Source organism: Ketobacter alkanivorans (assembly GCF_002863865.1).
GTDB classification, from domain to species: domain Bacteria; phylum Pseudomonadota; class Gammaproteobacteria; order Pseudomonadales; family Ketobacteraceae; genus Ketobacter; species Ketobacter alkanivorans.
In genome coordinates, this window is sequence record NZ_CP022684.1 from 1,690,514 (window position 1) to 1,921,199 (window position 230,686).

Here is a 230,686-nt window from a genome sequence, read left to right on the forward strand (position 1 = left end):
CAGATATTTGGAAGCAATGCGATCCAGGCATTGGGAAGGGGAAATGATCAGGCTGTCGATGGGGTGCATCGCACCTTTGGTTTTGCCGCGAACCTTTTCAGGAATCACATCCAGCATGCCATTGATGCGCTCCATACGCTCAATATCGTATTCCAGGCTGTCCAAAAAGATACTGTTCATAAGGTGGCCGCTGATCTGGGCCAGCGAAGGATAGTCGTCCTCCGGTCGCTGCACCTGGGGCGCAGAACGGTTACCGCTCACACCCACCACCAACACCTTACGCGCCCCTAAATGCAAAGCCGGACTCAAGGGAGCCAACTGCCGCACCGCGCCATCACCAAAGTATTCCCGGTTGATCCGTACCGCCGGAAACACCACCGGAATAGCTGACGACGCCATTAAATGCTCCAACTTTAGGTGGGTACGCATACCCACCCGCTGAAAGCGCTTCCAGGCGCTGATATCCGGCGAACCCTGAAAAAAAGCCACCGAGTGCCCGGAACTGTATCCCGACGCAGTCACCGATATGGCCCGTAGATAGCCGTTATCAATAGCATCCTGAATATTGTCAAAGCGAATCATTCGCGCCAACAATGCGGCCAGGGGATCATTATCCAGTAAAGAAGACCGGTTACGGGAGGCGAACACCAGGCTGGACAGCCAGCGCAGCGCATTACTGAACACCCCCACTGGGTCGGAGCGATAGACCTGATGAGGGCGAAAGGATTTCCATACCGATTCAATGTTGTAGACCGCATTACGAAAGTTATCGGCATGGGAAGCCAGGGCCACCGCATTGATGGCGCCAGCGGAGGTGCCTGAAATAATACCGAAAGGATTGCGGGGGGATTCCGGCATGATGTCGGCGATGGCCTTCAGCACCCCTACTTGATATGCGGCACGGGCACCACCACCAGACAGCACCAAAGCACTGTGCAGATGGGTGGACGAATTAATTATCTTGGGCATACAACGAGTTCCTGAACCAATACCTTAACTGTAGCAGGAACTGGCTGGAGCCACTGCACCATGACCTGTTAAACTAACCGAATATCCGATTCTGGAGCCGTTATGAGCAGTACCCATTTAATTCTGATCCGTCATGGACAGATTCAGGCCAACATCGACAAACGCTGGCACGGCTGGACCGACAGCGCGCTCACCGAGATGGGCATTGCCCAGGCAGAACGGGTTGCTGCCCGCATCCATCAGCATCACCCTGATGTCAGCGCCATCTACGCCAGCCCCTTGCAACGCACCTTCAACACCGCCCTGAGAATTGCAGAGATTCTGCAACTGGATATCATTGAAGAACCCGGCATCAAGGAATACGGCATCGGTGTATGGGAAGGCGAAACCTTCAGCGACCTGCACAGCAAACACGGTTTTTTTAAACAGGTGGATGCTGATCCGCACTTCGCCCCGGAGCAAGGGGAATCCATCGCTCAAGTGGGTGATCGAGTCAGCACCGCATGGCAGGGTTTTGTCAGTAGCCACCCCGGCCAGAAAGTGCTGGCGGTAAGCCACGGTGCCGCCATGGCGCTGGGCATGGCCGGCCTGTTCGACAAGGATTGGTATGCCTGGGGCAAATACCAGTTTTTGAACACTTCAGTGACCGAGCTGAAACTGGGGGCAGAGCCTGAGTTGTTGACACTGAATTGTGTCGCCCATCTGGAAGGCCTCTGAAACGGCTTATTGCCGGTAAACATTAGGCAATAAAAAAGGGCTTCGATCGAAGCCCTTTTTTATAATCTGAAACATCTTAACTGGACATGTTGCGTCCGTAAAAGATTTCCAACATCTCACGGCGCAGCTTACGGCTGATTTGATCCTGCTCATCCGTGCTCAGCTCATCAACACCGGTACCAAACAGGTAGTTATCCAGCTCGAAGTCTTTCAGCAGCATCTTGGTGTGAAATATATTTTCCTGATACACGTTCACATCGATCATTTCATACAGATCCAGCGTCTCATCCAGGAAATAGTTCTGAATGGAGTTGATCTCATGATCGATGTAATGCTTCACACCGTCCACATCACGGGTAAAACCACGTACCCGATAATCGACCGTGACAATATCGGAATCAAACTGGTGAATCAGGTAGTTCAGCACCTTCAGGGGTGAAATAACGCCACAGGTGGAAACATCGATGTCCACACGGAAGGTGCTGATACCGTTTTCGTTATCCGGGTGGGTTTCCGGATAGGTGTGTACAGTTACGTGACTCTTATCCAGATGGGCCACAACGGATTCCTTCAAGGGGCCGGGCTCTTCCTTGGAAGGGTCTTCATCGGGTGCCACCGGGTGCTCGGCAATCAACATGGTGACACTGGCACCTTCTGGATCGTAATCCTGGCGGGCCACATTCAATACGGTAGCGCCGATGATTTCGGTTACGGTGGTCAGGATCTGAGTCAAGCGCTCTGCATTGTAAAGCTCGTCAACGTACTCGCGATACTCACGGCGGTGGTCCGGAGTCTTGGCATAACAAATATCATAGATATTGAAGCTCAAGGACTTGGTCAGGTTATTAAACCCGTGCAATTTCAGCTTGTGTGGAATTTCGTTGTCGTTCATCTACTCAGATCTCAAAGGATAGAGGCCCAATTGAATGGCCACAGCACTGAGGGCTAGGGCCGCTAAATGTAATACCGAAAGAGGTGTAGCCATACTGCTCGGAAGGGGCATTTATTACCCTCCTCAAGCCTCTGCCTCATGGATTTCGTAACTGTGGGTTACATCAACCCCGGCGTTGGTCAGCATGATAGAAGCAGAGCAATATTTTTCAGCAGACAGCTCCACCGCGCGCTTCACCTGGGACTCTTTCAGTTTGCGGCCAGTCACCACAAAATGCAGGTGAATGGATTTGAATACCGCTGGCACCGCATCCACTCGCTCAGCTTCAACCTGAGCAACACAGTCTGTAACGTCCTGACGGGATTTCTTGAGGATATGCAGCACATCGAAAGAGGAGCAGCCTCCCACGCCCAGCAGCATCAGCTCCATGGGGCGCACACCCTGATTCTGGCCACCGTATTCTGGGGGACCATCGATTACAACGGTATGACCGGAGTCGGACTCCGCTTCAAATTTGACTTCACCAGCCCAGCGTATGGTTGCTTTCATCAATTACCCCACAAGGCGATTATCAAAGGGGCTGCCAAGGCCCATAAGGCGCGCAAGATAACATAAAGCCCCCCTCTATGCGCAAGAATTTTGCCCTCTTTAGGTCAACTTTTGATCAATCGAGCCCGCTGCGGAAAAATCTGTCTTTGTACGCAGAAAAACGGCGCATCGGTTCACATATGCCCCTTGAAATGTGCGTTATAATCATTTGATATAATTTGACTTTCAATCTTCTCTCCAGGCTTCAGCGAGGCTAAAACCGCCGCGCAAGGTAGCGAGCCATGGCTTTTAGGGCCATAATGAATAAGTTAGGAAGATCAATAGTCTCCATCGGGCCCTCTGCCGAGCGCGCTCGAAACGATCACAACAATACCGGGTCATGCAATGACGTTAAAACCAAACCGATTAATTCCAGACACGGAAAGCTTTCTGGCAAATTGTCATCGGCGCAAATATCCAGCGAAAAGTACACTGATCTACGCAGGGGATGACTCTGACGCACTGTACTACATTCTTAAAGGCACCGTGATGGTGGTCATCGAGGATGATGACGGGCGGGAAATGATCATGGCCTACCTGAATGAGGGTGACTTCTTCGGGGAGATGGGGTTGTTCGATGAAGCCGCCGGACGCAGTGCCTGGATTCGCGCTAAGACCGAATGCGAAGTAGCCGAAATCAGTTATACCAAATTCAAACAGTTGGCCAAGGAAGACGCGGACATCCTGTTTGCTGTGAGCGCCCAGATTGCAGGCCGCTTAAGAGCAACCACCCGCAAGGTTGGTGACCTGGCGTTTCTGGATGTGACTGGCCGCGTGGCTCGCACACTGATCGACCTTTGTAAGCAACCAGAGGCCATGACCCATCCTGACGGTATGCAGATCAAAATCACCCGCCAGGAAATCGGCCGCATTGTGGGCTGTTCCCGCGAGATGGTGGGGCGGGTTCTGAAAAGCCTCGAAGAGCAGGGGCTGATTCAAGTGAAAGGCAAAACCATGGTGGTATACGGTACGCGCTAGGACCTGCGCCAGCGCAACCGCACCTTGAAGTTCTTCGATAAAACCGGTGCTGGATTAAAGGTCATACGGACCTTATCCAGGTCACAGGCCGGTTCCACTTCCGTCAGATACAACAACAACCCCATGTGCAACGGCAGGATCAACTCACTGAGACTGGCACCCAGACAATTGTGTGGCCCCTTGCCAAATGGTGCATAGGCCGCCTGCCTGTGCTCATCGCGGGGTGATTGATAGCGTTCAATATCGAACACCGTTGGATTGGGGAAGTATTTGGGGTTGAGGTGGTCTGCGGTGGTAAACACCAGCACCTTTTCACCCTGCTTGATGCTGTATCCTTGATATTCAAAGTCCTGGGCTGCGGTTCTGGGAATGCCAAAGGCGGCCGGGTACAGGCGCATGGTTTCCCGATAAAAACCATTTAAATTGCTCAACTCTCGTAGCCCCTGCAGATCCGGCACGCCCTTGGCGAAACAGGCATCCACCTCCTGGCGCACCCGATTGTAGAGGGCAGGATCTCGCAATAACTGATAGAGCATAAAGCCCTTGGTGGCGGCCACTGTATCCAACGCAGCCACATAAGGCAGCAGTACATGGGCAAGCTTGTCGCCGTCTGCGAACCAGTCCGGCCTGGCATCCAGCGCGGGCAACACTTTATCCAGATACAACCTTTGATCCGGCGCAGCCGCCATCCTGACCCGGGCCTGCTGCAACGTGTCCTGCAATTCACGATTGGTCACCCACCGCGCCCACTTCACTTTCGGCGTACTTAACATAAAGCGCGGCCAACTGCCCAGAGCGAAGACTTTGGTCACCGCACTGAAGTAATAGATCATCGCCTCAACATTGCGATAGGAGGCTTTGCGCCCCAACAACAAATCACTGAGCTGGTTGGACAATAACTGTCGCATCAATCCGCCCACCGCCAATGGGGTGCCTTGCGCCCGCTTGCGCAGCAAGCTTTCCACGTTGTCAGCCATATGCACAATACTGTGTTTAAAGGCCTGTTGCGCCAGCGCGGGGCCCATCAGTGCGCGTTGATAACGATGCATATCGCCATCCACCATGGTAACCATATGCGGACACTCCATATGGCGACCGGCCTCTCCCCAAAAGCCGTCGACAGAAAAGCAATGCCGCCCTTCCCCTGCCACAAAGCGATTGGCGTTGATGCCCCCCAAAACAGTGAACTCCTTTCCCGGCACCTTAAACCGAAACACATCACCATGGTGCTGATAAGCCTGTTGCAGAAACACCAGCGGATTAGACAGCATCGGGCGCACACTGCCCAGCAAGGGATCACCGCTTACCAAGGGTGGACGTTTGAAATAAGGCCATTTGGGGGTGGCTTGCTCTGCTGCCGTGGAGGCACATTGAGCAGAAGTCGAAGATTGAGCGGACGCTGATGTGTTCATTGTTTGGTGCTCTCTGATTGCATTCTTATTGTAGCTACAGAATAATCTGAGGAATCAAGCAAATCGATCAGGTTTTAGATGGCACAGCAGCACCCCGGCGAAACGCAGAAACGCTATAAAAATCAGCGACGTATCCCAAAGCAGTCACGAGCTCTGCAAAAATACAATGCCGTGCTGGATGCCTGTACTCAGGTTTTGGGTCAGCAAGGCTACAAGAAAACCACCATGCTGGAGCTGTCGCTGGAGAGCGGCGTGGCGGTACCGACGATATATCAGTACTTTGATAATAAAGAGGCGATTCTGCTGGCATGGATGGATCGCACTATCGAACAGATGCTGCAAACGGTTCGGCATATTAATACTGGATTGGAGCGCAGGCCCGAAGGGGGCACTTCAATCAAGCCGCTGATCGACACATTGCTGAGCGGGGCTTTGGCCGCGTTTGGCACGTTTCAGCCAGGTATCGCCAATTTGTTGCAGGGGTTGCCCCATGCACTGTCGGCGCAGGTGCTGCGATCACTGGAGGAAAAAACCCTGGCCATGCTGTTACAGCTGCTCCCTCAGGAGGCATCGATTCTAGGCACAGAACAAGACTCGCTGAAGCTCCGAATGCTGATTCGTATGATCTGTGGCTATCTGCTGTTTTCGGTACTGGCAGACAAAGAAACCGACACATTACAGGCAGAAGGCAAGGAGCTGGCTACCTGCATTCAGCTTTATTTACAGGCGCAGGGACTGCACTAAGCGACCATAAAAAAAGCCGCGAACCAAAGTCGCGGCTTTTTCACATCTTCACATCCAAACGACAGGTTAGCTGTAACGAATGTCATCCAGTGTGTTGAGGGGGTAATGCGCCGGATATGGGCGCGTGGCCACTCCGGAATCCACTGCAGCTTTCGCTACGGCAGCGGTCACCACACCCAGCAGACGGGGGTCGGTCGGCTTGGGAATGATGTAATCACGCCCAAAGGTCATTTCCACGCCTTCATAACCATCCCGTACCACTTGCGGAACCGGCTCTTTTGCCAGCGCACTGATAGCATGAACGGCGGCTATTTTCATGGCTTCGTTAATGCGGGTGGCACGTACATCCAGCGCGCCGCGGAAGATGTATGGGAAACCAAGTACGTTGTTCACCTGATTAGGGTAATCACTGCGGCCGGTCGCCACGATCACATCATCACGAATTCCATAGGCCACTTCTGGGAGAATCTCCGGGTCTGGGTTGGCCAGAGCAAACACCACCGGGTTCGGTGCCATCAGATTCAACATCTCGGCCGTCAGCAAATTAGCGCTGGACACACCAATAAACACATCAGCGCCCGCCAACGCATCCGCCAAGGTGCGCTTGTCGGTGTCGTGTGCAAACGCAGCCTTATACTGGTTCAGGTCGGTACGGCCGGAATGAATCACGCCGTTGCGATCCAGTACATAAATGTTTTCTTTCTTGGCACCCATTTCCATAATCAGTTTGAGGGTGGCCACACCAGCGGCACCGGCACCAATACAGACGATGGAGATGTCTTCCATTTTTTTGTTCTGTAGTTCCAGAGCATTCACCAGGCCAGCGGCGGCAATAATCGCCGTACCGTGCTGGTCATCGTGGAAGATAGGAATGTCACATTGTTCTATCAGAACACGCTCAATCTCAAAGCACTCAGGGGCTTTGATGTCTTCCAGGTTGATGCCACCAAACGTTGGGGATATACGTTTCACTGTATCAATGAAAGCCTGCGGGCTTTCTGAATCCACTTCGATGTCGAATACGTCGATTCCAGCGAAGCGCTTGAACAGCACACCTTTGCCTTCCATAACCGGCTTGCTGGCCAGGCTGCCCAGGTTACCCAAGCCCAGAATCGCGGTGCCGTCACTGATTACGGCGACCAGGTTTCCTTTATTGGTGTACTGGTAAGCGGTTTCAGGATCACGGGCGATCTCACGCACGGGCTCAGCCACACCAGGGCTGTAGGCCAGAGACAGATCACGGGCGGTTTCGGTTGGCTTGGTTAGCTCTACACTCACCTTGCCAGGACGAGGCTTGGAGTGATAATCGAGTGCGGCTTGCTTTAAATCTGACATAAAATTTTGCTTCCCATTGATGGGTTTGCGGACCTTACTGCAGGGCGGAATCTGTACCCCGAACCTGCTTACTCCCCTTGATATGCGGCCGGGATCACACCGACTGCAGCCCCTGCCAAAACCGGCCTTGGCGAGGGTGGTGTAGCATAGCGAAATCACCCCTGCCGCTCAATAAAAGATTGGGCTGTCCAGAAATGGTTTAACCTGGGCCACGGTCGAGTCCTGGCTCAGGGTTTCCCAGGATGACTGATGGGTAATTTTCATCTGGTAGCGCTTCTGCTGGCCTTTTCGCACCAACTCAGGCGTGCTTCCATTCCAGGTCAGACGATCGGAAAGCCAACCTCTGGCCTCCAGTCGCAACTCGGCGCTGCCTTTGGGCGCGCGGGATAGCGCCACCAGCTGATCCATCAAGGCATCATCTATAGTTAGCGCCACTTTCTTTTCAATCTTGAGGCTAACCTGGCCAGTCAGCTCCACAAACATGGCTTTTTTACTCATGGTGACCGACTCAACCTGGCCCTGAATCCTGGCATAGCCACCTTTCAGCTCAGCAGAGGTTGCCGGTATGGCGTCATAATAGTCGTGCCCCCACACCCCCAAGCGCTTGGATCGCGCCTGAGCCTGGGCCTGACTGTAACAATCCACGTACCGCAGATTAGGCAGAATCGCCACCTGAAACCCGGCCCCCTGCTGCAACAGGGCGGCAATGATACTTTCGCCCTGCCCGGTGAAGAGATGCCCCAGCACCCGACCATAATGATCATGTGTATCCTGGCCGACTAACAGGTAAATCGGCTTTTGTTTGAGCAAAGCCTCCAGCTGCTGCCGGGCCTCTAGCGCCAATGGCTCCTCTGGCTTACCACGGTGGGCCACTTCTGGTGTATTAATACCCACCAGCCGCACTTTACGACCGTCCGTAAGGCGCACCGTATCACCATCGAATACCGCCTCGATCTGAACCGCCTCCACCGCTTTTTCTGCCGGATCCAGCGGGCACAGGGCGTACGCCGGGAAAGACCACTGCAGCAGAAACAGGCTGGCAATAAAAAAGGCTCCCACGGGAGCCTTTTTCAGGATGTTCATCCGTTGTACACGCATTACTTGGTGCGACGTACCGCGCCGAAACGCTTCTTGAATTTGTCGATACGGCCACCGGTATCCACAACTTTCTGCTGACCAGTGTAGAACGGGTGACAGGCAGAGCACACGTCCAGGTGGATTTCTTCTTTCAACGTGGATCGAGTCTCCATCACATTGCCGCAAGTGCAAGTGGCTTTGATGTCGTTGTATTCTGGATGGATGCCTTCTTTCATGGTGTCACCTGATCTCTCTCAGTGCATGCCGCCACCCGATCAATTGCCGGGCACCGCATGGGATTTTTTAGGAAATTCGCAATACGAGTATCGTATACAAGGGCGCGAATCATACCAAAGTATGGCAAATTGGCAAGCAAAGCATTAATCTTTACTGCCCAAGCGCCGACGCCCACCAATAACCACTTGGAATCATTAGCATTTTTATGGCCAAGCCCGGATCTCATACCATCATTCAAGTGGCTTTGCCTGTGCCTTTGCGGCGCACTTTTGATTACTTGCCCAAAGCAGACACCCCGGTCAACCTGCTGCAGCCGGGTACGCGGGTAAAAGTACCCTTCGGCAAGCGCCAGATAATCGGCATCATTCACGGCATTATCCCGCACTCCAACTTTGGTGACGATAACCTCAAAACCATCACAGGCCTGCTGGATGAGGAGGCGGCCATCGGGCCAGAGCTGGTGAAGCTGTGCCAGTGGGCTGCCCAGTATTACCACCATCCACTGGGTGATGTTTATGCTCATGCGCTGCCCACCCTGCTGCGCAGCAAGGATGATTCCTGGGAAGAAGTGTCCGTACGCTGGCAGTTGACGCAGAAAGGGCGTCTGATCGGGCTGGACCAGCTGGGCCGGGCCAAGCGCCAGATCCACGCATTGAAGATATTGAGGGAACACCCGGAAGGCCTGCATCAGCCCATGCTGAAGGGCTTTGAAGTGGAAGCGCCCATTCTGCGCACCCTGCTGGACAAAGGGCTAGTGGATCAGCATCAGGATCGCCCGCCACGACAACACTGGCGCCAGGACAGGATACTGGCGGAAAGCCCGCTCACGCTGAATGAAGAGCAAAAGCATGCCCTGCAACCCATCATTGATAGCACCGGGTTTCGTCCATTTCTGCTGGAGGGTGTTACCGGCAGCGGCAAAACCGAGGTCTATCTGCAGGCCATCACCCATTATCTGAAGCAAGGCAAGCAGGCTCTGGTACTGGTGCCTGAAATCGGCCTCACCCCTCAGACCCTGCATCGGTTTGAAGCCCGTTTCGGGGTACCGGTGGTGAGCTTCCATTCCAATCTCACCGATCGGGAGCGCATGATCAGTTGGCGCAAGGCCCGCAATGGTGAAGCCGCCATTGTGCTGGGCACCCGCTCAGCCCTGTTCAGCCCGATGGAAAACCTGGGCATCATTGTGGTGGATGAGGAACACGATCTTTCGTACAAACAGCAGGAAGGTTTCCGCTACAACGCCCGCGACCTGGCCATTATTCGCGCCAACCAACAGAACATTCCTGTGGTGCTGGGCAGTGCCACCCCCACGCTGGAGAGCCTGCAGAATGCACGCAGCGGTCGCTACGAGCACCTGGTGCTAAGCCAGCGCGCGGGCAACGCACGACCACCGCAGTTTCGGGTGCTGGATATCCGACAGAAAGCGCTTACCCACGGCATGGCGCCCGAGCTGCTGAAGGAAATGGAAGAACGCTTAAAGGCGCGCCAGCAAGTGCTGGTATTCATCAATCGCAGGGGTTATGCACCGGTTTTGATGTGCCATGATTGTGGCTGGTTCAAAGAGTGCCCCCATTGCGATCATCGCATGACCTGCCACGCCAACCCGGCCCATCTCCATTGCCATCACTGCAATCATCAGTTGGCCATACCACGCTTTTGCGGGAACTGTAAAAGTACGGATCTGCGCCCCATTGGCATGGGAACCGAACGGCTGGAAGACAATCTCAGCGCCCTGTTTCCTAAATTTCCGGTGATACGCATCGATCGCGACACCACTCAACGCAAGCAAGCCATGAGCAAACACCTGGAGCGCATCAACACCGGGGAGCCCTGTATTTTGGTGGGCACTCAGATGCTGGCCAAAGGGCATCATTTTCCCAAAGTAACCCTGGTGGCCGTGTGCGACATTGACGCCGGTTTGTTCGCGGCGGATTTTCGTGCCACAGAGCACACGGCGCAGTTGCTGATGCAGGTATCCGGCCGGGCCGGGCGCGGTGACGATCGCGGCCTGGTGTTTCTGCAAACCCATCAACCGGGGCACCCTTTGTTGCAGACATTGCTCAGCGATGGTTACGGTGAATTCGCCACCGAACTCACCAACGAGCGCCGCCTGATGGGCATGCCTCCGTTTGGTTATCTGGCATTACTGCGGGCAGAGAGCGCAGACCCCCGACAAGCCTCTCAGTTTCTAAACCAGATCGAACGCTGGATGCAACCGGCAGCGCAGTCATTGAATGCCGAGGTGTGGGGCCCTGCCCCGGCGCTGATGCCGAAAAAAGCACGCCGGTTTCGCTTTCAGTTAATGCTGCGCAGTGAACAGCGCCCAGCGCTGCAGCAGCTGTTAAAACAAACTGTAAAAAAAATCGAACAAGAGGCAGGGCACCGCCTGAAATGGAGCGTGGACGTAGACCCGGTAACGCTGGATTGATTCAGCAACTGCACTGACAGAAAGCGGTCGGGCTTGAACCCATCTAAGCGCTAACGTCCTCCTGCACAATGGCAGGCAGAACAAAGGGCTCGACCGCCTGCACAAACGAAGTCTCTCCGCCATCCAGCTTGCCTTTCACCACCTGCAACACATCGTCATTGATCTTGCCGGTTGGATCCACAAACGCCAGCGCCGCATCGCCTTCCTCGGAGAAAGCCAGCTCACTGGGCCGCTGCAACAGCTGCAACAAACGCCCGCGCAAACCTGAATCTTCAAGGCTGTTGATGTACTCCAGAGCAAACAACGTAATCAGCATGGGCGAGGCCAAATCCGACGTAAAAGCATCCAGCATCGACGACTTACCACCACTGAACTGCCCATCCTCACCGTAATAATGCCGCAACAGGTTGTAACTGTTATGCAGACGTTTCAACTGGCGGGGATTAGTGAACCCAAAGTGCCCCACCCACTTTTTAAAGATACGCTTCTGGTGATCACTGAGCCCGGGTTTGGTTAGGTCATCCGCGCCGCTACTGATGTCACTACTTCGCTTATCCAGCCCGGAACCGGCAGACTCGATCACACTTTTGTCACCGGATGTTTCCTGCCAGATCGCATCCAGATAGCCGCTGATGGATTGCGGGTCAGCCGGGGTCAGGGTGATCGGCGTATGAATCACCTTGGCCAGATAATCCCTGGCGATGGCCTGAGGGTTACTGAGCTGATGGTGTTGCGCCAGATCCTGATAATGCAGCGCCAATGCCGCCAACGCGATACGCTGATCCACCGCAATAATCACGGTAACCTGGGGAATATCCAATACCAGCCGCACTGCCTCAAACACTTTAACAATGCCTTCCTGACCGCAACGATCCAGATCATCCACCAGAAACAGCAAACGCTGCTTACGACCGAACACACCAAGGCCAAATGGCGGGTTCAATCGCACCTTGCACAGCGCTCTAATCTGCTTACGCATAACAGGAATGGAGCCCAGGTGCTCGCCATAGTCGGGCAACTTCATATACGTCATCCACTCCTTCGCCAAGGGCATGGCCAGCAGGGATTTGACCTGTCGGAATAACATGACCAAAACCACCGCCGCGCCACCGCCCATAAACATCTGCGCCCCCACACCAGCCTCAAGGGCCCGCCGAGTCATGCTTTCCATGTCGGCCCAGGTAAGATTCAAATAAGCCACAAGCAACAGGCCGATGAGCCCCACCAGCTTGGTGCCATGTAACGCAAACGCAAAACGAAACAGCGTGGGTAAGCGCACGCCCAAACCCCACAGCGGTGGTGCCAACCACGCTTTGACCCGCCCCAACACACGCCCCCACCGGCCAGCCTCCAGCTGTGTCGGCGGAGCCTGATAGCTGGACAACGCCTTCAGCATCTCCTGGGCGATACCGGCCTGCAAGTTGTTGGTGTGCTCATACTCCCAGGCATTAAAGGTTCCGAACAGAAACGGTTGCTGCTTCGCGCGGGACTGCAGCGCCTTTTTTAACAAATGCACGGTGGTGGATTTGCCCACCCCCCAATCGCCAAGCAGGCCGATGGTTTGATGATGATCATTCTCCCCCGCCAGCACTGTAGCCAACGCCTCAACCAGCCGGGTACGGTTCAAACGATCCTGATCGCTGACCTGTTCGGCACTTTGTCGCCGGGAAGGCATGAAACGCGGATCAGAATTCGTCCTTGATGACTTTGTAAAAGTTTCCGACTCAAGGGGCGCTGAACCCTCAAACGGGGGTGGCTGACTGCCAGACTTGCGTTCTGGTTCCCGCTGGGAGGCAGTCTTGAATTCACGGGGATCTTCCGGCTTGCTACTCACATTCTGTGTCCTGTGTGGTGAAACCTGACGCTTAGACAGCACGTCTTATTAAACCCTAACCCACTTATGTCAGCTTGCCCACTGCAATTTTTGGCAAAAAAAAGCCCGCTGGCCAGAAGCTCAGCGGGCGGCTTAACGCTTGAAGGTAAAGCTAAATCGGTTAACCGTGCATCAGATGACGACGGGTGAACACCAACCCCACCAGCCCAACGGCCAACAGCACAAAGACCGGCGGCTCAGGAACACGGGCGTAGGCATGGTTGTCGGATTCAAAGGCAAAGTTAGTGCTGGTGAGCGCTACCGTATCGAACAGATCACCACCGGTGAACATAAAATTAATGTACCGATTGGAAGACCACGAACCCTGGTTGCCATCCGCCAACAGCGGGCCCAGATCCGAACCGGAGAAACCACCCACCAGGCTGCCGCCAAGATAAAATGCAATGCTGTTATAACTATCAATAGACCCCCAATAGAGTCCGTAATAATTATAATCACCATTTAAACCAATGGTGTACGTGCCGCTGCTGGTAGGATTAGGCACACTCAGGTACGCACTGGATGTGCCAAAAGGCTGCGCGTAAAGACCAGACGCACTGCCAATCACTATCTGGCCTGCACCGGAACAGCTGACACCTGCGTTACACGCGCCAGAGTTGAAATCCATAGTAGTAGCACCCGCCACCGCCGAGGTGTATACACCAGCGCCGGATACCGAATAATCAATGGCGGAAGAAGCAGAAAAAGATACAACCAAAAAGGCAAAACCAATAACTGATCGAAGAGAAGACATAACAGTAGCCTCAAAAATGCGGAGCACAAAACGTGACCCAGTTCACACTATTGCAAATATGCATGAACGGGGCCAAAGGCTCTTTTGAGGCGTAAAACAAGGCCTTAGCGAATGTATACCCCAACGGCTAACGCTTAACTGTAAATTAGTTCGACAGAATCCTGCCTACACGCATTCCAGACTGCCGTGACGGTGCACAAGAGACGCAACCACCCGATCACGTCCCGCCTTCTTGGCGCGATACAGGTTGTCATCCGCTGCTTTTACGGCGCTTTCGCCATCACCATCGTTCACCTGCACAGCGCCGATGCTGATGGTCACCTGAAAGCTGTTCTCGCCCTCGCCGAATATATGATGGCTCATATACCGTCTTATCTTCTCGGCAATGGCTTCCGCTTGCGCCAGGCGAGTATTGGGTAACAACACCACAAACTCTTCACCACCAAACCGGGCCACCACATCCCCCGCCGAACGGGTGCTTTGCTTGAGTATACGCCCTACAGCCCGCAGCACTTCATCCCCCGCTGGATGGCCCCAGGTGTCGTTTACCCGCTTGAAATTATCCACGTCGCACATCAGCACACAAAGGGGTTGCTGCTTGCGCTCGTGACGGCTGCTTTCCATATCCAGCATGGCCATAAAATGGCTGCGATTGGAGATACCAGTAAGGGAATCCGTCACCACCATCTGCTCCAGCTCTTTCTTCTCCCGCTGCATGAAATACCCAAGCACAAAGAAAATCACCAGCATGGGGAAGGCAATCATTGAATAAATCATCCGCAACCAGAACGCCCACCAGGCGTCCAGTGCCTCGCCGACAAAAATCGGTGATTGCAGCATCGGGGCATAAGGCACGGTATTGGTCCAAAAACCAATTTCACTGCACACAAACAGCAACCCCATCACCACCGATATGGGCTTGTACACATCCGGTTTAAACAGCGCGCGCACCAACAGCACCATCCCTAAAGACAGCAGCATCAATGGCGAATCTTTATAACCATACCCCAACCCCAGTGCCGTGACCGCAAAGAACATCACCGTCACGGTAACCAAACAAAGCCAGGGGTAATCTTCATTGGATGTGCGCCGCGACCAGCTGAACACAGCCACCCCGCTGAGCACAAAAGAGCTCAACAGCACGATGGTTTGAGTAAACGGCACCACTTCCCAGTTGTAGATGCCCTTATACTCATCATCGGCCATGGCCAAAAAAGGCATCAACAAAAATATGAAGTACAAAGGCAAAGGCAGCGCCGACGCAATCAGGCAGGCGGTAATGTCCCGTTGTTGACGGAACCAGGATTCAAGCCGTAGAAGCCAAGCGTTCACGGAACAGCACCTCCTCTTCAACAGTGGCAATGGTCATATCCCGCCCCTGCGCCTTGGCCTTATAGAGATTGGCATCAGCATAGTGCAACAGGTTTTCCGGCAACAGATCGTGGCTCTCCACCACCCCCATACTGAGGGTTACCGTGAAGCTCTTGCCAGAACAGAAAAAGGGCAGCGTCTGCAAACTCTTCTCGACTCGACGACAGACTTTCAAAGCACCATCCAGATCCGTTTCCGGCATCAGAATGGCAAATTCCTCCCCACCAACCCGCGCGGGTAAATCAGCCGGTACACGCATATGACGGGACAGCACATCCGCAAGCCCCCGCAACACAGCATCCCCCATCAGGTGACCGTAGGTGTCATTAATACGCTTGAAATGATCCGCATCAATCATCACCAGACACAGAGGCTGGTGGGTGCGTCTCTGCCGCTCGCACTCCTCCTCCAAACGCTGCATAAAGTAGCGACGATTAGAGAGACCTGTCAGGGTGTCCAGACGAGACAACGTAGAAAGATTCGAGCGATGATAGTCGTACTGGTCAAACAGAACCCAGGCGATCAAGCCATAGGCCACCACACTGGTATACAGCACACCAGTACGCAGCATCTCTGCCATAAAATGATGTTCACCACCGGCGAATGCGGAGGGTCTGTAGGCCGGTGCATAATCCAGCAAGCCAGCATAAATGGCCAGATCATTCGCCCAATAGAAGGTGAGCCCCACAATCATAGCGATGCCGACCGAGCGCAAATCAAAAATCAGAATACCGATGGGCACAATGCCGACTATCACCATGCTGGTCGGGTAAGTGAGGTTGCCCCAGATAAACGCCTCATAGGCGAATGCAATCCCAATAATGGTAACCAGGAACGTATACGTTCTGGGCCGAGCCTGCGGACTAAGACGCTGCCGCCATAACAAGGCAACCATGGCCCATTGCATCAACAGAATGGAGCCCAGAACCACATTTCCCAGGATCACATATTTAGGCACCATCATTGCGCGCCACTCGGGCACGAACAGGCCCGCACTCTGAGACACCATAAACGCAATCAGAAACGGCGTGTCCAGGCATACCACCAGAATACAGCGCTGGGCTGGCGTAGCGTGAATCAAAAAATGGCGAATGGTCTGCAGCATGAGGTGCCCGCTAGTTATATTTATTGTGGACTAAGTCTCATTTTGCATACTGTTCAGTCACTAGCCATAGTTGGCAACCTCATAAAACGAATCGTTACGCTGCGCTACTTTTGACTACATACTGTAATTAACTTAATGAGTTAGAATATAAATCAACCTGCCATCCAGACCGCCTTCGTCTGGCTTTAACCGCCGCAAAGCGCCATAATACGCGGCTATTTTCCTGTACACCCGACTCGATCACAGAAGCGAAACACATCCCCCATGAAAGAAGCTCTACAAGCCCTGTTGGAAACCACCTTTGACACCCTGATCGCCCAAGGCGTGATCCCGGCTGATGCGCCACGCCGGATTCAGGTGGACCGCACCAAGGACAAGAGCCATGGCGACTTCGCCACCAACTTAGCCATGACCCTGGCCAAAGCCGCGGGTAAAAAACCCCGCGAACTGGCACAGCTGATCGTCGACCACCTGCCCGAAAACGATGCCATTACTCAAGTGGACATCGCCGGGCCTGGCTTCATTAACTTCTTCATGAACGACAGCGCCCGTTTTGCTGTGGTTGAGCAAGCGCTTACCAACACCCAAGCCTTCTGCAGCCCCGATGTGGGCAAAGGTGAAAAGGTCCTACTGGAATACGTATCCGCCAACCCCACCGGCCCCATGCACGTTGGACATGGCCGTGGCGCTGCCTATGGCTCCGCGCTGGGCAACCTGCTGAAAGCCACCGGCTACGCCGTGCATCGCGAATACTACATTAACGACGCTGGCCGTCAGGCCGACGTGCTGGCCGTGTCTGTTTACCTGCGTTATCTGGAAGCCTGCGGCGAAACCGTCGCCATCCCCTCACGCGCCTACCCCGGCGCCTACGTGCAGGAATGCGGTACCGCCCTCTTCAACGCCGTCGGTAAACAATACTTCCACCCCTATGCCACAGTGATTGCAGGCCTGCCGCAAGATCCCGAAGGCGAAGGGGACGAGATCAAAACCGCGAAAGAAAAACATCTGGATGCCCTGATTGAAAAGGTACGCAACCTGCTGGGGGAGGGTTATCGCTCGGTGCAAGACTTCGGCCTGAACACTCAGTTGGACTCAATTCGCGCCACCCTCAAGTCCTTCAATGTCGAATTCGACCAATGGTTCTCCGAACGCTCCCTGGAGCAAAGCGGAGCCATCGAAAAAGCCATAGATCGCCTGCGGGAGCGGGGCCATGTCTACGAACAAGGCGGAGCCATCTGGCTACGCACCTCAGAGCTGGGGGATGAAAAGGATCGCGTATTAATCCGTGACAACGGCCTGCATACCTACTTTGCGGCCGATGTGGCCTACCACCTGGACAAGCTGGACCGTGGCTTTGAAAACCTGATCGACGTGTGGGGCGCAGACCACCATGGCTACATCGCCAGGGTACGGGCCGCCATCGAAGCCCTCACCGGCAAGGGTGACCTGTTCCACGTCGCCCTGATCCAATTCGTCACCCTCTCTTCCGGCCGCATGGGCAAACGCTCCGGTAACTTTGTGACCCTGTCACAACTGATCGAAGAGGCCGGTAACGACGCCACCCGTTTCTTCTACCTGACACGCTCACCGGAACAACATCTCGAATTCGACATCGACCTGGCCCGCTCCCAGACCTCAGACAACCCCGTGTTCTATCTGCAATACGCTCACGCCCGAGTCTGCAGCATGATGCGTGAGCTGCAAGAGCGTAAGCTGAGCTACGATGAAAGCGCTGGCCTGGCCGCACTGCCGCAACTGCCCGAGCCCAATATTGAAGACCTGGCCAAACGCCTAGCAGCCTGGCCGGAAGCGCTGGCTAACGCAGCCCGCAACAAGGCCCCGCACCAACTTACCTACTCACTGCGGGATCTGGCTCAGGATTTCCACACCTGGTACAACAGCAACAAAGTGCTGGTGGAAGATGACAACTTACGCAACGGCCGCATGGCTATGGCCATCGCCGTAAAAAACGTCATTGCCAACGGCCTTGAACTGCTGGGTGTAAGCGCACCGGAGAAGATGTAAATCATAATGCTCATCATGGTGCTAAAGGGGAACTGCCGTGGCTAAATCCGACTCCACTATGCCCGCCTGGGTCTGGCTCTTTACCGGTGTGGTGACAGGCCTGTTTCTGGCTTTTCTGTACTATCTGGCCGGTATCAAACCCACAGACAAACAGATGCAGGAGATCGAATTCACCGCCCCAGCCCTGCCCGGCAATGGCAAAAGCAGCCCGAAATTCGACTTCTACACCCTGCTACCCGACCGCGAAGTAGTGGCACCAGCAGGTGACGAGCCCCCAAGCACCGGTCAAAGCCCCACCCCTAGCGCTCAAGAAAAATACATCATCCAGACCGGGTCATTTCGCTCCGCCCAAGAGGCCGACCACCGTCGCGCCGAACTGATCCTGATGGGCCTTGACGTCAAGATCCAGAAAGTGGAACTGAACCCCGGGGAGGCCTGGCACCGAGTGCAAATCGGCCCATTTGACTCCTCAAGCTCCCTGGAACAAGCCAAAACCACCTTGGCAGAAAATAAAATCGAGCACATTGTGTTGCGCTTGAAAAAATAGCGGTTGCCCCCATCTAGGTTTTTTTGCGGCAGAATCAGTTCCAATCTTGCTTCCTCGAAGCCTGCCTAAATCCGCAAGAACAGACAAAAAGGAACCACCGTGGAACAATATCGAGGCACCACCATTCTCTCCGCTCGCCGCAACGGCAAAGTCGTCATTGGCGGCGATGGCCAAGTGAGCATGGGCAACACCGTAATGAAGGGCAACGCCCGTAAAGTTCGCCGCCTGTATAACGATAAGGTTCTGGCCGGGTTCGCCGGTGGCACCGCCGATGCGTTCACCCTGTTCGAGCGCTTCGAAGCCAAACTGGAAAAGCACCAAGGCAACCTCACTCGCGCAGCCGTTGAACTCGCCAAAGACTGGCGTACCGATCGTGCTCTGCGCCGCCTGGAGGCTCTGTTGGCGGTAGCAGACAAAGACGCATCCCTGATCATCACCGGCAACGGCGACGTGATTCAGCCCGAAGATGATCTGATCGCCATCGGCTCTGGTGGCCCCTTTGCCCAGTCCGCCGCCCGCGCCCTGCTGGACAACACCGAACTGGGCGCGCGTGAGATCGTAGAAAAAGGCCTGCGCATCGCCGCCGACATCTGCATCTACACCAACCAAAACCTAACTATTGAAGAATTGGATTGCGCCTAATGTCCAACATGACTCCCCGTGAAATCGTTGACGAACTAAACAAACACATCATCGGTCAGCAGGATGCCAAACGTGCAGTGGCCGTGGCACTGCGCAATCGCTGGCGCCGCATGCAGCTATCCGCCAATCTGCGCAGCGAAATCTCCCCCAAAAACATACTAATGATTGGCCCTACCGGTGTGGGTAAAACAGAGATCGCACGTCGCCTGGCAAAGCTCGCCAAGGCCCCCTTTATCAAGGTAGAAGCCACCAAGTTCACCGAAGTGGGCTATGTGGGTCGTGATGTGGAATCCATCATCCGCGATTTGGTAGACAGCGCCATCAAGTTGATGCGCGAAGAGCAAATGATCCAGAACCGCAGCAAATCAGAAGACGCGGCCGAAGATCGGATTCTGGACGCCCTCATCCCTCCTGCCCGCGACCAGTGGGGCAACAATGTTGAGAAAGATGACGAGTCCTCCACCCGACAGATGTTCCGCAAAAAACTAAGGGAAGGCCAACTGGACGAAAAAGAAATCGAAATTGAAGTGGCCGCCGCCTCGGTCGGGGTAGAAATAATGGCGCCTCCCGGCATGGAAGAAATGACCAGCCAACTGCAAAGCATGTTCTCCAACATGAACACCGGAAAAAAGAAAAAACGCCGCCTAAAAGTAGGTGAAGCCTATAAATTGGTACGGGATGAAGAAGCCGCCAAACTGGTGAACGAAGAAGAACTGAAAGCCAAAGCCGTAGACGCCGTGGAACAGAACGGCATTGTATTTCTGGATGAAATCGACAAAGTGGCGAAGCGCTCAGAAACGTCCGGCACCGACGTATCCCGCGAAGGCGTACAGCGCGACCTGCTACCATTGATCGAAGGCTGCACCGTCAGCACCAAATATGGCATGGTGAAAACCGACCATATCCTGTTTATCGCGTCCGGTGCCTTTCATCTGGCAAAACCGTCGGATCTGGTGCCCGAGCTGCAGGGCCGCTTGCCGATACGGGTGGAACTGCAAGCTCTGTCGGCGGACGATTTCGAGCGCATTCTAACCGAGCCCGATGCCTCCCTAACTGAGCAGTACCGCGCCCTAATCGAAACCGAAGGCTTAAAGCTGGAGTTTCAGCCCGACGCCATTCGACGCCTTGCGGAAGTGGCCTGGCAGGTAAACGAGCGCACGGAAAACATTGGTGCTCGTCGCCTGCATACCGTCATGGAGCGGCTTCTGGAAGAAATCTCATTCGATGCGGCGGATTTATCGCTAAAAACCGATCAGAACCCTTTCGTCATAACCCCTCAATACGTTGAAGAACGACTGGGAACCCTGGCAGGGGACGAAGATCTAAGCCGATATATTCTCTAACCCGTATACGCACAACAGGAATCAATATGAGCACACCGACGGCAGTTAACCTACATACCGAATCCAAGGAAATGGAGCTGGTATACGGAAACGACAGCTACCGCCTAAGCTATGAGCTATTGCGGGTGTTGTCACCGTCGGCAGAGGTTCAAGGTCACGGCAAACCCATCCTGCAAACCGGCAAACGCTTTGTTGATATTCGCAACCTCGAGCAAGTCGGCAACTATGCGCTCAAAATAACCTTTGATGATGGCCATGATTCCGGGCTGTATTCCTGGGGCTATTTGCATAAGCTCTGCATGGAACAATCAGCTCTGTGGAACGATTATCTTGAGCAGTTAAAACAAGCCGGAGCCAAACGGGAACCTGATATGATTGGCAGCTGGAAACCAGCCTAAGCTGCCCGCACCGGCTTCTCTTTCAACGCGGCAACGGTTATAGCAATCCCTTCATCAAGCGACACTTTTGGTTGCCACCCAAAATCACGCTGCGCCTTGTTAATGGAAAAATAGTGATGGGTAACCATATAACGCACCGAAAAACGCGTTAAGCCATTCTCCGCATTCAGGGTGCCGCCTTTAAGTGTATCCAGCCCTTCTGCAATGGCAGCCACCGAATAAGCCAGCCAGTAGGGCACTTTGCCTTTAATCGGTGGATAACCAAGCTCCACCAGTACTTTTTCGACAAAATCAAAAAAAGGCATAGGCTCGCCGTTGGTAATAAAATACGCTTGGCCGCACACAGGGGATCTGGGGACAAGAGCATTTTCAGCCATTACAACAGCATCCACCAAGTTGGACACATAGGTAAAATCAGACAGCTTATCCCGGTTGCCAATGGCTCGTTTTAACTTTCCTTCTTGTGCTTTCTGCAAAATCGCAGGCATAAAACGATTATCACCCACACCAAACACTACATGGGGCCGAATAGCACAACACTGGGTCACACCGCTGCCACTGAATGCCAAAACGTCTTTTTCTGCCTGGATTTTGCTGTCTGCATAGGGTGCTTGGGAAATATTTGAATACGGTAAGGTCTCGTCGCCATTAATGATGTCCTCCCCCTCGTACACCGCGCTGGCAGAACTGATATACACCAAACGCGGAATGGAATGTACCCGGCAGGCCTCCATCACATGCAGGGTACCTTGATGATTAACCTCCCAAATAACGGATTCACGATTGTGCTTGGTATGCACCAACGATGCGTTATGCACAACCGTATCCATACCCTTACAGGCATCAATTACCGCTTGTTTATCGCAAACATTAACGTCCAGAAACGTCACATCATCCCGAAAAGGTTTGCCGCCAAAATCCAACACCGTTACTTTGTGGCCAGCATCGACAAATCCACTCACCAAATTGCTGCCAATAAACCCGCAACCTCCCGTCACCAAGATATTACGCTTTTCCATGGCACTCCCCTTAATTAGAAATATCGTTATGCATCAGTCCCGAACATTTGATCCCAGAAAGGAAAGATCGAGGCATAGTTCTTATTCAAATGCTTTCCGTGGTGCAAATCATGCTTGATTGCCCAAAAATTGAACAACTTGAACATAGGGTGAGGCAACACCAAGTTAGAATGCACCAAAATGTTAACGATGTGATGAATGAAAAACACCGCAAGAAACGACACTGGACTGATGGGGCCAACAATAGAAATGGCTACGCATAGCAACCCCAACCCTGCAATGTTTTCTGCCGGATGCAGAAATATACTCTCTGCCGATGTGGGAAACCGCACGTAATGATGCACACCATGAACATACTTCATCAACTTTGGATTGTGCATTCCCCGATGTAAAAAATAATACATGAAGTCATACAGCATCAGCGATGCCAACACCTCTCCAAACACCATCACAGGCGGAACACGTTCCTCTCCCACCAACGCATCCCCAAAATACACAAACACAAAAGCAAACAACGAGATCGCCAGCAAACCGTTAAGACTGATGTTAACCGCCTTGCGACCATTGCTGATACGTTGGCGGTCGGGCGTACGTATTCGATACTGAGCAAATCGCGGCGAATGCACCGCCCAGGCAAAGAAGGCCATCACCATGCCATCAACCAGTAAAATCACACCTAAAGCGATAAAGAATCCTGGCGTCATCAGTTACCCCTCCCTTCATATTCTTTAACCGCTCCATTATTTGCAACCATGCTACGTTTGCCACCGCCCAGCACCGCAAGCTTTATCAAACAAAGCAAGCTGATAGCTTTTTGTCGCCAGCTTTTGGAAAATAACAGCCGCACGGTTTCTCGCCCCTTGTCATAGTCACCCGGCCGCACCGGAAACAACTTTGGTGGCACGCCCCAGCCAAACCGATCTTTCATCACAGCTTTTGGATTCGTATACGCGCGCAACCCATCCCGTCCATTCATGCGCCCATAGCCTGAATACTTGACACCGCCAAAGGGCAGATTCTGATTCAGATAACAAAGGCCAAAATCGTTTATACAGGTAGCACCCACTTCAAGTTGTGATGCTATTCTTTCAGCCTTACCACTGTCTGCGCTCATTACTGTGGAATGCAACCCAAACTCTGTACCATTGGCCAACGCAATAGCTTCCGCCTCCCCCTTTACTTTAAAAACCAACATCACCGGCCCAAATACTTCATGTGTGGCGATCTCCATTTCCGGCGTCACATCTATTAAAATAGTTGGCGGATAAAACTGGCCCTGCTCAGTCACTTTAATAGCACCGCCCGTCAAAGCTCTGGCTCCTGCATGCAACGCACTTTTCACCAAGCGATCAATAAGCTCTATTTGCAACGGCGAGGTTATAGCGCCAACGTCTACCGAACCAGTAAGATCCGGCACCCCTTGCCGCATGGCAGCTGTATGACGGGTAACAGACTCAACAAACCGGTCAAAAACAGATTCGTAAACAATCACACGTTCCGATGCTATGCAGTTCTGCCCAAGATTGATAAAAGAGCCCCCCAGTGCAGAGTGCACCGCACGTTCAAGATCAGCATCCCCACACACAATAAACGGATCTTTTCCTCCAAGCTCCATCACAACCGGCGTCAAATGCTCTGCACTGCCCTCAATGATTCGCCTGCCATTACTGACCGAACCAATAAACAGTATTTTCTGTACGCCAGCCCGTACCAATGCCGCACCCGTGTCACCATAGCCATTGATAATCTGCACCAGATCAGGAGAAAAGCCTTCCTTTCTCAACGCCTGATCGGTTATGCGTTGGAACTGTGCACTGGACCAAGCCACCATTTCTGAAGCTTTGAGGATAACAGCGTTGCCCGCCATTAACGGTGCAACCAGAGAGCTGAGTATATTTTGCAATGGATAATTCCAGGGAATAATACAGGCCACTACACCTAAGGGCTGGTATTCAATACGACCTTGCTTGTGCATTAGAATCCCCGAACCCACTTTTTCGGGTTTCAAATATTTTTCACCGTTCTTGATGGTCCATTTGATCTTATTGCAAATAGGAAGTATCTCCCCCAGCATGGCGTTCTCATAGGTCTTACCAGAATCCATTGCTATTTGTTCACACAACTCATCGGCGTGCTCAAGAACATAATCCATAATGTGCTGCAACACCGCCCGGCGCTGTGCAAAGCTACTCTGGGCCCATTGCTTCTGGGCTGCTCTAGCACGCTGTACGCATACGGTCACAGCCTCAGGGGAAGTCGCCGCAACATCCCCCAGGTGCGCTTCAGTTGCCGGGTTAAAGCAAGAAATCATCTTTGCTTCTGAACGGATCTGGGCTTCTGCAGTCATATTCATCCTTCAGCAGGCTCACGCGTGCTGGCCTCTTTAGTATTATTGTGCTGTGTACTGGCTTTTAGATTTTGTAAAATAAATTCTGCCGCACGCCAACCAACCATCATGCTTGGCGCATTGATAGCAGAAACCGGAATACTGGGAATCACGGAAGCATCTGCAATACGTAATCCAGCCACTCCCTTCAGCTGTAATTGAGTGTCCACCGGGCAGCCAGCCTCATCACCCATCGAACAACTGCCACAATAGTGAAATGTGGTCATGGTGGCTTTCTTTATCCAACGGGCAACCTGTTCTGGCCTGTCAGTATTGGCGGCCCGCACCAGCCCTTTATTGCCCCAATCCGCCATATCAGCCTGGCGCGAGATGGCCTTGGCAGCCTCAACCCCCGCCCGCAGGGTTTCCAGATCTTCGGGATCCTGATAGTAGGCCAAATCAATATGTGCCGATTCGTGAGGGTTGGTGGACGCCAAGGTAACCGTTCCTCGTGAGCGAGGCTTTCCCAGAATCACGACTATGCCGTAGATCATCGACACATAGTGTTGCAAGGGAGGCAACAGAAACGCCCACTCAATTGCTTTGCGTATAACGCCGCGTAGCCAGCGCTGCTGATAAAGTCTCCCTGGCAGCAACATCAATGGCAGCATACGTTTCATGGAGTGCTTTAATGCCGAAGGAGCCGAAAACAATACAAAGCATGTATCCGACTGTTCAGACGGTAAATGTGCAGACGTGCCAACGCGGTGGAATCCGTAGAGTTGAGGATAACTAAAATCTATCGGATGCCGGGCTCGATAAAACATGCATACATTCGGGTGATCCTGAAGGTTCAACCCCACACCTTCTGATACATGCACAGGGGGGATGCCATAACGTTGCATCTGCCAACGGGGGCCAACCCCAGACAGCATCAGCAATTTTGGTGTTTCCAATGCACCGGCACACAGAATGACTTCTCTTCTGGCATAGGCAATGGTTGTTGCGGCCGACTGCTCATATTGCACGGCAACCGCTCGCTTATGTTCAAACAAGATGCGCTGGCAGCGGGTACTGGTTTTTGTGGTCAGAGCATCAATTGGATTGGCATGCAGATAACCTGTGTATGAGCTGCGGCGAAATTCGCCTTCGAAGTTCATATCGTTATAGCCGATCACTCCGTAGAGATCACCGTCATTCATTCCGTCCTTGCGGGAGAACCCTGTCGCTTCTGCAGCACGGATAAACAGATCGGTAAACTTGCTGCCACTGCGACTCCTTGGCCGCAACCGCTGCTCAAGCGCTTCGAATGCCGGAACCACATCACTCCACTGCCATCCTTGCGGCCACTGCGCGTAATCCTGTTTGTCCCCGCGGGTATACACCATTCCATTCACTGCACCGCTGCCACCCATGCCCGTACCCGATCCTGCATACAACCGCCGATCAGCACAGTTCTTTTGCGGTGCAGACATCCTGTCCCACATGACATTATCGTTAGCAAACGCATCCTTGAATCCATCTGCTGACATGGTCTCAGGATTGATGCCCGCTGCATCACCAGCCTCCAATAGCAACACAGTGCCAGCGCCTTCTTCGGCCAATCGTGCAGCAACGATGCAGCCGGCAGATCCCGCTCCTACTACAATGTAATCGTATTCTTCCCTGGCCATCTTCTGTTTACACCGATTTAGCGACAATCGCCGCTGCTGGATCCATGCCCAATGCAGGCAACAAGCGGCGACACAGGAACGCTCGCATCTCGCGGTCGCTGCGTTTCTTTTCGCTTTTAACCGTCAATAGCGAGAGTAAAAAACGGGTCGCGACTTCGATAATTTCATCCAGTTCATCGTCATCCACATCCATACCGCCGAATATCAATTTAAAAACCGAGCGACGAATCTGCTTACCTTCTTTAGTGCTCAGCGCATGCTCATTCATAATGCTGGCCAAGCCCGCATCAGACATTAGCTCCAGGTAGGGTTCACTGGGCAGCGTTTTAAGTGAGAACATCACCGCCTCAATGGTGCGACGCTCCACCGATTCATAACCTTCGATATGAGCGAGTAACTTTTTAGCGAAACCATAAGCCGACTGCAGCAAGGCAAACTGCACCACCTCATCACGATTGCTGAAGTAGCTGTACACCGTGGGGCGAGTGACTCCCGCTTCTTTGGCAATGTCATTCAATGTCACTTTTTCGATACCCCAGCGCTTCACACAATTCACTGCGGCCTCAACTATTCTGGCTTGAGTATCCGGATTGGCGGACTTCGCTGCTTTCATGCTCTTTCCTACTGGCTCATAAATACAAATTAATTTGCAATGACAATGCATTTTACATACTTTACACCTATACACAATATGTAAAGTCGTTTAGCATCAAAAATATCACGGGGCGAGCTTGACCCACCGCATGAAACATCTGACAGGAGGCTCACAGGATGGCTGACGCTCAGGCATTAAATAACAACCACTTAGCCCGAAAAGAGCCACCCCGTTTGAAAGGCGGGCTACCTTTGCTGGGGCATATGATTCCCTTTGCACGCAATCCTTTTTTGTTTATGAAACGGGTTTCGGACCAACTGGGGGAGATCGCGCAGTTTAAAATCTTCAATCAACGCATGATTCTTTTGACAGGCGATGAAGCCAGCGCCCTGTTCTATCGCTCAAGCGACGAACAACTGGATCAATCCGCCGCCTACAAACTAATGACCCCTATATTCGGTGAAGGCATCGTATTTGATGCACCCAACGACCGTAAAAGCCAGCAACTGAGAATGTTGATGCCTGCCCTTCGCGGGGAGGCCATGCGCAACCATGCCGACAAGATTCTGATTGAAATTGAAGACCTGACCAAACAGTGGGGCGATCAGGGAGAAGTGGATCTGGTGGCGGCCATGAAGCAACTTACGATTAATACTGCCAGCCATTGCCTATTGGGCAGAGAGTTTCGCTACGAGCTGACTGACGAATTTGCCTCCATCTACCATGATCTTGAAAAAGGCGTAAATGCTCTCGCCTACAGCTTCCCAAATTTGCCGTTGCCATCGTTTCGAAAACGGGATCAGGCCCGACGCACGCTGCATCACCTGGTAAGCGACATCGTAGCTCGACGCGAACAACAGACAGAAAAACCCACCGACATGTTTCAAATGCTGATCGATACTCACTATGACGACGGCAGCAAGCTAACAACAGATGAAATCACCGGCATTCTGGTGGCAGCCATATTCGCAGGCCATCATACCAGCTCGGGCACCGCTGCCTGGGTGTTGTTGGAGCTGTTGAAACACCCTCACATGCTCCGAAGCGTGCAGCAGGAACTGGATCAGCAGTTCGGAGCCGATGGCCAAGTCAGTTTCCAAACCCTGCGGGAAATCCCCAAGCTGGAGAACACACTGAAAGAAGTGCTGCGACTGCATCCTCCACTGATCGTGCTAATGAGGCAGGTGACCGAAAACATATCCTTCAAGAACTACAGCATCCGCGCCGGAGACATGGTCTGGGCAAGCCCCCCTGTAACCCATCGCATGCCGAACCTGTTCGATAACCCTGACGTATTTGATCCTGATCGATACGAAGCGCCCCGCTCCCAGGATAAAAACCTCATGGCCTTCCAACCTTTCGGTGGCGGCAAGCATAAATGCTCCGGTAACGCCTTTGCCATGTTCCAGATCAAGGCAATTTTCGCCGTGCTGTTGCGACGTTATGAGTTCGAATTAGTGAACGCGCCCGAGACCTATGTAGACGACTATCGTGAAATGATTGTACAACCCAAGTCGCCCTGCCTTGTGCGTTATAGATTGCGGGATAACTCACGCCTGAAAGCACAAAGCTCACAGCCAGCGGACCACACCAGCACCCTCACGGCCAACAGCGGATGCCCTCAGCATGGAGCACAGAAGCACAATACTTTAGATAGCGAACCACGCTACCGCATCCATATAGACCGACAGTTGTGCCAGGGTCACGCCATGTGCATGGGCGAAGCGCCAGATCTGTTTCAGGTCGATGATCACAACCAACTGCACGTTCCTAACGATGCACCAACGATAGCGTCGCTGGAGCAAGCAAACAGGGCAGCAAAGCATTGCCCCAACCAAGCCATTCGAATCGCAGTAGAACAACAATAAACCTACTCCCCATAAACAAACAGGACGACATCATGACCGCACAAGAAACCAACATTCCTGTCTGCACCCGAGAGGAACTTGAAGAAATGGTTCAGCGCTGGTTGCAGGCCAATCGGGACGCAGAAAAAGCCGGCGACTGGACTAAATACCTAGGCCCAATGTACACAAAGGATGCTGTTTACGGCTGGAACATCGGCCCCAACGAAGAGTTCGTTGCTAATGGTCGCCAGGAAATCTGCGACATTGCTTTGGGTTATCAGATGAAAGGTTTTGAGGAGTGGGAATATCCATATCATGACATCATCATTGATGAAAAACGCGGCACAGTCATCGGCTTTTGGAAGCAGCGGGCTCCCTACAAACGCCCAGACGGAAGCTACTATGAGATCGCAGGCATCGGTGGATCCTGGTTCGAATATGCTGGGAATTTTCAATGGAAATGGCAAAGAGATTTTTTCGACCTGGGCAACGCAAAGGCCATGTTTTTCGAACTGGCCGGGGCCGGGTTACTGGAGCCCGTCGTGAAACAAAAAATCCACGCCCAGGCCTCTGGAAAGCTATTGCCAGGCCACCGCAAATTGCGACCCGATCTCAGCACCCGTGAAAAGGCCCGCAACTTTCTCGCCATGGTTCGTATTGCAATGACAGGGAAGTAACCCATGACAAGTCAACAGCTTGCCTTCGGCAACGCACGCCCGGCCAGCGACAAAGCCCGCTGGCTTTCTGCCAACCCGGATCGAGCCTGGGGCGAGAAGTTTTTTCTCTTCTACAGCCCGGTGTGGATGGCGTCCATGGGCCTGATGATGCTCATGGGCTGGGACAAAAGTTTCAGCAACATCGCACTGCTTATCCACGCCGTTACCATCGCAGCGCCACTGTTGCTACTGCCGTTGATGCTACACCCAAAATGCAGCCCGCTGGCCTGGCATCAAACCTATTGGTTCAAGGCCAATCTGTTTATGGCCATTTTCAGCGTATTTGGAAACTACGTCGGATCAGAATACTTTTTTGACGTGTTGGGCATGGTGTACAACTACCCCAATGCCAGCACCACACTGGATACCGCACTAGTGGGCGAAGGGAATCAAACCGTTCCGCTGATCATGTATTTCTATACTCACGCTTATTTTATGACGTATCACACCACAGCCGTCTTAGTCATGCGACGGGTGCTGACATCATCACTCCCCCTGCGGCACCTGCTGTTTTTGCCACTTGCTTTTGCGGTGGGGTATTGCTGGGCCTGGATGGAAACCAAAGCCATGGCCAATCCATTGATGGCAACCAGCTTTTACTACACCAAACTCGATGCCATGCTCACCTACGGGTCGTTGATTTATGCCACCTATTTTGTGGTGGGGTTTCCAATCTTTTATTTTCTGGATGAGAACAAAGCCCAACCCTGGAGCAAGCTGACGGTCTGTGCCGCCGCGCTCAGCACCAGCATGCTGGTATTCTATTTATTGGATATCTGCGCCCACTGGGTTAATGCTCTATAACCGGTTTAATCCACAGCCACTTTATAGGTTTTGAGTAGGCCACCAAAGGTAAGCACCACCCGCGCCAGCGACACAAAGGAATCCGGGATCGTCACCTTCAGATCTCTTAACTTATCCAGAGCTATTCCGAGCATGTCGGTGGCTTCATGCCGGCGTAAATTTTCTTTCAAGATCAGATCTGCGACCTCTTCAAATACCGCCTGATCCTTGGCAACAAACCCGGCTCGGCGGAACAGCTCTCCCAACGGTTGGTCCGACTGAATACGACCAAACAGCACTTGCAGCAACACCGCATAGTGCTGGGTCTCTTCCGGAGTCAACACGCCGATGGCTCCGTAATCCAAAACCGCGACCCGACCATCTTTCATCACCAGGAAATTACCAGGGTGAGGATCCGCGTGATACACACCAAACGCCGTGATCTGCTGCACATAGCAACTCAGCATCTGGCGTAACAAGGGCTCGGCCTTAGCAGGGTTTTGATTCAGATAATCCGTCAGGCGGCTACCATCGATCCATTCAGTAACCAATACCCGGCTGGTGCTGAGCTGATCGTACATCTTGGGTACATAAATCAGTTTGTCGTGGGGCAGCGCAGAGAACTTACGCAAGTTGGACTCTTCGGCAAGAAAGTCCAGCTCTTGCATGGTCATGGTGATAATCTGTTCCATTACCTGCTTAAGATCAAACTGACTCACCAGCGGCGCACCAAAGGTTCCCAACGCCTTGAACACCATAGAATCCTGACGAAACAGTTTACGTGCATGGGGCAACTGGATTTTCACAGCCACCTTCTCGCCAGTTTTCAGTACAGCCTTGTGTACCTGGGCTACCGAAGCCGCTGCCACCACCTGCTCATCAAACTCGGCAAAATGATCACGCCAATCAAAGCCCCACTCACGATTGAGCACGTGTTCGATACTGGCAAAGGATACCGGCTTGGCATCATCCTGCAGTTTTTCCAATTCAGAGACGTACTGCATCGGCAGAATATCAGAGCGAGAACTCAAGAACTGACCAAACTTGACCCAGATGGCACCGTTATCGTGAAACAGCTTAGTCAGCTTGCGGGCCCCTTTATAGTGGGTTTGTGCCAGCAGTTTGCGCTGTTCCAGCGGAGAGAGTTCCGCCGCCTGATTGCGGTATGAGCGATAGGATTGTTCCAACTCAATACCAACCCGTGTTGCCGTCAGGTAGCGCTCGCCACCGGTAACCACTGAATTAAAGGTATCGAAAATGTTGTTCAGCATGGGTGCCAACTCTTTGTTATTCTGCTTTTCATTTTTTACTCTGGAACTCGAATATAACGATTCTACCGCAATTTACTATTGCTGAATGGTCACCGAATGTCACGCTGAGGGGCCAACCCAACCCCACAACCCCAATTTATTGACCTGAGCGCCGTTGCCTGCCAGTTCCAACCGCCGCAGTCTTGCTTCTGAGCCCCTAATCCGCGAAGATACCCTCCGCACTTGGAGGCCCCTGATGTCCAACGAAAAAACGACTCATTTCGGTTTTAAAAACGTCCCTGTTGAACAAAAACAGAAGTATGTAGGCGAGGTTTTTCACTCCGTTGCCGCCAAATACGACATCATGAATGACTTGATGTCCATGGGCATACATCGCCTGTGGAAACGGTATACCATTGAGATGAGCGGCGCCCGCCCGGGTCAGTCGATACTGGATCTGGCCGGGGGTACTGGTGATCTCACCATGAAGTTTTCCCGCATCGTGGGGGATGAGGGCCAGGTGGTGCTGTCGGACATCAATTCCTCCATGCTGAACGTAGGCCGTGACAAACTGCTGGATCATGGTTATGCGGGAAATATTGAGTATGTACAGGCCAATGCCGAGTGCCTGCCGTTTGCAGATAATACCTTCGACTGCATCACCATCGCTTTTGGCCTGCGCAACGTTACCGACAAGCAAAAAGCTCTGGAATCCATGACCCGCGTACTGAAGCCAGGCGGCCGCCTGATGGTGCTGGAATTCTCCAAACCGACCAACCCCGGCTTTGAAAAGGTCTATGATCGCTATTCTTTCAGCGTGCTGCCCATGCTTGGAAAACTGGTGACCAACGATTCGGAAAGCTATCGCTATCTGGCAGAATCCATCCGCATGCATCCTGATCAGAAAACCCTCAAGCACATGATGCGCAAGGCTGGCCTGGATCGGGTGGATTATCACAACCTGACCGGCGGTGTCGTGGCTCTGCATCGGGGCTTCAAATATTGATGGACGCCCACTAATGGATCAGCACCGTCAATCCCTGATTCCTGTATTCCTCACCGAGCAACTGGAGCGGGCAGCCAACCGCGCCCTCTATTACGCACCGGTAACCCGCCTGCAACTCACCAAGCTGAAGGGTAAATCCCTGGCAATTGAGCTGCAGCGCCCCAATTTCCCCCTGCTCATGACCGTAGGCAAGCGCAGCCTGGGTTTCCAAAACCAGTGGGAAGGCGCCGCCGACGTCACCATTCGAGGCCCCGCCGTCGCGCTATTACGCCAGATCGGCAGCGCAGAAATAAGCCCCGCAGACCTGATGCAACTTGGTATTGAAATCGAAGGGGATCAACAACTTGCACAGCAGTTTCTGCAGGTAATAAAGGATCTGGACCTGGATCTGGAGAGCGCACTAGGTGATCTGATCGGCGATATGGCTGCTCATCAAATTACTGAAGTTGCCAGAGTCGGTTTCAGCTGGTTACGCTCCACGGCTCGAGCAGTAATAGATCAATCCCGCAATGTCATTGCCGAGGAGCGTCAGTGGGTGCTCACTCCCCGCGAATTCCAAAGATTTCAGAGCGACGTAGAAGATCTGCGGGAAGACACCGACCGCCTGCAGGCGCGTCTGCAACGGCTGCACAAAGCCCGCATGCCCGCGCCTCTGAACTCACCATCTGAGAACAACGAGCCTACACCTTGAAACGCCTAGCCCGACTACTCACCATTTTCACCATGCTGGCCCGCTACCGCCTGGATCAGCTACTGCCCGATCATGCGGCCACCCGCCCCCTGAAATGGCTGATTCGCCTGCATCCTGCTGCCTGGGGTGCCTCCACAGCAAGCCACCCCTGGGCCCGAGCCCGCATAGCCATGGAAGAACTGGGGCCGGTTTTCATTAAGTTCGGGCAACTTTTGTCCACTCGGCACGACCTGCTCCCAGAAGAAGCCATCGAAGACCTTTCCAATTTGCAGGACAATGTTCCCCCCTTCGGTGAACAGGCCGCCTTTGACATTATTGAACGTGAACTTAAGGGCTCAATTCAAACCCTGTATGGCAGCCTCGAACGCACACCTCTGGCATCGGCATCTGTGGCGCAAGTGCATGCAGGCACGCTGTTGGATGGTCGCGAGATCGTAGTTAAAGTTATCCGCCCCGGCATTGAGAAGCTGGTGGACAGCGATCTGGCCCTGCTGTTGACCGGTGCCCGCTGGCTAGAGAAACTGGCCCCGGAAACCAAGCGCTTCCATCCGGTACAGGTTGTGACAGACTATCGCCACATCCTTATGGGCGAGCTGGATCTAGGTCAGGAGGCCGCAAACGCCGCTCAGTTTCGCCGTAACTTTGACGCCTCACCATTACTCTATGTGCCTGATATTCATTGGAATTTAAGCACATCCAAGGTGCTCACCATGGAGCGGGTATATGGCGTGCCGGTATCCGATACCGAAGCCATGATCAAAGCCGGCGTCAATATGGAACACATCTCCGAGATTGGGGTTGAGATCTTCTTTACGCAGGTGTTTCGCGACAATTTCTTCCACGCCGATATGCACCCCGGCAACGTACTGGTTAACCTGAAAGATCCCCAGAACCCTCAATATCTGTCATTGGACTGCGCCATCGTCGGCACCCTCAGCAAAGAGGAGCGCTTTCTTCTGGCGCGCCAGCTGATGGCCTTGCTGGACAAAGATTATGAGCAAATCGCCATTCTCATGGTAGAGGCCGGTTGGGTGCCATCCCATACCCGCATCCACGAGTTCCAGAACGCCTTGCGAACCGTGCTGGAGCCAGTATTGGAGCGGCCTCTACAGGAAATCGAGTTCGGCCCGGTACTGATCCGCCTGTTCCAAACCGCCCGTCGCTTCGAAATGCAGGCCCTGCCGCAATTTGTTCTGCTGGAAAAAACCCTGATTCACGTGGAAGGCCTTGGCCGCCAGCTCTACCCCGAGCTGGATATATGGGAAATCGGCCGTCCGTTGCTGGAAAACTGGATTAGGGACCAGATCGGCCCCAGCGCCATAGCCCAAACCATTAAGCGCAACGCACCGGCCCTGATCGAACAGATTCCCCATATTCCAAAATTGGCATGGGATGCACTGCAGGAAATGCGTAAACTGAGTGAGAATCAGCAAAAACTGCTGCAACAGGTGGAAGAGCGTCACCTGGGCCAGATTCGCAGAGATCGTATTATCACTCTGCTGGGCCTGATTGGCCTCACCGTCGGCCTGAGCTGGGGCATGAATCCGGACTGGCTGGCAAACTGGCAACAAGTACCGGCGGGAGCCTGGGTGAGTGGCGCTATCGGCGCTACCCTACTTCTGACCAGATTGCGCAAGAGCAACGATAACTGATACTTTTTAACCAGGATGAAGAGCGGGTTGCATGGTTGTAACATGGTTCTCATATAATGTTTTATGAATGACACATTAGCCGCACTGGATAAAGTGCTGACCGAACGTAAGCAGGCCCAGGCAGACAGCTCCTATGTGGCCAGCCTCTACCACAAGGGCCTCAACAAGATCCTTGAAAAAGTGGGTGAGGAAGCAACCGAAACCCTGCTGGCGGCAAAAGATGCAGAGCATAGCCAACAGTATGAAGATGTCGTGTATGAAACGGCGGATCTTTGGTTTCATACATTGGTCATGCTGCACAAACTTGATCTATCTTCGGCTGATGTATTAAAAGAATTGGAACGCCGCTTTGACTTGTCAGGGCTGGTGGAAAAAGCAAATCGCAATAAATAAACGGGAGTAGCCCCATGGGTTTTGGTGGTATAGGTATTTGGCAACTGTTAATCGTACTGGCGATCATTCTGTTGATCTTTGGCACCAAGCGTCTGCGTAACCTGGGCGGCGATGTAGGTGGTGCGATCAAGGGCTTCAAGAAAGCCATGAGCGAAGAAGACAAAAAAGATGAGCAGGCACAGCTGAAAGAGCAAAAAGAAGGCGAAGTGATCGACGCCACCGCTGAAAAGAAAAAAGACCAAGCCTGATCGAAACTGAGGATAGTTCATGTTCGACATTGGCTTTTTTGAGCTGGTTTTGATTGGCGTAGTGGGCCTGCTGGTGTTGGGGCCTGAGCGCCTGCCCCATGCTGTGCGTATGGGCAGCGCCTATTTGGGCAAGATTCGGCGCGCAGTCTCCAGCGTGCGGGAAGAATTCGAGCGCGAAGTCAACATGCAGGAGATGCAGCAACGCATCAAACAGCAAATGGCCGACACAGGGTTGGACGAGGCCCGTCAATCCCTGCAGGATCTGAAAAAGCAGGTAGAAGCGCCGACCTCAGCACCAAACAAGGCAGCGTTAGGCGAAAACAGCATCGGTGGTGGCCTGCCGCAAGCGAGTCAAGATCCCCATGACGATCCGGACACCCGCCACAATCCTACTGCTCCGGAAAACGAAGCAGAGCCGTTACCTGAGCCAGCAGCAGAAACGGCCCCCGAAAAAGACACCCCCAAAGCATGAGCAAACAGAACCAACCTGCCGATAAAGGCGCAAACCTCACACTGATCGGCCATTTAGTCGAGCTGCGTGATCGCATTATGAAATCCCTGCTGGCCATTCTGGTAATGTTTGTCAGCCTGATTTATTTCGCCAACGACATTTATGAGCTGGTAGCCAAACCCATCCGTGATCAACTGCCGGAAGGCACCACCATGATTGCCACGGACATTACCTCAACCTTTTTTGCGCCCTTTAAACTCACGCTGGTGGTGGCGTTTTTTCTGGCAATGCCGGTGGTGCTGGCCCAGATCTGGCGTTTTATCGCACCAGGGCTGTATGCCCACGAACGCAAATTTGCCCTGCCATTACTGGTGCTCAGCGTATTGCTGTTCTACTCAGGCATAGCCTTTGCGCACTTTGTGATTTTTCCTCTGATCATGAACTTCTTCGTCATGGCCAGCCCAGAAAACGTAACCGTTACACCCGACATAGCGCAGTACCTGAGTATTGCCCTCAAGCTGTTCTTCGCCTTTGGCCTTGCGTTCGAAATCCCCATCGCCACCATCATCCTGATCCTGAGCGGCGTCACCACAGTAAAAGACCTGAGTTCAAAGCGCCCCTATGTGATCCTATTCTGTTTCGTGTTTGGCATGCTGCTAACCCCGCCCGATCCGTTCTCACAGTCCATGCTGGCGCTTCCCATGTGGATGCTGTTTGAAGTAGGGTTGTTGATTGGCCGACTGATTAAGCGTAACAAGCCAGAAGACGACGAAGAGAAATCGGCTGCAGATCCATCCTGATAAGATTGTGGCTTAACTCTGCAGCAAAAAGGTCACCGGCCCATCATTCACAAGGCTCACCTTCATATCAGCCCCGAATTTGCCGGTTTGAACTGATGCAAGTTTCCAGCGAGCCTGATCTACAAAATACTCGTACAACTCGCATCCAAGTTCCGGTGTCGCCCCCGCTGAAAAGCTGGGGCGCATGCCTTTGGCGGTGTCTGCCACCAGAGTGAACTGGGACACCACTAACAAGCCACCACCGGCATCCAGCAAAGAGCGATTCATTTTGCCCGCGTCATCTTCAAAGATTCGGTAGTTCACCACCTTGTGCAACAGTTTGTCGGCACGGTGACGGTCATCGCCTTTTTCCACTCCGAGCAGCAACAAAATGCCACCATCAATGGCTCCCGTTACTTCCTCATCCACCGATACCGATGCAGAAGCGACTCTCTGGATTAAACCTTTCACACACCGTCTCCGACAGGCTCCAACACCACCGCTTTGCCTTCCCTGAGGTATGCCTTATCTACCTCAGCCAATTGATTCACCCGAATCAGGGCCCGAATTTCTTCTACGTAGGCTTGCCCGCGCTCAGAGTATTTCAGCAGGCCTGCCGCCAGCCCTTCGCCTGACAGGGGTTGATCGCTCTTTCTGGCCTGCTCCCGCAGCTTGCGCAAAGGCTTATAGGCATTATGGGTGTTAAGGTTATGCATATAGGCTGCGATGGATTCAAAGGGGGTTTTGAACGTGCGAATGCCATAGTTCCCCAACTCGGTACGCACGCGTTCAGGGGTAATAGCATCGTCACTCCAGCTCCACTGCCCAAACAACGCATTACCCTCGGCCGCAAAGCGCGACGTGCCCCAACCACTCTCGATAGCCGCCTGGGACAGGGCCAGTGATGCAGGCACAATATCTACGCGCCGCAACAACCGCTGAAACGCAGCCTCATCCTTAGAATTTTGTGGCACCTGAACCCGGTACTCATTGGCGATATCGCTCAGGCGGGCGCGATCCAACTCGGCCCAGTTAGAAGTTTGTAACATGCCTTCGATAAAGGCTCTCTGGCTGGCAATTGTCTCATTGGCCCGCAGCACCATCGGTGCCAGCATAAAAAAGAAATAACGTTTCTTCTCCGCCGTTGATAACTCACCAGCAGTGTGCGTTCGCCAGCGCTCAGGGACATTATTCAGATAAACCCGTGGCACACTGCGATCACCAGCCTGCCAATTTTCCAGTGAATAATTGATTCCGTGAAAGTAGGCGACCACTTCGTCTGGACTGGTAAAGGTTAGATGATCCCAACCCCGGTCGGCGGCCCACAACGCAGAAGGCACACAGGCAGCCATAAGAAACACATAAAAAGGTTTGATCCACGACATTCGCTTTGCATCCATTCAATTAGCTATGGATGCAAAGCGTAGAAGATTTATGCAGTGTTAATCAAGGCTTATCAACGTTCCAGATTAGCGGCCACCGCTTCAGCAGAGAGCGTCACATCCAGATCTTCGTATAAGTGGGTGATGGCATCCATTCGCTTCAGCATCCCTGTGGTGGTAACCGAAATCACATGAGGTACATAGTTTCCATCTTCCAGTTGCTCAAAGCCGGTATTGGAAAATTGCCATTGGGCCTCCACTTTTTTCAAGGCCTGACGCAGGTCGACGGTGTTTTTATCGAAACCCACCAATGCCTGCAAACCAGCACCGTATTGAGCCTTGGCATTTTCAAATTCAACCACAAACTCCTGATCACGGAAGCCCCAAGCCTGAGCAAAATAATAAGCCGCAATACGCTGTGACAACATGCGCTGACGTCCGGAGGTATTCACCATTTGGGCAGACTTACGGCCTGCAAAGGCTTCCAGATCCAGCACTACCTGGTGGCAAGCAGCCAGGATGGCATTATTACGATCCAGTATTTTTGCCGCGTTCTCACGGCTCACTTTACCGATGGCCAGGGTGCGATATTCAAACCAAAGGTCTTCGACTTTTGACAGTGACTGGCGAATGGTGTCTGAGGGCGCGTATTCTGTCAGCTCCTGATACTGCTCTTCAAACAGAGCAACACTCTTATCCAATTCATCACGAGCCCGAACTACATCCACTTCGAGCCCTAACGCCAGATAGTTCTTCATAATATTTTGAGTCAGCATGCGCTGGCGACCGGCTTTGTTCAGGGCCGACCCCATAGTGAGCACTTCGGCAAAAATCTGCACTGAAAAAACGCATAAGAATACGGCGAGAATGGTGTTTAAGAACAACTTGCGAGGCATGGCGTACTTCCTTTTTATTGAAACTGCACATAAAGGGAGCAACTAGCAATTATACTGCCAACACGAATTTGTCTAGGTGCGCCCGGTTTCCTTTCAACCTTGAGTTAAGATCGGGAAACCGGAGAACACAACGGCAATCAGCGTCGATGTGATTGGGTTATCAGGAAAAACGAGAACCGGCTTTGCAAGCACAAAATTGAAATGGGTCAACTATCTCAGGCGCGACTGTCCTGCTTGCGAGCCATTTCATCGGTGGCTTTGATGAGCGCGTTGACGGTACCGGGCTCCATACTGGAGTGCCCGGCATCGCGAATGATGCTGAGTTCGGAATTCAACCAGTTCTGATGCAGCTCAATTGCCTGATCCATTGGGCAGATCATGTCGTAGCGACCATGCACAATAAACCCCGGAATATCTTTGATCTTATCCATATTGTTCAGAATCTGGTTTTCTTCAATAAAGCCCTTGTTGAGGAAATAGTGTACCTCCATTTTCGCCAGGCTCAGTGCTGTGTGGCCATCGGTGAAATGCCCCATCACGCTTTGATTGGGGCGCAGGGTGGCGCAGTTGCCTTCCCAGGCTGACCAGGCTTTGGCAGCAGCCATTCGCTGCAGCTCGTTGTCGTTATTCAATATAGCGTGGTAGGCCGGCAGGATGTCAGCCACCTGTTGGCCCCGCAATGGTCGCAACAGCTCCTGCCACTGATCCGGAAAAATCCGATTAGCGCCTTCTTTATAAAACCAGTCCATATCCTTCTGCCGACACAGAAACACACCCCGCAGTATCATTCCCAGCACTCGTTCAGGGTGTGCCTGAGAATATAGCAACGCCAGCGTCGAGCCCCAGGATCCGCCAAACAATACCCACTGTTCAATCCCCAGGGTTTCACGAATGGTTTCCATATCGTTGAGCAGATCCTGGGTGCAATTGTTCTTCAGGCTGGCATGGGGCACAGATCGACCGCAGCCGCGCTGATCAAACAACACGATGCGATACTTCTCAGGGTCGAAAAAGCGGCGATGAAAAGGCTCACAACCGGCACCAGGGCCGCCATGAAGGAACAGCACCGGAATGCCGTTGGGGTTACCACACTCTTCCACGTAGATGCGATGCGGCATATCGACGATGATGCTGTGTTCTTTGTAAGGTTTTATGTCAGGGTACAGTACCTGCATTCAGTTCACTCCCGCCGGGCCATTCGGTAACTTTAGCCTAAACGGCGTTCACCTGAAAGCAGATACCGTTAAATCAAGCACTTACTCTTTTCCAGTTACCCGATTATGCGTTAGGATAAATGTCGTTTTGATTGAATATTCATTAGCAACGGTTCCCATACCTCACCATGACTGATGCAGCTCAGCTACGCCTGCAGCTGGCCGTTTTTGCGCTGGTATCGGCGTGTTTTACCAATATTTATATCACTCAGCCAGTGTTGCCGGTGTTGCAGCAGGAGTTTCAAGCCAGCAGCGTTGAGGTTTCCTTCACCATTTCTGCCGTGGTGCTGGGCATTGCCCTGGCTAACCTGCCCTTTGGCGTACTGGCAGATCGACTGCCCATACGACCCATTATTCTCACTGGCTCAGGCTGTATGCTGATTGGCAGCCTGATCTGTATTTTCTCCGATGATTTATGGTCATTGATTGGGGGGCGCTTTCTGCAGGGCTTGTTTGTACCTGCCCTCACCACTTGCCTGGCGGCGTTTCTGGCCAAATCATTACCCCCCGCTCGCCTCAATATGGTCATGGGCTATTACGTATCAGCCACAGTAGTGGGTGGCCTGGGCGGACGCCTACTGGGAGGCTGGATTCATCCGCCCCTGCATTGGCGTTATGCCTTCGTCAGTGCTGGCGTGTTTTTGTTGATCGCCACGGTAATGTCATTGCGTACTTTGCCCCAGCGCACCATCCAACCCACCACGCACACCAAGACTGGTTTTTTGGAACTGCTGCGACACCGCGACTTGCTGGCTCTGTTTCTGTGCGGTGCAGGTGGCTTCGGCATTTTCTCATCAATTTTTAATTACCTGCCGTTTCGCTTGAGTGAACCCGCCTTCGACTTCTCGACCGAGCAGATCACCCTGATGTACCTGGTGTATGTGATGGGCATTTTCATGGGGCCTATAGCGGGGCGCATAGGTAATCGAATAGGCAGCGGCTCCACTCTGTTGATGGGTACCGGGGTTCTCGCGCTGGCCTTACTGTGCTTATTAATACCCGCCGTGTGGGCAGTTGTCGTAGGGCTGGTGCTGGTGTGTGCCGGGTTTTTCACTGTGCACGCCGGTGCCGTGGGGGCGATTAACGGCAAACTTTCCAGCGGCCAGGGGCGCGCCAACGCGCTTTACGTTCTGTTCTATTACGTCGGCGGCTGGATCGGTATCACCATTGCCGGTGTGGCCTACAGCCGACAAGGATGGCTGGCTGTGGTGATAATGTCGTTGCTATTGTTGCTGACCCTGGTCAATGCCGGTGTGAGTGAGCGGAGGTCATTAAAAAACGCCTGATACCATCACGGCCACTACCAGGCACCACCACCCACCAGTGATATGCCGCCGTCCAGCGCGATGATATGCCCTGTCATATAGGCGCTTACCGGTGTCGACAACACCAACGCCATTTCGGCCATCTCAGCAACATTAGTCACCCTCTGCAGAGGGATTTTCTGTTTCAGTGCAGCACCATCATCTGCCGACATAAACAGTTCACCACCAACGGTATCCGCAACATAACCAGGGGACAGCCCGTTCACCCTTACACCACGTGGGCCCCACTCAATGGCCAGCGTTTTGATCAACATTTCAATACCTGCTTTGGCTGCGCAGGCGTGCGATTGCATGGGCATCGGGTTATTCGCCTGGGGTGCAGAGATGGCAATCAAGCTTACATCCGCAGCTGCAAAATGCTCACTGCAGGCGCGAAACGTATTAAAGGTGCCTTTCAAATCGATGTCGATGACTGCACCGAAACCATTAGCGCTGAGCTTATCCGCCGGGGCAATAAAGTTACCGGCAGCCCCGGCGATCACAACACTATAGGGGCCAAACGCTGCAACCCCCTTGGCTGCCGCTTCCGCCAAAGCAGCGTAATCCCGCACATCCGCAGAACAGCCCAGTGCTTTTGCGCCCAAGGCTTCGATCTCTGCCTGGGTCTCATCCAGCTTTTCCTGACGGCGGCCCACCATAACAATATTGGCACCGTGGCGGGCAAAGTGCAGGGCAATACCTTTATTGATACCACTGCCGGCCCCGGTAATTAAAGCCGTTTTACCGGCAAGCAAATTGGATTGAAACACACTGGATTGGGCATTAGTAACGCTATTGGTCATGTCGGTCTCGATTTATCGCTGACAATGAATGTGAAGCCACCTGAGCTTCAAGCACCATAGCAACTAAACCTACTGGACGGAATGACGAAAACGCTGCGTTATTTGGTGTATTTTGTGAGCCTGACAAATCGGTAAGAGTGGCACTGCAAGAGGGGCATGCGTCGCCACTCTTACAAGTGGCGACAGCACAAACATGGCTTAGTACAAGGAGACCTTTACGGTGTTCGGTAAAAGAGCACCGCCCTCGCTTACCGCACCACACACCTGGCTGACAGAGATCAGCGAGTCAGTGCCGATATTAAAGACATCCAAATTATCGCAGTGGCCTTCTTCATGCAGCACCAGATTGATACAGAACGACCCGCATTGAGAGTAGGTCTCAACCCGTGTAGGCTCACGCATCCAACGGGACTTGTTACCCGCCAGGGTGATGTAATCATGAAACACCTTACGTGTCACCGTGAAGGGCGTGGCCAGGTTAGATCCCAAAATAAAACCGGACAATTCCCCACTCCAACCCTGATAACTGACTTGCACCACACCGTTTTCGAATTGCTTAACATGGGTGTAGAGGGTCCTCGCCATCGCCGAACCACCAAGATAGTGGTACAACAGTTGGCCATCGGTGTCGATCAATAGAAAATGCGCTTTGTCTTCTGCCACGCTGCTCAATGGGTTAAAGCGGCTGTTATCACCCCATAACAACACACGACCATCGGGGCCGACAGACTGACCCTTGATGTATTCAAACTCCGCGTTTTCATATTCCCATTGCGTGACGCCTACGACATCGGTCAACCGTACATTATGATTGCTGCTGTTGTACAAGGCCGGCCGCCCTAATGATTCACCAATCAGGCTCTCTCGACTATTGGTCAGATCGTATCGACCCAACTCATTCAAATCCGTATCGAAACTGACAACCTGACGTCCGGATGCCGTTGCAACCTCTGTCATTAACTGGTTGTGGCCAGACACAGAAGTAATTGAAACCGCACCGCTAACCTCCAACAATTGACTGGAGCCCGCAGCAAAATCCATGACCAGAATCCAGCCTTGATCACTGGCATTACCAAAGGCCGCGACAGTTTGCCCCAGCACCGCAACCGCGCCCGCTAGTGGCCTTTCCGCCACACCGACCGGCACCATCGCACTGTCTATCGGCAGCACCTGCTGCGCACTTGCGTCCACCACAGTGGAAGTGGCGAGGGTGGCTCCTACAACCAGTAATCGCTGGCCAGGCAGATCAATCGCACCATTAGTATCGTCCGCAGCAACACCAGCCAGTGCGTCTACAGCAACGTTACCGTCTGCGTCGTAGCGGGTAATGTGCAGCCCGTCGGCCTGATTGGATACATGCACGACATTGCCATCCCCATCCAGCAGAGCTTCGTTCAAGTTATCAGGGTTAACGGCTACCGTAGCCATCCACTGCGCAGCAGTAGCGACACAGCCCAATAGCACAGAGGCAAACAAGACAGGAACTACAGATTTCAACAAAGGTTTATTCATCGACTTCACATCTTATTGTTGTGGTAGTGAGTGTTTATATCAGACACAAAAAAGCCCATAAGATCAGTCTAGCGCTTCCTGGGAATCACCACTAGCGAACAAAATGTTTGTTTTTGTATCAGAAGGTTCCTGTTATGACTCAGGTACAGGATCGTGCTTCATGGCAGCGTATACCGCACTCATGGACACCGCATCCTCATCGCCTTCTTTGATAAGGATATCAATAGTGGTTTTAACCCGGCCCTTTGCCTCGTAGCCGCGCAGGATGTGCTGACGCTGTTCTTCAGTAATGGTGGTTTGCGCCCGCAACACGCCACGCACTGGCTTCAGGTAAGCGACCTCGCCTTTGGCCAGCCATACACTCGGCATATGCCCTGCGTCCAGCAAAGTGAGATGCAATGCGCTCCACCCGGTCATAGCACCTACACAATATAGGCTGCCACCGAAAGCGGTGCCGTGGGTATTCAGATTAGGCTCCAGGGGCGCCTCCACCACAACGGTGGAGCCGTCCCAGGAAATCACGTCAATCCCCATATGGGTAATCAAAGGCACCTGCTCTTTGAGCTTGGTGCGGACGTGATCCAGTTTGTCCATCAGATCAAACCCGTCATCAATGCTTCAGTACGGGCGCGGCGGCGGGCTTTCACCTCGGCCGGATCCACTTCCACCATCTTCTCGTCTGGGGTGACCTTGAACAAGGGCTGACCCTGCTTAACGATGGCACCATCGACGTTTTCCAGCAGGACTTTGTCGATAGTACAGGCGAATGGTGCAACCACTTTGTTGAACATCTTCATGACTTCGATAATGTAGATCGGCTGACCCGCTTCTACATGATCGCCAACCTCAACAAATGTAGGTGCTCCCGGCACTTCACGCCCGTAGAACATACCGCCGCTTACTGCCACGATCTCGTCCGCTTTAGTGGCAGGTGGTGGAACCAACACCTTCATCATGCGCGCCTGCAGCTCTTCGTTGTGCAAAGATTCTGGAATGAACACAGTAAGGTCTTCGTTTACTTTCAGGTCGTAAAAACCAGCTTCGCTCGCCAGCTTAGGTAAGGCACTGACCACTTCCATACCGGACTGGAAGCCCAAGTGAGCCGCCTGCACCTGAGTCCAGGTAGCTTCATCCATACCCGCTTGCGGCGCATCTTCCGCCAACAGCGCGTTGAGTTTCAGCCAATCGCTTTCACCCAGCTTTTCTTCCAGTTCACGATAGAACTGCAACCCTTTCTGCAGAATTTCGTTATCGTGTTTCCAAATGCACTCGGCAGCAGGCAAATCAGCACGGTAATCCATATTCAGGTAGTGGTAGGTGTCATCCAGAACCTGCACCGGGTTACGGGTCCACACCACACTATCACTGTCGAACTGCACATTGGCTTTGTTCAAACTCAGCCAACCGGAGAACACGTGGGGATCACGCGTCAGAATATCCAAAGCGCGTAACAACAATGTGTGCTTGCGCTCCATGGAGGCATCAATAGCCTGCATGGCTGCCTGCAGCGATTCTTCTGCTCCATGGGCAGCCGCGATCTGTTTCTTGTAAATACCTTTAGCTTGATTAAAAGCGTACTCCAGATCGAAATCCGCCGCCGCCTCTTTCACCAAACCGACCAGTGTCAAATAGGGCATCACAAACTTGGTAGTGGACTTGGCGTGAACATTCTCCGCCAGGAACCAATGCACCAACCCATAATGGAACTGCAGGTTGGTTGCCAGATTCTCACCACTCATCCGGGTGCGACGTAACAACTCTGCCATTTCTTCATAGCTGTGTTTACGATTCTGCCCCACAGACAGCAGCAACGCGATGTTACTGTCGTAGGCTCCCGCCAGATGATACTTAATGAACTGTCCGGTGTCGGGGTTACGGGCACTGATGCCCTGGTCATCACGTATTTCGTTGGCAATTGGGCTGGACCAGTATTCGATCACACCGCCAGCATGAGGCTTCAACGCATCATTGGTGGCGTTCAAACGGGCTTCTACCGAGGCACGCTCACGGGGAATACGCTCTGGCTTGGGCAATTTCTTACCGTGGCGAGCCAGCAAAGTCATGGCTTCAACCAGCGAATCCACTATCAGGAAATCGTTGGGATCTTCAGGGTTAACGAACTTCAGGGAATAACACAGTTCAGATACCCTGTGCTCCACCTGAATACGAGTGTTCATTTCCATGAAGAAGTGGCTGCCCTTATCGACAATACACTCAAACGTAGACACAGAATCCAGGCCAACGGCAGCACCGAAACGCTCTGATTCCAGCTCCATGTTCTTCAGGATGTCCAGGTCGGTTTTCAAGGCTTCAACCTCAGCGGCCTTGCCTTCTGCTTCAGCGCGGGCAATGGCCTCTTCCAGCATTTCACTGGTGTTGGAGATCTCCAATAATTTTTGCTCATGCATCTGCAGTGAGCAGTCACGGGCACCCAAAGTGGTACACCATTCACCATTACCGATCACCTGAATTTCCTGGTGGCGGGTGGTTTCGATGTTCAGTTCGATCAACACGTTTTTGTTGTCGCCCACACCGGTGGTTTTCACTTCCTGAAGAATTTCAATCAGTTTCTCAGCCGCCACTTCAGACGCCGCTTTAATACGGACATCCAGATCACCTTCAAAGGCAGCTGGCGATTGCAGGATACGCTGCCCTTTACCGCCGCCACCGCCGATGGCTTTCAGGCGTACACGGTTTTCAGGGTAACGCCCAAACACTTCAGCAACACGCACGATGGCTTCCGCGCATATTTCGTCGGTGCTGATGATATCCAAGGACTTGGCATAGGAAGCATTCAACACTGCATCCGCAGCATCTTCCAGGGCGACCGTCTCATCCCAGTTCGCCGCATCTACGCTCAGGCCTTTTTCGTCTGCCAGTGATTTCAAACCAGCGCGATCACCTACTTTACGAATCAGGGTAAGGCTGGTGAGGTTATCAATGCCCGGGGTCGTGGATACATCGTTTGCCAGCGCTGTACGCTTGGCTTCGTCTTTCGCGCCCGCACCACGCACAGTGGCAGAACACGGGCCAATAAAGTTCAGACCGGCCTTTTCCAGCGCACTCACCAGCGCTTCGTCCTCGGCCATGAAACCATAACCGGCAAACACTGAGTCGTGGCCGTTTTCTTTGGCCATGGTAATGATTTGCTGAATACGCTGTGTACGCTCATCCTTATCCATACCGGTATAGTCAGGCACACGGTGAATACGATCAGGATTAGCAATTTGGCGCAGCTCAGGTGCCAACGCGTTGTTATAAGTAATGGAATCCTTTTCTGACAACAAAATGCCGTAGTCAGTAATGCCCATTTCTTCCCATACATCCATCACTTCTTTACGGATCGGGCCGCGACAAATAATCAGTGGTTTCATGTCGCTGCAATCGAACTGGCTAACCCATGCCGAATCGGTAGATTGGCGGCGGCGATCTTTGTTCACCAGTGGATTGTTTGTGTAGTTTTCGTTGCTCATCTTCTAAATCCTATAAATTCTCTTCTGCCTGTTGCTACCAGGAGCTACCAGGAAACCGATTAGTGGAATTCGCGTTGCACGCCGCCCATGGGGGACGCCTCGTAATGACGCAACAGGAAGGTGAGATTTTGTGCCAGGCTGGAACGCAGATCGTAGGGCATGACCAGCTGGGAAATCGAGCCCAGGCTTAACGCCTCTTTCGGGTTCATCAGCTCTTTTTCATACTGCGCAGAGTACATAGCCTCTTGCTGCTTCACCCACTCGGCTACTTCTGCTTCGGCCTGCGCCTTGGCTTGCGCTTCGCTACCACCGGCAGCCAGCAATTGTGTTGTGCGCTCGGCAACCTTGCCATTCACCGAGGCACGCACCGCGGCCAGCTCTTTCTTGAAAACAAATTCTTTACCGGCATTACCCATTACCGCCAAACGGGTAGTAGGCAGCGCCAGTACCACATCGGCACCGGTGGCATAGCTGTTGAACGCGGCGTACGCACCACCAAAAGCGTTACGTACAATCAACAGAATACGCGGCGTACGCAGATCAATTATGGAATCCAGCATGGCGCGGCCAGCCTGCACAATACCGTTACGCTCCTGATCGGTGCCCGGCAGGAAGCCGGTGGTGTCTTCAATAAACACAACCGGGATGTTGTAGACGTTACAGAAACGGATGAAACGGGCATTCTTGTAGGAAGCCGCAATGTCGATCTGACCAGAGGACACCGCACTGTTGTTGGCGACGATACCCACTACGTTGCCACCCAACCGGCTGAATGCGCAAATGGTGTTTTGAGCACGATCTGGCTGAAATTCAGTGTAATCACCGTGATCACAAATCTGCTGAATCAAGATTCGGATATCCAACGGCGTGTTGTAACCAGAGGGCGAGTTAAACGCCTTCTTGAACAGGATGTCGGCATCCCAGGTTTTGCGAGTGACTGGATCAGAGGTTTCCTGAAACGGTGCCATGGTGCTGTTGTTGTCTGGGAAATAGCGCAGCAGCTCTTTGGCTTTGCGCAGAGCAGACACTTCGTCGGGCACCACAAAATCGGTCACACCGGACTGACCATGCACGCCGGGGCCTCCCAGTTCGTCTGCTGTCACGTCTTCACCCAGAACAGACTTCACCACACCGGGGCCGGTCAAACCAAAGAAAGTATCCTGCGGCTGGATCATAAAGCTGCCTTGACGGGGCAGGTACGCACCACCACCGGCGTTATAGCCGAACATACACATAATGCTGGGTACGACACCGCTGATACGACGCAAAGCCGCAAAGGCTTCGGCATAACCATCCAGACCGCCCACACCGGCAGGCACAAACGCACCGGCAGAGTCATTCATACCAATCAGAGGAATACCGCGCTCACCGGCCATTTTAATCAGGCTGGCCAGCTTGCGGCCGTTAGTGGCATCCATGGAACCGGCACGAACAGTAAAGTCATGTCCATACAGGGCCACATCACGCCCTTCTATATTAACAATGGCCGTCACGATGGACGCACCATCCAGATTCTTGCCCCAATTCTGATACAGCACGATGGGGTCTTTATCGGTCAGAACCCGAATACGCTCCCATACGGTCATGCGTTTCTTCAAATGCTGCTTTTCAGTTGCCACCACGCCCGCCGCGTTTTCAGGACGCTGCATGATCTCCCAGCCTTCTTTCAGAGACTCTTCGTAAATGCCAGGCTGCCGGACAATTTCACCGGGGATCTTAAATTGTTTGGTTTCCGGCTCGTGGAAGGGGTTTTCCAAGGATGGAACAAGCTTTTTATGTATTCCCATGCTGTTAAACGCTCTTAGTTGAATCGCTGGAACTCTGAAATGTGGGCGGTTTTGCAACAGTCTTGGGAGGAAATCACCTCAAGCCAACAACGAAACTGCAGAAAACCTATTTAAGATCAGCGAGTTATGCCGATATTAAAAATCTGTATCTTGAGGGTGCTGCATTATTAAACCGCCTGACCGCAGAGTCAATTACCGTAACGCTCATTCAAATTGATGAAAAACAACAACGACGCTACAGGCGCTCTGGCCATCAGGAAGGTGATTACCCAGCTAAATTTGCGGGTATTTTCAAAATGCCCCCACCCCCAAGGACAAAAAGGGTGGCCATTATCCCACAGTTGCTGGCCATTTTCAGCTTTGGATTTTAGGCCCATCTGGCCCCATAATGCGCGCCATGAATGTCATCTTGATTCACCCCCATGAGTGGGGCAGCAAAGCCAGCCAGGGCACTCTGACTCTGAACGATCATCGCTTTGTGCACATCGCTTCCGTCATCCAACCGAAATCGGGGGATCAGTTGCGAGTGGGCTTAATCGGTGGGCAACTGGGCATGGCCACTGTCAGCCAAATAGACAATCAAAGCATAACGTTGGACGTCACCCTGGATACACCGCCGCCGCCGCCGTTGCCGGTCACTTTGCTGTTGGCGTTGCCTCGCCCAAAGGTACTGCGCCGCACGCTGCAAGCCTGCGCCACTCTGGGGGTAAAGCAAATTTACCTTATCAACAGTTACCGGGTGGAAAAAAGCTATTGGCAAACACCGTTTCTGGAAGCCGATGCACTGCGGGAAACCCTGCTGTCAGGACTGGAGCAAGGGCGGGACACCCTGATGCCTGACGTGCATTTACGCAAACGTTTCAAACCATTTGTGGAAGATGAATTACCGCAACTGACCGAGGGCAAGCAGGCCTGGACCGCACACCCGATGCCGGAATCCGTACCCTGTCCTGGCAACATTACTGCCCCGTCCTTACTGGCAATAGGGCCAGAAGGCGGCTTTATTACTTACGAAGTGGATAAACTGGCTGAAGCGGGGTTCCAGACCATCAGCCTGGGGCCCCGCATCCTAAAAGTGGAAACAGCCCTCCCTGCACTGTTGAGCAAGCTGTTTCTGTAGAGGGGCACCCTTACCTTAACGGCTATACCTTAAAAGCACCCAAAATAGACTTCAACTGCACTGCCTCCTGTGCCATATCCTGGCTCGCCTGAGCCGTCGACTCAGCCTGACGCGAAGCCTGCTCGCCAGAGTCACGAATATCATGAATGTTCTGGTCAATTTCATGGGCCACCTGCGCCTGCTGACCTACCGAAACAGCAATTTGCCCGGTCATCTCTACAACATCTTTCAGATCCTGACTGATCTCATCGAACACCACACCAAGGGAACGCGAATCCTCCACGGTGCTGTTAGCCACTTCACTACTGTGCTGCATAGCATGCACAGCCTGATCGATCTTCTTGAGAAAATTATCGATGATGGACTCGATATTCCCGGTGGAATCCTGGGTCCGCTGGGACAGGGAGCGCACTTCATCCGCCACCACAGCAAAACCTCGGCCTTGCTCGCCGGCTCGCGCTGCCTCGATGGCTGCATTCAAGGCCAACAGGTTAGTCTGAGCGGCAATGGATTTGATCTCTTCGATTACCTGAGAAATTTTCTGACTGTCCTGGGCCAATTCGTTAATGGTAGTGCTGGTTAAATTAATGTCCTGAGACAAAGAACTCACCTGCTGCAGCGACAACGTTACTTGCTGACTACCTTGTTGAGCCTTGCCGCTGGTTAGGTTCACCACATCCTGGGCCCGCTTGGAGTAATCCGCCACCCCCTGCACCGTGTTGGTCAATTCACTGATGGCAGCGGCAACCTGTTGCGTTCGATCCATCTGCGTCTTCATGCCGGTGCTGCTTTCTACCGAGTACCCTTTAACGCTCTCAGCCAGTGCCGTCACTTTATCAGCGCTGGCCGCCACATGAGTCACCAGCTCCCGCACCCGCTCAGTACTGAGGTTAAAACGCATGATCAAGCGACCCATTTCATCATTGCTGCGTTGTTCCAGCCGCACGGTCATATCACCATCGGCCATACGGGCAGCACCGCCACGCACCTGCTCAATAGAATCATTCAAAGACACATAAAATGCCACATAGACATAAGCAGTGATCAGCAACAATGCCACCAGAGCGGAAACGACCTGCACTGTACTGGTTAACTCCGCATCCTTCTTCTGAGCGATGATCTTTTCGGCATGCCCCAACAATCCATTGCTGAATGCAACCTGCTTATCCATCAACTCACTGACCCGATCAAAATACTCAGACCAGCTCAATTCAAACGAGACCGCAGTCACCACTTTCTCATCCGCCAAACGGCGCAATGTTGCTACATCATCCATCAGGCTGTTCAATGATGGCGTTAACACAACCTGCGATTCACCCTGCAGCGTATTCTCGAAAGTAACCGGGAACTCATTTTCAAAGCGCTCTAAAGCAAACAGGCTTTTCTCCAGCGCATCCAATGTAAAGCCATCCAGATAAGCATACGTCAATCCATAAGAACCGATGGCGCGCAAGCGGCCACTGGAAAGGCCCAACCCCGTCAACGACCGTGACAACAAATCGAGCATACCCGCCACATCTTTAGAGCTTTCCAACGTCAACCGGCTCTGCTCGTAGACGTACTTAAGGCTGGCCTGAATTTTCGTAGAGGGGCCGTTCATTGCACTGAAGGTAAGTTCCGGGCCTTCCTCGTTGTTCACCCCCAAACTGGCCAAGGCCTCAACCTCTTGGCGCAAACTCGCCATCTGCTGCTTAAACGCCGCATCTGCCACCAACGGATTGGGCAGAGCAACAATGGCATCTATGTTCGCCAAGGCTTTCCGGGTTATCTCTCTCTCCTTGGACTGAGCATCCTCTTTCCGGTAAACGTTGCTCACAACTCGAATGTCACGCTGTTGCTCCAGCAGCCGCTTTACCTTCATCAACTCCACGGACAACTGCAGGCCTTGCTGTTCCAGCTCCGCGTTACGTATCTGGGTAACAGAATCACGCACGATCATGCCGCTGAAAATCAGTAGTGGGACGTAGAACAGCAGGCTGATCAGAACGAACTTTTTGGCAAAACTGACCCTGGATATCAGGGCAATGCCTGGCGCCAGCAGAGACTTCATTTAACTGATCCTCGATAACTATTTGATGATTGACACAAAATCAGTATAGCAACCCCTCTGGAGATGCCAGCAGGCAGCGTAACCGCCGGAGTGGTCTATGCTTAGATTAGATACACCTGCCTATCAAGCACTTAGACCCGTGGGGAGCCGTTACAATGGAACACAAGGAAATACTGGATATAGCGGAAAGCCTGCGTCGCCAAGCCCGAAAAGCCGTGTCCAAATTTCAGACGGAGCTGGATCTGAAGGGTGGCCTGGTGGACGCCATGCGAATCTTCGGCGAAAGCGCCCTGTATGGCCGGATCATGCTGGAACATCTGGAGCCGATATTTAACGCCCTGGATCAGGAAAACACCCAGCAGGCAGAGAAGGATGTGCTCCGCTACCTATCGGAGCGCAATGAATTCCTCACCGGCATGAAACCCTGGGTGCCCAGTTCCACTGACATCATGGATAACATGCTTAATATGGTGAACGCCACGGTGATTGCCGACTTGATTGAGGCCTTCAAAGAGTAAGGCCTCACCTTACTTTGGTAATATTTCGTTTCACATCTTCACATAGTTTTCGGGTATTCTCCCATTAGGCCGCAGCAGGTTATAAGCGGCCAGCTATAGACAATTGAGCGCCTGTCAGACCTAACCCATAACAACAAAAGCGACGATCCGCCCCGAAGTAGTCTTGTTATGTTATTGAAGACTAAGTTTTTTGCTCCCCCTATACGGGACGATGCCATTCCCAGAGAGCGCCTGCTAAGACGCTTGGGGTCACCTGCGCCTGGCCGCCTGTCCCTGATCCATGCCCCCGCAGGGTACGGCAAAACCACCCTGATCAAACAATGGCTGGATAGCTTGCGCGGCCATTATTCGTGGCTATCTCTGGATCAACAAGACAACGAACCGAGTCGCTTTTGGCAATACCTGAGTAGCGCGCTGGCACTGCCTATGCCCCGCGCAGAACGGGATACCGCAATCAACGAAGATCACCTGATTAGGCTGCTTAACCACTGGCAGGCAGCGGCCCCGGACTTTTTACACGTTTTGGTGCTGGACGATTTCCACTGCATTCAAGATCAGGCCATCCTTGATCAACTGAGTTGGTTTCTGGATCGTTTACCTCACAGCCTGCACTTGGTGATTACTTCCCGCACCCTGCCGCAGCTGCATATTCCCCGCCGCCGAGTACGCAATACCGTCGTCGAGCTGAAAGCGCAGGATCTCTGTTTTCAGTCCACCGAAACCCAACAATTTCTGGAACAAACGCTGAGCCTGCACCTCAAGCCCGACATGGTGAGTGCGCTCCACAATCAAACTGAAGGCTGGGCCGCCGCGCTGCAACTGGCGGGGCTGTATCTTCAGGGCGATGAAGCCAGCGCCGATCAGTGGCTGGAACGCAAAAGCAACAACTCGATGGTGGATTATCTTGCAGAAGAGGTGCTTGCCAGTCAGACAGAAGCCGTGCAGCAATTTTTATTGCACGTAACTCTGATGCGTCGCTTCAATCTCCCACTGTGCGAATTCGCGCTTTCAGATTTACCGGATTGCGAGGCCCGCGCCTGTCTGCTCCAATTACAGGAAAACAACCTGTTCCTGATCCCGCTGGATGAAGACAGTAATTGGTTTCGTTTTCACGACCTGTTTCGTGAGAACATCCAGAGCCTCGCACGCAAAGCCATCCCAGACTCCCTGAGAATTTTTCTACGCAATGCAGCTAACTGGTTTTTAGCCAACGCAGAAAAAGAGGAGGCTATCTTCTGCCTGATGCAGGCCGAGCTGTGGCACGATGCAGCAAATTTAATCGAAGAACTGGGCGTCACTCGCATGCTCGCCGGTCAGAATGATTCCCTCAACTGGTGGCTCAATCGCCTACCTGAAACAACCATTGCGGAACGCCCAAAGCTGGCGCTCATCAAGGCCTGGACTCTGTTTTGCACAGAGCGGGTTATAGAAGCAGAACCTTATCTGGATCAGGCCGATCGCATGCTGCAAGGGGCAGATCACACCGCATTGCATACCCAGATCCTCCTGTTCCGGGCGCATATTGCGCGCTTTCGAGGCGATACAGAACAATCTGCACACTGGTCTGCGCTGGCCATGCAGCAGTCTCAGGATACACCCCACCAACACAACGCCGTCACCCAGTTCGCCATGGGGCTTGAACTATACCAAAATGGTCAACATCAATCGGCACGGGTGACTTTGGAGCAGGCGCTTAAAGCCGCTCATGAGGAACTCAATTATTTCTGCGCATTATCAGTCTCTGTACTGTTATCCCATGTGTACTTCCATGCTGGCTTTACCCAGCAGGCCCTTGCCATATTGGAAGACACTCGCCACTGGCTGATGAATCAACAACAGGCCGGGGACTATATAGAGCATTGGCAAAACATCCTATATGTCAGCATCTATCGCGAAACGCGCAAACTCGATCAGGCTCGCCAATTCATGCAGCCTCTACTGGAATTGCAACAACAAGGCGTCGAAAACGGACACAGTGCATTGATCAGCCTGATTCAATCAGCATTACACGCATGTGATCGCAACTGGGATCTAGCCCTCACTGCCACCGAATTTGCAGCCGGGTTAATGGCTCAGGATCAAAGCCATTGGTCCGCCATGTCACCTGATGCCTCCATGATGAGAGCGGTCTATTATCTGCAAAAAGCAAACCCGGAGCCTGCTTTACAGTGGGCCAAGAATAACGAAAAACGCTTGTTAGAAAACCAACACTTTAATACAGAAGAGGAGCGCATGGTGTTAGCGCGCTGCTTGAGTCTACAAGGGCGATCAGATGAAGCACTACAACTGTTGGAATCCATCATTGAAGAAAGCACTTGCCAAGGCCGCCAGCTCAATAAAGCCCGCTCACTGCTGACCCAGGCAATAGTGTATTGTCATCACGGACGCTTAGATGCGGCTACCGACGCCCTGCAGTTAGCTCTTAGCTGCGCCGAACCAGCGGGCCTGCAACAAATGTTTTTTGACGAAAGCCCCTTTATTCAACCGGCGTTGCTGTTACTTAAACAGCGCGGGCATACCGGTTGGTGGGAAACAGTGATCGATTACGCAACCGATGAACCCAACGAGCAAATGGTGGAGCCCCTCACCAGTCGCGAACTGGAAGTACTGAATCTCATCGCCATTGGCCATCGTAACCAGGCCATAGCCGACACATTACACATTGCTCTGACCACCACCAAAGCGCATATACGTAACATCTATGAGAAAATGTCCGTGGCTAGCCGCACGCAGGCGGTGGCTCGAGGCCGCGAACTGGGATTAATCCATTAGCAAGACTGAGGCTTAGACTTGGCAATCATAATATATAAGGAATGATTGCTTTACGGTCTCTGGGATAATCAGAAAACGTTTCTCGATACCAACGATGATTTGCCAACGCTCTTGGCACCAGGTTCGCCATGGTAAACAGCACAAAAGACAACCCCGCCAATGACCAGCTCGCCAATGCGAAACCGCTCCATGTGATTATCTCCCCCAGATAATTCGGCATCGACACCCAGTTAAAACCGAACCCCCTTGGTATCTGATATGCTCCTGGATTCTGCTCTCGCAACTCCCGCAGCATGCGATCAGAGCGCTTGTTTAAGTAATAGCCGAACCCAAACAGCATCACGCCCAGGATAAAGCGCGGATCTGTCAGCCAGTCAACCGTCAAATGATTAGCATAGTGGGACAAATAGGTTCCATTCAAATAACCGTTGATACCACAATAGAAACTTCCCAATGCGATCACCAGCATAGTAGTACGAGCGCCCGGCTTAACCCGAATCTGAAATGGATAGATAAACGAACGATGCATATAGTGCAGCTGCCACACAACCATCAAAAGCAAAGGCACTAATTGAAACGCCTGCTGGCCGGTGAAGTAAAAATAAAAGAATACCAGGCTCGCCGGTGATTCCATCAAAACCCAGCCCAGCCGAACCGGAATAGTCGGCCCCCACCCACTACTCTGATGTCGCCCGTAAGGTGCATTAACCCAGGAAAGTAACAGCACGGTAGCAAGGGCGGATGCAAACACCGCCAACAGCACACCATTAAACAGAGTATCGTCAGTCATAGAAAGTTACGCAGATTTATATAAACGCCAAGCGATAAAGCTGAACAGGATGAATTCGGTGACAGGTAGGGCTACCATCTGTTGAAAGGCCCCGTGAGGAAACAAAGCCGTACCCAAACGCATCACACCCAGCAACAACATACCCAATGCCGCAGCCTTCATCAAAGCGCTACGATTGATTACATCGCCTCTCAAACAGCCCATTAACCTTCCCCACACCACGAAAGCAGAACCAGCCGTGGCAAGGCAATAGAAAATCATGCCCGGATCGCTCACGCCAGCCTGCTGCATCGCTATTTCCGACTGAAACCAATGTGGCATCGGCAAATAAACAAAATACAGGGCCAACAAACCCACACCAAGAACCATCAACACGGATGAAAACAGCAAAAGCCAAGGGGAAGCAGCGCGACCTGAGTCGCGCCCATCCGATGAAACTGCAGTGCTCATCAGGCTTCCGCTGTTTCTTCTTGCTGCTGCACTACAGGTTCAGCCAGCTTCTGCTCTGGTATCGGGTTAAATGCATCCACTTGATAGGTTCTGGCTTCATTCCAAACATCTGGAACATCGGCAATGTCTACATAAAATTGGTTATACCACTGGCGCAGGCGATGAATCGGGCCATCACCATCGCACAATACAGGATTATCCACTCTTACCTTGGTATGCCAGAACGCAACATCTTCAAAGAACGCCTGCTGGGTCAATTCCACGTACCCCTTTACCATCGCATCGCTGTCTTCTTTGCTCATGCCAGGGAACAGCTTTACCATTACACCAAAACGCAGATCAAAACTTTCAGTGGAGGTGGGGATATGGCTTACCAACAACTTGGAGTGAACAGGCACGCCATTCATCTCGCCGCTCATTTCGGTAATCATGTAGGCTGGGCCATAGTAAGTAGCCGTGGTGGTAAGAATAGAATCACCTGCCAAGCGCGGGCTTTTGCCCTCCATATGCTGCACCGCAATATGTTTGTGAAAGGTGTTTTCGAACTTTAACGCAGCAGAGGCATGAACAGGCCCAAAGTGAGCTTTATCGGCCATGTTGTCTACCAGCTCACGACAATTGGTTTCAATAGGAATCAACACCACTTCCCAATCCGACCAACCCGGATCACCACACTCTTCAATCACCGGCGGCAATTGATCTTGTATGGGAAGATTATTTTCAGGATCATGGTACACATAAGCAAGACCGTTGCGTTCCAGCGTTGGCCAGGGTTTGATGCAGGCTTTGGCAGGGATTTTTTTTGCATAAGGAATATCATCACAAACGCCATCCTCACCCCAACGCCAGGCATGCATGGCACAGCGAATGGAATTGCCTTCTACATAACCTTGAGAAAGATCTGCCCCCATATGTGGGCAATAGCCATCCAGCACAATCAAATGATTGTCGGTGCCGCGGTAGGCAACCAACTTAGTCCCAAAATAGTTTAACGATACCGGCTTGCTTGTGTAGTCCTCTGCCTTACCCAGACAATGCCAACCTCGGGCGTATCGTTCTTCCACCGGTGCGGCTTCGATTTTTGCGTACTTGCTCATGACTCTCTCCTCTGGGGCATCGATCTTTTTATTGTGATTTGCTCGTCGCAGAGGCCACTATAACCCCATTCCAATATCAAGTATACGGCGTATACCTAACACTTAAAAAAATGAGCAAACATTACCGACTGACTACGCTAGCAATGCCCTTGTAATTTTGCAAGCATAATGCAAATATAGTTCATAAATAACAAACAAACGGCGAGGAAAGGCCATGACCGATGCAGCCCACATGAAGCAAGTGGTTGAAAATTATATAAAAGCCATTAGCACAGAAAACCTGGACATGATCCGTGAAATCTATGCAGACAACGGCACCGTGGAAGACCCGGTTGGCACACCACAACACGAAGGCATTGATGCAATTCTAAAATTCTATGGTGCTATCAAAGGTTTAGGCGTGAAACTGGAGTTGACTGGCGCTGTGCGCTGCGCCGGTAACGCTGCGGCGTTTCCTTTCAAGGCAAAAATTGGGCCGACCACCATGGAAGTAATCGATGTGTTTGAGTTCAATGAGGCAGGAAAAGTGACGTCGATGCGTGCCTATTGGGGCGCGGAAAACCGCTATTAATTCACTGCGTAATCAAGAGGGAAGTAAAACACTTCTCTCTTGATTGCAGCAGAACAGCTGGGTAGAACCCTACATCGCTGAGCGCGAACCGCCATCAATAAATATGTCCTCACCACTGATATAGCTGGCTTCATCTGACCCCAAAAACGCAACCAATGCCGCCACCTCTTCTGGCGTTCCGCGACGGCTCAACGGATGAATCGGGGCCAACAGGCGACGATTAATGTTGTCAGGAAAACGAATGCCTTGCACCAACGGCGTCTCGATACCACCAGGACAGATAACATTGGCACGAATACCGTCTGCCTCAAACTCCTGCGCCATACACTTGGTGATTGCTGCCACCGCAGCCTTGGAAGCACAATAAGCCGTTTGATATGCGGTCATCACTTTCGCGTTCAAAGAGGCGAAATTGATAATGTTGCCTTTGGTTTTACGCAGGTGTGGAATGGCTTCACGACAAATAATAAAAGTACTGTTTAAGTTAATACTCATGAAGCGGTTAAAAATGTCAGAGGTGAGCTCTTCTAAATGATAGAACCCGGCCACACCAGCCACATTGACCACCACATCAATTTGACCGAACGTATCAACAGCACTTTGCACCAAAGCTTTGCAGGATTCTTCTTCCATTGCATTAAAAGTGATAGCCCGACAGACACCGCCTGCCGCATCGATCTCTGCGGCAGTCGCCTGATTACCTTCTTCATTCACATCACCCAGAATCACTTTGGCGCCTTCTTCAGCCAAACGCAATGCCGCAGCTTTCCCCATACCAGATGCTGATCCGGTTACAATGGCCACTTTGTTCTCATATCGTTTCATTGTTATTGTGCTCCAAAAATTGGTTATGCAAATTCTTCAATGTGCGGATTTAAACTGCGTAACCGCCGTCAACAAACAACAACTGGCCGGTCACGTACTTGGATCGATTCGACGCAAAAAATGCCGCAGCTTCCGCAATATCTTCAGGCTGGCCGAAGTGCTTAATTGGCAAATTTGCCAACACAGCTTCTTTCCAGGCAGCATCGAACACACCCTCCGCCTCCAGCCGCTTGAAAATTCCAGTTTCAATAACGCCCACAGCAACACTATTGGCGCGGATACCGTACACGCCCTCTTCCTTGGCTACATACTGCACCAGGGCTTCATTCGCCGCTTTCGGTGCTACCGACAATACGTCTCGCGGTGGTGTGCGCCCTAACCCGGCCGAGGATATATGCACCAACGAACCACCGCCATGGGTGCGAAAGTGGGGAATAATATTTTTAACAATTCGAAAGAAGCCGTTCAGATCTCCCTCTATCACCTCTTCCCACTGCTCATCCGTCACCTCTGCCAGAAACGGCTGCTTAATATCAGAGCCCGCCGCCACCACCACGCTGTGCAAGCGACCATGGCGCACCGCAGCCTCTTCAATCGCCCCATGGATCTGATCCTTATTGGAAATATCCACTTGGTGAATCGTGCAGACCACCCCCAGCTCCGCAATCGTTGCCGCCGCCTGTTCTGCCCGCTCCCGATTGGAGCAGTAGGTGATGGCTACATCACTGCCGCCCTGTGCAATGCGCGTTGCGATAGCGGCACCAATGCCGCCGCTGCCACCAAACACCAGGCTTGCACCTTCGTTAAATTCTGCAGATCGGGTCATATCCTTGTCCTCGTTTTTCAAGCCTGCACGGCCTGCTCTGACGCTTGGGCGTTATGATTCTTTTTACCCGCCAAGGCAAGATCTTGTTGTTTAGCTGCATGCTTTGCGGCCAGGTACCCAAACGTCATAGCCGGGCCCAACGTGGCTCCTGCACCAGGATACTTGCTGCCCATTACTGAGGCGGCGGAATTTCCAATAACATACAAGCCAGCTATCACTTCACCCTGCTCGTCCACTGCACGGCCATTTACATCAGTGAGCACACCACCTTTGGTGCCGATATCGCCTGGGTGAATGGGCAATGCATAATACGGTGCCTCTGAAATTGGCGCTATGCAGGGGTTGGGGCTGGTGCGGGCATCGCCATAGTAACGATCATAAAAGCTTTCGCCACGATGAAATTCCGGGTCCGTCCCTGTTTTTGCGTATTCATTATTCTTACGCACAGTTTCTTTAAGCCCCTTTGCATCCACGCCGATTTTTTCGGCCAGCGCTTCAATGCTGTCTGCCTTCACCAGCACATCCCAGATACGTTTGCCTATACGATTGTCGGGCATGGAATAGCCTGGCGCTATGGGCCCAAACGGAAACTTCTTGCGGAACGTAGCATCGAACACAACAAAAGAGGGGAAAGTAGGCTCATCCGGTTTATTGGCCGTATAAAAAGCCAACCCTGATTCCAAATAAGGTGCAGCTTCGTTCTGAAAACGCTTACCGGCTTTATTTACAATCACCAATCCGGGCAAGGATCTTTCTGCAAAAATGACGTAGGGTCGATCCCACTTGGGAATTTTCACCGAAGGCGCCCACCAGGCATGTTGCATCATATCGGTTTTAGCACCAATCGCCATCGCCGCCTGAATACCATCGCCGGTGTTATTGATTTGCGAACCACTCCAATCCGGATTGGTTGGCTGCGGCAAATATTTCTTGCGCATTTCAAGGTTATGCTCGAACCCGCCTGCACCAATGACTACCCCTTTGCGCGCACGCACCCGCAGAGACTTGCCGTTTCTGTTAATGACGGCTCCCAGTACTACGCCATTTTCTTCGATTAAGGATTCAAGCGGTGATTGCAGCCAAAGATCAATGCCCCGATCCAGCATCGACCAGCGCAACTGTCCCACCAACGCATTCCCCATTGTCAGGCGGCGGGAACGTTTCCCTTTAAGGCGGCCAGGAATATCCAGATAATAACGCAAGGCCATCATGACGGCGGTGAACATCCAGCCCTTGGCTTGAGTAAGAAACGCCCGGCCTTCTTTCATGGTCATGGTGAGTTTACCGGCAACCAACACCTGCGGTGGCGGCTCACGCAACTGCAAAAAATGTTCTTTCAAGTGCTTGGCGCTGATAGGTAGCGGCTGATGAGTCCGATGGCCTTCTTTACCACCAGGCATCTCCGGATAGTAATCGGAATACGGCACCGATTCGAAAGCAACGCGACTGTTACGAGCCAAATACTCCAACATCTCAGCGGCCTTCTCCACGTAGGTGGTGAGGCGCTCTTCCGACACCTCATCACCAATGACCGCTTTGAGGTACTGCAGTGCTTCTTCCGGTGAGTCCTTAACGCCCTCCTGTCGAGCGTAATGGCTATTCGGAATCCAGATACCACCTCCGGACATAGCCGAGGTGCCGCCGTAACGGTCACTTTTTTCGACAACCAGCACCTGCTTACAGCCTTCAATACTGGCTACCACCGCAGAGGTAAGAGCCCCGGCTCCGGAACCAACCACCAACAGATCGACTTCCTGATCAAATGGGCCATTTGCCTGAGATGCCTGGGGGTTGCCTGCCATGGGCTTTTCACCTCTTTTTCAGTATTTATGTGGGTTTTTTATTATTCTCCATGGCAGTCATTATAAGTTTTCAGAACATTTATGCAATAATATTGCAAATTAATTGTATATTTGGTTTTCTATAGCCATGCGAACCCATAATAACAAGGAATCACGCCATGACACCCCAAGGAAGCAGCTACCTGAAAGGCTCCACCCACCAGCCTTTACTGCAGGAAACCATAGGCCAATGCCTGGATCGAATAGTCAGCCAACATCCACAGCAAGAGGCATTGGTGGTACGGCATCAGAACATTCGCTGGACTTATACTCAGTACTTAAGAGAAATCAACGCACTTGCCACCGGCCTGCTGAATCTTGGCGTAAAACCCGGAGATCGCGTGGGCATCTGGTCACCCAACCGAGTGGAATGGTGCCTAACCCAGTTCGCCACCGCAAAAATCGGAGCCATAATGGTGTGCATCAACCCGGCATACCGTCTCTACGAACTGGAGTACGCCCTCAACAAGGTTGAATGCAACCTCATCATCGCTGCCGAGAGCTTTAAAACCAGCCAGTACCTGAAAATGCTGACCGAGCTGGCGCCGGAATTGAACACCTGCCCCCCGGGTCAATTGCACTCAGCCAAACTGCCACATCTAAAGACTGTGGTTCGTATGGGGAATGAAGTCACGCCCGGCATGTACAATTTTGACCAGGTCAGCAAGCTGGGCACCGAATCTGACTACGTGAAAATGCAGGCCATTAGCCAGCAACTAAAACCAACCGATGCCATAAACATCCAGTTTACCAGTGGCACCACCGGCAGCCCCAAAGGCGCCACCCTGACCCATTTCAATATCCTCAATAACGGGTACCAAGTAGGCCAGGGCATGCACTTGACCGAGCAGGATCGCCTGTGCATCCCGGTTCCTCTGTACCACTGCTTCGGCATGGTAATGGGCAACCTGGCCTGCCTCACCCATGGAGCCACGGCAGTGTTTCCCAGCGATGCATTCGAACCCATGGCCGTGCTGGAAACCGTTCAGGCAGAGAGATGCACCGCGCTGCACGGTGTGCCCACCATGTTTATTGCCGAACTGGACACTCCAGACTTCGATAAGTATGACCTGTCTACTCTGCGCACCGGCATCATGGCCGGCAGCCCCTGCCCAGCCGAAATCATGCGCAAAGTGATCGCAAAGATGCACATGAAAGACGTCACCATTATGTATGGCCAGACCGAAACCAGCCCAGTCAACCACATGACCGCAATTGATGATCCACTGGATAAACGTTGCGAAACCGTTGGCAAGGTTGGCCCCCACCAGGAAATAAAAGTCATCGATGCAGAAGGCAACACCGTGCCATTGGGCGAGAAAGGTGAGCTGTGCTGTCGGGGTTACTCGGTTATGCAGGGCTACTGGAATGATGCCGAAAAAACCGCCGAAACCATCGATGCAGAACAGTGGCTACACTCCGGTGATTTGGCCGTTATGGATCAAGAGGGCTACGTGCAGATCGTGGGCCGCATCAAGGATATGATCATCCGGGGTGGCGAAAACGTATACCCACGGGAGGTAGAAGAGTTCCTATACACCCATCCAGACATTCTCGATGTGCAAGTATTCGGCATCCCTGACGAGAAATATGGCGAAGAAATCTGCGCATGGGTGAAGGCTCGCCCCGGCAGCAACCTGACTGATCAAACCATAAAAGATTTCTGCCGAGAACAGATAACCCACTTCAAAGTGCCCCGCCATATCCGCTTTGTGGATGACTACCCGATGACCGTAACAGGCAAAATACAAAAGTTTAAAATGCGTGAAACCATGGTCGAATCACTTCAGGCAAGTGCGCTGGAATCCGCCTAAAGTGACTCATGACAAAAACCTGAATGCTTTTTTGCTGTTATTTTGCAAATTTCGTTACAATAGCGGCCAGCAACACCGAATCCAACCACAGGAATCTTAATGAGCGTCACAAAACCCAACAGTTTCATGCAGGCCGGCACCCGAGGCAAATCCCGACGGGGGCGCACCCCATCTATCGATATGCAGAAAATCGAGAACGCCGTGCGGGAAGTGGGCGCCAAAATGGACGATATCTCCATGAAAGACGTGGCCGATTACCTGGGGGTTAACGTCACCACCCTGTATCGTCACGTAGGTGGGATTGATGGCTTGCGCCGTATCAGGGCATCCCTGTCTCGCAGCGACCTGGCTGATCTGCCTGCACCGCACGGCCATACCTGGCAATCTTGGCTGAAGGTGTTGGCAGAATACTATCGCAGCGCTTTGCTACAACATCCTGACCTGCTGGATTTTGTGCAGGCCGCACTGGATCCTGACTTCCTCAACCTGGAACAGGAAGCCAGCATACTGGTGAATTTCGGTTTTGAGCCTCGCGCGGCGCTGCTGGCTCACAGCTTTCTGATCACCACCATCACGGGATACGTGCAACAGGAACTGCAAACCATCGAAGAAGCCCGCAACGGCTACGCACCCTATTACAGCCGTCTGTTTCAAAACCTTGATGCCCACCCAGATCGATTACCGACCCTCAGCAAGGTAAATCTAAGCCAAAGGGATCTGGACCGGGATGTGAACTTCAAATCCATCATCCATTATGCCATCGCCGGTATCGCCTGCCAGAAAGGCGCGCCCAAAGATCCAGACAAAGTGTTGTAATATCAATACATGAATCCAACACCATTGCAGTAGAGAATCACTACACCATGGCAGCCAACAGCGCTCCACGCAAAAGCACCTTGTCCCGCGACAAGATCGTCAGCGCAGCATATAAACTGGCGAAAAAGGACCCCCTCAATGCCCTAAGCATGCGAAAAATTGCATCCGTGCTGAAGGTCACCCCGATGGCCATCTACAAATACTTTGCAGACAAGAACGAATTGACTGCGGCCGTTATTGATAAGCAAATGATGGAAAGTCGATTGATCCCTGAAGAAATCGACCCCAAAAACTGGAAGGAATGGATTCGCACTTCATTTCTACGTATGTGGGATGGCTACGCCAGTGCGCCCAACATGATCCAGTATATGACCCACGCAACCAGTTTCGGCCCTGCCGTATTAAGCTGGCAAAACGAGACCCTGGGCGTATTGATCAATGCCGGGCTTACGCCTAAACAGGCACTCACATCCCATGCAGCTATGTCAGAGCTGGCGACCGGCAGCAACATACTTATTCCAGTAAGGGAACAAGGGGTGGAAAAAGTATTTCCCAGCATCTGGGATGCCATCAAAACAGGCAAAGTGCCAACACCGGAAGACATGACCAATGTTCACTCTACCGTACAGGATTACCCTTGGCTGGTCATGTGTGGTCAGGCCATGATGGAAGACATGCAAGACAGTCGGCGCGCCTTTGAGAATGAACTGGAAATGATGTTGGATAGCGTAGCCAATCAAATTGCACAGAATAAAAAACAGGCCAAGAAGGCGTAAATACACAAGCAAGCCTGCATTATTGTTGTTCGGGCACGTCAACGGGACAAGAACATGAACGAACAACTACAACGTTGCTTTTCTTCTGCACAACTCAACGGATTGCAGCTCAAAAACCGTCTGATCAAAGCGGGCACCTTCGAAGGGATGACACCCGAGGGAAAAATCAGCCCTCGCTTACAGCAATTTCACGAACGCATTGCTCAGGGCGGCATAGCCATGACGACTATTGGCTATTGCGCCGTGGAGAACGACGGCCGCCTCAATGAAAACATGATGTACATGCATGAAGGCATCCGTCGGCCACTGGCGGCCATGATCGAGAGCCTGCATTCACTTGGCACTAAAGTAAGTGGGCAAATGGGGCATGGTGGTGGCTTTTCGAAAAACCGTCACCTGGAACGCAAGCGTCCATTAGGGCCGAGTTTTGGCATCAACATGCTGGGCGTAACGCAAGGCATGCTGTTCTGTGATGCAATGAGCCATAGCGATATCAAAGCCCTGATCAAAACCTACCAACGGTCAGCCGTGTTCATGAAGTCGGTAGGATTTGACTGTCTGGAAATTCATTTCGGTCACGGATATGGTCTGTGTCAATTCATGAGCCCAAAAACCAACCGGCGCAAAGATGAATATGGCGGCAGCCTCAACAACCGCATGCGACTCCCGTTACAGATTCTAGAGGGCGTAAGGCATTCCGTTGGAGAGCATTTTCCGATTATCGGTAAAATCAGTTTGACCGAAGGCGTCAAAGGTGGCCTGGATTATGACGATGCCATAGAAATTGCCAAGCTTCTCGAAAAAGGCGGCATTGATGGCATCATTACCAGCGGTGGCACCAGCACCATGAACCCCATGATTATGTTTCGCGGCGGCAACATTCTGCAACCCATGTTAAAGGCAGAAAAAAGCGCCTTGATGCGATTAATGCTGCACCTGGCAGGCCCCAAACTGTTTAAAGATTACCCCTATGAAGAACTGTATTTTCTGGAACAGGCAAAACGGATACGGGACGCCGTGGACTGCAACCTGATCTATGTGGGGGGAGCCAGCAGCAACGCAAGTTTCGAAACATTAATGCAGCATGGATTCGACTTTATCCAACTAGGCCGCACATTACTGAGCGACCCGGATCTCCCCCTACAAGCACAACGGCAACAAACCTACACTAGCCGCTGCAATCACTGCAACGAATGCGTTGCCACCATTGAGCACCCTGCGGGTATTCATTGCACGCGTTTTTCGCCAGAAGCACCGACAATTCTTCAGTAAACATGCCGACCTAACAGCAACCCACAACCATCATACTGAGTGAATACTGTTTTACGATCGGCATGCTGGCATTGCTTTTGAAGAGCGCGTGATCAGGCACACTGGCGCGCATCGGCAGCAAACAGCGTTGCATTTACAGCCTCAACCAGATCGTCGACAAACGGGTGTATATAAAAATGCCCCCCCTGGAACAACCGTGTTGGAGTTGAGTGCTCAAAATGCTGCGACCATTTGGATAGTTCATCCGTGGAAACCACCACATCATCAACGCCACCCAGCATAGTGAGAGAGCCAGGAATGACGCAGTCCCGCTTGCCTACATATGTCTCGATCAACTTGAAGTCGGCCCGCAGCATCGGCAACAGAAAACTCATTAATTCCTGATTATCAAGTACAGCTTGAGGAACACCAGAAAGCTTGGTAATGCGTTCGATAAACGCAGCATCAGGCAGGCGATGAATCGGCGCTGTACGACGCGGCACACAAGGAGATGCACTGCCTGAAGCAAAGAAGTGATCAGGTGTCGGAAACCCTTTGTTATACAGAAGTTTCGCAAGCTCAAATGCAATCTTACTGCCCATACTGTGGCCAAAAAAGGCAAATGGCTTATCGACCAAAGAAAACATAGCGCCGAAAAGCTCTTCAACCAATAGATCCATACGTGAAAAAGGCTTCTCAGCGCTTCTTCTGCCACGTCCTGGCAATTGCACGATGACCAATTCAATACGCTGATCAAGCAGTGGAAGCCAGGGCAAATAGGTGGTGATATCACCTCCGGCAAACGGAAAACAAATCAACCGAATTTTCGCAGCAGGCCTGCTCTGCGGGGTAACAAAAAAACTGGATGCATTCATGCTACTGGGCTTCCGTCACTACTGCAATTTCGGATTTCTCGCCCAGCCTTAGTGCTAGCAGGATAGAAGGAATAAGCAGCAGATCGAACAGCAGCGCCACTATAATGGTCAACGCAGCCATCAGGCCCATCCATGCATTGATCTGAAATCCGGAGAACGCCAGACAGATAAATCCTGTGGCAAGGGAGAGCGTCATGGCTATCAAGCCAGGGCCAACCGACTTGAACGCACCATTCACGGCATCCACCACCCCTAGATTCTCCTCACGCTGCAGGCGTAGATAGCACGTAATCATATGGATTGTCGCATCCACCACTATACCGAAGGTAACCGACGCTACTGTTGCCACAGCCATCCCAACTTCACCATTAATTAAGGCCCAAATACCGAGGGTTGCCATGCACGGAGCAAAGTTGGCAACGGTGCCCAACAAACTAAGGGGAAACGAGCGGAAAGCGAGGATGAAAATACCCCAAACCACTATCACCCCCACTGCCATTCCCCGCAGCATTTCCTGAATATTTCTATTACCAATATGGGCGAACAGTAGTGAAGTGCCTGTGGCCTTTGCCGACGCCGCTATCAGGTCAGTATTGTGGCCAGCCCATGATTCCGCTCGCGCTTGCAGATCGGTCATGTCACCTGTGGAAATATCATTGAGGCTAACCGATAGCCGACTGTAGCGTTTATCTGCCGTTAACTGATTACGAAGATCCATGCCAAATGGCAATGACATCTCGTAAAGCGCTAAATACTGCGCCGCCAAATTGCGGTTTTCCGGCAGATGAAATTCGTTCACCGAGCCACCCTGCATAGCTCGATTGATGGTTTTCATTATATCGGGTAGCCCGTGAACATGGGTGACCCCTGGCTGTTCCCGCAGCCATTGCGCAAACGCATCAACTTCTCGCAAATACTGAGGGTTGGAAACCCCATCGGCTTCTAGGGAGTCTAACGAAAACTCGAGGATATAGAATCCACCTAGGTCTTCATTCATACGGTCGGTAGCGACACGAAAACTGTAACTTTGATCAAAGTAGCGCACATAACGATCATCAAGCACATTGGTGAATGCCAAGGCAGACAGTACAACCGTGGCAATACTCAGGGTAACAACAAAGAAATAGGGCCTGCGTGTTACTGCGTTTGCGATGATCATGCTCACGCGATCAGCAGGCATGGTGGATGCAGTCTTAACACTCCAAGGCAACAAGCATAAAAGCGCAGGGAAAAACGTAACGGAAATAAACCATGCCATTAAAGAGCCGATTGCCACAATGATGCCAAGGTGTGCAAAAGGGGGCACCGCACTGAAAACCAAAGTCAGGAAACCCACGGCTGTAGTAATGGTGGTAAGGGTAACGGGCCACCAGCACTCCAACAATGATTCTTTTACTGCATCGCGCTTGCCAAGACCAGCACGACACAGCCGCATCATACCGGCACACATGTGGATACAGTCACAAGTCGCCAGAGTCAGGATAATATTGGGTGCAATCACGCTGGGCGAAGATAGAGGTACTCCACAGAAGGCAGCCAGCCCTAAAGCACAAAGCGTACTCAACACTATCACCAGAAAGGTCGCCGCCGCACCCGCCGCCGAGCGGAGTAAAACAGCTATGATCACCAATAGCGCAATCACCATAATGGGCAGCAATACCGAACTATCAAATATACTGGCTTCTACAAACGCATGATCGAGCGCCACCGAACCGGACAAGCCTATCTCTAAATCGGGATACGCTTCCCGATACTGCTGCAATAAAACCTGACCGGCTGCCATGGCAGCTTCCGACTGATCTGAGGCCGTTTCGGCTTTGAAGCGAAACTGAACTGCAACCAGGCCAAGTGTACCATCGCGAGACAGTAGTCGATCGGTAAGAAGAGGTTCCAATACAGCATCGACTTTGAGCTGGGCCGCCTGAGAATCTGTTAATGGATCCCCGACACGGGCCAGATGATCAATTTCAATATCATCGCCCACCGCCTGAACCCGCTGAAAGTTGGTTACAGAATCCACCCGCTTAACGTCGGGCAGAGTCCACGCACCCTCTGTCACTTGATTGATGGCGTCCAGGCGCTTGGGAGTGAATAGATCGCCCTCCAACGCTTTAATGACAAAGACAAGATTGTCATCACGGCCATAAAGCTGTTCGAACTTTTCAAGCTGAATCAAATCAGGATTGTTGTCAGCAAAGAACACCCGGTTATCACTTCTGAATGTGAGCTGAGACATACCAGACATAAAGACACATGCCAATAGAAGCGATCCCACCAGCACCAACCAAGGGTTACCCACCAACCAATTGGCATAGCGCGCCACAGTCGCCTGTGCGATTGTGGTCTGTGTTATTCCTTTAACTGAACGGGTGTTACTCATTTTTTTGTCTCCCGACTTATATGGAATTGGTTACAAATACAAAGCCCAACTGAGCTTAAAATACTTATCCTGCCTGAATCCTTGCAAGGCAGGATCGTCGACTACCGACTGTGGCAATAGAAACTGCAGTGACACTATTTGTGAATCACCCAAGCGCCTGGACGCACGCACATCGATCAAATCGGAGTGATATTCAAGGTCATGGGTGTAGCGAATATCCAGCAATTCGTTGTTCACGCTGTTGGTGTTGTAGCGAAACCCAAGAAATACGTCTTTCTGGAAGGGTGTCAGCGGAGCCCGCTCATTGCGAGTATCGTAGTAACCCTCTAGATAAACTGTGACAGAATCAAACCCATCACTAATCTGATTGAAGATCGTTTCGGACCCAATACTGCTGCCAACAAAACTGTCCGCTCCGCCGGTTTGATTAATCACCTCAGCTTTGAACACGGTGTCACCAAATACATACTGCATCGTTGCACCGGTCTGGGCGACATCTTCATAAAGCTCATCAAATCCAATTAGAGATTGCGACTCAATAACCGGCATGTAGATTGGCTCTCTTGAATGCCCCCAGAATTGCGATAGCGACAGGTCGAAATCACCGAGACGATATTGCATCCGCAATGCATAACTACTATCAGTTTGTCCGTTTTCAAACGTGCTGTGTACAATCGGTGCTGGCAGAGTTCTGAGCCTGTCTTCCTGCTCGGCTATTCTGCGCTCTCGAGTGTACGGCAGGATCAATGCAGTCAGAACCAAGTCATGATAATAGGTGGTTGCCGAAACACCCGGTTGGCCGAGTTTGACTTTGCCCTGGAAGTCTTCAACCATATCGCGCTGATTGACAAAGTCGACTTGGTTCCAGGCCTCCAGAATGCTCCAGTTTTCTTGCAAGATACCCATTTTCAAATCAATGTCATCTATCCTACTACGGAAAACTGCTTCTCTAATATCCCCAGATAAGTCGTCGTGATCCTGGGTCGCTGCTCGCAGATAAGCGCTAAGATCAAAGCGAATATCCTGATTCAGGTATGCCGACCAATCGAGACTACCCTGCACGCTGGGATGCAACGTCGCGCTACTTTGTTCCGGATAGAGAGGAGCATCCGGAAACAACACCGCATCGATTCCCACATAGCCCCTGGGCGCCTTAGCGACAGCGTTTATAGAAAACAACAGCACTGCACACGGCAGCACTGTTGATACCATACGCAATCTCATCGTGACCAATACTCCAACCGCGCCTCGGTCAGATCCGATTCACGCAAACCAGTCTTGAAGCGGTAGTTCTCCCAAATGATCTCTGACTCAGAGCCGTCATTGACATTTGTCATGACTATTCGCCCCGGACGCCAGTGCTTACCCGCGTACAGCTGATAGTCAAAAAACTCGAGCCGCTTCAGTTCCCGCCCCTGGCGATCAAAATAGACGATACGCCGAGGTTGCCAAATTCGCGGATCAATGGTTTCCACTAATTTTTCATAACCTGAATAGGTGTACTTGGGAATGTTGGCGATGGTATGACAGGTAGTTGCCGGTTCACCGCAGGGTTCATCACGAACAAATTCATAGTTATAGTTTGAAAGCTCCCAAGTAGCGATGTCTTCATAAGCAAACTCTGACCCGGCAAATGAACCGGTTTTATCCCGTGACGCTAAGCGTTTGGAACGATTAGTCGCTGGCAAAAAGATCCATTGATCGTCAGGCGCACTAGGATGTGTATGGGTAAGTGATACAAAACCCGCCAAATCCCGAGGCTGGGAAAACACAACAAGGCGTTTGTCACCGTCATCACGCAATTCAAGCGTGTTCATCTCAAACTGTCGCGTTGCGGTGATGCCGCCGCGTCGTCTCACTGTCATTTTTCCCACAACGACATAATCATCAAAGCCAGCATCATTGCTATCGACAGTCTGGGCGATTTCGCGACCACGAGCACCGATATCGTCAGTGCCAGTATTGGCAGAGGCCATTTGAGCTGCGGCCAATGAAAATAGAACAGCGGAATAGTAAGCGATCTTTAACATGTTATTGGCCTGCTACTGTGTGATTGGTTGTGTTGGATTCGCGCGCGATAATATCGAGCATTGAGGACATCTGAGTTTCGGTGTGATCGGCACTGATGAAGCAGCGTAGACGCGCCGCATCACGGGGCACTACAGGATGCATTACAGCGTGTGAAATAAACTGGTTTTCCAGCAACAGAGACATGAGCTGAAGTGCTTTTTCGTCCTCGATCATCATTGGCACAATCGGTACGCCAGGCACGCTGGTGCGGCAATCCAAGCCCTTGGTTTCAGCGAGCTGTTTGAACAGGATTGAATTGTTCTGCAGCCGGGTTACTCGCTCGGGCTCTGCTTGCGCCAATTGCACAGCAGCTAATGCGGCAGCCGTATTGGCTGGGCTTATACCCGTACTGTAAAGCAGCAAGCCGGGGCAAAAATGATGCAACAGCTCAATCAGTTTTTTGGATCCCGCTAGAAACCCGCCACAGCTGGCAAAGCTCTTGGACAGAGTACCGACGATCAATTCAACTTCGGAAGTGGGGATATTAAAATGTTCGCACACCCCTCGACCCGTCGCGCCAACGGTACCGCAGGAATGAGCCTCGTCAATCATCAGCCATGCCCCGAACTGATTCTTCAACTCAATTACCGCAGGCAAATCAACTAGGTCACCGTCCATACTGTAGGCCCCTTCTACCAGTATGAGCGTTTTTCGGTATTGGCTGCGGTTTTCTTCCAATAAGCGCTTGAGCGCTTCCATATTATTGTGCGGGAACGCGATACGTCTGGCACCGGACATAACAGCACCCTTAATGGCGCTGTTATGCATATACTCGTCGTGCAGTATCAGATCACGTTTGTCGAGCAGGTAGCCTATAGCCGATACGTTAGCGCTGTAACCACCTACGCCAACCGTTGCTGCCTCAAATCCGCTGAATTCAGCTAAGGCGTGTTCCAAATCCCGATGTAACTCAATCTCTCCTCCAACCATTCGCGCGGCCCCAGCGTGAGTACCGTACTTGTGAATAGCATCGCAGGCAGCGGCTTTAACGCGGGGATCATGGGAAAGGCCAAGATAGTTGTAATTCGAAAACGTCACATAATCTTTTTCAGCAATTTGCAACACGCTAGACACCGTGCCGCTGCGTGGCTGAAAATACGGATTCTTTAGTGATGATTCCGAGTTATAGAGTGAATGTATCCGTTGCAGAAGCGCGTATTCTGCATAGTCTTCAGCAGAGAGCGTTTCACTTTTCTGCATCTGCGGCTGGGCAGAAACCAATTTCGATCTAATCTCACTCAAAAGATTATTGATAGAGGTATTTTGTGTTGTCATATCCATATACTCACAGCAAAAGGTTGAACTGAATTTTGATTAATTGGCCAGACCGTTACAGATCTCGCCCATTGCTTTGTCAACCAAACTATTAATGGTTGAGTGGCCCAGCAGTTCGACCACCGAAAAGTTAATACCAATCGCCTGCACTAGCTGAATCTGAATTTCGGTAGACATAAGAGAATCCACACCAAAGGTGTCAAAGGCCTGGTCCGCCTTGAGCCTGTCTGCGGATGTCTTCAGTGCGACAGCAATAACATCCGCGATCAAAGAACCAAGCACTTGACGAGCCTCCTCCTCCGGCAGAGATAGGATTGCCCGATGCAGTTGCTCGATTAGCGATGCATCGCCACTGTTAGCTTCACGACTCTCAGCAACCAACTTACGGAATGTGGGCGACTCTCCACCAACAACCTCATAAGCCGCCCAACGCTCCCAGGCAATCTTCTCTGCCACTGCTATCTGGGTTTGATTCTGCATCATGGCTCTGCCCACACCACGCAAGGCAATGGCAACGCTAAGAGGCGCCAATCCAATTTGGGTCAGGTGTTGTTCAACCCTCGCATCACCATCGAGCATGCCGACTTCGGCTATAGCACCGAAATTGACACTCAATGCGTTCAGACCCAGCGCCCGCCGTTGATGGGCAAGCCCATCCAAAAACCCGTTGGCAGCGCAATAATTGGCTTGTCGACTGTTGCCCACCAGGTTCGCGATAGAGGAGAAAAGTACGAAGTGATCCACGTCAACGCCCATATCCTGCAGGCCGTTATGAATCGCCAATGCACCGCCCGCTTTCACCTGCATCACCTTGGCAATATCGGCCTGCTGCATGTCTTTGATCAGTTGATCTTCAAGCACGCCAGCAGCATGAAAGATGCCTTTCAATGGACGCTCGCCCTGACTGAGGGTTTTTACCAGCTGATGAACGGCTGTGGCATCCGCCATGTCCACCGCATAACCGCTGACATCTGCGCCTTTATCCTTAAGTTTCTGTATCAGTGCTTCTGCATCGGGTGACGCAAGGCCACGTCGACTGACCAGCGCGATCTGACCAGCACCGTTGTCTGCCAACCACAAGGCCAGCGCTGCACCAAGCCCACCAAAACCACCGGTAACCAAATAAGCTCCATCTTTGTAGAAACGCGGCGCTTCGGGAATGATCGCAGAGAACGGCGTCTGCTGTGGGTGCAGCGTTAGCTCTTGCCATTCATCAGTGCTAAGCAGAGCACCCGGCTCAAGGAAACTCTGTACTGTCATTTCCGTGCGCACAGGAACCATTCCCTCCGCAGCAGCTTCAATTACTTCTGCCAACACAGAGCGGAATTGGCTGCTCTTCTGCAAACCTGCCATATCCTGAGGAACTCGGATGAACTGCTCGCAATATGGGGGAATAGCAAAGGGTGTTTGTGCATCACTTAAATCCACCAGGCACCCACCGCGACGCAGGCTGCTGAAACCAACACTCCGACTCCAAAGGGCCAGTGGCCCAGCGATCAGGTCAAAATCATGGTCCGATGCAGGATCATATTGATCAAACGCAACCACCTCAGCACCCTTGCGTGCCAGATGACGGCCAAGCGCTTCACCCAGTGCGGTGTTGTCCGTCAGCACACGGGCAGCCTCAAGCTCGCCACAGCACTGTGCGATGTATGCAGCCTGTGCTTCAATCACTGCCACACTTGCCTGCAGCGAAAGCGCTGATGAATTGGCGACTTTCACCAGGATCGCTTGCTGCTCTGAAACGACAACCTGTGTCGACAGCTGCTGGGGCAATATGCCGCACACGGTATCACCTGGCTTAAACAGAGCAGTATCTTCTCCTGCCTGTACAATAACGCCACACGCTCCCATAACATGTTCATCACCGGGCTTGAACGCTAGCCGGGTTAGCCTGATCTGATACTGATTGGGTGCAACCGTTGTGTTATCCGACGAGATCAATGCTTGATATTCGGTGCCTTTCTTCCTGAACAGAACCGGTGTCTGCTCGATATCGGCCACCTGCATGGATTGTTCCTGTTCCAGTGTCGCGGAACGCACCAGCTCAACGCCGTAACGCTGCCCATTACGAATCGCAATCTCATCAATTGTTTCAGAATTCAGAAGCTCCACAAACAGGCATTGAGCCTGAAGGTATAGCTCTTCTTCAACAGCAACATCGATGAGTGCCGCATCCAGCTGTTCGCATTCGTTACGCACAACGCGCATGAATCCAGCAACCGCAGTTTGTGCGGGAATCACCTGATCATCTGAACCGATCGCAGCAGCCTGTCGAGTAATGACACGCAACTTACAACGCTGCTGGTGACGATCAAGCTCCTGCACCGTCATCAATAGATCCTCAACCACATCCTGCCCAGTAGGATCGGATTCCCCACGTAACCCTGCATCTGCTATCACGGCTAGATGTGTGGTCTTTTTCAGCGCCGGGTTATCACGCACCTCGCTCATGCAAAAACGCTGGTGCGGTATGTTCATACTGAGACAGACTTCCACCAACGCGTCCGCCAGCAGGTCTGCTGGATTCGCCACAACCCCCAACAGCCCCACATTCTGGTCGACCTTTTCAAGTGGCTGAAGGGCATTCCATACCCGCTGATAATCTCCCTTCGGAAAACTACCCGCATCCGACTTGCCGCGCAGGGCAACACAAGACAAGCCTCTGATGGCTGCAAAAACATTGCCTTCTTCATCCGCCAGATCAAAATCGCAGACAATACGCGCAGGATCTTTAGACACGATCCGGGTATAACAAACTATTCTTTCCTGCGCCGAATCAAATACCTGGATTGCGTCCAGCGCAACTGGCAGATAAGCACCATCGCGAGCTTCCATCAAACTCAAGGCAGATTGGAAACATCCGTCAAGTAACGATGGGTGCAGTATGTACGCGCCGGTATCCTCACCTGCACAGTCTGGGCGCTGTAATATCGCCAGCACTTCGCCCCGTTGCCGATTACGGGTAAGCTTTACGATTGACTGGAACGCCGGCCCGTATTGCAAGGATACATCGCGCAGCTCTTCATATAGCGCATCAACAGGGACGGTCTCGCCGGTAAACTCTCGAATAATGTCGCTGCCTAACTGGCGTGGTCGCTTGGTGGTTAACGGATACATTTGTGCATCTGCATGCACCACTGGTGCCTTATCACTTTGTGCGTTCATTGCCACCAGTTGCGCCTTATTGGTGAATTCGTCAAACTCCACTTGCAGTAAGGTTGCACGTTCACGATCCAGAATCAGAGCTTCATGGATACCGATATTACGCAGGCTCCAACCACTAACCTCATCGGTTTGGGGCCAGCGCTGGCGGGCATTCTGGCACAACGCTTCGAGATAGCCTGCCGCTGGCATAATAGCTGCCCCATCTACCTTGTGATCGAATAAATAATTAAGGCGATTCAGGTTTAGATCCGCTCCTTGTGTAGCGCAAAGCGGATCGATTTGCGATTCAAGACGATCCTGCGACTGCCACAAGGATTCGCGCCAAAGGGCTTTGCGCTGCCAGGGATAAGCGGGGAATTGCAGCAACCGGCCACAGGGTTCCCGCTGCTTCCAATCAACGATACCACCGCTTGTATAAATGTCCGCAACTGCCTGTTGAACCGCAGATTGTTCAGGCTTGTTCATCCACAGAGTAGCAATAACATTGGCGCTGACACCTTGTTCTTTTACCACCTCTTCTATTGATCGACGCAGAACCGGATGAGGCCCCACCTCAACAAACAGCGTATAACCGTCGCCAAGCAGGCTGCGCACCGCCGTGGCGAAATGCACAGGATCACGAACGTTGTCACACCAGTACTCCGCATCGTAGAAGCGGGTGTCGGACTGGTGTCCAGTGCGCGCGCCAGTAACCGTTGAATAAAGTGGAGTAATTGGTGCAACTGGCTTAAGGCTTGCCAGCTGCGCACGTAATTCAGGTTTCAGCTTTTCCATAACCGGACTGTGATAGGGAACCTCTACGTCCAGCATACGAGCAAACAATTTACGCTCGGTCGCCAGCGTGCAGATGGCATCAAGACTGGCAGCATCCCCCGCAACCGTCACGCTGGAGGGTGAATTGATCGCCGCAAGTGACACCTCACCAGCGTAGGGCGCGATCAGCTCGGCAGCCTCAGCTTCGGAGACACCCAATGCCAGCATTTTGCCCTCACCGGCAGTGGTTGCCTGAATCCTGCTGCGCTGGTAACTGACGCGCAGTGCATCTTCCAATGTCAACATACCGGAAGCCCAGGCGGATGCGACTTCGCCGACGGAGTGGCCAACCACCGCAGCAGGGTGAACACCCTCAGCACGCAGCACGGCGGTAAGCCCTATCTGAACCATCAGATTGCCAGGTTGAGCCAACTCAGTGCGCTTGATTTCAGAATGTTCTTCACTCTTCAGCATTTCCGCCAGAATCGAGAATCCGGAAATGTCTTTAAACACTCGATCAGCATCCAACAACGCGTTACGGAAGACTTCATTAGACTGGAAAAGCTCACACCCCATACCATGCCACTGGGGGCCCATTCCCGTATAGATGAAAACCACCTTGGTATCGCCCTTGCCATTGCGCTCCCCCTGAGCGCAACCCGCTGGCGTTTCGCCATCCAGATGTTGACGCAATGCTGTTTGCAGAGCTTCCTTACTATCACCCCACACGGCCAAACGATGCGACAAATGCGCCCGTCGATTGCCTGCGGTATAAAGAACGTCATCCAAACAGGTTGCATCTGATTCCAACAGATTGAGAAATTGCAGTGCCCGTGCTCTCAGCGCATCCGAATCACGCGCTGACACCGGCAGCATCCTACCACTTTGTGTGCGGGGCTCCGCAGGCTGGAGGTTAAGGCTGTCGACGCAGGGTGCACCGAGAATAAGATGGGCATTAGTGCCGCCATAACCAAAAGAGTTGATCGCAATCAGGGCTGGCTTGTTGCCTGACTCCAAAGGAATAGGTTCTCGGGTCAATGACACAGTGGCCGGAATCGCGGGGTTCACCTCTTTCAAACCGGCAACAGGCGGGATAGTGTTATATTGAAACATCATCACCGATTTGATCACACTGGCCATGCCTGCAGCGGCTTCCAGATGACCAATACTCGCCTTGACGGACCCTACCTGACAGTTTCTATGTTGACCGTAAACCTCGGATATAGCCTTGGTCTCCAGCGGGTCGCCTACTGCCGTACCCGTACCGTGAGCTTCGACATAGGAAATCTCATCGGGAGTACGGCAGCTTTCGGTCAACACTTTGGTCATTAATTCACGTTGAGCCTGGGGGTTTGGCACCGTGATGCCACTGGTTCGACCATCCTGATTAACCCCTACGCCAGCCACGACCGCCAAAATGGGGTCGCCATCCCTTTCAGCGGCAGCAAGACTCTTCAAAACCACAATGCCACCACCTTCACCACGGCCATAACCATCGGCACGCGCATCGAAGCTTTTAGAGCGGCCATCCTTCGCCAGAAATCGCCCTTTAGACATCGCTATGGTGTACTCGGGGCGCAACATGAAATTGACACCACCTACCAGTGCAGCCTCACATTGATTAGACTTAATCGCCGAAACAGCCTGCGCAAAAGCAACCAGCGACGAAGAACACGCTGTATCCACCGAAAAACTCGGGCCACGAAAGTCAAAGGCATAAGAAACACGATTGGATAGCATCGTGAGAGTGGCACCGGCCGCACTATGTGACCCAATGGCTTCACGGGCACCAATACCAAACTGATTAAGCAGGTGATCCACTGTAAAACCACCCACGAACACACCGGTATCAGAGCCTGCCAGCTCCTCTGGATTCAGACCCGCTGACTCCATAGCCTCCCAACTCAGCTCCAGCAACATTCGTTGCTGCGGATCGAGAAACTCTACTTCTCGTGGCGAAAAGTTGAAGAATTCAGCGTCAAACCCACGGTAGTCGTAATCATGCAGGAAGTGTCCATTCTGAACATAAGCTTTACCTGTTGCCTCCTCCGGGTTGTAGAACTTATCCAACGACCACCTATCCATCGGAATTTTGCTGACATAGTTTCTACCCGACAGCAGATTCTGAAAGAACTGCTCTGGTGTATTGGAACCTCCAGGAAACTTACATGCGCTGCCGATAATCGCGACGCTGGGCTCAGCCCGATCAATCACAGTGGTATCACTTACTTTCATGTCCAAACTCCATTTATATTCGATGTAAAAAAGCCAGCAAGGTGGATAAACCTGTCTACCACTGGTATACGCAAAAACATCAAGCTACCCATCAGTCAGTAGCGCACTTTTTTCAGGCAAAAAGAGGCCTTGCCACATCAGCCAGTGCTGAAATGGGATTCTTCTCAACCAAAAATAAATCACGACGAAATCGACTTCGCTTGATTCGATCTGCTCGGCGATCCAGAGTGACACCCAACTTCAAGCCAACCGCTTGTTTGGTGTCCAAGTTTTCATGCTGCGTAGACTAGTTGCTAAAAATTTATTCATCCATGAAAAATGGAGAACATATTACCTGCATTAAGTTACATAATAAGTTCCACTTCCTTTGAACGAGTAGATACATACAGCACCCACCGCCTTTAATTAATTCGCTAAAACATATTTTCTGCATATAACAACCAACACTGATACACACCAAAACCCACAACAACGCTAATTAGTGTCAACAGAAACGGTTTAGTTTCGGCACGCATTTAAACACAGTCCGAATGAATGGATATCCATCTTAGGAATGATTGACATAAAAGATGAAGTAAGTCAGACCTACTGTTTAGCCAACATTCCGACTGCCCTACCCATAAAGAAACATCGGGCAGCCGGTATCGCGGCAACTTATGCAATGCCATTGCATAAATCATGCAAATACCATATAGTCAGACCATTAACATCCTCCACATACAACACTATGCCTGCGGAATTTTAACCTTTCATGAAAGCACTCGATAACAAAGTGGCGGTGATTACAGGCGCTGGCAGTGGCATCGGCCGCGCACTGGCCACTGCATTCGCGCAACAGGGATGCCATTTAGCATTGCTGGATATCCACGAAGGAAACCTAAACGAAACCGCTGCCCAGCTGAGCCGAGGCAGCACTCGCCGTATAACTACGCATGTATGCGACGTTGCAGATCGTGCTGCCATGCAAGCATTGCCCGAGTTGATCGAACAACAGCACGGCGCCATTCACATCCTATTTAACAATGCTGGTGTGACCATTAACAAAACCTTCGAAGACCACAGTATCGAAGATATCGATTTTGTCATGGGCATCAATTTGTGGGGTGTACTGTATGGGTGTTACTACTTCCTCCCCTACCTTAAAAAGCAAGAGGAAGCCCATATTATCAACACATCAAGCCTGGCTGGCTTTTTCGGGTTGCCCAATCAAAGCACCTATTGCCTGACCAAGGCGGCAGTAAAATCACTCAGTGAAACCCTGCGGGTAGAATTAGCACACTATAATATAGGCGTCACAAGCATACACCCCGGCACAATAAGCACTAATATATTACGCGCCGCCGCCACAAAATCTGGATCAAATCAGGCTACAACGAATAAGCTGGCCGGATTCATGGAGCGCTTTGGTATGCCGCCGGAAAAGTTGGCAAAAAAAGTAGTCACTGCCGTATTGAAAAACAAAATGCAGATTCGTGTTGGAATAGATTCATATCTAGGTGACTGGTTGAAACGACTTTTACCCAGAGCGATACATCGGCCTTTGCAATGGGGTTTCGAAAGAAGCATAAAAAGCAAGTAATGAAGCATGCCCAGGTCCTTCTGGGCTATACCTCTACCCATTCTATTTGGTCGACCAGACCACCTTAACGCCATCCCCAACTTGATCTGCATTGACATATCCGACCGTGTTAGGGTTATCTGCCACCAGACGCAACATATCCTCCTCCGACATGGCGACTTTAGGCGGAACACCACCACCGGTAAAAATCAATCTTGACCAATAAGAACGTACCTGGGAATCCGACTTACCCGTTGATTGCAGATAGAATTCATCTCGAACAGGAATGTCATTGGGCATATCCAATGGAATAGCACTGCGACCATCGGGGAACTGCTTTAACTTACCGAGAAAGATTAAACTCACCTGATTAGTTGTGAGCGCAGAGGTTGGATTATCTTTACTGACGACAACAACCACCTCGGCGTACGCTAAATTTAACGCCATCATCATGATGAGCGGGCAAACTAGACTGATAATACGTTTCATAATCTTACCCTCCCCTTAGAAAGTGAAATCCAGCGCTGCTGAAATAATATTGACATCACGTGACTCAGAAAAGAATTCAGGTGTGTAGTTAACAAACTCCGCCGCAGTATTCTTGGGCTTCATGACGTAATCCCACTGCGCCTTTAAAGCAAACCCACCCGAAATATCCCAACGCACACCAGCACCAATCGCATCGCGCTCAATGAGAAACTCAGAACCAGCATTAACCGCCGTCACCAAGCCGCCTAAACCGGGATCAATTGAGGACGTATCAAGATCCGGAAACTCAGCCTGATTACGATGAATCAACTTGCTTATAGAAAAGTAGGGAGAGATGTCACCAAAATGGTATCCACCCAAAAAGTACACACCATCCAGGCTCTGTGCAAAATCGGAATCGAACTCTCTTCGGGCATACTCGGTCTGAACAAACAACCCACCCTCATCATACATATAGCCAATACTGATAAAATCTGTCGGCACATCCAACCGCTGCATCCGATCGTGAATCAACGAAGCATTGGCTACGCCATTGGCCTCCAGCATATCCATCGCCACGTCGTACAACTCCAATGCATCATTCTTCACATCCATTTTGAAGTTCTGATAGCCGATCCTAAACTTTGATCCTCCATTTTCAATCGTTGCATCAATCGACTTGATATCGAAGGTGAAATCCAGAGTTCCATTAACCTGATTAATTTCCTGATTCAGCGCACCAATGCCTGCGCGCAGCTTCACCAATGAATCCCCCCATAGAAATTTATAACCGGCATCAAAACCGTTCATATACGATATTGGGCTCAGCAAATAGACTTCAGCAACGGGGCGCACTGCTGGCTGCGCGTAACCAACCATGCGTGACTCTGACACTAAAAACGTCGGCGCAACAAAACGTCCCGCCCGCAGATATAGCTGTTCACTGACATCGTATTTGAGATTCGCCCATTCAAAGTAGGGCTGCGTGCTGTTGTAATCCGAAAGTCTTCTGGAAATTATTTGGGCAGTGGCGGTGAGTTTTGGTGTTAACACAACATCAATCTGCGTACCAAAAATACTATCCAAACCACCATCTGGGTTATTGCTGCTGCCAACACCCGTACTCTGTTCTATGTTGGCACGATAATCCGCATCCTGATCATCACTCAACGCAAACGCTACGGTTCCAAACCCTGATATTCGAATCCTTTCCTCGATATTTAAATCGGCGTATGCCGACTGGCATAAGGCACCGATGGCAAGTACAACTAGTAAATGTGTTCTCATCTTAATCACTCCGCTATGACCAACAGGTACCGCAACCTCGTCGGGACCGAATGAGGTATAAAGCTCGGAACTTCATACCTACATTGAGATCAAAATCTAGCAGACGGATTAGCCGTCAACAAACCGGCAAATCACTGTTAATTAAGGGATTTATAGCAAGAAACAGATACGCCAAAACACATTATAAAGCAGCAAAAAGACACCAAATTGTACAAACCTATCATCCATAAAAACCGACACAAAAATATTGCAAAGCCACATTAAAACAACTGTGAATATTCCTTGAAAACAAACAGGATAGCCGCAATCATTTAAACGGCTGCAATAATGACGGAAAACCGGCAGCCTGCATCGTTATTACATCTAGATTAACTGCGCAGACACAAGATAAGAAAATGATCTAAAAAAATATTCAGTGTGTGATTAAATAACAAGAACCCTGACGCAAATGGCTATCGAAAGATTATGAATACCACTTCGGTCAAACCACCCGCTTATATGTACCCATGGGAGAAGAGAACCCTGTTTCTTGGCAAACTACCACAACCTCTCAGGGTGGCTTACGGAGCAGCGACACTCGTAATCAGTCTTGGAAAGCCCATTCACGCAAAGTTTCCAAAAAGAACACTGGAAGGCTACAGCTTTCTCATTCCACCGAATGCAGATGTCATCATTAATACCGGCATTCAAACGGTTGCGGTTTTCCACCTTGATGTATTAGGGGAAGACTACAAAATGTTTACTCATCATTTCGCCACCCCACATACAGAAGATGGTGCCTACTGCAATCTAAATGAAGAAGCAGACTATCGATCACTGCTAACCACCCTGTACCAACAGCCATCGGATTCATCACCCACGTACAACCAACTGAGCGCACTATTGGATTACACATTTTCCAACCAGAACGATTTAATGATAACCGATCCAGAGATCGCCATTGCAGTTGACACCATCAAGAGGCGCTTCGAGGATAATATTCCCATCACCGATTTGGCTAATATGATCAACATGTCGGTGCCCACTTTGATGAGACGCTTCAAACAACAAACCGGCATGCCAATACGCCGACTGCGCCTGTGGCATCGCATGTATGAATCCATGATTTTTATCAGCAGCGGCCAAAATCTAACAGATGCTGCCTACAGTGCCGGATTTGCCGACTCGGCCCATTACACCAGAACCTTTCAGAACATGTGGGGCATCGGCCCCAGCTCTCTTTTCAACAAAACCATTCGTGCACACATCATTGCACCGGCAGAGCCCCCAACCCTTTCAGAAAGCCCTTAATATATCGACTGGTTTCATTCGGGCATTCCAGCATGGGCAGGTGGCCAATATTCTTCATAATCACGACCTGACTGTTTGGAATTCCACGCTGAAACACCTCAGCCATCGACGAATCCATAATGCCGTCTTTATCGCCCCAAACAATTAGCGCAGGCTGCACGATCCGATTCAGTACGCCATCAACCATTTGAGCTGGATGAGTCTGCTTCTGATCTTGATCCATTATATCGGCAAATAGCTTCTTAGCCCTTGCCATGCGAGCCAGCCCTTCCTGAAAGGAAACGCATCTGAACGATTTTGGAATAGACGACGCGTCAGCTACAGATATTTTCATAAGCTGATCAAAATCTTCTTGATTGGAGAAAAAGAATGGATTTTTATCCCCGGACAGCGCCTCAAAGAACGGGCTAATCAGCGGCGGCTTTACACCAACAGCGTTCAGCAGCACAATGCTGCACACATCATCAGGATAAGTGACAGAGTAAAGAGAGGTGATCCACCCTCCCATTGAGTTCCCGACCATATGGAACCGATTCAAGCCCATTGCATCGGCAAATCTTTTCAACTCATCTACATAAAAGGGAATGTCGTGCTTATACGATGCCTCATACCACGACTCACCATGGCCACACAAATCGGGTGCAATAATGCGGTATTGTTTCAATCTATGAGAAAGAGATAACCAGTGATCCTTATCCGCATTAAAACCATGAATCAGTAGCAGCACCTCTTTCCCGCTACGATTATTATCGTAATAGGAATATTGTCGCCCGTCACCAAGATCAATCATCTTGCGCTCAAACCCAGCCAAGTGACAGCCTACATGCTTGATCGTACGGGTAACAGAGTAATGCCAAGTATCCTTTAGGCGCTTGCGTCCAGCTTGGGCGAAATTCATGACTAGGGCTCCATCCGCAAATAGAATCCAAGTTTAAATCTAACAACAAGCGCCCAATTGAATGAATTTATCGGGATTCAACATGCCACGGTCAAGGGGAATTACGAATAGTATTTTAACCAATACATAGCCAACGGCATTATAGCTAACAATCCGGTAACGGACTTTCCAAACAACCCGGGTTTAATCAGAAAACTCTTATGTGGTTTTTCAGGATCATAATAAACCGTGATTTTTCCACTTGAGCCTCGACATATAGAGTTCAACTGGCTTTTCAGAATGAATCTTGCGTTATTGTTCGTCACAAAAGCCCAGGGGGACAACCTGTTACCGACGTATTCTTTGCCCTCCACCACATACTTATAGGATACGGATACCACATATTCCTTTTGAGACATTGCATAGGCGTACCCAAATTCGCGAATGCGCTCATCCTCAAGTTCACCTTCAACCCCAGGCAAAGATGAAACCCTAACCTGGAATCGGAGTGAGTACAAAAGCATAACCAAAGCATAAAGCGAAGCAAAAAAGAAAACACCTTGCGCCTGCCCATTAAGGGCTAACCCCCACATACTTTCGAAATAATCAACCGCACCCATACTGCACACCTGCCTGGCAAAAACACTCCATTACTAACGCGTCTAATCATATTCTCATAGCCACATGCCATCACCCAAGCTGCAACACATGAACCAGATAATTATGATGGGCCATACCGGCATAAGGGCGCTCAGCACTATTATTCATTTCAGTCTTGGCACCCCAGTTATACATGTAGCCTGCATCGTTAATGTATACCCAATGGCGCAACCCCAAAAACTCGCTGTTTCGCTGCGCGGTATCACCCACACCACAAACACAATTTCTAAAAGAGCTAAGGTTCTGTTTACTCCAAACACCATTGTGTGGCACCTCAGTTGCCCTGGCTCCTATCCAGTTGATATAAGCGATCAACGCATTCTTTGTCATCGCCACACCCCACCCGGATTCAGTAGCCTTGGCACCATTAGTGCCACCTTTGATTGCCTCAACGGATCTCTGGCATTCCTGAATCAGTGAATCAATGGTCTTGTGGGCATGAACACCGCCAAACGCCTGCGTGAAGCGAACCAGCTCACTGGCCACCTCTGGCTTACTCACCTTGGCATACCTAAGAAAAGCCAAGATAGACAGCCCCAAATTGTATTCCAACTCATTCTGACTCAAGCCATCCAGAGCATCGCCATCGTTTTTGGATAACAGAATTCCATGAATCACCGATACGAAGCCGCAAACGCCGCCCCAATAGTTTTGACCAAGAAGTTGCATAAGAAATCCTCCGTGAAAAAGAACATTTAAGCAGAAGATGCAGGATATACAATCCCTGGCTACCAACAACAAGAGCGCAGCGAAATCTTTGAATCAGACCATGCGGGAGGGGATAAACCTGCGGGGGAAGACCCTAACTGGTTAGAGGATAACCAATAAACCCCGAGGAAGCGCCGAACTGGTCGCCAGACAACCAACTTACCCCGGGGGATGCGTTTAAGCCGGTGTTGCTTCGATCATAGGCTCGGGGGAAGGAGTGCTGCGACGCTGGGAGCGCCGATACTGACTGTGGTAACCCTCCAACCGGCCCTCAGCATCCCAGAACACAAACTGGCCGCAGGCACGGATCTCATCCACGGCCTCCTTCAGGTGCGTATAAGCCTGATCACGGATCACACGGGCACTGTTGCCCCCTGCCCGCTCACCATTCACCTGAGCCAACAACTCCGCCATACCCTCTGCAGTGGTGGCGGCCAGCTCCAACTGCTCGGGCCCCACACCCACTACCTGCAACGGCTCTGGGTGAGCGCGGCCCAGAATCGCGATGTCGTTCAGATCCTGAATCATATCCGCGTGGCCCGTGCCCTCAGCAATTTGCGCCACCCGCTTCAACAACACCTCATCACGACGATAAGCATAGCGCATCGTGCGCAGCATCTGATCGCGCAACGCATAGGCAGCCGGAGCCTCCTGATCCCAGCGCACCTGAGCCTCCTCGCGGCCGAAGCGCTCCTTAAACCAGCGTGATTCCGCTTCACGCAAAGCACCTATGCGCTGAGGCAAACCCTGCACCCAAGCCCAATCCAAACCCGCCGACTGCAGCGCCTGCTGATCCGGCTGCACCCACTGATACAGGTTCTCTGCCTCTTGAATGTAGATCTTGATAGGAAGGTTAGGCTTTTTGATGCTATCGGTACTGATGGCCTCGATAGCCGCCAACTTGGCAGCGTAATCCGTGCTACTCATTATATAAATCCTTTTGGTTTATAGCGTTGAAAGTGAAATGCCCCAGCGTGCAAGAATGGAACGCGACCGGGGCCGGAACGAGGTTCCGACTATAAAGACGGCAGGCACGTAAAAATACGGAAATTGTTAAGTGATTGATGCATGTTTAAACAGACTTTATAGTAGCAGGACGCTACTGGGGATGGGGGATGTGCGCTGTGCTGAGCAAGCCCTTGAATTTGGATATCTCGGAGCCTTCGGCTTTTGCCAGATGAATTTACAACCTATACCGACCAACACGTCATTTAAAACAAAGACTTAGGGAAATGGGGCTTGGATATCACGAAAGGTTCGGTTCACTAAGTTGTTAGCACCCCGTAAAAAAGAGAGACTACCTTGAACGTTAACGTAAATTTTGATTTTTCTGATTTGTCAGGAAAAAACTTCAAGTTTCAGGATTCAAGAGCATTGGCCGAATTTTTGGAGTTTGAGGTTAATTTTTGGGCAGAAAAAAATAAGTACATTGGCAACCAGAGGCAGCTCCATCCATCTATAAATTATTGTTCCAATTTTAAGGATGTTCTGCAAAAAATGCAGAGCTGGGATGAGCAAGAAGATATAACTACCGAAATATACCAAGATAAACTGAATGGGCTTAAGCAAAACCTCTTTCGTCACACAAACACTCAGTGGCTTTGGAGCGGTCATTCATACACGAATATTTTTATTGATTGCCACAAGAATCATGGTTTGGCTACAGCGGCCGCCTTTCTTGAATATGTAACAAAGAACCAAGTTGGAAACCTCAATTCACCAGAATCCTTTCTAGGTGTCATGATTGGATATGATTATCTAAATCAGGGCGCTGATTTGGTTAAAAGAGGAAAGGCTGAAAGGGAATCAATTGAGCTTTTGCGATGTGAGCTTGAAAGTGCTCATAAAGCGCTATTTGGGGAGATTGAGGCTTTTAAGAAAACCTTTAATGAGTGGGATGCCACGGTTAAAGAAAATTGGAATACATGGCTGGTCGATTCTAATGAGCAAAATTCAAATCTACAAAAAAGCACGAAAGACGAGTTCGTTAGCTTTATGGATGGCTGCAACACTAGAATCCAAGATCTTGAAAATACTTACCAAGAAAAATTGCGCTTAGAAAAACCTGCCACATATTGGAACATAGCAGCAAGGAAGTATGGGGTTCAAGGTGGGTTGTGGGCTTTGGCACTTATCGCAGCAGTGCTATTAGGCTTGGTGTATTTTTCAAACTTCTTTCTAGGTTGGCTTGAAGGCAAGCCTATACCTTTAGGATTGCATACTATTCAAGGCGTTGTAATCTTTGGGAGTATAGCCACTGCATATGCATTTTTAGTCCGAGTGTTGTCTAAATTGACATTTAGCTCACTGCACCTGATGCGTGATGCAGAAGAACGCGAACAATTAACCTATCTGTATTTGTCCTTGATGAAAGATAGCGATGTAAGTGAGGCGGATCGGAGGATAGTCTTACAGGCTCTATTTAGTCGGAGTGAAACAGGATTGCTAGCCGCTGAGCACGGGCCAACCATGCCAAGTGTTGGGGAAATTGTAAGTACTGCTTCAAAGTTAAAGTAGCATCAAAAGTGCTAACAATCCGATGCACACGGAGCCAGCTACGCTCCACAGTTATTGTGGTATCGCTGCGCTCTTTTACCACAATAATTGTTCCACTACGCTGGCCCGGTGATTGGGGCGTTATGCCTTGAAAGGAGTTCTGATTGAATTTTCTTAAATATGATTTAGGTAATTTAAAGCGGGGAGAGATTGTCGAGGTTACGCTCACAAGCGGTGTAAACGTGCGATTAATGGATAGATCTAACTTTAACAGCTATAAAAACGGAAGGAAGCATCGATATTATGGCGGTCTCGCAAAGAAATCGCCCATAAGGCTTCAGGTTCCCAATTCAGGCCACTGGTATGTAGCAGTAGACATGCAAGGTCTCCGAGGTAGCACTAACGCATCTGTTCGTGTGCTACCAGGAGTATTGCCGGAAATTCAAGAGCGTGCATTGTCTGAAGTCCCTAGCTTGGTGAGAGATAATGTTCCCCCAACTACAGAAACTGGCGGGGAAACGCACGATGTTTTTATTTCTCACGCTTCAGAAGATAAAGACAATTTTGTTAGGCCATTGGCAAATGCCTTATCAAGTGAAGGCTTGAATGTGTGGTATGACGAAATGACACTTCGAATAGGAGACAGCCTGAGACAAAAAATTGATAAAGGTCTTGCGAATAGCCGTGTTGGCTTAGTTGTCCTCTCGCCGTCATTCATCAAAAAAGGCTGGACCAACTACGAGCTTGATGGAATCGTAACACGAGCAGTTTCAGGTGAGCAGGTATTGCTACCCATATGGCACAACATTACAAAGCAACAAGTCGTAGATTTGAGCCCATCATTGGCTGATAAAGTTGCGCGCAGCACAGCAACCCATACAATCGAAGAGATCGCTGCTGAAATAGCAGAATTAATTAAGTCGAGGGCATAACAAGGTGCTGCAAGGTGTTAAACTCTTATGAAAATATTGAGCGTTAATGAATTAATCCAAAACCTAGAAATCTATGTGGGCAAATATGTTCACGTCGAAGGAACTCTATGTTACCAATTTGAATGCTGTTGCTTATACCACCGGCCAAAATCCGAATGGGATAAACACAGTGATTATAACTCTAGCATTTGGTACGGCCCTGCGTTTAATTTTAGCCTAGAGGATCACACGTTGAAGAAGTGGTCTAGTAAACGTGTAGTTATGGGCGGTACTATTCGAGGCCCAAGTGAAAATTTGGGTGGTTGTGGTCATATGTCTATGTGGCCAGCAGAAATTGAAATTACACAGTTACATTTGCATGGTAGGCTCGGTGAAGCTTAACAAGGCAAAGCAGCCTCAGTCGCTACGCTCCTTGGACAGACTTGCTGTTGTTTGCGGCGTTATGCATCCGAGAAAGTGAGGATCATAGTTCATGAACTTCAGCTCTGCGGTTACGGGGCCGGATGGGGCAGAAGGGAGTAGAGCTTGATAGCCTATGTAATTGTTCATCTAACATCTCGTACACAATTTACTAAGTACCAAGTCGTATTTTTCGAAACATATGGCGTTGGGGTTGCAGCGGACTAAGAAAGGATTTATTGATGTCTGAAACGGGGAATATAGAAGACCTAGCCAAGATTGTAGCTAAAGATGTCTTTTCTTGGTTCAAATGGCGGCAAGCCGAATTGAAGGATGTGAACTGGAGTTGTGTTCAAGATCATCACAAAAAGAGTACGCACCCTAGTGATACGGTGTTTAGCTATATTCATCCTTACACCGGGGACAGGATTTTTCTAAATACCGATTTAAAAAGCTACGCAGAAGGTACGATAAAACCCGCTGCGATTAGAAAAGCCATTCAATCGTTAGCTATGTCAGTAGAATGTGCGAATGTGAGTTCAGATTGGCAAGAGAAGTACATTCCTGACGATGAGTATACCAACGAGGTAGTTGGGTTGCTTTTTATATATAATCACGACAACAAATTTGACAGGAATTTTTTCAGTTTTTTGTCACAAATGGACAGAAAGAACCTGAGAATTGCACCCGGAAACACTATAGCAGTAATTGGGCCCCAAACGATAGATTACCTAGTTAATGTTGTCAATGATATTAAGGTGTTGATAGCTGATGAACATCTTCCAAAAAAGAATGAACTAACCTTTTACTACCCTGACTTGGTGATGAGTAAACGCCATGGGAGTGAGTGGGATCAGCCTGCAACAATAGAGCTTCTTACTTCACCTTGGATGATTATAAAGCATAAGCCTTCAGAGAAGTGCGGAGAGGAAGGATATGTTATCTATTACCGTAGGCTAGGTGAAACGGTAGATGAGTTTATATATTTTTTAGATACTCTGTCTCACTACCAACTATTACTGCACAATGCGCCGATCAAGTTACGTTTTGTCGGATCTTCGAAAGTAGCAATGCAAAATTTTAATAAAGCTAAAATTCAATACCTTCAGAGTTGGGGTGCTGATCCTGGCAGGGAACAGCAATTAAATAGGATAGAAGCGTCATCAGTAACAACTGTAGTTACTGAATTTAATCCAATGGAAATAGGAATGCGTGATGTCTAGAAAAAACGGCCCTTCTCTATATCATATGACAGACAAAAATATTTTCGATGCATTGCAACATAAGAAGGTGACATTGAATGCGTTGAATGATCATCTACTTGAAAGAGGAATATTTCTGTCTGATGAAACAGGCAAGTCAGAAATAACCGAATACGTGGCCAGCCTTCCACACGACTACCATCATTATCAGTTTATTGCGGGGCTAATAGAGAATTCAAATAGAAAGGAACCATCAACAAACACCGTATTAGATGTGCAATTAAAGAATGGTGATATTAAGTCTTACTGTGATGAAGTTGTCAAAACCAGGAAAGGTTCGGGGGAAGTATTGAAGATAAGTCAGAGCGGTGACAGCACTACAGTTACTGTGACTTATACCGATGTGGATTTTTCAAAAACTGAAATTCGCCAAAGAACGACCAAGCATGCAGTGATCGAAATCGAGAATAACAATGGTGCGCTTTCAATTCGTAGACCCGCGAACAATCGTGCAGCTGAGATCGTTGATCAGTTTACAAATGAACTAAAAAAATCCGTAAAAGAAGAGGTTCCAGAGCGGATTATCTCTCTCGAAGCAATAGTTCAAGCAGAAGCAAGAAGCTATTTTTTTGATAAGCTAATTAAATTGATTGATGGATTCAAATTAGTTGATGTAAAACAAGTTAATGTTAAGTTTTCTGAAAGTGATGATGGCGAAGATAGTGACGAGGATGACGACAATGGGGTTCTACTTGGGCATATTCAAAAAGCAGTCCTCAATGGTGATGGAGTTCTACAATCTGCCGAGTTCAACCAACTTCATGGATCCGGGTTTTATATTACGAAGATTACTTGGGTGAGTGTTGATACCTTACCTGGCGGAGACAAAGTGGAATTCTCTGCTGAATTTGGCAATCCAGATATATGCTCAGACTACAAATATAAAGTATGTTCTATATATGGGTATAAGAAGTTAGACGAATACAATGTAACAGGTCGCTCACCCAGTGCTATTGAAAAAAAGGTATTACTTAAAAAATTAGAGGCAGCTTCCTTTTTAGCCTACGAAAAAGTAGTTAACAAATACGGGCAAAATGATTCAGATGAAGACGATTAGATGGTTTAATCTTCAACTACCGGTCTCGATTAGAGAGTTAGGGGATCGAATGAACGAAAATCAGTACAATGAGAGTGCTGGTAACGGTTTTATATTGTCTCGAAAAGGGAATAGAAAAATCGAAGGAAAATATGTTGTTAAGGACATCATCAATCAAGAAATAAACGATCCTTTTGGAAACACCCAAGTATTTAAGCGAATTGAATACATCACGGTTACTTTCAGTATCAGTAGTGATCCTGGTTTGTTCATCCACCTATATAACCCACCAAGAAAAATTAGACCTTTTATTGATGCAATGTCTGGAATATGTGGTCTTGGCTTTGGGATTTCATCGTTAAGTATTGAGCCACTCAAACTTATAAAAGAATTAGAGCATAAGTTAGGATATTCTAAAATAACATATATCGAGTGTTCTGGAATAAATGTGGATAATAAAGCTACAGCTAAGGTAGTTCTTAATTCAGAAGAAGATTCCAGAAAAAGCCTCAAATCCTTTATTAAGGATTCATACTATAAAGTAAATAAGCTAAAAGCAAAATTTGATAATGCCGAATTTTCTGGGGATTTAGAAATTAGAAGCAATGGATCTGTTACCTATGCGGATTTTCCTGAGCGTTTTATTGTTCCTATATTAAAATCTTCTTTATAAAGTCACCAACATACTATCAGTTATCGCAAGTTAGAGATGACCTGGGTTCCGCCAGTTAGAAATGACCCCCCTTGTAGTCTATCAGGTTCCCCTGGCACAGGCACATTGTCAAAGAACAGCCCTAGCATTTAGCAAGGTAGTCAAGGATAAAGAGCTTGCGTTCGGGTGAGCTTTAGAGGTGATGAAATGCGATTTTGATGCAAGTATAAACCAGATGTTGAGGAAGCTTGGCCGGGCATATTTGCCTATATTGAAACGTTATATAACCGCAAGAGAAGACATTCTGCGAATGATGGCATGGGTCCTGTCGAATTCGAATAGCAAGCAGCGATGGCTGCATAGTTAGGGTGTCTACTTTTGGTGGGGAACACCGCCTAAAGAGAAGCAACGATGGATGACAAAGCTAAAGAATGGATTATCTATATAACGGGTGCAATTGCTGTACTGATGCTTTTCTACGGGATACTTCAGGTACTCATATCTTTTGCAGAAATGCTTCCTGCTCTACTAATGACAGGCATTTTTTTCCTAATTTTGCAGATTGTAACACTTGTTGGAGCAGTGCTAGCTATAGGAGCAATTGCGATATTAGTCATACAAGCTGTGTTGTCTATATTGTCTAAATTTGAATCTGATTTTAATGAGCAAATTGCCTCTCTTAGAAGATCGATTAACAAAGTCACAAACAATCTTGCATCAGAGGTACTAGCAATAATTTCATCTATTCTAATAGCAATAGCTCAAGACAACCTTTCATCAAATAGCATCACCAAATACTCTATCGGTATTCTATCAGCCGTTTATCTTTTCTTTTCGATACAGTTAATCAAAAGTGACAAGAAGAAGGATAAAGTTGTAGGGGTGTTTTTTTATACCTTTCCAATACTTGTTTCCTTGGCATATTACCTAGCAGATATAGAAACCCTAATATCAACTTTTAACGTTGATAACATTCAAGTTACTATTTTACCCGCTGCTGCATCAATAACTTTGCTGTTAGCATTTTATTATTCATTTAAACCTCAGTCAGCAGAAAAGGGTTAACGAGTTAAGCAAGCGGGCTGGCCTGCTACGCGCCCCCCGTTAGCAACGTTATGCACCTGGATGATTGTCGAGCCCTGTCTAGATTTGATATGTAGATTTAGACTAATATCTCGCGAGTTTAGGTTTAGATTTCCAGCAACACAATAGGTGGCCCTAATTGCCAGAAGTAAAAACAGCTTTACTGTTTATCGTCACTGCATTCGCTGAAATAGTAGGGTGTTACTTGCCCTATCTATGGCTTCGTGAAGGCAAGTCTATCTGGTTGCTTTTCCCAGCGGCTTTAAGCCTAGCAATGTTTGCGTGGCTCTTGTCGATTCACCCCACCGCTGCAGGTAGAGTTTACGCTGCCTATGGGGGCGTCTATGTGTTCGTGGCTATTTTTTGGTTATGGGCGGTTGATGGTGTTCGTCCAACAACGTGGGATATCCTGGGCTCTTGTGTTGCACTAGTAGGGATGGCTATTATCATGTTTGCGCCGCGCAATGCATAACAATCATATTAAGTGATCCAAGCTACGTTCCGCATTTTAACAATATAAACGTAACAATAGTGAGAAAATGACAATCAGAATATCTGAGGTGTATTTTCTATGGCGTTTTCACCAGTATTTCTCAAGTGATAAGGCATATGGCTCTATAACTAGTCAATTTGGTGATTATCTTGAGCGTTACACATCAGTCAACATTGTTCAGCTGATATGTAAGCCCGGAATTTTTAAGGTTTAGTTGGTGACGGACATACATATAAGTCTCTAACGAGAAATTGACTACCGACATCTCTTAAATATTGGTTAAAGATCCTTGGTTTCACTTGGCGGTGGTGATAGATCTGTTTTCACGACGGATTTTTGGCTGCAGCCTGGACACCTCGATTACAGGGGCCTCGATTTCCAAGACAATGGGCTAAACATTGAGCCAGCGAATCAGCATGAGTCGCAAAGGTAATTGCTGGGAGCGCCTGCCCCACGGAGTGCTTTGGGCACAATGCACCAATGGAATCTTTCTTCAGTCGACTTAAAGTTGAATTGATTTACCCGAAGAATTATCGGACGATTGAGGAAGCTAGGTCGGGCATATTTGCCTATATTGAAATCTTCTATAACCGCAAGAGAAGAGATTCTGCGAATGATGGCATGAACCCTGTCGCATTTGAAGAGCAAGCAGCGATGGCTGCATAGTTAGAGTGTCTACTTTTTGTGGGGAACACCACAAAAGCGTAATTAATATGCCAAGTGTATTAGCCAAAAATTGGTTCGGAGATAAGTTTAACAATCTTCACCCTTTACTTCAGAAACTGCATACAGAAGGCGGCAGGCTTACTGGTGATGTTGAGATATATTACGGGAAAGGGCTGGCTGGGGTTATTGGTGGTAGGCTAGCGAAGAAAATGAATTTGCCTAGCGAAGGCACCCATCAACTGGTAGTGAGTATCTCGCATGATAATGATGGCTTGCATTGGGGCCGTTGTTTCGATAATCAGGCATTGGTTAAGTCATTATTCAAACCTGTAGGGCATATAGAGCAAGGTTATTGGATTGAAACCACAGGGCCGCTATCAATGAAATTGACTGTAGATATTAATAACGGTGGATGGTTTTGGCGGTGCCTGAATGTGAATTTCCTAGGTGTTCCAATACCCCGTTGGTTAATTCCGAAAGCCAATGCTTATAAAATTATTGAAAATGGCAAGTATCGTTTTCATGTTGAATTTTCATTGCCGATTATTGGTTCTTTGGTCTCCTATCATGGGCTACTGCGAGCAGAAAATAGCTGATGAGCATTGAGAAAGAATTAAGAATAATGCATGCATGTGAATTAGGCGCTGCTGGGGTTTATAGAGGGCATAAATGCGTTGCACGCTACTTCTTCAGGGCTAACCTTTCCAATTTAGATAATATGCGGTTTCATGAAAAGGATCATGCGTCTATTTTTCGCAACTTACTAAAAGAGCGCGATGCCCGGCTTTGTTTTGCGCACCAATTGTTTTTTATAGGTGGCCTTTTTTATGGTGTTATCATAGGGCTACTTGGGCTTAAGGCGATTGGTACGAGCACTTACACTATTGAAGAAATAGTAAATGGTGAATTCGAGCTAGCGCTTATTAAGCTTGAAAGTGATAGCTCTATTTGCACAAAGATAAGGGCAATACAATTAGAAGAACAACAACATAGAGACTCAGGAAAAGAATTAGCAGGTAACAATTACGCCCTGTTTGGGGTCGTAGAACGAATAGCGAAGACTGGTGCGTATACAGCGAAGTATTTGGCCTCGTCGCTATGAATGGGTTAACAAAGGCGTTAGCTGGCCTTCTGCTCAGTGATTATTAGTCCTCCAGCCCCGACAGCCATCTAGCATTCACAGAAGCTGCATTCGTTTGACAGGCAGGATGGTTTAGTGGTAATCAGTGCTTAGTTGAAAGCCGAGGCCTGTCAGTGTTGTGTTAAAATTAGATCACAAAATATTAATGACCTGTTTAGCTGCGTTGTTGTGGGTTATCTGCGCTCAACTGCAGGCAGCTGATAATGTTGCTGATCAACCGATCGATTCGTTGCTAAAGAGTATACAGGCAGGCCTTTTCCCGACACGGTCATATCACGATTACGAAAGGGTGGTTCGCAATTTAAAGCAAGAAGATGAGCCCGAATTTCTGTCATTTCCTTCAAAGCTGGTTTCCAACGACGATTACGCTCAAGCATTGCATGCCAGTTATCTGGCGTGGGCGTTAGCCAAGAAAAATGGTTCCACTCGTTACCCTGTTGCCTCTTGGTTGAATTTCTTCAAAACCATTTCACAAGTCGATCCGCATCATCCTGGGTATGAGCGTGGATTCGCGGAAATCGCCAGTATTCTTCTGTGTGCCTATATGCACCGCCACCCAGATGATATAGAGAGTGCACAAACCATATTGAGCTATCTGGGGGAGGTAAACCAATTTTCTCCGGTAATGTATGACCAGATATGGAATGACATCATCTATCCACCGGTCTATGGGCCAACGAAAGTATTCAAAAATACTAAAACATTGGCACTGCTGATGTTGAGTGAAAAGGGTAAGCGTTCCACCCATAGGTTGGTGGGGTTAGCTGTTCCGCCGGAACGTATGCTGTATCGTATCAATGCCAGAGATTTTACCTTAATGGCAGTGAATAATGGCTCAAGGGAGGACTATCTATCCTGGCTGGATGGCATCGAGCAGGACCTGATGGTGACAGATCTGAGCCCTTATTTTCCCACCTCTATAGTGACGTACGAAGATTATGTGCGAGCGTTGCATTGGAGCTATGTGGCATGGGCGCTGGCACAGTCAGGCAAGCCGTTTGAGGCCCCTCTAATGGAGTGGTTGAACGCTGCGTTGGCGATGGTAGGCGAAGCAGAGAAAGAAGTTGGGGCAAACGGGCAAAGGGAGCTGATCGCTCGAGCATTGAGTGCGTATCTGTATCTGGCCCCCAGTCGGGAAGGAGCGCTGCAGGCTTTGTTGGATGCCATCGATCAAAAGGCTATGCCGCCGTTGTCAGTATTGGACGCTGAACAATACAAAGAACTTTGGCGTGAGATAATGTGCCCTTCGGAAAAGTTTCTGGACGCCCCAGCGTATGAAGTTTTATTTATGGAAATGGAAAGAGTCTCCTCGAATGATCCTGAAAAAACTCAGTATCTGTTTTCGAGCATAATGAGTTGCTTGCTGCAGGCGAAGTTTGGCATAAAACAGATCTGGTCGGACGCTGCATACCAAAAACTGGTCAGGCTCTCAAATGAGGGTTTGCCCGGAACGAAGTCGGCACCGGATGGTATCAGCACAATCCGTGATATGGCGTGGTGGATTCGAATAAGACTGTATAAAGATAGCATGCCAATGATGGAAGCGCTGAAAATGGAGGGTTGGCGGGTAGCACCGCTCATTAAAATTTATACAACGCTTTTGTTGGTGTCTTGGGGTTTAAGCGTGGTGGCGGGCATGCTTTACCTGGCGCCAAGGCCTTTGCCGAAAGGGGGGGCAGCGGTTTCTATCGTGTTGGGTGGCTCCTTCCTCGCGGGAATGATTTTTGTGGTTGCAACGCTGGCGTCAATTGGCCACAACAATGCTAATACAACGGGATATTTGAATGTGTTGAGTACAGCGACGCCCGTTTATGCGGTATTTGTTGGCATTTTGTTGCTTTATAGCCTGTATCGATTTTTTGGGCGTACCAAGGCCGACCCCAATGAGTAGGAATTCTTACTCCAGCGTGGGTTAGCAGATGCCCTAAGGCTATAGTCGTTTGAGTACGAGGTGGGCAGGATAAGCGCTTCAAAGTAAATGTTTCTACACCTTTCTTTCTCATGCAGAATTTTACCGGTTTGTTTGCGGCCGAATACGTTGGTTGTACTTGGCGGTGGTGATGGATCTGTTTTCACGCCGGATTGTTGGCAGGAGCCTGGATACCTCGATGACAGAGGCACCCAGAATTGAACACAGGCATACGTTGACTACCTGAGGGGAGCCAGATCGGGTATATCTGCCTATATCGAAATCTTTTATATCCGCAAGAGAAGACATGGTATACACATTAAAATGGGTGGCAGACAGATTATCTGTTATCAAAGTAGGAGGCGTCGTATTATGATTAAGTTTGAAAGATACCCCCATATCAATGACCTCCTTTCACATTATGCAGAAAGCCTAAACAACCAAAGGGCCGAACATATACTTGAAAATGGAGTAAGCAACAAGCAAGAAGCCAAAGAATTTTCAGTATTCGTCTGGCAGGTCGTTGATGCTATGCATGAAGATGAAGAGAATAATATCTCTGTGCTTGGCAGCACAGACAACATCGAGATGATCCCTGATCTTGAGTACGAAATATCTTCATACATGAAATCCACTGGCTTCTTTAACATTTGGGTAGAAGTTAGCGAAAGTGCTTAACAAGTTGCTGATAGCGCCCCTACCAAACAGGAAGCCTTATGGAGAATGACAGCGGAGTTCCAAGAATAGTTGAGGACGTCCTGACCGATGCTGACAACGGAAACGTGGTATGGGCGCCAGCGAAATCGGTATGGTTCATATCAAATGCGGTGATCGCATTGATTGGAGGTTATTTCTACTTTTCGTGGTCTGCATTGGCACTTTTTTTCGTGTTTACAGGTATAACCTTATGTTTAGGTCATTCTTTGGGGATGCATCGGAGACTGATCCACAATAGTTACAAATGTCCTTTGTGGCTTGAATATATCTTCGTGCATTTGGGTGTTCTAGTCGGCATGGCTGGACCCTTCGGTATGGTGCATCAACATGACCTGCGCGACTGGGCCCAAAGAAAGAAATCCTGTCACTCTTATCTCAGGCATGGGGAAGGATTTATTAAAGATGGTTGGTGGCAACTTAATTGCAATTTGCAATTAAGTAACCCACCGATTTTCAACCCAGAGGATCGGATTAAGCGAGATGCAGTGCTCTCTTTCATGGAACGGACATGGATGTTACAGCAACTGCCATGGGCTCTTCTGTTCTTTGCCATTGGGGGGCTTTCCTGGATTGTTTGGGGAGTTTGCGCACGTGTAACGATATCTGTTGCAGGGCACTGGTTAGTGGGATACTTCGCGCATAATCAAGGGCATCGAGACTGGCATGTTTCGGGTGCTGCTGTTCAAGGACACAACGTACCTTTCGCTGCGATACTTACGATGGGTGAATCTTGGCACAACAATCATCACGCATACCCTGGTTCCGCCGTTCTTGGAATTTATGAATATCAAGCTGATCCTGGGTGGTGGGTACTGAACGCCCTGCGAAATTTAGGGCTGGTTTGGGATATCGTCCTGCCAACGGATTTACCACATCGTACAGAGTTAGTTTCGATCAATGGTGAATTATCTAGCTTAGGCGAACTTAAAGGGCCAAAACCTTGTGGTGTGATCCGTACGTTTAGTGGCAGCTAGCAATCAGCAGCATAACTACGTACCGCCAATTTCTGGCCCGCTTTTCCGCTACGCTGGGCATCATAGTAATAATATCGCATCGGATATCTTTGAGGAAATATAAAAATGGATGCAGAAGAACAAACTACGTTAGTAGGTCGCTGGTTGATTAAGTTAAAGAACCATCCAGTGGTTGCTATATTGATTATGTTAAGCATTATCATTGTAGGGGTTAGCACGGTATTGGAATCAGCTGGAAATATCAATGATGTGATAACTTCTATTGTTAATGGTGGTGATTCCGCCAGGGAGGAAACATCCTCTTATATTGGTTCCGAAGCGGTTTCACAGGATGACCTTGTGCACCTTAAGAGCCCTGAACCCAGCACGACAGATTACTCCTTTGCTTCTGGGAGCCCAGCTAAAGGGACCGTTGAAATAGATGACGTAAAAGTTGAGTTAAAAACCACAAACTCAGTAGTATCTGGAGCATCTTTAAGAAATCAAATTAATCAATCGGCAAACCTAGAATTGCGTTTTTCAAAGCCTATTACAAGCATCAAAATGGCTATACAAAATCCGTTTTATACCAATGAGTCCATAATAGATAGCAACATAGGGTTTCCCGATAAAACCTACAACTCCAAGATCACTGTCGAGGATGGGAAAGGAATTTTATTACCTCCTTGGTCATCAGGGGTAGTCAAATGGACTAACATCGAAACGCAGGTGGTAAAGTTGCAGACTTCTTCGAATGGCGGTTTGGTGCAATTTAATTCTTTTGAGTTCACAACAAAATAGTGCATAGGTACTGAGATAGTCGATGGTTGAAACTGATGTTTTAAAATGTGCTTTCCGGTCACTCAACAAGGTAGTGTACGGTGTTAGATGCAATAGGGGGTTCTGTGAAAATCTACGGTGATATACAGTCTGGAAATTGTTACAAAGTTAAATTGCTATGCGCCTTATTGGATATTGAGCATCAATGGATTCATGTAGATATTCTTGCCGGTGAAACTAGAAATCCTGAATTTCTGGCTAAAAACCCGAACGGTAAAATCCCATTGCTTGAGTTACCCGATGGTCGTTGCCTTTCTGAATCCAACGCCATTCTAAACTTTTTGGCCTCTGATAGTGATTTACTTCCAAAGGACAACTTTCAACTTGCCAAAGTTCATCAATGGCAGTTCTTTGAGCAATACAGCCATGAGCCTTTTGTTGCAGTGGCACGTTTTATTGCTAAATATCTTGGGCTGCCAGAGGCTCGTCGTGCAGATTTTGAATCAAAACAAGAAGGTGGCAATAGGGCTCTTTCTGTTATGGAAACTCAACTAATGAAAACGCCATATTTAGTCGGTGACAAATTAACTACCGCTGACATAACCCTATATGGTTACACCCACGTAGCACATGAAGGCGGATTTGATCTTTCCAAATACCCAGCTATTCAATCATGGCTTGGTAGAATTGCATCTAACCCTAAGTATGTAGGTATGGAGTAAATTGAATTTAACAAGGGACAGCAACCGACAAAGCTTCTCTGACACCGTTCACGCCTTAGGACGCCCAAAGCTCCGCTTGGTACGCGGTTATGAGTGCCCAGCAAATCTACAATCGGCGTCGTCGGTTTATGGGGGTTCCGATATGCAATTCAACTCCATAGAAGGAGTTGATTACCTGCACCATAGCCTGACCAAGCATAACGTCGCGAATGACCTATTATGGCGTGACTTTGCTTCCGACCGGCCTAATGAGAAATGGACGACTGAGTTCACCTACATTTGGGTTAAAGGCCGATGGTTGCATTTGGCGATGGTAATGGACATGGCATTGAGCCAGCGAACCGCAGCGCCAGGCCTGATAGCTCATTCAGATCGCGGGGCACAGTATCGTTCACAGGTGTACATTGACTATCTACGAACCAGTGATATCAGCATCAATATGATGCCTAAAGGGTCACCGCAGGTATAATGCACCGATGGAATCATTCTTCAGTCGGCTTAAGGTTGAATTGATTTATCCAATGAATTATCGGACGATTGAGGAAACTAGGTCGGGCATATTTGCCTATGTCGAAGTCTTTTATAACCGCAAGAGCCAGCTTTCAACGAATGATGGCATGAGCCCTGTCGCATTTGAAGAGTAAGCAGCCTTGGCCGCAAAGTTAAGGTGTCTACTTTTCGTGGGGAGCACCACTTGAGTATGCAATACGCATGGGGGAAACATGAAATATCTTATATATAGTCTACTGCTAATATTCCTTGTTAATGTTAGTACCAATGCCCAACCCGTTCAGGATGGGAATCAGGATTTAATAATAGTACCTAAAGAATCTACGGCATGTGAATGGAACCCAAAGAGAGAACTTAAACCATCACCCGTACGGTGTGGACTGAATGATCTAGGTGCTCCAAATATTGGCATCTATGATTGTGGAAAGTCAGACAACTGTGAAGATCACTGTGTTTTTATTCAATGCCAAGTAATATAAGTCGGGGGGGGATCATGGCTTACGTTAATGAACATCTGCTGACGAAGAGCTCGATGGCACAAGTAATTATATGTGGTTTCATTTTAATGCTTACATTTTCTAGATGTTATGCTGAAGTAAGCCAGCCTATAACGTCTGCTGTGCCTGATGGTGACGAGATTGTCCAAATAGTTCCAACTCAATTTGAAACTATTTATATACCCCGATTGGGCCAACACATCGCGGTATACCAACAAAGCGCTAAGTCAAACATTATTTACATTCAACCATATTTGATTGTCGATACCAATCATCTTATAAACCAAAGGAAAGCTGAATGTGCGACTGCTTCCAACGCAACCAAGAAGAAGGAATTTAAGCTGTTATATCATACAGCGCAAAAGGATATTGTTAACGATGTATTAACGGAGATAAATAAGCTTCATCCTAATCGTAATTTCAAATCTGTTCATTCATGGCCTTATTTGTATATCGAGTTGTCGGCCTGGCACTATGAGAGTTCTGATGATGCATTCCCTAAGCAAAAGATCATTAGTTACTATCCAACTAGCGGATCCATCGGTGATCTAAGCAATGGTGCAGCTTCTCGTAATTTTCCACAATCTTTTAGTGAATCTCGACTCTTTGTGACGTGTAATGAGTTAGACAGCATTATAAAAACAAATGAATTCCAACTAAGGGTATTCACTCCCACCCAACTGACTACTACAGCCAGAATTGAGGCCATATTCGATGGCATCATGTCTTCAAAAGAGATTTCGGATTTATTTCGTGTTGAAAACCAAGATGGCTCAATCAAAACAACAACAAAATCTATAAGTGATTCAGGCTCAGTAACCTTCTCGCTTGATAAGCTTAACGGTGGCACAGGAAAATCGACGTCTAAAATTGATAATCAGTATGCAGACAGTCGAAAGCGTCTTGTTAATAGTCACGCGTTAAATGAAGCGATATCCAAATCTGTTCAAAACTTATCCATACAGCAATACGGTGATTTGTCGGGCCTTTATTCTATAGAAAAAGTTATTGCGTATATAAAAGGACAGCTTGAAAGTGTTTCTTCGCTAACCCCCGTAAAAATTCAAGATGGAAAAATGTTTCTTGGTGAGCAGAGTAGAACGCTTAGTAATGATGAGAAAATAACATTGGATAATTTCGGTTCGTTAATAGCGAGCGCTAATTTCAATTCCAAGAACGAAGCGACTATTCCTATAAAAGGTAAAAATGTAACGATTAAGAAAGATAATTCTGGTGACGTCACGATTACAGATGGTCGCGGAATCAAGTTCACGCAAGATTCGTCAAAAAGCTGGATTCCGACTTCCGTAGATATGTACATTGTTTCCGAAAACAACGTGTTGAATCTATTAAATTTCAATCAATCGACTGTAACTATCAAGGGTGGGAGATATCTGCAGTTTTGGAAAATTCCTGCCATAAAGACCCCACCGAAACCCAACTATTATGACGTATCAATGGATGAGTTTAAGAAGAACTTCACCGATGAAGTGACAAAGATTATTGTAAGCGAATCTTCAAAATTGGCGAGCAAGTTAGAGGATCTAAATAAAGGTATAGTTAAAGCCAATAGAATTCGGGCCCCTTTATCTATCTCTATTAGTGGTGCCGAGCATTTCAACACCAATGAAAGTGGACAAGTCTATGCTGACAAAGCCTGCAAAAATATAGGGTCTGGGTATCAAAGAGCGGTTAGCTATACTGTATCAACCACAACAGGCACATTTAAACGTAATACCATTTCAAGTGTGGTTTGCGTTGGTCAATAGGATGCTGAACTGTCTAATTTTATGTGTAGAAATCTAGTTTCGAATTAAAGCAACCCCCAAATATTGGAATCTTTATGATGCGCTCGGCAGGCTAAACATTAATATTCAAAGCACATAGCAAGTTTATCAACCTGGATGCAATTACCGTTTGGGGTTTGTGTTCAATGCGCTTACGATACAAAGCCGCTCCGACATTCGGTTTCGGTTACAAATGCTTTGTACGCCCGAACTTGTAGCACTGCAAAAATGATCAGAATTTAGGTATCCAAATGGAGCGACTACGACACCCAACCTACGCCAGAAATAGGCGAGTATTTTTCTTAGCATCAAGTGTGTTGCTTGCTACATTTTTGGCATGCGGCTTGGTTTTGCTTAACATTTATAATAGAACTCCCTCACTGGAAAACGCACTGACGGTCTCATTTCTATCTTTGCTCCTGCTGTTTTTTGTGGTTGCTTTCTTTGTCGATTGTAAGTGTAGGTGCATTACCTGTGGAGCGTGGCCAACCAAACATAGCAGCTCGATTGATGACGATAACAATAAGTTGTTTATTTGCAAATCGTGTGGGATCGAGTGGCATACTGGGAGTGAATAATAGGCTGTATTGGCTTAGGCGTTATGTATCCGTGTTACCCACAATTAGTAGACATCCTTTATAGTTAGACTAACCACTATGGAGGTGTCCGAGATGGCACGCAAGAAGACCCAAGCTTATACCGAAGAATTCCGCCGAGAAGCGGTAAACAGAGCCTCGAAAGACGGCATTACTACTGCTCAGGTTGCAAAAGAGCTAGGAGTGAGTGCCCAGCAGATCTATAACTGGCGTCGTCAGTTCACCCGTCTTTCTGATAAGCAGTTCAATACGGTAGATGGTGTTGATTATTCTAAGCAGGAGAGTGAAGAAACGCGTAGGCTACGTCGGGAAAACAAGAAGCTCAAAGAGGAGTTGGAATTCCTAAAAAAGGCAGCTGCGTACTTCGCGAACGACCAAAAGTGAAGTACGCCTTGATCAGTGAGTATACGGATCAGTATCCGGTCACTCTCATGTGCCGTGTTCTGAAGGTATCCAGATCCGGTTATTATCGGTGGCTGGAACGCCCTATTAGTGATCAAGCTCAGCGCCGGCTGGAGATGGAAGAGCTGATCAAAGACACCTACGAGGCTTTTGAGGCCATATACGGAGCGCCTAGATTGGCTAAAGAGCTGGCGGAGCTTGGTCATCCCTGTTCCGTCAATTATGTCGCTCAGATCATGTTTGAGCAGGGAATAAGGGCCTTGAATGGTAAAGGCTTCAAGTATCCCAGACATAGCCTGACGATGCATAATGTTTCGGACAACCTGCTGTGGCGTGACTTCTCTGCCTGCCAGCCAAACGAGAAATGGACGACCGATATCACCTATATCTGGGTCAAGGATCGTTGGTTGTACTTGGCGGTGGTGATGGATCTGTTCTCGCGCCGAATTGTGGGCTGGAGCCTGGATACCTCAATGACAGAGGCCCTGATATCCAAAGCCATGGATATGGCCCTGCGGCAAAGGGAGACCACACCAGGTCTGATCGTGCATTCCGATCGAGGCACCCAATACCGTTCGCAGGCGTACATTGATTATCTACGCGCTAACGAAATTAGCATCAGCATGAGTCGAAAGGGAAACTGCTGGGACAATGCACCAATGGAGTCGTTCTTTAGTCGGCTCAAGGTTGAATTGATCTACCCGAAGAATTACCGGACGATAGATGAGGCTCGATCGGGTATATTTGCCTATATCGAGATATTCTATAACCGTAAGAGAAGGCACTCAGCAAACGATGGGGTAAGCCCCGTTGAATATGAGGAAGCAGCTGCTATGGCTGCATAGTTAGAGTGTCTACTTTTTGTGGGGAACACCAGTATAAATCACGAGCCGGGTGTTTATAATTGAATATTAGTGTGGAGGGTGTCTCATGACGGACAGTGTACCGGTTACTTTAAAAGGGAGGTGTTCTTGCGGCGAGTCTGAATACGAACTAAAGCGTATGCCGATGTTTGTACACTGTTGTCACTGTACATGGTGCCAAAAGGAGACAGGTTCTGCGTTTGCGGTTAATGCGTTGATTGAATCCTCATACGTGTCTTTGGTCAAAGGTGAGGTGAATGAGATAGAGCTTCCGACCAACAGTGGTTCGGGTCAAAAGGTTATTCGTTGCAAGACATGCCAGGAAGCCTTATGGAGTTACTATGGGGCCGCAAGGGAGAAGGTGTCATTTGTAAGGGTCGGAACCTTGGATCAACCCGATTTATGTCCACCTGATATTCATATTTACACCTCGTCAAAGCAGAAGTGGGTTGTGCTGAAGGATGGGGATGCCGCAGTCGAGGCATTCTACAGCCGCAGTGAGTATTGGCCTCAAGACGCAATCGCTCGGTATAAAAATGCTAAGAATACCTAGCCTTCACTGGACTGCGCTGCATGGTTATGCAGGCATCATACAGAGGAACAAGTGATGAGTGAAATCACTCAAGGCGAAATACTATTGCCAGCGCTGACATTGGTTGGCTTGACGTTCATAGTTTTGTCGCAAATTCCATTTAGAAGGTTCAAGGCTGCTTTGGAAGGCAAGGTAACGCCCAAGGATTTCGAGCTGGGTGAATCCGATCGTGTACCAGAATTTGCCGCTCTTGCTAACAGGAACTATATGAATCTGTTGGAGCTGCCAGTAATATTTTACTTTGCATGCACTCTCCATTATTTGCTTGAATCAGTTGACATGAAAGTGCTTGTGTTGGCATGGACTTATGTAATCCTACGCATCCTGCATAGCGCAATACATCTTTCATACAATAATGTCATGCATCGTTTAATAGCGTTTGCATTAAGTAATTTCGTTTTAGCGGGCATGTGGTTTTTCCTGATCTCACCCATATTGGCAGTTGCGAGGCTGGATTCATAGCCAGCGACTGTGCTGCAAGCATTGTGCTTTCAACCATACCTAGTAAGTGGTTATGGAAAACATTCAAGTAATGAGAGATACATGACATCGATGCGCTTGGCCATCTCACCTATAGACTAAGCCTTATACTGGAACGCAGTAGGTACTACATATGAAGAAATGGATTTTTTCTATATTTGTTACAGCAATAGTCGGAATAGCGATATTTTTTGTTGAGTCTGACAAACATGTTTCTGTGAAAGAACATCACCGAGCAGACCCAGCTGATCGCTTTCACGAAGGTCAAACAGGGATTACCCGTTATCGCGTGTCTGGTGAAGGCAAAACAGTCATTCTAATTCATGCATTTAACGGATATTTAGAATCATGGGATCCTAATGTATCTGAACTGGTGAAAGCTGGGTTTAAAGTGGTAACTTATGATCTTTGGGGGCGGGGCTTATCTGATAGGCCGCTGATCAACTACGAATTGGCAGACTTTAGAATTCAGCTTCGTGAAATTGTAGAACTATCCGGTGGCGGTTCTGTATATCTGGTCGGTGCGTCATTCGGTAGCGTCGTCGCTGCTGATTATGCATTACATTATCCGGATCAGGTTAAGAAAGTCGTATTCATCGGCCCTGCTGGTTGGCCTGGGGACACTGGAAATGAGGATGCTTTTTTGGCACTGCCATTTTTTCCAGATATGATTTTTGGCCTTTTTGGCAGGCAAATAATTGAGCCGATTGTTGAAGCGTATCTGCATGATCCAAAAGCTCACCAATGGGCTATCGATCGCTGGTCTGAATATGCATCTCTCCCGTCTTTCGGAAGGGTTGCACTTCTTACAATGCGTAACTCTCCCGTTAGAGATTACACGGAGGGCTGGTCGGCTTTCGGAAGCCTAAATAAGCCTAATATTTTCATCTGGGGCAAACAAGATATAAGCTTTCCAGTTGAAAATTCCATTAAGGCTAAGCTACTTGTGCCGAACACAAAGCTGATCGAAGTTGAGGATGCAGCCCACTGGGTTAACATTGAGAACCCCAGGATCGTGAACGGCGCGATAATTGACTTTTTTGGTTTGTAAATTAAGTTAGGACAGGGAATCATTCTAGAAAACTTTTCTTACAAAAGTTGGACCTTTATGTAGAAGTCTTAGAGATCATCAGATAGAAGGAACTAAAGTGAAAGAAATTACCAGAATAAATCACGTTGGCATTCGCGTAGCCAGTCTCGAGGCTTCTCGTAAGTTCTATGAGAAGCTTGGCTTCGAATTCATTGCAGGGCCACTCGGGCCCGAGCCGGTGGCGATCATGGAGCACCCAACAGGGATTAATATAAATTTCATACTCAATACAAACTCTGACAAAACCGAAAACGTATTGATGGATATACCAGTAAAGCATTCAGGCTATACTCACATGGCCCTGGAGGTAACCTGCCTAGATAAGGTAAAAACTCAATTAGAACAACACGGCATTGAGATCACAGGTGGCCCAATTGTTTTACCTGATGGTGCAACGTTTATCTTTGTTAGAGACCCTGATCGCAATGTTATTGAATTTCATAAGCCTGGGAAATGAGCCAACAGCAAGAAATTAAGCTTATAACCATTACCCAAGCGGTGACTATGACATTTTTTTGGGTAGATTAACGGTACAAACTCACATGGAAGTAATATTAAGATGAAAATGAAACTGGCGTTGTTTTGTTATAGTTTTAACGTAATCGGACTTTTCATATTCGGTTTGATTTATACCTTCAGCGGCGAATTTCTGCCGTTTCACTCAGATGCCATCCAGATGTCGTGGGATGACCTTAGCTCACCTCAGCAAACGCTTTATCTTGGCATGATGCGAACAGAAGGCGCAGGCCTGCTTGCTTCAGCAATAGCCATTGCGGCTCTATTGATGTTCCCATTTAGAAAGCGAGAGGTTTGGAGCTACTGGGCAATGACTTTAATTGGAGTGGTAGAAAATGTTCCAAGCATGCTGGGGGCTTACTACACATCACTAGCTACGCCAGCATCTTCGCCCTGGCAGCTTAATCTTTTGGGTATTGTCTTACTTGTATTGGGTCTGGCTTTCGCTTTAGGGGATAGAAAGAGGTAAATTCACCCATGAATTCTGGCTCCTAAATTTCAATTTCTAATCCTCTGTCATGAACAAGGAATTTTCTGATGCTATCTAAAGCACTCATTACTGTATGTGTTCTATTTTACGCAGTGGGCAGCCCTATAGTTGAGGTAAACAGCTCCCACGTCTTTAATCCAGACTGGACTCCACACGTACGCATTCATGAAGTTTGGCAATTGATTACAAATTCCAGCATCGGTTTCATTGTTTTGTGGCTTATCTGGATAGAGAAAAGAGTTGTGCTTGGGGCAGCAATCAGCCTGGCAGTGATGGGTAGTTTTATAGTAGCGTACGCATTACAGGATCTTTATGGCGGTAGCATGAAATTTTTGAACGGAAGTGAAAACTTGGTTTTTGGCATTAATTTTGGTTTGCTGGTTTCATCTTCAATCGTTATCACGTTGCTTCTTGCCATTTATATAGAAACGAAGACGCAGACAAAACCAAGTGCGTAAAGATGCATGCTTAACTTAACCAATCGATTGATAGGCTGAGCGAATGAACAAACTAATCGGCACCGAAGTTTCTCTCTATACCGGCAAGCTTCGTTGCTACCTCAAATACAAAAACATCCCTTTCGAAGATGTGCTCTCGACCAACAATGTTTACAAGAACATCATTATTCCCCGAACAGGAGTACAGTATATACCGGTTCTGATCACCGATGATGACGTGGCGCTTCAGGATACCACCGAAATCATTGACTATTTAGAATCACAGTATCCTGACGCTTCGATCTACCCTGAAACGCCGATTCAGAAGCTTGTGGCGTTGCTGCTTGAAATCTATGGCGATGAGTGGCTGGTGATCCCGGCCATGCATTATCGCTGGAGTTTTGACGAGAATGTGCAGTTTGCCTGGCAGGAGTTTGGCCGCACGGCGGTGCCTGATCTAAGTGCAGAGCAACAGTTTGAGGTGGGCAAGAAAATGGCCGAACCTTTTAAGGGTGCCTTACCTCGCTTAGGCATATGCGAGGCAACCATACCAGCGATTGAGGCCAGCTATCTAGCCTTACTTTCCGATCTGGATGCACACTTCTCTAACTATGATTATTTGCTGGGCCCGCGCCCAAGCATTGGCGACTTCGGCCTTGTCGGGCCTCTTTATGCGCATTTGTATCGAGACCCTTACTCGGGCCGCTTAATGCAAGATAACGCACCAAACGTTGTCACCTGGATCGAGCGCATGATCAACCCTGCGCCGAATACCGGTGCATTTCTGGCAGACGATCAAATACCTGAAACACTCTTACCTGTGCTGGCGCGCATGATTAAAGAACAAGGTAGCGTGATAATGCAGACAATCGATCAAGTCAAAGCCTGGGCAGATACACATGACGACAATGAAATACATCGTGCTATCGGCAAAGTGACATTCGATATCGAAGGGGTTCAGTCGACGCGCCTTACATTCCCCTATATGCAGTGGATGTGGCAGCGAGCAGTGGATTTCTATCAGGGCTTAGGTGTAACGGCGCAAAACGATGTGAATGCAGTCATAACGAAAATAGAGGGCCTGCAGGAATTGTTGAACTACCCCATACCTCAACGTGTTCGGCGGCGGCAGAATAAGGTTGTGCTCGATCGTTGAGGAGGTAAACGAGCCCGCTGGATTAGAGAGGTATCAACCTAGATATCCAGTGGGCTCAGCCCCAATCAATAGACCTCAAATAACCCCGCAGCACCCATACCACCACCAATACACATGGTGATCACCACATATTTCGCGCCCTGGCGCTTACCTTCCAGCAGGGCATGGCCCACCATGCGGGCACCGCTCATGCCAAAGGGATGGCCGATGGAGATGGCGCCACCGTTAACGTTCATTTTGGCCGGATCGATTTCCAGTTTCTGTTGGCAGTACAGCACCTGTGAGGCAAAGGCTTCGTTCAGCTCCCACAGGCCTATGTCGTCCACAGTCAGGCCGTGGCGCGCCAGCAGTTTTGGCACGGCAAACACCGGCCCGATGCCCATCTCATCCGCCTTGCAACCGGCTACGGCCACACCACGGTAGGCACCCAGGGGTTGCAAGCCCAGTTGCTCAGCCATTTTACTGTCCATCAGCAAGGATGCCGACGCACCATCGGATAGCTGAGATGCATTACCGGCGGTTATGAATTTGCCTTGCTTAACCCAGTTTCCATCCTTCCATACTGGTTCCAGTGCGGTGAGGCTTTCCAGTGTGGTGCCGGGGCGATTGCATTCATCCTGAGTGATGGTCACTTCTTCAAAGCTGGTTTCTTTGGTTTCTTTGTTGAAGTTGGCCTTGTTCACGGTCATGGCAATGATTTCATCGGCAAACAGGTTGTTTTGTTGTGCCGCTGCGGTGCGCTGCTGGCTCAGCAGTGAATATTCATCCTGCGCCTGGCGCGAGATGTCATAACGCTCCGCCACGATTTCGGCGGTTTCGATCATGGGAATGTAGGCCGTTGGATCGATACCCAGTACGGTTTTAGATACGCTGCGATAGGTGTTTTTGTGTTTGTTCTGGGTGAGGGAGATGGATTCCACACCGCCGCCAATGCCAACATCGTATTCGTTGCACATGATGGCTTTGGCCACCGTGGCAATGGACATCAAACCTGAGGAGCACTGGCGCTCAATGGCCATGCCTGCAGTGGTTTCTGGCAAGCCACCAGCCACGGCGCACAGGCGGCCAAGGTTATAGGCTTGGGTGCCTTGTTGGGCTGCCGCGCCGAACACGCAATCTTCCACCAGGGCAGGATCGATACCGGCTTTGGCCACCACGGCATTCACGGTGGCACCACCCAATGCGGGGGCTTCGGTATCATTAAAGGCGCCGCGGAATGATTTGGCCAGGGCAGTTCGGGCGGTTGAGACGATAACAGCTTCACGCATGGGAAATTCCTGTGTTTATGTTAAATGGGATTCTGTTTAAGCAGGGTAGTAGCGGGAAATGGTATCCACCACACAGGCGGGCCGGTCTTCCCCTTCGATTTCCACGGTGACGCGGATCACCGCCTGCACCGCATTTTTTATCTGTTCTACGGCAATCAGTTCGCCCACACCGCGCACTCGGGAGTTCACTTTAACCGGGGCGGGAAAGCGCAGTTTGTCCGAGCCGTAGTTCACGCCCATGCTGATGCCTTGCACATCCACAATCTGAGGCAAGAACATATTTACTAATGACAGGGTGAGATAACCGTGGGCAATGGTGCAGCCAAAGCTACCCTGCTTGGCTTTTTCTGGATCCACATGAATCCACTGATGATCACCGGTGGCATCGGCAAACAGGTTGATGCGTGCCTGATCGATGGTAAGCCATTCACTGCTACCCAGGTTCTGGCCCACGGCGGCTTCCAGATCGAGGGGGGATTTAAATACGGTGGTCACAATGATCTCTCCTACTGTTTATCGGTTGCCGTGCTTAAGCGTGCTGGCTGGAGCAGGACAGGATTTCCCCGGTCATGTAACTGGAATAATCCGATGCCAGGAACATCATGATGTTGGCGATCTCCCAGGTTTCGGCACCACGGCCATAGGCTTCACGCCCTTCCAGTTCTGCCAATAGTTCCGGCGGCGCGGATTTTTTCAGCATGGGGTGTACCGCCAGCGAGGGCGATACGGCATTGATGCGCACACCGAATTCGGCGGCCTCCAACGCGGCACATCGGGTCAGGGCCATTACCCCGGCTTTGGCAGCCGCGTAGTGGCTTTGTTCTTTCTGCGCACGCCAACCCAACACTGAGGCGTTGTTAACAATCACGCCGCCCTGCCCTCTTGCCTTCATGGTGCGCATCATGGCGCGGGTCATGCGCATGGTGCCGTTTAAGGTAACATCGATCACCTTGAACCACTCATCGTCGTCCATGTCCACCAGGGTGCAGCTGGTGCCCAGCCCGGCGTTGTTGATCAGCACATCCACGCCATTTAATTGCTGTTCGGCAAAGGCAATCAGTGCCTGCACGTCTTCTTCGTGGGCCACGTTGCCCACTTTGCCATACACGGCATCCAGGCCGGTTTCGTCTTTTAGCTTTTGCACGGATTGTTGCAGGCGGCCTTCGTGGATATCACTCAGCACGATGCCGCGGCAACCTTCCTCCACGGCCTTTTTAGCGGCCGCAAAACCGATACCGGCACCGGCGGCGGCAGTAATCAGTACGGATTTGCCCGCCAGTAATTGGTGGCCTGGCACGTAACTTGGGTTATGAATGTCCATGGGTTCTCCTACTGAATTCCTGTTTTTATAAGCGCGTTGTTAAGGGCGCGGCTCTTTGGGCATACCCAAACCGCGCTCGGCAATGATGTTGCGCTGGATCTGATTGGTGCCGCCGTAAATGGTATCCGAGCGCACAAACAGGTACATGGCCTGCAGGCGGCTCAGTTGATAGGGTGCCGCTTCCAATATCTGGCTTTGTGGGCCCAACACATCCATGGCCAGTTCACCCAGCTCCCGGTGCCAACTGGCCCAGAATAATTTGTAGATTAGGGCCTCTTTTTGCAGCGATCCATCGCCACCGGACTGGCCTGACAGCATGCGCATGGCGTTGTAGCGCATAATCTTCAGTTCGGTATGGGCCTTGGCAATGCGCTGGCGTAATGCTGGATCCTGTGCCGCTCCATTGCCTTTAGCGATTTTTAAAATCTCATTAAACTCATTCTGGAACTGCATTTGTTGGCCAAGCGTGGAGACTCCCCGCTCAAAGCCCAGCAATCCCATGGCCACCTTCCAGCCATCACCGGGGGCACCTACGATGTCATCGGCTGCACAAACTGCATCGTCAAAAAACACTTCGTTGAATTCACTGGTGCCGGTCATTTGCTGGATCGGGCGCACTTCTATACCGGGCTGAACCATCTTCACCAGAAAAAAGCCCAAGCCTTTGTGGGCTTTGGATTCAGGATCGGTGCGGGCCAGCACAAAACAGTAGTCCGCCTCCTGCGCCAGCGAGGTCCAGACTTTTTGGCCGTTGATCACCCACTGTTGCTTGGATTCATCAAAACGGGCTTTGGTTTTAACGTTAGCCAGATCAGAACCGGCACCGGGTTCGGAATAACCCTGGCACCACAGTTCTTTGCCACTCACAATGCCCGGCAGATACTTTTGCTTTTGTGCATCGCTGCCAAAGGCCATGATGGTAGGCCCCGCCAGACCTTCACCGATATGCCCCACCCGACCGGGGCCACCGGCGCGGGCATATTCCTCGAAAAAGATTACCTGCTGTTCGATGGAGCAGCCACGGCCACCATATTGTTTGGGCCAGCCTACACAGGTCCAACCGCCTTGGGCCATGCGCTGTTCCCAGGCGTGACGTTCATGATGGTACATGTGTTCATCACCGGGGCCGCCCCGATAGCGGATGGCTTCAAATTCGCCTTGCAGGTTCTGCTGCAACCAACTTGCGACTTCCTCACGAAACTGCTCGTCTGCGGCGCTGAAACTTAATTTCATAACACGCCCTCCCCGTCCAGCAGCAACGCTGCCAACCGCTCCCGATGCCAGGCACCGGTTCCCAAGTACTGTTCTGAAGCTTTCGCGCGTTTGAAATAAAGGTGCACGTCGTACTCCCAGGTAAAGCCCACGCCGCCATGGATTTGAATGGCCTCCCCCGCATTTTTAAAAAACGCATCAGAGCAATAGGCCTTGGCTACGCTGGCGGCCTCCTGCAATGCCACTAAGTCCACCGCCGTACCGGCCTGAATGGCCTGTAATGCTTCTTCGGCTACACAGGCGGCGTAGTACACACCGGAGCGGGCCACTTCTACCCTTAGCATCATGTCCGCCGCTTTGTGTTTGATGGCTTGAAACCCCGCAATGGCGCGGCCGAACTGGTTGCGCTCTTTAGTGTAGGCAACTGTCATATCCAACAATTGTTGCGCGCCGCCCATCTGCTCTGCAGCCAAAGCAACGGTAGCCAGATCTAACACCATAGCCAGCGCGTCGCCAGACTGCGACTGCGCACCCAGCAGGGCTGAATTCGGCACTACCACGTCGGTGACACTGATACGCGCCCACTTTCTGGTTTGATCCATGGTGGGAAGCAATTCACGTTTGATGCCAGGGCTGTTGGCGTCAGCAACAAACAGGCTGATGCCGTGATGCCCCTGGCTTGCAGCGCCCTTAGTTGCTGCATCGCGCGCGGCCAATATCAGATAATCAGCAGAAGCACCATCAATGACAAATTCATAGTGTCCGTTAAGCAGATATCCATCGCCTTTGGCTTCAAAAGTAGCATCCACGGTGGCCACATCCCAGCGGCCACCGTAACCAGCTGCTGCCTCACCGGCAAACGCCAGCGTGGCGGTTTTGCCAGCGCAGAATTGAGGTAACAGTCGTTGTTTCTGTTCAGCAGTGCCAGCCACCAATACGGCATTGATCGCCATGCATACGGAAGCATAATAAGGGGAGCAGAAAAGATAACGCCCCATCTGCTCTTGCATGGCAACGAGCTCTACATAGCCCAGCCCCATGCCACCGTAGTCCTCAGGAGTGTGAATGGCTTGCCAATACAGATCTGAGCACACGGTCTGCCATAGGGCAGGATCGTAGCCGCGATCGGTAACCATAACATCACGTATGGCCGCGCTGGTGGAGACTTCCTGCAGAAAGGATTCCGCGGTGTCGCGAATCATGTTCTGCTCGTCAGTAAACACAAACTCCATAGCGGTTCTTTACTCCTGAACTCGAATAAAAAAAGGGAGTGTCATAACGAGGGATGTGTCATGAACTCCCCAAACCCAAACCGTTTACGCACCGTAAACTTTTTGTGCGGGTGTTTCTTTGCTTAGCAACTCGTCCATCGCTGCGGAAATTTCTGTTGGCTCCCAGCGTGCGCCTTTGTCCACGCCTGCTGTGGTCCGCCAACCATCAGCGATTGAAATTTTGCCACCGGCCACTTCGAATACTCGGCCACTGACCGAGCTGGATTCTTCACTGCACAACCACACCACAATGGGTGCTACGTTGGCAGGATCGTAGAAATCAAAGCCATCGTCTGGCTTGCGCATCATGTCGGCAAACACATCTTCGGTCATGCCGGTACGCGCTGCCGGTGCCAGCGCATTAGCTGTTACACCATAACGGCGCAGCTCCGCCGCCTGATTTAATGTGAGGGAGGCAATGCCACCTTTTGCAGCGGCATAATTGGATTGGCCTACCGATCCATTCAAGCCAGCCCCTGAGGAAGTATTGACGATGCGCGCATCCACTTTCTCGCCCTGTTTGCTACGATCACGCCAATAGTGCACAGCGTGGCTGCTGATACAGAAATGGCCTTTAAGGTGAACGGCAATGACGGCATCCCAATCGGCTTCGCTGAGGGATGCGAACATACGATCGCGGCAAATACCTGCATTGTTCACCACGGCGTGCAACGCTCCAAAGGTGTCCACCGCCTGTTTAACTGCGTTGGCAGAATCTTCGTAATTCGTGATATCCGATGTGTTAGCAATCGCCTCTCCACCGGCCGCCTTTATGGCATCCACCGTAGACTGGGCGGCTTGGGCATTGATATCGTTAACCACAACCTTGGCACCTTCTGCAGCCAGGGCTTTGGCGTAGGAGGCTCCCAGGCCACCGCCTGCGCCGGTGATGATGACTACTCGATCTTTACAGATAGCTGAGCTTGGCATTGTTATTTGCTCCAGAATCTTGCTCTTATAATTTCTCGATGATCGTTACGTTGGCCTGGCCACCGCCTTCGCACATGGTCTGTAAACCATAGCGACCGCCGGTGCGTTCCAGTTCATGCAGCAATGTCGTCATTAGCTTGGTACCAGTAGCCCCCAGTGGATGGCCCAGTGCAATGGCCCCTCCATTCACATTGGTTTTGGCATGGTCATAATCCAATTCCTTTAACCACGCCAAGGGTACCGAGGCAAAGGCCTCATTGATTTCCACCAGATCGATGTCATTCATGGTCATGCCGGCTTTTTTCAGCGCATAACGGGTGGCAGGGATAGGGGCCGTTAACATCCAGATCGGATCTTCTGCGCGCACTGAGATATGATGAATACGGGCCCTCGGTGTCAGGTTGTAGCGTTTCAAGGCTTGTTCTGACACGATCAACATGGCAGAAGAAGCATCACAGGTTTGCGATGAAACGCCCGCCGTTACCTTGTCACAACCGAACAGAAAATCCAGCTCTGCCATTTTTTCCAGCGAGGTATCCCGTGGCGTTTCATCCATGGTGACGCCTTCCAGTGGCACGATCTCACGATCGAAACGACCTTCTGCAATGGCACGCAAGGCACGCTGATGAGAATCGTAAGAGAATTCCTCCAACTCACGACGGGAAAGATTCCATTTGTCGGCAATCATTTGGGCCGAACGGAATTGTGTGGGCGGCTGATCACCATAGCGGGCAACCCAGCCCTTGGAACCAGTAAAAGGATCGCTGAAACCCAACGGCTCCGCTGCCATCATAGCGGATGAAATTGGAATTTGAGTCATGGTCTGCACGCCACCGGCAACCACCACATCCATGGTGCCGGACATAATCGCCTGGGCAGCAAAATGCACTGATTGCTGGGATGATCCGCACTGACGATCAATAGTGGTGCCTGGCACCTCATCACTTAACCCGGCGGCAAGCCAGCAAGTGCGGGCGATATCACCGGCCAATGGCCCGATGGTGTCGACACAACCGAAGAGGACGTCATCGTATTCGTTATCCGGAATACCATTGCGCTCAACCAATTGGCGCAACACATGGGCACCCAGGTCTGCTCCGTGAACGTGAGCCAGCCCCCCTTTGCGGCGGCCGGTAGGGCTGCGCAACGCATCTACAATATAGGCTTCAGCCATGTTAATTCTCTCTCACTCGTTAAATTTTGTGCTGTTCACCAAAGGTTTTATCTGCCCCTATTTTGGCATTGGGGTTCATCAACCATTGATGCAGACGATTTTTATGAAAACCGGAGTGGCCCCAGAATTTGTCCAACGCCCAAGCTCGCTTCATCCAGATATGGAGGTTGCATTCCCAGGTGTAACCCATTGCGCCATGGGATTGAATGCCATTCTTTGCTGCCAGCAAAGCCGCTTCACCGGCAGCAACCTTGGCGTGAGATACCGCAAAGTCTGCATGCACCGGACGCTGGCTTACGGTATAGGCGGCACGATACAGCGCGGGCTTGGCAAACTCGGTTTTTACCGCGCAGTTGGCCATATGATGTTTCAGAGCCTGATTGGAACCGATAGCACGGCCAAACTGAAAACGATCCGTGGTGTATTGAACGGTCATATCCACCATCGCCTCAGCCAACCCGATTAACTGGGCGGCGGCACCCAACGCTCCACGATTCAACGTTGCTGCCATCGCAGACACACCCCTGGCACCATTCACCAGCAGGGTTTCCTCTTCCGGGCGCCATTCCACTTTAAACAGACGGCGGCTGGGATCCACACTTTGCAGGGGAATAAGACTGACGCGCTCGCGCTCAAGCAGGTGGATCTCATTACCGCTGGGTAATATCAGATAATCTGCAATATGAGCATCACTCACCGTTGGATTCACTGCATGTCCAACGGCTACACGACGTTCACCGGTAGCAATTTTTTCAAGCAAGGTGGCACAACGGGCATCTCTGTCTGCCTGACAAGCCAGCAACGGCGTGGCTACCAATGCGGTTTCAACTAAAGGCTCTGCCAACGCAACCCGACCGCATTCCTGAGCCAACAGAACAAAGTCCAGCTCGCTCATACCCAAACCACCGAACTGTTCCGGCACCAGCATTGCAGTAAGACCCAGCTCTACCATCTGCTGCCATAAAGCCTCGTCTCGGCCGGTTTGTGAATCCCAACCGGTGCGCAAGCTATCAGCAGTCACTTCTTTCTGCAGAAACTGTTTTACGCTGTCGCAAAACACCAACTGATCTTCACTGAATGTAAAATCCATGATCTGCCCCTCGCCTATTTACGCGGCATGCCAAGCAAACGCTCGGCGATGATGTTGCGTTGAATTTCATTGGTACCCGCATAGATAGGGCCAGACTGTGCAAACAAAAACCCTTCAAGCCAGTTACCCACTGTGGCTTCGGTATTAGCATCAGGCAGCAGTTCTGCATTGTTAGCCAGGATGCGCATGGCCGTTTCGTGCATGTGTTGATCCAGCTCCGACCAGGAAATTTTGTTAACCGAAGCCTCAGAGCCGATTTTTCCGCCCTTCATCAAACGCGATGCAGTTTGATAAGTAGAAAGCGCATAGGCCTCTGCATCCATAAAGGATTTCACCACTGCATCTTCAACACTTAGATCAACGATATCGTTGGCGTGCTCACGATAGAGTGCAACCAAACGCTTTGCTGTCTCCTGAAACCGGGCAGGGCTACGCAGCATCAAACCACGTTCAAAGCCAGCAGTGGCCATGGCGATGTTCCAGCCTTCACCCTCACCCCCTAAACAATTCGCCACCGGCACCCGTACATCATCAAAGAATATTTCAGCAAAACCGGGCAAGCCGTTTAACTGGGGAATGGGCCGTACTGTAATGCCGGGGGCATCCAGGGGCACCAATATGAAAGACAATCCATGATGACGCTCAGAGGTGGGATCCGTACGAAAAATACAGAATACCCAATCGGCAAACACTGCGCGGGTGGACCATACTTTTTGCCCATTAAGAACGTATTCATCCCCTTCACGTACTGCCTTGGAGCGTATAGCTGCCATATCACTGCCGGCGCCCGGCTCTGACCAACCCTGAGCCCACATTTCTTCACCGCTGGCCATCTTGGTAATGAAGCGCTCTTTCTGCTCTGGGGTGCCATATTCCATTAAGGTTGGCCCCAGCAAAAAGATACCATTCTGATTGACCCGCAGTGGCGCTTGGGCACGGTAGTATTCTTCTTCAAAAATCAGCCACTCAATCAGATTGCAACCACGGCCACCGTATTCTTTGGGCCAGGTCACCATGCCCCAATTGCCCTGCGCCAGGGTTTGCTCCCATTGACGATGCTGTTCAAAACCCTCGGCTGTATCGAACGATTTCAACGCAGTCCGAGGCACGTTGGCTTGCAGCCAGTCGCGCACCTCATGACGAAACGCTATTTGTTCAGGGGTATAATTCAAATCCATCCAGTATTGCTCCCGCTTCAGGCTTTGGTCTGGTTGAAAGTGGCATCGCGTTTTTCCACAAAGGCGTCGCGGGCTTCTTGTGAATCATCATCGGTGTAGGCTTGCAGGGTGAATCCCTGCTCCCAGCGATATTTGTCTTCCAGGTTTCCATCTTCGATGCCGGTGAGCGCTTCTTTGGCCAGTTGAATCATGGGGGAGCTTTTTTCGGCAATCTTTGCTGCCATCTTCAATACCACGTCACGCAGTTCTGCTTTCGGAACCACCCGCTCTACTGCCCCCAGCCGATACGCTTCCTGAGCATCAATAAACTCACCGGTGTAATACATGTATCGCACTTTTTGCACCGGGAACATACGTTGTAAATGAGCACCACCGCCCATCGCACCACGATCTACTTCGGGCACACCAAAACGTGCACATTCAGAGGCAACGATGATGTCCGCAGCACCAGAAATACCAATACCACCACCCAACACAAAACCATGCAGAGCGACAATAACCGGCTTGGGATTCAAGTGAATGGACTTGAAGGTATCGTAGTTGCCTTTGTTTACTGCAACAATTCGAGAGCTGTCTGCTGCCAATTCCTTGATATCCACCCCGGCGCAGAATCCTTTGCCTTCTGCACGGATAACAATCACTTTTACCTGAGGATCCACACCCAGCTGATCCAACTGCCTGGAAATAGCCGACCACTCCTGACTGTTAAAGGCATTCACAGGGGGCTTGCAGAAAATCAGTTCGGCAATGCCATTTTCAATTACGGTTTCAAACGCCATGCGTGTTCCCCAATATTCTCAGTTGTGGGTCGCCAGACCGGATACTGATTCGGTTTGTACTGTATTGTTATGAGTAGCTCCGCTTTGATCTGTAGTGGAACCTGCAGATAAGCGCTTCAATACTGTTTCGGCTTCGTGAACGATATTATTTATCAGCTCTGATACCGTCGGCAGATCGGTGATAACACCTGCTATCTGGCCACTGGGCAGAATACCCTGTTGCGGATGGCCTTTTACCATCGCTTCCTGAATCATCATGGGCGCATTGGCCGCCATCATGGTCTGGCCCAGAGTCATACCGTTTGATTTTTTCATCTTCCAGGCGGAATTCAGCATGGCAAACAGCGATCCGCCGGTGAGCTTGGTGAAGGCCAGACCGTTGGTTATGGCCATCCATAACATGCCTAAGGTTGATTTGGTTTCCAGCTGTTGCAAACAATCATTCATGATCATGCGCTGAGGCATGCCATCAAGCTTTTTACTAACAATGATCTGCTCGGTAACCGACTTTAAATATTCCTGCTTGGTGACATCCGGCACAGGGCATTCCTGCGTGAGTAAAAAGCGAGTTCCCATCGCGATCCCTTCGGCACCGTAGGACAACGCAGCCACCAAACCTCGACCATCTTTAAAGCCACCGGCGGCAATAACCGGCACCGTCAACGCATCCACCACCTGTGGCAATAGAATATTGGAGGATACTGCACCGGTATGTCCGCCGCCTTCACCGCCTTGCACGACTACCGCATCGGCACCCATTTCCACTGCCTTAACAGCGTGTTTCAACGCTCCCACTGTGGGGATACATACCACACCAGCCTGCTTAAGTTTATTCACCATCGCTTTGGCAGGGGAACGGCTATAGCTCACCGCTTTCACCCGGTGCTTAATGCACAGATCAATAATCTGGGCAGCACCCGGTGAATACATGTGGAAGTTGACACCAAAAGGCCGATCGGTTTTTTGTTTGATCGCCAATATGCCCTGCTCTACTTCTGCTGGGGTCATAACCGCGCCTGCCAAAAAACCAAAGCCACCTGCATTACAGGTAGCGGCCACTAAAGTGGGATCGGCCACCCAGCCCATGGCAGTTTGAATAATGGGATATTCACACCCCAACAACTGACATAACTTTGTATTCAGAACTGTTTTCTTCGGTTCTGCGCTACCCATGATCAGCCCCTATCGTTTCACGATTACGGAAGAGCCATGACCAAACAGACCCTGATTTGCAGTAATACCAACTCGGGCACCTTCTACTTGCCGTGCTCCGGCTTCACCTCTTAGTTGCCGGGTCAGCTCACAGACCTGAGCCAACGCTTGAGCTGGCACAGCCTCCCCAAAGCAGGCTAAACCACCCGATGGGTTCACTGGCAAGCGGCCTCCGATTCGGGTGGCACCGTCACGCACCCATTGCGCTGCCTGACCGCGCTCACACAATTGCAGATCTTCCATCCAATCCAGTTCCAGTGCGGTGGACAAGTCATAAACTTCGGCCACATTAACATCAGCAGGAGAGATGCCAGCCTCTTCATAGGCCTTGATGGGTAATGCCGCACGGAAGCTGTGCGCATCCACCACCGCAGCCGAATCCGTGGCAATGTCGGGCATTTCAATAATTGAGGATGCGTAGGTGGGGGTAACGGTGGAAATCGCCGCCACCTTCACTGCATCACCTCGGCCAATTTTTTTTGCATATTCCAAACTGGAAACCACCAGTGCGGCACCGCCATCAGAGGTGGCACAAATGTCCATCAAACGTAAGGGATCTGCCACCATGTTGGACGCGGCAACATCTTCAGCCGTGAAGCGCTTGCGATATCGAGCGTATTCATTCTGGAATCCGTGTTCTGCATTCTTCACTTTGACCAGGGCGAAATCATCCTGGGTATCACCATACATTTCCATACGCCGACGGGCATAGAGCGCAAAGTAGGTAGGATTGGTGATGCCCAAACGAAAGCGCACCCAGTCCGGATCATCGGGCCGCTCGCCTTTTTGGGGTGCCAGAAACCCCTTAGGGGTAGTATCTGCTCCCACCACCAAAGCAACATCACAGGCACCGGACAGTATTTTCGCACGTGCCGCAGCCAGGGCCTGAGAACCGGAAGCACACGCGGCGTAACTGGTGTTCACCTCTGCTCCCTGCCATCCCAACGCCTGCGCAAAGGTGGCTCCGGCCACATACCCAGGATAGCCACAGCGCATGGTGGCCGCACCGGAAACAAAACCGATATCCTGCCAGGCTACGCCAGAATCCGTCAGCGCATCACGGGCTGCCTTAACACCATATTCGACGAAGTTTTTGCCCCATTTTCCCCAGGGGTGCATCCCCACCCCCAATATTGCGATGTCATTATTCATGCTGCCATTACTCATAGTGGTTTCCACTTCCAGGTGACATGCTCAGTCGACTCGTCTTCAAAGAGTGTGTCGAGTACCAGTTCCATTTCCATACCGGCCTTGAGGTCGGAAGGATTGACACCGGATACGACCTGGCCCAGCACAATCATTTTTTCTTTTTCCAGCTCAACCGCAGCAATGGTAAAAGGAACGTAGGGATCGGCTGCCACATAGGGCTCTGGGGGTTGATATTCCGCATTGGTGAACGACCACACCTTGCCGGTGCGACTTAAAGGCACATCGTTGAATTGATCACTATTGCAGGCTGGATTTTTACAGAAATGTTTAGCCTTGGGAAAATAGTACGAGCCACAACCAGCGCACTGATTGCCAATCAGGTGGGGCTTTTCCTGATCCAGGGTAAACCAGCCTTCCAAAGCCGGTTGCCTGTTTTTCTTGCCAGCTGCCGCGTTAGTTTCTTCACTCATGTCGTCACCGCTGTATTTAAATTTTTTATGCCTAGGGTCAGCGTCGATCGCCGGGCGGATTATCCTTAAGTTGTTTGGAACGCCAGTTGAGAGGGTCAAGCTGCGCAATTGTTTGCAACTGCTGTTGAGTTGGCGCAGCAGTCACCGGCACATCAGTTGGCACATAAATCTCAAAACCGGTGTTTTCCAATACCTGCTCAACCGTAACCCCAGGATGCAGGCTTAACAGTTGCAGCATGTGATTAGGCCCATTCCAATCCATCACACACAGATCCGTGATCACCATCCGAATATCAATATCATCCAGACTGTAGCCCTTGGGTAGACGCTCCGGGTTGTAACCAATGGAGCACACCACATCACATTCATCCTGCACAAAAACCCGCTTGCTGTGGGCCGGTACGAAAAAGGAATTGGCATGACTGATGGAATTGCCCGGAAAACCACGGGCACCTAGCATCTGCACTTTAGGTTGCTGATAGCTGCCACCCAATGCTGAGATATTGGTTTGACCATAACGATCTATCTGCGATGGCCCTACCATGGCATGACGCTTACCGCTCCACACGTTGTCAAATATGCGGGAGAAGCCCATCCAACTTTCTTGCGCTTGCCCTTCATGAGAGGTGCGACCACTGACTGGATTGGGATCACTCAACATGTAGGATTCGGAATCCGTCATCATCATATCGGGGTTGATTGTTTTCATGGCCAGGCTAGCCGCCAGCCGTGGCAGCAGGCCAATGCCTGTTGCCAGTATTTCACCATCATGACGAAAGGCTTCGGCAGCCGCGCAGATCATCAATTCCGCCAGGCTGTATTCTTGTACTGTCTGATTCATTGTTAGTTCCCGTTACAGTCCGGCGTGATTAATAAACAGGTAGAGGTAGTTTGCGAATGGCATCCAGCCCGCCAACGGCTTGCTGGTAATCCTGTTCAGTGGTTCCACTCAGATATTTTGCACGGTAACCGTCAAAACCACCCTCTTTGGCCGAAACGTTGTATTCCTTGAAATGCTTGGTATCAAAACCATAAAAAGGATTACATGAGGATGGATGCGCACCACCGGGAATGGGCACCACCGCCTGGGTTTGAGCGCGCTCCCAATGCACATAGCGCGCCTCATCTCCTTGATGAAAGTGCGCGGTGTCTACCAATTCTTCACAACTCACAATGGTGTTTTGCGCCGCGCGAGCAAACCAGTCGTCCATGTATAGATCGGGGCCCTTAATCTGACAAACACCGCGCTCGTCGGCTCGATCCACGTGAATCAAGGCAATATCCAAATTCAGGGCAGGCATGGCCAGCCACTCTTTGTCATCATAGGGGCTGTCAATCACCTTTAAATCTGGATTATTTTTGACAACATCCGTGCCCAAGCCAACAGCGGTGGGAATGTAGGGCAGGCGCCAGGCTGCAGCTCTTAATCCTAACAACATCAACCCCTCGTCAATCTCCATCACATCAATGCTGCCATTCTGACGAGCTTCGCGAAAATAGGGCTCAAGCGGTATGAAATCCAAAGACACGAAGGCAAATATCACTTTCCTGACTTTTCCAGCAGCACACAACATTCCGACATCAGCACCGCCGTAGGAGACTACCGTCAGATCTTTTACATCGGTACGCATCAGCTCACGCACTAACGCCATCGGTTTACGGCGAGGGCCCCAACCACCGACACCAATGGTCATACCGCTTTCAATCTGACCAACGGCCTGCTGTGCCGACATCACTTTATTCATCTACTGGCTCTCTTTCTTGTTCTGTTAGCCCACCACCTCAGACGTTGCGACCTAAACTACTTTCCTTTAAAAAACGCATAGTTAGGCAGATCGCTTGATTACCAAAATGCAAGCCTGAGTGCTTATTGGGCATTATGGGAACTTTACTCGCCACTAAAATCGTCCAAGTGGACTAGGACACTCAGGGGCCATTCCGATACTTTTTTCAACAAGGAAATACAGTCCTTTTCACAGGTAAAAACCAACATGCAGATACCCGTTACCACCATCCCTCAATTGGTGGAGCAAGCAGCCAGAACCTACGGCAACGACCTGTTTTTAGAAGAGCATCGAACCCGCATCGGATTCGATGATTTTGCCGTGCAAGTAAATTCCGTAGTGGGGTCATTGCTGGCAAGCGGGATACGTAAGGGTGACAGAATCGCCGTTTGGGCCCCCAATATCAGCGAGTGGGTGATTGCAGCGATTGGCGCACAATGCGCAGGTGCAGTTCTGGTTACGCTAAACACTCGTTACAAAGGTAGCGAAGCCGCCTACATTCTTAGGCAAAGTCGTGCCAGGATTCTATTTTCTATAAGCAGCTTTCTGGGAACAGACTATCCTGCGCAACTAAAAGACGAAGCCCTTCCTGATCTGGAAAAAATCATAGTCTTTCGCGGTGATGACGACAGCCCGCATACCCGCTGGGAAGCGTTCCTAGACGATAGCGGCAATATCACTGAGCAGGATATTCAACAACGCCTTGCAAGCATTAGCGACACTGATATTTCAGACATTCTGTTTACGTCCGGAACAACCGGACACCCCAAAGGCGTGATGACGAGTCACGAGCAAAATCTTCGCGCCTTTACCCATTTCTCCGAAATAGTCGGTCTTACCCAAGGGGACCGCTATCTGGTGATCAACCCTTTCTTTCACAGCTTTGGCTACAAAGCCGGAATTCTGGCGTGCCTGCTGAAAGGCGTTACCTTGCTACCCCACGCAGTATTCGACACAGAGGACATTCTGCAGCGAATCAGCCGTGATCGCATCTCTGTACTGCCGGGGCCTCCGACTCTTTTTCAATCGTTACTGGCACATCCAAATTTGGGCCAACACGATCTTTCAACACTGCAAAAAGCCACTACCGGCGCAGCTGTCATACCGGTAGAGATGATTCGAAAAATGAAATCCGTTTTAGGCCTAAATACCGTTATTACAGCCTATGGGCTTACTGAAACTTGCGGCTTGGTCACCGCTTGCCGACAGGGCGATAGCGACGAAACCATCGCAACCACATCCGGCCGCGCGATCCCCGGTGTAGAGCTTCGCTGTGTTGACAGCAATAATCAGGAGGTTCCCAGAGGCGAGCCAGGCGAAATTGTGGTTCGCGGATTTAACGTCATGCAGGGCTACTTTGAGAACGAACCGGCCACCCACGAAGCGATAGATGCTGACAACTGGCTGCACACCGGCGACATTGGGATCATGGATGCCGATGGAAATCTGAAAATAACAGACCGCCTGAAAGATATGTTTATTACCGGCGGTTTCAATTGCTATCCCGCCGAGATCGAAAAGACCATTGCCAACCACCCGGATATCGCCATGAACGCCGTTATTGGTGTTACCGACGAGCGCATGGGAGAAGTAGCAAAGGTTTTTGCCGTACTTAAACCCGACAGCAGTTTGACAGCAGATGAACTAATCGCCTGGTGCCGCGAGCACATGGCGAACTATAAAGTTCCGCGACAGGTAGAGTTTATGGAGCACCTGCCTCTCAATGCGTCTGGCAAAGTGTTAAAACCCGAACTGAGAAAGCTCAGCCTTTAGTGCACCCACAAGGATTATAACAATGAAAATACACAGTCTTGGATACATTGGCGTCAATTGTACTGACCCGGCACGCTGGGCGCACTACGGAACCCAAGTGTTGGGGATGATGGATGTTTCGGAGCAACTTAGCCCAAATGATGACAGTGTTTACCTGAAGATGGACGACAGGCCCTGGCGAATCGTGGTTAATAAATCCGATAGCGATGGCTATGCCTTCAGCGGTTGGGAAGTTGCGGGAGAGGATAATTTCAATGAAGCATTGAATACGCTGGAACGGCACAGCATCAATTTCGAGCGCGCTAGTGCCGATCTACTGGCCCAACGCAGAGTTCAGGATCTGGTGAGTTTTTCTGACCCGGATGGCAACCGACATGAATTGTACTGGGGGCCGATTTCAGATTTCGGACAGTTTGCCTCTCCGGTCGGCATCAAGCAGTTTATCACCGGCGATCAGGGGTTTGGTCATGTTGTACTGCCCACCCCCAGTTTCGATGGCTGTCTGCAATTCTATAAAGACGTGATGGGTTTTGACCTATCCGACTTAATGAAAGTGCGTTTCACCCCAGATCCGAACGAACCTGAAAAACGCCTGTACTTCATGCATTGTAATGAGCGCCATCACAGCCTGGCTATTTTCGAGTGCCCCATGCCTGCCGGTTGTGTGCATGTAATGGTGGAAACCGACCGGGTTGATGAAGTCGGGCGCGCCATGGATAGGATGAAAGCACATAACGTGAAGCTTACGGGCACCCTAGGCCGACACGCCAATGATCACATGGTGAGTTTCTACATGGCCACGCCATCAGGGTTCATGCTGGAATACGGTGCCGAAGGCCGTACCGTTGAGGACTGGAGCCGCTACTCACCGTTTCAAAGCACCGTGAACAGCTTCTGGGGGCACGACTTCAGCGTAGGCATGGAGTAACGGCGGTTGCCCCATTCAGTCTCTATGGAGTAGGCCATTTGAGGTAGGAAATTTAAATGGCCTGTTGAGACGATAGCATCAGGATAACAAGAGAAAAGCACTATGTCTCAAATTGATCAGAAAGCGTTTCGCAGCGCCCTTGGCCAGTTCGCCACCGGGGTAACGGTAATTACGACCGTGGATGCACAAGGCAACAAAGTGGGTATGACAGCTAACAGCTTTAGCTCAGTCTCACTCGACCCGATGCTGGTATTGTGGAGCATTGCCCGCTCATCAAATTCCTTTAATGAATTTGTTAACGCCGACCGTTTCGCCATCCACGTTCTGCATGCCAACCAGCAAACGCTGTCCAATCAATTTGCATCCAGCTGCGATGATAGATTCTATAACGTAAGCCATAGCGATGGTTTGGGCGGGGTTCCACTGCTAAACGATTATAGTGCTGTATTCCAGTGCCAAACCGAACATCAATATGATGGCGGTGACCACATCATCATCGTTGGGCGCGTTGTCGCATTCGAAAACCGAGAACAGCCACCTCTCATTTTCCACGCCGGTCGCTACGCCGATCTGGATCTGCCCGTAGCCGTATAAAAACAAGAGCGAGAATCATCATGACAGCACAAGAAAAGAGCCTGCAGGACGTGACCCCCGAACTGATCATTCAGCGGGCAAAAGACATGATTCCCTTCCTAAAGGAACAGGCCCCTCGCGCGCAGGCGGAGCGAAAAGTCCCCGAAGACACCATCGCTAAAATGCAGGAGGCAGGATTCTTCCGCGTGCTTCAGCCCAAGCGCTGGGGTGGCTACGAAATGGATCCACAGGTTTTTTTCGAAGTACAGATGGCGCTGGCCGAAGGCTGCATGTCTACTGCCTGGATCTACGGCGTTATTGCCGTTCATAACTGGCAAATTGCCTTATTCGATCTAAAAGCTCAGGAAGATGTCTGGAAAGACGATACCAGTATTCTTATTGCTTCATCCTACATGCCCGTAGGCAAAGTCGAACCAGTGGAAGGCGGCTTTAACTTCAGTGGCCGCTGGGCCTTCTCCAGCGGCTGCGACCACTGCGAATGGGTATTTCTGGGTGGTGTTGTGCCACCGACTGCCGACAATCCGGAACCTAATTATCGGACGTTTCTGGTACCACGAGGTGATTTTAAAGTGGTTGACACATGGCATACCTTTGGCCTGCAAGGTACCGGCTCCAACGACATCGTTGTAGAGAATGTCTTTGTACCAGAGCATCGCACCCACAGCTCACTGGACGGATTCCGTGGCACCAACCCGGGCATTGATTCCAAAACAATTCCACTATACAAAATTCCTTTTGGGCAACTGTTCCCGCGAGCGGTTTCAGGTTCCACCATCGGCGCTACCCAAGGTGCCATCAATGCCTATCGAGAAGTTGCCTCAAAACGCGTTGGCAGCAACTCCGGTGCCAAAACAGCTGAAGACCCTCATGCTCAAATGGCGGTGTCTCGCGCTCAATCTCTGGTTGATCAGCTCAAACTGAGGTTGACTCAGATCTTCGATCAATTGATGGCTGATGCGCGCCGCGGTGAGCCTACCGATATTAACCTGCGTATTCAGTACCGCTATGAATCTGCAGCCGTGCCCGAGGCATGCCTGGCTGAGGTGCTGGAACTGCAAAAAATGTGTGGTGGCCGTGCCATTTTCACCAGCAGCCCACTGCAACGCTTTGTGCTGGATATTCTTGCTGGCCGAGCCCATGTTGCCAATAACCCATACCAGTACGGCCGCAATTACGGCGCCGTGCAATTGGGCTTGGATAACACTGACTTCTTCCTATAACTGCGGGGCACAGCAATGAACCTTTCCCCGCGAGTTATCTTGGTTACCGGTGCCAGTCGTGGTGCCGGCAAAGGTATCGCTCAAGCGTTCGGCCGTTTAGGCGATATCGTCTATATCACTGGCCGCAGTCAGAAAGAAGGTGACGCTCCGTTGCCAGGCACCGTGTTTGCAACTGCCAACGCGATTACCCGCATGGGTGGTGTGGGCGTGCCGGTGGTATGTGATCACAGTGATGATGCCCAAGTTAAACAACTCTTTCAGCAGATCATGGAAGAACGTGGCCAGCTGGATATTTTGGTCAACAATGCCACCGCTCTGCACGACGATTTAGTCATGCCCGGCCCATTCTGGGAGAAATCTCTGGATTTAGTCGACATTCTCAATGTGGGCTTACGCTCCAGTTATGTTGCCAGCTATTACGCCGCACGTATTATGGCGCAACAGAAAAGCGGATTGATCGTGAACACCAGCTCGCCCGGCGCTGCCTGCTATATGCACGGCCCAGCCTACGGTGCACAGAAGGCCGGCAGCGATAAAATGATCTGGGATATGGCACAGGATCTTAAACCGTTCAATGTTGGTTGTGCCTCCATCTGGATGGGTGTACTGAAAACCGAGCGCCTGGATGCTGTGATGGCGGCCGACCCGGAAAAATACGCCGCTTTTTTCCAGATGGCGGAATCGCCTGAATTTACCGGCCGTGTCATTGATGCGCTGTACCGTGATGAAAACCTTTTGGATAAAACCGGCCGCGCCTTCATTGGCGCAGAAATCGGAATGGAGTTGGGCGTCTGCGATCTGGATGGCTCCCAACCCCACTCTCATCGTGAAGCCTTGGGTGGTCCTCTGCCCTACAACCCAGCCGTTGTGCAATAACTTTTAGAGTGGCCACATCATGACTATACCAGCCAAACCGCCATGCCATACTCTGCAAGTCTGCGATGGCATTACCATAAGCTACTGTGAACTGGGGCCACAACAAGGCCACCCTGTTCTATTCCTTCAAGGCAGCGGCCCCGGTGCCAGCGGCTGGTCGAACTTCAGGTACAATGCCCAAGCATTCGCACAGGGCGGCTATCGGGTAATCATTCCGGATCTGCCCGGTTTTGGCGACAGCGACAAACCGGACACCGACTACACGCTGGATTTCTTTGTGCAGTGTGTAACTGAGTTTGCAGATCAACTGGACTTGCAACAGTTCGCGCTTGTTGGTAACTCATTAGGTGGCGCGATCAGTATTGGCCTGGCATTGGCCCATCCAACTCGCATCAGTCATTTGATTCTTATGGGGTGCGGTGGCCTGGAGGATCAAATAACGTATTTCCAAACCATGCCTGGTATTCAGGCCATGACCAAGATACCGCTGGACTCCCCTGAATTCACCCCCGCCTACCTTAAGCAGGTATTGCAGCTGATCGTTCATGATCCTCGGTTTATTACCGACGAGCTTATAGAAGAGCGCTTCCGCATTCTGGAAACCCAGAACAGCAGTGTCTTCAAACGCATGGTCATTCCTAATCTGACTGATCGCTTATCCGACGTGAAGCAACCGGTGCTGGGGTTCTGGGGTGGCCAGGATAACTTCTGTCCGATCACAGGTGCCGAGAAAATTGTGCGGTACTGCCCCAACGCTCAGATGATTACCCTAAGCCAATGCGGCCACTGGGCCATGATTGAGCACGCTGATCTGTTTAACCAACGCAGCCTTGAATTTCTGGAAGCTAACCCTGTATGAGCCTGTCATCCGAACAACGCCAACATTTAGGTGAAGAGTTATTTCGTGCATTAAGTTCGTGCCAAACCCTGGCACCTCTTACTGAGCGCTTCGACAACATTGATATTGAAGATGCCTATTATATTTCCCAAGCCATGCTGAAAGCCCGTCTGGATCACACCAAAGAAAGAATAGTAGGTAAAAAGATCGGGGTCACCTCGTTGGCGGTGCAAGAGATGCTTGGTGTCTATCAGCCTGACTTTGGCTTTCTCACATCCAATATGGCAGTGAACAACAAAGCAGATTGCCCGATCGAAGGCAACCTGATTCAACCCAGGGCCGAAGCAGAAATCGCCTTTCTGTTAAAGCAGGATTTGCAGGGGCCGGGCGTAACAGAACAGGATGTATTGAATGCCACAGAATGCATCATGCCCTGCTTTGAAATTGTGGATTCACGCATCAAGGATTGGAAGATCAAGATTCAGGACACCATCGCCGACAACGCCTCCTGCGGTGTATTTGTGATCGGCGATGAACGGGTGAGCCCTCACGAGGTTGATCTACCAAACCTAGAAGTCACGGTATTCAAAAATGGCGCACCCATCAGCAACGGAAAAGGTTCTGCTGTGCAAGGCAACCCACTGACTGCCGTTGCCTGGCTGGCCAACACCTTAGGTGAGTTTGGAATTCCGTTTAAAGCTGGGGAAGTGATCTTATCTGGCTCACTGGTGCCGTTGGAGCCGGTGGTGGCTGGCGATGAAATGCATATGGAGCTGTCCGGTATTGGCAGCGCCACCGTTCGTTTTTGTTGATTGCCTAACGCATCGAAAAGCATTTCTTATATACGAACTCTCTAAACACAAATTCAGCAACTCCACCAAGAACAACGTCGGGAACAACATGGGGAACAACATCATGTCGCAAAAATTACGGGCCGCCATCATTGGCCCTGGCAACATTGGCACAGACCTGCTCATGAAAGCCATGCGCAGTGACTGGATCGAGCCAGTGTGGATGGTAGGCATAGAAGAATCCGAAGGCATAAAACGAGCACGGGACTTTGGCATGAAAGTCTCAACCAGTGGGGTAGACGGTATGCTGCCTCACATGAAAGACGACAACATCCAGATCGCCTTTGATGCCACCTCCGCCTATGTGCATGCGGAAAACTCCCGCAAGGTGAACGAACAGGGCGCCATTATGATCGACCTGACCCCGGCAGCCATCGGCCCTTACTGTATCCCACCGGTCAATCTGCAAAGCTTATTGAAAGAAGGCCGCAAGGAAAACGTCAACATGGTGACCTGCGGCGGACAAGCCACGATTCCCATGGTGGCTGCCGTTAGTCGCGTGCAGACCGTCGAATACGGCGAGATCGTTGCCACCGTTGCCTCCAAGTCCGTGGGCCCCGGCACGCGAAAAAACATCGATGAATTCACCCGCACTACATCCGGCGCTATCGAGAAAATTGGCGGCGCAAAAAAAGGTAAAGCCATCATTATCGTGAATCCGGCGGAACCACCCCTGATTATGCGAGATACCGTACATTGCCTTACAGCAGATGAGCCAGATCAAGACAAGATTCTTGCATCCATCCACGCCATGGTAGAAGACGTGCAACAATACGTGCCCGGATACCGGCTTACCAATGATCCGGTATTCGATGGCAACCGCGTTACTGTATTCCTGGAAGTTGAAGGGCTGGGAGATTTTCTGCCGAAATATTCCGGCAATCTGGACATCATGACCGCCGCCGCATTGCGCACCGCCGAAATGTACGCTGAAGCCATGGCAAAAGGAGCACTGTAATGAATTTTAAAGGCAAAAAAATCACCCTGCACGATATGTGTCTGCGGGATGGCATGCATCCTAAACGCCACCAAATCAGCATCGACCAGATGATAGACATCGCATGTGCACTGGACGATGCCGGCGTTCCCTTGATCGAAGTCACCCACGGTGACGGCCTTGGTGGTGCTTCGGTAAACTACGGATTCCCGGCGGCAACCGACGAAGCCTATCTGGATGCTGTGATTCCCAAATTAAAAAACGCTAAGGTTTCAGCACTGCTGCTGCCGGGCATTGGCACTGTCGATCATCTAAAAATGGCGGCAGACATGGGTGTAGGTACCATTCGCGTGGCCACCCACTGCACCGAAGCCGACGTGTCCGAGCAACACATAGGCATGGCTCGTGATATGGGGTTGGATACCGTCGGGTTTCTGATGATGGCGCACATGATCAGTCCCGATGAACTGTTGCAACAAGCCTTGCTAATGGAAAGCTACGGTGCCAATTGCATCTATTGCACTGACTCGGCGGGCTACATGCTGCCTCACCAAGTAACTGAGCGCATCGGCCTGCTACGCGCCCGCTTGAAACCTGAGACTGAACTGGGGTTCCACGGTCATCATAATCTTGGCCTTGGAGTAGCCAATTCCATGGCTGCAGTCGAAGCCGGAGCAAATCGCATTGACGGCTCTGCGGCTGGCTTGGGTGCAGGTGCTGGCAACACCCCCCTGGAAATCTTTGCTGCCGTTATGGATCGCATGGAAGCCGAAACCGGTGTGGACATCTTCAAGCTAATGGCGGTCGCCGAAGAAAAGGTCATCCCCATGATGGATCATCTGGTGCGAGTAGACAGGGATTCCCTGATTCTAGGCTACGCCGGGGTGTATTCATCGTTTCTGCTGTTTGCCAAACGCGCCGGAGCCAAGTACGGCGTACCATCCCAGGATATTCTGCTGGAAATGGCGAAGCGCAAGGCCATCGGTGGGCAAGAAGATTTGATCGAAGATGTGGCCATGCAGCTGGCCAAAGCAAAGGTTGGCTAACGCACTGATATTGCTCAATGTTTCGACTAGAAGTCGGGAAAGTTTTGGGAGTTTAGAAGTAAATCAGGTAGTATCGGGTTTACAATGAATTCTAGGCTCCCAAAACGATAAGACTTGCCACAGCAAGCATGATTGAGATGTGCCCATGCCCCTGAACATCGACAATGTTGCCCTGTCTGACTTGCTTTGTGCATTGTACGGCTCCGCAACGTCATCTCTGCCCACCAACAAACATTTTTTGACTCAGCTCAAGCGGCTGATGAACTTGCAACACGCCACCCTGATTGTGCGCCCCCCTACTGCCCATGACGCAGGCCTGATATACACCAGTGGTACCGAAGGCGATATCGCCCTTATGGGCAGCGAAGAAGGCAGCTATACCAGCCTCTACACGCAGGACCCTCTCGTCAATCTACCGCTGAAAGAAGTGGTTACCCTGGATGAGCACACGCCGCGGGCGCAACTGCTGAAAAGCGATTATTATGATCTGTTCCTGAAGCCTTTTAATATCTACTACATCGCTGGTATCGATTGGCAGTATGACAAAAACTCCCGCATATCCATTCGTTTCACCCGGGAGAAGAAGCAAGGCAACTTTACCGAAGAAGAAAAAGCCTTTCTGCGCCTGTTGATCCCCCACCTGGAGCAATCAGTCGCCCTTGGGATTCAACTGCGACAATTGGATTCGGAGCGGCAAATCTACGCTGACTCCATCTCACGCAGATCCATTGGTATCTTCACGTTAGACAAGCAAGGCAACATTCTGCAATCCAATACCAAGGCCGAGCAATTCCTCAAAAGCTCTGATGGTTTCCACCAGGCCCAGAATCGCATCAAGCTCAACAACAGCTCCTTAAACGAATCCTTCAACAAGCAGATCCACGAGGCCATCGATTTGGTACGCCGCAATGAGCGAGCCCAGGTCTACGCGTTTTCGGTGCCCCGTGACAATGGCAAGCAACCCTATCAGTTATTAATCAAACCCATGCCAGTGGCTCACCACGACGAATCGGATGTGACTCCCTATGTGACCATCTTGATTCAGGACCCTGAAAAAAACCTGGAGATATCCGTACGTACGCTAATGGATTTGTATCAGCTCACCATGTCCGAAGCCACCATCGCGATTCTGCTGGCAGAAGGCCATACCACCGATGAAGTAGCCACCGAACTGGACATCAAGAAAAATACCGTACGGGCCCACTTACGCTCCATGTTCGTAAAGATGGGCGTAACCCAGCAATCCATGCTGGTAACACTGGTGTTGACTAGCCTGGCGTCGGCGCAATAACCTAAGCTACCTAAATAAGCTCCATTCATCCGACAAAGGACAGCATTGTGGTACTGATCGTTCTTGGACTGGTTATCTGGTCAGCTGTTCACCTGATCCCCGCCGCTGCACCCGGCTTGAAAGCCAAATGGCTTCAGGCGCTGGGGCCATACGGCTATAAAGGCAGCTTTTCACTCCTGATTATCGGAGCGGTTGTACTGATGGTAATGGGTTGGCGGCATTCGTTGCCTATCTATCTGTACACCCTCTCTGACACTATAGATCGCACCACCATTGGCATCATGGCATTTGCCGCCGTGTTATTCGTTGCGGCCAAGCTTCCAACTCGGATCAAAAGAATCATCCGCCATCCGCAACTGACGGGTGTCGCTTTTTGGGCACTGGCCCACCTTCTTGCCAACGGTGATTCCCGCTCCGTCACCCTGTTCGGCGGTTTACTGCTGTGGTCGATCGTGGAGATCGCGCTGATCAATCGGCGGGAAGGGCCGTGGATAAAACCACCACCCAGCGGACTATTGTACGATTTGATTGTGCTCGCGCTGGGGGCTGCGCTGTTCTCAGGCCTGATATTTGTACACCCTTACTTATCAGGCATCAAACTGGGCTAACCTGCCTGTCATCAATCTGACCCACACCGCCCCCTGCGCATAAGCCTGCATCCATTTGATCTAGAGTATGCTTTGGCTCAGAATGCCTTACAGCATCTCACGGTTGTGGACAAGCTCCTCACCTACTTCCAACTACATTCACCTGGTAAGGCTACATAACATGCAACAAGCAACTGGCAAACTGTTCTACCTGTATCTGGCACTGGGTGTGATGGCACTGGTGTTAACTTGGGTTCATCTGGGCAGCTATATGGGCAAAGGCATCGTTGATGCCAATATCCTGTTCTGGAAAGACGCATTGTTCAATGCCAACCCGGCCAGTACGTTCCTGGCGGTAGATATACTGTTCTTTGCCCTGGTTGGTAACATTTGGATGGTCATTGAAAGCCGACGACTTCAAATGAAATTCGTTTGGGTTTACGTAGCCATAGGTACTTTCATTGGTATCAGCTTCGGATTCCCCTTGTTCCTGGCCATGCGAGAAAAACATCTGGCTGCGATCAGCAGCAACACAAATGTCGCACTCAAGACCTATGATGTGCTGGGTTTGCTGGCCCTGGGCGCGGTGACAGTAGCAACCGGTGTTTGGCTATATTTGAAGTAATTTACATAAAATTTCCACATATCGCACACAGGTAGATGAGATGACCCAGTACGTTACCTCAGCACTGAACGCAGTTGCAGGCATCCAGTCCAATCATAATGTGTGGGTTCACTCCATGGCGGCAACTCCATGGGTTTTACTGGATGCTCTGGCGGAACACGCCCTGCAACACAGCAATATTGCCTTGTATCAACTGCATCTGGAACACGCCGAAGGGTTGGCAAGAGCGGTTGATGGCGGACACATCGCCCCCAAAGCCTATTTTGCGAGCCAGTACAATCGGCAGTTGATACAAGAAGGTAAAGCAGATTACATCCCCATATCCCTGTCGGAAATTCCGCGCCTGTTTCGCAGAGGCGAGCAACGCATTGATGTAGTGCTGATTCAGGTAGCACCACCCGACAAACATGGTATCTGCTCTCTCGGGGTATCGGTTGAAGCCACTCGCGCGGCATGCGAAGTCGCCGACCTTGTCATCGCGCATATCAATCCACAAATGCCGCGCACCCATGGCGATGCCTTTATTCACTTGAATCAGATCGATGTCGCTTACGAGCAGGATCTACCATTGCCCGAACACAGCCCCTCAATTCTGAGTGAAGTTAACCGTCAGATCGGCGAACAGGTGGCAAGCCTTATCGAAAATGGCGACTGTTTACAAATGGGTATCGGTGATATCCCGGACGCAACCCTGGCCTGCCTGGATCAACATCAACACTTGGGCATTCATACTGAGATGTTTTCCGATGGGGTGATCCCCCTGTGTGAAGCAGGCGTGATTGATAACAGCCGAAAACGTAAACATCGAGGCAAACTGGTAACAGGGTTTGTACTGGGCAGCCGCAAGCTCTACGAATTTGTTGATGATAATTCAGAGGTGGCGTTTCTGGATATTGAGTACATCAACAGCATCGAGACAATTTGCCGAAACCCCAATATGGTGAGCATCAATAGCGCGTTGCAGGTGGATCTGTCGGGCCAGGTGTGCTCAGACTCACTGGGCACCCATATTTACTCAGGGGTTGGCGGCCAGCTGGATTTTGTACTGGGCTCCAGCCTTTCAGAACATGGCCGATCAATTCTGGCGTTTCCATCAACCGCCGCAAGCGGCAAGTATTCACGCATCGTTCCCGTACTGGCACTGGGGTCAGGAGTCGTCACCCCCCGAGGCAGCGTGCATCATGTAGTGACTGAATTCGGTGTAGCAAATCTGCGAGGGAAATCCCTGCGCGAACGAGCCCGAGCACTCATCGGTATTGCTCACCCTGATTTTCGTGAAACCTTGAGTCGTCAGGCATATGAACACTGGCACCTGAACATTTGAAATTGCACCATCATCACCCATAGCGAACGAAAGCGGTGCGTTATTATCGGTTGTATCAAGGCCGCAGATTAATTAGGCTCATACCATCAACGCTTTTGATTCCAAAGGAGCCACGCCCCATGCTAGCCAAACTGTTCAAGCAAGTGATCATTCCAACCATACTTTTAGCCTCCTCTGCCGCTTTTGCCCATAACGGCGAACACGCCATCAGCGGTTTTGTCAGCGGAGTTTTACATCCATTCGCAGGGCTTGATCACCTGCTGGCGTTGTTAGCCGTTGGCATAGTAGCTGCCCGCCAATCAGGAAAAGCTCGCGTGTTGATACCGGCAGCATTTTTGACTTTTATGCTAGTAGGTGCAACGGCAGGCTTGGCGGGCATGGTCGTACCACAAGTTGAAGCGGGGATTCTGGCTTCGGTGATGATTTTAGGTTTGATGATCAGTGCTTCTGCGACTCTTTCTGCCACAATTAGCACTGTTGTAATCAGTCTCTTTGCATTACTGCATGGTCAGGCACACGGCGCAGAGATACCGGCGGGCGCATCGGCTTTCTCTTACGTTTCCGGATTTTTGCTGGCCAGCCTGCTGATTCAGTCCAGCGCGCTCATCTGTTACGCTAAGATCAGCACACATAATGCTACATTGGTAAACCGTGTTGCCGGTGCTGGCATATTTGTAAGCGGTCTAACGCTGGCTTCACTCTAGCCAGCGTTATGCAACGCCACATACAACTATAGAATTTCTCGCCCCACCTCAACAATTTTCAGCGTGTTGGTGCCACCATTGACGTTCACAAAATCGCCTTTGGTCAATATAACTTTATCGCCATTCACCAATACGCTCTGCTCAACCAGTGCATCCACCACCTGCTGATTCACCTTGATCGGGGGAATGCTCGCGCTATCAAAATTGACGGTTCTTATCCCTCGGTACACCGCCAGCCTGCGCTGACAAGCAGCATGGGGTGTGAAGGCAAATATGGGTAAGCCGGAACGAATGCGGGACATCATCATGGGCGTAGCACCGGTTTCAGTCATGGCAATGATGGCCTTCACACCGGGCAAGCGATTGGCCACGTACATGGCAGCTGCGGCAATGGATTCGTCGATTTTAACCGGGGCATGATCATCCTGCTTGAACAAATCACGCATCTGAGGAGAGCGCTCGGCACCCATGATGATCCGATGCATAGCCTGCACGGTTGCCTCGGGGAACTGACCCGTTGCCGTTTCAGCCGACAACATTACCGCATCCGTGCCATCCAACACCGCGTTAGCTACGTCCGAGATCTCGGCCCGCGTCGGTTGCGGGTTATTAATCATGGATTCCATCATCTGGGTTGCGGTGATCACAAATCGATTCAGGTGCCGGGCGCGCCAGGTGATATGTTTCTGCACGCCCACCAACTCAGCGTCACCGATTTCCACAGCCAAATCACCCCGCGCCACCATGACACCATCAGAAGCCAGGATTATGGCGTCCAGTGTCGCATCATCTGCAACCGCTTCGGCCCGCTCTATCTTGGCGACGATGCCACCATTACCGCCAGCACTGCGATATAGATTACGGGCTTCTTCTACATCGGCGGCATCCCGCGGGAAAGAAAGCGCGACATAATCCACATCCATTTCGGCTGCGGTTCGAATATCCTCGATATCCTTATCGGTGAGTGCCTTCGCAGTGAGTCCACCACCTTTGCGATTGAGGCCCTTCTTATCACTCAGCACGCCACCCAACACCACGCGACAATGCACGGCGCTGCCCTCTACCCGTTCAACCAACAACTCAATCAACCCGTCATTTAACAACAAAGTATCGCCAGCCATGCAGTCATTGGGCAGTTCTTTATACGCTAAACCTACGGCGTGCTGATCACCGGCAGACTCATCCATTTCGGCATCGAGAATAAAGGATGCACCGTTTTTAAGCGTGATCTCGCCTGCTTGAAAACGGGCAATACGGATTTTGGGGCCTTGCAGATCCACCAGTGTCGCCACGCTGGTGCCAATTTCACTGGAGACCTTACGAATACGCTCGCCTACTTCCATATGGTGCTGTGCCGATCCATGTGAAAAGTTGAGGCGAAATACATTGACCCCGCACTCAATCAAACTCTTCAGCATGGCCTCGCTATCGCAGGCCGGCCCCACAGTAGCAACGATTTTGGTGCGACGAACCATTTACATCCCCTTTCTTTTACTGGCTAATGACACAATCTATCGCATTCCGCGCCATTTAGAAAATCCGATGCACTTATAATCGCTGCAAGAAATACTAACGGGCCAACGCAGATACCGGCGTAAAGGTTGTATCGGCCTGGGTTTGCTTAACTTTTTGTGGGAACTGCTGGCGCGCCACGCGTTCATTGAATTTCACCAGCAATTGTGTAGCACCAGGCACAGATAACCGCACCAGCTCACTGCCAAAACGCAGCGGAGCCTGTGCGGGCCAGAAATATTTGGCGGCGGTTTTTGGCAATCCCAACTCATCACCGGCTTTGTCACCGAGAATAAATCGCGTATAGCCAACACGTAAAGTACGTTCCAGCTGGCCCAACTGTTTCTCCCACCAGCGATCGCCATCGATGTTGGTCGGCGCATTGGCAAGCGACAAACCAAGCACTTTGGTATCCTCATCTGGATCGCAAATGGTGGCCACCACTTGATATAGGGCGCGCATGGAATCTGCTTCACTCGCTGGTAGAATCCGTTCTTCCACCCCCATTAAAAAGCCGATATAGCGCCACAAATGAATCACCGCCTCTCGCTCTTTCTTGGAGAAGATGAACCCGATGGAACGAAGGCCTGTGAGGAAAATTGACGAGAACTCAAGAATGGTAGCCATACTGTCCCACTGGTTAAGCGGATGACCCCACTCCATATTCCATTTGCCGGAATCAAGCAGCATCTTTCTGACCTGCGCGTGCATGATACGTACACGCACTGCACTTTTGAAACCTTCCTGCTTACGACCAAGGCCTCCAACGGTGGTGACGTCCATCCAGAATTTTCCGGTTTCTACCAAGCGCCGTGGCGTCATACGATCCAGCTGACCAGTGAACACCAGCGGCTTAGCCGCCGCAGCCCCTAAGTAGCCCCCCATAAGCGCTAGATTGCGCAACACCAGCTCACCGGAAGGCCCCACGCGGCGGGACACATCACAGGCTAACCGAAGTTTATCGTGGTCCAGCCAGATGGGTTCATCGTCTACCTGCTCAAACAATGCAATCAACGCCTGCGGTGGGTTATCGATACTGTCGATGCCGTGCTCCAGCGCCTGATCCACCAACTTTCGGCCCTGACCCACGGGCAAATCTTTATACATCTCGACCACGGCATCCGCCAACCGATCCCCCATCAGCATATGGCGTTTGATGTCCGCCATCTGCCCCGGTGTTGGATGAGGGTCGGAGCCATACAGCAGGCGAAACACCCTTCGCATGGATTTCAAGGCTGGGCGATTGGGATCTCCCACTCGGGTAAGATGGCGAATATGATGGCTGACGCTCATGTTCATGGAGTTCCCTCGCAGCGGTAGGTTCATTGTTATTAGCGTGTATCGTTTATTAGAAGCAGGCAGAGCTGACGAGCCCAAACAGAACCCGCCAGTTCTCACAGCTTAGCAAGGCATCACCCATGATACAAGATGTATAGCGATGTCTCAGTTGACCTGCCGCTCCCGGCCTGCCCAATAAGGCGCCCTTAGCTCCCGTTTGAGAATTTTGCCAGAGGGGTTACGAGGCAGCATTTCCAGAAAATCGATGGATTTAGGCACCTTGTAACTGGCGATCTGCTCCTTGGCGAAGGCAATGATCTCCTCAGGGCTCAGCTGCACCTGAGGCTTCAACACCACGCACGCTTTAACAGCCTCACCCCATTTGTCATCGGGCACTCCGATCACCGCTACATCGGCAATACCCGGCAATCCAAACAAGGCGCTCTCCACCTCTGCCGGGTATACGTTCTCACCGCCGGAAACGATCATGTCCTTGATGCGATCCTGCACAAATACATAACCGTCAGCATCCTTGTAACCAGCGTCTCCGGTATGAACCCAACCATCAATCAGCGTTGCCTGAGTGGCTTGGGGACGTTTCCAATAACCCAACATATTGGACGGTGAGCTGATGCAGATTTCTCCAATGGTACCATTAGGAACCGTTCGGCCCTCCGCATCTTTGATCGCCACCTCAATACCAGGGCGGGTTTTTCCTGCCGAGCGCATGCGCGGGTTGCCATTCGGGTCATGATCCTCCGCTGGCAGATAGGTTCCGTAACCAATAGTCTCGGTCATACCGTAAAGCTGAATAAACCCACACTGGAATACTTCCATAGCCTGCTTAAGCAACGGCAGTGGAATAGGGGAAGCTCCATAGACAATGTACTTGAGGGCAGAAAAGTCAGTGGTGGCACAAGAAGGATCCGCCAGTACAAACTGCATGGCTGCAGGCACAATAAACAACTTACTGATGCCATAATCCCGAATCGCCTGCAAACACCCTGCAGGTGTAAATTCGCCAAGCACCACATTCTTGGCCCCGGCATACAAGCCAATCAAGGCCCAGCCGGTTCCACCAATGTGGAAGTTAGGCATAATATTGAGGCTGACATCTTGATCGGTCCAGGTGGACCACTCTTCTTCCGGCTCACCGGAGCGATCCAAAACCTCATTGGCCGCATAAAATGCCCGGTGGGATACCATAACCCCTTTAGGGTGCCCCGTTGTACCGCTGGTGTACATCTGCACGGCAACGTCTTCCGGCTTAACCTCTACATCGGGATCGGTATCAGGTTGTGCATCACGCCACTGCGCAAAACAAGGGAGAGCATCATCGCTGTCTTCCAACAGAATTACTTTCTTAACACAAGTGAGATCGCCCTTGATCTGCTCATATAAAGGCAGAAACTCACGCGCCAGAAACAATACAGAAGCCTCTGCATCGTTGAGAATATAAGACACTTCCGGCGGTGCCAAACGCCAGTTTATTCCAACAGTCACCATGTCAGCTTTGGCACAACCAACCAGTAACTCATAGTACCAATCGGAGTTTTTTCCCATTACGGCTATACGCGCTTGCGGCTTCAGGCCCTCGGCGATCAGGCCATTGGCTATTTGGTTGGTATAGCGGTTGTAAGTCGCATAATCAGTAACACGATCCTGAAAAACGAATGCCGTGGCATCGGGCCGGTGGCTACCATGATAACGGGCAATATCGCCCAGTGTTTGTATTTGCGGATAGTAAGGCATGTTGGTTTCCCTCAAAGAACAAATAGTGCCGATAGCGGCTAAAGCACCGTGGCCAAATGGCCAAGGAAGAACTGATACATCTGAACAACCCGCTGCCGGGCTTTATCGATTTTTTCTTGAGATAGATCGCCCGGCACACTGAAACGAGCAATCCAAATGACTTCACAGCCATCGGGCGCTAGAGGTGACACCTGAAAGCTGGCAGAAAACTGTTGTTCTGGACTAAAACCCTTGGCTTCCTTTATTGCGTAAACATAATGCATCCGTGTCGCATCAAAGCTTTCCAATGATTCCCTAGCAACACTGCCATCCAACAACTGCACTACTCGCAGGGCATTGCCGCCCTGATCACGGGCACCTTCACCCTGAACCGTGCAACTCACCACTCCCGGCAGCCAGTTTTTTAAACCACCGAAATCCCCCGTGATCTGCCAGACTTTTGCCGCAGCGTGGGGGAATGTTTGTCGAACAGTTACTTCTTCCATCGTTACACCGCCTCCTCGTAATGTTTACGCAAGAACCCTTCAAAACTGGTTAGCGCTGAATTACGCTGACGCAGAGGTGCGATATCAAAGTGCCAGCCCTGTTGATTGTTCCAGCGGAACTGACGGGCAGATTCAGGGTTGATCAAGCGCACCATAAGGCGTGTCAGAAACCGAGAGGTCGGCAGTAAACTACGCCCCGTGACTTTGCGAAACACTGCCTTCAACTGGGCTGCGGTGAGTACATCCCCTGCCACATCCAACTCTTTATCCAAGTACAGTTCCGGGTGTGCAAAGATATCCGCTGCAAACCAGGCAATATCCTCTACAGAAATCATGTGGAACCCAGTATCTTTGTCCAACAAACCAATTATGGTGGGCAACACCCAAAATGGATCAATATCCTTTTTAGCACCCGAGGTCATCACCGGCTGCGTGAAATTTTCCATAAAAAACACTTCACGTAAAAACGTGCGGGGCAACTGCAGGGAATCAATGTATTGCTCGATCTTATATTTGCTTTCGAAATGCAACACCCCCTCGGCCTGATCACAATTGACTACTGATGTTTGCACAAAATGCTGTACGCCGGCTTGCTTGGCCGCACGCGCCAGCTTGCACCCCTGCTCCACCTCCCGGTCATGACCAACACCTTTCTCCCAGAAATTCTGCACCGAGAAAACACCATAACAACCAGCGCAGGCGCGATCGAGCGACGCCTCATCATCCAGATCACCGGTAACCACCTCCACACCATTATCCAGCAGGGTTCGCGCAGCAGCTTTCGTCGAATCGCGGGTTAACGCCCGCACCGCAAAGCCTTTTTGCAGCAACAAGGGAATCAGCGCACCACCCTGAGCGCCGGTTGCCCCAGTCACCAAAATACGTTGTGCCATAGGATGCCTCGACGATAACCTATTGAAATAAAAATGAATTCCACCAAAAACAAAGAACCATCAGGTTCTGACTGACTGGTCAAATCATATCAACGAAAGCTCGACGAGAAAAGCGGTAACGAGAAAATGCCTGATCTCTGGGTTATGATGCGCTAGAACTATCGTGACGGGCCCAGTATGACTACACAGATCCAGCCTCAACCTCTCGCCCCTTCGTTACTGGATGCCCTGAACATTCTGCTGGGTCAGCGCCTTTGCACTCACCATACTGTGCTGCTGCAACACGGCCATGGTGAAAGCCACCATCAACCAGCACCCCCCGCAGCCATTGCCTACGTGAACTCTGCAGACGAACTGACTGAAATTGCACGGCTTTGCCATCAACATCGAACACCGATGACTGCTTTCGGCGCAGGCACCAGTGTAGAAGGTCAGCTTCAATGCGTTGCTGGAGGTTTATGTATCGATTTTTCTCAGATGAATCGAATCATTGAAGTAAACGAAGCCGATCTGAATTGCGCAGTGGAACCAGGGGTGACCCGCGAACAACTCAATCTTCATCTGCGGGATAAAGGTTTATTCTTTCCAGTGGACCCAGGGGCCAACGCAACACTGGGAGGCATGGTAGCCACCGGCGCCTCCGGCACGACCACCGTGCGCTATGGCGGTATGAAACACAACGTGCTTTCACTGAATGCCGTACTGGCCAACGGAGAACCCATCGTTACCGGCACTGCCGCCCGCAAATCTAGTGCCGGCTACAACCTGACAGAGTTGATTATAGGCTCTGAGGGCACTCTAGCTCTGATCACTGAAATTCGTCTCAAATTATACGGCATTCCAGAACATGTACTTGCCGCACGGATTCAGTTTCCCTCTGTGCATCAAGCCGTAAGCAGCGTAATGGACATGATGCAACACGGGCTTCCGGTAGCGCGCCTGGAGTTGCTGGACGAATTCGCGCTAAAAGCCGTGAACCAATATTGTGGCAGCCAGTATCCACAACAGCCTACTTTATTCATAGAATTTCATGGTAGCTCTACCAGCACCCAGGAACACGCACAGCAGGCACAATACATATGCCAGGAGTACGGTGGTAGCGATTTCGCCTGGGCCAGCACAGAAGCCGATAAAAAGCGGATGTGGCATGCCCGTCATAATGCATATTATGCCGCTCTGGCACAGGTTCCCAACGGACAAGGATGGGTAACTGATGTCTGTGTGCCCATCTCACATCTGGCACAATGCATTGAAGATACACGGCAAGATCTTAGCGACCAAGGCCTCGACATTCCCATAGTAGGGCATGTTGGTGACGGTAACTTTCACTTGCTGTTTAGTATCCCACCCGACAACCACACCCTGCTCCGGCAAGCACTGGATATAAACCAGCGACTCATCCAACGGGCCCTGGCGGCAGGAGGCACCTGCACAGGTGAACATGGAATCGGCCTGGGAAAAAAGCACTATCTGCAGCAAGAAAAAGGCGAATCGACTATAACCATCATGAAGGGCATCAAACAAACGTTCGATCCTTTAAATTTGCTCAATCCGGGTAAAATATTCTAACGCAATCGCTCAACCTGACGTGGAACTCTATATGGACGCACTACTCGACTGGTTTCAAAACTTCAATGCTGGTTCACTGCAAAAGATGCAGGACTTCTACACGGAAGACTGTTACTTCCGTGACCCGTTCAACGAAGCACACAACCGTGAACAACTTCATGCCCTGTTCACCGATATGCTAAAACTTCAGGATCTGCGCTTTGTGATTCTGGAACGCATACAGCAAGACCAAAAGGCCTTCATCACTTGGGATTTCCACTTCAAAATCATGGGTAAAGCTCAATGCATCCACGGCGGCAGCTTGATGACATTCGCCGACGATGGCCGAGTTAAAAGTCATGTGGATTACTGGGATGCTGCAGAAGGAGTCTACGAAAAGCTACCTGTGTTCGGTGCCCTGGTTCGCTTGGTTAAGAGACTGTTCTGAGCATTACAATTTAAGATGGGCAATCACCTTTGTCATACGGCTGGATAACTCTGCCAGAATCTGAGCAGCCCCGGCATTGCGTTTCACGCTCTCTGAAACCGCATCCATCTCTTCGCTAAGCATAGTGACGCTGCGATTCACCCCGGTGACGGTGTCTGTTTGCTCGTTGATTCGATGGGCGATCTGGCCATTAGCATCATTCATCGCCTGCACGTTGCTGGCAATTTCGTGGATCAACTTGCCTGCGTTATCGGCCTGATCCACACATTTCCGCGCCTCATCAGAGCGCGCATTCATAACCTCTACCGCAGCTTTAGAACTGTGCTCCAGGCGCTGTAACATCGCTTTGATTTCCTCCGTAGATTCCTGAACACGCTTAGCCAAGTTACGCACTTCGTCCGCTACAACTGCAAAACCACGCCCCTGCTCCCCAGCCCGCGCCGCTTCGATAGCCGCATTCAACGCCAGTAGATTGGTTTGCTCGGCAATAGAGTTAATCACATCAAGAGCCGAACTGATGGCACCGGTTTCCTTCGCCAGCTGCTGCACAACATCCGCCCCATCACGAATGTCCGCCGCCAGCCGGGTGATGGATTCCACTACCGACTCCACCTGCACATTGCCTTCTTTTGCCACACTGACAGAACTTAATGAACGCTGAGTATTATCCGAAGCATTACTGTGTACATGCTGATTATTCGCCACCATGTAACTGATGGCTTCCACCAATTGCGTGGCTTCACTTTTTTGTACCTCTATGCTGCGCGCATTGCCATCCACTTCTTTGACCAGGTTCTTGGACATGACATCCATAGTCATCGCAGCTGAACGGATCTCCGTTACGATACGAGCCAGATCCTGCACCATGTTATTGAACGCTTCTGTCATCTCGCCGACTTCATCACCGGATCGTGATTCCACCTTTACTCGAAGATCCCCATTCTGTTGCACTTGGCGCATGGTATCCCGCAACGCCTGCATCGGCTTGGAAACAAACTGAATCAGCATTTGCGAACAAAACAGCACCACCATCATCAACAGGAATACGGCCACACCGTAATACCAGAGTTTACTTAACGCAACGTCCAGCAGGGAGGGCATTACCAGCGCCATGCCCACTGCCTCCTGCGCAGTACCGCTGTAGGCCAGATAACGCAGATCATCACTTGCGAACACATCATGCCACCAACGACTGGCAAACCCATCGCTCGAAACAACGTCACTGAACCCATTGCTGCCGGGCTTTACCGCTCCCCAACGCAGCTGTAGAGCAGTGCTGCTGCGATGGCTGTCCATCCATTGGGCCTCGCCCCCCACCACCTGAAACAAGCCTGTCATACCTTGCGCACTCTGCGGATGAACCTGCACTAATTGCAAGGTGGTTGCGGCCTGCAACCGTGCCTGCGCCAATGCATCAATGCGCTGATCCAGTAGCGCGAACAATACCAGAACCAGCATACCCACAAAGCTCACGCCATGAGCAACCAGAATTTATATTTCAACGGTAAATCAATTAGATAGCGAATCAAGGCTCCAACCCATTACGTTAGTATTCAGTACATGTACCTGATTATAGTAGAGGGTTTCCAAGCTGCAGGGCCAGCGGCACCCGGCTATGAACCCTACTGAACGTTTATACGCGGGCGATTTTGTGAGAAGCTTCGCCCTCAGTAAATTCAGACAAACCCATGAGTACCAAGGAGACACCCGTGCCCGGATTGTTGCCCGACCTAGACCCCAACGGCCTACTGGAATATTCCGTTGTATTTACCGACCGATCTCTCAATCACATGTCTCAGCAGTTTCAGCAGGTGATGCGTGATATATCCGATACCTTAAAGGGCGTCTACAACGCTGAAGCCGTCGTGGTGGTGCCCGGCGGCGGCACCTATGGCATGGAGGCAGTAGCCCGCCAATTTGCCCACGACAAAAAGTGCATGGTATTGCGTAACGGCTGGTTCAGCTTCCGCTGGACCCAGATCTTTGACGCCGGCAAGATCCCGGCCAGCTGTAACGTATTAAAAGCCCGCACCATCAGCAACACGCCCGAATCACCCTTTGCACCGGCAGCAATTGATGAAGTTGTAAACACCATCCTCACCGAAAAACCGGATATGGTGTTTGCCCCTCACGTGGAAACCTCCTCTGGCATCATCCTGCCCAATGACTACATCAAGGCAGTAGGCGAAGCGGTACACAAGGTTGGCGGCCTGTTCGTACTGGATTGTATTGCCTCCGGCACCATCTGGGTAGACATGAAGGAATGCAATGTCGATGTACTGATCTCAGCGCCCCAAAAGGGCTGGAGCTCTTCTCCCTGTAGCGCATTGGTCATGCTAAGCCCAGAGGCTCGGAGCCGAATAGATGACACCCAAAGCAGTAGCTTTGCGTGTGATTTGAAAAAATGGTTGCAGATCATGGAAGCCTACGAAAACGGTGGCCACGCCTATCATGCCACCATGCCTACCGATGCCCTGAAGAAATTCCGCGACACCATGAAAGAAACCGAAGCCCTGGGCTTTGATCTTGTATGTAAGCAGCAGCAGGAGCTGGGCGACCGCGTGCGTGCTCTGTTCGCAGAACACGGCATTAAAAGCGTGGCAGCCGATGGCTTTGGCGCTCCAGGTGTCGCTGTGTTTTACACCGGTGATGCTGCCATGCAAACAGGCAAACCGTTTCTTGAATTGGGCTTACAGGTTGCAGCTGGCGTACCATTACAATGTGATGAGCCTGCCGATTTCCGAACCTTCCGTATCGGCTTGTTTGGCCTGGATAAACTGCAGAACATCGAACGTACCGTAAACAATCTTGAGGCGGCCTTAAAAACAATTGAAGCCAAATAAGCCTGCCTCATAACCATCCCTACCCAATGGGCAGGGCACCATTAAAGTCGCCAGCAGGCATCACTTTAATGGTGTCTTGCCTGGTTCTATTTAATCACGGGAGTAAAGCTCACCCTGAAAAGTGAAGCCTGTTACCTGATTATTCTCGATCACCAGAATGAATGATTTACCATTGCCACTGGCATTATTAAAGTACGGACAATCCGGCCCCGTTAAGAGCACACCATTTTCAAAATCAGGTGTTAGCGCCCAACTGACACCAGCCTCGTTTCGCCACTGCAAGCCGCTGCCCGTGCTCTCGATCACACCGGGGTGCCAAGAGTTAGTAATGGGCAAACGTGTAAAATTGCCAAGCACGTCATCTTCCGTCATAGATTGCAAATAGTTCTGCTGACGTTCACCGACAATCAAGTAACCCACATTGGCTCGAACCGTACGACCAGATGTCATGGCTGCCTCCTGAGTGATCAAACCCAGATCAAAGGCCTGAGACTGTTTGTTGCCAATGCGCGTGGCCAACACATCATAGGAATCGGTAATCACATTGTAAGACGCATGATTAACATATGGGCTTGACTCCCCCAACACCAAACGTGAGCGATTAAGCCGTTGCACGTGAGAGATAACCTGATACGCACCATAATTGTGATGAATAGTGGTGTAATCACTGGCCAGCTTATTCAGTGGCCTGGCAATGTCAATCGTGCCAACATGCAACTCCTTACCGTTGGCCAGTGGATAGGTGCCCTGCTCCACCACAAGATAATTAATCGTCTCTACCACATGGGGGCCATCATGATTCTCCAGCTCCCGCACCCTTACATCGAATCGGTTTTTTCCAATATTGAGAATTTCGGTATAAAACGAATCTGATCCATTATAGGTGGTAGTTTGTAGAAATATGACCGGGTTAACATAATCTGACTTAAGGTTAACTCGCACCAACTCGTCATCGGCCTGCACAGATCCCACCTCAGCAAAGTGCTTATAGGTATCACCGCTATCTGTTCTAACCGGACGCATCACATCATTGAAACCGTCAAACAGTATAAAGTCTACAGTCTCATTTATATGATCCACCTCCGAATCCTGCGATGTATCCTCTTTAAAGAAAGCTTCAAACACACCGTAACTGTCAACAATCTTCAGAGCACCAGGGTCGCGACCGTTATTGGAGACTACCTGCCCAAATACATAGGGATCAGCTATCGCACACTTGCCGTTAGATCCTCCTATATCGCGGGCATTTTGATTGAAGGGGTACGCAGTCCAGCTGCTAACGATAAAGTTTTCATCAGTGTACACCTCCATCCTGGCAGATCGAGCAACACCATCAAAAGCATAATCAGACAATTCGTAATAGCGATCATTCCCTCGGTTATCTCTATAAAAAGCGCCCGGGGTAAAACCTTCGCATTCGTCATCACTGAATAACTCAACCACTACATCCTGTCCCAGCTGCACTGAAGACACATTCGACAACCCAGTGCTGGAAGTGATGCTATCAAGCGACTGATTGTCGCAGATTACGCTATAGTTCTGACCATCATCAAACTCTGGCGCGGAATACAGTACAGCGCAGTTCTGCGCCACAACTCCGTCCACATACTGAAATTGATGTTTGGATGAAATAAGATTATCAATCAGAGGATAGATTTCTGCTTGGAGTTGCTCTGTAATGGACGCGGCACGGTTATTTTTGTAGTTCACAATCTCACGTTCCACGTAGGAACGATTCCTGCCCGCCAAATACTTGTTGAAAATCCATGCACCGGTTCTATGATCTTTTACTTGATACAACCAATCCCCTGTATAAACAGTATATATATTATCCTGACAATAATAAGCGCCAAGATATAACGAATAACAATACGGTATATTGTACGTATAGTAATCTTCACGCTCGTAGATCCCACCGATATTGCTTAGATTCGTTACTTTGAAATCGATAGTGTGCCTATAGAGATATTCGGCATAACGGTCTACAGAATCGTGATAGTTATTAATGAGCGTCTCTAGCTCGACAGATTTTTGAGTACACACAGGCCGGCTCACGTCACATGGCAGATAATCAGTGCTGTATATTTGAATGCCTTCCTGAATAATCATCAAATGCAATTCGGCCATTGCAATAAAATCAGCTAACGCTGCCATTTTGTGAGCATCGGATGTGGTGGTGATTTGCAGATACCAGTTCAATGACTGCGACAGCATCTGCTCCAAGCCCTCCAGCTCCATCAACAAATCATAGGAGTCGGCTCCGGAATTTTTCGCATTGGTGTAATTTATCTCCATGCGATCAATCACGTAATTCATCGTGCCTATTACAGTTGCATGATCACGATTTGAAAAATAGATTTCGAAATCGCTGCGTATATCTGATCTCAACTGTACTATTGCATCAAGAATGGTAGCCTGATTACTCTGTATAGTATCGAGCCTTCCATTAAGCTGATTAATTGCCTGCTCAACATCGTAGCCTCCATCATCCACATTCCAGAATTTTGTGATCAGAGCAAGACCAATTGAATTTAACGGAGGCGGAGCAAATCCTGCAATGCCATAAGCGCCCACCTGCAGAGCGGTTTCGGTATCGCTGTCGATATCAATATGCGTGACAGCAAACGCCTGAACGCTAATCACTGCACCAAGCACAGCGGGTATAAGCTGTTTGAATTTCATAGATGTCCCTTTCTGATTCCCTGTGCTCAGCGAATATTGTATTTTGTAATAAGAAATTGAGCGCCGAGCGGATGGTTAACCAATGAGATGATCCCATTGAATCCGTTCGAGTATAAAAGGCATGAAATTATTTAGAGGTATACTTTCAGCTATTGACAATACAATTCGGGAGGGGTAACAAGGAACTTACATCTACAACGAGAGTCTAGCGTCAATTTCGGTTCAATCCCCGAAAATTGACGCTGCTTTTTCTTTATATTACTGCCATGACACGGCCGCAAATATCAACGCTTCACCTTGTAGCCAGATTCTTTCAACACCCAGGCCTTATCTGTCACCCCTTCCTCACGCAACTTGAATTTCTGCACTTTATTCGTAGGGGTGTAGGGCAGTGCCTCTACGAATTCCATGTACTGCGGCACAAAATAGTAGGGCGCATTATCATTGATATACTCCGCCATTTGCTCGTAGGTGATGTTCGCATCCGGTTTTAGCACCACGTTAAGCTTCAATAGCGACTCTCCTTTCACATCTTCTGATGGAATGCCAAAAGCAGCCACATCCTTCACCATAGGGTGCCTACGCAATACCATTTCCACTTCCATTGTGGATATATTTCGCCCAGCATAACGCAATGCATCTTTCTTGCGATCCACAAACCAATAAGCACCGCTCTCAGGGTCTCGCTTGCCCATGTCGCCGGTGTGATACCAACCATCTTTGAACGCTTCCGCGGTTGCATCAGCATCATCAAAATATCCGTTAAAGATTAAGTTTGGCTGCAGGCACTTCATACAGATTTCACCCACCTCACCATCCTTCACAGGGTTGCCATCATCACCCAACAGTACAACCTCAGTATCATCCAATGGTAATCCCAAGGAACTGAAGGGTACTTTGCCCATGCAATTCACTGGCGTGAATATCAACATGGCTTCACTCTGACCTAACCCCATGGGCAGCAACTCAACATCAAAGCGTTCCGAGAACGGTTTTAACAGCTGCTCTGGCATGGGCACCATCTGGGCAATGCGCAATGGGTTATCTCTGTCGTTGTCGCTAGGTGGCGCATTCCATAAAAAGTGGTGCATTGCGCCAAGTGTAAATGTCTGGGTAGCACCAAAGTGACGGATGCGATCCCAAAAGGTCGTTACCGAAAAGCGTTTTTCAAGCACCACCGGCAGGCCTTCATACAAAGCTCTAATCACTGCCGTTATCCAGGCACCGGAGTTATATAACGGCAATACGTTATAGATGACATCCCCATCGCGGGAATTAAAATAAATGGAAGCGGCCTGCGCGATAGGGCGTACCCAACAGTTGTGGCTCTGCAGTACACCTTTGGATTTGCCAGTAGTGCCCGAAGTCCACAGCACTGCACAGGTATCGCCATAATCCATGTCATCATAGTTAGGTGTAATCGGTTCATGATCTTCCAGCGCGGCAAAGCTGATAGCACCGGGCAGGGTAATCTGCTCATCGGGGCCCAACACCACCAGCTTTTCACCGTGGAGAGAATCCTGAACTGCTTGCACGCGATCCTGCATGCTGACTTCCGTTACCAACACCTTGGCACGGCTGCGTTCGATGGTTTCGCTGAGCCAGGAGCCTTTATAATCAGCATTGATTGGCACCCAAATGGCACCCAGTTTGTTAGTGGCCATGGCCAACAGTACAGTCTCAATACCGCTGTCCAGATAGAAACAAACCCGATCACCGCGTTCCACCCCCAGCAGGCGCAAGCCCGCCGCTATGCGATTAGATTCCTCATCCACCTGCGCAAAGGTGAGCCTACGCTCATCCGTGATCAGGTATTCCGCATTACCCGCTTGCTCAGCCTGCATGGCCAGCATCTTCGGCAGGATACGATTGCGATTATCGGTCAAATCGAGCTTATTCACGGGCACCTCACGGTATTGGTATGCGTTGTTGTTATGAGTCATTCACAGCCATGATTCCCTATGACTGCCAATTATGCAATTATTTTTGCAATATAGTAGCATAATGGTAAACTGGCGCAACCGCCAAGGGCTCTGCCTCTGCTTGGCTGAGGCCCTCCACAACAATAACGAAGGCTAGATCAATGGCAAGTGAAACCACTGCAACCCAACTGCACCAGCTACCGGGCACCGGCGTAGAACCGGCCCTGATTGCCGAGGAAAACAGCCTCCAGTGGCACAGTGCCTTCGATGTATTGGTGGTAGGCCTGGGTGCCGCCGGAGTCAGCGCCGCCATTGAGGCCGCAGACCGGGGCGCCAGCGTTGCCTTTATTGACCGTTTTGAAGGTGGCGGCACTACCGCCCGCAGCGGCAGCGTGATGTATGCCGGTGGCGGCACAGCCCTGCAAAAGAAACTCGGCGTAGAAGACACGCCAGACAATATGTTCAACTGTTTGCGCCACGAAGTTAAAGATGCCGTCAGTGAAGCAACCCTGCGCAAGTTTTGCGAAGACAGCCCAAGCAATTATGACTTCGTTACAGATAATGGCACCCGCTACAGCGGCAAGCTGTTTCCCAACAAAACCAGTTATCCCGTACACGGTCACAGCCTTTATTATTCCGGCAATGAGCTAATCTATACCGATGATGCCAAACCGGCACCCCGCGGCCACTTGGCCGATGGCATCAAGCGCTTTACCGCTTTCGGCCCCGCCTTCATCGCACCACTGATCAAAAGCGCGATCAAGAAGGGCGTCACCCCCATTCGCAAAGCCCGCGTAACACGGCTCATCCAAAACAGCGAGGGCACTATCATTGGCGTAGAAGCCATGCAGGTGCCGGGCGGCTGGACAGGCTTCAAGCATAAGATACTCTCTACCCTCGCCTCCTACGCGCAAATCTATTTTGCGCCTGCTGCCAAGGGCTACCGTAAAAAACTGTTCGCCATAGAACGGCACTGCGCCAAACCGATTCACTTGCGTGCCAAGGGTGGCGTCATCCTCTCCGCCGGAGGTTTCATTCTCAATAAAGAGATGACCGAAAAGTATCTGCCTAATTTTCAGCGCGCTTTGAAGTTGGGCACAACCGGTGATACTGGCTCTGGCATCGCTCTGGGAGTCAGCGCAGGGGGCGTTGCTGAGCGCCTGGGTACCGCCACTGCCTGGCGCTTTATCAATCCTCCTGCCGACTGGCCTAAGGCAGCCTTGGTCAATCTCAAAGGCCAGCGCTATGTGAATGAGGCCATGTACGGTGCCGTTATTGGCACCAGGATGATGGCTGAAAACAACGGCGAGTGCATCCTGATTATGGATAAACCTCTATTCGATGCCAGCATCGCCAATCTCAATCTTAAAACCTCCCGTTTTGTCACCTGGCTCCAGGCCAAAGGTGCTGTACGCATGGCAAAATCAGCCGAAACCCTGGAGGCTCTGGCACAGCGCATGAAGATCGAGCCAGCCGCTCTCAGGGCCACTATTGATGACTATAATGCGGCAGCGCGCGGTGATCAGAATGATCCGTTTGGCAAAAAGCCTGCCGACATGAGAGAAATAAAGCAAGGGCCGTTCTACGCCATTAACATGTCCGCAGGCAAAGGCGATATAACCTCCGTGATCTCGTTAGGTGGCCTGAAAGTATGCGAGGAAACCGGCTGTGTGGTGGATCAAAATGGTGCCCATATTAGAGGCCTGTTCGCCGCCGGTCGCAGCGCCATCGGCGTCGCTTCTAACGCGTATGTCAGTGGGCTCTCTATCGCTGACGGCGTATTTTCTGGTCGGCGCGCCGGAGCCAATGCCGCCCGCCTTGCCCAAGGGCGAGACATCCTCACGGTTACGCCTAAAACAACCCAACAATCGCAACCTGCTTGAGCCCATCACCAGGATGAGCCAACACGCCATGAAAACAGCCTTTGTTACCGGTGCAGCAAGCGGCATCGGCGAAGGACTTGTAAACAAATTACAGCAAGAGGGCTGGCGCGTTTTCGCGGGCTACCGTAGCACCGATCCGACCCTGTCCAGCTGGTATGGAAAAGAGAACATCTATCCATTGCAATGTGATGTCACCGACCCACAACATATCAACCATGCCAGAGACGTAATCGCCAGAGAAAACCACGAGCAACTTGACCTGCTGATCAACAACGCCGCTTACGCAGGGAACTCTGGCGTCATCGAGGCAGCTGATCTGGATGATTACCGCAAAACATTCGAGGCAAATTTCTGGGCACCACTGCAAATGTGCAAGACGTTGATGCCTCTGCTGCGCAACGCCCAGGGACGCATCATCAACACTACCTCGGCCTCGGTTTACCTGACTATTCCCATGGGATCTTCTTACCCTGTTTCAAAATCGGCGCTGAAATCCCTTACCCTGCATTTGAGAATGGAAATGGCTCCGTTTGGAGTGGAAGTCACCTCACTGGAGCCCGGTGGCGTGGAAACCCCCATGACAGAGCTGGGCCCGGATGTGAGTGACAAACAATGGCACTCCATACCCGAGCCCTTGCGCAGTGAATATCGACAATATTTTTTAGACGGTGCCAGCGCTGTTGCAGATAATTTTAAACTCTACTCGCCGCAACATTTCGCCGATCAGGTATACCAAAAAGTCATTACGGCCCCTACATTGAAAACCAGCTACCTGATCGGTCCGGGCGTAGCACCGCTACCCTGGCTGCACAGGCTGTTACCAAGGCAACACGTTCAAAACATCTGGCGTAAAATGTTCAGTGCAAAGCGCTGACAAACTGCAAAACCAGCATCGGCCTGCCCTGATCATTATTCAACCAAGCATTCTCTGACATCTGACTGAATATAATTGTCCCCCAGTATTCCTTTGTGACAGTATAAGTTAGCAAAACACGTGGACGTATAAAGCTCTCACTCATCACATCAACAAGGAATCGGACACTATGTGCGGAGAAAATGACGGATTTCAAGCGGTATGGCCCAGCGACTGGAAAGCGATCAATCACGGCCATCTGGAAACCATTAAAGGGAACTGGCGACAGTGCAGAGCAACCGATCGTTCTGCGGATTCCACGCTGAAATACAACCTGCATCAGTTCAATCGCCACACCGGAGGGGAGTATGTATGTATCGCAGCCGGGGGCAGTGGCACTGCTTTAAGCGGCACGCGCTATCTTTACCGTTTCAAACGCAACAACACCGGTGGTTTCGACCTATGCGCGGCTGCACGTTGTTCTGGCCATGACTATGACAACCCTTTCGATATCGGATTCCCCGCTAACACTTACCGCGTAGCTGCCCATATCCCTGCCCCCGTACCTGCGGCGGTGGCACCGGCACCCGCGCCAGTTGAGCCTGCTCCTGCTCCTGCTGTTCAAGGCCCAGCCCAACGCACATGGGCGGACATCGTAAAACGCCGCTAACACTCCCGAGCATCCACCAGTGGGGGGGCAACATCGGCCAACGAACATAGACATCGGGCAAAATCGGCTGCTTGCTATCCATGCATTACTGAAAATTGTGATACAAGTTAACGCATACCCAAGGAGAATGCCCCCATGTTGAATTTCGATTTCTATAACCCTACCCGAATCTGCTTTGGCGAAGGCCGTATCAAGGATCTGGACAAACTGGTGCCAGCGAACGCACGGCCATTGATTCTCTACGGTGGCAGCAGCGCTGAACGCACCGGAACACTTGCCGAAGTGAAAGCTGGTCTGGGTGATCGAGATGCGCTCCAATTTGGTGGTATTGAACCCAACCCCACCTTTGAAACCCTAAGCAAGGCGGTAGAAGTGGTGCGCAACGAGGGCGTGGATTTTCTGCTGGCGGTAGGCGGCGGATCTGTCATCGACGGCACCAAATTCGTTGCGGCAGCCGCCTGCTACGACAGCGATCCCTGGGAAATACTCACCACCAACGGCGCCAAGATCAAGAGCGCCCTGCCATTTGGTACAGTACTGACACTGCCCGCCACCGGTTCAGAGATGAACAATGGTGGAGTGGTCACCCGACAGTCAATCCATGCGAAATTGCCTTTCCGCAGTAAGCTGCTGTTCCCGCAGTTTTCCGTGCTGGACCCAACCAAAAGCTACACCTTGCCGGAACGCCAGGTAGCCAATGGCGTCGTTGATGCATTCGTGCATATCGTTGAACAATACCTTACGTACCCTGTCAACGCCCGCGTACAGGATCGCTTTGCCGAAGGCCTGCTGCAAACCCTGATTGAAATCGGCCCCGACGCCCTGAAAAAGCCAGACGACTACGATGTAAGGGCCAACCTGATGTGGGTTGCGTCACTTGCCCTCAATGGACTGATCGGCGCAGGTGTACCTCAGGATTGGGCCACCCATATGATTGGGCACGAGATCACAGCCCTTTACGGTTTAGACCATGCACAAACCCTGGCCATCGTGCTGCCTGCAGTATTGGAGCACCAACGCGAAGCCAAGGGTAAAAAGCTGCTGCAATATGGCTCCCGGGTCTGGGGCATTAATGATGGCACTGAGGAACAACGCATCAGCGCTGCCATCAGCAAAACCCGTGAATTTTTTGAATCATTGGGTGTACGGACACGCCTGGGCGATTACCAATTACAGCACGATACCATCGCGCCATTAATCGCACAACTCGAAGCGCACGGCATGAAAAAACTGGGGGAGCATCGCGACATTACCCCAGAGGCGAGCCAACAGATTTTGGAAGCTTGCTTATAGCGACCAATACAATCCTACTAAAGTTGATCGGTTTTCATGGATAGCCGCGCTATGATGCACATACCTGAGTTGCAACTCACACACGCACCCATGCAAGGATCAACTTATGTGCCCACGCTCGTCAGGAAGAGTCAGCAAACCACCCGCCAAATTTGGTGCCACTGACCCAGACACGGCAAAACAAGGATTCGACGACTTCGACGCGCCCGTCTCTGATGAAGGGGGGGATGGAAGCCAAAGCACCAGCGTAAGACTGCGCTTGGTTGGTGGAGACAAAACCGTGGATATAGCCGGTACAACCGGCTCCGGCTGTGGGCACGCAGAAATGCACGCACTGCATCAAGCCCTCACCACACATCGCGCATTATTCGAATCCGCGTCCAGCAGGACTCTGACCTGCACCGAAAAGCCCTGCTGCTTTCAATGCTCAGTAATATTAGGGTTACTGGACATCGACGCAGGCGAAGCTACTAACAAAAGCAAAAAACCCATGGGCTCGACCGAATGGGGGGCCAGCGCAGAAGTAAAAGCCTATGTCACCGAGCAAACGGGCGTCCCATTCGAACAGATTGCAGCGGTGCGCGGTTACCCGTCCTGATCGCCCAGTCAGGTTACGGCATGGTTTTGGGTTCCATTTTCATTCACAATACAGGCAACCCATAAAGGCCGGAGCCATATGAAATGGATATCATGCAACACATCATCTACCCAGCAATTGATGACATTAACGAAACATTACCCGCTGATAGGAAAATAAGAAAATCCGCTGATTATTGCCTGATGGGCAAAGACGTGTTGTTGGACTCAATACAGGTCGTATCTTTTATTGTGGCGATTGAAGAAGTGATTCTTGATGTGACAGGCAATGATATCTCGCTGATAAACGAAGAGGTCATGTCAAGAGCGAGCAATCCCCTGACAAGCCTCAGTCATCTTGCAAACTATGTAGCAGAATGCTTAGAAAACCTCGAACAAGAAGTGGGCTGAAACATTACACCTGTTTTAAAAGCAGCTCCTCTAGTTCATCACACAGCTTGATTAGGCTCTCCTGACTAACCCGTTGGCTATTTGCACCTATGGTAATTTCTGTAGTCTGAGGATTACTGCAAATGGCGACAAATACAGCCGATGTCATGGGGGCGATAGGCACACCGAACATGGTCTTCGCTGTAAATTGTTCGGTAGAGTAATCCGCCAGGCTTGTGGCGGCCACCGAGGAAAGCGTGGCACTGTAATGGTATTGTTGTGTGCGCAGATATTGGTAGGTAACGTACTTTGCTAACACTTCAAGCACAAAAAAAGGAATCCAGCGTGCCAACACCCTTACCCACCTTGGTTGAACTTTAGGAATATCTCGACGTTCTGACAATTGGCGATTCAGCTTCTTAACCAGGCTACGCACAGAATCCTGCTCATCAACATCCAGCAACATAACACCAATCAGGTTGCCTGCTGCGTTCGAGCCAGGTTGGTGCCTTCGTAAATCCACAGGCATTCGAAAGCGTACCAATCCAGAACCGTACTTTCGGGCAATTTCGGCGAGCGCCAGCATGGTCTTCGGCATGATCACCAAACTGCTGCTTGGTAGAGTGATGCGTCTCCAGATGAGAGAGGGGCGGCTGATTTCGCCAGCATGACCCAAATCACCTAAAGGTGACAAGGCAGGCTCAAGCTTCATCGCTACTGGCGAGTTCCGTTTTTGTTGAATGAACACCTCATCGCTGTCGGTAAAACAACATTCATCAGGCGTTTCATTACGCAAAGCTCTGAAGACATTTCGTATAAACTCGTTCGACGCGACACCATCCATGACCGCATGATGAATTCGGAACACCAGAAAGGTTTTTTGCGAAATGACCTGTATGACTTCCACGACAGGGCCTTCAAACAGATCCAGCGGGCCGTCAAGGAACGGCAGCCCATCAGAAGCATAACCATCCCACGGATAGTGAATTGTTTTCAGTCTCGGTAGTGGACCATCCCCCCGCCAATGCTTAAAGCCCCAGTGGTTGCGTATCACCATGCGACAGACTGGCGTTGTTTTGGCGACTTTCTCTATAGCCGACTGCAAGGTCGTTTCACTGAGAACCCCGCTCCCTTCGATCACACACTGATTGACAACTTGTTGCTTATGGCGGTGTCGGCTACCACCAAGCGCGTAGCTCAAATCCGGCAACGAAATAGGGCGCGTAAAACAAGTATTAACGACGCTCACATCTGCCACAATAATCCTGTCCAGGCAATGCCGCCTGCAACAGCCATTGAGCCGAGTAAATCCCCTGTTGCGCTCTCACCTGCTGCTTGTTTTTCTTCAATATATTGCACTATCGCAGCAAGCGGGCTCACGCATCCGATACAGCCATGCTCAGCGAGCAAGTTAAGTGCAGCGTCGGCTGTCGTATCGAACGACGCGGCCACTTTCAGCACCTGTGGTCGGGTCAATGCGTAAGGTAAAATGACTGACATGTCTGCGCATGCAGCAGGGAATGCATCCTTGAGCTTCAGCGACGTTTGTTCCCACACATTGGCAAGACACGCCCGGTAAGTATCGTCGGGTGCCTGAAACAAATAGTCTTCGGCTTTGAAATCTGGAGTTGGTGGTAAACGCCCAGTGACGGTGAATGGTTTTCCTTGCCATGGGGCGCTGCCCAACACACCGCCCACCAGCCCTTGCTGATGGGCGTTTTCATCGGACACAAAAACCATGGCAGATGCGCCATCACCAAACAACATCCCATTAGCTGAATCCTCCTTCGACACGAACAGGGAAGACGCCTCAGCAGCTATAATCAACGAAGCCTTACAGCCGTGGGAATGGTACATCGCGGCGGTGATCATGCTGTCGAGGCCTCCGGCGCCACCCGCACGAATATCAATGGCCACCGCATTGGTATTAAGGTGTCGGGCGACTTTGCCCGCAAGCGTACTGGAAATTTGAAACGGGGTGCAGGTGGCAACAAAGATGCAGTCCAAATCCTGAGGCTTAATACCAGCCCGATGCAACGCTTTTTCTGCCGCCACGATAGCAAGATCAAGGACAGTAAATGAACTCCCGCGCAACCAGCTTCTGGAACGCAGTCCAAATTCCTGTTGGGGGCGATCCTCATCCCATTGTCGCTGAGCCAGGTGCTCACGCCAGTCCGCCCCATAGAAAAACTCATAAATCTGAGCATTATTAAGTCTGGCACTTGGGCCAAGCAAATCCTCAGGCCAGCCATTGCCTGCGCCAGCAATTCGAACTCCGGTAATTGAATTCACGATCATTGCAGGGCACCTTGTCTGTTAACGAGTTGATCTCGCAGAATAGTCTTTTGCACTTTGCCCGCTGGTGTGCGCGGTAATGCGGGGACATACTTAATCCTTACCGGACATTTGTATGCAGCAAGATGCTGTTGCCCATGCAATTTCAATTGCTGGCTGAGCGTTCTTTGGCTGCCTGCTTCGAGCTCTCGCTGCCCTTCAACTGTCAGTATGATAACGGCAACCACTTCTTCACCCAGCATCGCATTGGGTACCCCTATTACTGCTACATCAGCAATCCAAGGGTGTCGGCGCATTGCGTCTTCAACCTCGGCAGGATAAACATTGGATCCACTCACAATGATCATATCCTTAAGGCGATCCACTACATAGATGTATCCGTCCTCATCGACTCGCCCCAAGTCCCCGGTTTTCAACCAGCCCGACACTATGGTCTCTTGCGTAGCCTCTACATTGTTCCAATAGCCTTCGCACACATTGTCACCGCGTATCACGATTTCACCTACTTCATCGGGTGAAACCGGCTTGCCCTGATCGTTGACAACGCTCACTTCACAACACAGCATCTCACGCCCGGCTGATCGGATTCGCTTGTGCAGCGCGGAGGCAGCCCCATGACAATGATCTTCCGGGCGCAGGCTTAATGCGAGGCCAGCTGTTTCGGTAAGACCATAGCCTTGCAGAAAGCCGCAGCCGAACACCTCCATGGCGCGATTGATGACGGTTTCCGGCATGCTTGATGCACCGTACACCATAAATTCCAGCGCAGAAAAATCACGGCTATCGATATCCGGTGCCATCATTATTTGCTGGATCATCGCAGGCACCAATAAGGTATGAGTGATGCGCTTCGTAATTAACGTATCCAGTGCCAGCCCTGCATCAAAGCGTGGCAAGAGATAAAGTGTTGAGCCACTGGCCAGAGCACACATACATATCAGCATGCCACCAACGTGAAACAACGGCGTTGCCTGCATTAAACGGCTACTGGCAGGCTTTAGTGGCATTTCGTGCAACCAGGCCTGAACAACGGAGACAATATTCAGATGGGACAGCAGCACACCCTTTGGTGTACCGGTGGTGCCGCTGGTGTACAACTGCACCACCACAGAGCGAACAGGCTGAGTATACTCCTGGTGACTCTCATTCGTTGAGGGATCATAATCACGCACTCTGCTATGGCCGCTCAGCGATGACCAGCCTTGCATGTGATCCTCATCTGCGGCGCCCAACACAAAACATTGCAGCCCCTTCAACACCTCGCTGCAATCCTGCTGCAACCGCGCAATATAATCAGTGCCAGCCATAACTGCGACGGCACCGCAATCCTTTAAAATCCACTCGATTTCAGCGCCCTGCAAATAGGCATTTACAGGCACTAACACCAACCCGAGCCTGGCGCAGGCAAAAAACATCACTGCATAGTCGACACTATTGTGCCCCAGTACAACGACACGACTGCCAGAGAGAAGCTCCCTGGATCGAAAACCCTCACAACAGTGATCAACGCGCTCTGCCAACTGCTGATACGTCAACTGCTCACGCCCATCGTCAATGGCTATGGTGGTTGGATACAGCTTGGCGCTACGGCGCAGAATATCGTGAATCAACATGGTTGCATCCTTTTTTAGTTATCATCCGTTTTATTCTCAAGTGTCACGACAGGCTTTCTGGGCAGAATCAGCCCAAGCCCGGCGCCACCGGCCAAGGGAAGCGTGATACCGCGCAGAAAGCCAGCATCCGGTGATAGCAAATACTTCACAGCAGCCGCTACTTCCTCCGGCGTTCCCATACGTCCTGCCGGGGTACGTGCGCACAAGGCATCTCTTGCTTTCGTAGTCATAGCCTCGCGGGTGCGTTCCGTATCAATCAGGCCCAATTCGATTAGGTGAGCATTAACACCGGTGAAGGCGTTTTCTGCAACGACACTTTTTACCAGGCCTTCCAACCCCGATTTTGCGGCAGCGTAGGCTGTCTGATTGGCTGCCCCCAGTGCGGCCGCTTTTGACCCGAGGAATAACAACATCCCATAGTTGCGCCGCTTCATATTCGGCAACAGCGCTGCGGATAAACGCAAAGCGGAAATCAAGTTGGTATTGATCACAGTCAGAATGTCTTCATCAGCACACTGTTCCAGAGGCCCGTAAGGTGCAAATGCCGCAGCCGTATGCACCAATATATCCACCTCCAGAGAGCCTGCTTTTAAGGAGGCAATCCAGTCGCCATCATTAACGTCTGCAGGTATCGCAACCGCATCGCCGCCTGCAGTTTCTATTTCATCCTGCAGTGTGTACAACCGGCTTGCTGTGCGCCCTACCAGATAAACACGGGCACCGAGCGATGCAAGCTCCTTGGCCACCGCCATTCCAATGCCACGACCGGCACCGGTTACCAGGGCAGTACGCCCAGCCAAAAATGCGGTAGAATTCAAAACTGATGCACCACTGCGCCGTAGGTATTACCAGCACCACATGACGCCAACAACACCCTGTCGCCCGGTTTTATTATTCCCTCTGCCATTGCCTCTGCAAGTGCAATGGGCAGTGACGCCCCAGACGAATTTCCATGCCGATACACCACATTCACTGTTCGCTGCCGAGGAAAGTCTAAGGCCTCGATGATGTAATCGATTAGATGGGCATTACCCTGGTGCGGCACGAATACATCGATGTCATCCAGGGACAATCCCGATTTGGTTAACGCGATATCCACCGCTTCTTTTACATGCCCGACAAAAAGAGGAAAAATTTGCGGAAGCGTATCTACTTTCAGATAATGCTCACCTTGCGCCACCGTTTCAGCTGACGTTGGGTTTATAGCACCACCAGCAGGAATCCAAGCCCCCAAAGAAGGCAAGGTTCCATCTGTACCGGTAAACATACCCAAAAAACCGCCTGATTCCACAGGTTCCAGCAACGCACCGGCAGCACCATCTGCAAACAAAACCACGCTGCGGTGATCCTGCTTATTGATGAAACGACTGCGTGTATCAGCAGCCAACACCAGAACACGCTCATCCCCATTTCGGATAGCAGCAACTCCCGCCTCAAGCGCAAACAAAAATCCCGAACATGCCGCTGATATATCGAATGCAGAACAGCGGGTGTGCAGCTTTTGCGCAATAACGGCCGCCGTCGCAGGTGACGGATAATCCCCGGAACAGGTTGCCAGAATAATCCGATCCAATTGGTTCGGCTGCAGGTTTCTACGGGCCAGAATATCCTTCGCCACCTGCACCGCCATATCCGAGGTGGTTTTATCCTCCTCAAGCCAATGGCGTTGCTTGATCCCTGTGCGGGATTCTATCCAGGCTTCATCCACATCCAGCCCAAAGGTCTCAATAACCGTTTTATTATCGAGAACCTGACTAGGGAGATAAATTCCCATATCCTTAATGGCTACATTGACCATGCTGCTACGCATACTTTCGACATCCAAGGTACATTTACACCGGGTTTATAGAAAAGATTGGAAAGTAAGAGTCGACCTTTCCCTGCTCATAGGCAACTGCCAGGTCCGGTATATTTTCCCAAGGAGTAATATCATCACTCAGCTCGGGCATCCAACCACGCTCTTCGGCAAACGCCATGGCTTCAGGCCCCTCTGAGTAACGGGCATAATGCGTATGCACATGAATGTGGCGGTTGACGCATGCAGATGCACGCAGATGGCGAGATTCCATTCCTTTTTTCCAGCCCGCAGTGGTGATGACTCCCTGTCGCCCCAATGCCTGCAGTGTTGCGCGAAATACCGGCGAGCCGATGTAGTCAACAAATATCGAAACGCCGTCTTCTCCAGCAAACTCTCTTACATAATTTAGAAAGGTTTTCTCGGCCTCAAGATAGCGCTGACGATAATCCGCATCCGATTGATAACACCGCTGATCGTAGTTCAAATCAGCGAATTGATTGAAATCAATCCCCTGTATGCCCATACGATCGAGCCTATCCAGCTGGCTTTTCCTGGAAGTAATCATCACCGTTGAACAACCTTGCAAGCGTGCCAAATCCAGCTCGGCAAGAGTGGTTCCACCGCCCCAGCCCCACACCGACGGGACAGGGTTGTCACTTTCATCCATTTGCAAACGGTAGGCGCCTATGGCCACCTTCCAGTTGCTCCACGCTGTTATGTAGCGCAACGAAAACGCGGCCCACTGCGCATAGGAATATTGTGTATTTTGCGGCAAAGGCAGCACGGACTTGAAGTGCATTTTGAATTTTTTAGCCAGCGTGCCGATGGTGTTCGGTGCATCGTAAGCAAAGGCCAGCGGCATGTAACCCCATTTATCGAAATGGGTCGCATACAGCATGCATACGTCACCCTCTTTCAACCCAGGGACGGAATTCCCCACCTGCAGGATTCTCACTACACCCGAATTACCCAACACGACTTTTTCTTCGTTACGCTGAATGGCAACATCCACTGGCGAACGCTGTATGGCATGACCCATATTGCCTTCCCAGCACCCAAACAAAGGCTCCACCAGGATTTCTTCATCGGTTAATGCAGGAATTGATATGGTTTCGCAGACTAGTTGGCCTGGCTCAGGCCGCAACCGATTTTTTCCGGCATAGAGTACCCACGCCTCGGTAGTGATTGGAGTCATTCCCTGTCCCCTACTGTGTAGTTCAAAAAATATAAATTATTGTTGTTATTTTAATCGGGCGAATGATGATTTTGTTCCGGGAAAACCATCATTCGCTTATAGATAAAAAAATTTATTTTTAATTATTCAATGATTCTACGTGGAATATCGCCAAGTGCAAAGCCAATCAAATGATTGAATATGTAAACGCGAATTTCCTGCCGCTAAAAGTACATATGACAACAATTCGGTTAATGCAGGCACCCGAGCCATTCCATTTTAAGATGCGTATTAATAAAACCTAGAACGCCGACTGGCATTGCATTCTTCATTTATAACGCAATTAAGCGGCCTGTTTATGATACTAATTAGCGGGTTAACCTTGTCAGTCTGCCGTGTTAGCCCCACAACAACTTATATATGCCGCCTTTGTGTCTGATGCTCACAAACTAACAAATACAGGAGCCTGTTGAATGATTCAGACCAAATATGCATTATATTTGCAATAACATTGCAAAATAGATAACATCTATTCAGAAAGCGTCCTAATCCACTTACAAGAATGAAGCTTTATGGATACCCGATTCAGTCAAGACCAACTGGCATTGCGACAGGAACTGCGTGACTACTTCACCAGCCTGATGAGCCCCGAGAAAGTAGAAGCCTGTATGGGCAAGGAAGGTGGCCCTATATTCCGCAATCTGGTAGAGCAACTGGGCAAAGATGGGATGCTGACCCTGGGCTGGCCGGAACAGTATGGTGGCAAGAACTACACCGCCATTGAGCAGCTGATCCTGTTCGAGGAGGCGTGGAAAACCCACACTCCGTTTCCGCTGATCACCCTTAACTCCGTCGCCCCCTCCCTAATGGCGTTCGGCACCGACGAGCAAAAAGAGTACTTCCTGCCGCAGATTTCCGCCGGTAAGTGCATTTTCGCCATTGGCTATACCGAGCCGGGCTCCGGCACCGACCTGGCCTCACTCAAAACCAAAGCCGAGTTCGACGGTGAAAACTGGATCATAAACGGCACCAAAGTGTGGACCAGCGCGGCCCACGACTGCGAATACATCTGGCTGGCCGCACGCACCAGCAACGAAGGCAAGCGCCCATCCGATGGCATCACCCTGTTCATCGTCGATGCCAAAGATCCCGGCTTCAGCCACGCCCCCATTCACACCCTGGCCGGTGTGGATACCAACATGACCTATTACGAAAACGTCAAAGTACCCGCCAATCGGGTAGTCGGCCAGGTCAACGGCGGCTGGAAAGTGATTACCTCACAGCTCAACCATGAACGTGTTGTGCTGGCAGCCATGTCCATTATCTCTCGCAAGCAGTTTGGTTATGTGATGAATGCCTTGGCCAAAGCGGATAGCAGTGGCAAACGCCGTATCGATGACCCATTAACTGCCAGCAAAATGGGCGCACTGTATGCCCGCCTGCAAGCCATGGAAGTTCTCAATCTGCGTAATGCGAATATGGTGGATGAAAACAAGATGGATGTGGGGCTCGCCTCCGGCAGTAAGGTATTCAATACCCTGGAGCAGATTCGCATTCTGCGGGAACTCACCGAAATTGCCGGTGAAGACACTGCAGTCCAATACCAAAGCCCCGACGCCCTGTTCAGTGGCCATCTGGAATACGACTACCGTGCCGCGCAAATCATGACGGTGGGTGGCGGAGTGCTGGAAGTAATGCGCTCCATGACCGCCTCCTTCGCTCTGCGTATGCCCAACACCATCGTCTAGCCGCTTTCGAGGACTCGAACCGTGAATTTCAGTTACAACGAAGATCAACAGGCCATTCAAGACGTAGCGGTGCGTATGTTCCGCGATCTGTGTGGCGATGAAGACATCAAGAACATCTACAAAGCCGAGCTGCCACTGCACAGCGACCTGTGGCAACAAGTTGCTCAAAGCGGCCTGTTAGGCACGCCACTGCCAGCCGAATATGGCGGCTCAGAAATGGGTATGACCGAGTTATGCCTGGTATTAGAAGAGCAAGGTAAAGCCGTTGCACCGATTCCCGTGCTGGAAAGCGTGGTAGAGGCCGCCATGCCCATCGCCCAATTTGCACCGGCGGCGTTAAAGCAAAGCGTACTGCCCGGCGTCATCAGCGGTAAAAACATTCTCAGCGCAGTACGGCCCTATTCCGGCCTACAGGATCACGCTCCACTATCGGCAACCCAACAGGGCGACCAATGGATTTTGCAGGGATACAGCAATCTGGTGGGCTACGCAAAAGTGGCCAGCGGCTTTCTGGTTACTGCCCTGCTGGCCGATGGCGGGCACTGGGTGGGCTACGTTGCGGCAGACTGCGATGGTGTATCGATTACCGGGCAACGAGCCACCAATGGTGAAAGCAGCGGCCACTTACAATTTAACAGGGTAACAGTAAACGCTGAACATCTGATCGCCACCCACGGAGAGGCGGACGCCTTGTTGCAATGGCAGCGCCAACGTACCTATGCGGCCATGGCGTCTATTCAATTGGGCGTGCTGAAAGAGGGTTTGCAACGCGCGGCACAATACACCACCGAACGCACCCAGTTCGGTCGGCCACTGGCGTCCTTTCAAGCGGTTTCGCAACAAGCTGCCGATGGCTATATGGCCATCGAAGCCCTGCGCGGAGTCACCTGGCGCTTGCTGGATATCCTGGATAACGGCGGCGCGGACGAGTTGCAAACCAGCCTGGCAGCACACAGCGTGAAATACTGGATCTGCGAATCTGGCCATATTGCAGCTCATGTGTTTTTGCACATTCATGGCGGCATCGGTCAGGATCTGGATTATCCGGTACACCGTTTTTTCAGCTGGGCCAAAAAGAACGAAATCTACCTGGGCGGTGCTGATCAGCATGCCGCAGAATTGGGCAAGTTGATTCAAAGCTGCCCCGAGGCGGTAATCTAAAGCATCTTTGCCCCGGCCATATTCAGGTCGGGGCATTAACTCCCCCAGCTCTATTCCCCTGCTGCCTTTTTATAAGCGGCAGCCCGTTCTTTCTTCTTCGCCTCAATTCTGTCCAGCTCCTGCAAAGTCACCAGACCCGGCCCGTGAAAACCCAACCTAACCAAATAGGCAATCGGGTTATAACGTAATGCCCGTGGCACCATACGGCTGTAGCGATTCAAGCGGCCGCACAACTTTTTATAGCGTGCCTTGTCATGATCACTCCAAGGCAGGTTAAAGCGTTCACGATAAATGGGATGCAACGCACCGATGGCACACAGTTTCATAGTGGGATACACAAACCGTCGATGAAATGCATCGGCCAGCGGCTGCAACGATTTAAATTGCTTCATCCTGGCAGGCAATTCTATCGCTCGCCCGGTCAGGTATTGCACCGTTTCGTTATAGGTCATTGTATTTCGCATCAATGCCTCGTAATACACGTAGAATGCCTGCATATCCGGCTCGATGTCTTTTTCCGCAATGCCAAACAACAAGCACAACTGCACGTATTCTTCATAAAGCGTGATCTCTTCTTCGGCGGTCAGCGGTTTACCCAGATCCCGCCGGATACGAATAACACCATCCAAAAAGGTATCCGGTACAATACGAAATGTCTTCGGATGCAACGCATAATACTTGGAGCCATCCTCATGCGTGCCCTTGATGTTCGCGTGCAATGCCCGCAACTGTGATGCTTCACTGTGAGCAAAGTCGCCTCCATCGTACAAGAAACGAATCATAGACCAGTTAGTGCGACGGCCACGCCCCTGCGGATCAGATTTATAAATGCCGTATTTGTTCACCGCAGTACCCACAGCAGGCAACGCAGACTGCATGGTGGCAATGGGAATCATCAACGGCAACGCCGCCATATCCGTCAAGGTATCCCACATGATTGAGCCAACCCCCGGCGCCCGGCCCTGGGGCACTCGTCCACGGGGAACGCCCGTTGTCTTAACGGCTTTCAATTGTGCCATGCCTGCTTCCTCCAGACGCTGTATCTGACCCGAAATGGGCTTTTTGGTTGACTCGTATCGTCATTCGATGTCTTATGGCTACATTCTAATGCGAGAAATATCGGCAGTCTCTCATGTTTATGGCTGACTAAATCACCTCCACAAAAATGAATAAAACCTTGAAAAAACAAAGACGTAGGCCAAAGCAAGCACGCGCGATAGCCAAGTACAATCAAATTTTGGATGCCAGTGCTCGCGTTTTGGAGCACTGCGGCTATCGGCACGCCACCATGAGCGAAATCCACCTGGAAAGCGGCCATCCCTACGCCACCATCTACCAATACTTCGGCGGCAAAGAAGATGTCTATCTGGCCTGGCTGGAACGCTTTATGGACAGCACCATCTTTGAACTGGCAGGCCGGATTAACCAAACCAGTGAACAGGATCTCAGCGCACGCATTGAGATGAGCGCTCGCTACTCGCTGGAACAGATCGTACTGCACCGACAAACGCTGAGTCGTTTGGTGAATGGCATGGGCTTGGTTTCATCGCTGCTGATAGAGCAGGTTGAAGAAAAAAGTCGAGGCTGGATTCGCCGCGCTTTCGGCCCGCAGATGGAGCGCCCTGAAAATGCAGCGTTATTGGAAAAAATGCTCACGGCCACCCGTGCCGGAAACGGCTACTGGCTAATGTTGATACTCAATACTCAGCGCAAAATCGATATCGACCAGGAAACCGAAAATGTTTCCGCCCTGATCAAAGCGCTGCTATCGGTACGATAGTTGAGAGCCAAACCATAGCCGCACCAAAGCAAAGCGCCTGCGCACAATGCAGTGGCACCCTGCAAACAGTGTTTTTTCTGCACGCAAACAACATAAGCACCACGAAGTTACACAACACTCCATCTGGCGCACCACGAATGCGCGCCACTCCCCCCGATCCGCTTTCAAACACGTCTCCAACCCTTGAGATAGCAGCAAAAACAATATTGGCTCGGTCTTTGCTAAATCCCCAGCATGGATGCAAAGTCCTGGATGTTCTTGGGGACATCCCCTGTATCACTTAACTATGGGATTGAGACCAATGGCCTATTTATTACCAACTGAGTTCGTCACCAAAATGGTGGACGCAGGTGAATCCAAGATTTACATGTCCACACGCGACACCCTGATCCGAGCCTTTATGGCAGGTGCCATCCTGGCTCTGGCAGCAGTTTTCGCCATCACCATCGCTGTACAGACTGGCGTCTTCCTGATCGGCGCGATTCTGTTCCCTGTCGGATTTTGTATGCTTTACCTGATGGGCTTTGATTTGCTTACCGGGGTATTCGTACTCACTCCGCTTGCGTGGCTGGATAAACGCCCCGGCGTGACCATCCCACAGATACTGCGTAATTGGGGTCTGGTTTTTCTGGGCAACTTCGCCGGCGCCCTGACCGTCGCAGCCATGATGTCATTCGTGTTCACCTACGGTTTCAACACCGACGGTGGCGCCATTGCCACGAAAGTAGCAAGCATCGGTGAATCGCGTACATTAGGCTATGCCGAGTACGGTGCAGCGGGCTGGTTTACTATTTTCCTGCGTGGCATGTTGTGTAATTGGATGGTTTCCATGGGTGTTGTAGGAGCCATGATTTCCACCAACGTCAGCGGCAAAGTCATCGCCATGTGGATGCCCATCTTCCTGTTCTTTTTCATGGGTTTCGAACACTCTGTAGTAAACATGTTCCTGTTCCCCTTTGGCCTGATCATGGGCGGCGATTTCTCCATTGCGGACTACTTCATCTGGAACGAAATCCCCACAGCACTGGGTAACCTGGTAGGCGGTCTGGCATTTACCGGCCTGACTCTGTACAGCACCCACGCTCGTACTGCACCCAAGCGCAAACTGCCGGTAGCACCAGCTGCGGCTCCCAGCGCGGCTGCATAACCAACGCGGTTCTAGTAACCTGTACGCCCCGGCTGATCATTCCGCCGGGGCGTTTTACTTACAGCGGCGGGAACCATGAACAATCATTTAAAACTTTCCATCGGTCAGCATTCAGACAAGGGCCGTAAATCGTCCAATCAAGATTTTCATGGTGCATTCGTACCCAAAGAGCCATTACTGACCACTAAGGGCATTGCCGTCGCCCTGGCAGATGGCATCAGCTCCAGTGATGTCAGCCAGATCGCCAGCGAATCCGCCGTTAGCGGCTTTCTTTCTGATTACTACTGTACGTCAGAGGCGTGGTCCGTTTCCAAATCAGCACAAAGTGTTCTCTTGGCCAGCAACTCATGGCTAAACACACAAACCCGGCAAAGCCAGTACGCCTACGAGCGCGACAAGGGTTACGTGTGCACCTTCTGCGGCATGGTATTCAAATCCAACACTGCCCATATATTCCATGTAGGTGACAGCCGAATCTATCGCCTGCAGCAAGAAAACCTACAACTGCTAACCGAAGATCATCGCTTCTGGGTTTCGCAAAATCAAAGTTATTTAAGCCGTGCCCTCGGCATCAATCCACAGGTAGAGATTGACTACCACGCACATCCTATTGCACCTGGAGACCTTTTTGTTCTAGCAACCGATGGCGTATATGAGTATGTAGATGGTCACTATATTGCTGAAGCGGTCCAACAACATAGTCACGATTTAAATACTGCGGCGCAACAGATCGTAGCTCATGCGTTGGCACAGGGAAGTACTGACAACCTCACTGTACAGATCGTGCGCATCGATACGGTACCAGAACAAACTGCCGGTGAGATCTATCAACAACTCACAGAACTTCCATTCCCTCCGGAACTCGAACCCGGCAAGATATTCGACGGTTACACCATTGTACGGGAATTGCATTCCAGCAGCCGCAGTCACGTCTATCTTGCCTTGGATAATGACACCCAACAACAGGTTGTGTTAAAAACACCCTCCACTGATCTGCGCGAAGACCCGGCCTATCTCGAACAATTTCTGATGGAAGAATGGATCGCCCGTCGCATTAATAATGTGCACGTTCTAAAGGCTTGCCAACAAATCCGTAAACGCCAATATCTCTATATCGCCATGGAATATATTGAAGGACAGAGCCTAGCGCAATGGATGACTGATCACCCAAAGCCGGACGTAGAAGCCGTGCGCCAAATCGTGGAGCAAATTGCCAAAGGCCTGCGCGCGTTTCATAGAATGGAAATGCTGCATCAGGATCTGCGCCCTGAAAATGTTCTAATTGATCAGAACGGCACCGTTAAAATCATTGACTTTGGTTCCACACAAGTAGCTGGCCTGCTGGAAATCACCACGGCGTTAAACAGAGCTGCAGTCCCAGGAGCCATCCAGTTTGCCGCCCCGGAATATTTTCTAGGTGAACCCGGCTCAGAAGAATCAGATTTGTTTTCACTAGGAGTAATTACCTATCAAATGTTATCGGGGCGACTCCCGTATGGCGCCCAAGTTGCTAAAATCACCACCAAGGCGGGGCAGCGCAACATGCACTATCAAACCGTATTGGAGGATGACCGGGAAATTCCGGCATGGATAGATCACGCCATCAAAAAGGCCGTGCATCCTGATCGTTTCAAACGACATGAAGATCTATCTGAATTTGTACACGAATTACGTCAACCCAGCCGGGCGTTCTTAAACCAAACACGCCCACCCCTCATTGAACGAGATCCTCTACTGTTCTGGAAAAGCACATCTTTTATGCTCTGTATCGTCGTACTGGTATTGCTGTACGACAGGCTACAACACTGAACGCTCATCGCGCCGCCTTAGCTCATTAGCTTTGCCTGCAAAGCCACCGCTAGAACGGTTATTTTGCACGGCTGTGCTACTCTGAATATATATATGAACAAAGATTAAGAAACGAAATTAGGTTTTTGCCTGATCGATTCCGGAGCCGTTGTATGGTTGACAAGCTGATCGGGTATTTATGTTCACTGACATTCATCGCACTGTTTTCTAGTCAGGCAGTCGCATTCAACAACAACGTCGATGTAAGTGATTTTGAAGGTCATCTTTCTTTGGGCCAACACCTACTGATTCTACAAGACAACAAAGGAAATCTGACACCCGAGGAAGTCTTAAACCCTACCTCTCCCCTTCAATGGCAATCAAGCACACAAGAAATCCCCAATTTGGGCCTGGGAGTAAGCCCACATTGGTTCAGCGTCATACTCAATAATAATCGTGGCGAATCATTAAACGCTATCCTGGATATGCCCTACACCATGATGGACTATCTGGATATCTATCTGGTGACAGGAGACACCATCATTGCTGTCGCACAGACCGGGGATCAACGGCTGTTCTCGACTCGACCTCTGGCCCACCGAAATTTCCTAATACCGATTGACATTCCTGCCGGACAAAGCATTCAGTTAATCATTCGCGGCGAATCTTACGGCGCAATGCAGTTACCGCTTGAGCTGTGGAGCACGGAAGCATTTTTTAAAACCGATCAACTCGCATTTGCTGCCCAACTGGTTTTTGTGGGAGCAATGATCGCCCTAATCATCTACAACCTCTTTCTACTAGTATCGACTCGCGACCAAAATTACCTATGGTATGTATTGAGCATGACATCCATCACCTTTGTGGTGATGAGTTTTCACGGAGTGCTCGCACAGTTTGCCTGGCCAAACAAACCCTACCTCAATAACGCCGTATTGGTGGGGTCGATCAGCGCCAACATTTTCTCAGCCACCCTTTTTGCTTATCATTTTCTAGAACTCAAACGTCTACATAAAGCCATACCCATACTGATCCTGGGGCACAGCTTTGCCGGTGCAGCTGTTTTCATCCTAAATCTTTTTCTACCCTATATCATCACGGTTAAGTTGGCCGCCCTATTTTCCTGCACAGGAGCTACTTCTGGCATCATAATAGGCTTATATCTGTGCTTTAAAGGTGAAATTCTAGCCCGCTTCTATACGCTATCTTGGGCTGCACTGCTCACTGGCAGTGTTGCCATCACGCTCAGTCATATGGGTATTCTACCTAGCATTATTATCTTTGATTATGGACAACAAATAGGCGCGCTGGCCGAAGGCCTTCTGCTGTCTTTCGCCCTGGCCTATCGAATTAAACTGGAGCGACATAAACGATACAGAGCACAGGCTCAGGTGCTCGACATTCAACGTAGCACCAACAAAGAACTGGAAGAGAAAAACCAGATAATCAATCAAATTCTTCTGGCCACCACTGACATGGCCAGTGCAATCACTGAACATCACGCCAGCAGCATCGCATTAAGTTATCTAAAAAAACTGGATCGACACATAAGCCTGCAACAGGCTTACCTGTACCTACCTTATCGAAACAGTAAAGGTTATGGGCGCTACACACTCTATCAAAACAGCATGCCAACTGCAGAAGCCCCTCCCGAAGTGGCCAGCAACACCCAGTGCAAACAGTTAAAAAACATTGAGCGCACAACCCTCAACAACGGCGTCTTAACAGTCCCATTAAATCCAAAAAAAGATGCCCACGCCTTTCTAGAGATACACCACTACCAATTAGAAGAGGCAGAAGCGTTTTCTGACAGCAACCTGCTGCAAGGCATCACCAATGCACTCGCTCTGAAACTTGAAAGTCTGCATTCAGAGGAGAACGGTCGCCTACAAAGCATTGGTGCAATGGCAGCTGCCATTATTCATGATCTAAAGAATCCTATCGGAGCCATATTAGGATACGCAGATCTTTCCAGAGATCAGCACATACCAGCCTCAATGCGAAATGAATATTTGGATATTATCAGCGAGGAAGCCAGCCGACTTTCGTCCATGGCCCACGAAGTACTGGAGTTTAGTACCGATGATATCAAGCTCAATATCACTCAGGTAGATTCGGCTGAATACATTTATGATCTAGCTCAAGTTCTCAGGGCAATTTTTGAGAGTCGTGGCGTAGAACTGGAAACCAACATTAACTATCACGGAATGATGTCGCTGGATGCAGAGCGAATGCGTCGGGTGATACTCAATCTAGCCACCAATTCACGGGATGCAATGTCTGCGCACTACATCGCCTCGCCTAAGTTCACTCTTAGTTTAGATCTGGTCGAAAACAACATAATCATAGAAGCAAAGGACAATGGCCCGGGCATTCCAGAACAAATCCAGGCCGACTTGTTTGAACCATTCGTAACCCACGGCAAAGCAAATGGCACTGGCCTAGGATTGGCTATAGTGAAAAAATTGGTTAGTGCTCATGACGGCGACATCCAGTGTGCCAGCAGCCCAATATGTGGAACCTGCTTTCATATCGAGTTACCCCAAAACCCTGAATCCCTTGTGTGCTCTATTGACTCCAGCCCCAACAAACTACAAGCCTCCCTCCCGACTCAAGAGGAGCTCCACCATAGCAACAAAGCCATTCTGGTAGCCGATGATAATGAAGTTAACCTAAAGATGTTAATGATCTACTTGAAGAAGTTAGGATACCGATATCAGGGTGTTAAAAATGGAAGAGAAGCTCTGGAAGCGGTCAAACTACAAGCTTTCGATGCAGTGCTTATGGATGTGGAAATGCCCGATATGGATGGGCTGGACGCCAGCAGGGCCATACGAAATGCCACCACCGCAGCCTACTCGCGCATCCCCATAATCGCATTAACCGGCCACAGCAAAGAACAAAAACTCGAAGAGTGCTTAGCCGCCGGCATGGATTCGATGCTCAGCAAACCGGTTAAAATCCATGAGTTAAAGGCTGCTTTGCAGTCCATTTTCGGTGATATAAACGACATCGAGAACAACGAGACCACCAGCTTCCAAGACAGCCGCTAGCCCAGCTGACCACCCTATCAAGCTTGATTCATGTAAATCACAGGATAAATATGAGCGATTGTCTATACTTTCTCTATACTTAAAGCTCGGATAGCAGAAAACCGAGGATACCAATCGAGACTGAGAGCCATTCTATGGAGCTGGGCGCTTGTGGAACAATAAAATGGGGAGCCTTCCCACTGCCACAACTATCATCACTGCGGTTGGCCTACTGCTTTGTTGTACGGCAAAAGCCGAATCACGTAGATTCGATGACCTGGTTAACTTATCCCTGGATGAGCTAATCAACATCGAAATAACCAGCTCTACACGCACATCCAAAACACTAAAAAACGTACCGTCAGCCGCAACCGTATTCAGCCAGAGCGAGCTTCGCTCTATGGGAATCGACTTTCTGTATGAGCTGTTGAACTTTGTTCCGGGCTACCAGACCAGCCGCGATAATGACGCCGGCGCATCCTATCTATACTCTTCCCGGGGCAGTGATACAGGCCAACAGACTTCGGCTATTTTACTGCTCATCGACGGCATCCCCCGGCATGAAGTTCGAACCTCAAGCGCCAGTTTGCTATCAAGCTTAATGCCCATCGCTCGCATAGAGCGTATCGAGGTAATACGGGGGCCCGGATCAGCGCTTTATGGCTCGAACGCATTTCTGGGTGTTATAAACATCATCACGGTGGACAGCAACAATGAGCTGGCACTGCAAGTGGGCCAGCCTGACCGCCAGCAACTTCAGGCGCAGATCAGCAACAATGCTGGATTCTGGCACTTTGATGCATTCCTCTCTGGCTATCAGGACAAAGGCCAGGAGTATCTATTGGATGATCGCCTCGGGGATGACTTGAAAACGACACAAGATCCACAGGCAGTTAGTAACTTCGCTTTCCGGCTCGGCTACAAAGACACCCAGCTAAGCGCTGAACACATCAATTTTGAATCCAAAGATTATTACAGTGTCAGCGCCATCAGCAATGATGTTAACGAAATGAGGCACTATTTCAATCAGATTACTGCAAAACAAGCATTCGAACTGGGTAATGTACATAGCCTTGTACAGCTCAGCTATAGCGAAGAAAACCGTAATTCCCAATCTCAGGCCACCAATCCCGGCGCCCTTGCAGCAATCAGCAATCCCAGTAGTAATGCCCCACTCGTTGGTGATGTATTGTTCGAGGCAGACACAACCCTGGCGCAATGGCTTAACGACTGGGAAATAACCGCCAACACAAACATGCAATTTGGCCTTGAGTGGGCGAAGGATGATCTTCGTACCGCCCGGGTGCTAGCCAACTATGACACCAGCATGCTTTCCAATAGGCAATATCCGGTAGATTACAGCCCAGAGGGTGATATTTATAACGAAGTAATTGAAACAGAGGATAGAGTTACCAAAAGCGCTTACTCTCAACTGCAACATCAATGGGATAGTAAAACCGATCTGGTGCTAGGTATCCGCTATGACAACTACTCAGGTTTCGATGACCACATCAGCCCAAGGTTTGCATTAGTACGTAAACTTACTGAAAACTCATCCATCAAACTTTTGTTAGCAGAAGCCTATAGAACACCTTCTTTTCTTCAGACGTTTGTTAAGGAAAATTTGACTGTAGTGCGCAACCCGGATCTGAAGGCGGAAACCATCCGCACCAGCGAGCTGATCTGGGTCACCCAAAAAAATCAATCTACGTTTACGGCGGGTGTTTTTTACAACGTGATAGAAAACAGGATTGACACAGCAACGTTCAGCGACGGTAAACGCGCCAACATCAACGAAGATGAGGAATACAGTGGCGGCATCGAGCTTGAAGCTATACTGCCGATTGGTTATCGCTGGTCGCTGAGATCCAACTATACACACTTCCTGAAGCTGCCAGATGCATCCTATCGAGAGTCAGAACGCCTGGCTTCCTTTATTCTAAACTACAGCCATGACTCTGTTACGGTAAATCTCGGTGGTTATTATAACAGTGAAAGATCTATGCCTCCGGATGAGCACGGCGATAGAATTGATGCTGTTTATGCCCTGAACGGAAAAATCGGCTTTCAGGTTGATCGCCATACCACCATCAATCTCCAAGTTAAAAACATTCTGGATGATACCGTATCCTCTTCACCACAAAGTGAAAGCATCAAGACGGCAATCCCCTATCGTGGTAGAGAAGTCAGCATCGGATTCAATTATGCATTCTAACTTGCGCAAGAACGCCTAAATCTCCATTACAAGTTCTGCCTATATTCACCAGGCGTTTGCCCCATCCAGTGTTTGAATGCACGAATAAATGCACTCTGTTCCGAGTATCCTAAAAGCAGTGCCACCTCGGAGGGTGACAGTGCAGGATCAGCCAAGTAACGCACCGCCAGTCGCCGCCGGGTATCAGCCAATACTGATCGATAGCTATGACCATTAACACTCAACTTGCGATAGAAGGATCGCAGAGAGTATCCCATTTGAGACGCCACGGTACTTGCGCGGGTATCACCATTATTCATCGCCGCTAATATGTTCTCTTGCAATTCCTGTAAAAATGTTTCGAAACAACCCGAACTCTCTGCGTCTTTCAACAGCATAGCATTTGCCTGCTGATCGAAGATCTTCAATAAATGAGGGTCTCGGGTTGCTATATCCATCAACAGCACATGGGATGGAACGTCTACTCTGATCGACGAGCAATTAAACTCCACCGGACAGCCTAATATGGCTTGGTATATATCGCCATGCGCAGGCTTTGGAATCGGAAGACCAACTCGTGAAGGAGCAATGGGTTTCTTGATGAGGGATTGATAAAGATTAATAAATATCGCCGCGCTGAATTCACAGCTTAGCGCATTGTCATTTCCGCGCAGAGACCACTCGTGAATCACATCACTGCCCCGCACCTGAACTTCAGCCTTCAAATCAGTCAATACCAACGTCTGAAATCGGCCATAACGGGTCAATGCCTGGCCCAAAGTGCTGCAGGATGCCAACAGATAGCCCACCAATCCAAAGTGCTGAGGCTGGGCCATGCGGCCTATCCGAAGCCCTAATGCAGGCACCGGGTCAACCCTGTAAGTCTCATCCAGCAACGACGAAAAAGTACGGCTTTCCACACGCTGATTTTGCGCCGACAGATGAATGGAGTGCCTAAGATCTGATGCAGCAAGCTCGCGCTCATCCAGATAGCGTAACAATACGTCAAGAAAACTGGTGGGCAGATAGGCTATGTCATTGTTCATCAACGCAGTTTTTACCACTTGGCACATTATGTCAATGGCGACTGAAAGCGTCGATACAGACTTGCACCAAAGCTCTACCCTAAATGTCCTGTTTCCCCTTTTTTAAACCATCTTCTGGAGCGAATAATGGCATACGTGGTAACTCAGGCGTGCATAGGTAACAAGCATACTAACTGCGTGGATGTATGCCCCGTGGACGCTTTCCGCGAAGGGCCGGATATGCTGTATATCGACCCCAAAGCGTGCATTGAATGTAATGCCTGCCTCGCCGAGTGCCCTGAGCGCGCTATTTACCCCCAGAGCGCTGTGCCCGAGGATATGAAGCCCTTTATTGCTCTAAATGCGGAAAAGGCCCTTATTTACCCTGTAATCAAAGAAAGTATCGGCCATCAACCTGGCAATTCCGCCGCTGCCGCATTGCAAGGCCATTTCGCCATCATTGGCTCCGGGCCATCAGGGTTCTATGCAGCAGAAGAACTCCTCAAACAGATGCCGTTAGCCCAGGTTGATATGTTCGAGCGCCTGCCCACACCCTTTGGTCTGGTGCGTTATGGCGTTGCACCGGATCACCCCAGAATTAAATCAGTCACCGCCGGTTTTGAGCGCATCGCCGATCACTCGCGCTTGCGCTATTGGGGCAATGTAAACATTGGCACTGATATCAGTCGAGAAGAACTATTACAGCATTACTGTGGTGTTATTTACGCTACCGGAGGCTCCTCCAGCAAATCTCTTCCAATCCCAGGTGCAGATTTACCCAACGTAATAAGCTCATCGGCCTTCGTCGGTTGGTACAACGGGCATCCCGATCACCAGGCCCTCCAAGTCGACTTGTCACATTCAACCGCCGTGGTCATCGGCATGGGCAACGTTGCATTGGACATTGCCCGCATGCTAGTGCTGCCCACTCAACAACTGAGCACTACAGATATGGCTGACTACGCGTTGAAGCAGCTGCATAACAGTTCGGTAAGAGAAGTGTGCCTGCTGGCGCGTAGAGGCGCCGCACAAGCTGCCTTTACACCTAAAGAGTTAGAACAACTAATGGCGATTCCTGATCTGGAGCTCATTGTTGATCCCAAAAGCCTTACTCTGGATTCTGCTACTCAGGCGTTGATCGACACACCTGAGTTCAGTGAGACCAGGCAGAACCTTGCCCTGCTACAACAAATAGCCAACCGCAAATACCCAGCCCCGACTGGCACCACTGCAAATCCGATCAAACGCATCCGCTTTTTGTTCAATCATGTACCGGAAGCCATTGAGGGTGTCGGTAACTACTCCGTCACCACTTCGCGGGGCATCATCAATGCAGGCCTTGTTATTCATGCCATTGGCTATAAAGGTTCACCCATTGGTAATGTCGCCTTTGATCATCGACAGGGTGTCATCTCGAATCAACATGGCCGCGTGGAAAATCATCAAGCGATCCTATCAGATTCAGAATATGCTGTAGGCTGGATCAAACGCGGAGCCAGCGGCGTTATCGGCAGCAATAAACAGTGCGCACAAGAAAGCATCTCAGCATTACTTGATGATCTGGTTATCAAAAGCCCGAACACAAAGATTCCTGGAGAGAAAAACAGCACGATCGAAACTTTGTTGAAACAGCGCAACGTTGAATATGTCACCTTTGAAGACTGGCGTCTTCTGGATCAGCATGAACAAGCACTGGGCCAAGCACAAGGACGACCTCGCAAAAAAATCACCGACACTACGGAAATGCTGGCGATCATTCACAGTGCCCGTGCCAAGAAAGAAGAAGCCGAGCAGACCCGAGCAAGGCTACCGGTGAAAATTCATTTCCGTTCATGCACACTATGTGAGGCTATGTGCGGGGTCAAAATCACTCACCAGGGCGATCAGATTCTATCAATCGAAGGTGATCCAGACGACCCGCACAGCAGAGGCCATATCTGCCCTAAGGGCTATTCACTGCAGGATCTACACAATGATCCCGATCGCCTAAAAACACCCTTAAAAAAAGCCAATGGTCAATGGCACCCCATTAGCTGGGATGACGCCTTGGATGAAGTGGCAGAAAATTTGGTGAGGATTCAATCAAATCATGGACACGATGCAGTAGCCGCCTATTGGGGCAATCCTACCTCCCATAATCTGGGCTTACTGTTGGCAACCAGTAAATTCCGCAAAGCATTGGGCTCAAAAAACCTGTTTACTGCCGCGTCATTAGATCAACTGCCTCACCAATTAACGTCTTACCTCATGCTCGGTCATGGACAGGTGTTTACGATTCCTGACATCGACAATACTGAGTACATGCTCATGCTAGGAGCCAACCCTGCAGCATCTAACGGGAGCCTGATGTCATCCGGTGATGTACTTAAACGACTGGAAGGTATCCGTGAGCGCGGCAAATTAGTATTGGTGGACCCGCGCCGCAACGAATCCGCTCACTATGTATCAGAGCATCTGTTCATACGGCCAACGACCGACGCACTGTTTCTGATTGGCATAATCCAACACATCATAAATAACAAACTATTCCACCCTGATCACCTTAAGCCCTTATTGAAGGGTTGGGATCAATTGCAGACTATTTTCGATGGCTTCGATCTACACCAGATCAGTGCACACTGTGGAATACCAGAAAAGGACATCATACGCATTGCGGAGGAATTTTCCGGAGCCAAACGAGCAATCTGCTATGGCCGCATGGGTATATCAGCACAGGCGTTCGGCACACTCAATCACTGGTTGATTAACATTTTAAACATTATCACCGGTAATCTGGATCGCCCCGGAGGCATGATGTTCACCCAGCCAGCAGTTGATCTTTCCATCAAGCCGTCCACGGCTGGCAGCTATAACCATTATCAAAGCCGGGTGCGTGGCCTTCCGGAGTTCAATCGAGAGCTGCCAACCAGTGCAATGGCCGAAGAAATGTTGGTACCCGGTGATGGTCAAGTACGTGCTTTTGTGTGTATTGCAGGAAACCCTGTGCTATCTGCTCCTAATGGTCGACAATTGGATCAGGCCTTGGCAGGTCTGGACTTTATGGTCTCACTTGATTTCTATCTGAACGAAACCTCCAGGCACGCAGATATCATTCTGCCCCCCACCGGGCCACTGGAACACGAGCAGTACGATCTAGTCTTCAATCTGTTGGCCGTGCGCAACGTTGCCAAATTCGCAGAACCGTTATTTAAACCCGACGACCACACTCGATCTGATTGGGACATCATGCAAGGGTTAACCCAACGCATCAGACACCTTAAGACCGGAGATAACGAAGCAGGAAAACCACCCGAAGCAACCCCTGAACAAGTGGTGGATTTCGGTCTACAAAGCGGCCCCTACAAACTCACACTACAAGAACTTAAACAGCACCCTCACGGGTTAGACCTCGGACCAATGCGCCCCCGACTGCCAGAACACCTCTATACAGAGGACAAGATGATTAATCTGATTCCCGAGCTCATGAAGGAGGACATGGCCCGGTTACGGCATTACTACTCAGAAATCAAAGATTCTGGCTCCCTGACATTGATCGGTCGTCGTGATCTGCGCACCAATAATTCCTGGATGCACAACAGTCAAAGGCTAGTGAAAGGCAAGGATCGCTGCACTCTGTTAGTCCACCCCAACGATGCAGAACATCATGGAGTGAAAGACCGCGGTCGCGCAAAGCTGATATCCAGAGTGGGGGAAGTTGAAGTCGACATAGCCCTTACCGAAGACATCATGCCGGGTGTAGTGAGCCTGCCCCATGGCTGGGGACATGACCGAGAAGGTATTGCCCTTCGCGTGGCCCAAAGTAATCCTGGCGTAAGCGCAAATGATGTTACCGATGATCAGTTTGTGGATACTGCTTCCGGCAACGCAGCGCTTAACGGGGTTGCAGTTAGACTGGTTGGCATATAACCCGAGTCTAAATCTCTGATTTATGGTCATCAATTACTTTCAGTAACTGGTTCACGGTGGGGCGTGTTTTGTAATCCAGAGAGGTATGAGACCACACTACCGTGCCATGCTTATCAATAAGAAAAGCAGATGACACGGCAAATTTATGGTGCTGCTTGCCACTCCATTCTTCGATATTGATGCCATACTCCTGATACTTGGGCATCAATGCATCGTCTAATTTCATGCTGACTCGAAATAGATCGTGCACTACCAATTCAGGATCGGACAATACCGGGAACGGAATTTCATAAGTCCGGGACACCATTGCCGCAGCATCCGGGATGTCAACGCTAATCAAAACAGGCAACACATCGCGTGCTTTGAATTCAGGCCAGGCTTCTGTGAGCTGGCGAATCTGGCGATTACAATATGGGCACCAACCTCCACGATAAAACACCACCAGCAGCGGCCCTTTTGCCCTAAGACTTTCGAAGGAAACCGGCGTCCCGGTATGGTCGTTAACTTCAAATGAGACTACTTTGTCACCCTTCGCCAGACCAATACCATCATCGCGGGAGCCTAGTACAGCATTATCAGTGGCATTCAGCTCTGGTAATTTCACCGGCAATGCAATGCCACCCGCATGAGCGAACATGGTTAGAAAACAGAGATTGATTACAAAAAAACCGATTACGATCCGCATATTAGACTCCTGTTTACACGCCATACACCCGCGCGCAGATTGGCAGCATGGCTAATTCCATTCCAAGCGGACGTCAGTATCCTTGCCAAAGTCGATCTGTGTCAACCGGCAGGTCACCTTCGGAACAGTTCAGGCCGCAGATTAGCCTTTATAAGAGGATGCATCGGTTGTGTATTCAGGATGGCCATATTCAACTAATAGCCGGTTGATCTTTTTGACCAACATTCGATCTACGATCCCATCAATCACAGGTATGCGCTGCGCAACTTTGGTCGCAACCACTTGCGGTAGGACATATGCACTCACCATGGCAAAGAACAGATAATCAATAGGTGACGCATTCACATTCATTTTTTTAGCCAGAGAACGGTTGCCCTCACTTAGAAAGACGCGATAGAAAAACACTTTGGAGAAGCTTTTCTCCACTTGATTATAAATACGACTGCGAACGCGTTTGTCTTTGGGCCGATAGGCTGCCATGGTGGCCCGCACCAGGGCACCACAGGTCTCATCGTCATAACCATCGCGCAGCGTTCCCGAATATGCCATCATTACATCCACAATCGCCTTCGGCGTGGCAGGGAGCAACTCCTCTGGCAAACCCAGTAAATAGCTCTGATATCGACACAGCTCAACAATAGCTCTCTCTTCCGATGTGAACTTCTTATTCTTTCTCCCCATTGCAGCAAAGGCCGCAAGAAAGCCTGGTATGGTGCCTGCTGGCATCTGATCTACTTGGGGAATGGGGATGCCATAAACATTGACATCCCATTTATCTAATCGTGTAAGCAAATTAAATCTAACCATGGAATGCATTAATCGAACCATAGCGGCGGCCTTAAAGCCAACGCCATAGCGCTGCAATGCCCCCGGCAAAGTAGCCGTTGTAAAAAAGCTGGCCGTTTCGTTAACTCGCTGCACTGCAGATTCACTGGAAAGCGTACCCGTTAGTGCCATTGGCAATCCCGAATACTTGTTCATAAAAGTAGCAATAAAAGCACCGCGAATCGCAAATGGTGTCAGGTTGGCCATCTGGTTACGACTAATGCGCGCGCCCTCTTCAACCAGGTTCATATCTACCCATTCAGGGGTCTTCTCCATGGCAAAAATAAAGTCTATAAGTTCTGGTGGCGCATCAGGAACTGCGTCCAAGCCCTGATCACAGGCTTTCTGTAACATGCCAATTAAGCTCCTGAATCCGTACCGAGGCATCAATGCAGCGTAGGCATCTGCTACGATATCTCCCAGCATGGTATAAGCACGAGCGCGCTCTATTCGTTCAGCATCAGCCAGCAGGGCCGGCCTAAACTTTTTCGCAAGTCGACGGGGCATCTGGCTACGGTCACTGATTAGCTCCGCAAACCGAGTGGGTGTTTTGTCAAAATCGACTGCGCCATATAGCGAAGGTATACGCTCTTTCTGTGAGCGAACCTGTTGTTTTAGTTCTTGTAAGCTAATGGCCATATACGCTTTCCTTTAAAAAATGCCATCTCAAACGATAACATTGAATCAGCGAACATGGCACTGAATGGGGACTAAATAGGCTCACCTGTGTCGTGAATTGCCAGCGTCTGCTCTTTCGCGCCATTCAGGTCACCGTTAATAGCCAAACAGGCTTCCAAACGATCGGCGTATCCAACGGTTGTTATATTGAGGGCATAACCATCAAACAGAATTGAAATAGGATACATGGCTTCTAATTCAGCACCATTCAAATATAACTTACTGCGAGTGGCGACCACATTAGAACCCACTAGATTAAATAGCTTTGACACTCGCATGCCAAAACCCGATATTTGCCCTAGTATCAGCGGAGAAGTCGCAACGATAATGTAGAGGCGCATTATTGGGCAGTTTGAACACCATCAAGCCACCCACGTTTTTAGTATGCGCCAGTGCTTTTAGATGCGATTCAGGCTTGAATGGGGGTACCTGAAAACTTTAGCTTGGCCATTGCAACTTTGATAAACCCCTTCATATTATTCGCGTCATCAACCGTAGCAGTGTACTTAAGCGTCAGCTTCATTGGCTTGGTGGTTTTACTCTTCCAGGTTAGAGTTTCTCCATCAAATTTCCCATCTTCAATTTCCTGAACACCATACTCCTCACTGTTCATAGTACCCGTTAGGGTTGCGCCATCGGATTTAAGGGTTACAACACTTTTCTCTTCCTTGCCACCAGGCGCCTTCACAACAAAATCCCAACTGCAATCGATTACTTTAGACATACATGTTCTCCTTGCTTTATATTATTTTGATGAGATACGGTGTTTCTTATTAAATAAATTATTGATCGTGGAATACCGTGGTTTCGCTTAATTCGGCTCGCCCCATACGCGTGTTATTAATTGGGTCGTCGATATCCTCATATCCGAACGAAATCCCAAACAACAATTTATAACTGGCATCAACCTCTAACACTTCCCGTACTGCATCAGCATGAAACCCCAGTGAAGTTTGCGGACAACTAGCCAAGCCATGGGCGGTGAGCGCCAACATCAGGGTTTGTGCGTACATGCCAATATCAGCGGCTTCCCGCAGTCCAAAGTGTTCAGGCAAAAACAAAAATGCCACATGGGGAGCACCAAAGAAGCGATAATTACGCATAAATACTTCCATACGTTGCTCTTTGTCTTTGCGCTCCAACCCTACCGCACCGTACATTTGATTAGCTGCATCAAATTGACGCTCTTGGTAGATACCATGATATTTTGGCTCATAAGGGTAATCCAGTGTTGTCATGCCACGCATTGTATTGACCGGCAGGATGTCACGCAGACGCTCCAGCTTGCCACCACTCACCACATGTACGGCCCAAGGCTGAGTATTGCAGTTAGAAGGAGCCCGGCCGGCAATGCTAAAGACGTGCTGAATCAGTGCCTGACCAACAACTTGCTTTTTAAAACCACGCACCGATCGGCGCTGAGTGACCACGGCCTCAAAACACTCAGCCAGAGTCGCCTGCTCAAGATTCATGATGTACCCTCTGCATTAGTATTATTGGCTTCATAGTAATACATGTGACCGCTCAGTTCTCGCATTACTCTCCCCTCTTCCAGCAGGTAATGCAAATGGGCCACAACCTCACCCACCGCCAAAAAATTCTGAAAGGGTTCCAGTTCTTTATCAAACAGCTCAGCGGTGAGTTGCTGCGCAGTTCTTGGCTTCTCCAGCAATGCAATAATGGCCTGCATCCGTTCATGATGATGATCTACCACCGCCTGTAACCGCTCATGCAGACCATAGAATGGCAGCTGATGGGCCGGTAGAATCAACACACTATCGGGCACACGGCGAGCCATTTTCGTGTGAGCATTCATCCAATGTCGTAAAGGGTTATCCTTAGGCTGTGTAGGCGTTACGCTGACATTTGAGGTAATTTGTGGCAGCACCTGATCACCGGAAATAAGGATGTCCTGCTGCTTACAATACAGGCATAAGTGTTCCGGGGCATGGCCACGGGTAGTGATGGCCTCCCACTGATGCAGGCCTATGGTAAGGATATCGCCATCCTGTATCCTATGAAATGCAGCAGGCACAGGCGACACCAAGTGCTTGTAATGTTTATTACCCAACAGTGCGTTACGATCAGCCTCTGATATACCCGTTTGATCGAAATACTGCTTCACTTCCCAATAGGGTTCTTGCCGCGCTTCACTATTAAAAGCGCGAGAATAGAAGTACTCCGCCTCCGTCATATACAGAGGAACCTTATGGGTATCGCAGAGCCAGCCTGCCAGCCCCACGTGGTCTGGATGATGATGGGTAACAATCACGCGGCTGATATGATCACCCTGTAGTTGCGCTTCGATCACGTCCAGCCATTGCTGCATAGCGGCTTGACCGTTCATACCCGTATCCAACACGCACCAACCCTGACCAGAGTCGTTAACCGTGTCCCGTAGCAAATAGCAGTTAATGTGATCGAGAGACAGCGGCAGTGGCGTTCTTAACCATTTGATGTCTGGTGTGATATGGAAGGCTTCCGCCTTACCCGGAGCGTGTTGAAACGGAAAGCGCAGGCTCACAGGCGCTTCGCCACTTCGCCGTACATCACTTCAGTGGCCCCGCCCCCGATGGTGAGTACTCGCGCATCACGGTACATACGCTCAATGATGCTTTCTTCCATAAAGCCCATGCCGCCGTGTAGCTGTACACATTCGTACATCACCTGATTCGCCACCTCGCAGGCCCACGCTTTCAGGCCAGACACCTCTTTAATGCATTCAACACCTTGAGCATCCAGCCAAGATACGTAGTACAAGTAGTTGCGGGCAGCGTCCACCTGAGTTTGCGCTTGAGCCAGTTTCAAGCGCACCACATCCTTATCAAACAGGGCACCACCAAAGGCCTGCCTTTGCTTTACATTCTCAATCGTGAGATCAAGTGCTTTCTGAGCCTCACCAACCCCCATTGCCGCCAGCATTATGCGCTCGTGCTGGAAGTTCTTCATAACAGCATAGAAGCCTTTGTTCTCTTCACCCAGCAAATTTCCAGCAGGGATACGGACATTATCAAAGAACAGTTCAGCTGTATCAGAACTGCGCCAACCATGTTTCTTAAGAGAACGGCCCACGCTAAAGCCAGACGTACCCTTCTCTACCAGAAACATAGATATACCGCGGGAACCTTTGGCATTGGGATCAGTTTTCGCAGCCACAATATACAGATCACCATAAACACCATTGGTGATGAAGATTTTGCTGCCGTTGATAATCCAGTCATCTCCATCACGTACGGCGCGAGTTCGGATACCTGCCACGTCTGAACCTGCAGCCGGTTCGGTAACACAGACAGCGGTGATGGTTTTACCTTGAATAATATCTGGCAAGTATTTTTGTTTTTGTTCGGCATTACCCGCCAGTGCCAAATGCGGCGACGCCATATTAGTGTGCACCAGAGCAGTTATAGTTACCCCTGCAAAGGTAGATCGGCCCAACTCTTCGGCCAACACGGTGGCAGCTCGCACATCTAAACCGCTGCCACCATAATCAGTGTCATGCGTTAAGCCCAGAAAGCCCAGCTCACCCATCTTGCGCATAAGCGCTCGGGGCACATGGCCTTCCCGTTCCCACTCATCACCGTTAGGGACAATTTCTTTTTCTACAAAGCGGCGCACTTGTTCACGCAGCATCTGATGCTCTTCGAGGAAGTACGGATTGGGTATGTTACTTGTCATAAGGATTCATCATCGGGTTGTATGCTAATAAGAATTGCACCATCTTCGACGTTATCACCTGCCACCACTCTTACTTGAGCAACCACACCCGCAACGGGGCAAGGCAGATTGTGGATCAGCTTCATCGCCTCCATAACGGCACCGGTTTGCCCGGCTTCCACCCTGTCGCCCTCACGCACCAGCACATCGGTGACCAGGCCAGGCATAGCGGCACGCACATCATTACCTGCACTTTTTCCCGCAGCGGCTTCACCCAACTGGCTTTCCTCCAGGCCAACAAATTGATAGCTACGACGCAGGCGTGGCGAGCTGAGTGCCACCTGCTTACCGACAATTGCGATATCCAAATTACGGTGGGTGCCTTCCAGCTCTACCCGCCATTGCCGTTGCAAACCATTACTATCGGTAGAATGATAAAGCTTGATTGGAAAGCTTACTGATTTTGCGCCATCATCACAGCCCTCAACTAGCGTGACAAAGTAGTTGCCATGACGCCCCTGTATTTGCATTGCTTGCAGGCCATTGGCGGTTTTCAACCACAGATGTGACGTGGCGACAGTACCGGCCAGTTGAGTTAAGCGCCAACCCCCCATGGTTTGCCAGGGCGTGCCGGAAACCGGATTACAGCCTGCAGATTCCTGCTGCATAGCCAGAGCAGCTGCAGCGATGGCTGCATGCATGGATTCGCCCCATGGTTGCCAGCCATTTGGAAACTGCTGTGCCAGATACTGAGTGGTAAGTTCCTGATGGAACGCAGGGCGGGTAAGAATACTCGTTAAGAACTCTTGATTGGTTTTCACTCCACCAATGGCGAAGTTATTCAGACCCTGCAACAAGCGCTGCGCCGCTAACCCTCGACTGCCCCCATGAGCAATGATTTTCGCCACCAATGAATCGTAGTAAGGGGTTATCTCAGATCCCTGAGCCACGCCACTGTCGATACGCAAACCTTCTGCTATTGGTTCCCGATACAAAGTGATGGTGCCGATCTCGGGCAGATAATCGTTAGCCGGATCTTCCGCGTTAACACGGGCCTCAATGGCGTGGCCATTGGCACGAATATCTTGCTGGGTATAAAGCAGCGCCTCACCTCGGGCAACCCGAATTTGACATTCCACCAGGTCAATACCGGTTATCAGTTCAGTAGTAGGATGCTCCACCTGAAGGCGAGTATTCATTTCCAGAAAATAGGCTTCACGACTATCGGCATCAAGAATGAATTCAACAGTACCTGCACCACGATAACCCAAGTGGCGGCCCAGCCTCACTGCGCAGTCGAATAGCTGCTGTCGCACATCATCATCCAGATGGCTGACCGGGGCCTCCTCAATCACTTTTTGATAATTGCGCTGTATCGAACATTCCCGATCCAGCAGGTGTAGCATGTTGCCGTGGCCATCACCCAGCAGTTGCACTTCAATATGACGTGGGCGAACAATGTATTTTTCCAGCAAGACTCGATCATCACCAAAGGCGCTGGACGCCTCTTGACGGGCTTGTTTAAGCGCTCCTTCGAATTCACAGGCCTCATGAACAATACGCATGCCTTTGCCACCACCACCGGCACTGGCCTTGATCAGCAGAGGAAACCCAACTGCGTTACCTTTAGTCAGCAGGGTTTCAAGATCCTGGGCATCGCCGTTATATCCCGGCACGGTGGGAATATCCAAAGCTTGAGCAATCGCTTTCGCCTCGATCTTTGACCCCATAGCAGCAATACTTTCCATGCTCGGGCCGACAAAGATAATTCCATTTTTTTCACACAATGAAATAAGGGCAGTACTTTCCGAAAGAAAGCCATAGCCAGGATGGATGGCATCGGCACTGATTTTCTGTGCCGCAGCCAGGATCGCATTAGCATCAAGATAGCTCTCATTGGCCGCAGCACCACCAATGTGCACTGCCATATCAGCTTGTTGTACGTGCAAGCTATGACGATCTGCCTCGGAGTATACGGCAACGGACTCTATTCCTAATCGTTTGCAGGCACGGATTACCCGACAAGCAATTTCCCCCCGGTTAGCGATCAAAAGACGTTTTATAGTACTCATTTTCGCCTCCAGCCAGGAGCTTTCTTATCAAAGAAGCAATGAATACCTTCCTGACCTTCCTCTGATTCCCATGTGTCTGCCAACAGATTAGCGGTATATATAAGGTTGGTATCCGTATCGTGACTGTCCACGTAGAAGATCAGCTTCTTAGTGGCGGCGATGGCACCGGGCCCACATTGAAGAACATATTTCAGTTCTTCTTCCACGGCTTGATCAAGCTGATCATCCGGCACCACTTCATCTACCAACTTCAAATCTTTGGCCTTGGCAGCGCTAAGTGGTCGCGCATTCAGAAACGTGCGGCGAGCATTTGAGCGACCCATTTTAGCCACTACAAATGTAGAGATATTGGCGGGCGTTAAACCAAGACGCACCTCGGTTAAGGCAAAGCTTGCGGATTCCACAGCTATGGTAATATCGCATACCGACATCATACCGGTGCCACCACCATAGGCTTGCCCGTTGATGCGACCAATCAGAGGTTTAGACAACTCATTAAGGGTGCGCAGCATACTTGCCAGATTGGCACTGTCTGCAACCCTTTCGGCACGACTGGCATCAAATATCCCCTGCATCCATTTCAGGTCGCCGCCGGCACAGAAGGATTCCCCTTCACCAGTTAGCACCACAGCTCTTACTTCAGGATTTCTGTCTAGCTCACGTGCAGCATCAGTTACTTCTCTGATCAGTTCGTCATTCATCGCATTATGACGCTCAGGGCGGTTCAGCAGCAGCGTGGCCACGCCTCGCTGATCGATGGTGACGCGGATGGTGTTATAATTCATATTTGATTCTCGCCAATTCTCGCTATCAGATCTTTATTACATGCGGTAAACATAGCTGCGCTCATTTTCCGGTGGCAAGTTTGCCGCCATAGATAGACATAGCGCAATCACATCACGAGTTTGTTCCGGTTCTATGATGCCGTCATCCCATATTCTGGATGTCGCGTAGTACGGATTGCTTTTCTCCGCATACATAGCCCGAGTTTCCTGATTGAGCTTCTCCAGTGATTCTGGTGTTGCTTTATTGCTGATACTGGATTTGGCTAGTTCCAGCACCACGTTAGTACCGATATCCGGGCTCATGGTTGCCACCACTGAATTGGGCCAGGCAAACATTAAGTTGGGGCGGAATCCACGCCCACACATACCATAATTACCAGCACCGTATGATCCACCAACCACCACGGTAAAACGCGGCACTCTGGCGCAAGACATGGCGTAGACCAGTTTGGCACTGTGCTTGGATATACCACCCTGTTCTGCCGCTTTCCCCACCATAAAACCAGGTACATTTTGCAGAAACAACAACGGGATATTGCGCTGCTCGCATAACGATATGAAATGAGCACCTTTAACCGAGGCATCAGAAAACAGCGGACCGTTGTTACCCAATATGCCAACCGGATATCCATCAATATGTGCTGTTCCACAAATCAAGCTGGTTCCCCATTGCGGCTTGAACTCCTGAAACTCACTCCCATCCACCAAGCGTGCGATGACTTCTCGTATATCGTAGGGCTGTGCAAAATCCCTACTGACAATACCTTTCAGCTCATCCACTGCGTAGGCTGGCTCCCTGCTTTCCAGACGACGCTGATAACAATCAGTCTTACGATTCAGGCCCGCCACAATATCGCGCATGCGAGCCAGAGCCTCCTGCTCTGTTTCAGCAATATAATCAGACACCCCTGACACCGTGGCATGCATTTCGGCACCACCGAGTTCTTCTGGGCTGATGTCCTCGTTGATTGCGACCTTAACGATTGACGGCCCGCCCAAATGAATAGTGGCATTGCCGCGCACCATCACCACCTCATCAGATAGTGCAGGGATATATGCAGCGCCTGCCGTACTAACACCGAATACCGCCGCCAGCTGCGGCAGTCCTCTGGCGGACATATTGCATTGCCTGAAGAAAATATTGCCGAAGTGATCTCGATCTGGAAACACACGATCCCATTCATGCAAATAGGCACCACCACAATCCACCAAATAAACACAGGGAAGCTGGTGCTTTTCAGCAATCTCTTGTGCGCGAATGTGCTTCTTTACGGTCTCCGGATAGTATGCACCTCCTTTTACCGTTGAATCATTTGCCACAATAACGCAATGAATGCCATGAATGATCCCGATGCCGGTGACGACACCCGCACTGTGAACACGGCCTCCGTATTGTTCATAGGCCGCCAGGGTAGAAAACTCCAAAAATGGCGTACATGGATCTACTAACAAGTCGATGCGCTCACGGGGCAGCAACTTGCCTCGCTTCCGATGACGTTCGATCAGGTGATCACGCCCCCCGGCAACGGCCTCCGCCATACGACTACGCAACTGCTCCGACAGTTCACTGTGATAAGCGTAGTTGTCACGGTATCCTTCGGAATTCTTATTTACCTTTGAAGTAATTCTGCTCATGCTTCACTCAGTCAATTGGTACGGCATTTATTTGATTCGACCAGCGCCTTCCCAATAGGGAGCACGGATCAATTTACGGCTCATTTTACCCACTGGCGTTCGAGGCAACGGCGTAGTTTGAATTTCCACCTTGATTGGTTTTTTGTAGGAGCCCAGCTCATTGGCACACATATCAATGAGTTCCTGCTCGGCGACAGCAGCCGGATCTTTTACCATGACAATTGCGTAGGGGGATTCACCAAAGCGTTCATGAGGCACACCGAAGGCAACCACTTCGATAACTTGCTCATGAGTGGCCAATACATTTTCCAATTCTGTCGGCCAAATATTGAATCCACCGGACAGGATCATGTCGTCTTTACGATCGAACATGTAAAGATATCCGTTGCTGTCCAGATAACCGATATCACCTGTATGAATAAAGCCTCGTACGATTGTTTTCGCGCTAGCCTCAGGGTTCTCCCAGTAACCGCTCATCTGACCAGCATTGCGGAAACAAATCTCACCTTCCTCGCCATAGGGCAGAGCAACATGGGTTTCTGGGTCTCGGATTTCCACCTCACAAAACGGGTGCACCTTACCTAGCGAGCGTAACGGATTGGAGCCATCCACATCGGTGACCCACTCAGAAGCCATTGTCATGGTGACAGGCACACCTTCGGACTGGCCATACAGCTGACACAGAGAATCTCCCCAAATCGAATACGCTTTGCGCACAGCTGCTTCTGTGATGGGGGCCGCACCAATCATCAACACTTTGAGATTGGACCAGTCTTTTGTTTCTACGCCCTCCACTTGCATGATGTCATTCACCATAGTGGGCGCCACAAACATATAGGCTACTTTCTCTTTTTCCATCATCTCGACTACCGGGCCGGTCTGATACTTTTCTACTACCAGGTTCACGCCACCCATTAGCCAGATAGGTACAAACATGTAGCCCGATGCATGAGAGATAGGTGCAATATGCATACACACATCGCCGGGGGCAACCGGGGGCAAAGTAAAAAACCAGTTACGGCCGATTTCAAGCCATGATTGATGCGTAAAGGCTACACCTTTGGGCTTTCCCGTAGTGCCACCTGTGTGTCGAATCACATAATTACCATCATCTTGTACCGGCACGTCTGGATCTGTAGCAGGAAACCCGGCCAACCAGCTTTCATAGCCATCCTTCTGCCGGACAATGATATGCTCCAGCTCAGCCAGCTCATCATTCATGCCCTCTAGTTGATCGGCATAGTGCTCAGCCACAATCACCGCCCGGCAGTGAGTGTGTTCCATCATCGATAGATGACTGCTCCGGGCATTACGTGCGTACAGGGGCACACGGGTAATATTGGCAATGGCAGCGCCTAGAAAGAAGTCCACCGCCTCCAGCGTATTATCTTCCAGGGAGGCTACCGCATCTCCGGGCTTAAGCCCCATTGAAAGCAGCAGGTTTGCCATACGACAGCCGCGCTCCCACGCCTCCTGAAAGGTGAGCCTGGATTCGCCGGCAATGATTGCAGGTCTATGCCAGTGAAATTGGGCGGAACGGCGCATCATGTCTCGAATATTCATTGTGGATTCCTCTTTATTTTTATTCCCTTTAACGCTGTTGGTTAATGAGGTTTTTTACTTTGCGCCATTCCCACTGCGATGGCTGTGCTAGCTACATCGATCTAAAATTTTGTCTTGGTATCGGAGGTTTCCCATCTACGAATGCTGGATATAATGCCTGCATCACACCATCGCGTTGAAACACCAGCTTGCGCGCCTGCATGTGTTCACTTCTCAGTGCATCGGCCAGGTTGTTCACCACATTAAAACAGCAATCTACCTCACCGAAGCGTTGCTGGCATTCCGATTCATTGAGCCCTGAAAAATAACATTCAAGCTCACGCTGTAGTTCAAGCTGCGGCAGCGGGTCGTTCATGCGTTCGATCCATTCAGGATGATCCGCAGCGGTGCAGAACGCCGCCCAGAACTTTGGCTCCACTGCACCCAATGCCACGATTTTATTGTCTTTGGTCTGGTAAGTTCGATAACGCGCCGCACCACCATTCAACAGGGCAGCGCCCCTAGGCATACCAGCACCGTTTTGTTGTGCTTCTACCAGTGAAAATACCATTAACGGCATTACTGAATCCGCCAGCGCCACCTCGATATGGCACCCTTGTTCACTACGCTGCCTTTCCAGCAATGCCGCTAACACTGTGCTCATACCAAACAACGAGGCCGAGCAATCAGCCAGTGGAGGCCAGGGTGCAACCGGCTGCTGCTGAGTACCTGTGCCTTCCAACACACCGTTCATAGCCAAATAATTAATATCATGGCCCACTTCAAGCTGCAGAGGGCTCTGTTCGCCATATCCGTTAAGAGAACAAATTACCAGGCGGGGAAACTGTTCGCGCAAGTAGGCAATAGACAAGCCCAGCCTATCCAGCACACCAGGCCGAAAGGATTCGAACAACACATCAGCATCCTGCAACAGCTCCATCAGTGCCGCTTTACCTTGCTCCGATTTCAAATCAAGCCTGATGCCAAGCTTGCCTCCATTGACTGCATCAAAATATCCCGAGTGCCCGTTAGGCCCATTGGGGCCGATGGTACGCAGCTCTTCTCCTGCGGGAGGCTCGATCTTGATTATTTCAGCGCCCATATCCACCATCATCAGGGACGCCAAAGGACCAGGAAGGTGGCGGCTTAAATCCACAACCTTAATGCCTTTAAGAAACTGATTAATCCGACTCATATGTGGCACCTGAATACACCTTAAGTGAAGGTCACATCCAGCCCCAGTTCTTTTGCAATGATCATGGTTTGGATCTGGCTGGAGCCATCGCCGATTCGCGTTATGCGCGTGTCACGTGCATAACGCGACACAGGACAATCATTCATAAAGCCATAACCACCATGAACCTGAACTGCCAGATCGGCAACTTCAGAGGATGACTCACAACAGTAGTACTTAGCCATCGCCAACTCATAAATGCTGGCTGTTCCAGCATCCGCTTTCATCGCTGCCGAACGCGCCAGCAACCGGGACGTTTCCACCTTCACGGCCATATCAGCGATCATTTTCTGGATCATCTGCAGTCCGCCCAGACTACGGCCAAAGGCTTGACGCTCGTTTACATAGGCAATTGAATGATCAAGACAGGCTTGTGATAAACCCAAAGCACAGGCAGACAAAAAGCAGCGGGCGGATTGATAGGTTTTATGCACGATATAACGCCCATCACCTTCATTGCCCACCATCATCTCATCACCAACTTCTGCCCCGTCCAGATAAATGGGATGAGTATCGGAGGAGCGCCAGCCCAGCTTATCGTATGATTTACCGATGGTGACACCGGGTGTTCCAGCAGGCACCAGGAACAAACTCATTTTAGACTTAGCTGCATCTTTAGGACTGGTAACTGCTGCCACCAAATTATAGGTCGTGATGTCTGTACCGGAGTTGGTAATAAAAGCTTTCTCGCCTGAGATGGACCACTTGTCGCCCTTCCTGTCGGCCCGTGTTGTAAAGCCTGCCGTCCAAGAGCCAGCCTGGGGCTCAGTTCCTGCAATAGACCCTACAGCAGTCCCCGCCACAATACCCGGCAGATACTCTTGCTTTTGCATATCGCTGCCGAAAGATTGCAGCGTTAAGCCGGTGGCCACCGCGACCATGGCTGACAAGGCGAAGGTTTGATCTGCTCGAGCCAACTCTTCAATAGCCAGCGACATCTCCAGTATTCCCAAACCCAGGCCACCATGCTCTTCCTTGAATGGAATAGCGCAAACACCAATATCCCGGTTCATTTTCAGATATAAATCAGTGGGAAACTCGGCTTTCTTATCTAGCTCGAAAGCAATGGGTGCCAACTCTGATTGGGCCCACTCCCTAACTGTGTTCTGAAGCGTTTTTTGGTCTTGCGTCAATTCAAACATCGTGAGGATCTCGTTATTGGTCTTGGTGTTATCGTTCGTATGCGGTGCTTTGCAGGATAGAAATCATTATGCGGAGAACCCCCAGCACACCCATCGTCCAAGTGGACTAGGACATTCCAGAGCCCCTGCAATACCTTTTGCCATGTACATTTGCGCGCTATAAACGGCTTCGCAAGGCACAATAAAAACAACTTTAGGCAAAGTCATGACTCAACTTGTACTGCACACTCATCGGCAGGAGCACATCCTGCGGTTGACCATGAATCAACCGGAAAACCTCAATTCCCTGGGGTTTAAACTGGTGGCAGCCTTGCGAGCGTCATTACAGGAAGCCACCAGGGATGACGCCATACGGGTTCTGATTCTGACCGGCACCGGCAAAGGGTTCTGTGCCGGGGCCGACCTTAAAACAATGAATCACCCTTACGCGCCCGGTGAACCGGACGTATTAGATTGCATTGTTGAACTGTTTGATGAGCTACGGAACTTTCCCAAGCCTGTGATTGCCGCTGTAAACGGCATTACGGCAGCAGGTGGCATGGAGCTGATGATGTGCTGTGATCTTATCTATGCCGCCCGCAGCGCGCGCATCGGCGATGCCCATTGCAATTACGGCATTGTCCCTGGTGGCGGTGGGGCTGCGATTCTGCCACGCCTTCTGCCTGCTGCCATCGCCAAGTATCTATTGTTCACCGGGGAACTCCTGCCTGCCGATAAGCTGCAACACTATGGCTTGGTCAATGCCGTGCTGGATGACGATCAGTTACTGGATCACGCAACTACTGTGGCCAGTGTCATTGCACAGAAAAGCCCGATCGGTTTACGCAGGACCAAACAAGTGGCTAACGAAGCGCTGGACAAGTCCGCCGCCGACGCCATTATCCACGAACGCTTGGCCGCACGAGATCAGTTTCGTTCTTATGACTATCGCGAAGGCATCAACGCTTTTTTGGAAAAGCGAAAACCTGAATTCAAGGGCTATTAAATGACGGGTATCTGCATCATCGGCGTCGGCATGACCCGCTTTGGCCGACATCGAGATAAAAGCCTGAAGCAGCTAAGCTGTGAAGCAGTGGATGCGGCCCTGATTGACGCAGGCCTACAACGCAATCAGATCGAAGAGATCCACTTCGCAAACTGCGTGCAAGGCTATATGGATGGCCAACATATGATACGGGGGCACGCCATATTTCTGGAGCAGGGGTTCCAAGGCATTCCTATTTTTAATCTGGAAAGCGGTTGCGCCAGCGGCAGCATGGCGTTTCATCAGGCGGTACGCTGCCTGCTTTCAGGTCAGGCCGATGTCGTCATGGCAGTAGGTGCAGAAAAAATGGTCTGCGACGATAAAGGCAAGATGTTTAATGCATTCACCAGTGCCTGGGATATAGCAAGAACCGACTGGCAGATGAATATAATTGAACAGATGGCTGCCGGACCAATCCCCTCTGGCAGCCAGTCTGACAAACCTTACAGCCCTTTTATGGACGTATACAAAGCAGAGTTCATTCAGCATCAAAAACTCTACGACAGCACGGTGCGCCAGGTTGCTGCTATTTGCGCAAAAAACCATCTTCACTCCACACACAACCCCAATGCGCAATTTCAGCAAGCCTACTCAATTGACGAAGTCTTGAATGCGGCTCCCATAACCTACCCTCTGACTCTACCTATGTGCGCTCCCATAAGTGATGGCGCTGCGGCAGTTATTCTGTGTAAACTGGACAAAGCGCCAAAGTTGGGCGCAGGCTCTCGCGCCATACCGGTGCTGGCGTCTACAACTGGATCGGGGCGAGAACGGGCTCCTGAGCAACTTGATCAACACTTAGTAACGCGGATTGCCGATAAGGCTTATGAGATGGCCGGGGTTGCAGCAGCGGATGTAGACGTTGCGGAATTACACGATGCCACAGCAGTGGGGGAGCTGCTGGAGACCGAAAATTTAGGGTTATGCCCGCCAGGTACAGGGGGCGAATTTGCTGAGCGAGGCTACACCTCCCTGGGCGGCAGCATGCCTGTAAATGTGTCCGGTGGCCTGGAATCGAGGGGGCACCCAATAGCCGCTACCGGCATCGCACAAATTTTTGACTTAGTACAGCAGTTACGGGGCGAGGCAGGCGCTCGCCAGGTCGAAGGAGCGCGTATCGGCCTGCAGTGTAACGTAGGCGGATTCTGGGGTGTTGAAGAGGCCTCCGCACACGTTGCAATACTGGGCAGTAAAAAGGCGATTTAGTCGTCATCATAACCACCAAATTTAAGCACGCACACAAAAACAAGAACGGATATTAAGTATGAATACACGTACTGGTCTGACCCTTTCATTTGCATTGCTCACTATTTTCCTGCAAGGCTGCTCCATTCGCGATATGGCTGCATCCAGCATGGTTTCATTTGGCAATGAATACATAAGCCCCTGGTTTATGGCGTCTTCGGATACCGATGTCATGTGCGCAATGGGGGAAGGCATGTCTGCAATGACTTTCCCGCTCGGCCCTAACATTGATCCTATGATCCCTATGCTCACGTTAGCTTCAGGTATGTGCGCAGATGAGAAAGCCAAGGAAGAAGAGTTACGCTTTATCCGCGCGATGCGCCACAACGATGTCGCTACCGCTCAGGATGCCCGCACCATGCAAAAGCGCTGGACCAACGTCGCCGCATCACGTCAGTACATGGGATACCTCGCGACCGTACGCTACTTTGGCGACCCAGCTGAAGGCTGCCCTGACTTCTCGGATCGCAATGAGGAGATGGCTTATTTGTTTGGGTTATTCGGCGGCCTGCAAGCATTCCAATCGGATCTATCCATCGGAGGTGCTGCTGGCGTAGCACTGGATACGATGCCCAAGTCCATTGCAGGGCTCAGATGCGTAGACAGCGACGGATTCTGGGGCATTCCCAATGCAGTACTGGCCGTGGTAGATGTTACCAAAGCCAACCTGGATGGCGACCAGGATGCTGTTCAGCTTGGTTTGGATCGTCTTGATTTGGCCTCACGGGTGGGAGAAAAGCAGGGCGTACGCATGGTGCATATGATTCAGGCCATTATGTATTCGTCCCAAGGTAACGAAGAAAAAACCAAAGAAGTCATTCGCAAGCATGTGACCATGAAACAGGAATACCCTGCCAACCCTGAACTGAATTTACTCGACGAAATGGCCACACGAGGCATTCGTCTGGTATCGGATAAACTGTGGACCACTCACACTGGCCAGCGTACGCCTTTCGGCAAGCTTGGGACTTTCTGGGATGATCAGATCATTCCCGATGACGCCATGGATATTGATGACTTACTTTAGGGATCATGAGGGAATCAGAATGAAAATCACCACAATCAAAAAACAACTACTAAGGCCGCTGCTTGCCGCTGCCCTGCTGGGACAATCTGCCTTGTGCCTCGCAGCAGGCCCGGCTCCGATCACCATGTGTGGATTCATGCTGATGGGTGAAGGTGGCCCGGAACACCAACTTCTGCTGGACTATCAAACAGCAGCACTGCAGTGGGGTGTGAAAATTGAAATAAAATCCTACATGAATGAAAAGATTGTTGCAGAAGAACTGAAGTCAGGCGTATGCGACATCGCCAACATGACCAGCATGCAGGCTCGCAACTTCAATAAATTTACTGGCACCCTGGACGCACCAGCATCCATGCCTACTTATGAACATCTTCGCACTGTGCTACAAACCTTAGCCAAACCATCCGCCGCCAAGTACATGCGCGACGGTGAGTTTGAAGTGGTCGGAGTACAGCCTGCCGGTGCTGTGTATATTTTCTCAAACGACAAGAACGTACGCAGCCTGTCGGATTTGGCGGGCAAAAGAATGGGGGTAATGGACAGCATGCCTGAGATGCGACAATTGGTAGTCGACATGGGTATGACGCCGGTTTCCTCATCACTCACCAACCTCTTCCAGAAGTTCAACAACAAAGCCATCGATATTACCGGCGGCCCAGCCGTTGTCTATGAAATGATGGAGCTGCACAAGGGACTTGAGCCCGACGGCGGCATCCTCAATGAGCCTATTCTGCAGGGCAATATGCAATTTGTCGCACGCTGGAACAAACTTCCAGAAGGCTACGCGCAAAGCTCACGAGAACATTTCATCAGAAACTTTGATCAGAGCCTTGAATTCATCCGTACCGCAGAAGACAACATCCCCAAGGATCTATGGATTCCGCTGCAAGAAGATAAACGTGCCGAATACAACGCCCAAACCCGTCAGCTGCGGCTGGCATTTCGCGACAGCAATATCTATGACGCTAAGATGCTGACTCTGTTACGCAAGATTCGTTGTAAAATCGACGGCACTCGTGCTGAATGCACCGCTCCAGACGCAGAATAGAAACACATCAGAAGTTGACAGGGTAGCATAGTGAAAGAATTGTCATTAGAAACTCAACCACATATTAAAGCTGGCATATCAGAACGGCTCCCTGTCATTGCCATACTGTTACTACTGATCTTCATTATATTCGCCCGCACCGGGGAAAGCGTCCATGGACAGATGACCAGGATGGGCGCAATCTTCTGGGAAGATTATTTTATCCTGCGCTCAGAAATAACATTACCCACCTGCAATCCGAATTTTGATATTGAGCAAAGGCTCAACCAGTTAGAAGCAGAATCCGGCGGCGGTGATTTTGATCTATTTGACGAAGGCTTTGATCGCGAAAGCTCGCGCACCTCACTCATCCAACAACAGGCAAATTGCAAAGCAGAATACGCAAAGGCCGAGAAATACAAAAGCCAGATAACGCCACTGCTGGAACTGTTTCGTGCAGCGGAACATTTGTTCTCACAGGCCAGTATATTTTCAACTGAAAAACAACACCTTTTCTTGATGGCATTGCTGTTTATAGCCGCAGGCGTAGCCACTCAACAGCGCCACCACATAGCCTTCCGCCCAATGCTTTCGAGACTGGATTACAAAGTATCAACATCACTGCAGTTCTTGGCGAACAGCGCCCTCGCCTATTCTGCCTGGGCCTACCGAAGCAACGCCTTCTCATCCAGCATTGAGGCAAGCAACCCGGATGTAATCAACGGCCTGGTGCTAGGGTCTACCGCATTGGCTCTACTTTCACTTTATCAGTTAGCCACACTGCCGAAAAATCTACCTGATAAAGGCAATCTGACCCACGCACTATTATCGATCCCACTATACACCATCGTCATGCTGATCTTTTCAGTTGTCGTGTTTTTCAGCCTGCGTCATCCTGCAGGGCTTTCTCTTTATTTCAGCGCATTCTTTGATCTCTCGGGCACCTACATTGATGTAGCTCTCTATCTATGGTGCGGCATGCTGCTGAAGCAAACACAGCTTGGCGAGCGCGTATTCAGCCTTTTTACTCCCTGGCGGCTGCCTCCGGAAATGCTGGCATTCGTCGCCATCGTTGTTATGGCTTTACCCACAGCTTATACCGGTGCATCGTCCATAATAATTCTGGCGATGGGTGCGGTTGTGTACCGTGAGTTACGCAAAGTCGGCACGCGTCGCCAATTAGCGTTAGCCGCCACAGCCATGAGCGGTAGCTCCGGCATCGTGTTAAAACCCTGCCTGATCGTGGTCATCATCTCCATTCTGAACAAGGAAGTCGTCACCGACGATCTATTCTTCTGGGGTATACGGGTATTTCTGTTAACTGTATTCGTATTCTTTGTGTATGCCATGATCACCCGGCGCGATCCTCTGCAGCTGGCCAAGGCCAGTGAAGCATTGCCGGTCATGGCAAACAATGCCAGGCCTTTGCTGCCTTATTTAATTGTGTTCATTTTGGTGGCCGGGTCCTATCTTCTGGTTTTGGATGCCAGGCTGGATCAGTTTTCTGCGCCGATTATTCTGCCGGTCATCATCTTCTGGTGGATCGTATTCGAACGAAAGCTCAGTAAAGCAAAACCCCTTTATGAAGAAGAAGAACGCATTGGCTCTCTTGGTGGCTCTCTCACTAAATCCATGACTGATGCCTCTGTTCACATTGGCGGATTACTGATGATGATGTCTACCTTCATGATTATCACCAGCTTGGGCGGCAAATCGGTATCGGCAACGTTCCTGTATGATTTCAGCAATCCACTACTGGTAATGACAGCATTGATGGTAATGTTTGTTCTGATCGGTATGTTTATGGAATCCATGGCAGCAATCGGACTGGTGTCAGTCGCCATCGCGCCAATTGCGTACCAACAGGGTATCGATCCGATTCACTTCTGGATGACTTGCCTTGTCGCTCTTGAATTGGGTTACTTAAGCCCGCCGGTTGCTCTGAGCCATATTTTTACCCGCCAAGTGGTGGGTGAGGAAGAGTGCGAATTGGCCGCCAAAGAGGGGGACACCTTCTACTATCGCCATGAACGCTTATTATTGCCGCTTATGGTGATGTCCACCACATTGATACTGGTTGGCTTTGGGCCATTGCTGGTGGGCTACAACCACTAGACTGCAAATGCGCAACAAACCCAGATGCATCATACCAGCAGACTTTTGAAGATCCTTGTCGCCAATCGCAAGTGCTCAGCCATCATCAGATCCTGATCGTAGTCCTCCCCCATCAGGGAGGACTGCATACCCCTGGTTGAGAAAACCCCCAACACCAAGTTAGTGCAAGAGATCATATTAGCTACCACTTTCGCCTTACTAATCGCTTGGCTTGCGGGCAGGCCCTCCATAAACTGTTGCGACTGCGCAACAAATTGCTGCTGCCACTGCAATACTTTCGGGTTAATACGCTGGGGAGGGCTGGTGAACTCGCGATGTAGAATCTGTGCGCAATAGGGATGAGCGTTGTGTAACTCCAATAATTTCCTTGGCATATCAAATAGTGTGTTGAGGGTCAGTTCTGACATATTCCAACTCAGCAATGCATCGCTGAAGGGCAACAAAGCACGATCGATTACCGCCTCATATATTGCTTCTTTGTTGGCGAAATGCGCATACAAGCTGGGTTCACGAATCCCCACCAATGCAGAGATTTCCCGCAATGTTGTACCATCGTAAGTGTTGTCTGCAAACAGCTTTTCTGCCGCATCCAGGATACGCTCGCGGGTTGAGTCTGGTTTAAGGCGCGGGGCATCCTGCGCCGTGGTTACTACCGTCATTGTGTTATTGGTATACCCTTTTAGTGTTGTTACTAATAAAGCGAATCGCTGCCCGCCTGCTCAACAATCTGCGCAATACAAAATTCACCCATCGATTCAAGCGCCCTGCAATGTGCGTTGGGCACTTACCCAGCTGCCCCAACACCTCGACAACCACATCATCGGCCTGCATAGGAAACACTGACGAGCGCTTGTCTGCGGGTGTCAGCGCATCAAATGTTGGAGTATGAGTGGCACCGGCAACAGCAGCCAACACATCCACCCCATGAGGGTTAAGTTCAGCCCATAAACCCTCAGCAAGAACGGTATCAAAAGCCTTGCTCGCCGCATAGGTTGCCACCATCGCCGTTCCCTGAAACCCGGACAGCGACGACATCAATATAATACCGCCCCTGCCACGCTGCTTCATTGCCGGGGCCAGCTCAGCGACAAACTGCAGTGGGCTGCGCACATTCACATCCAGTATTTTCAGTTTATCCTCAAGCGAGGTTTGCAAAAACTCTCCAATCACAGAGTGACAAGCCACGTACACCAACAACCCAACTTCGCGATCACCCAGATGGCGACGCAGAATGTCGACACAATCGCCATCGGCCAGATCCATCTCGATAGCTATGGTATCTACCCCGTAGCGCTGACTCAGATCGTCCGCCTGCTCCTTTAGCCTAGTACCCATTAGGGAAACCATCAGGATATTCAGCCCCTGCGCTGCCAATTGTTCGCTGAAACTGGCACCTATGCCTGTGGACGCTCCCGCCACGACGCACCAGGGCCCATATCGACCAGACCAACTTTTCTCGTATTTTTTTGTCATTTATATCACTTTCCCGATATTAAAACCGAAGCACCGACACCACACTAGATATATGAATGTATTTTTGCAATATATATTGCATTTAAAGCTGCCTTACATTAACGTCTAGAAAAACTAATAATTGATAGGAAGCAAGATGGCCTCAACTGCACCCCACAATAGCCTTAATAACTGCCTGCAAGGCAAAGTCGCCCTCATCACCGGTGCCGGGCAAGGTGTTGGCCAGGGGATAGCCTTGGCGATGGCGGACGCAGGGGCAAACATCGTGGTGGCAGGGCGCACGCTGGACAAGTTGCAGCACACCTGTGACTTGATCCGTGAGCGAGGCTGCGAAGCCGTCCCCGTTCAATGCAACGTGATGTCTGCTGAGTCACTGCAAAACACCGTTGATGTCGCATTAGAAACATTCGGCACGGTGGATATCCTGGTAAACAACGCTCAGGAAACCTGCCTGGGCACATTACTGGATTTAACCGAAGAAACTCTGGATGCTGGCTGGCAGTCCGGCCCCAAAGCAACCTTTCGCATGATGAAATTATGCTATCCACACCTCAAGGGGGGTGGCTGCATTGTGAACCTGGCTTCTACTTCAGCAAAGCGTTGGGACAGCTCAGGTTACGGCGCCTACGCTGCGGCGAAAGATGCCATCAAGGCCCTGACCCGTGCTGCCGCCTGCGAATGGGCCAAGGATGGTATCCGCAGCAACGTTATCCTCCCTCTGGCCTCATCTCCCGGTCTGCAACGGTGGATAGAACAAAACCCACGTGAATCCAAACCATTTATTCGCTCCCTTCCCATGCAAAGGGTAGGGGACTGTGAACAGGACATCGGACGTTTTGTAGCAAGCTTGTGCAGCGACAACAGCGCCTACATCAATGGTCAGAGCATCGCCATTGATGGTGGTCAGGCGTACATGGGGTAGCGCGTTGTGAAAACCGCAATTGCTCTACTTAATCGTTTCCGCAAACTTACTTTATGGTGGCGTGGGTTGCGCGGACAAACCGCAGACTCCATCGCAGAACAACGCATTCTGTCCGGGCAGAGCTGGGAAGAATTCTGTGACACGCTGAAAGCGGCGGGAGCCTCACTTAGTTTTCCTGGCACGCCGCAAGATGCATTCAACCAGGCAGAAGGTTATCGCTACCTTACCCGACTAACCCGCGCGGGGTTAATGGCATTTATGGAACACTCTGACCCCAAGGCACCCACATTACACAGAGTGGTGCACGAGACCGTTAAAATGGGTGCCGATAATCCTGACAATTACTACCAAACTGCAAGCATCTGCGGAGAATACGATTACCGCATAACAGGCACGCGCAACACCGTCAAATATCTCGGCTTTGGCACCCAGATCGGTCATTACGGGCAAGGGGGAGGCATGCCTCCTTCTGGGTACCTGGAGGCCTCCGAGTTGCAGATAGAAGATGACGGCACATTTGAGATCATCGTCAGCGCCAAACCACAACCAAAAAACTGGTTACCCATGGTGCCTGAAAGTGGAAACCTGATTGTACGGCAGACTTTTCTTGACCGGGAAAGCGAGACACCCGCCGACTTACATATTGAACGCATTACTACACCGAACGAACCGAACGAACCCAGCAGAGTCACCCCTGGGCGCGTAGATGCCGGACTGAAATCCACCAGTACGCTAGTGGCCGGTGCATCGCTGTTGTTTGCCAAATGGGCTCGGGACTTTCAACAGCATAGCAATCAGCTTCCCATGTTCGATCAGAATGTGTCTAACGCCGCTGGCGGTGACCCAAACATCGTGTACTACCATAGTCACTGGGCCTTGGCCCCCGACGAAGCACTGGTAATTGAAGTTACTCCCCCGACATGTGAACACTGGAACTTTCAACTTAACAATTACTGGATGGAGTCACTGGACTACGCCCATTACCGGATTCATACCAACAAGCACCTCGCCCACTATGAACCCGACAGTAGAGTACGAATTATCGTGGCTCATAATGATCCGGGGCTGCCAAACTGGATCAACACTACCGGGCACTCCAGCGGCACCATGTGCTTTCGCTGGATTCGGGCCGAACAGCATCCTCAGCCCGACACTCGCGTTGTAAAGCTTTCACAATTGCAGGCCGCAATAAAACAAAAACAACCAGTATCGTTTGAGAATGACCATGGGTAAAAAACTACTCCACACCACCAACCAATATGCAAAACCATATCGACCTTTACCTATTGCATTATTCAATCGCGCTGGGCGCGTCGCCGAAAAACTAGGCGTGCTAGCGGATATTGATGTAGAGCAACTGATTACCAATGCTCGCCGCAAGAGCGGTTTGAATGAGTTTGGCGATGAATGGTTTCGCGAGCCATTAACCGTGCTGGTGGAATCCATTAACCGAGAGGCGAATCTTACCCCAACAGGTAAGCTAATTCAGAAAACCAGACTGGAAGGTGCCTTGATTGCTCGCCTTCGAGCTGAACAACTACTGCAGAAGCACCCCGAGATCCACGACATAGATCTTGGCAAAATAATCATTATCGCCGGGCTGCAACGCACAGGCACCACCACACTACACCGACTATTGGCGGCTGATCCAAATATGCGGGCGTTAATGTCGTGGGAGGCATTGAATCCTATCCCTTTGCCAAAAGAGCCCCTCGGCAACCCAAAAAGGCGTATTGCGAAAGCCAAAACTGCGGAAAAAGGACTGGCCTACCTGGCACCTGAATTTTTTGCCATTCATCCAGTTGAGCACGACGCCCCTGAAGAAGATGTTCTGTTGCTGGACTTATGCTTTATGAGCCAGTCACCCGAGGCAACCTTACACGTCCCCACCTACGCTGCCTGGCTTGAACAACAGGATCACACCCCAGCTTATACTTACCTGCGTACCCTGCTTAAGATTCTAAGCTGGCAGCGGCCGGCAAAAAACTGGGTATTAAAAACGCCTCATCATATGGAATACCTGGATGTCATTCTTCAGGTTTTTCCTGAAGCATCCATTGTACAAACTCATCGTGATCCACAGAAAACCACAGGTTCTTTCTGCAGCATGGTGTCCCATGGGCGCGGGGTATTCAGTGATGAGGTCGATGCCAGAGAAGTAGCCAGGCATTGGATGCGCAAAGTTAACCGTTTAATGCAGCGCTCCATAAATGTACGTGAACAGTGTGAGCAAAAGCGTTTTATCGACGTATCCTACTATGATCTGGTAAGCGATCCCATTAGCCAAGTCGCCCGAATCTACGAATTCGCAGGCATACCATTCGATCAGTCAGCCGCTGAAGCAGCCGAATCCACCAGCAAACGCAATGTTCAGAATCGCTACGGCAAACATATTTATGATCTGGAAGACTTCGGGCTCACCCAAGACGCCATTGAGCATCAATACGCTTTCTATCGCCGCCGCTACGGAATCCCCTATGAAAACTAATACCACTCAAACAGGGGCCAATGGCGTAGGCCACAAAGGAATCATCTCTGCAGTAGCCACCGCATTGCTGGATATTTTCAGCGAACAGAATCGACTGCCCCCGCTGGAACCCGGCAAACGCATCGACGGTAAGGTTTGCCTGATCACCGGTGCCAATAGTGGCTTGGGCAAGGCCGTTGCCATTGACCTTGCACGCCGGGGCGGTCATGTCATTATGGTATGTCGTAACGACACTCCAACTGCAAGAGAAGAGATAATTCGGGATTCGGGCAGCACCCGCATCGAAATGATGAGGGCAGATCTGTCTGACCTGGAATCGGTTTCTTACCTGTGCGATCAACTACGTGCGCGCAATGTAAAACTGGATATTGCTGTATTGAACGCTGGCCTGATGCCACTCAACGCACGCAAGTCAGCGCAAGGCCATGAGCTGATGTTCGCCGTCCATTTTTTAGCAAACAGGCTGATGCTAGCCCGCTGGCTTGCAGATGGCGTAATACCGCAGGATCGTTCTGGCCTTAATATTCCCAGGGTTGTTTTTGTTTCCTCTGAGGCACACCAATCATCTGCTCCCATTGATTTTAATCACTTTGCCAAATTCCACGACTATGGCCTGAAAGATGGCATGAAATACTATGGACTAAGCAAATTGCACTTAAGCACTTTTGCTTGCGAGCTGAACCGCCAGCTGAATGAAAGCGCGCCGCCCAAGGTCGCCGTTCACCATCTCTGCCCCGGCCCGATAGCCTCCAACATCGCCCGTGAATCACCCCCATACATAAAGCCTATTCTATCTCCCATTATGAAACTGCTGTTTCGATCACCCGAAAAAGCGGCAGAACCCGTTATCTATCTGGCATGCGCAGATGCCATGGGCCTGCGCAGCGGAGTGTATCTCCACATGATGAAAGAAAAACATCCGTCGCCGCTGGCAGTTGACGCAACCAACGGCAAGCTGTTGTGGGAAAAGAGCGCTGTACTGCTAGAAAGTCATCTGCCTTCAAACCCGAGGAAAATGGAATGCCTCTAAGCGATATCTCAACTGCGGTGACCAGTGTCGCTCGCCGACTGTTTACCACACCGCCCATGGCCACCCCGGTTGACCTAACCAATAAGATAGCCATTGTGACCGGAGCATCCCCTGGATCAATTGGTTACGAGACCGCAAAAACCCTTGCCAGCTGGGGCGCCAAAGTGGTCGTAACCACGCGCAACAACACAGATCAATGTGTCCATCAATTAACATCAGAGCTACAACATAAACGTTTACCTAACGACATCATCGGTCACAGCCTTGATTTAACCAAGGCCGAAACTGTGGAAGATTTCGTTGCGTGGTATGGAAACACTGTCGGTGACACACTGGATCTTCTGGTAAACAACGCTGGTGTGCATTCTGACATCATGGGAAGCTGGAAGGAGCCCATGATGAGCGCTGACGGTTTCGAAATTCACTGGCGAACCAACTACCTTGGGCCAATGCACCTGACTCACCGCTTGCTGCCCTTTCTGGGAAGAGCAGGAAACAAATCCGAACCATCGCGCGTAATATTTGTTGCATCGCATCTGCACCAGAAAGGGGAGAACAGCGAACTTTTCCAGCGCAACAAACCTTACAACTCTTGGCTGGCTTACGCTCAATCAAAACTCGGCCTGGTGCATGCCGCATTTGAACTCCACAAGCGTTACTCACCCCAGCATATTCAAAGCTATGTACTACATCCAGGCTCCATCGCCACCAATATTGCCCTGAAAGGAATGGAGAGCAACCAAACCATGAAGAAGCTGCTGGAGATCGTCAATCCGCTGCAGGCTTGGTTTATGTTAACGCCTGTGCAAGGAGCGCAAACACAGATCTACTGCGCAACGGCACCCGGGCTGCCCGGTGGGCGCTACTTTGATCGCTGCTCCGTTGCTCAGCCAAACCCCGAAGCCAGCAACGCAGAAGTGTCACGCAAACTGTGGGATGAAACTCAACAATGGGTAGATAGCCTACCGCAGGCAAAAACAAACACTACAACAAGCACCTCCTCACCCAACAACATGAGCCCAGCGTGATGCCTGCCTTCATTGCCTGCTCTGACAGAGTTGAAATTGACGCTCCGCAACAACTGGTGTGGAATATTCTGTACGACGTTAGACACTACCCCGAGTGGAATCCATTCACCGAACGCGTCATCACTGATTTCAAGCCAGGCAGCGCGGTTGAGCTTCACGTCCATCTTCCCAGGCGAGGCACGCGCTTACAACGGGAGTTCATCACTCTGCTGAAGCCTCCAACCCAAATGGAATGGGGCATGCACATGATCTCTGAGCACTGGCTGAAGGCACGCCGCCTGCAGACCATTGATATTATCTCCCCCGAACGCTGCTGCTACCACACAGAAGACCACATAACCGGCCTGTTAGCGCCCTTAGTGCGCTGGCTGTTTCGCCAGCCCATGATCGACGGGTTTAACGCGATGGCCTACGCCCTTAAACAAAAAGCAGAAGCAGACTATCGCAGGATTTCCCAAAGGGACAACGCAAAGGCATACTCATGAACGAACTCGACGCACGCATTCAACGGCTGGAAGACATAGAGCAGATACGACAACTCAAAGCGCGTTACTTTCACAACTGCGATCGTAAAAACATCAGCGCGATCAAACGTTGTTTCTGCCCGGGAGCCGTACATATCGATTACGGCGCATTAGGTGTATTCAGCTCACGGGAGGACTTTTTAGCCCTGTACGAAGAGCTGGCCTGCCATGATCACATAGTGGATATGCACCACGGACAGAACGCTCAGATCCAGTGGCAAACAACAACCACCGCCAGCGCCACCTGGGATCTCTATTTCCATCAGATTGACCAACAAAACAAGACCTTAACCCAGCTGGCAGGATACTACGAAGACGAATACCTAAAGCAAGATGGACACTGGCAAATCAAGCGTACCGTGTTTCGAGTCACCTCCACCTGCTTAGTCCAAATGGACGATACCAAACTGCAGCTCCTGTTCGCCGGAAAACAGGCTCCTGCACCATAAATATATTTTATTATCAGCAAGTTACGCGCTCACCCTGATTTCTATCGATCTAATATTAACCAATCGGTATAACGATCCTCCCTGCAGCGCCCGTGCGCCCTATTGATGTTGTTTTCAAATCGGTATACGGTGTAAACCACATAGTCACATCATTACAAAAACAACGAGAAAAATACTGCAGGAGAGGAAACCATGTACATCGGAAAAACCTTACCCGAACGCCCCATCCCTTTTGAACAATTCGATCCAGACTACCTGGCCAATTACGTGCGTGAAAACATCCTGCCCAAGTGTGTCACTGAGCGCCAAAAATTAATTTGCCAGAACTTCGTAGATCATGCCACCGCCGAGTGTAAAGGTGACTATGAGACGTTAATGGCATCATGCTCACGCCTACGTCAGGATTATCGTCGCTGGGGTCAAGGTGACGACGGCCTGATGGACGGTATCCAGCCACAATCCTACGACGAGCTGTGCGTATTCTACGGCAACCTCGTTACGTTTAATTTATTTGTCATTCACCTGGAGCTGGAAAAATTCATCGTCGGTGAAGACACTCTGGTTCTGGAAGGCAACGTTCATCAAATGTACCCCGGTGCAATGTTGCCCGTGGCATTCGGAATCGAGCCCGATGACGAAGACGCCGTATACATGCTGACAATACGCATGGCACTGTTCTTCATCTTCGACGAAGACGGTATGGGTTGCGGCGAGCAATCCTATACTAACGGTGATCCTACCGAAGCCAGCTTTGTGAAAGTCCCCAATGAATTTGTACCGCAACGTTTCTGGGACAATCTCAAGAAGCAACAGGAACTGCAAGACGCCGACGATTAATCGTCTAGCCTGAATTCAAACGTAATTATCCTACCCGCCGGAGACCATTTCCGGCGGCGCTGATACTCCAACCGACTACGAGTGAAAACGGAGAATCACAATGACTGCAACAGCAAAAGCCCAACTGCCTCCCGGCCCTAAGGAAATGAAAATAAAACAGGCCATGAACATGGGGTATGGCATTTGGCAGTATTTGGAAAAGCAACAACAGAAGTTCGGTGACTATTTCACCCTGAGCCTACCTGGCCAAGGCCCCATGGTAATCATCAGCGACCCGAAAGCGGTTAAAGACATCTTTTCGCTTAAGCCTGAACAGTACGATGCCTCTCTCACCCAGATCCCCATGGATGTCGGCGAGAACAACACTGTGTTTCTTAATCTCAAGAAACATCAGGATTCTCGTAAAATGATTATTCCTCCATTGAACACCCATCGTCTGAAAGACCGCGCGGGTGTTATGCATGAGATCGTCACAGATCACATCAATTCTTGGCACATCGGCGACGAATTTAATGTGCCTCGTCTGGTGGGTGACATTACCCTGGATGTGATTTGTTACACCGTTTTCAATCTACGCCACGGCGATCGTAAGGATACCTACAAAAGGCTGATGCTGGGCTGGCTATTGTCTGCCTGCAGCGATGCCAACTTTGCCGTGGGCTCCATGATCGGTGCCAAAAAATACCGGGGAATCCTCAACAAAGCCTATCTAAAGCGCACTGAAAAGGGCGATTTCGGTGATGGCAAAAAAGGTCTTTTCCCCTGGAAGCAGGCCATAGACTTAAAAGTTCAACTTGCTGATATGATTCGCCAGGACATTCGCAGCATTCGTCTACGCATGGACAGCAACGAAAGCCACATGCTTTCTATTCTATCCCGCGCCACCGACGAAGACGGCAATCTGCTGGACGAAGAACGCGTGATCTCAGAGACCGTTGGTCTGCTTGTAGGGGGTCACGAAACCAGTGCCGCCACATCGGCCTGGTTTATGATCTGGCTACTCAAGAACCCCGACATCACGCAGCGCATCCGCGAAGAAGTGAAAGAGTCCATCGCCGCAGAAGGCGGCTTTGACCCGATCAAGATCGCTGAACTGCCCTTCCTGACAGCCTGCCTGAATGAATCCCAGCGCCTCACCCCCTCAGCGGTGGGCACCATTCGCTGGCTGACGGAAGACACTAAGATCGGCGACGCAGTGATTCCCGGTGGTGCTTCAGTGCTTCCCTGCACCTACCTGACTCATCGTCGTAAAGATATCTTTGGAGAAGACGCCAACGAGTACCGACCCGATCGCTGGCTGGAAGGCAATAAGTTCAGCCCCAATGAGTATTTTCCTTTTGGTGGCGGACGTCGCGCCTGTGTAGGCATGAATCAGGCCCGCCAACAGCTGCGAATTATCTTCGCTGAGTTTGCTCGTCGGGTCACTTTCAGCTCCGTACACGCTGAAGGCGACGACTGGCCCACACCACGTCAAATCGGTGGCCAAACCGAACCTGATGTTGGGGTGATCGTAAAAGTGGAAGAAGTTCGCGCAGAAGACACGGACTTTCCGGCCAATCTGACCCAAGAGAAATTGGCTCAAAGTGCCTGACCAGTGCCACTGCTCTTGGCTAAAAACAGGCTAAATTAAACGTCTCAACACATCTTCAGCACCCACAAAGGCCCCTCACGGGGCCTTTTATTTTTACAGCCTAGGGCACCCCCTCCATCGTTACATTTCTTTACCCGAACGCAACCATCACAATTTGACAACAAGCCCTGTCAAAAATAATATGACAGGGCTTGTTGTCAGAACTGGATGCTGACGAGCCTATAAAACAATAAAAATGTAACGGATGGACAGCTTGATGAATCATGTGGAAACCTCACCAGAAGTCGGATCATCGCTAATCAACGGAAAAGTCGGTGCCACTCTGGCCCTACTCTCAACACTGTTATTGTCAGCCTGTGGCGGTGGCTCCTCAGATCCCGGCGCGCAAACCAACAGCAGAACCTCCAGTGAACCCGAAACTGAACTGGTCGAAGAAGACCCGGCCCCCATTCTGGATGAGGATGCAGAAGACCTCGTAACCGTTACCGGTGGCGGAATCTACAATCCAGCAGCCATATACCCCAAAGCCGTCACCTTGCCATTGCAGTTTATTACTACCCAGGGTGGCAAAAAATTGGCCGCCACTGTCACACTGCCTGCCGATGAAAACGGTACACCCGCTCCTGGCCCATTTCCCGTTATCCTGACTCAGTCAGCCTACAATACCAATCTGCTCACCACCTTATTGATGGGCACACCAGGTAACTTGCTGCTTGGCGTCAGTGATGCGTTCATCGTGCGCCGAGGCTACGCTCAGGTGGCAGTTGATGCATTAGGAACCGGCATATCGCAAGGCGGATGGGAGCTGCTGGGTGAGGAAGAGCAAGTCGGCTTTGCCGATGCGGTGGATTGGGTTCATCAACAACCCTGGTCTAACGGCAAACTTGGCGTGGCGGGCGTATCGTACATGGCCATCAGCTCACTATTTGCCGCACAACGCCGCCCGGATTCCATAGATGCCGTGTTCGCAAGCCTCCCCATGGGAGACGCCATGCGTGGCACCGTGGGCATAGGTGGCATGTTGAACGGACTCTTCATGAGCACCTGGATGCAGCTAACCCACATCACCGCCACCCAAAATCTGCCGATATCGTTACTGAAACCCCAGCACATGAATCACATCATCAACGTCACCCAGGAGCACGTGGATCAAATCGATAGTTACTACTTGCCATTGATCAACAGCGCTCTGGATGGCGCACCCACCTACAATTACGACGGTGAATTCTGGCAGTTACGTTCACCCATCACCAATATGGATCGAATCACCGCGCCGACATTCATCCTGGGTGCATTACACGATCTATTCCAGCGGGATGAACCCCAGCTGTTCGAAATTCTACGTAACAACAATGTCGACAGCCGTCTGGTTATCTACGATGGCAGTCACTTTGTAAACTTTGTCGCCACCCATCTGGGCAATCAAGCGGTTCCACCTGTGGATCTATTGATGCTGCAATGGTTTGACAAGTATCTCAAAGAGCAGGACACCGGCATTGAGGCGATGCCTAACGTTGTTCAGTTCGTGAAGAACTACCCCACCGAAAGTACCCCGGAAGAATTCCGCAACGACCACTTTTCATCTACCACGGAATGGCCGCACCCACTAGCTCAGGCAGAGCGCTGGTACCTGCAAGACAACCATCAACTTTCCCGCACAGCACCAAGCGCAGAAGCCGAAGCCATCATGACGCAACCCGAACACCCTTCGGGTCGCGCGTACAACGCCAACGGCTTGCTCGGGTTTGAACTGCACATCAACGATGGCACCCAATGCTCGCGCAGCTTTGATCAATGGACACTGGGCTTGAATCTGCCAACCCCCTGCTTCAGCAACAGTGACCTGGTAGACCAGCAGCGCCTGATTTTTGAATCAGAACCCATGACCGAAGATTACTATATCAACGGCCCAATTCAGGCAGACATATGGATTGATAGTACCGTGACTGAAGCGGTGGTATCTGTGCAGGTGGAAGAAGTGTCACAGCGTCAATCCCTGCCTCTCACCAATGGCCAACTGCTGGCTTCCGGCCGGGCTAATGATGTGACTCGTTCACGATTTATGGATGGAGAAATGATCCAGCCATATCACTACTTCACTGAAGAGGCCAGTCAACCACTGGTACCGGGTGAAATAGTGAAATTACAAATCGAGATCTTTCCCACCAGCGCTATCATCCGCCGCGGCAATAAACTTCGAATATCCATCAGCCCCAGTAACCAGGCACAAGCCATGCTGAATTATCCAAGACAGGCACAGGCCGAAGGCGGAATCACCACTATTCACATCAGCCCGGAATATCCATCCAGCGTGGTGCTGCCCATAGTGCCTACCAGCGCACTGAACTAATGATTTATCGACCATAAATGGAGAGTAATTAGGATATGAGTTCATCTTCTAACAACAATCACGGACCATCCCTATCACGGCGTAAGTTTTTAGGCGGCACCGTTGCAACCGTTGCAGCAGGCACGGTGTTACCCGGATGCAAATTCGTTGCTGGCTCCGGCAGCAACACCATCCCGATGCCACCAGAGTTTCCTACTGGTATCGAGCTGTATCAGCAAAGTTTTGTAAACTGGGCTCGAGAAACAAAAATTTCTGGCGTATGGTTCTGCTCACCCCGCAGCGCCGAAGAAGTGGTTACTGTGGCCAACTGGGCCAAGGATCACGGATACCGTCTGCGCCCATTGGGCAGTGGCCACGGTTTTGCGCCAACACTATTACCCCGTGGCCACAGCGGTCAGAAGGTCGTTATCGTTAACACCCACGATTACATGAACAGCATCACCGTAAATGCCGACGATGAAGTGAAATCCGCATCCTGCGGTGCCGGAGCTTACATCGAAGACATCTGCGCCGAGTTGGAACAATACGATCTGGGGCTATACCACACCACCGCTCCCGGTGGCGTATCCATTGCCGGAGCATTGGCAATGAATGCTCACGGAGCCGCTACTCCTCAGCTAGGCGAAACCTTGCAACCAGGGCACTCCTGGGGAACATTGAGCAACCTGGTGCTGGAAATCACTGCCGTTGCCTGGAACGAAGATCAGGGCCAGTATGAACTAAGAACCTATCAGCGCAACGATCCGGCCATCGGCCCGCTATTGACCTGTCTGGCCCGCGCTTTCATTACCTCGGTAAGAATACAAGCTGGTCCAAATTTAAAAATCCGCTTATTGAGCCGCACCGATCTTACCGCCGACGAAGTACTGGCTATGCCGGAAAATGAAACCGAAAACTCGTTTTCCAACCTGTCAGATCAACACGGCACCATGGATATTATCTACTACCCGTTTAACCCAGAGAATATCGTCTGGCTGAAAAGCTGGACCGTGACACCGGAGAAGCCAGAATCCAGCCGCGAAGTGCTGGAGCCATACCAACTTTCCGATGGTGTGAAGGTCGCACCCTGGCAGGCCGATGCGCTCAGCTCAACATTGCGCACATTCCCACGCATCGTGCCCCAATACAATAAAATCTCAGTAGATGGCTTAAGATCATTATTGGCAGACGAAGACCCCACAACCAAAATCAACGACATCTGGGGATCGGCCTACACCACAACACTGTATGTTCAACCAGAAACGCCGCGCCTGACCGTGGCAGCCTGGGGTGTGGTGGTGTCCCGTGCAAACATGCAACGGGCACTGGCAGAATGGTATGAGTTCTTTACTGAGCTGCTGGCAGACTTCAAATCCCGAGGCCTATATCCTTATACCGGCCCGGTGGAATTGCGAGCACACGGTTTGGAAAACCCCGCAGACGTCTTGATACCCAACGCCGTTGAGCCCACGTTATCCGGCGCACGCCCTCACCCTGATCACCCGGAAAAAGACACTATCATCTGGTTTGCCATCAACAATAACGTGGATCAACCAGCAGCAATGGAGTTCAACACCCGACTGGAGCAGTGGTTCTACAGCAACTACGCAAGCTACGGCCTGGTAAGGCCCGAATGGACCAAGTGTTACGCATATTCAGACGACGGCGAATTCGGCGGTGCCTGGACTAATGAGGAAATTATGTCCGAAGTGTACCCCCGCACCTGGAATCAAGGTTACCCGGCCGACAACAATTGGGACACTGCTGCGGCACAGTTCAGGGCAATGGACCCTCATGGAGTATTTACCAACAGCCATTTGAACAAACTGTTTCCGCTAGAGAGTTAACCTGCCGCATCGGTCGTTGACCGACCGAGTATTGGGTATGGGCCTGCGCCTCGCGGGCCCATTTTTATGATGGCTGGAACTCTTCTTTTAATGCCCGCATGGTACCCAGCACCAACAATGAACAGCTGTCCACCAGCATATCAATAGGAAGTTTATAACCGCCCAACATCCACTGCGTCGACATCGAATAACAGGCTCCATTGATGGCCTGCGCCACGGCAGCCGCAAATTCAAGAGTCACCGTCAATTCAGGGTTATCGCTCTTTATCCACTGCGCAGCGAATTGCGACATCATATCGTGATTGGCTTGACGCACCGTACTCACCCGCTCAATTCCATGCAAGCTTTCCACATACAGAACCCGCACCACGCGATCATCCTGCATAAACGTAAAATAGGCATTCAGACAGGTACGAATCCGGGCATCCATTTCAGTAGGCAGCTCAGGTAATTTGGCAATAAAGAAATCACGCAGCGATTCCACCTGCCTTTCATAAACCGCACAAAACAGCGCTTCGCTATCCTCAAACGATTCGTAAAAATAGCGCTCTGTAAGACCTGCCTCCTTACAGAGCTTGCGCACCGTCGCCCCACGAATTCCAGCGCGCCCAAACACCTCCAGCCCAGCCTCAAGGAAACGTTCTCGACGCTCGAGTTTGCGTTCGGGCTCGCTCAAACCACCATAGGTACGGTGTGATGTTTTTTTATCCAGATCTGAAGTCATGGCTGAATTTCACTACAAATAGACCTTGTAGTAAAGCAACACATCCGACCGCTCAGTGCAGACCGCTGAGCCACACCCGCAAAACGCGGCGTTGGTGGACGCAGATGATCAGCCCACCCAGAAAGATGGATGTTAATAATCCTGCTGAGCAATGGTAACTTTCATGCCATCCATATCATCGTTCAGGGTCACCTGGCAGGAAAGCCGTGAATTAGGCTGGTAATGCTCTGTACTGCTCACCAGTTGCAGCTCATCTTCGCCCGGCTTGTTCAATTTGTCGGCCCACTCCCCTTCAATATAACAATGGCACGAAGAGCAGGAACAAACGCCCCCGCAAATGGCCAGAATGTCGTCGTAGCCGTTGTCACGCAAGGCTTCCATTAAAGTGTCGCCTGACGTGGCATCCAGAGTGCTGACGTTTCCTGCAAGGTCTGTAATCTCAAGTGTTGGCATCTCTCTACTCCTACTTTCTTATTATCTTAGCCCGGTGAAATAACCTTATAAAGGGTGCAACAAATATCAAACACCTCTTGATTCAATCAGTATACACCGTATACTTTGGCAATAACAATTGCAATATTGCTTCATAAAAATAAAAGCGGCTGTAGAGGAATTCATAATGACCGAGCAACAAACCTGCATCATCATTGGCGCCAGTCACGCCGGAGCACAACTGGCTAACAGTGTGCGCAAAGAAGGCTGGCAAGGCCGCATTCTGGTGATTGGCGATGAAGCCATAGCCCCCTACCACCGCCCGCCCCTGTCCAAAGCCCTGTTGATGGGTGACAAAACTGCCGACCAGCTGGAAATCTTCAAGCCCACTGTGTACGACAAAGCAAACATCGAATTTCTGCTTAATACCCGCGTCGCCAGCATCAATCGAGCAGACAAAACCATCACACTTGAAGGTGGCAACACCTTGACCTACGACAAACTGGCGTTATGCACTGGCGCTCGTGTCCGCAAATTAGATATTCCCGGCAGCGACCTCAAAGGCGTCCATTATTTACGCACATTGGCGGATGCCGAGGCCATTCAGCGCGACGTCAGCGCCAACCGCAAAGCCGTAATCGTAGGCGGAGGCTACATCGGCCTGGAAACAGCCGCCTCCCTGCGCAAACTGGGAATGGAAGTGACGGTGCTGGAAATGATGAGCCGCGTTCTGGAACGGGTTACGGCGCCGGAGCTGTCCGACTATTACACCAAACTGCATGAATCACATGGCGTCAAAATCATCCTTAACGCACAAGCCCAAGCAATCCTGGGGAACGACAAAGCCCAACAAGTGCAGTGCAATAATGACCTGGTTCTGGATGCCGACCTGGTAATCATCGGTATCGGGGTTATTCCCAACACGGAATTGGCAGCCGCTGCCGGTCTGGTGGTTGAAAACGGTATACTGGTGGATGAATTCGCCTGCACCAACGATCCCGATATAGTTGCAGCCGGTGATTGCACCTTTCACCCCAACGACTTGCTAGGGTTTCACTTGCGCCTTGAATCCGTTCCCAATGCCATGGAGCAAGCCAAAACCGCTGCGGCCTCCATCTGCGGCAAACCAAAAGCCTATCATGCCCTACCCTGGTTCTGGTCCGACCAGTACGACATCAAACTGCAGATCGCAGGCTTCAACAAAGGCTATGAACGAGTCGTATTGCGGGGCAACCCCGACAGCAACCAATTTGTTGCCTGGTACCTGCAAGACAACAAAGTGCTGGCAGCAGACTGCATTAACAGCTCAAAAGAATTTATGCAGGCGAAAAAACTGATCGCTCAAAATATCACGGTAACCGATGCACAGTTAGCGGATACCAGCATTGAAGTAGCAAGCCTGGTAACGAACACATAAGTACAGGGAATTACTTTCAGCCCACATATTGAACTGGCGGCCTCACTACCGCAGAATGAAATCCTGGGTTGCTTTACCAGCCACCTGACCTTGAATTCCAGGAGTGAACCGCCCATGCAAAGGCAAAGCCTCATCCTCATCGGCATGCCCGGCGCAGGCAAAAGTACAATGGGCATTTTGCTGGCGAAAGAACTCGGCCTCGGCTTTCTCGACACCGATGTGGCCATCCAGGTAAAAGAAGGAAAAACCCTGCAGGAAATCCTTGAAGAGCGGGGGTATTTGGCGCTGCGTGACGTAGAAGAACAAGTACTTCTGGAAACAGACTGCCATCAAAAAGTGATCGCCACCGGCGGCAGCGCAGTTTACAGCGAAAAAGGCATGGCCTACCTGAAATCCTGCGGCCCCATCGTCTACCTTGATGTGCCACTGGAAGAGCTGCGACGCCGCATTCACAATTACGAGACCCGCGGCATTGCCCGCCGCCCAGAGCAATCCTTTGCCCACCTGTTTGAAGAACGGGCGGCCCTTTATCGCCAATACGCCGACATCACGGTGAGATGCGATCGCCACGGCCCGGGGGAAGTTATAAGCCAAGTACTTGAGGCGCTAGGGAAGCTAAACCCCGACGCCTGATTGCTCCTACTGCTGCCAATCCCTTAAAACACCACAATTATGCATTATAATTGCAATAATAATGCATAATTAATATACTCTACCCTCATAATCAGATGTAGCGTCCTGACTTAGAATAACCAACAACAAGTCAGATTTTCGATATCACCAGGATCAAGAGGGAGCAGTCATGTCGGAAGCGACAGCGGCAGACATTCTTAGCCGTATCAAGCCTTTACTGAACAAGCGTGTGGGCCCCTACAATAGCTGGAACCCGGTTTCCCGCACCCACATTTGGCAATGGTGCAGCGCCATGGGTGACAGTAATCCACTCTACCAAGATGACGCTTACCGCGCCCAACACAGCGAATTCAGTGGCGAAAAAGCCGTAGCACCGCCGACCATGATGCAGATGTGGTCTATGCGGGATGTAAACGGCAACGACGGCCCTGGCTCCACCACTGACAACCTCTACGAAATTCTGACGGCACTGGAACAAGAAGGTTACGAAGGGATAATGGCCGTAAGCTATGACCAAACCTTCCACCGTTATCTGGAAGAAGGCGATAGCGCCCACCATTACAGCACCATTGTGGATATAAGCGATCTGAAAACCACAGGCATGGGAAAAGGCTTTTTCGTAACTCAGTGGGCTGAGTTTCTGGATCAGAACGAAGAGCTATTCGCCGAAGCCAAGATCACCTACTTCAAATACCAAACGCCCAAACAACAACCCGCAGCCAAACAAGCCTCTGCTCCTGGCAAAATCAATCGCATCCATCCGGTGGAAAATCACGACCACGAACATTTCTGGCAAGGACTTAGAGGTGGCAAGCTGCTGATCCAAAAGTGTGAAGACTGTGGCGAACTCCGCCACCCTCCGCAACCCATGTGCGAACACTGCCAGTCCATTCGCTGGAGCACCATCGAATCCAAAGGCAAAGGCACTGTGTACACCTATACCGTGATGCACTATCCCGAAATCCCGCCGTTCGACTACCCCAATGCCATCGTACTGGTAGACCTGGAAGAAGGTGTACGCATCGTGTCACAACTGATTGGCACTAAACCCAATGACATCCATATCGGCATGGCGGTTGAAATGAAACTTACCGAAGTGCAGGAAGGCATGACATTGCCACTGTTTCACGCTGTCGACAAAGCATAAGGAGGACACCATGACTGCATTTAAAAACCTGTACGCCTCCGAGCTGTCTGTGGGCGACACATTACCTGAATTCGCATTACCCATTACCACCCGGTTGGTGGTATCAACCGCCATTGCCTCGCAAGACTTTCAAGACGTCCATCACGATAAAGCTGCAGCGCAGGAAAAAGGCACACCGGATATTTTCATGAACATCCTCAGCACCAACGGATTCGTTGGCCGCTACCTTACCGACTGGGCTGGCCCAGGCAGCCGCATCAAAAAGATACAGTTCAAACTGGGGGCTCCTAACTTTCCAGGGGACACCATGGTGATGAGCGGCGAAGTGATCGACATCAGCCAAGAGGGTGAACACACTCTGGCTCATGTTAATTTCAAAGGGAAAAACGGCATGGGTAATCACGTAAGCGGCGTTGCCGTATTGCAACTGGCGGCGGAGGATGGACAATGAGCAGCACACCGATAGACAACACATTGTCCCGCAAAGCAGCCATCGTTGGTATCGGCGCTACTGAGTTTTCCAAGGATTCTGGCCGCAGCGAAATGCAACTGGCCTGCGAGGCAGTAAAAGCCGCACTGGACGATGCCGGAATTAAAGGCAGTGACATCGATGGCATGTCCACCTTCAGCATGGACAACAACTGGGAAAACGAAATCCTCCGCCAAGTAGGCGGCAAGGAGCTCAAGTTTTTCTCCCGTACTGAATTTGGCGGCGGCGCGGCCTGTGGCCCCTTTGTGCATGCTGCTACCGCCATTGCCAGTGGCCTGTGTGATACGGTTGTGATCTACCGCGCCCTTAACGAGCGCTCCGGGTTACGCTTTGGCAGCGGCCAGATGATGAATAACAGTCCGCTTGATCCTAACATCATTAATTTCAGCCACTATTTCCCTTACGGATTCATGACTCCAGCAGCCTGGATCGCGTTCAGTGCACGCCGTTACATGCACGAATACGGTGCTACCAGCGAAGATTTCGGCCGGGTTGCGGTAGCGATGCGAGACTTCGCCGCCACTAACCCTAATGCATTCTTCTATGAGCGCCCCATCACGCTTGAGGATCACCAGAATTCACGCATGATCGCCGACCCACTGCGCCTGTATGATTGCTGCCAGGAAAGTGATGGTGCCGTGGCCTTTGTAGTAACGTCGGTAGAGAAAGCCAAGGACCTGGCCAACACCCCGGCCGTGATTGCCAGCGCACGACAAAGCATCGTGAAGGAATCGCGCATGATGACACCTTTCTATGGTGAGACCTTATCCGGCATTCCTGAATTCGATGCCTGCGCCAATGACGTATACTCAATGGCAGGGCTTTCACCGGCGGATATCGACATGGCTTGTCTTTACGATCACTTTTCACCGTGGGTTCTACCGCAGCTCGAAGCATTCGGTTTCTGTGATCGCGGCGAGGCCAAAGACTTCGTCAAGGATGGACACATCAGTCGCGGCGGAAAACTGCCGGTTAACACCCATGGTGGCCAGCTAGGTGAAGCCTACATCCACGGTATGAATGGCATTGCTGAAGCGGTACGCCAGATACGGGGCACGTCTGTGAATCAAGTGGCAAACGTCAATCATGTACTGGTCACTGCCGGTGCCGGCGTACCTACTGGCGCAGCAATTCTGGAAAGAGGCTGAGCATAATGAGCAACATACCTGAGGGTTTCAACCAGTCGGGCTATGCACCCTATTCCGATCGCTGCGGCCCGATACTGTACAAACGGGAAACCCGCGAAGATGGCACCCTGCAAGGAACGGTAGGCGTGTTATTGGATGAGCATCACATCGGCGGCAACAATCGAGGCCACGGCGGTTTGCTGATGACATTGCTGGATGAAGCCCTGGGTATGAACGCCTGCTTTCATCGCAACATGCAACCAGCCGTTACCGTTTCGATGAACACACAGTTTTTCGCCGCCATGAACATTGGTCAATTTCTGCAAGCCACCGGTAAAGTTACCCATTCCACCGCGTCAATGGCGTTTATGGAAGGGGAAGCCTGGTGCGGGGATGTGCTGGTGGGCCGCGCTACCGGTGTCTGGAAATACTTGAAGCCAAAATCATAAAAGGATCAACATGTACGACTTTACCGGTAAAAGCATTATTGTCACTGGAGGCAGCAAAGGAGTGGGCTTCGGTATCAGCCAGGCGTTTCTGGCAGCAGGTGCCGATGTTTTCATCTGTGGCCGCACCGAGCCTGATACCGTGCCAGAAGCCAACGGCAAGCAAGCCATTTTTTACCGTATCGACGTGCGCAAACCGGAAGAAACCCAATCCTTTATTGAGTCGGTTTTACACACCACAGGGCGACTGGATGTACTGATCAATAACGCAGGTGGCAGCCCACCGATTAATGCTGCGGATGCTCCCCCCAAGCTCACCGAGTCCATCATACGATTAAACTTAATTGCACCCATGATATTTGCCCAACAGGCATATCACGCCATGAGCAAAAACGGTGGCAGCATTATCAACATTGCCAGCGTATCCGGCGAACGCCCCTCCCCGGGCACTGCCGCCTATGGCGCAGCCAAAGCTGGGCTGATTAATGTAACCCGATCGCTGGCCCAAGAGTGGGGGCAAGACCAGGTGCGCGTAAACGCAATTATCGCAGGCCTGATCAAAACCGAAGCCGCTAACGAACACTATGGTGGTGCAGCCGGTGTAAAACTTATCGAAACATCACTGCCCATGGGGCGCATGGCTGTGCCCGAAGACATCGCCAATGCCTGCCTGTTTTTGGCCGATAGCAAAGCCGCCTATATCAGTGGTGCAGCACTGGAAGTGTATGGCGGTGGTGAACCGCCAAGCTTTCTGAAACTGGCACAGGAAGCGTATCAGATGGGTCAAAATTTCTGAGTAATACTGAACTCCATTAAATACATCGTTAGCTCGACCTCTATATCCGATCCGGCGTAGGGGCTATAGATTAACTTCGAGGGGTCGAGCGAATTACCAACATCAGCAGTACCGCCAGGCATGTCCAGTTCAGAACTCATATAGCCCAATGCAAAATCTATTACTGCTCCATTATCAAATTCCATACCTATGCCCGCGCCATAGAATGTACCTGAGCCTAATGGCAATAATGGTGTTAAACCATCGGACGGTAACGACGTTGGGCGATCCTCAATACCCAAACGCAGCACCGTAGTATCCGAATACTGATACTCCACCCCAACCGCCCAGTTCCAGGTGTCCTCCAACCCAAGGGGGAACGCTATGCGTGTCTTACCGGCAAGATCAGGTTGAATGATTTCCGCTAACCTCAAAAAATCCACCGGTTCCGAAAACTCCACCTCCAACACATCCCAGGCCGACCAACCGGCAAATTTATAATCCAGGTTCAGTTTAAATCTTTCGCTCAACTGGATACTGGCACCGAACATGTACTGCTCGGGCATGTCCATTGATATCTGCGCCTTTCCTTCTGTTTGATTTACCCCCTGAGGGAAAGACCATCCAAACACTCGCAATAACCCGTCAATTTGACCCGCCAATGACACCCCATTTCCGTCCTCCACCAGAAACGGTGCCAGGAAATTGTTCCAGTTTTCTCCATTGGTCCATCTAAAGTCGCCATCCATATCCATCGGAAAAGATGCGATATAGTTGGCCCCCAGGGTCAGCCAGTCGGTTGGGCTCCACAGCACCCCAAAATTAAAACCGGGCACCAAGCCATTCTCGACCTCAAACTCCAGATACGCTAATTGGTTGTACAAACCTAAGCGTTCCCCCTCACACAGCTCGGCAGCCACATCCTGAAAACCTATGAAATTATCATTTAGCGCAAACTCACACTGGCTCTGTAAATCTCCCAAAAATAATTGTCCGGCGTGGGGAGCTCGAATAGGCAGATCCATTCCGACCCCCACATAATTGAACGTCAGCGCCGCACCAATGGCTAACTGATCATTGATGTTCACCCCGATACTGGGGGAAAAGTAGGTGAGATGCATAAGAGAGAGGCGCTCCCCCATAAATCGCCCAGGGTCGTCTTCGGCTCGATAAAAGCCCACCATCATGGGTGCATATACATTAGTGCCAACCGTGTAGCTCTTACCAGCAGGCGCGTAGGAGGCACCCCCTAACGGGGCAATAATCACTGGCAGGTCAGTCATTCCCACAATCGGCAACATCAATGACGCACCTTCCGTTTCGCTGGTGGCGTTACGGGCCTCATCGTAAAAATAGCCATCATCAAACAGGCCTGTGGCTTCCATGGCTTGCAGTTGAGATTTGCGAGGCTCAACATAGTCGCCTATTTCCATCACCACCGAAAAATCCGCCGCCACCATCTTGAGCTGTAATGACCGACCTTTGATTCTGGCCAGGCCAGCTGGATTGAAATGAATTGAATCAATACCGGGAGGATCCGCCGTAACTGCATGCCCAAGGGACACCGCTTTGGCATTGCCAAGTGTGAGACTGTCTGCCACGACGGCATAAACGGTAGAGGTATAATTGAATATGAATGCACACAACACACAGCGCCAAACACGGGCAAATGGCGCCCTTGGGTTCAATAGATTCACTTGCTCACCTTGTCGGAAACAACAGAATCACCAGATCATTATCGAACCCAAAGCATTCCAACCACCGCCGCTCGGCAGCATTGGATAAGACTCGTACTTCCTTAAACAACCAAACCTGATGCCGTACTTTTTAATTAGTATTGATAATTGGCAGACAACCCCAAGAAATAGGATTCTACAGTTTGCAGTCCAGGGCATCCCGACTTCACCAATTGACCTGCTCGACACGTAGGCGTATCCACTGGATTACCCTCACTGTCGTAAGGTTGGTCAATGGTGTATTCCACCGAAGCATAATTAAATCCGATATCCAGAATCCATTTACCCACTTGTGCACCGTATCCAACGTAAAACGAATCTTGATAGTCGGCAGGCGGTGGCGTAAACGCATTTGTATAGGCAGGGGGGGTAGCGCTGTTACTGGCACTGTAACCAAAACGCAAATACTGGTGCAGTGTAAAATTCCATTCCACACCCAGACTTATGGTATCGGAATCATCCCAATTCAGGGTCTGACCTAACCGATCCAGGCCAGTAGCTTCAAAAATGGGCTCTTTTAGTTCTACGATAAAATCCTTGTTCGAATCAGAGTAGTAGGCACGCCGCCAATCCATGGCAAACAAAACTGATGGCGTTACCTGAAGCGCAATGCCAAACTCAATAGCCTCGGCAGTAGACCAGGAAATCTGCGAATCAATATCCGTTGCAATGCTCTCTGCCACTCCCAACAAATCATCGGTATTACGAATAGCTACTAACTGAGCCACTCCAGGAATGGAGTTCACCAGGTTCGCATAGTCTCCTACCGGAAGGCCGCCAAACGTTGTAATGGCGGGTGCCAGCAACATATTGGAATCCAACACCACATCTGTGGAGCCTTTCATGACCGTCGTGGTTTTGGTGCGATAAGAAGCGGCAACCGTGAAATAATCTGTCACGTCATAACTAACGCCCAGCAATACACCCGGGTTACCCACTCCATACATTTTGGAAGTGACCTGAGTGAATCCCAAGCCGTAGGATCCAACCGGCGAGTCTGGATCGGTAAACGCACCGGCAAAATCTTCTGTGGTTTGCTGCTCGAACATACCAAACGGAAAACGCAGGGAAACACCCAACTTTAATTTGTCAGTCACTCGATAGCTGAATGGGAAAGCCAGCTCGAAGATAGCCATGTTCACCATCTCCTCCCTGCCTTGGGATAAACATTGATCGTTATCGATTGCATCCGGGTCCAGCGTTACGCCACCGGAACCATCATTGATAATGACATCGCTGGGATCATAGGTGCAGGGCTTACCGGTTCCATAACGCTTGACGTCTTCGTAGCCACCACCAAACCCCAAAGCAAGATAAAAAGAAGCACCGTAGGAGAAATCGTTCGAGGCCTTCTCCACATATCCCCAAAAAGGTAAAGGCACCGCAATCCAAGGTGACTCCTGATATTCGTCCGGCC

General features: G+C 50.6%; 208 protein-coding genes and 2 pseudogenes (2 of these 210 cut by a window edge). 114 read left to right on the forward strand and 96 right to left on the reverse strand.

The window, feature by feature from the left end; genetic code table 11:
* Positions 1 to 969, reverse strand: the 5' portion of a protein-coding gene (locus Kalk_RS07235; protein ID WP_101893551.1) for a patatin-like phospholipase family protein. 183 nt of this gene lie to the left of the window's left edge; only the first 969 of its 1,152 coding nucleotides appear in the window; the start codon lies at positions 967 to 969; its stop codon lies beyond the left edge, outside the window.
* A gap of 102 nt (positions 970 to 1,071) precedes the next feature.
* Between Kalk_RS07235 and Kalk_RS07240 the strand changes: the two genes are divergently transcribed.
* Positions 1,072 to 1,686, forward strand: a complete 615-nt coding sequence (locus Kalk_RS07240) for a histidine phosphatase family protein (RefSeq protein ID WP_101893552.1) — start codon at positions 1,072 to 1,074, stop codon at positions 1,684 to 1,686.
* Positions 1,687 to 1,762: 76 nt separating this feature from the next.
* On the opposite strand, the gene speD is transcribed toward Kalk_RS07240, so the two are convergent.
* Together speD and Kalk_RS07250 are read right to left on the reverse strand one after the other, a co-directional pair.
* Positions 1,763 to 2,563: an adenosylmethionine decarboxylase gene (speD, locus tag Kalk_RS07245; RefSeq protein ID WP_324774906.1), complete on the reverse strand. Its 801-nt coding sequence runs from the start codon at positions 2,561 to 2,563 to the stop codon at positions 1,763 to 1,765.
* A 138-nt stretch (positions 2,564 to 2,701) separates the two neighbouring features.
* On the reverse strand, positions 2,702 to 3,127 hold the full coding sequence (locus Kalk_RS07250; protein WP_101893554.1) for an OsmC family protein: 426 nt from the start codon (positions 3,125 to 3,127) through the stop codon (positions 2,702 to 2,704).
* A gap of 384 nt (positions 3,128 to 3,511) precedes the next feature.
* Between Kalk_RS07250 and crp the strand changes: the two genes are divergently transcribed.
* The gene (gene crp, locus Kalk_RS07255; RefSeq protein WP_101893555.1) at positions 3,512 to 4,144 is read left to right on the forward strand and encodes a cAMP-activated global transcriptional regulator CRP; all 633 of its coding nucleotides are present in this window, start codon (positions 3,512 to 3,514) and stop codon (positions 4,142 to 4,144) included.
* On the opposite strand, the gene Kalk_RS07260 is transcribed toward crp, so the two are convergent.
* Entirely contained in the window at positions 4,141 to 5,556 is a 1,416-nt protein-coding gene (locus Kalk_RS07260) for a cytochrome P450 (RefSeq protein ID WP_101893556.1), read from the reverse strand. The genes crp and Kalk_RS07260 overlap by 4 nt on opposite strands.
* A gap of 78 nt (positions 5,557 to 5,634) precedes the next feature.
* Between Kalk_RS07260 and Kalk_RS07265 the strand changes: the two genes are divergently transcribed.
* Positions 5,635 to 6,300, forward strand: coding sequence for a TetR/AcrR family transcriptional regulator (locus tag Kalk_RS07265; protein WP_101893557.1), 666 nt, complete (start codon positions 5,635 to 5,637; stop codon positions 6,298 to 6,300).
* 66 nt (positions 6,301 to 6,366) lie between these two features.
* Here Kalk_RS07265 and Kalk_RS07270 read toward each other — a convergent pair whose 3' ends face one another.
* The 3 genes from Kalk_RS07270 to rpmE all read right to left on the reverse strand — a co-directional run bounded on the left by Kalk_RS07270 (position 6,367) and on the right by rpmE (position 8,948).
* Entirely contained in the window at positions 6,367 to 7,635 is a 1,269-nt protein-coding gene (locus Kalk_RS07270; protein WP_101893558.1) for a malic enzyme-like NAD(P)-binding protein, read from the reverse strand.
* 168 nt (positions 7,636 to 7,803) lie between these two features.
* Positions 7,804 to 8,718 (reverse strand): thermonuclease family protein, encoded by a 915-nt coding sequence (locus Kalk_RS07275; RefSeq protein ID WP_158643360.1) that lies wholly within the window; start codon positions 8,716 to 8,718, stop codon positions 7,804 to 7,806.
* A gap of 14 nt (positions 8,719 to 8,732) precedes the next feature.
* Positions 8,733 to 8,948: a 50S ribosomal protein L31 gene (gene rpmE, locus Kalk_RS07280; RefSeq protein ID WP_101893560.1), complete on the reverse strand. Its 216-nt coding sequence runs from the start codon at positions 8,946 to 8,948 to the stop codon at positions 8,733 to 8,735.
* Between the two features lie 206 nt (positions 8,949 to 9,154).
* Here rpmE and Kalk_RS07285 point away from each other — a divergent pair, with 206 nt between their 5' ends.
* Positions 9,155 to 11,377, forward strand: coding sequence for a primosomal protein N' (locus Kalk_RS07285; protein WP_101893561.1), 2,223 nt, complete (start codon positions 9,155 to 9,157; stop codon positions 11,375 to 11,377).
* 43 nt (positions 11,378 to 11,420) lie between these two features.
* Here the strand turns inward: Kalk_RS07285 and Kalk_RS07290 are convergent, their stop codons facing one another.
* From Kalk_RS07290 to Kalk_RS07305, 4 genes are all read right to left on the reverse strand, one after another.
* Complete coding sequence (locus tag Kalk_RS07290; protein ID WP_101893562.1) at positions 11,421 to 13,211, reverse strand: KAP family P-loop NTPase fold protein; 1,791 nt, start codon at positions 13,209 to 13,211, stop codon at positions 11,421 to 11,423.
* A gap of 160 nt (positions 13,212 to 13,371) precedes the next feature.
* Positions 13,372 to 14,004, reverse strand: a complete 633-nt coding sequence (locus Kalk_RS07295; protein WP_101893563.1) for an Npun_F0296 family exosortase-dependent surface protein — start codon at positions 14,002 to 14,004, stop codon at positions 13,372 to 13,374.
* A gap of 165 nt (positions 14,005 to 14,169) precedes the next feature.
* Positions 14,170 to 15,336: a GGDEF domain-containing protein gene (locus tag Kalk_RS07300; RefSeq protein ID WP_101893564.1), complete on the reverse strand. Its 1,167-nt coding sequence runs from the start codon at positions 15,334 to 15,336 to the stop codon at positions 14,170 to 14,172.
* Entirely contained in the window at positions 15,311 to 16,480 is a 1,170-nt protein-coding gene (locus tag Kalk_RS07305; RefSeq protein ID WP_101893565.1) for a GGDEF domain-containing protein, read from the reverse strand. The genes Kalk_RS07300 and Kalk_RS07305 overlap by 26 nt, the downstream gene beginning before the upstream one ends.
* A gap of 264 nt (positions 16,481 to 16,744) precedes the next feature.
* On the opposite strand from Kalk_RS07305, the gene argS reads away from it, so the two are divergent.
* The 5 genes from argS (at position 16,745) to Kalk_RS07330 (ending at position 21,435) form a co-directional block, all read left to right on the forward strand.
* On the forward strand, positions 16,745 to 18,505 hold the full coding sequence (argS, locus tag Kalk_RS07310) for an arginine--tRNA ligase (protein WP_101893566.1): 1,761 nt from the start codon (positions 16,745 to 16,747) through the stop codon (positions 18,503 to 18,505).
* A 37-nt stretch (positions 18,506 to 18,542) separates the two neighbouring features.
* Positions 18,543 to 19,052, forward strand: coding sequence for an SPOR domain-containing protein (locus Kalk_RS07315; protein ID WP_158643361.1), 510 nt, complete (start codon positions 18,543 to 18,545; stop codon positions 19,050 to 19,052).
* Positions 19,053 to 19,151: 99 nt separating this feature from the next.
* Positions 19,152 to 19,694 (forward strand): ATP-dependent protease subunit HslV, encoded by a 543-nt coding sequence (gene hslV / locus Kalk_RS07320; protein ID WP_101893568.1) that lies wholly within the window; start codon positions 19,152 to 19,154, stop codon positions 19,692 to 19,694.
* Positions 19,694 to 21,037 carry an HslU--HslV peptidase ATPase subunit gene (hslU, locus tag Kalk_RS07325; RefSeq protein ID WP_199768027.1) on the forward strand — a complete coding sequence of 448 codons (1,344 nt, stop codon included), beginning with the start codon at positions 19,694 to 19,696 and terminating at the stop codon, positions 21,035 to 21,037. Before hslV ends, hslU begins: the two co-directional genes overlap by 1 nt.
* A 26-nt stretch (positions 21,038 to 21,063) precedes the next feature.
* Positions 21,064 to 21,435, forward strand: coding sequence for a gamma-butyrobetaine hydroxylase-like domain-containing protein (locus Kalk_RS07330; RefSeq protein ID WP_101893569.1), 372 nt, complete (start codon positions 21,064 to 21,066; stop codon positions 21,433 to 21,435).
* On the opposite strand, the gene Kalk_RS07335 is transcribed toward Kalk_RS07330, so the two are convergent.
* Genes Kalk_RS07335 through Kalk_RS07355 form a run of 5 tightly spaced genes read right to left on the reverse strand, consistent with a single transcriptional unit; the run spans position 21,432 to position 27,066 of the window.
* Positions 21,432 to 22,454: an NAD-dependent epimerase/dehydratase family protein gene (locus Kalk_RS07335; protein ID WP_101893570.1), complete on the reverse strand. Its 1,023-nt coding sequence runs from the start codon at positions 22,452 to 22,454 to the stop codon at positions 21,432 to 21,434. The genes Kalk_RS07330 and Kalk_RS07335 overlap by 4 nt on opposite strands.
* Before the next feature lie 26 nt (positions 22,455 to 22,480).
* Complete coding sequence (locus tag Kalk_RS07340; protein ID WP_101893571.1) at positions 22,481 to 23,158, reverse strand: sterol desaturase family protein; 678 nt, start codon at positions 23,156 to 23,158, stop codon at positions 22,481 to 22,483.
* Positions 23,158 to 24,801, reverse strand: coding sequence for an aldehyde dehydrogenase family protein (locus Kalk_RS07345; protein ID WP_158643362.1), 1,644 nt, complete (start codon positions 24,799 to 24,801; stop codon positions 23,158 to 23,160). The genes Kalk_RS07340 and Kalk_RS07345 overlap by 1 nt, the downstream gene beginning before the upstream one ends.
* 2 nt (positions 24,802 to 24,803) lie before the next feature.
* A complete protein-coding gene (locus Kalk_RS07350; protein ID WP_101893573.1) occupies positions 24,804 to 26,453 on the reverse strand; it encodes a GMC family oxidoreductase in 1,650 nt (549 codons plus the stop codon).
* Positions 26,454 to 26,460: 7 nt separating this feature from the next.
* Positions 26,461 to 27,066, reverse strand: coding sequence for a TetR/AcrR family transcriptional regulator (locus tag Kalk_RS07355; protein ID WP_158643363.1), 606 nt, complete (start codon positions 27,064 to 27,066; stop codon positions 26,461 to 26,463).
* A gap of 158 nt (positions 27,067 to 27,224) precedes the next feature.
* Here Kalk_RS07355 and Kalk_RS07360 point away from each other — a divergent pair, with 158 nt between their 5' ends.
* Genes Kalk_RS07360 through Kalk_RS07370 form a run of 3 tightly spaced genes read left to right on the forward strand, consistent with a single transcriptional unit; the run spans position 27,225 to position 30,415 of the window.
* A complete protein-coding gene (locus Kalk_RS07360) occupies positions 27,225 to 28,916 on the forward strand; it encodes a cytochrome P450 (RefSeq protein WP_101893575.1) in 1,692 nt (563 codons plus the stop codon).
* A gap of 32 nt (positions 28,917 to 28,948) precedes the next feature.
* Complete coding sequence (locus tag Kalk_RS07365) at positions 28,949 to 29,572, forward strand: hypothetical protein (RefSeq protein WP_199768028.1); 624 nt, start codon at positions 28,949 to 28,951, stop codon at positions 29,570 to 29,572.
* Positions 29,573 to 29,575: 3 nt separating this feature from the next.
* Positions 29,576 to 30,415 (forward strand): hypothetical protein, encoded by an 840-nt coding sequence (locus Kalk_RS07370; protein WP_101893576.1) that lies wholly within the window; start codon positions 29,576 to 29,578, stop codon positions 30,413 to 30,415.
* Positions 30,416 to 30,420: 5 nt separating this feature from the next.
* On the opposite strand, the gene Kalk_RS07375 is transcribed toward Kalk_RS07370, so the two are convergent.
* Positions 30,421 to 31,665: an ABC1 kinase family protein gene (locus Kalk_RS07375; protein WP_101893577.1), complete on the reverse strand. Its 1,245-nt coding sequence runs from the start codon at positions 31,663 to 31,665 to the stop codon at positions 30,421 to 30,423.
* Between the two features lie 235 nt (positions 31,666 to 31,900).
* On the opposite strand from Kalk_RS07375, the gene ubiE reads away from it, so the two are divergent.
* The 7 genes from ubiE (at position 31,901) to tatC (ending at position 36,885) form a co-directional block, all read left to right on the forward strand.
* Positions 31,901 to 32,650, forward strand: coding sequence for a bifunctional demethylmenaquinone methyltransferase/2-methoxy-6-polyprenyl-1,4-benzoquinol methylase UbiE (gene ubiE / locus Kalk_RS07380; RefSeq protein ID WP_101893578.1), 750 nt, complete (start codon positions 31,901 to 31,903; stop codon positions 32,648 to 32,650).
* Positions 32,651 to 32,663: 13 nt separating this feature from the next.
* Entirely contained in the window at positions 32,664 to 33,341 is a 678-nt protein-coding gene (locus tag Kalk_RS07385; protein WP_101893579.1) for a ubiquinone biosynthesis accessory factor UbiJ, read from the forward strand.
* The gene (gene ubiB, locus Kalk_RS07390; RefSeq protein ID WP_101893580.1) at positions 33,338 to 34,993 is read left to right on the forward strand and encodes a 2-polyprenylphenol 6-hydroxylase; all 1,656 of its coding nucleotides are present in this window, start codon (positions 33,338 to 33,340) and stop codon (positions 34,991 to 34,993) included. Before Kalk_RS07385 ends, ubiB begins: the two co-directional genes overlap by 4 nt.
* A gap of 63 nt (positions 34,994 to 35,056) precedes the next feature.
* Positions 35,057 to 35,386, forward strand: a complete 330-nt coding sequence (locus tag Kalk_RS07395) for a phosphoribosyl-ATP diphosphatase (RefSeq protein WP_101893581.1) — start codon at positions 35,057 to 35,059, stop codon at positions 35,384 to 35,386.
* A 14-nt stretch (positions 35,387 to 35,400) separates the two neighbouring features.
* The gene (tatA, locus tag Kalk_RS07400) at positions 35,401 to 35,634 is read left to right on the forward strand and encodes a Sec-independent protein translocase subunit TatA (RefSeq protein ID WP_101893582.1); all 234 of its coding nucleotides are present in this window, start codon (positions 35,401 to 35,403) and stop codon (positions 35,632 to 35,634) included.
* A gap of 19 nt (positions 35,635 to 35,653) precedes the next feature.
* Positions 35,654 to 36,106 (forward strand): Sec-independent protein translocase protein TatB, encoded by a 453-nt coding sequence (gene tatB / locus Kalk_RS07405; protein WP_101893583.1) that lies wholly within the window; start codon positions 35,654 to 35,656, stop codon positions 36,104 to 36,106.
* Positions 36,103 to 36,885 carry a twin-arginine translocase subunit TatC gene (gene tatC / locus Kalk_RS07410; protein ID WP_101893584.1) on the forward strand — a complete coding sequence of 261 codons (783 nt, stop codon included), beginning with the start codon at positions 36,103 to 36,105 and terminating at the stop codon, positions 36,883 to 36,885. The genes tatB and tatC overlap by 4 nt, the downstream gene beginning before the upstream one ends.
* Positions 36,886 to 36,897: 12 nt before the next feature.
* Here tatC and dtd read toward each other — a convergent pair whose 3' ends face one another.
* The 4 genes from dtd to pip all read right to left on the reverse strand — a co-directional run bounded on the left by dtd (position 36,898) and on the right by pip (position 40,317).
* Positions 36,898 to 37,335: a D-aminoacyl-tRNA deacylase gene (gene dtd / locus Kalk_RS07415; RefSeq protein ID WP_101893585.1), complete on the reverse strand. Its 438-nt coding sequence runs from the start codon at positions 37,333 to 37,335 to the stop codon at positions 36,898 to 36,900.
* The gene (locus Kalk_RS07420) at positions 37,332 to 38,249 is read right to left on the reverse strand and encodes a glucosaminidase domain-containing protein (protein WP_158643364.1); all 918 of its coding nucleotides are present in this window, start codon (positions 38,247 to 38,249) and stop codon (positions 37,332 to 37,334) included. Before Kalk_RS07420 ends, dtd begins: the two co-directional genes overlap by 4 nt.
* Before the next feature lie 71 nt (positions 38,250 to 38,320).
* A complete protein-coding gene (locus Kalk_RS07425) occupies positions 38,321 to 39,142 on the reverse strand; it encodes a type IV pili methyl-accepting chemotaxis transducer N-terminal domain-containing protein (protein WP_101893587.1) in 822 nt (273 codons plus the stop codon).
* A 215-nt stretch (positions 39,143 to 39,357) separates the two neighbouring features.
* Positions 39,358 to 40,317: a prolyl aminopeptidase gene (pip, locus tag Kalk_RS07430; RefSeq protein ID WP_101893588.1), complete on the reverse strand. Its 960-nt coding sequence runs from the start codon at positions 40,315 to 40,317 to the stop codon at positions 39,358 to 39,360.
* A 167-nt stretch (positions 40,318 to 40,484) separates the two neighbouring features.
* Between pip and Kalk_RS07435 the strand changes: the two genes are divergently transcribed.
* Complete coding sequence (locus Kalk_RS07435; RefSeq protein ID WP_101893589.1) at positions 40,485 to 41,642, forward strand: MFS transporter; 1,158 nt, start codon at positions 40,485 to 40,487, stop codon at positions 41,640 to 41,642.
* A gap of 14 nt (positions 41,643 to 41,656) precedes the next feature.
* Here the strand turns inward: Kalk_RS07435 and Kalk_RS07440 are convergent, their stop codons facing one another.
* From Kalk_RS07440 to Kalk_RS07460, 5 genes are all read right to left on the reverse strand, one after another.
* Complete coding sequence (locus Kalk_RS07440; protein ID WP_101893590.1) at positions 41,657 to 42,463, reverse strand: SDR family oxidoreductase; 807 nt, start codon at positions 42,461 to 42,463, stop codon at positions 41,657 to 41,659.
* 198 nt (positions 42,464 to 42,661) lie between these two features.
* Complete coding sequence (locus Kalk_RS07445) at positions 42,662 to 43,975, reverse strand: hypothetical protein (protein ID WP_101893591.1); 1,314 nt, start codon at positions 43,973 to 43,975, stop codon at positions 42,662 to 42,664.
* Positions 43,976 to 44,107: 132 nt separating this feature from the next.
* Positions 44,108 to 44,569: a YiiD C-terminal domain-containing protein gene (locus Kalk_RS07450; RefSeq protein WP_101893592.1), complete on the reverse strand. Its 462-nt coding sequence runs from the start codon at positions 44,567 to 44,569 to the stop codon at positions 44,108 to 44,110.
* On the reverse strand, positions 44,569 to 47,448 hold the full coding sequence (locus tag Kalk_RS07455; RefSeq protein WP_101893593.1) for an ATP-binding protein: 2,880 nt from the start codon (positions 47,446 to 47,448) through the stop codon (positions 44,569 to 44,571). Before Kalk_RS07455 ends, Kalk_RS07450 begins: the two co-directional genes overlap by 1 nt.
* A 59-nt stretch (positions 47,449 to 47,507) precedes the next feature.
* Positions 47,508 to 49,235: an acyl-CoA carboxylase subunit beta gene (locus Kalk_RS07460; protein WP_101893594.1), complete on the reverse strand. Its 1,728-nt coding sequence runs from the start codon at positions 49,233 to 49,235 to the stop codon at positions 47,508 to 47,510.
* A gap of 41 nt (positions 49,236 to 49,276) precedes the next feature.
* Between Kalk_RS07460 and Kalk_RS07465 the strand changes: the two genes are divergently transcribed.
* A complete protein-coding gene (locus Kalk_RS07465; RefSeq protein WP_101893595.1) occupies positions 49,277 to 49,606 on the forward strand; it encodes a hypothetical protein in 330 nt (109 codons plus the stop codon).
* 26 nt (positions 49,607 to 49,632) lie between these two features.
* Positions 49,633 to 50,355 carry a 16S rRNA (uracil(1498)-N(3))-methyltransferase gene (locus Kalk_RS07470; protein ID WP_101896244.1) on the forward strand — a complete coding sequence of 241 codons (723 nt, stop codon included), beginning with the start codon at positions 49,633 to 49,635 and terminating at the stop codon, positions 50,353 to 50,355.
* Positions 50,356 to 50,377: 22 nt separating this feature from the next.
* Here Kalk_RS07470 and Kalk_RS07475 read toward each other — a convergent pair whose 3' ends face one another.
* Entirely contained in the window at positions 50,378 to 52,405 is a 2,028-nt protein-coding gene (locus tag Kalk_RS07475; protein ID WP_101893596.1) for a methyl-accepting chemotaxis protein, read from the reverse strand.
* Positions 52,406 to 52,560: 155 nt separating this feature from the next.
* On the opposite strand from Kalk_RS07475, the gene Kalk_RS07480 reads away from it, so the two are divergent.
* Together Kalk_RS07480 and Kalk_RS07485 are read left to right on the forward strand one after the other, a co-directional pair.
* Positions 52,561 to 52,923 (forward strand): hypothetical protein, encoded by a 363-nt coding sequence (locus Kalk_RS07480; RefSeq protein WP_101893597.1) that lies wholly within the window; start codon positions 52,561 to 52,563, stop codon positions 52,921 to 52,923.
* A 168-nt stretch (positions 52,924 to 53,091) separates the two neighbouring features.
* A complete protein-coding gene (locus Kalk_RS07485; protein WP_101893598.1) occupies positions 53,092 to 55,695 on the forward strand; it encodes a LuxR C-terminal-related transcriptional regulator in 2,604 nt (867 codons plus the stop codon).
* 25 nt (positions 55,696 to 55,720) lie between these two features.
* On the opposite strand, the gene Kalk_RS07490 is transcribed toward Kalk_RS07485, so the two are convergent.
* Genes Kalk_RS07490 through Kalk_RS07500 form a run of 3 tightly spaced genes read right to left on the reverse strand, consistent with a single transcriptional unit; the run spans position 55,721 to position 58,032 of the window.
* A complete protein-coding gene (locus Kalk_RS07490) occupies positions 55,721 to 56,485 on the reverse strand; it encodes a phosphatidylethanolamine N-methyltransferase family domain-containing protein (RefSeq protein ID WP_101893599.1) in 765 nt (254 codons plus the stop codon).
* Positions 56,486 to 56,491: 6 nt separating this feature from the next.
* On the reverse strand, positions 56,492 to 56,935 hold the full coding sequence (locus Kalk_RS07495; protein ID WP_101893600.1) for a hypothetical protein: 444 nt from the start codon (positions 56,933 to 56,935) through the stop codon (positions 56,492 to 56,494).
* On the reverse strand, positions 56,935 to 58,032 hold the full coding sequence (locus tag Kalk_RS07500) for a Rieske 2Fe-2S domain-containing protein (RefSeq protein WP_101893601.1): 1,098 nt from the start codon (positions 58,030 to 58,032) through the stop codon (positions 56,935 to 56,937). Before Kalk_RS07500 ends, Kalk_RS07495 begins: the two co-directional genes overlap by 1 nt.
* Before the next feature lie 214 nt (positions 58,033 to 58,246).
* Between Kalk_RS07500 and Kalk_RS07505 the strand changes: the two genes are divergently transcribed.
* Positions 58,247 to 58,603 (forward strand): nuclear transport factor 2 family protein, encoded by a 357-nt coding sequence (locus tag Kalk_RS07505; protein ID WP_101893602.1) that lies wholly within the window; start codon positions 58,247 to 58,249, stop codon positions 58,601 to 58,603.
* A gap of 69 nt (positions 58,604 to 58,672) precedes the next feature.
* Here the strand turns inward: Kalk_RS07505 and Kalk_RS07510 are convergent, their stop codons facing one another.
* The 3 genes from Kalk_RS07510 to Kalk_RS07520 are packed head-to-tail and all read right to left on the reverse strand — an operon-like array spanning position 58,673 to position 62,056.
* Positions 58,673 to 59,428, reverse strand: a complete 756-nt coding sequence (locus tag Kalk_RS07510) for an SDR family NAD(P)-dependent oxidoreductase (RefSeq protein WP_101893603.1) — start codon at positions 59,426 to 59,428, stop codon at positions 58,673 to 58,675.
* 49 nt (positions 59,429 to 59,477) lie between these two features.
* The gene (locus Kalk_RS07515; protein ID WP_101896245.1) at positions 59,478 to 60,254 is read right to left on the reverse strand and encodes an SDR family NAD(P)-dependent oxidoreductase; all 777 of its coding nucleotides are present in this window, start codon (positions 60,252 to 60,254) and stop codon (positions 59,478 to 59,480) included.
* A 17-nt stretch (positions 60,255 to 60,271) separates the two neighbouring features.
* A complete protein-coding gene (locus Kalk_RS07520) occupies positions 60,272 to 62,056 on the reverse strand; it encodes an FAD-binding protein (RefSeq protein WP_101893604.1) in 1,785 nt (594 codons plus the stop codon).
* Between the two features lie 158 nt (positions 62,057 to 62,214).
* On the opposite strand from Kalk_RS07520, the gene Kalk_RS07525 reads away from it, so the two are divergent.
* From Kalk_RS07525 to Kalk_RS07540, 4 genes are all read left to right on the forward strand, one after another.
* Complete coding sequence (locus Kalk_RS07525; RefSeq protein WP_101893605.1) at positions 62,215 to 63,909, forward strand: AMP-binding protein; 1,695 nt, start codon at positions 62,215 to 62,217, stop codon at positions 63,907 to 63,909.
* A gap of 99 nt (positions 63,910 to 64,008) precedes the next feature.
* A complete protein-coding gene (locus tag Kalk_RS07530) occupies positions 64,009 to 64,725 on the forward strand; it encodes a TetR/AcrR family transcriptional regulator C-terminal domain-containing protein (protein WP_101893606.1) in 717 nt (238 codons plus the stop codon).
* 47 nt (positions 64,726 to 64,772) lie between these two features.
* Positions 64,773 to 65,501 carry a TetR/AcrR family transcriptional regulator gene (locus tag Kalk_RS07535; protein WP_101893607.1) on the forward strand — a complete coding sequence of 243 codons (729 nt, stop codon included), beginning with the start codon at positions 64,773 to 64,775 and terminating at the stop codon, positions 65,499 to 65,501.
* 54 nt (positions 65,502 to 65,555) lie between these two features.
* Positions 65,556 to 66,773: an NADH:flavin oxidoreductase gene (locus Kalk_RS07540; RefSeq protein ID WP_101893608.1), complete on the forward strand. Its 1,218-nt coding sequence runs from the start codon at positions 65,556 to 65,558 to the stop codon at positions 66,771 to 66,773.
* Positions 66,774 to 66,865: 92 nt separating this feature from the next.
* On the opposite strand, the gene Kalk_RS07545 is transcribed toward Kalk_RS07540, so the two are convergent.
* Genes Kalk_RS07545 through Kalk_RS07570 form a run of 6 tightly spaced genes read right to left on the reverse strand, consistent with a single transcriptional unit; the run spans position 66,866 to position 79,508 of the window.
* Positions 66,866 to 67,627 (reverse strand): thioesterase II family protein, encoded by a 762-nt coding sequence (locus tag Kalk_RS07545; RefSeq protein ID WP_101893609.1) that lies wholly within the window; start codon positions 67,625 to 67,627, stop codon positions 66,866 to 66,868.
* 1 nt (position 67,628) lies between these two features.
* On the reverse strand, positions 67,629 to 70,007 hold the full coding sequence (locus Kalk_RS07550; protein ID WP_101893610.1) for an efflux RND transporter permease subunit: 2,379 nt from the start codon (positions 70,005 to 70,007) through the stop codon (positions 67,629 to 67,631).
* A gap of 30 nt (positions 70,008 to 70,037) precedes the next feature.
* On the reverse strand, positions 70,038 to 71,231 hold the full coding sequence (locus tag Kalk_RS07555; RefSeq protein ID WP_101893611.1) for a hypothetical protein: 1,194 nt from the start codon (positions 71,229 to 71,231) through the stop codon (positions 70,038 to 70,040).
* The gene (locus tag Kalk_RS07560) at positions 71,228 to 72,037 is read right to left on the reverse strand and encodes an outer membrane lipoprotein-sorting protein (protein ID WP_101893612.1); all 810 of its coding nucleotides are present in this window, start codon (positions 72,035 to 72,037) and stop codon (positions 71,228 to 71,230) included. The genes Kalk_RS07555 and Kalk_RS07560 overlap by 4 nt, the downstream gene beginning before the upstream one ends.
* Before the next feature lies 1 nt (position 72,038).
* Positions 72,039 to 73,352: an aminotransferase class I/II-fold pyridoxal phosphate-dependent enzyme gene (locus tag Kalk_RS07565; RefSeq protein WP_158643365.1), complete on the reverse strand. Its 1,314-nt coding sequence runs from the start codon at positions 73,350 to 73,352 to the stop codon at positions 72,039 to 72,041.
* A gap of 39 nt (positions 73,353 to 73,391) precedes the next feature.
* Positions 73,392 to 79,508 carry a type I polyketide synthase gene (locus Kalk_RS07570; RefSeq protein ID WP_101893614.1) on the reverse strand — a complete coding sequence of 2,039 codons (6,117 nt, stop codon included), beginning with the start codon at positions 79,506 to 79,508 and terminating at the stop codon, positions 73,392 to 73,394.
* 751 nt (positions 79,509 to 80,259) lie between these two features.
* On the opposite strand from Kalk_RS07570, the gene Kalk_RS07575 reads away from it, so the two are divergent.
* Positions 80,260 to 81,087 (forward strand): SDR family NAD(P)-dependent oxidoreductase, encoded by an 828-nt coding sequence (locus Kalk_RS07575; protein ID WP_101893615.1) that lies wholly within the window; start codon positions 80,260 to 80,262, stop codon positions 81,085 to 81,087.
* 42 nt (positions 81,088 to 81,129) lie between these two features.
* On the opposite strand, the gene Kalk_RS07580 is transcribed toward Kalk_RS07575, so the two are convergent.
* Complete coding sequence (locus tag Kalk_RS07580) at positions 81,130 to 81,555, reverse strand: type 2 periplasmic-binding domain-containing protein (protein WP_101893616.1); 426 nt, start codon at positions 81,553 to 81,555, stop codon at positions 81,130 to 81,132.
* 15 nt (positions 81,556 to 81,570) lie between these two features.
* Complete coding sequence (locus tag Kalk_RS07585) at positions 81,571 to 82,821, reverse strand: hypothetical protein (RefSeq protein WP_101893617.1); 1,251 nt, start codon at positions 82,819 to 82,821, stop codon at positions 81,571 to 81,573.
* Between the two features lie 465 nt (positions 82,822 to 83,286).
* On the opposite strand from Kalk_RS07585, the gene Kalk_RS07590 reads away from it, so the two are divergent.
* Positions 83,287 to 84,111 (forward strand): AraC family transcriptional regulator, encoded by an 825-nt coding sequence (locus tag Kalk_RS07590; RefSeq protein ID WP_101893618.1) that lies wholly within the window; start codon positions 83,287 to 83,289, stop codon positions 84,109 to 84,111.
* Here Kalk_RS07590 and Kalk_RS07595 read toward each other — a convergent pair.
* The 4 genes from Kalk_RS07595 to Kalk_RS07610 all read right to left on the reverse strand — a co-directional run bounded on the left by Kalk_RS07595 (position 84,068) and on the right by Kalk_RS07610 (position 87,283).
* Positions 84,068 to 85,009, reverse strand: a complete 942-nt coding sequence (locus tag Kalk_RS07595; RefSeq protein WP_101893619.1) for an alpha/beta fold hydrolase — start codon at positions 85,007 to 85,009, stop codon at positions 84,068 to 84,070. The genes Kalk_RS07590 and Kalk_RS07595 overlap by 44 nt on opposite strands.
* A gap of 101 nt (positions 85,010 to 85,110) precedes the next feature.
* On the reverse strand, positions 85,111 to 85,608 hold the full coding sequence (locus Kalk_RS07600; RefSeq protein WP_101893620.1) for a DUF3592 domain-containing protein: 498 nt from the start codon (positions 85,606 to 85,608) through the stop codon (positions 85,111 to 85,113).
* 70 nt (positions 85,609 to 85,678) lie between these two features.
* A complete protein-coding gene (locus tag Kalk_RS07605) occupies positions 85,679 to 86,317 on the reverse strand; it encodes a hypothetical protein (protein ID WP_101893621.1) in 639 nt (212 codons plus the stop codon).
* A 216-nt stretch (positions 86,318 to 86,533) separates the two neighbouring features.
* Positions 86,534 to 87,283 carry a hypothetical protein gene (locus Kalk_RS07610; protein ID WP_101893622.1) on the reverse strand — a complete coding sequence of 250 codons (750 nt, stop codon included), beginning with the start codon at positions 87,281 to 87,283 and terminating at the stop codon, positions 86,534 to 86,536.
* 375 nt (positions 87,284 to 87,658) lie between these two features.
* Between Kalk_RS07610 and Kalk_RS07615 the strand changes: the two genes are divergently transcribed.
* Positions 87,659 to 88,873 (forward strand): DUF6161 domain-containing protein, encoded by a 1,215-nt coding sequence (locus Kalk_RS07615; RefSeq protein ID WP_101893623.1) that lies wholly within the window; start codon positions 87,659 to 87,661, stop codon positions 88,871 to 88,873.
* 143 nt (positions 88,874 to 89,016) lie between these two features.
* On the forward strand, positions 89,017 to 89,784 hold the full coding sequence (locus Kalk_RS07620) for a DUF1883 domain-containing protein (protein ID WP_101893624.1): 768 nt from the start codon (positions 89,017 to 89,019) through the stop codon (positions 89,782 to 89,784).
* A gap of 396 nt (positions 89,785 to 90,180) precedes the next feature.
* On the opposite strand, the gene Kalk_RS21170 is transcribed toward Kalk_RS07620, so the two are convergent.
* Positions 90,181 to 90,333, reverse strand: a complete 153-nt coding sequence (locus Kalk_RS21170; RefSeq protein WP_158643366.1) for a hypothetical protein — start codon at positions 90,331 to 90,333, stop codon at positions 90,181 to 90,183.
* A 92-nt stretch (positions 90,334 to 90,425) separates the two neighbouring features.
* Here Kalk_RS21170 and Kalk_RS07625 point away from each other — a divergent pair, with 92 nt between their 5' ends.
* The 26 genes and pseudogenes from Kalk_RS07625 to Kalk_RS07745 all read left to right on the forward strand — a co-directional run bounded on the left by Kalk_RS07625 (position 90,426) and on the right by Kalk_RS07745 (position 111,013).
* A complete protein-coding gene (locus Kalk_RS07625) occupies positions 90,426 to 91,406 on the forward strand; it encodes a hypothetical protein (RefSeq protein ID WP_101893625.1) in 981 nt (326 codons plus the stop codon).
* Positions 91,399 to 92,502, forward strand: coding sequence for a hypothetical protein (locus tag Kalk_RS07630; RefSeq protein WP_101893626.1), 1,104 nt, complete (start codon positions 91,399 to 91,401; stop codon positions 92,500 to 92,502). Before Kalk_RS07625 ends, Kalk_RS07630 begins: the two co-directional genes overlap by 8 nt.
* Before the next feature lie 49 nt (positions 92,503 to 92,551).
* On the forward strand, positions 92,552 to 93,154 hold the full coding sequence (locus Kalk_RS07635) for a hypothetical protein (protein WP_101893627.1): 603 nt from the start codon (positions 92,552 to 92,554) through the stop codon (positions 93,152 to 93,154).
* 225 nt (positions 93,155 to 93,379) lie between these two features.
* Positions 93,380 to 93,475 (forward strand): annotated as a pseudogene (locus Kalk_RS21655) (hypothetical protein); the annotation flags it as partial.
* A 69-nt stretch (positions 93,476 to 93,544) separates the two neighbouring features.
* Complete coding sequence (locus Kalk_RS07640) at positions 93,545 to 94,198, forward strand: hypothetical protein (protein ID WP_101893628.1); 654 nt, start codon at positions 93,545 to 93,547, stop codon at positions 94,196 to 94,198.
* A gap of 157 nt (positions 94,199 to 94,355) precedes the next feature.
* Positions 94,356 to 94,688, forward strand: coding sequence for a YnfA family protein (locus Kalk_RS07645; RefSeq protein WP_101893629.1), 333 nt, complete (start codon positions 94,356 to 94,358; stop codon positions 94,686 to 94,688).
* A 501-nt stretch (positions 94,689 to 95,189) separates the two neighbouring features.
* A complete protein-coding gene (locus Kalk_RS21755) occupies positions 95,190 to 95,375 on the forward strand; it encodes an IS3 family transposase (protein ID WP_101893630.1) in 186 nt (61 codons plus the stop codon).
* A gap of 47 nt (positions 95,376 to 95,422) precedes the next feature.
* Positions 95,423 to 95,971, forward strand: coding sequence for a DUF4166 domain-containing protein (locus Kalk_RS07655; protein ID WP_101893631.1), 549 nt, complete (start codon positions 95,423 to 95,425; stop codon positions 95,969 to 95,971).
* Positions 95,971 to 96,477 carry a demethoxyubiquinone hydroxylase family protein gene (locus tag Kalk_RS07660; RefSeq protein WP_101893632.1) on the forward strand — a complete coding sequence of 169 codons (507 nt, stop codon included), beginning with the start codon at positions 95,971 to 95,973 and terminating at the stop codon, positions 96,475 to 96,477. Before Kalk_RS07655 ends, Kalk_RS07660 begins: the two co-directional genes overlap by 1 nt.
* A 328-nt stretch (positions 96,478 to 96,805) precedes the next feature.
* A complete protein-coding gene (locus tag Kalk_RS07665) occupies positions 96,806 to 98,407 on the forward strand; it encodes a hypothetical protein (protein WP_158643367.1) in 1,602 nt (533 codons plus the stop codon).
* A gap of 390 nt (positions 98,408 to 98,797) precedes the next feature.
* Positions 98,798 to 99,103, forward strand: a complete 306-nt coding sequence (locus Kalk_RS07670) for a hypothetical protein (RefSeq protein WP_101893634.1) — start codon at positions 98,798 to 98,800, stop codon at positions 99,101 to 99,103.
* Positions 99,104 to 99,141: 38 nt separating this feature from the next.
* Positions 99,142 to 100,116, forward strand: a complete 975-nt coding sequence (locus Kalk_RS07675; protein ID WP_101893635.1) for an acyl-CoA desaturase — start codon at positions 99,142 to 99,144, stop codon at positions 100,114 to 100,116.
* Between the two features lie 105 nt (positions 100,117 to 100,221).
* A complete protein-coding gene (locus Kalk_RS07680) occupies positions 100,222 to 100,896 on the forward strand; it encodes a hypothetical protein (RefSeq protein ID WP_101893636.1) in 675 nt (224 codons plus the stop codon).
* Positions 100,897 to 101,000: 104 nt separating this feature from the next.
* Positions 101,001 to 101,597, forward strand: coding sequence for a glutathione S-transferase family protein (locus tag Kalk_RS07685; protein WP_101893637.1), 597 nt, complete (start codon positions 101,001 to 101,003; stop codon positions 101,595 to 101,597).
* 142 nt (positions 101,598 to 101,739) lie between these two features.
* Positions 101,740 to 102,066 carry a hypothetical protein gene (locus tag Kalk_RS07690; RefSeq protein WP_101893638.1) on the forward strand — a complete coding sequence of 109 codons (327 nt, stop codon included), beginning with the start codon at positions 101,740 to 101,742 and terminating at the stop codon, positions 102,064 to 102,066.
* A 7-nt stretch (positions 102,067 to 102,073) separates the two neighbouring features.
* Positions 102,074 to 102,241, forward strand: coding sequence for an IS3 family transposase (locus Kalk_RS21760; RefSeq protein WP_101893639.1), 168 nt, complete (start codon positions 102,074 to 102,076; stop codon positions 102,239 to 102,241).
* Between the two features lie 359 nt (positions 102,242 to 102,600).
* A complete protein-coding gene (locus Kalk_RS07700; RefSeq protein ID WP_101893640.1) occupies positions 102,601 to 104,373 on the forward strand; it encodes a hypothetical protein in 1,773 nt (590 codons plus the stop codon).
* A gap of 689 nt (positions 104,374 to 105,062) precedes the next feature.
* Positions 105,063 to 105,371, forward strand: a complete 309-nt coding sequence (locus Kalk_RS07705; RefSeq protein ID WP_199767909.1) for a transposase — start codon at positions 105,063 to 105,065, stop codon at positions 105,369 to 105,371.
* Positions 105,368 to 106,234 carry an IS3 family transposase gene (locus tag Kalk_RS07710; RefSeq protein WP_101893641.1) on the forward strand — a complete coding sequence of 289 codons (867 nt, stop codon included), beginning with the start codon at positions 105,368 to 105,370 and terminating at the stop codon, positions 106,232 to 106,234. The genes Kalk_RS07705 and Kalk_RS07710 overlap by 4 nt, the downstream gene beginning before the upstream one ends.
* Before the next feature lie 85 nt (positions 106,235 to 106,319).
* The gene (locus Kalk_RS21765; protein WP_101893642.1) at positions 106,320 to 106,805 is read left to right on the forward strand and encodes a GFA family protein; all 486 of its coding nucleotides are present in this window, start codon (positions 106,320 to 106,322) and stop codon (positions 106,803 to 106,805) included.
* A gap of 54 nt (positions 106,806 to 106,859) precedes the next feature.
* Positions 106,860 to 107,306, forward strand: a complete 447-nt coding sequence (locus tag Kalk_RS07720; RefSeq protein WP_101893643.1) for an MAPEG family protein — start codon at positions 106,860 to 106,862, stop codon at positions 107,304 to 107,306.
* Positions 107,307 to 107,457: 151 nt separating this feature from the next.
* A complete protein-coding gene (locus Kalk_RS07725; protein ID WP_101893644.1) occupies positions 107,458 to 108,375 on the forward strand; it encodes an alpha/beta fold hydrolase in 918 nt (305 codons plus the stop codon).
* Between the two features lie 97 nt (positions 108,376 to 108,472).
* The gene (locus Kalk_RS07730; RefSeq protein WP_101893645.1) at positions 108,473 to 108,871 is read left to right on the forward strand and encodes a VOC family protein; all 399 of its coding nucleotides are present in this window, start codon (positions 108,473 to 108,475) and stop codon (positions 108,869 to 108,871) included.
* A gap of 102 nt (positions 108,872 to 108,973) precedes the next feature.
* Positions 108,974 to 109,399 (forward strand): hypothetical protein, encoded by a 426-nt coding sequence (locus tag Kalk_RS07735; protein ID WP_101893646.1) that lies wholly within the window; start codon positions 108,974 to 108,976, stop codon positions 109,397 to 109,399.
* 68 nt (positions 109,400 to 109,467) lie between these two features.
* A complete protein-coding gene (locus Kalk_RS07740) occupies positions 109,468 to 109,878 on the forward strand; it encodes a hypothetical protein (protein WP_101893647.1) in 411 nt (136 codons plus the stop codon).
* 43 nt (positions 109,879 to 109,921) lie between these two features.
* The gene (locus Kalk_RS07745; protein ID WP_101893648.1) at positions 109,922 to 111,013 is read left to right on the forward strand and encodes a glutathione S-transferase family protein; all 1,092 of its coding nucleotides are present in this window, start codon (positions 109,922 to 109,924) and stop codon (positions 111,011 to 111,013) included.
* A 65-nt stretch (positions 111,014 to 111,078) separates the two neighbouring features.
* On the opposite strand, the gene Kalk_RS07750 is transcribed toward Kalk_RS07745, so the two are convergent.
* From Kalk_RS07750 to Kalk_RS07820, 15 genes are all read right to left on the reverse strand, one after another.
* A complete protein-coding gene (locus Kalk_RS07750; protein WP_101893649.1) occupies positions 111,079 to 112,281 on the reverse strand; it encodes an acetyl-CoA C-acyltransferase in 1,203 nt (400 codons plus the stop codon).
* Positions 112,282 to 112,317: 36 nt separating this feature from the next.
* A complete protein-coding gene (locus tag Kalk_RS07755; RefSeq protein WP_101893650.1) occupies positions 112,318 to 112,776 on the reverse strand; it encodes a MaoC family dehydratase in 459 nt (152 codons plus the stop codon).
* Between the two features lie 34 nt (positions 112,777 to 112,810).
* Positions 112,811 to 113,602 carry an SDR family oxidoreductase gene (locus Kalk_RS07760; protein ID WP_101893651.1) on the reverse strand — a complete coding sequence of 264 codons (792 nt, stop codon included), beginning with the start codon at positions 113,600 to 113,602 and terminating at the stop codon, positions 112,811 to 112,813.
* 39 nt (positions 113,603 to 113,641) lie between these two features.
* A complete protein-coding gene (locus tag Kalk_RS07765) occupies positions 113,642 to 114,835 on the reverse strand; it encodes an acyl-CoA dehydrogenase family protein (protein WP_101893652.1) in 1,194 nt (397 codons plus the stop codon).
* Positions 114,832 to 116,046, reverse strand: a complete 1,215-nt coding sequence (locus tag Kalk_RS07770; RefSeq protein ID WP_101893653.1) for an acyl-CoA dehydrogenase family protein — start codon at positions 116,044 to 116,046, stop codon at positions 114,832 to 114,834. The genes Kalk_RS07765 and Kalk_RS07770 overlap by 4 nt, the downstream gene beginning before the upstream one ends.
* Before the next feature lie 84 nt (positions 116,047 to 116,130).
* Positions 116,131 to 117,015, reverse strand: a complete 885-nt coding sequence (locus tag Kalk_RS07775; protein ID WP_101893654.1) for an SDR family oxidoreductase — start codon at positions 117,013 to 117,015, stop codon at positions 116,131 to 116,133.
* A gap of 25 nt (positions 117,016 to 117,040) precedes the next feature.
* The gene (locus tag Kalk_RS07780) at positions 117,041 to 118,189 is read right to left on the reverse strand and encodes an acetyl-CoA C-acetyltransferase (protein WP_101893655.1); all 1,149 of its coding nucleotides are present in this window, start codon (positions 118,187 to 118,189) and stop codon (positions 117,041 to 117,043) included.
* A 19-nt stretch (positions 118,190 to 118,208) separates the two neighbouring features.
* Positions 118,209 to 119,279, reverse strand: coding sequence for an acyl-CoA dehydrogenase family protein (locus Kalk_RS07785; RefSeq protein ID WP_101893656.1), 1,071 nt, complete (start codon positions 119,277 to 119,279; stop codon positions 118,209 to 118,211).
* A gap of 14 nt (positions 119,280 to 119,293) precedes the next feature.
* Positions 119,294 to 120,457, reverse strand: a complete 1,164-nt coding sequence (locus tag Kalk_RS07790; protein WP_101893657.1) for an acyl-CoA dehydrogenase — start codon at positions 120,455 to 120,457, stop codon at positions 119,294 to 119,296.
* 17 nt (positions 120,458 to 120,474) lie between these two features.
* Positions 120,475 to 121,236: an enoyl-CoA hydratase family protein gene (locus tag Kalk_RS07795; RefSeq protein WP_101893658.1), complete on the reverse strand. Its 762-nt coding sequence runs from the start codon at positions 121,234 to 121,236 to the stop codon at positions 120,475 to 120,477.
* A gap of 18 nt (positions 121,237 to 121,254) precedes the next feature.
* Positions 121,255 to 122,409, reverse strand: coding sequence for an NAD(P)H-dependent flavin oxidoreductase (locus tag Kalk_RS07800; RefSeq protein ID WP_101893659.1), 1,155 nt, complete (start codon positions 122,407 to 122,409; stop codon positions 121,255 to 121,257).
* A gap of 9 nt (positions 122,410 to 122,418) precedes the next feature.
* Positions 122,419 to 123,615, reverse strand: a complete 1,197-nt coding sequence (locus Kalk_RS07805) for a lipid-transfer protein (RefSeq protein ID WP_199768029.1) — start codon at positions 123,613 to 123,615, stop codon at positions 122,419 to 122,421.
* The gene (locus tag Kalk_RS07810) at positions 123,612 to 124,067 is read right to left on the reverse strand and encodes a Zn-ribbon domain-containing OB-fold protein (protein ID WP_101893660.1); all 456 of its coding nucleotides are present in this window, start codon (positions 124,065 to 124,067) and stop codon (positions 123,612 to 123,614) included. The genes Kalk_RS07805 and Kalk_RS07810 overlap by 4 nt, the downstream gene beginning before the upstream one ends.
* A gap of 37 nt (positions 124,068 to 124,104) precedes the next feature.
* Positions 124,105 to 124,908: a CoA-transferase subunit beta gene (locus Kalk_RS07815; protein WP_101893661.1), complete on the reverse strand. Its 804-nt coding sequence runs from the start codon at positions 124,906 to 124,908 to the stop codon at positions 124,105 to 124,107.
* Positions 124,909 to 124,936: 28 nt separating this feature from the next.
* Positions 124,937 to 125,812, reverse strand: a complete 876-nt coding sequence (locus Kalk_RS07820; protein WP_101893662.1) for a CoA transferase subunit A — start codon at positions 125,810 to 125,812, stop codon at positions 124,937 to 124,939.
* A gap of 246 nt (positions 125,813 to 126,058) precedes the next feature.
* Between Kalk_RS07820 and Kalk_RS07825 the strand changes: the two genes are divergently transcribed.
* The 14 genes from Kalk_RS07825 (at position 126,059) to Kalk_RS07890 (ending at position 139,445) form a co-directional block, all read left to right on the forward strand.
* Entirely contained in the window at positions 126,059 to 127,624 is a 1,566-nt protein-coding gene (locus Kalk_RS07825) for a FadD3 family acyl-CoA ligase (protein ID WP_101893663.1), read from the forward strand.
* A 22-nt stretch (positions 127,625 to 127,646) separates the two neighbouring features.
* On the forward strand, positions 127,647 to 128,552 hold the full coding sequence (locus tag Kalk_RS07830; protein ID WP_101893664.1) for a VOC family protein: 906 nt from the start codon (positions 127,647 to 127,649) through the stop codon (positions 128,550 to 128,552).
* Between the two features lie 102 nt (positions 128,553 to 128,654).
* Complete coding sequence (locus Kalk_RS07835; RefSeq protein WP_101893665.1) at positions 128,655 to 129,146, forward strand: flavin reductase family protein; 492 nt, start codon at positions 128,655 to 128,657, stop codon at positions 129,144 to 129,146.
* Positions 129,147 to 129,166: 20 nt separating this feature from the next.
* Complete coding sequence (locus Kalk_RS07840) at positions 129,167 to 130,366, forward strand: flavin-dependent monooxygenase (protein WP_101893666.1); 1,200 nt, start codon at positions 129,167 to 129,169, stop codon at positions 130,364 to 130,366.
* Between the two features lie 15 nt (positions 130,367 to 130,381).
* Positions 130,382 to 131,242 carry an SDR family NAD(P)-dependent oxidoreductase gene (locus Kalk_RS07845; protein WP_101893667.1) on the forward strand — a complete coding sequence of 287 codons (861 nt, stop codon included), beginning with the start codon at positions 130,382 to 130,384 and terminating at the stop codon, positions 131,240 to 131,242.
* A gap of 19 nt (positions 131,243 to 131,261) precedes the next feature.
* On the forward strand, positions 131,262 to 132,101 hold the full coding sequence (locus tag Kalk_RS07850; protein WP_101893668.1) for an alpha/beta fold hydrolase: 840 nt from the start codon (positions 131,262 to 131,264) through the stop codon (positions 132,099 to 132,101).
* Positions 132,098 to 132,892, forward strand: a complete 795-nt coding sequence (locus tag Kalk_RS07855; RefSeq protein ID WP_101893669.1) for a fumarylacetoacetate hydrolase family protein — start codon at positions 132,098 to 132,100, stop codon at positions 132,890 to 132,892. The genes Kalk_RS07850 and Kalk_RS07855 overlap by 4 nt, the downstream gene beginning before the upstream one ends.
* Positions 132,893 to 132,995: 103 nt before the next feature.
* A complete protein-coding gene (locus tag Kalk_RS07860; protein WP_101896247.1) occupies positions 132,996 to 133,889 on the forward strand; it encodes an acetaldehyde dehydrogenase (acetylating) in 894 nt (297 codons plus the stop codon).
* Entirely contained in the window at positions 133,889 to 134,914 is a 1,026-nt protein-coding gene (gene dmpG, locus Kalk_RS07865; RefSeq protein ID WP_101893670.1) for a 4-hydroxy-2-oxovalerate aldolase, read from the forward strand. The genes Kalk_RS07860 and dmpG overlap by 1 nt, the downstream gene beginning before the upstream one ends.
* A 145-nt stretch (positions 134,915 to 135,059) precedes the next feature.
* Positions 135,060 to 136,205: a helix-turn-helix transcriptional regulator gene (locus tag Kalk_RS07870; protein ID WP_101893671.1), complete on the forward strand. Its 1,146-nt coding sequence runs from the start codon at positions 135,060 to 135,062 to the stop codon at positions 136,203 to 136,205.
* A gap of 47 nt (positions 136,206 to 136,252) precedes the next feature.
* Positions 136,253 to 136,813: an NnrU family protein gene (locus Kalk_RS07875; protein WP_158643368.1), complete on the forward strand. Its 561-nt coding sequence runs from the start codon at positions 136,253 to 136,255 to the stop codon at positions 136,811 to 136,813.
* Positions 136,814 to 136,973: 160 nt separating this feature from the next.
* Positions 136,974 to 137,417: a DUF2834 domain-containing protein gene (locus Kalk_RS07880; RefSeq protein ID WP_158643369.1), complete on the forward strand. Its 444-nt coding sequence runs from the start codon at positions 136,974 to 136,976 to the stop codon at positions 137,415 to 137,417.
* A 40-nt stretch (positions 137,418 to 137,457) separates the two neighbouring features.
* Complete coding sequence (locus Kalk_RS07885; protein WP_101893674.1) at positions 137,458 to 138,741, forward strand: acetyl-CoA hydrolase/transferase family protein; 1,284 nt, start codon at positions 137,458 to 137,460, stop codon at positions 138,739 to 138,741.
* A 119-nt stretch (positions 138,742 to 138,860) separates the two neighbouring features.
* Complete coding sequence (locus tag Kalk_RS07890; RefSeq protein ID WP_101893675.1) at positions 138,861 to 139,445, forward strand: HupE/UreJ family protein; 585 nt, start codon at positions 138,861 to 138,863, stop codon at positions 139,443 to 139,445.
* A gap of 26 nt (positions 139,446 to 139,471) precedes the next feature.
* On the opposite strand, the gene pyk is transcribed toward Kalk_RS07890, so the two are convergent.
* From pyk to Kalk_RS07915, 5 genes are all read right to left on the reverse strand, one after another.
* Positions 139,472 to 140,920, reverse strand: coding sequence for a pyruvate kinase (gene pyk / locus Kalk_RS07895; protein ID WP_101893676.1), 1,449 nt, complete (start codon positions 140,918 to 140,920; stop codon positions 139,472 to 139,474).
* Between the two features lie 94 nt (positions 140,921 to 141,014).
* Positions 141,015 to 142,256, reverse strand: a complete 1,242-nt coding sequence (locus Kalk_RS07900) for an oxygenase MpaB family protein (RefSeq protein WP_158643370.1) — start codon at positions 142,254 to 142,256, stop codon at positions 141,015 to 141,017.
* Positions 142,257 to 142,400: 144 nt separating this feature from the next.
* Complete coding sequence (locus tag Kalk_RS07905) at positions 142,401 to 143,987, reverse strand: fatty acid--CoA ligase (protein ID WP_101893678.1); 1,587 nt, start codon at positions 143,985 to 143,987, stop codon at positions 142,401 to 142,403.
* A 38-nt stretch (positions 143,988 to 144,025) separates the two neighbouring features.
* Complete coding sequence (locus Kalk_RS07910; protein ID WP_101893679.1) at positions 144,026 to 144,472, reverse strand: SRPBCC family protein; 447 nt, start codon at positions 144,470 to 144,472, stop codon at positions 144,026 to 144,028.
* Between the two features lie 2 nt (positions 144,473 to 144,474).
* Positions 144,475 to 145,365 (reverse strand): NmrA/HSCARG family protein, encoded by an 891-nt coding sequence (locus Kalk_RS07915; RefSeq protein ID WP_101893680.1) that lies wholly within the window; start codon positions 145,363 to 145,365, stop codon positions 144,475 to 144,477.
* Between the two features lie 177 nt (positions 145,366 to 145,542).
* Between Kalk_RS07915 and Kalk_RS07920 the strand changes: the two genes are divergently transcribed.
* A complete protein-coding gene (locus tag Kalk_RS07920; protein WP_101893681.1) occupies positions 145,543 to 146,934 on the forward strand; it encodes an FAD-binding oxidoreductase in 1,392 nt (463 codons plus the stop codon).
* Between the two features lie 31 nt (positions 146,935 to 146,965).
* The gene (locus Kalk_RS07925) at positions 146,966 to 147,361 is read left to right on the forward strand and encodes a nuclear transport factor 2 family protein (protein WP_101893682.1); all 396 of its coding nucleotides are present in this window, start codon (positions 146,966 to 146,968) and stop codon (positions 147,359 to 147,361) included.
* A 3-nt stretch (positions 147,362 to 147,364) separates the two neighbouring features.
* On the opposite strand, the gene Kalk_RS07930 is transcribed toward Kalk_RS07925, so the two are convergent.
* Complete coding sequence (locus Kalk_RS07930) at positions 147,365 to 148,834, reverse strand: methyl-accepting chemotaxis protein (RefSeq protein ID WP_158643371.1); 1,470 nt, start codon at positions 148,832 to 148,834, stop codon at positions 147,365 to 147,367.
* 215 nt (positions 148,835 to 149,049) lie between these two features.
* Here Kalk_RS07930 and Kalk_RS07935 point away from each other — a divergent pair, with 215 nt between their 5' ends.
* The gene (locus Kalk_RS07935) at positions 149,050 to 150,204 is read left to right on the forward strand and encodes an aminotransferase class V-fold PLP-dependent enzyme (protein ID WP_407656809.1); all 1,155 of its coding nucleotides are present in this window, start codon (positions 149,050 to 149,052) and stop codon (positions 150,202 to 150,204) included.
* 90 nt (positions 150,205 to 150,294) lie between these two features.
* Here Kalk_RS07935 and Kalk_RS07940 read toward each other — a convergent pair whose 3' ends face one another.
* Complete coding sequence (locus tag Kalk_RS07940) at positions 150,295 to 152,886, reverse strand: hypothetical protein (RefSeq protein ID WP_101893685.1); 2,592 nt, start codon at positions 152,884 to 152,886, stop codon at positions 150,295 to 150,297.
* Between the two features lie 284 nt (positions 152,887 to 153,170).
* The gene (locus Kalk_RS07945) at positions 153,171 to 154,829 is read right to left on the reverse strand and encodes an AMP-binding protein (RefSeq protein ID WP_101893686.1); all 1,659 of its coding nucleotides are present in this window, start codon (positions 154,827 to 154,829) and stop codon (positions 153,171 to 153,173) included.
* A 140-nt stretch (positions 154,830 to 154,969) separates the two neighbouring features.
* Between Kalk_RS07945 and Kalk_RS07950 the strand changes: the two genes are divergently transcribed.
* The 6 genes from Kalk_RS07950 (at position 154,970) to Kalk_RS07975 (ending at position 160,494) form a co-directional block, all read left to right on the forward strand.
* Positions 154,970 to 156,691, forward strand: a complete 1,722-nt coding sequence (locus Kalk_RS07950; RefSeq protein WP_101893687.1) for an FAD-binding protein — start codon at positions 154,970 to 154,972, stop codon at positions 156,689 to 156,691.
* A 28-nt stretch (positions 156,692 to 156,719) separates the two neighbouring features.
* Complete coding sequence (locus Kalk_RS07955) at positions 156,720 to 157,565, forward strand: SDR family NAD(P)-dependent oxidoreductase (RefSeq protein ID WP_158643372.1); 846 nt, start codon at positions 156,720 to 156,722, stop codon at positions 157,563 to 157,565.
* 169 nt (positions 157,566 to 157,734) lie between these two features.
* Positions 157,735 to 158,214, forward strand: coding sequence for a hypothetical protein (locus Kalk_RS07960; RefSeq protein WP_101893689.1), 480 nt, complete (start codon positions 157,735 to 157,737; stop codon positions 158,212 to 158,214).
* A gap of 135 nt (positions 158,215 to 158,349) precedes the next feature.
* A complete protein-coding gene (locus Kalk_RS07965; protein ID WP_101893690.1) occupies positions 158,350 to 159,507 on the forward strand; it encodes an iron-containing alcohol dehydrogenase in 1,158 nt (385 codons plus the stop codon).
* A gap of 106 nt (positions 159,508 to 159,613) precedes the next feature.
* Positions 159,614 to 160,105 carry a hypothetical protein gene (locus Kalk_RS07970; RefSeq protein ID WP_101893691.1) on the forward strand — a complete coding sequence of 164 codons (492 nt, stop codon included), beginning with the start codon at positions 159,614 to 159,616 and terminating at the stop codon, positions 160,103 to 160,105.
* A gap of 83 nt (positions 160,106 to 160,188) precedes the next feature.
* Positions 160,189 to 160,494: a hypothetical protein gene (locus Kalk_RS07975; protein ID WP_101893692.1), complete on the forward strand. Its 306-nt coding sequence runs from the start codon at positions 160,189 to 160,191 to the stop codon at positions 160,492 to 160,494.
* A 4-nt stretch (positions 160,495 to 160,498) separates the two neighbouring features.
* Here Kalk_RS07975 and Kalk_RS07980 read toward each other — a convergent pair whose 3' ends face one another.
* From Kalk_RS07980 to Kalk_RS08005, 6 genes are read right to left on the reverse strand one after another with little or no spacing between them, the layout of a single operon-like run.
* Positions 160,499 to 161,731 (reverse strand): hypothetical protein, encoded by a 1,233-nt coding sequence (locus Kalk_RS07980; protein ID WP_158643373.1) that lies wholly within the window; start codon positions 161,729 to 161,731, stop codon positions 160,499 to 160,501.
* The gene (locus tag Kalk_RS07985) at positions 161,719 to 162,771 is read right to left on the reverse strand and encodes a hypothetical protein (protein WP_101893694.1); all 1,053 of its coding nucleotides are present in this window, start codon (positions 162,769 to 162,771) and stop codon (positions 161,719 to 161,721) included. The genes Kalk_RS07980 and Kalk_RS07985 overlap by 13 nt, the downstream gene beginning before the upstream one ends.
* Positions 162,768 to 164,381 carry a class I adenylate-forming enzyme family protein gene (locus Kalk_RS07990; protein WP_101893695.1) on the reverse strand — a complete coding sequence of 538 codons (1,614 nt, stop codon included), beginning with the start codon at positions 164,379 to 164,381 and terminating at the stop codon, positions 162,768 to 162,770. The genes Kalk_RS07985 and Kalk_RS07990 overlap by 4 nt, the downstream gene beginning before the upstream one ends.
* 14 nt (positions 164,382 to 164,395) lie before the next feature.
* Entirely contained in the window at positions 164,396 to 165,199 is an 804-nt protein-coding gene (locus Kalk_RS07995) for an SDR family NAD(P)-dependent oxidoreductase (RefSeq protein WP_101893696.1), read from the reverse strand.
* Positions 165,196 to 166,191 (reverse strand): 3-oxoacyl-ACP synthase III family protein, encoded by a 996-nt coding sequence (locus Kalk_RS08000; protein WP_101893697.1) that lies wholly within the window; start codon positions 166,189 to 166,191, stop codon positions 165,196 to 165,198. The genes Kalk_RS07995 and Kalk_RS08000 overlap by 4 nt, the downstream gene beginning before the upstream one ends.
* 22 nt (positions 166,192 to 166,213) lie before the next feature.
* Complete coding sequence (locus Kalk_RS08005; protein ID WP_101893698.1) at positions 166,214 to 167,374, reverse strand: MDR/zinc-dependent alcohol dehydrogenase-like family protein; 1,161 nt, start codon at positions 167,372 to 167,374, stop codon at positions 166,214 to 166,216.
* A 551-nt stretch (positions 167,375 to 167,925) separates the two neighbouring features.
* Here Kalk_RS08005 and Kalk_RS08010 point away from each other — a divergent pair.
* Together Kalk_RS08010 and Kalk_RS08015 are read left to right on the forward strand one after the other, a co-directional pair.
* The gene (locus tag Kalk_RS08010) at positions 167,926 to 169,101 is read left to right on the forward strand and encodes an acyl-CoA dehydrogenase family protein (protein ID WP_101893699.1); all 1,176 of its coding nucleotides are present in this window, start codon (positions 167,926 to 167,928) and stop codon (positions 169,099 to 169,101) included.
* A 21-nt stretch (positions 169,102 to 169,122) separates the two neighbouring features.
* On the forward strand, positions 169,123 to 170,262 hold the full coding sequence (locus Kalk_RS08015) for an acyl-CoA dehydrogenase family protein (protein WP_101893700.1): 1,140 nt from the start codon (positions 169,123 to 169,125) through the stop codon (positions 170,260 to 170,262).
* Between the two features lie 50 nt (positions 170,263 to 170,312).
* Here the strand turns inward: Kalk_RS08015 and Kalk_RS08020 are convergent, their stop codons facing one another.
* Complete coding sequence (locus tag Kalk_RS08020) at positions 170,313 to 171,281, reverse strand: oxygenase MpaB family protein (RefSeq protein ID WP_101893701.1); 969 nt, start codon at positions 171,279 to 171,281, stop codon at positions 170,313 to 170,315.
* Positions 171,282 to 171,427: 146 nt separating this feature from the next.
* Between Kalk_RS08020 and Kalk_RS08025 the strand changes: the two genes are divergently transcribed.
* The 5 genes from Kalk_RS08025 (at position 171,428) to Kalk_RS08045 (ending at position 180,224) form a co-directional block, all read left to right on the forward strand.
* Positions 171,428 to 172,042, forward strand: coding sequence for a TetR/AcrR family transcriptional regulator (locus Kalk_RS08025; protein WP_101893702.1), 615 nt, complete (start codon positions 171,428 to 171,430; stop codon positions 172,040 to 172,042).
* 301 nt (positions 172,043 to 172,343) lie between these two features.
* Complete coding sequence (locus tag Kalk_RS08030) at positions 172,344 to 173,189, forward strand: formate/nitrite transporter family protein (RefSeq protein ID WP_101893703.1); 846 nt, start codon at positions 172,344 to 172,346, stop codon at positions 173,187 to 173,189.
* 75 nt (positions 173,190 to 173,264) lie between these two features.
* The gene (locus Kalk_RS08035) at positions 173,265 to 174,998 is read left to right on the forward strand and encodes a bifunctional protein-serine/threonine kinase/phosphatase (RefSeq protein ID WP_101893704.1); all 1,734 of its coding nucleotides are present in this window, start codon (positions 173,265 to 173,267) and stop codon (positions 174,996 to 174,998) included.
* A gap of 152 nt (positions 174,999 to 175,150) precedes the next feature.
* Positions 175,151 to 178,030: a 7TM diverse intracellular signaling domain-containing protein gene (locus Kalk_RS08040; RefSeq protein WP_101893705.1), complete on the forward strand. Its 2,880-nt coding sequence runs from the start codon at positions 175,151 to 175,153 to the stop codon at positions 178,028 to 178,030.
* 163 nt (positions 178,031 to 178,193) lie between these two features.
* Positions 178,194 to 180,224, forward strand: a complete 2,031-nt coding sequence (locus Kalk_RS08045; protein ID WP_101893707.1) for a TonB-dependent receptor plug domain-containing protein — start codon at positions 178,194 to 178,196, stop codon at positions 180,222 to 180,224.
* A 26-nt stretch (positions 180,225 to 180,250) separates the two neighbouring features.
* Here Kalk_RS08045 and Kalk_RS08050 read toward each other — a convergent pair whose 3' ends face one another.
* Positions 180,251 to 181,249 carry an AraC family transcriptional regulator gene (locus Kalk_RS08050; RefSeq protein WP_101896248.1) on the reverse strand — a complete coding sequence of 333 codons (999 nt, stop codon included), beginning with the start codon at positions 181,247 to 181,249 and terminating at the stop codon, positions 180,251 to 180,253.
* Between the two features lie 219 nt (positions 181,250 to 181,468).
* Between Kalk_RS08050 and Kalk_RS21660 the strand changes: the two are divergent.
* Together Kalk_RS21660 and Kalk_RS21665 are read left to right on the forward strand one after the other, a co-directional pair.
* A pseudogene (locus Kalk_RS21660) lies at positions 181,469 to 182,140 on the forward strand (FAD-dependent oxidoreductase); the annotation flags it as partial.
* An 831-nt stretch (positions 182,141 to 182,971) separates the two neighbouring features.
* The gene (locus Kalk_RS21665) at positions 182,972 to 185,134 is read left to right on the forward strand and encodes a molybdopterin-dependent oxidoreductase (protein WP_407656820.1); all 2,163 of its coding nucleotides are present in this window, start codon (positions 182,972 to 182,974) and stop codon (positions 185,132 to 185,134) included.
* A gap of 7 nt (positions 185,135 to 185,141) precedes the next feature.
* On the opposite strand, the gene Kalk_RS08060 is transcribed toward Kalk_RS21665, so the two are convergent.
* The 13 genes from Kalk_RS08060 to Kalk_RS08120 all read right to left on the reverse strand — a co-directional run bounded on the left by Kalk_RS08060 (position 185,142) and on the right by Kalk_RS08120 (position 199,386).
* Complete coding sequence (locus tag Kalk_RS08060) at positions 185,142 to 185,819, reverse strand: peroxiredoxin-like family protein (protein WP_101893709.1); 678 nt, start codon at positions 185,817 to 185,819, stop codon at positions 185,142 to 185,144.
* A 141-nt stretch (positions 185,820 to 185,960) separates the two neighbouring features.
* On the reverse strand, positions 185,961 to 187,283 hold the full coding sequence (locus Kalk_RS08065) for an oxygenase MpaB family protein (protein ID WP_101893711.1): 1,323 nt from the start codon (positions 187,281 to 187,283) through the stop codon (positions 185,961 to 185,963).
* A gap of 71 nt (positions 187,284 to 187,354) precedes the next feature.
* Complete coding sequence (locus tag Kalk_RS08070) at positions 187,355 to 187,594, reverse strand: WS/DGAT domain-containing protein (RefSeq protein ID WP_199768031.1); 240 nt, start codon at positions 187,592 to 187,594, stop codon at positions 187,355 to 187,357.
* Between the two features lie 137 nt (positions 187,595 to 187,731).
* The gene (locus Kalk_RS08075) at positions 187,732 to 188,046 is read right to left on the reverse strand and encodes a hypothetical protein (RefSeq protein WP_101893715.1); all 315 of its coding nucleotides are present in this window, start codon (positions 188,044 to 188,046) and stop codon (positions 187,732 to 187,734) included.
* Between the two features lie 58 nt (positions 188,047 to 188,104).
* A complete protein-coding gene (locus Kalk_RS08080; protein WP_101893717.1) occupies positions 188,105 to 188,794 on the reverse strand; it encodes a nitroreductase in 690 nt (229 codons plus the stop codon).
* Positions 188,791 to 189,846, reverse strand: coding sequence for an MBL fold metallo-hydrolase (locus Kalk_RS08085; protein ID WP_101893719.1), 1,056 nt, complete (start codon positions 189,844 to 189,846; stop codon positions 188,791 to 188,793). Before Kalk_RS08085 ends, Kalk_RS08080 begins: the two co-directional genes overlap by 4 nt.
* The gene (locus Kalk_RS08090) at positions 189,843 to 190,997 is read right to left on the reverse strand and encodes an acyl-CoA dehydrogenase family protein (RefSeq protein WP_101893720.1); all 1,155 of its coding nucleotides are present in this window, start codon (positions 190,995 to 190,997) and stop codon (positions 189,843 to 189,845) included. Before Kalk_RS08090 ends, Kalk_RS08085 begins: the two co-directional genes overlap by 4 nt.
* Complete coding sequence (locus Kalk_RS08095) at positions 190,994 to 193,048, reverse strand: acetyl/propionyl/methylcrotonyl-CoA carboxylase subunit alpha (RefSeq protein WP_101893722.1); 2,055 nt, start codon at positions 193,046 to 193,048, stop codon at positions 190,994 to 190,996. The genes Kalk_RS08090 and Kalk_RS08095 overlap by 4 nt, the downstream gene beginning before the upstream one ends.
* A complete protein-coding gene (locus Kalk_RS08100; RefSeq protein ID WP_101893724.1) occupies positions 193,045 to 193,833 on the reverse strand; it encodes a crotonase/enoyl-CoA hydratase family protein in 789 nt (262 codons plus the stop codon). The genes Kalk_RS08095 and Kalk_RS08100 overlap by 4 nt, the downstream gene beginning before the upstream one ends.
* 36 nt (positions 193,834 to 193,869) lie before the next feature.
* Entirely contained in the window at positions 193,870 to 195,468 is a 1,599-nt protein-coding gene (locus Kalk_RS08105) for an acyl-CoA carboxylase subunit beta (protein ID WP_101893726.1), read from the reverse strand.
* Positions 195,469 to 195,495: 27 nt separating this feature from the next.
* Positions 195,496 to 197,031: a class I adenylate-forming enzyme family protein gene (locus Kalk_RS08110; RefSeq protein ID WP_101893728.1), complete on the reverse strand. Its 1,536-nt coding sequence runs from the start codon at positions 197,029 to 197,031 to the stop codon at positions 195,496 to 195,498.
* Positions 197,032 to 197,122: 91 nt separating this feature from the next.
* Entirely contained in the window at positions 197,123 to 198,205 is a 1,083-nt protein-coding gene (locus Kalk_RS08115; RefSeq protein ID WP_101893730.1) for a CaiB/BaiF CoA transferase family protein, read from the reverse strand.
* Between the two features lie 20 nt (positions 198,206 to 198,225).
* Entirely contained in the window at positions 198,226 to 199,386 is a 1,161-nt protein-coding gene (locus Kalk_RS08120; protein ID WP_101893732.1) for an acyl-CoA dehydrogenase family protein, read from the reverse strand.
* A 205-nt stretch (positions 199,387 to 199,591) separates the two neighbouring features.
* Here Kalk_RS08120 and Kalk_RS08125 point away from each other — a divergent pair, with 205 nt between their 5' ends.
* From Kalk_RS08125 to Kalk_RS08145, 5 genes are read left to right on the forward strand one after another with little or no spacing between them, the layout of a single operon-like run.
* Positions 199,592 to 200,371, forward strand: a complete 780-nt coding sequence (locus tag Kalk_RS08125) for an enoyl-CoA hydratase/isomerase family protein (protein ID WP_101893735.1) — start codon at positions 199,592 to 199,594, stop codon at positions 200,369 to 200,371.
* Positions 200,372 to 201,616 (forward strand): thiolase family protein, encoded by a 1,245-nt coding sequence (locus tag Kalk_RS08130; RefSeq protein ID WP_101893737.1) that lies wholly within the window; start codon positions 200,372 to 200,374, stop codon positions 201,614 to 201,616.
* 58 nt (positions 201,617 to 201,674) lie between these two features.
* On the forward strand, positions 201,675 to 202,682 hold the full coding sequence (locus Kalk_RS08135; RefSeq protein WP_101893739.1) for a hypothetical protein: 1,008 nt from the start codon (positions 201,675 to 201,677) through the stop codon (positions 202,680 to 202,682).
* A 19-nt stretch (positions 202,683 to 202,701) separates the two neighbouring features.
* The gene (locus Kalk_RS08140) at positions 202,702 to 203,730 is read left to right on the forward strand and encodes a putative solute-binding protein (RefSeq protein WP_158643375.1); all 1,029 of its coding nucleotides are present in this window, start codon (positions 202,702 to 202,704) and stop codon (positions 203,728 to 203,730) included.
* A gap of 30 nt (positions 203,731 to 203,760) precedes the next feature.
* The gene (locus tag Kalk_RS08145) at positions 203,761 to 205,824 is read left to right on the forward strand and encodes a TRAP transporter large permease subunit (protein WP_101893743.1); all 2,064 of its coding nucleotides are present in this window, start codon (positions 203,761 to 203,763) and stop codon (positions 205,822 to 205,824) included.
* A 29-nt stretch (positions 205,825 to 205,853) separates the two neighbouring features.
* Here the strand turns inward: Kalk_RS08145 and Kalk_RS08150 are convergent, their stop codons facing one another.
* Positions 205,854 to 206,483, reverse strand: coding sequence for a TetR/AcrR family transcriptional regulator (locus Kalk_RS08150; protein ID WP_101893745.1), 630 nt, complete (start codon positions 206,481 to 206,483; stop codon positions 205,854 to 205,856).
* Positions 206,484 to 206,487: 4 nt separating this feature from the next.
* The gene (locus tag Kalk_RS08155) at positions 206,488 to 207,297 is read right to left on the reverse strand and encodes an SDR family NAD(P)-dependent oxidoreductase (RefSeq protein WP_101893747.1); all 810 of its coding nucleotides are present in this window, start codon (positions 207,295 to 207,297) and stop codon (positions 206,488 to 206,490) included.
* A 136-nt stretch (positions 207,298 to 207,433) separates the two neighbouring features.
* Here Kalk_RS08155 and Kalk_RS08160 point away from each other — a divergent pair, with 136 nt between their 5' ends.
* The 11 genes from Kalk_RS08160 (at position 207,434) to Kalk_RS08210 (ending at position 220,342) form a co-directional block, all read left to right on the forward strand.
* Positions 207,434 to 208,219 (forward strand): SDR family NAD(P)-dependent oxidoreductase, encoded by a 786-nt coding sequence (locus Kalk_RS08160; RefSeq protein WP_101893749.1) that lies wholly within the window; start codon positions 207,434 to 207,436, stop codon positions 208,217 to 208,219.
* A 6-nt stretch (positions 208,220 to 208,225) separates the two neighbouring features.
* On the forward strand, positions 208,226 to 209,452 hold the full coding sequence (locus Kalk_RS08165; RefSeq protein ID WP_199768032.1) for a DUF1214 domain-containing protein: 1,227 nt from the start codon (positions 208,226 to 208,228) through the stop codon (positions 209,450 to 209,452).
* Entirely contained in the window at positions 209,445 to 210,707 is a 1,263-nt protein-coding gene (locus Kalk_RS08170) for a sulfotransferase family protein (protein ID WP_158643376.1), read from the forward strand. The genes Kalk_RS08165 and Kalk_RS08170 overlap by 8 nt, the downstream gene beginning before the upstream one ends.
* Positions 210,697 to 211,737 (forward strand): SDR family NAD(P)-dependent oxidoreductase, encoded by a 1,041-nt coding sequence (locus tag Kalk_RS08175; RefSeq protein ID WP_158643377.1) that lies wholly within the window; start codon positions 210,697 to 210,699, stop codon positions 211,735 to 211,737. Before Kalk_RS08170 ends, Kalk_RS08175 begins: the two co-directional genes overlap by 11 nt.
* The gene (locus tag Kalk_RS08180; RefSeq protein WP_101893756.1) at positions 211,728 to 212,765 is read left to right on the forward strand and encodes an SDR family NAD(P)-dependent oxidoreductase; all 1,038 of its coding nucleotides are present in this window, start codon (positions 211,728 to 211,730) and stop codon (positions 212,763 to 212,765) included. Before Kalk_RS08175 ends, Kalk_RS08180 begins: the two co-directional genes overlap by 10 nt.
* Positions 212,765 to 213,250 (forward strand): SRPBCC domain-containing protein, encoded by a 486-nt coding sequence (locus Kalk_RS08185; RefSeq protein WP_101893757.1) that lies wholly within the window; start codon positions 212,765 to 212,767, stop codon positions 213,248 to 213,250. The genes Kalk_RS08180 and Kalk_RS08185 overlap by 1 nt, the downstream gene beginning before the upstream one ends.
* Positions 213,247 to 213,738 carry a nuclear transport factor 2 family protein gene (locus Kalk_RS08190; RefSeq protein WP_101893758.1) on the forward strand — a complete coding sequence of 164 codons (492 nt, stop codon included), beginning with the start codon at positions 213,247 to 213,249 and terminating at the stop codon, positions 213,736 to 213,738. The genes Kalk_RS08185 and Kalk_RS08190 overlap by 4 nt, the downstream gene beginning before the upstream one ends.
* Before the next feature lie 192 nt (positions 213,739 to 213,930).
* The gene (locus Kalk_RS08195; protein ID WP_101893759.1) at positions 213,931 to 214,575 is read left to right on the forward strand and encodes a hypothetical protein; all 645 of its coding nucleotides are present in this window, start codon (positions 213,931 to 213,933) and stop codon (positions 214,573 to 214,575) included.
* A gap of 100 nt (positions 214,576 to 214,675) precedes the next feature.
* Positions 214,676 to 216,166: a cytochrome P450 gene (locus tag Kalk_RS08200; protein ID WP_101893760.1), complete on the forward strand. Its 1,491-nt coding sequence runs from the start codon at positions 214,676 to 214,678 to the stop codon at positions 216,164 to 216,166.
* A gap of 256 nt (positions 216,167 to 216,422) precedes the next feature.
* Positions 216,423 to 218,516 carry a CocE/NonD family hydrolase gene (locus tag Kalk_RS08205; protein ID WP_101896251.1) on the forward strand — a complete coding sequence of 698 codons (2,094 nt, stop codon included), beginning with the start codon at positions 216,423 to 216,425 and terminating at the stop codon, positions 218,514 to 218,516.
* Positions 218,517 to 218,551: 35 nt separating this feature from the next.
* Entirely contained in the window at positions 218,552 to 220,342 is a 1,791-nt protein-coding gene (locus Kalk_RS08210) for a cholesterol oxidase substrate-binding domain-containing protein (RefSeq protein WP_101893761.1), read from the forward strand.
* A gap of 64 nt (positions 220,343 to 220,406) precedes the next feature.
* On the opposite strand, the gene Kalk_RS08215 is transcribed toward Kalk_RS08210, so the two are convergent.
* The gene (locus Kalk_RS08215; RefSeq protein ID WP_101893762.1) at positions 220,407 to 221,066 is read right to left on the reverse strand and encodes a TetR/AcrR family transcriptional regulator; all 660 of its coding nucleotides are present in this window, start codon (positions 221,064 to 221,066) and stop codon (positions 220,407 to 220,409) included.
* Between the two features lie 132 nt (positions 221,067 to 221,198).
* Positions 221,199 to 221,519 carry a 2Fe-2S iron-sulfur cluster-binding protein gene (locus tag Kalk_RS08220; protein ID WP_101893763.1) on the reverse strand — a complete coding sequence of 107 codons (321 nt, stop codon included), beginning with the start codon at positions 221,517 to 221,519 and terminating at the stop codon, positions 221,199 to 221,201.
* A gap of 166 nt (positions 221,520 to 221,685) precedes the next feature.
* On the opposite strand from Kalk_RS08220, the gene Kalk_RS08225 reads away from it, so the two are divergent.
* From Kalk_RS08225 to Kalk_RS08255, 7 genes are all read left to right on the forward strand, one after another.
* A complete protein-coding gene (locus tag Kalk_RS08225; RefSeq protein ID WP_101893764.1) occupies positions 221,686 to 222,915 on the forward strand; it encodes an NAD(P)/FAD-dependent oxidoreductase in 1,230 nt (409 codons plus the stop codon).
* Positions 222,916 to 223,029: 114 nt separating this feature from the next.
* Positions 223,030 to 223,548 (forward strand): shikimate kinase, encoded by a 519-nt coding sequence (locus tag Kalk_RS08230; RefSeq protein WP_101893765.1) that lies wholly within the window; start codon positions 223,030 to 223,032, stop codon positions 223,546 to 223,548.
* Between the two features lie 169 nt (positions 223,549 to 223,717).
* On the forward strand, positions 223,718 to 224,695 hold the full coding sequence (locus tag Kalk_RS08235; RefSeq protein WP_101893766.1) for a bifunctional MaoC family dehydratase N-terminal/OB-fold nucleic acid binding domain-containing protein: 978 nt from the start codon (positions 223,718 to 223,720) through the stop codon (positions 224,693 to 224,695).
* A 10-nt stretch (positions 224,696 to 224,705) separates the two neighbouring features.
* Positions 224,706 to 225,146 carry a MaoC family dehydratase gene (locus tag Kalk_RS08240; RefSeq protein ID WP_101893767.1) on the forward strand — a complete coding sequence of 147 codons (441 nt, stop codon included), beginning with the start codon at positions 224,706 to 224,708 and terminating at the stop codon, positions 225,144 to 225,146.
* Positions 225,143 to 226,333, forward strand: coding sequence for a lipid-transfer protein (locus Kalk_RS08245; RefSeq protein ID WP_101893769.1), 1,191 nt, complete (start codon positions 225,143 to 225,145; stop codon positions 226,331 to 226,333). The genes Kalk_RS08240 and Kalk_RS08245 overlap by 4 nt, the downstream gene beginning before the upstream one ends.
* 5 nt (positions 226,334 to 226,338) lie before the next feature.
* Positions 226,339 to 226,761 (forward strand): PaaI family thioesterase, encoded by a 423-nt coding sequence (locus Kalk_RS08250; protein WP_101893771.1) that lies wholly within the window; start codon positions 226,339 to 226,341, stop codon positions 226,759 to 226,761.
* Positions 226,762 to 226,771: 10 nt separating this feature from the next.
* Positions 226,772 to 227,554 (forward strand): SDR family oxidoreductase, encoded by a 783-nt coding sequence (locus Kalk_RS08255; RefSeq protein ID WP_101893774.1) that lies wholly within the window; start codon positions 226,772 to 226,774, stop codon positions 227,552 to 227,554.
* Here the strand turns inward: Kalk_RS08255 and Kalk_RS08260 are convergent.
* Together Kalk_RS08260 and Kalk_RS08265 are read right to left on the reverse strand one after the other, a co-directional pair.
* Positions 227,542 to 229,230 (reverse strand): OmpP1/FadL family transporter, encoded by a 1,689-nt coding sequence (locus Kalk_RS08260; protein ID WP_101893775.1) that lies wholly within the window; start codon positions 229,228 to 229,230, stop codon positions 227,542 to 227,544. The two genes, Kalk_RS08255 and Kalk_RS08260, sit on opposite strands and share 13 nt — an antisense overlap.
* A 134-nt stretch (positions 229,231 to 229,364) precedes the next feature.
* Positions 229,365 to 230,686, reverse strand: the 3' portion of a protein-coding gene (locus Kalk_RS08265; protein WP_158643379.1) for an OmpP1/FadL family transporter. It continues 253 nt past the right edge of the window; the window shows 1,322 of its 1,575 coding nt (coding positions 254-1,575); its start codon lies off the right edge, out of view; it ends in the stop codon at positions 229,365 to 229,367.

What these genes read in the sequence shown, in the direction of transcription:
- Kalk_RS07750 (WP_101893649.1), bottom strand. Translation starts at nt 112,281, where the DNA reads ATGCGTGAAGCTGTTATCGTCTCAACCGCCCGAACTGCCCTGGCCAAA.
- Kalk_RS07460 (WP_101893594.1), bottom strand. Translation starts at nt 49,235, where the DNA reads ATGGGAATACATAAAAAGCTTGTTCCATCCTTGGAAAACCCCTTCCAC.
- Kalk_RS08140 (WP_158643375.1), top strand. Translation starts at nt 202,702, where the DNA reads ATGAAAATCACCACAATCAAAAAACAACTACTAAGGCCGCTGCTTGCC.
- Kalk_RS08040 (WP_101893705.1), top strand. Translation starts at nt 175,151, where the DNA reads ATGGTTGACAAGCTGATCGGGTATTTATGTTCACTGACATTCATCGCA.
- Kalk_RS07590 (WP_101893618.1), top strand. Translation starts at nt 83,287, where the DNA reads ATGAATACCACTTCGGTCAAACCACCCGCTTATATGTACCCATGGGAG.
- Kalk_RS07260 (WP_101893556.1), bottom strand. Translation starts at nt 5,556, where the DNA reads ATGAACACATCAGCGTCCGCTCAATCTTCGACTTCTGCTCAATGTGCC.
- Kalk_RS08185 (WP_101893757.1), top strand. Translation starts at nt 212,765, where the DNA reads ATGCCTGCCTTCATTGCCTGCTCTGACAGAGTTGAAATTGACGCTCCG.
- Kalk_RS07365 (WP_199768028.1), top strand. Translation starts at nt 28,949, where the DNA reads ATGACCGCACAAGAAACCAACATTCCTGTCTGCACCCGAGAGGAACTT.
- Kalk_RS07360 (WP_101893575.1), top strand. Translation starts at nt 27,225, where the DNA reads ATGGCTGACGCTCAGGCATTAAATAACAACCACTTAGCCCGAAAAGAG.
- Kalk_RS07905 (WP_101893678.1), bottom strand. Translation starts at nt 143,987, where the DNA reads ATGCCTTACTATCCGCAAATACAAACACTGGGCGATATTGCCCGTTAT.
- Kalk_RS08220 (WP_101893763.1), bottom strand. Translation starts at nt 221,519, where the DNA reads ATGCCAACACTTGAGATTACAGACCTTGCAGGAAACGTCAGCACTCTG.
- Kalk_RS08240 (WP_101893767.1), top strand. Translation starts at nt 224,706, where the DNA reads ATGACTGCATTTAAAAACCTGTACGCCTCCGAGCTGTCTGTGGGCGAC.
- Kalk_RS07830 (WP_101893664.1), top strand. Translation starts at nt 127,647, where the DNA reads ATGAAAATACACAGTCTTGGATACATTGGCGTCAATTGTACTGACCCG.
- Kalk_RS08235 (WP_101893766.1), top strand. Translation starts at nt 223,718, where the DNA reads ATGTCGGAAGCGACAGCGGCAGACATTCTTAGCCGTATCAAGCCTTTA.
- Kalk_RS08075 (WP_101893715.1), bottom strand. Translation starts at nt 188,046, where the DNA reads ATGTCTAAAGTAATCGATTGCAGTTGGGATTTTGTTGTGAAGGCGCCT.
- Kalk_RS07475 (WP_101893596.1), bottom strand. Translation starts at nt 52,405, where the DNA reads ATGAAGTCTCTGCTGGCGCCAGGCATTGCCCTGATATCCAGGGTCAGT.
- Kalk_RS08155 (WP_101893747.1), bottom strand. Translation starts at nt 207,297, where the DNA reads ATGACAAAAAAATACGAGAAAAGTTGGTCTGGTCGATATGGGCCCTGG.
- Kalk_RS07675 (WP_101893635.1), top strand. Translation starts at nt 99,142, where the DNA reads ATGGAGAATGACAGCGGAGTTCCAAGAATAGTTGAGGACGTCCTGACC.
- Kalk_RS07485 (WP_101893598.1), top strand. Translation starts at nt 53,092, where the DNA reads ATGTTATTGAAGACTAAGTTTTTTGCTCCCCCTATACGGGACGATGCC.
- Kalk_RS07925 (WP_101893682.1), top strand. Translation starts at nt 146,966, where the DNA reads ATGGACGCACTACTCGACTGGTTTCAAAACTTCAATGCTGGTTCACTG.
- Kalk_RS08255 (WP_101893774.1), top strand. Translation starts at nt 226,772, where the DNA reads ATGTACGACTTTACCGGTAAAAGCATTATTGTCACTGGAGGCAGCAAA.
- Kalk_RS21665 (WP_407656820.1), top strand. Translation starts at nt 182,972, where the DNA reads ATGCTGGCGATCATTCACAGTGCCCGTGCCAAGAAAGAAGAAGCCGAG.
- Kalk_RS08005 (WP_101893698.1), bottom strand. Translation starts at nt 167,374, where the DNA reads ATGACTCCAATCACTACCGAGGCGTGGGTACTCTATGCCGGAAAAAAT.
- Kalk_RS08030 (WP_101893703.1), top strand. Translation starts at nt 172,344, where the DNA reads ATGGCCTATTTATTACCAACTGAGTTCGTCACCAAAATGGTGGACGCA.
- Kalk_RS08065 (WP_101893711.1), bottom strand. Translation starts at nt 187,283, where the DNA reads ATGGCCATTAGCTTACAAGAACTAAAACAACAGGTTCGCTCACAGAAA.
- Kalk_RS08180 (WP_101893756.1), top strand. Translation starts at nt 211,728, where the DNA reads ATGCCTCTAAGCGATATCTCAACTGCGGTGACCAGTGTCGCTCGCCGA.
- Kalk_RS08225 (WP_101893764.1), top strand. Translation starts at nt 221,686, where the DNA reads ATGACCGAGCAACAAACCTGCATCATCATTGGCGCCAGTCACGCCGGA.
- Kalk_RS07605 (WP_101893621.1), bottom strand. Translation starts at nt 86,317, where the DNA reads ATGCAACTTCTTGGTCAAAACTATTGGGGCGGCGTTTGCGGCTTCGTA.
- Kalk_RS07815 (WP_101893661.1), bottom strand. Translation starts at nt 124,908, where the DNA reads ATGAATCAGACAGTACAAGAATACAGCCTGGCGGAATTGATGATCTGC.
- Kalk_RS07705 (WP_199767909.1), top strand. Translation starts at nt 105,063, where the DNA reads ATGGCACGCAAGAAGACCCAAGCTTATACCGAAGAATTCCGCCGAGAA.
- Kalk_RS08130 (WP_101893737.1), top strand. Translation starts at nt 200,372, where the DNA reads ATGACGGGTATCTGCATCATCGGCGTCGGCATGACCCGCTTTGGCCGA.
- Kalk_RS07690 (WP_101893638.1), top strand. Translation starts at nt 101,740, where the DNA reads ATGCAATTCAACTCCATAGAAGGAGTTGATTACCTGCACCATAGCCTG.
- Kalk_RS08125 (WP_101893735.1), top strand. Translation starts at nt 199,592, where the DNA reads ATGACTCAACTTGTACTGCACACTCATCGGCAGGAGCACATCCTGCGG.
- Kalk_RS08195 (WP_101893759.1), top strand. Translation starts at nt 213,931, where the DNA reads ATGTACATCGGAAAAACCTTACCCGAACGCCCCATCCCTTTTGAACAA.
- Kalk_RS08000 (WP_101893697.1), bottom strand. Translation starts at nt 166,191, where the DNA reads ATGCGTAGCAGCATGGTCAATGTAGCCATTAAGGATATGGGAATTTAT.
- Kalk_RS08250 (WP_101893771.1), top strand. Translation starts at nt 226,339, where the DNA reads ATGAGCAACATACCTGAGGGTTTCAACCAGTCGGGCTATGCACCCTAT.
- Kalk_RS07820 (WP_101893662.1), bottom strand. Translation starts at nt 125,812, where the DNA reads ATGAATAAAGTGATGTCGGCACAGCAGGCCGTTGGTCAGATTGAAAGC.
- Kalk_RS07735 (WP_101893646.1), top strand. Translation starts at nt 108,974, where the DNA reads ATGAAAATGAAACTGGCGTTGTTTTGTTATAGTTTTAACGTAATCGGA.
- Kalk_RS07560 (WP_101893612.1), bottom strand. Translation starts at nt 72,037, where the DNA reads ATGTTAAAGATCGCTTACTATTCCGCTGTTCTATTTTCATTGGCCGCA.
- Kalk_RS08150 (WP_101893745.1), bottom strand. Translation starts at nt 206,483, where the DNA reads ATGACGGTAGTAACCACGGCGCAGGATGCCCCGCGCCTTAAACCAGAC.
- crp (WP_101893555.1), top strand. Translation starts at nt 3,512, where the DNA reads ATGACGTTAAAACCAAACCGATTAATTCCAGACACGGAAAGCTTTCTG.
- Kalk_RS07840 (WP_101893666.1), top strand. Translation starts at nt 129,167, where the DNA reads ATGACAGCACAAGAAAAGAGCCTGCAGGACGTGACCCCCGAACTGATC.
- Kalk_RS07600 (WP_101893620.1), bottom strand. Translation starts at nt 85,608, where the DNA reads ATGGGTGCGGTTGATTATTTCGAAAGTATGTGGGGGTTAGCCCTTAAT.
- ubiE (WP_101893578.1), top strand. Translation starts at nt 31,901, where the DNA reads ATGTCCAACGAAAAAACGACTCATTTCGGTTTTAAAAACGTCCCTGTT.
- Kalk_RS07595 (WP_101893619.1), bottom strand. Translation starts at nt 85,009, where the DNA reads ATGAATTTCGCCCAAGCTGGACGCAAGCGCCTAAAGGATACTTGGCAT.
- rpmE (WP_101893560.1), bottom strand. Translation starts at nt 8,948, where the DNA reads ATGAAAGAAGGCATCCATCCAGAATACAACGACATCAAAGCCACTTGC.
- Kalk_RS07585 (WP_101893617.1), bottom strand. Translation starts at nt 82,821, where the DNA reads ATGAGAACACATTTACTAGTTGTACTTGCCATCGGTGCCTTATGCCAG.
- Kalk_RS07970 (WP_101893691.1), top strand. Translation starts at nt 159,614, where the DNA reads ATGTGCCCACGCTCGTCAGGAAGAGTCAGCAAACCACCCGCCAAATTT.
- Kalk_RS08170 (WP_158643376.1), top strand. Translation starts at nt 209,445, where the DNA reads ATGGGTAAAAAACTACTCCACACCACCAACCAATATGCAAAACCATAT.
- Kalk_RS07525 (WP_101893605.1), top strand. Translation starts at nt 62,215, where the DNA reads ATGACACCCCAAGGAAGCAGCTACCTGAAAGGCTCCACCCACCAGCCT.
- Kalk_RS08050 (WP_101896248.1), bottom strand. Translation starts at nt 181,249, where the DNA reads ATGAACAATGACATAGCCTATCTGCCCACCAGTTTTCTTGACGTATTG.
- pyk (WP_101893676.1), bottom strand. Translation starts at nt 140,920, where the DNA reads ATGGTTCGTCGCACCAAAATCGTTGCTACTGTGGGGCCGGCCTGCGAT.
- Kalk_RS08045 (WP_101893707.1), top strand. Translation starts at nt 178,194, where the DNA reads ATGGGGAGCCTTCCCACTGCCACAACTATCATCACTGCGGTTGGCCTA.
- Kalk_RS08090 (WP_101893720.1), bottom strand. Translation starts at nt 190,997, where the DNA reads ATGACAAGTAACATACCCAATCCGTACTTCCTCGAAGAGCATCAGATG.
- tatB (WP_101893583.1), top strand. Translation starts at nt 35,654, where the DNA reads ATGTTCGACATTGGCTTTTTTGAGCTGGTTTTGATTGGCGTAGTGGGC.
- Kalk_RS21755 (WP_101893630.1), top strand. Translation starts at nt 95,190, where the DNA reads ATGGAATCTTTCTTCAGTCGACTTAAAGTTGAATTGATTTACCCGAAG.
- Kalk_RS07495 (WP_101893600.1), bottom strand. Translation starts at nt 56,935, where the DNA reads ATGAGCACTGCAGTTTCATCGGATGGGCGCGACTCAGGTCGCGCTGCT.
- Kalk_RS07340 (WP_101893571.1), bottom strand. Translation starts at nt 23,158, where the DNA reads ATGACGCCAGGATTCTTTATCGCTTTAGGTGTGATTTTACTGGTTGAT.
- Kalk_RS07545 (WP_101893609.1), bottom strand. Translation starts at nt 67,627, where the DNA reads ATGAATGCATCCAGTTTTTTTGTTACCCCGCAGAGCAGGCCTGCTGCG.
- Kalk_RS07740 (WP_101893647.1), top strand. Translation starts at nt 109,468, where the DNA reads ATGCTATCTAAAGCACTCATTACTGTATGTGTTCTATTTTACGCAGTG.
- Kalk_RS07610 (WP_101893622.1), bottom strand. Translation starts at nt 87,283, where the DNA reads ATGAGTAGCACGGATTACGCTGCCAAGTTGGCGGCTATCGAGGCCATC.
- Kalk_RS07900 (WP_158643370.1), bottom strand. Translation starts at nt 142,256, where the DNA reads ATGAACATGAGCGTCAGCCATCATATTCGCCATCTTACCCGAGTGGGA.
- Kalk_RS07975 (WP_101893692.1), top strand. Translation starts at nt 160,189, where the DNA reads ATGGATATCATGCAACACATCATCTACCCAGCAATTGATGACATTAAC.
- Kalk_RS07845 (WP_101893667.1), top strand. Translation starts at nt 130,382, where the DNA reads ATGAACCTTTCCCCGCGAGTTATCTTGGTTACCGGTGCCAGTCGTGGT.
- Kalk_RS07350 (WP_101893573.1), bottom strand. Translation starts at nt 26,453, where the DNA reads ATGGCCAGGGAAGAATACGATTACATTGTAGTAGGAGCGGGATCTGCC.
- Kalk_RS07720 (WP_101893643.1), top strand. Translation starts at nt 106,860, where the DNA reads ATGAGTGAAATCACTCAAGGCGAAATACTATTGCCAGCGCTGACATTG.
- argS (WP_101893566.1), top strand. Translation starts at nt 16,745, where the DNA reads ATGAAAGAAGCTCTACAAGCCCTGTTGGAAACCACCTTTGACACCCTG.
- Kalk_RS07835 (WP_101893665.1), top strand. Translation starts at nt 128,655, where the DNA reads ATGTCTCAAATTGATCAGAAAGCGTTTCGCAGCGCCCTTGGCCAGTTC.
- Kalk_RS07640 (WP_101893628.1), top strand. Translation starts at nt 93,545, where the DNA reads ATGGATGACAAAGCTAAAGAATGGATTATCTATATAACGGGTGCAATT.
- Kalk_RS07945 (WP_101893686.1), bottom strand. Translation starts at nt 154,829, where the DNA reads ATGACTCATAACAACAACGCATACCAATACCGTGAGGTGCCCGTGAAT.
- Kalk_RS07795 (WP_101893658.1), bottom strand. Translation starts at nt 121,236, where the DNA reads ATGGCGTTTGAAACCGTAATTGAAAATGGCATTGCCGAACTGATTTTC.
- Kalk_RS07700 (WP_101893640.1), top strand. Translation starts at nt 102,601, where the DNA reads ATGGCTTACGTTAATGAACATCTGCTGACGAAGAGCTCGATGGCACAA.
- Kalk_RS07890 (WP_101893675.1), top strand. Translation starts at nt 138,861, where the DNA reads ATGCTAGCCAAACTGTTCAAGCAAGTGATCATTCCAACCATACTTTTA.
- Kalk_RS08175 (WP_158643377.1), top strand. Translation starts at nt 210,697, where the DNA reads ATGAAAACTAATACCACTCAAACAGGGGCCAATGGCGTAGGCCACAAA.
- Kalk_RS07505 (WP_101893602.1), top strand. Translation starts at nt 58,247, where the DNA reads ATGACCGATGCAGCCCACATGAAGCAAGTGGTTGAAAATTATATAAAA.
- Kalk_RS08080 (WP_101893717.1), bottom strand. Translation starts at nt 188,794, where the DNA reads ATGAATCTTGAGCAGGCGACTCTGGCTGAGTGTTTTGAGGCCGTGGTC.
- Kalk_RS21760 (WP_101893639.1), top strand. Translation starts at nt 102,074, where the DNA reads ATGGAATCATTCTTCAGTCGGCTTAAGGTTGAATTGATTTATCCAATG.
- Kalk_RS07800 (WP_101893659.1), bottom strand. Translation starts at nt 122,409, where the DNA reads ATGGGTAGCGCAGAACCGAAGAAAACAGTTCTGAATACAAAGTTATGT.
- Kalk_RS07295 (WP_101893563.1), bottom strand. Translation starts at nt 14,004, where the DNA reads ATGTCTTCTCTTCGATCAGTTATTGGTTTTGCCTTTTTGGTTGTATCT.
- Kalk_RS07535 (WP_101893607.1), top strand. Translation starts at nt 64,773, where the DNA reads ATGGCAGCCAACAGCGCTCCACGCAAAAGCACCTTGTCCCGCGACAAG.
- Kalk_RS08025 (WP_101893702.1), top strand. Translation starts at nt 171,428, where the DNA reads ATGAATAAAACCTTGAAAAAACAAAGACGTAGGCCAAAGCAAGCACGC.
- Kalk_RS07470 (WP_101896244.1), top strand. Translation starts at nt 49,633, where the DNA reads ATGAATGTCATCTTGATTCACCCCCATGAGTGGGGCAGCAAAGCCAGC.
- Kalk_RS07785 (WP_101893656.1), bottom strand. Translation starts at nt 119,279, where the DNA reads ATGGATTTTACATTCAGTGAAGATCAGTTGGTGTTTTGCGACAGCGTA.
- Kalk_RS07345 (WP_158643362.1), bottom strand. Translation starts at nt 24,801, where the DNA reads ATGACTGCAGAAGCCCAGATCCGTTCAGAAGCAAAGATGATTTCTTGC.
- Kalk_RS07275 (WP_158643360.1), bottom strand. Translation starts at nt 8,718, where the DNA reads ATGAACATCCTGAAAAAGGCTCCCGTGGGAGCCTTTTTTATTGCCAGC.
- Kalk_RS07660 (WP_101893632.1), top strand. Translation starts at nt 95,971, where the DNA reads ATGAGCATTGAGAAAGAATTAAGAATAATGCATGCATGTGAATTAGGC.
- Kalk_RS07480 (WP_101893597.1), top strand. Translation starts at nt 52,561, where the DNA reads ATGGAACACAAGGAAATACTGGATATAGCGGAAAGCCTGCGTCGCCAA.
- Kalk_RS08020 (WP_101893701.1), bottom strand. Translation starts at nt 171,281, where the DNA reads ATGGCACAATTGAAAGCCGTTAAGACAACGGGCGTTCCCCGTGGACGA.
- Kalk_RS07985 (WP_101893694.1), bottom strand. Translation starts at nt 162,771, where the DNA reads ATGATCGTGAATTCAATTACCGGAGTTCGAATTGCTGGCGCAGGCAAT.
- Kalk_RS07765 (WP_101893652.1), bottom strand. Translation starts at nt 114,835, where the DNA reads ATGAAATTAAGTTTCAGCGCCGCAGACGAGCAGTTTCGTGAGGAAGTC.
- Kalk_RS07655 (WP_101893631.1), top strand. Translation starts at nt 95,423, where the DNA reads ATGCCAAGTGTATTAGCCAAAAATTGGTTCGGAGATAAGTTTAACAAT.
- tatA (WP_101893582.1), top strand. Translation starts at nt 35,401, where the DNA reads ATGGGTTTTGGTGGTATAGGTATTTGGCAACTGTTAATCGTACTGGCG.
- Kalk_RS07435 (WP_101893589.1), top strand. Translation starts at nt 40,485, where the DNA reads ATGACTGATGCAGCTCAGCTACGCCTGCAGCTGGCCGTTTTTGCGCTG.
- Kalk_RS08200 (WP_101893760.1), top strand. Translation starts at nt 214,676, where the DNA reads ATGACTGCAACAGCAAAAGCCCAACTGCCTCCCGGCCCTAAGGAAATG.
- Kalk_RS08230 (WP_101893765.1), top strand. Translation starts at nt 223,030, where the DNA reads ATGCAAAGGCAAAGCCTCATCCTCATCGGCATGCCCGGCGCAGGCAAA.
- Kalk_RS07515 (WP_101896245.1), bottom strand. Translation starts at nt 60,254, where the DNA reads ATGACCCGATCTGCAGAATTTAACGAAGGTGCAAGCCTGGTGTTTGGT.
- Kalk_RS08060 (WP_101893709.1), bottom strand. Translation starts at nt 185,819, where the DNA reads ATGCGGATCGTAATCGGTTTTTTTGTAATCAATCTCTGTTTTCTAACC.
- Kalk_RS07920 (WP_101893681.1), top strand. Translation starts at nt 145,543, where the DNA reads ATGACTACACAGATCCAGCCTCAACCTCTCGCCCCTTCGTTACTGGAT.
- Kalk_RS07330 (WP_101893569.1), top strand. Translation starts at nt 21,064, where the DNA reads ATGAGCACACCGACGGCAGTTAACCTACATACCGAATCCAAGGAAATG.
- Kalk_RS08210 (WP_101893761.1), top strand. Translation starts at nt 218,552, where the DNA reads ATGAGTTCATCTTCTAACAACAATCACGGACCATCCCTATCACGGCGT.
- Kalk_RS08120 (WP_101893732.1), bottom strand. Translation starts at nt 199,386, where the DNA reads ATGTTTGAATTGACGCAAGACCAAAAAACGCTTCAGAACACAGTTAGG.
- Kalk_RS07855 (WP_101893669.1), top strand. Translation starts at nt 132,098, where the DNA reads ATGAGCCTGTCATCCGAACAACGCCAACATTTAGGTGAAGAGTTATTT.
- Kalk_RS08110 (WP_101893728.1), bottom strand. Translation starts at nt 197,031, where the DNA reads ATGAATATTCGAGACATGATGCGCCGTTCCGCCCAATTTCACTGGCAT.
- Kalk_RS07635 (WP_101893627.1), top strand. Translation starts at nt 92,552, where the DNA reads ATGAACGAAAATCAGTACAATGAGAGTGCTGGTAACGGTTTTATATTG.
- Kalk_RS07580 (WP_101893616.1), bottom strand. Translation starts at nt 81,555, where the DNA reads ATGAAACGTATTATCAGTCTAGTTTGCCCGCTCATCATGATGATGGCG.
- Kalk_RS07880 (WP_158643369.1), top strand. Translation starts at nt 136,974, where the DNA reads ATGCAACAAGCAACTGGCAAACTGTTCTACCTGTATCTGGCACTGGGT.
- Kalk_RS07425 (WP_101893587.1), bottom strand. Translation starts at nt 39,142, where the DNA reads ATGCCTCGCAAGTTGTTCTTAAACACCATTCTCGCCGTATTCTTATGC.
- Kalk_RS07915 (WP_101893680.1), bottom strand. Translation starts at nt 145,365, where the DNA reads ATGGCACAACGTATTTTGGTGACTGGGGCAACCGGCGCTCAGGGTGGT.
- Kalk_RS08010 (WP_101893699.1), top strand. Translation starts at nt 167,926, where the DNA reads ATGGATACCCGATTCAGTCAAGACCAACTGGCATTGCGACAGGAACTG.
- Kalk_RS08095 (WP_101893722.1), bottom strand. Translation starts at nt 193,048, where the DNA reads ATGAGTACTATAAAACGTCTTTTGATCGCTAACCGGGGGGAAATTGCT.
- Kalk_RS07455 (WP_101893593.1), bottom strand. Translation starts at nt 47,448, where the DNA reads ATGAGCAACGAAAACTACACAAACAATCCACTGGTGAACAAAGATCGC.
- Kalk_RS21170 (WP_158643366.1), bottom strand. Translation starts at nt 90,333, where the DNA reads ATGAACAATTACATAGGCTATCAAGCTCTACTCCCTTCTGCCCCATCC.
- Kalk_RS07395 (WP_101893581.1), top strand. Translation starts at nt 35,057, where the DNA reads ATGAATGACACATTAGCCGCACTGGATAAAGTGCTGACCGAACGTAAG.
- Kalk_RS07965 (WP_101893690.1), top strand. Translation starts at nt 158,350, where the DNA reads ATGTTGAATTTCGATTTCTATAACCCTACCCGAATCTGCTTTGGCGAA.
- Kalk_RS07305 (WP_101893565.1), bottom strand. Translation starts at nt 16,480, where the DNA reads ATGCTGCAGACCATTCGCCATTTTTTGATTCACGCTACGCCAGCCCAG.
- Kalk_RS07540 (WP_101893608.1), top strand. Translation starts at nt 65,556, where the DNA reads ATGAACGAACAACTACAACGTTGCTTTTCTTCTGCACAACTCAACGGA.
- Kalk_RS08245 (WP_101893769.1), top strand. Translation starts at nt 225,143, where the DNA reads ATGAGCAGCACACCGATAGACAACACATTGTCCCGCAAAGCAGCCATC.
- Kalk_RS08100 (WP_101893724.1), bottom strand. Translation starts at nt 193,833, where the DNA reads ATGAATTATAACACCATCCGCGTCACCATCGATCAGCGAGGCGTGGCC.
- Kalk_RS07575 (WP_101893615.1), top strand. Translation starts at nt 80,260, where the DNA reads ATGAAAGCACTCGATAACAAAGTGGCGGTGATTACAGGCGCTGGCAGT.
- Kalk_RS08115 (WP_101893730.1), bottom strand. Translation starts at nt 198,205, where the DNA reads ATGAGTCGGATTAATCAGTTTCTTAAAGGCATTAAGGTTGTGGATTTA.
- Kalk_RS07550 (WP_101893610.1), bottom strand. Translation starts at nt 70,007, where the DNA reads ATGAGTAACACCCGTTCAGTTAAAGGAATAACACAGACCACAATCGCA.
- Kalk_RS07630 (WP_101893626.1), top strand. Translation starts at nt 91,399, where the DNA reads ATGTCTAGAAAAAACGGCCCTTCTCTATATCATATGACAGACAAAAAT.
- Kalk_RS07935 (WP_407656809.1), top strand. Translation starts at nt 149,050, where the DNA reads ATGAGTACCAAGGAGACACCCGTGCCCGGATTGTTGCCCGACCTAGAC.
- dmpG (WP_101893670.1), top strand. Translation starts at nt 133,889, where the DNA reads ATGAATTTTAAAGGCAAAAAAATCACCCTGCACGATATGTGTCTGCGG.
- Kalk_RS07565 (WP_158643365.1), bottom strand. Translation starts at nt 73,352, where the DNA reads ATGACAACACAAAATACCTCTATCAATAATCTTTTGAGTGAGATTAGA.
- Kalk_RS07450 (WP_101893592.1), bottom strand. Translation starts at nt 44,569, where the DNA reads ATGGACAAACTGGATCACGTCCGCACCAAGCTCAAAGAGCAGGTGCCT.
- Kalk_RS07445 (WP_101893591.1), bottom strand. Translation starts at nt 43,975, where the DNA reads ATGAATAAACCTTTGTTGAAATCTGTAGTTCCTGTCTTGTTTGCCTCT.
- Kalk_RS07950 (WP_101893687.1), top strand. Translation starts at nt 154,970, where the DNA reads ATGGCAAGTGAAACCACTGCAACCCAACTGCACCAGCTACCGGGCACC.
- Kalk_RS07745 (WP_101893648.1), top strand. Translation starts at nt 109,922, where the DNA reads ATGAACAAACTAATCGGCACCGAAGTTTCTCTCTATACCGGCAAGCTT.
- Kalk_RS07335 (WP_101893570.1), bottom strand. Translation starts at nt 22,454, where the DNA reads ATGGAAAAGCGTAATATCTTGGTGACGGGAGGTTGCGGGTTTATTGGC.
- Kalk_RS07825 (WP_101893663.1), top strand. Translation starts at nt 126,059, where the DNA reads ATGCAGATACCCGTTACCACCATCCCTCAATTGGTGGAGCAAGCAGCC.
- Kalk_RS07520 (WP_101893604.1), bottom strand. Translation starts at nt 62,056, where the DNA reads ATGGCAGGCAACCCCCAGGCATCTCAGGCAAATGGCCCATTTGATCAG.
- hslU (WP_199768027.1), top strand. Translation starts at nt 19,694, where the DNA reads ATGTCCAACATGACTCCCCGTGAAATCGTTGACGAACTAAACAAACAC.
- Kalk_RS07680 (WP_101893636.1), top strand. Translation starts at nt 100,222, where the DNA reads ATGGATGCAGAAGAACAAACTACGTTAGTAGGTCGCTGGTTGATTAAG.
- Kalk_RS08160 (WP_101893749.1), top strand. Translation starts at nt 207,434, where the DNA reads ATGGCCTCAACTGCACCCCACAATAGCCTTAATAACTGCCTGCAAGGC.
- Kalk_RS07240 (WP_101893552.1), top strand. Translation starts at nt 1,072, where the DNA reads ATGAGCAGTACCCATTTAATTCTGATCCGTCATGGACAGATTCAGGCC.
- Kalk_RS07490 (WP_101893599.1), bottom strand. Translation starts at nt 56,485, where the DNA reads ATGACTGACGATACTCTGTTTAATGGTGTGCTGTTGGCGGTGTTTGCA.
- Kalk_RS07725 (WP_101893644.1), top strand. Translation starts at nt 107,458, where the DNA reads ATGAAGAAATGGATTTTTTCTATATTTGTTACAGCAATAGTCGGAATA.
- Kalk_RS07530 (WP_101893606.1), top strand. Translation starts at nt 64,009, where the DNA reads ATGAGCGTCACAAAACCCAACAGTTTCATGCAGGCCGGCACCCGAGGC.
- Kalk_RS07960 (WP_101893689.1), top strand. Translation starts at nt 157,735, where the DNA reads ATGTGCGGAGAAAATGACGGATTTCAAGCGGTATGGCCCAGCGACTGG.
- pip (WP_101893588.1), bottom strand. Translation starts at nt 40,317, where the DNA reads ATGCAGGTACTGTACCCTGACATAAAACCTTACAAAGAACACAGCATC.
- Kalk_RS08105 (WP_101893726.1), bottom strand. Translation starts at nt 195,468, where the DNA reads ATGAGCAGAATTACTTCAAAGGTAAATAAGAATTCCGAAGGATACCGT.
- Kalk_RS07265 (WP_101893557.1), top strand. Translation starts at nt 5,635, where the DNA reads ATGGCACAGCAGCACCCCGGCGAAACGCAGAAACGCTATAAAAATCAG.
- Kalk_RS07760 (WP_101893651.1), bottom strand. Translation starts at nt 113,602, where the DNA reads ATGGACATTCATAACCCAAGTTACGTGCCAGGCCACCAATTACTGGCG.
- Kalk_RS08135 (WP_101893739.1), top strand. Translation starts at nt 201,675, where the DNA reads ATGAATACACGTACTGGTCTGACCCTTTCATTTGCATTGCTCACTATT.
- Kalk_RS07285 (WP_101893561.1), top strand. Translation starts at nt 9,155, where the DNA reads ATGGCCAAGCCCGGATCTCATACCATCATTCAAGTGGCTTTGCCTGTG.
- Kalk_RS07250 (WP_101893554.1), bottom strand. Translation starts at nt 3,127, where the DNA reads ATGAAAGCAACCATACGCTGGGCTGGTGAAGTCAAATTTGAAGCGGAG.
- Kalk_RS07370 (WP_101893576.1), top strand. Translation starts at nt 29,576, where the DNA reads ATGACAAGTCAACAGCTTGCCTTCGGCAACGCACGCCCGGCCAGCGAC.
- Kalk_RS08035 (WP_101893704.1), top strand. Translation starts at nt 173,265, where the DNA reads ATGAACAATCATTTAAAACTTTCCATCGGTCAGCATTCAGACAAGGGC.
- Kalk_RS21765 (WP_101893642.1), top strand. Translation starts at nt 106,320, where the DNA reads ATGACGGACAGTGTACCGGTTACTTTAAAAGGGAGGTGTTCTTGCGGC.
- Kalk_RS07860 (WP_101896247.1), top strand. Translation starts at nt 132,996, where the DNA reads ATGTCGCAAAAATTACGGGCCGCCATCATTGGCCCTGGCAACATTGGC.
- Kalk_RS07850 (WP_101893668.1), top strand. Translation starts at nt 131,262, where the DNA reads ATGACTATACCAGCCAAACCGCCATGCCATACTCTGCAAGTCTGCGAT.
- Kalk_RS07355 (WP_158643363.1), bottom strand. Translation starts at nt 27,066, where the DNA reads ATGAAAGCAGCGAAGTCCGCCAATCCGGATACTCAAGCCAGAATAGTT.
- Kalk_RS07955 (WP_158643372.1), top strand. Translation starts at nt 156,720, where the DNA reads ATGAAAACAGCCTTTGTTACCGGTGCAGCAAGCGGCATCGGCGAAGGA.
- Kalk_RS07375 (WP_101893577.1), bottom strand. Translation starts at nt 31,665, where the DNA reads ATGCTGAACAACATTTTCGATACCTTTAATTCAGTGGTTACCGGTGGC.
- Kalk_RS07810 (WP_101893660.1), bottom strand. Translation starts at nt 124,067, where the DNA reads ATGAGTGAAGAAACTAACGCGGCAGCTGGCAAGAAAAACAGGCAACCG.
- Kalk_RS08205 (WP_101896251.1), top strand. Translation starts at nt 216,423, where the DNA reads ATGAATCATGTGGAAACCTCACCAGAAGTCGGATCATCGCTAATCAAC.
- Kalk_RS07420 (WP_158643364.1), bottom strand. Translation starts at nt 38,249, where the DNA reads ATGTCGTGGATCAAACCTTTTTATGTGTTTCTTATGGCTGCCTGTGTG.
- Kalk_RS07385 (WP_101893579.1), top strand. Translation starts at nt 32,664, where the DNA reads ATGGATCAGCACCGTCAATCCCTGATTCCTGTATTCCTCACCGAGCAA.
- Kalk_RS07555 (WP_101893611.1), bottom strand. Translation starts at nt 71,231, where the DNA reads ATGAGATTGCGTATGGTATCAACAGTGCTGCCGTGTGCAGTGCTGTTG.
- Kalk_RS07885 (WP_101893674.1), top strand. Translation starts at nt 137,458, where the DNA reads ATGACCCAGTACGTTACCTCAGCACTGAACGCAGTTGCAGGCATCCAG.
- Kalk_RS08190 (WP_101893758.1), top strand. Translation starts at nt 213,247, where the DNA reads ATGAACGAACTCGACGCACGCATTCAACGGCTGGAAGACATAGAGCAG.
- Kalk_RS07510 (WP_101893603.1), bottom strand. Translation starts at nt 59,428, where the DNA reads ATGAAACGATATGAGAACAAAGTGGCCATTGTAACCGGATCAGCATCT.
- Kalk_RS07770 (WP_101893653.1), bottom strand. Translation starts at nt 116,046, where the DNA reads ATGGAGTTTGTGTTTACTGACGAGCAGAACATGATTCGCGACACCGCG.
- Kalk_RS07990 (WP_101893695.1), bottom strand. Translation starts at nt 164,381, where the DNA reads ATGTTGATTCACGATATTCTGCGCCGTAGCGCCAAGCTGTATCCAACC.
- Kalk_RS07775 (WP_101893654.1), bottom strand. Translation starts at nt 117,015, where the DNA reads ATGCCAAGCTCAGCTATCTGTAAAGATCGAGTAGTCATCATCACCGGC.
- Kalk_RS07270 (WP_101893558.1), bottom strand. Translation starts at nt 7,635, where the DNA reads ATGTCAGATTTAAAGCAAGCCGCACTCGATTATCACTCCAAGCCTCGT.
- Kalk_RS07440 (WP_101893590.1), bottom strand. Translation starts at nt 42,463, where the DNA reads ATGACCAATAGCGTTACTAATGCCCAATCCAGTGTGTTTCAATCCAAT.
- Kalk_RS07910 (WP_101893679.1), bottom strand. Translation starts at nt 144,472, where the DNA reads ATGGAAGAAGTAACTGTTCGACAAACATTCCCCCACGCTGCGGCAAAA.
- Kalk_RS08215 (WP_101893762.1), bottom strand. Translation starts at nt 221,066, where the DNA reads ATGACTTCAGATCTGGATAAAAAAACATCACACCGTACCTATGGTGGT.
- Kalk_RS07500 (WP_101893601.1), bottom strand. Translation starts at nt 58,032, where the DNA reads ATGAGCAAGTACGCAAAAATCGAAGCCGCACCGGTGGAAGAACGATAC.
- Kalk_RS07625 (WP_101893625.1), top strand. Translation starts at nt 90,426, where the DNA reads ATGTCTGAAACGGGGAATATAGAAGACCTAGCCAAGATTGTAGCTAAA.
- Kalk_RS07670 (WP_101893634.1), top strand. Translation starts at nt 98,798, where the DNA reads ATGATTAAGTTTGAAAGATACCCCCATATCAATGACCTCCTTTCACAT.
- Kalk_RS07805 (WP_199768029.1), bottom strand. Translation starts at nt 123,615, where the DNA reads ATGAGTAATGGCAGCATGAATAATGACATCGCAATATTGGGGGTGGGG.
- Kalk_RS07570 (WP_101893614.1), bottom strand. Translation starts at nt 79,508, where the DNA reads ATGAAAGTAAGTGATACCACTGTGATTGATCGGGCTGAGCCCAGCGTC.
- Kalk_RS07780 (WP_101893655.1), bottom strand. Translation starts at nt 118,189, where the DNA reads ATGGCTGAAGCCTATATTGTAGATGCGTTGCGCAGCCCTACCGGCCGC.
- Kalk_RS07870 (WP_101893671.1), top strand. Translation starts at nt 135,060, where the DNA reads ATGCCCCTGAACATCGACAATGTTGCCCTGTCTGACTTGCTTTGTGCA.
- Kalk_RS07940 (WP_101893685.1), bottom strand. Translation starts at nt 152,886, where the DNA reads ATGAAATTCAAACAGCTTATACCCGCTGTGCTTGGTGCAGTGATTAGC.
- tatC (WP_101893584.1), top strand. Translation starts at nt 36,103, where the DNA reads ATGAGCAAACAGAACCAACCTGCCGATAAAGGCGCAAACCTCACACTG.
- Kalk_RS07790 (WP_101893657.1), bottom strand. Translation starts at nt 120,457, where the DNA reads ATGGATTTGAATTATACCCCTGAACAAATAGCGTTTCGTCATGAGGTG.